A 182,629-nucleotide genomic window follows, 5' to 3' on the forward strand; every position below is an offset into this window, starting at 1 on the left:
CAGTCGAAAAAAATCGGCGAAAACGATGATTTTTTCACGCCTTGGCGCTTGCGGCCTTCGAAGGTGCTGACTATAAGGGCGCCACCACGAAGGAAGCGCCCTTCGTCTATCGGTTAGGACACCAGATTTTCATTCTGGGAAGAGGGGTTCGACTCCCCTAGGGCGTGCCACTTCTCTCCCCAAAAATCATCCGTCTATTCGAGCCAGATTCGCGGCCTTGTTTGCCGCTCGCACCTCTCCTTCGGCGCAAACCTCTCGTAGCGTCCGCGCTCTACGTACGAACATCGCGGCTTAACCTTTCCCCTGGTCTAGCGAAACTCGTGCCAACAGTGTGGCGCAAGCTTCACGTCCAATAGTCGGCCCCAAACCAGCCCGAATGCCGTTTCGTGAATCACGGAGACGGCGGCCATGCACGAAGGACGATGCCTTGACGATCAATCAGCCCATTTCCGCTCTGCCGGCCGGTCTTCCTGATCTGGCGCTTCTCACGGAAAAAGCGGCCGGCACGGGATCGGTCATCGTCTATCAGCCCTATCTCGATCCTTCGCAGCGCAGCCAGCTCGACGCGGCTGCCGTGCCGCTCGACATCTCGTTCAATACGCAGGCGACAACCCGCGAATATGAGCTCTTCCACATCCTGCATCAGCATCACGAGGCGATCGGCCTCGGTGACGACGTGTTCTGGGGGCTGCTCTCCAGCAAATTCGAGATTAAATCGGTGACCAGCTTCCCGTCCTTTGTCACCGAGGCGGAAAAAGCCAGGGCCGAAGGTGCAGACGCCTATCTTTACAATCCGCTGATCGGCCACGCGGCGATTTACAGCAACGTTTGGGAACATTCGCTGCTTGGCGGCCATCCCGGCATGGAGCCGATCTTCCTGCATATCCAGGAGCTCGGCTATCCGATTGCGCCGCCGCAGGACAAGACTGCCTTCATGTTCTGCAACTATTTCTGCGGCAACCGGAAATTCTGGTCCGGCTATTTCGCCTTTTGCGAACGCATTCTCGAATCGCTCGAAAATCAAGCGCGCGTCGGCACCCCGGCGGGTACCGCCTATGCCGGTGAGGCTCACTATTCACGCGATGCCAACGCGAAGATGCGCCCCTTCGTGATCGAACGTCTGCTCGGGCTTTATGTCCGGCAGGCTGCCGCCGCCGGATTGAAGATCGCCGCCTTCGTACCGACCGTTGCCGATTTCGAATGGAAGTTCGGTGTCCGCCTCGGCCGTATGCTGCATGGTCTTTTCACCACCAAGGAAGCCTTTCTGCGCAGCCGTGACCAGGCTCTCCTGACCTCGTGGCAGGAAGGCCGCCAGCCGCTCATCAAGCAGCCGCATCTGATCTGGGGGACTGATGATCCGCCCGCCTGGATGCCGCGCGGCCAATTCATCGGCGGCCGCGAATTGATGCGCGCCTATGCTTCGCAGGCTTCAGGCGCCTCTGCGGCGCCGCAGCAGCCGGTACGGACCGAAAGGCCCGCTCTGCCAGCCGCGCCGAAGATCGAGCAGCCGCTCCGCAACCCGTTGCAGCCCTTTGCCGGCGGATGGCAGGCGCACAAGGACCGTCATTGCATCTGGATCGTGACGCCGGCCAACTACAGTCATAGCCACGCCTTCGACGAAGTCGCGCTCGGCCTGCAGGGCGCCTTCGAGGAACTCGGCGGCTCGGCACCGATCGTCCGCGACATGAATGCGTTCGCCGGCCGCGCGCCGATCATCTACGGCGGCAATCTTCTCCCCGCCGAAATCGTCGGCCATCTGCCGCAGGACAGCGTCATCATCAATCTCGAGCAGGTGTCGGAAGAAAGCATCTGGATCAATTCGCGCTACACCTCGATCCTGAAGTCGCTTCCGGTTCTCGACTACAGCCCGCGCAACCGGGAAAATCTCGCCGCCAAGGGCATTGACCATGCCGGCGTGCTCGAGGTCGGCTATAGCCGCTGCCTCAGCCAGATACAGCATGCCCCCGTCAAAGATATCGACGTGCTCTTCTACGGCTCGATGAACGAACGCCGCCACCATATCCTGAAGACGCTGGAGCAAGGCGGGCTCAAGGTCGCGCACCTCTTCAACATCTATGGCGCGGAACGCGACGCGGCGATCGCCCGTTCCAAGATCGTCATCAACATCCATCATTATACGAGCGGCGTCTTCGAGATCGTGCGCATTTCCTATCTGCTCGCCAATCGCGTCTGTGTGCTGACCGAAGGCGATATCCGCGACCCGGATCTCCAGCCCTTCAGCGGCGGCCTGGCGGTCGAGCCCTATGACAAGATGATAGAGCGCTGCCATAAGCTGATCGGAGATACCGCCGAGCGCGATTCCATCGCCGCGAAGGGCTTTGCGGCCATGAAGAGCCGATCGCAAGCGGAGATGCTGATGAGCGTCATGACCGCCGGCAGCTGATGAAATTCGCAGAAGATTACCGCGCCGGAGCCGCGTCGCAGACGCGCAGCTGGATGCGGCGTGAACCCTGGTAATGCTCGGCCCCGAGCGAACCCGCGACATGCAGGCTGGCGCCGCGTGAATTGATGAGAAGATTGCCGAGTGCCGTATCGGCGGCGCGGAAGGCGATGCCGTCGAGCCGCGATCCGTCCATTGCCTCCAGCGTCACCTTCACATGTTTCTCGCCGACGAGGCGGGCATCGCGCACGCGATGTGCCGGCACGGCAAAGAGCGGCTGGGCGTGACCGGAGCCATAGGGGCCGGCGGCCTCCAGGCGGTCGATGAGTTCGAGAGTGGCGCCGCTTGCGCCGATCGCGCCGTCGATCTTCAGCGTCTCGTTGGCGACGAGGCTGGCCACCGTCCTTTCGGCCTTCTCCGTGAAGAAGCTTCTCAGCCTGCCGAGATTGGCGCGCTCGACCGTCAGCCCGGCGGCCATGGCGTGGCCGCCGCCCTTGACGAGAATCCCCTCGTCGACCGCAGACCGCACCATCCTGCCCATGTCGAAGCCGTTGATCGAGCGGCCCGAGCCGGTGCCGCGGCCGGAGGGATCGAAGGCGATGGCGAAGGCCGGCCGTTTGAATTTCTCCTTCAGCCGCGCCGCGATCAGCCCGACGATGCCGGGATGCCATTTCTCATGGGCAGTGACGATGACGGAGGCCCCCTCGCCGTCGCCATATTCGGCGAGCGCCTCGGCTTCCGCCTCCTGCAGCATGATGGCCTCCATCGCCTGGCGTTCGCGGTTGAGCTCGTCGAGGCGCTGCGCGATCATTTCTGCCTCACCGGCGTCGTCGAGCGTCAGCAGGCGGCTTCCGAGCGCCGCATCGCCGATCCGCCCGCCGGCATTGATGCGCGGTCCGATCAGGAAGCCGAAATGATAGGGTGTCACCGGACCTGCGAGCCCCGCCTTGCGGAAGAGTGCCGCAAGCCCGGCATTGCTCTGGTGGCGAGCGGCGACCAGCCCCTTCACCACATAGGCGCGGTTAAGGCCCTTCAGCGGCACGACATCGCAGACCGTCGCCAGCGCCACGATATCCAGCCATTGCAGCAGATCGATCGCCAGGATGCGCTTGTTGCCGGCCGCACGCAGCAGCCTCAGCGTTGCGACCAGCACCATGAAAACCACGCCGGCTGCGCAAAGATGCCCCTGCCCCGAGAGATCGTCCTCGCGGTTCGGGTTGACCAATGCATGGCAGCGCGGCAGCTCATGTGTCACCTGGTGGTGATCGATGACGACGACATCGACATTGCGCGCGGCAGCGGCTGAAAGCGCCTCGTGACTGGTGGAGCCGCAATCGACGGTGACGATCAGCTGGGCGCCATTGTCGATCAACTGGTTGATCGCCGCCGGATTGGGGCCGTAACCTTCGAAGACGCGGTCGGGAATATAGATGTTCACCTTGACGCCGAAATGGCTGAGAAAGCGATACATCAGCGCCGAGGACGCCGCGCCATCGACATCATAGTCGCCGAAGATCGCGACGCTCTCGCCGCGCTCGATGGCGCTCACGAGGCGGACTGCGGCCTTTTCGCAATCGGTCAATGTGTGAGGATCGGGCATCAGGCTGCGGATCGTCGGATCGAGGAATTCGATCGCCTCGTCCACCGTGACGCCGCGCCCGGCCAGCACGCGGGCGATCAGATCCGGCAGTCCGTGAATCTGCGACATGGCCAGCGCGCGGTTCTGCCCGGCCTGGTCGAGCCGCGCGACCCAGCGATTGTCGAGCGCGGATTTCTCCACGCCGAGAAACGCGCGCTGTACCGGATCGACGGGATCTGCCATGCCACACTCCGCTGACTTCATCTGCTCTTTCTACAGGAGCAGCGGAGATAACATAGCGATGGATTTACAGACACGGATATTTACCAAAGCATGTCGCGCAAAAGTGTGCGGCGGTTTTGCGAAAACGACATGCGTGCAAGCAAAAACTCTAAAGCGCGAGCGAATCTGAAAGATCGCGACACGCTTTAGAATACCGCCCAGACGATCAGGGCGATGCCGGCCAGTTGCACCAGTATGACCGAAAACAGCGTCAGCAGAATGGCCCAGTTACGGCCTTCCGTGTGTTCGTCGCCGTCAACCTCCTCAGGGACCTCCTGGCGAATTTCATGGTAGGCCGGCTTGAGAGTTTGCTCAAGCATATCAGGACGGCCTGGCGGCACCTCGCTCGGGCGGCCATACCCCTTCCCGGCGTGGCTGTCCTTGCTCATGAAATTCTCCACCCAGACGACTCACCATCTCTGGTTTAGTTATATCAATATTTCGGTATCTGTTAATATAGGCTTCCGTAACGAAAGGTTGCATAGATAGCAGAAAAAACCGCCCTGCCAGAGGCGGGGCGGCTCAACTATTCCGCACGGGAAGAATGGCTCAGCCTTCCTCTTTCGGCCGCTCGATGCGAATGACCTGCGGCTCGCCGAAGAGATAACCTTCCGACTTGATCGAGGCGACCGCCCTGCGCACCGACTCCTCCATCGTCGCGTGGGTGACGAGAATGATCGTCTGGTGATGCGAGGGGGCCAGATGCTGCTTGGAGCGCTGGACGATCGATTCCAGCGAGATGTTGTTTTCTGCCATGCGGGTTGCGACGCTGGCAAAGACGCCGGTGCGGTCGAGCACGGTCAGGCGGATGAAATAGCCGCCTTCATGGCTCTGCATCTGCGCCTTGCGGTAGGGCTCCAGCGTCGTTGCGGGATGGCCGAGCACCGGTACGCGCTGGGCGCCCGGCTGGCTCTTGGCGATATCGGCGATGTCGCCGAGCACCGACGAGGCCGTGGCATTGCCGCCGGCGCCGGGGCCGACCATCAGCAGCTCGCCGAGCACGTCGGATTCGATCGCCACCGCATTGGTGACGCCGTCGACCTGGGCAATGACCGAATCTACAGGCACCATTGTCGGATGGACGCGCTGCTCGATGCCGGTATCGGTGCGCTGGGCAACACCCAGGAGCTTGATGCGATAACCGAGCTCGGCGGCGGCGTGGATATCCTCGATCGAAATGTTGGTGATGCCTTCCAGATAGATATCGTCGGCCGCAATGCGATTGCCGAAGGCGAGCGTCGTCAGGATGGACAGCTTGTGGGCCGTGTCGTTGCCCTCGATATCGAAGGCCGGATCGGCCTCGGCATAACCCAGCCGCTGCGCTTCCTTGAGGCATTCGGCGAAGGAAAGCCCCTCCTTCTCCATCTTGGTCAGGATGTAATTGCAGGTGCCGTTCATGATGCCGTAGATGCGCGAGACGGCATTGCCCGTCAGCGATTCGCGCAGCGCCTTGATGACCGGGATGCCGCCGGCGACTGCCGCCTCGAAGTTCAACAGCGCGCCCTTCTCCTCGGCGATCATCGCAAGCTCGACGCCGTGATAGGCAAGCAGCGCCTTGTTGGCTGTCACCACATGGAGACCACGCTGGAGTGCGGCGCGCACCGAGACGTTGGCCGCCCCTTCGGCGCCACCCATCAACTCGACGAAGACGTCGATATCGCCCTTTTCGGCAAGGTCTTCCGGGCGGTCGAACCAGGTAACAGCGGAAAGATCGATGCCGCGGTCCCTCGTCCTGTCACGCGCGGAGACCGCGGTGATGGTGATCGGACGCCCGCAGGTGACGGCAAGCTCGTTGCTCTTCTGCTGAATGATGCGGACTAGCGAGGCGCCAACGGTGCCCAAGCCCGCAATGCCGATTTTGAGGGCATCTGCCATGGATCGATCCTGAATGTCTGTGTGGCGGCAGCCGTAAAACACGGCTGCCGGAGAGTTGGATTAGCGGTGCGCGTTCAGCGAGATGACGTTATGCATCGTCTCGTCTGCCGTCGACATGAACTTCTTGATGTTGCGCGCAGCCTGGCGGATGCGGTGTTCGTTCTCGACAAGCGCCAGACGGACATAGTCGTCGCCCATTTCGCCGAAGCCGATGCCCGGGGCAACGGCGACGTCGGCCTTCTCGACCAGCAGCTTGGAGAACTCCAGCGAACCGAGATGACGGAACTTTTCCGGGATCTTCGCCCAGGCGAACATGGTGGCAGCCGGCGGCGGCACGTCGAAGCCGGCCTTGCCGAAGCTTTCGACCATGACGTCGCGGCGACGTTTATAGACGTTGCGGACTTCCGCAATGTCGGAGCCGTCGCCGTTCAGCGCATGCGTCGCCGCCACCTGGATCGGCGTGAAGGCGCCGTAGTCGAGGTAGGACTTGACGCGGGTCAGCGCCGCGATCAGCCGCTCGTTGCCGACGGCAAAGCCCATGCGCCAGCCGGGCATGGAGAAGGTCTTCGACATCGAGGTGAACTCGACCGTGACGTCGATCGCACCCGGTACTTCGAGAACCGACGGCGGCGGGGCGCCGTCGAAGTAGATCTCGGAATAGGCGAGGTCGGAAAGCACGATGATGTCGTGTTTCTTGGCGAAGGCGACGACGTCCTTGTAGAAATCGAGCGTCGCGACAAAGGCTGTCGGGTTCGAGGGGTAGTTGAGAATCAGCGCCAAGGGCTTCGGGATCGAATGCCGGACCGCGCGTTCGAGCGGCTCGAAGAAGCTCGCATCCGGCTCCACCGACATGGAGCGAATCACGCCGCCTGCCATCAGAAAGCCGAAGGCGTGGATCGGATAGGTGGGGTTCGGGCAGAGGATCACGTCGCCAGGCGCGGTGATCGCCTGCGCCATGTTGGCGAAGCCTTCCTTGGAGCCCAAGGTGGCGACCACCTGCGTATCCGGGTTGAGCTTGACGCCGAAACGGCGGGCGTAATAGGCGGCCTGGGCGCGGCGCAGCCCCGGAATGCCCTTGGACGACGAATAACGGTGCGTGCGCGGATCCTGCACGACCTCGCACAGCTTGTCGACGATCGACTGGGGAGTCGGAAGGTCAGGGTTTCCCATGCCGAGATCGATGATATCGGCGCCGCCCGCTCGCGCGCTTGCTTTCAAACGGTTGACCTGTTCGAAAACATAAGGCGGCAAACGCCGGACTTTGTGAAACTCTTCCATTTCATTCCCCATGGAAAGGCGGCTTTTCGGGCCGCAGTCGAAGTTCGTTCCGTCTCCCGGCGGCTGCGACACGAACTTCAGAATCGCAACGCCGTATTCATCAGACCCAAGCCACGCGGCAAATCTTTGACGGAAAGGCCGCGTAACGCGCTTTATCGGGAAAATTATGTCTTCCGATCCATCCGGAAGGCTTTGCGTCCAAATTGCCTGAAAGGCAAGGTCTATTTGGAGATTTCGGAGAGCGTATCGGTGCCGTGCTCGGCGGCCAGGCGCCGCATTTCGGCGACCTTGGCCTGATAATCGGCTTCCGAGAGGGTGCCGGCCTTGCGCTGGGCGGCAAGTGCGGTCAGCTGATGCTGCAGGTTGGCCGCCTGCTCGTCGCTCATCTGGACGTTGGCGGCCGTCAGCGGCGCGCCGAAATTCGGATAACCGTCCGGCGACTTAGCAAGGCCGCCTTCGACCGCCTCGCCCTTGGTCGCCGGCATGACGACGGCGGTCGGCGCCGCTCGCTTGGCGGCGGCGGCGGCCTTCTGTTCCGCCGTCAGATTGCATCCGGCAAGGGCCATCGCCGCCGCGGCGCAGATCAGTGCGGTGCGGTTGAAGGTTGCGATGCGCAAAATGCCGTTCTTCGTCATGCCTCAAAAATCCAGTTCTGACTGCTTCGACTGTTAAATTTGTCGCAGCCACAAAGCAATAGCATGAGCCGACGCGCGTGGAACTTGTTTTCTCGTTCAATCACGATGTACAACGATTGGATAAAAAGAGTGCTGCCGCCGGAGGAAATGGTGACCGACAGCAAGAAGGAGAGTGGCGGCAAGGCCGGTATCGACGCGACCGATCTCGATCCCTATCTGCTGAAGGATCCCGAGGCCATGGCGATGAATTTCGCCCGGGCGCTCGAAAATCTCGGACAGGCAGCGTCTGCCTGGCTTGCGCCGCGCGAACGCGGCGAGATCACCGAAAGCGCCATCGATCCGATGACCGACATGGTCAAGACGCTCTCCAAGGTCACCGAATACTGGATTTCCGATCCGCGCCGGACCTTCGAGGCGCAGACCCAGCTGATGTCCTCGTTCTTCGGTATCTGGATGCGATCGATGCAGCGCATGCAAGGCGCGAGCGGCCTGCAGGGCGGCCCCACGCCGCCGGAGCCGGATACCCGCAAGGACAAGCGCTTCTCGGACGAGGACTGGCAGAAGAATCCGTTCTTCGATTTTCTCCGCCAGGTCTATTTCGTCACATCAGACTGGGCGGAAAAGCTGGTGTCGGAGACCGACGGCCTCGACGAGCACACCAAGCACAAGGCCGGATTCTATGTGAAGCAGATTACGGCTGCGCTATCGCCGACCAACTTCGTCGCCACCAATCCGCAGCTCTACCGCGAGACGATCGCCACCAGCGGCGCCAATCTGGTGCGGGGAATGAAAATGCTCGCCGAGGATATCGCCGCCGGACATGGCGATCTTCGCCTTCGCCAGACCGACATGACGAAATTTGCCGTTGGCCGCGACATGGCGCTGACACCAGGCAAGGTGATCGCCCAGAACGACATCTGCCAGATCATCCAGTACGAGGCTTCGACCGAAACGGTGCTGAAGCGGCCGCTGCTGATCTGCCCGCCCTGGATCAACAAATTCTATATTCTCGACCTCAACCCGCAGAAATCCTTCATCAAATGGTGCGTCGACCAGGGTCAGACCGTCTTCGTCATTTCCTGGGTCAATCCGGATGCGCGCCACGCCGATAAGGACTGGGCGGCCTATGCCCGCGAGGGCATCGATTTCGCGCTTGCGACAATCGAGAAGGCGACCGGCGAGAAAGACGTCAACGCCGTCGGTTACTGCGTCGGCGGCACGCTGCTGGCGGCGACACTGGCGCTGCATGCCAAGGAAAAGAACAAGCGCATCAAGACCGCGACCCTCTTCACCACCCAGGTCGACTTCACCCATGCCGGCGATCTCAAGGTTTTCGTCGACGAGGAGCAGCTTACGGCGCTCGAAGAGCATATGCAGGCGGCCGGCTATCTCGACGGCACGAAGATGTCGATGGCCTTCAACATGCTGCGCGCCTCCGAGCTGATCTGGCCCTATTTTGTCAACAACTACCTGAAGGGCCAGGATCCCCTGCCCTTCGACCTCTTGTTCTGGAACGCCGATTCGACCCGCATGGCAGCGGCAAACCATGCCTTCTACCTACGCAACTGCTATCTCCGGAATGCGCTGACGCGAAACGAGATGATCCTCGACGGCAAGCCGGTGTCGCTCAGGGACGTGAAGATCCCGATCTATAATCTCGCCACCCGCGAGGATCACATCGCGCCTGCCAAGTCCGTCTTCCTCGGCAGCCAGTTCTTCGGCGGCAAAGTGGAGTTCGTCGTCACCGGCTCGGGACACATCGCGGGCGTCGTCAACCCGCCCGACAAGAAGAAGTATCAATATTGGACCGGCGGCCCCGCCAAGGGCGACTACGAGACCTGGCTCGACCAGGCGACCGAGACGCCGGGATCGTGGTGGCCGCATTGGCAGGCCTGGATCGAGACGCATGACGGCAGACGCGTGCCGGCGCGCAAACCCGGCGGCGACGCGTTGAACGCGATCGAGGAAGCGCCGGGAAGTTATGTGATGGAGCGCGCCTGAGAAGGCCCAAAGCATCTCTTTGTGAGACGTCGAGAGAAAGAGCGACGCCGCGTAAATAAATTAGAAACCATAATTCGTCATCCTTGCGAAACAGTCGGATGTCGCAACTGGTCTAAATTCGGCCCATTTGCGCCTTTACCGGCCCCGGCGAAGTTTAGTCAGTCAGTGCCGCCGGCCTGCGTAGCGAGTTTGAAAGACGAGTGTAGTATGGCGTTTGCGGTCGGGACGTTCGATAACGTCACCCCTCTTGGCGGATCTGCTTTCCGTTGGCGCAGATCTCGCGGTTTTCTTTGCGGTGTCGTCGGCGCCGGATTTCTGACCTCCACATGGCTGATCGCGACTTTCGCGACGATGCATTCGATGGCCGTGCCCTATTCTCCGTCTGATCGCCTGACACAGGTCGGGACCGCGCCGAAGCTGGCGCCGCCGTCACACCATGAGCGGCTGATTCATGTCGGCAAGGCCGATCGGCTGGCTCCCTTTGACGCGAAACCGAAGATGCCGCTAACGGCGAGCCTCATCCAATCCCATGCCGAAAAGACCGCCGCCGCGGCAACGGCGCTGGCCGCTCTGACAAAGAACAATCGGCTCACCATAGCTGCCGAGCAACCGGTCGTCGCCGCGATTTCCGACAGCGCCAAATTCCGCAAGGATGCTGTGATCGCGCCGCCGCCGCTCGAGCTTGCCTCGGTAAAGCCAGAAGCAGGCGATAGCGACCGGATCATTATTCCCTCGAAAGAGGCCATCGCCGCAGCCGAAGTCCCGGCCCTGCTTGCGCTTGCCGATGCCGGACCCCGGCAGATCGCGCCGGCCCCGGTCGAGCCGGCCGCATCTCCCGTCAGAACCGCCTCCATTCCCGCCTCAGAACCCGCACCTGTCGTGGTTGCCGCCGCGGAAGAAGCGCCGCCCTTCGATCTCGTCCTGGCCCCGGATGAAGGTTCCGTGCCGCTGCCGATGGCGCGTCCCGATGGCCTCGTCGGCAAACCGGCGCCGACCGCCAAGGGTTCGCAGCGCGCTGGCGAGCCGGCACTTGCCTACGCCCAGCCGAACTCGCCGATCGAAGATGACGAAGACGATGCCGTGCCGCGTTACGACAAGCCGGTCTTTTCGCCCAAACTGCGCGCAGGCGTGGCGATCTACGACATCGAGAACAGCACCGTCTATCTGCCGAACGGCGAACGGCTGGAAGCCCATTCCGGCCTCGGCAAGATGCGCGACAACCCGCGCTACGTGGACAAGAAGATGCGCGGACCGACACCGCCGCACACCTATGTCCTCACCATGCGCGAAGCCCTTTTCCACGGCGTCGAGGCGCTGCGCCTGACGCCGGTCGAGGGTTCGGACGCCATCTTTGACCGCGTCGGCCTGCTGGCCCACACCTACATGCTCGGCAGGAACGGCGATTCCAACGGCTGCGTCTCGTTCAAGGATTACAAGCGCTTCCTCGCCGCCTACAAGCGCGGCGACATCAAGCAGCTCGTGGTGGTGCCGCGGCTGAACAACAAACCGGCTTCGACGCTCGCCTCGCTGTTTTCATCGCGAAGCTAGCCGATAGGAGAGCGAGCAGCCGGCTGCCGGCGCGCTACTTCAACCAGGCTGCGATTCGTTCCACCGCCTCGGCGATCTCGGCTTCCGAGCCCGCATAGGATAGACGCAGGGTTCGATTTCCTTCCAGGGGATCGAAGTCAAGGCCGGGCGTTGCCGCGACGTCGATTTCCGCGAGCATGCGTTTGGCAAAGCCCATGCTGTCATTGGAAAAGCGGGTGACGTCGAGGTAGGCGTAGAAGGCGCCGTCCATCGGCGAGGCGATCGAAAGGCCGATCTGCGGCAGGCGCCGCATCAGCAGCTCGCGGTTGGCGGCATAGCTCGCCTTGTAACGATCCAGCTCGGCACCGGCGCCGAGAGCGGCGGTGGCGGCGATCTGGGAGAGCTCGGGCGGGGAAATATAAAGGCTCTGCGCCACCCGCTCTATCGGCCGCACCAGCCGTTCCGGCAGCACCATCCAGCCTATCCGCCAGCCGGTCATGCAATAATATTTGGAGAAGGAATTGATGACGATCGCCTCGTCTGTCAGCTCCAGCGCGCTCGCCTCCTCGCCGGCAAAGGTCAGCCCGTGATAGATTTCATCAGAGATGAAGGCGATGGAATGGGCGGCGCAATAATCCGAAAGCGCCTTCAGCCCCTCGCGGCCGGTCACCGTGCCGGTCGGGTTGGCGGGGCTTGCAAGCAGCACGCCTTTCAGCGTCAGGCCGCTTTCCTTCTGCGCCACTTCCAGGCTCTCAGGGGTGAGCGTAAAGTGGGTCTCGGCCGTGACAGGCACTTCGAGAACCTTCAGACCCAGCGCGCCGAGAATGTTGCGATAGGCGGGATAACCGGGCCTTGCGATCGCCACCGCATCGCCGGCATCGAAGAGCGACAGGAAGGCCAGATTGAAGCCCGCCGAGGAGCCGGTGGTGATGGCAATGCGCGCGGGATCGATCTCCAGTCCGTGGCGATCCCTATAGTGCCAGGCAAGTGCGGATTTCAACCGCGCCGTCCCCAACGCATCGGTATAACCGATCCGGCCGTCAGAAAGTGCGGCGCGCGCCGCCTCGAGGGCTGCCTGAGGCGCCGGATGCGAGGGCTGACCGACCGCCATCGAAATCACGGGATGACCTCTTGCACGCCGTTTCGTCGCCTCCGCCAGAACGTCCATAGCGTGAAAAGGCTCGACTTCGCTGCGTTTCGATATGGAAAACAAGATCGCTTCTCACTCGGCTTCTTCAATGACGGCCCGACAATTGCCGTATTAATCGGCTCATCACAATCCCGCGAGGGCCGCGCGGGGATGAAAAATTCCTGTTTGATGAGAACCGGACGCGCCGTACCTTGACGCGACGCATTCAAGTCCATTAACCCGACGACGGTCTTCTCGACAAAGAGACGGCCACACCGCCGCTGACGAGGATATCATGGCATTCTTCCCGAAAACCTTCACCGCACTGGCGCTTGCCGCATCGATCGCCCTTCCGCTTCCGGCGGCGGCGCTCGACGACCAGCAGAAGAAGGAGTTCGGCGAATTCATCAAGCAATATCTGATCGAGAATCCCGAGATCATGATCGAAGTCCAGGATGCGCTGCAGAAAAAGCAGGAAGCCCAGCGGCTGGTGAAGGCCAATATGGCGATCGAAGAGAACACCGCCGACATCTTCGATTCGAAGAACGACGTCACGCTCGGCAATCCCAAGGGCGATGTCACCGTCGTCGAATTCTTCGATTACAATTGCAGCTATTGCCGGCACGCACTTCCCGACATGCAGGCGATGCTGAAGAAGGACAAGAACGTCCGCTTCGTGCTCAAGGAGTTTCCGATCCTCGGACCGGATTCGGTCGCCGCCCACAAGGTAGCCGATGCCTTCCGCAAGCTGGCGCCGGAGAAATATGCCGATTTCCATGTCGCCCTTCTCGGCACCGAGGGCCGCGCTTCCGACGAAACAGCGATCGCGGTCGCCGCTTCGCTCGGCGTCAGCGAGGACAAGATCCGCGCCGAGATGGCAAAGAGCCCGAATGACGGCATCGTCCAGGCGACCTACCAGCTCGCCTCCAGCCTCGGCATCAGCGGCACGCCCTCCTATGTGATCGGCAACGAACTGGTGCCGGGCGCCGTCGGGCTCGACGATCTCGAAGCCAAGGTCAAGAACATGCGCAGTTGCGGCAAGACTGACTGCTGAGCAAACCAGCCGCCGGTCGGCCGCCCATCAAATCGCCAAAATCGAAGCGTTTCAGCCATGTGGACAAATGTGGCGTGATTCCCGCTGGCCAACCCGTAAGGGCTTTCATTCAGCCTTCGCGGAGTCTATAGGTTGCCGTCGTACATTTTACGGAACATTCGATGACGCAAACGATTTTCGTCCTGAACGGCCCCAACCTGAACATGCTGGGTAAACGAGAGCCCGGCATTTATGGCGGCAAGACGCTGAAGGACATCGAAGCCGACTGCAAGGCCGCCGGCCGCGAGTTCGGGTTTGATATCGATTTCCGGCAGAGCAACCACGAAGGCACGCTTGTGGACTGGCTCCACGAGGCAGATGAAAAGGCCGCCGGCGTTGCCATCAACGCGGGCGCCTATACGCATACATCGGTCGCGCTGCATGATGCGATCCGCGCCATTTCCATTCCCGTCATCGAGCTCCACATATCCAACGTGCATGCACGGGAAGAATTCCGTCACAAGTCGATGATCGCGCCGGCATGCAAGGGCGTGATCTGCGGCTTCGGGACTCACAGCTACATCCTGGCGCTCCACGCGCTGAAGAACATCACGGCATAAGAAGAAGACAGGGCAACACCATGGCTGAAAAGAAATCGGGTATCGATCAGGCACTGATCCGCGATCTCGCCAATATTCTCAACGATACGGATCTGACAGAGATCGAGGTCGAGCAGGACGACCTGCGCATCCGCGTTTCGCGCGCCGGTACGCCGCAATACGTCCAGGCGCCGATCGCAGCACCCAGCTATGCCGCAGCCGCTGCGCCGGCAGCCGCTGCCGCGCCGGCCGCAGCGCCCGCCCGTAACCCCGCCAACGTCGTCAATGCTCCGATGGTCGGCACCGTCTACATGGCGCCGGCTCCGGGCGCGCGTCCGTTCATCGAGGTCGGCGCGACCGTCAAGGAAGGCCAGACGCTCATCATCATCGAAGCAATGAAGACGATGAACCAAATCCCCTCGCCGAAGTCCGGCAAGGTGACCGAGATCCTCGTCGATGACGGACATCCCGTCGAATACGGCCAAGCCCTCGTGGTCATCGAATAGGCCGATGCCCATGATTTCGAAAATCCTCATCGCCAATCGCGGGGAAATCGCCCTTCGCGTGCTCCGGGCCTGCAAGGAGCTCGGCATCGCCTGCGTCGTGGTTCATTCCACTGCCGACGCCGATGCCATGCATGTGCGCCTTGCCGACGAAAGCGTCTGCATCGGCCCGCCCTCCTCGCGCGAGAGCTATCTCAACATCCACCAGATCGTCGCCGCCTGCGAGATCACCGGCGCCGATGCCGTGCATCCGGGTTACGGCTTTCTGTCGGAGAACGCCAAGTTCGCCGATATCCTCGATGCCCATGGGATCACCTTCATCGGGCCGACGGCGGACCATATCCGCATCATGGGCGACAAGATCACCGCCAAGACGACGGCGCTCGAACTCGGCATTCCCGTCGTTCCGGGCTCGGACGGCGAAGTGAAGACCGAAGAGGACGCGCTGAAGACGGCCGCCGAAATCGGCTATCCCGTGCTGATCAAGGCCACCGCCGGCGGTGGCGGACGCGGCATGAAGGTCGCCAAGAGCGAGGCCGACCTGATCGAAGCCTGGTCGACGGCGCGCACGGAAGCGGCAGCCGCCTTCGGCAACGATGCCGTCTACATGGAAAAATATCTCGGCAAGCCGCGCCACATCGAAATCCAGGTGTTCGGTGACGGCGAAGGCAATGCCATCCATCTCGGCGAGCGCGACTGCTCGCTGCAGCGCCGCCACCAGAAGGTTTGGGAAGAGGCGAATTCGCCGGCACTCAACGTCGAGCAGCGCATGAAAATCGGCCAGATCTGCGCCGACGCCATGAAGAAGCTGAAATATCGCGGCGCCGGCACGATCGAATTCCTTTACGAGAATGGCGAGTTCTATTTCATCGAAATGAACACCCGTTTGCAGGTGGAGCATCCGATCACCGAAGCGATCACCGGCATCGACCTGGTGCATGAGCAGATCCGTGTCGCTTCCGGCGGCGGTCTCTCGGTGACGCAGGACGAAGTGCATTTTTCCGGTCACGCCATCGAATGCCGCATCAATGCCGAGCACCCGCGCACCTTCGTGCCCTCGCCCGGCACGATCACCCATTTCCACGCGCCGGGCGGCCTCGGTGTGCGCATCGATTCCGGTGCCTATCAGGGCTACAAGATCCCGCCCTATTACGACAGCCTCATCGGCAAGCTGATCGTGCACGGCCGCACCCGTGTTGAATGCATGATGCGCCTGCGCCGGGCGCTCGACGAATTTGTTGTCGACGGCATCAATACGACGCTGCCGTTGTTCCAGGATCTCGTCTCCAACCAGGATATCGCCAACGGCGACTACGACATCCACTGGCTGGAACACTACCTCGCCAACACACCGGCGGCATAGGGCAGGAATGGCAGGATCGCGCAGGAAGTCACCAGGCATCACCCCTGACATTCTCCTGCGCGCCTATTCCATCGGCCTCTTCCCGATGGCCGAATCCGCCGACGACCCGGAGATCTTCTGGGTCGAACCGGAGCTGCGCGGCGTGCTGCCGCTCGACCATTTCCATGTGTCGAAGAGTCTTGCCAAGACGGTGCGCAGGAAACCCTTCGAGATCCGTTTCGATCACGCTTTCGATCAGGTGATCGCGGCTTGCGCGGAGGAGACATCCGGGCGCCCGAGTACCTGGATCAACAAGACGATTCGATCACTTTACGCGACGCTCTTCGACATGGGCCATGCCCATACCGTCGAAGCCTGGGATGGCGACGAACTGGTCGGCGGTCTCTACGGTGTCTCCCTCGGCTCGGCCTTCTTCGGCGAAAGCATGTTTTCGCGCCGCACGGATGCCTCGAAGATCTGCCTCGTGCATCTGGTCGACCGGCTACGGGAAAGGGGCTTCACCCTGCTCGACACGCAATTCACCACCGAGCACCTGAAGACGTTCGGAGCGATCGACGTTCCGAAGGCCGATTATGCCGTGATGCTTGCGACGGCGATGGAGTCGCCGCACCTCAAGTTTTAAGCCCGATTGATTCATCCAAACGTTGATTTTCCACCTGGTTTGGCTAGGCTCCGGAATGCAACGGGGGATAGAATTTTGAAACGATATTTTGCAGCCGCGATCCTTTTCGCCTTGTTGACGAGTCAGGCCGGCGCACGCCCTTACCAAGAGATGTTTGCGAACAGGAGCGATTTTTCCGACGCAGAAAAGCCATTGCTGGAGAAGCTCGATTTTCAGCACGGCGTGATCAAGCTGCCTGAAGCCAAGGCAACGCTGAACGTACCCGCCGACTTCTACTATCTCAGCCCTGCCGACGCGAAGACGGTGCTGGTCGATATCTGGGGAAACCCGCCGGCGGCGGCGGGAACGATGGGGATGATCTTCCCGGCAAAATATGCGCCGACCGATATCGAGGCCTGGGGTTCCACCGTCGAATACAATGCTGACGGCTATGTTTCCGACGCCGATGCCGCCACGACCAACTACGACGAATTGCTGCAGAACATCAAAGACGCGATCCGCGAAAACAACGCCGAACGCGAAAAGCAGGGGTTTCCGAAGATCACGCTTGTCGGCTGGGCCTCCACGCCGCACTACGACCAATCTGCGCATGCGATGCACTGGGCTCGGGATCTGATCTTTGGCGACGACACGCAGCCGCAGCACACGCTGAATTATTCCGTGCGTGTGTTCGGCCGCCAGGGCGTATTTCAATTCAACTTCGTCGCCGGCCTCGATCAGTTGAAAGAGATCGAAGGCGTCATTCCGACCGTCACCAAGCTCGTACAGTTCGACAAGGGAATGGCTTATGGCGACTATGTCGAGGGCGACAAGATCGCGGCCTATGGGATGGCGGGAATGATCGCTGCGGGCGCGGGCGCCAAGATTGCCGCGAAGGTAGGATTGCTGGCACTCGCCCTCGCCTTCTTCAAGAAGGCCGGCGTTCTCGTCTTCATCGTGCTCGCCGGTGCGCTTCGCTTTGCCAAGGGTCTTTTCAAGAGGAACAAGACACCCACAGCATAACGCGGCCGTCAGGTCGCGTTAGCGGGCTGTCGCCTTGGCGCCGTCAGGCGCCGGGACGTCCGAGCTCGTCTTGCAGTCCTTCAGCCAGACGTCGTAGATCGGGTGCTCGACGGCATTGAGGCCGGGGCTGGCGGCGAACATCCAGCCGGTGAAAATGCGGCGGATCTTGCGGTCGAGGGTGATTTCATCGACCTCAACAAAACCGTCGATCTTCTGCGCTTCGGCCTGGTCGCGCGAATAACAGGCCTTCGGTGTCACTTGCAGCGCGCCGAACTGCACCGTCTCGTTGACATAGACGTCGAAGGTCGTGATGCGGCCGGTAATCTTGTCGAGGCCGGAGAAGACGGCAACCGGATTTTCGATGCGTGCGGCATTTGCCGCAACTGGCGGAAGCAGGGCCGAGAGCGCCAGCAGCGATCCCGCGGCACGCAGCACCATGTTCCGCGTGAAGAGCTTCATGTACCCGTCTCCAGACATTTTCAGTTCACGGCCGCGGTCAAGCGCGGCCAACCTGCGGGTAAAGGTCAATTGTGGCCAAAAGCCGGGCCTGGAATTGCCCGTTCGAGCCGTCTCAGTTGCCGGGCGTCCAGGCGTCGTAATCGCCGGTGACGCGCGGCCGCTCACCCGGAACGGCGATGGAGCCCGGCGGACGGTAAGCCTGCGGCGAACCGGTTAGGTTGGGGCGATGCCCCTTCTGCCATTCCTTGGCGACGTAGTTTTCCTTGGACGGGGGAACGTCGGTGCGATGATGCATCCAGCCATGCCAGCCCGGCGGAATGGCGGAGGCTTCGGCATAACCCTTGTAGATCACCCAGCGCTTCGGCAGACCGTAGGAAGACATGCCGCCTTCGTAATAGACGTTACCGAATTCATCCTCGCCGACACGCTTGCCAAAACGCCAGGTCGCAAAACGCGTGCCCATCGTCTGACTGTTCCACCAGGTGAAGGTTTGAACCAGAAGATTCCACATGTCTTTTCCTTGTGCCCGCCGGGTGCGGGCCAAACCAGAATTCATTCCCTCGCTTATGCCGTCGCGAAGCCGAATTGTCCAGCGATTCCACGACAGCCACGGGTCATTTCAAAGCCATCTTGAAGCCCAGATGCGAGGCCCTGAAGCCCAGCCTTTCGTAGAAACGGTGGGCATCCCTACGCAGGGCATTCGAGGTCAGCTGCACCAGCCGCATGCCGCGGCCTTTTGCCTCGGCAATGGCGAATTCGATCATCGCGGCACCGATCCCCTGCCCGCGCAGATCGGCCCGCGTCTGCACCGCCTCGATAATCATCGCCGAGGAGCCACGGCTGGTCAGCGACGTCGTCACCATCGTCTGGAACGTGCCAACCACCTCACCGCCGCGCTCTGCAACGTAAAGCATCTGGTCTGGCGAAGCTTCGATTGCGGCAAAGGCCCTGGCATAATCCGGGAAGGCTTCAGCTTCCGTGGTATCGCCATGACCGCCGAGCGCATCGGCGGCAAAGATTGCCACGAGCGCCGGCAGATCCTCTTTGCGCGCCTGACGAATGAGTATGTCGGGCAATTCCCCCGCCACGGCCTCAATGCCCTTCGAGCGGTTTTTCGAAGATCAGCGCGGGAATGCCGGATTGCCCGGCCCCACTGTTCTCGTTGCGGCCGACCTCGGTGAAGCCGTGCGTGAGATAGAAGGCGATCGCCGCTGCATTCTGCGGTTCGACTTCGAGACGCATGATCTCCGCATCCGGAAAACAGGTTTCGAGCTCGGCGAAGATATCGCGGCCGATACCTTGGCGCTGCAGCGCCGGCCTGACGTAGAGGAGATGCAGCATGACCGTCTTCGTCAATTGCTGCGACATTGCCGCATAACCCATGCCGCCAATATTGCGGCCGTCATCGGCAACGAGGAATTCGGCATCCTTTCGCGCCAGCCGCGCCTTCAGCGCCGCCGCCGCAAAGAGATGGGCGATGAGATCATCCACCTTGGCTGCGCCATGGAGGTCGTCATAGGTAGCATGAAAGCTCTCCGCCAGCAGGGCGCGCACCTTTTCCACGTCGCGTTCGCCGGCGGTGCGGACGAAGTACACCGCTTATTCCTCGATGCCGAGCTTCGCCTTGACGAGGGCCTGGACAGCCTGCGGATTGGCTTTGCCACCGGTCGCCTTCATTACCTGGCCGACGAACCATGCCGCCATGGTCGGCTTCGCCTTGACCTTTTCGACCTGATCGGGATTGGCGGCGATGATCTCGTCAACGGCCTTCTCGATCGCGCCGGTATCCGTCACCTGCTTCATGCCGCGCGTCTCGACGATCTCGGCGGGATCGCCGCCTTCGATGAGCACGATCTCGAAGAGATCCTTGGCGATCTTGCCGGAGATGGTTCCCGCCTTGATGAGATCGATGATGGCGCCGAGTTGGGCCGGCGAAACCGGCGTCTGCTCGATATCCTTGCCGGTGCGGTTCAAGGCGCCGAGTAGATCGTTGATCACCCAGTTTGCCGCCGTCTTGCCGTCACGGCCTGCGGCGACCGCTTCGAAATAATCGGCAATCGCCTTCTCGGAGACGAGCACCGAAGCGTCATAGATCGACAGGCCGAGCTCGCGCACGAAGCGCTCCTTCTTGTCGTCGGGCAGCTCGGGAAGATCGGCTTCGAGCGCCTTGATGAAGGCATCGTCGAATTCGAGCGGCAGCAGGTCTGGATCGGGGAAGTAACGATAGTCGTGCGCATCCTCCTTGGAGCGCATGGAGCGCGTCTCGCCTTTGTTCGGGTCGAAGAGGCGGGTCTCCTGATCGATCGTGCCGCCCTCCTCCAGAATGCCGATCTGGCGTCGGGCTTCATATTCGATCGCCTGGCCGATGAAGCGGATGGAGTTGACGTTCTTGATTTCGCAGCGCGTGCCGAAACCCTCGCCCGGACGGCGGACCGAGACGTTGACGTCGGCGCGCATCGAACCTTCGTCCATGTTGCCGTCGCAGGTGCCGAGATAACGCACGATCGAGCGCAGCTTGGTCATATAGGCCTTGGCCTCGTCGGACGAGCGCATGTCGGGCTTGGAGACGATCTCCATCAGCGCAACGCCGGAACGGTTCAGGTCGACATAGGACATGGTCGCATGCTGGTCATGCATCGACTTGCCGGCATCCTGTTCCAGATGCAGGCGCTCGATGCCGATCTCGATATCCTCGAACTGGCCCTGGCGGTCCGGCCCAAGCGAAATGACGATCTTACCCTCGCCGACGATCGGATCCTTGAACTGCGAGATCTGATAGCCTTGCGGCAGGTCGGGATAGAAATAGTTCTTGCGGTCGAAGACCGAGCGCTTGTTGATCTCGGCCTTCAGGCCGAGGCCGGTGCGCACCGCCTGCTTGACGCATTCCTCGTTGATGACGGGCAGCATGCCGGGCATCGCGGCGTCGACCAGCGAGACGTTCGAATTTTGCGGCTTGCCGAATTCCGTCGAGGCGCCGGAGAAGAGCTTCGAATTGGACAGCACCTGGGCATGGACTTCCATGCCGACGATGACTTCCCAGTCGCCGGTGGCGCCGGGGATGAAGCGTTTCGGATCAGGCGTGCGGACGTCGACAAGGGTCATCTGATACTCTTTGCAGGCTGTTCTTTTCCACTGGTGAGGTAACGGAAATGGCGTAGCGGTGCAAGGCTTTCCCTTGTGCAAGAGTTGCTGTCGGCGGCTTCTGTCTGGGGCGAGAGGCCGTCTGCACCACGGACGGCGACATCGGCATAAGCCGAGCGATCGACACGAATTCTGACCGCCCCAGTTGTCGATACCATAGTGATCTCTATCTTCAGTCCAAATGCGCTTGGATTTTGGCCATCGCGATAGGGAGGCGCTATTGAAGGGTTATCTGCCCTATCTGGTCGGGACGCTGGCAGGGTTGCTGCTCGCGCTCACCATTTCCGGCCTGTTGACGTTGCAGGGAACACCACAGCTCATGCTTTTCGCATTGCTGCCGGCCATCGGCGGGGCGATCGCTGAGCGCGTCTCCGAGCGTCGATCCGGTAAGTTTTAGAAGCGTCATGGCAAGGCTGAAAGAAATCGTCATCGACTGCGACAATCCCTGGCGAGTTGCTCGTTTCTGGGCGGCGGCGCTCGATGGCTACGAAGTGATGCCTTATGACGATGCCGAGCTGGCCCGCCTTGCCGCATTGGGGCTGACACGGGAAACGGATCCGACGGTGATGGTCGATGGTCCCGGAACACGCCTCTGCTTCCACCTTCGCCAGGGAGAGCGTACCGCCCGCAACCGTGTTCATCTCGATATCGCCGCTCCGGACCGGCAAAAAGAAGTGGAACGGCTCCTATCCCTCGGGGCGACATTCGTCCGCGACACGGATGCCTACAGCGTATTGAATGATCCCGAAGGCAACAATTTTTGCGTGACGTCCGAATAGCCCGCTATGAGCCGAGAACCACGCCCGGCGGCCGTAAGCAATCCTCCGCCTCCTGCAGCACCTTTCAAACGTCAGAATTCCTGCCCGTATCCGCCGCCATCGGAAACGAGCTGTTTTGTCAGTCCGACCGAGGGCACATCGCGATCGAGCTTCGGATTATAGGCGACCGAGAGCCAGTGGATGCTGTAGCCGTGTTTCCGGAAGAAGCCGATCGCCTCGCTATTGCCGGAATGGGTCTGCATCGCCGCCCTCTCGAAGCCCTGATCGGAGATTTCCTTTTCGATGCGGACGAGAAGCGCCGAACCAAGCCCCTGGCGGGTGAAGGCAGGATCGATCCAGAAATCTGAGATGGTTTCGTCCAATCGCTCGCGCGCCGCCCAGCCTGCGACCTGGCCGTTCTGCTCGACGACGGTGATGGTCAGCCAGTCGTTTTCCACGAAGTTCCGAAAGGCGTTGCGCGCTGCATCGATCATCGCGTCCGATTCGCCGATCGACGCCATCGCATTTTGCCAGGCCCTGAGCCCGATCTCGCTCAATAGCTCCGCTTCACCATCGCGGGCATTGCGAATGTGGATCAACGACACCTCCGCGTTACCCCTCAACTAGACCATTGAGTCGCGAAATTTACCAGTGGCTCCAAGGAGATGATGGCTGGAAATTGCGGTTTTCGACCGGTTTTAACCTGAGAGCACGCTCTTGACCGAATTTTCCCGGCTGAATAATAAAGCTTATCGAGGTGTTTTATGTTGAGCCTGCCTGAGACCCGGTAAAGGCCCTGCCCGCAAGTTTTCTTGCGCGCATGGGCCCGAAAAAAACGAAGCCCTGACGTTCGAATGAACGCCAGATCGTTTTTGTGCGCCCTGCCGGGCGCGATACCGGATCTCAACACATGGACATTTCTCGCACGGAGCAGCGCATCCTGCATCTCATGGCCCAAGGCGGCCGCATCGAAATTTCTCGCGACGACAACAGGAAGATCGAGGCAGTCAGTTGCTTCACCCGCGATGGCTGGCTCTATCCCGGCGTCGATCTCGATCTCTTCCGCAGGCTGAAGCAGCTGAGGGCCATCAAGTCCTCGAGCGGCCAACCCTACCGGATCACCGAAAAAGGACTGAGGCTGGTCAGGTCGCAACTAAATAACAGGTAATCGGGCAACCCACCCTGACTATGCTCCAACCGGCGTAGTCAGGGTGTTAGCCTCCAGCCTTTGCAGAGAGTTCCGTCCGCATCGCCGACCACTCGTCGGCCATCGAGCCGGCGCCTCGTCTCTTTCCAGCGCGACGATACCAGTAGTCGGCATTCCAGTCGTCGCCTTCGATGCGATGGCAGAGCGCGTGACCCCAGTCGAACGGCTGTTCACCTTCGTGGCGCTGGCAGATTTCGTGTACCGCCTGCCAATCAGCGCCCATAGTGAACCCACCGGCAGCGAGGCGATCAGCTGCCTCGATCAATCGCGCAAGATCCTTGTTCGGCATGAGGCCCTCCCCGCAAAGTCTTCTTTCTATAACAGGCGCCGCCTCGAAATCCGAGACGGCACCCGCCTTCTTCAGTCGCGAAGCAAATGGTCAGGTGACCTGCCTTGCCGGCAAGGGTTTCAAGGCCCCCGAGGTCCTTCAGACGCAGCGTGACCGGGTTGTCAGCAACTGACATCCAACTCGTGCCACCACAAGCGGTCATTGCGACAGAAGCGGCCGAAGCGCCATTTCCAGTCCCAGAATCAGGAGACAGACGAGAAATCCACGCCGAAAGACATCTTGACTGATCCGCATGCGGACCGCCTGCCCAGCCACCATACCAACTAGGGCGGGGATGACGGCAAGCACCGACGTCGTCAGTGCGCTGATTGGCAGAGTCCCATGGGAGAGAAGGGCGATAGCAAGCGCAATGGTCGAAATGCTGAAGGATAGGCCCAATGCCTGAACCAGTTCGTCCCGCTCGAAACCGAGCGCCTGAAGATACGGAACGGCGGGAATGACGAATACGCCCGTAGCACCTGTCATTACGCCCGTTGCCAGCCCAACCAGAGGCGATGCCCAAGGCTGCCAATGGGAGGGCACGCGGTGCTGATGAGCAAGGAGCGTGTAGGCTGAGTAGAAGACCAGCGCGAGCCCGAGAGCCATCGTGGTGCGGCCGGCATTACCGCCTGCAAGCAGGGTGCAGCTGGCCAGCGTGCCGATGACGATCATCGCCATCATGGGCCACAGTCGCAGCAGAAGCGGCCCAAATCGTGGACCGGCAAGAAGCTGCCAAACATTCGTGACGAAGGATGGCGCGAGCAGCAGCGCGGCCGCCGTCAATGGATTAAGGAGCGCGCCGAGTGCACCCATGGCCACTGTGGGCAAGCCCATGCCCGTGACGCCTTTGACGAAACCGGCAACAAAGAAAATGACGGCGATTGCGACAGTGGTGAAATTGATCTGCTCCATGCTGCCACTTAGAGCAATACGACGCTTGGCCACAATCGGGAACTTCCATCGTCAGGCTTCGGTTTTTCCGAAGCCTGACCGTGTGTTATCTTTGCGCCATGCGCTTCGATCTTGCAGATTTACGTCTCTTTCTCGCCGTTGTGGAGGCTGGCAGCATCACGCATGGCGCTTCGGCGGCCAATCTTTCTTTGGCTGCGGCAAGCGAGCGACTCCGTCAGATGGAAGCATCCGGCGGCGTATCGCTTCTGGATCGCGGGCGGCGGGGCGTCAGCGCGACGCGGGCCGGAGAAGCATTGGCGCATCATGCCCGTCTCGTTTTGCGCCAAGTGGCAACGATGCAGGCGGAATTGTCAGAGCATGCGCGCGGAGTCCGGGCCACGATCAGGCTCCTCGCCAATACCGCGGCAATGGCCGAATTTCTACCCGGCCGTCTTGGACCGTGGCTGGCGGCGCATCCCCGCATCGACGTCGATCTCTCCGAGCGGCCGAGTTCCGAGATCGTCAAGGCAATAGCAGGCGGACTGGCGGAGATTGGGATCGTCTCCGATGCGATCGAGACGTCACCGCTGACAACATCGCCATTTGCGGTCGATCGTCTCGTCGCCGTCATGTCAAGCACTCACCCCATGGCTGGGGAAAGGCGGATCGCCTTTTCTCAACTCCTCGGCGAGGACCAGATCGGCTTTGCAGGTGCGCTTCAGCAGCATGTCGATGACCACGCGGCCCGCGCGGGCCATAGGTTGCAGCCGCGCGTGCATCTCAGAACCTTTGAGGGCATTTGCAGGATGGCGGCGGATGGCGTGGGTTTTGGCATTGTTCCCGAGATCGCCGCGCGCCGCTGCCGTCGCACCATGCCGATCGCATTTGTCAGACTCACTGACGCCTGGGCGACGCGACGACTTCTGCTTTGCTCTCGAGCCGTTGAAGAACTCCAACCCATCACGCGTCAACTGCTTGAGCATCTGGCGCGAGGTCAACATGCACCGATTTTGCGGCCTGATACCGATCCCTAAAGGTACAAGGTTTCTTCACGGACATATCAACGAGCGGGAAGTCCTCCTCATCGACAGCAGGTCTTATCAGCGTTAGCCGACAAGTTCGCACCGGCCTCCGTCAGATCGACTGAATGATGGTTACGGACAACGCGAGGCGCTGAGTTCCGGCTCGAAGGAACAAATATGAAAAAATGGCCTGTCGATCAGGAAAAAGGCCGGGCGCCGACCGCCTTGCGATCGGCGCAAATGGATCGTTAAGTCGGTTACCACCACTTGGCGGGCGTAAACCGGCCGGCCGCCTGCTCGATGACATGGGCGGTCTTGAAGAGGGTTTCCTCATCAAAGGGCTTGCCGATCAGTTGCAGGCCGAGTGGCAGGCCCTTCTGGTCGAGGCCGGCCGGCACGGCGATGCCGGGCAGGCCCGCCATGTTGACCGTCACCGTGAAGATGTCGTTCAGATACATCTTCACCGGATCGGCGGCGAGGTTCTCATCGGCGACGCCGAAGGCCGACGACGGTGTTGCCGGCGTCAGGATGGCGTCGACGCCGGCATCGAAAGCGAGTTCGAAATCGCGCTTGATCAGCGTGCGGACCTTCTGGGCGCGGATATAATAGGCGTCGTAATAGCCGGCGGACAGCACATAGGTGCCGATCATGATGCGGCGCTTGACTTCCTTGCCGAAGCCCGCGGCACGTGTCTTCTCGTACATGTCGACGATATCCTTGCCGTCGACACGCAGGCCGTAGCGCACGCCGTCGTAACGGGCGAGGTTCGAGGATGCCTCGGCGGGAGCGACGATGTAATAGGCCGGAAGGGCGTATTTGGTGTGCGGCAGCGAGATGTCGACGATCTCGGCGCCGGCTTCCTTCAGCCAGGCGATGCCCTGGCGCCAGATGGCTTCGATCTCATCCGGCATGCCATCGACGCGGTATTCGTTGGGAATACCGATCTTCATGCCCTTCAGCGACTGGCCGATCGCGGCTTCATAATCCGGCACCGGCAGATCGACCGACGTCGTGTCCTTGGCATCGACGCTTGCCATCGACTTCAAAAGGATGGCGGCATCGCGCACGTCGCGGGCGATCGGGCCCGCCTGGTCGAGCGAGGAAGCGAAAGCGACGGTGCCCCAGCGCGAGCAGCGGCCATAGGTCGGCTTGATGCCGACGGTGCCGGTGAAGGCTGCCGGCTGGCGGATCGAGCCGCCGGTATCGGTCGCGGTGGCGCCGGCGCAAAGGTGAGCGGCGACGGCTGCGGCCGAGCCGCCGGAGGAGCCACCGGGCACGAGCTGCTGGTTGGAACCCGCGGAGCGCCAGGGGTTGATGACCGCGCCGTAATACGACGTCTCGTTGGAGGAGCCCATGGCGAACTCGTCCATGTTAAGCTTGCCGAGCATGACGGCGCCGTCATCCCAGAGGTTCTGCGTCACGGTCGATTCATAACGGGGCTCGAAACCATCGAGAATGTGGCTGCAGGCCTGGGTGTGCACACCGACGGTGGCAAAGAGATCCTTGATGCCGAGCGGAATGCCTTCGAGATCGCCCGCCTTGCCGGCGGCGATGCGCGCGTCGGAATTCTTCGCCATGAGGCGGGCGAGATCCGGCGTGACCTTTATATAGGCATTCAGCTGACCATTGGCCGCATCGATCGCCGAGATATAGGCTTCGGTCAGTTCGGTCGCGGTGATTTCCTTGGCGCGCAGCTTCTGGCGGGCTTCGGCAATGGTCAGGCTGGTGAGTTCGCTCATCGTGTTTTCGCTTCAGATCTGGAAATGGCAACAGGGTCGGAAAGAGGCTTCGAAGCCTTATTCGACGACTTTCGGCACCAGGAAAAAATTATGATCGGTGACGGGCGCATTGGCGACGATATCGGCCGCCTTGCCGCCGTCTGTCACCTCATCGCTCCGCTTCTTCATCGCCATCGGGGTGACTGACGTCATCGCCTCGACGCCATCGACATTCACTTCGGAGAGTTGCTCGACGAAGCCAAGGATACCGTTCAGCTCGCCGACCATGCGATTTGCCTCATCCTCGGAGACGGCAATACGGGCAAGGCGGGCGACGCGCTTCACGGTGGCAAGATCGACGGACATGGCATTCTCCGGATAGGATTTTTCCTACCCGCTATAAAGGCCATGTCCGCCTTACGCAACGGGGTTTTGCTAGATCGACAGGCTCTCGGAGGGCTTGATCGCCTTCACATCCGTCTGCGATCCCTCCATGCCGGCAACGAATTTTTCGGCCGTCTGGTCGATGATCGGGAAGGTGCCATAGTGGCAGGGGATCGCGGTCTTGAAGTTGAAATAACGCCGGCAGGCAAGTGCCGCCACCGCGCCACCCATGGTGAAGCGGTCGCCGACCGGCACGAGGCCGATATCGGGCTGGTGCAATTCATTGATCAGCGCCATGTCGGAGAAGATGTCGGTATCGCCCATGGCAAGGATCGAGGCTTCGTCGTCGAAGTGCAGCATCAGGCCGTTGGCGTTGCCGAGCGCGTGCGAGACGCCGTCTTCGGTGATCTGGGCAGATGAGTGCAGCGCATTGGTGAAGGTCGCCGAGAAGCTGCCGAGCGCGATCGTGCCGCCGGTATTGCCCATCTCGATCTTGTCGACACCCTTGGAGCCGAGCCAGGCGGCGAGATCGGCATTGGCGAGAACGACGGCGCCGGTTTCCTTGGCAAGCGCCACGGTGTCGCCGACGTGATCGCCATGGCCATGGGTCAGCAGGATGTGGGTGACGCCTGCCGAAACGTCCTTGATATCCTGGCCGGAAAAGGAGGCGTTATAGCTGAGGAACGGGTCGAGCAGGATCTTCGCCTTTGATGTCTCGATGCGGAAGGCGGAATGGCCGAGCCAGGTGATCTTCATGAAATGTCTCCTTTATTACGTGATGCAAAAGCAGGCTTCGATAGGAGATCCGGATGATTTTGGGCGGGATCGGCCTCAATCTCCATCCGCATCTCAATCAAAGAATTGGAGCATGATGTCGCCCGAAAACCGCTCACACTTTTCGGCATCATGCTCTAAGGACATATCTTACGTGGCCACAAAGAAAAGCGGCGACGACTTCAATTTCTTTTGACGGGATGACATGGCGATGACGGTGCTGACGATCGAGGAAATGGCCGAGACGCTTGCCCCGCGACAGGCGATTGCCGGCCTCGATCTCGGCACCAAGACGATCGGGCTGTCGATGTCCGATCTCGGGCGGCGCTTCGCCACGCCGCGCACGGTGATCCGGCGCGTCAAGTTCACCATCGATGCGCAGGCGCTGCTGGACTTTGCACAATCGGAAAAGGTCGCAGGCTTCATCATCGGCCTGCCGATGAATATGGACGGATCGGCGGGTCCGCGCGTACAGGCGACGCGCGCCTTCGTGCGCAACATGGAGCAGAAGACGGCGCTGCCCTTCGTCTATTGGGACGAGCGGCTTTCCACGGTCGCGGCCGAACGGACGCTGCTCGAAATGGACGTCTCGCGCGCCAAGCGGGCCGAACGGATCGATTCGGCCGCGGCAAGTTTCATCCTTCAGGGCGCGCTCGACAGGCTTTCCTTGCTGGCAAGGTCGGGAGACGAATTCAGCGCTTGACGCGCCGTCCACCAGGCGATGATCGACTTGCGCTTTCTGAAGCCGAGGATGGCAAAGACGACGAGGCTGTCGACCGCGATCGCGCGGGCCACGAGCGGTGGGATCGTCTCCGGCGGAATGCCGAGCGCCTTTCCGTAAAGCTCGAACGTCAGGTCATGGACCTGCCGCGACAGCATGAAGATGCCGAAATTCATGTCGTAATAGGAGAGCCAGTACCATCCGCCCAGAAAGACGATGGGGCCGGCCCAGAAGATCAGAAACCACTTCATGCGGCCTCTCCTCCATGCTTGCGCGCGACGGGCAGATCGAGGGAGACCAACCAGGTTGACAATGCCATGATGCAAAGCACCAGCGTCGGAATTGCAATATCCAGCGCCAGGACTGCGAAAAACATCATCGCCGTCACCAGAAACGCGGCTTTAGCGATCTTCGTTCCCATGGGCGTCAACTCGGGCACTCTCACTCATACCATCTCTGCTCACCGCCACACTGTCGGCTTAACCAGGCCCGCGCAACGTAAACCATTTGTTAAGGTTAACGCGAAACCCGCCCCCTGTGGATGAGCAGATCTCAACCGTAGACGCCGCGCACGATGCGCTTCAGCGCCGTCGCCGCCTTTTCCCAATCCTTGGATGTCTTCAGCGACAGGCCGGCGCACTGCCCGCCGGCTGCAGCAGCGAGCACGAGGTGCTGGATCGCCGCGATGACGACGGCGTTGACGGCTGCTGCATCCATGCCCTTCGGCGACGCCAGCGAGCCGCGCATGCGCTCCAGCCAGAGAGCGAGCGCCTTCGAACGCGCTTCGGACAGCCGCCTCACCTGCTCGGTGTTTTCCGATATTTCCCAGGCGAGGATGCGGCGCATCAACGGATCATCTCTCAAGGCATCGAGAAGAAGAAGCGACAGCCGCTCCATCAGGTCGCCATAGGTGAGCAGGAACATGCCGCCGGTGTCTTCCGGAATGCGATCCTTCACCCATGTGCCGAGATCGGCGCCGATCGCTTCGACCAGGCCGTCGAGGCCGCCATAGTAGCGATAGATCAGCTGCTTGTCGCAGCCGGCGCGGCGGGCGACCGCGTTGATGCCGAAATTCTGGAAGCCTTGCTCGGCCAGCAGACCCTTGGCGGCGGCAAGGATGGCGCGTTCGGTGGCGCCGCGATCACGCACGCGCCGTTCCGGCTCGCCGGCGGCCTCCGGTAAGATCTCAAGATTAATCGCTTCGTTCAGCATGAATGCCCCTTCCCCGCTGTCACCAATCGGTGAGTAACGGGGAGATTTCAGGCAATCAATCCTATCCCCTTGGGAAGATTGTGGATATTCCATCCGGTCCAACGATTTGGCCTCGGACCGATTTGGAAAGCTGCACGCCAAACGGATCCGATCCGGTCAGAAATCTCGTCCTGGCGGTTGATCGCGATGGACGAACCCGGCATAGCTGCATTATGAACAAATCTAATAATCTCCGCTAAGGCCCTGCAATGGTGAACTATATCGAAGCCTCTTCCGCGCCGCCGAAGAATACCGGCGCCATCCGGCTTTATGACGCTGAAGCATTCGAGGGTATGCGCAGGGCATGCCAGCTGACCGCGCGCTGCCTCGATGCGCTTGCCGACATCGTCAAACCCGGCATGCTGACCGATGAGATCGACCGATTCGTCTTCGATTTCGGTCTGGAGCACGGCGCCTATCCGGCGACGCTGAACTATCGCGGCTATACCAAATCGACCTGCACCTCGATCAATCACGTCGTCTGCCATGGCATTCCGAACGACAAGCCGCTGCGCGAAGGCGATATCGTCAATATCGACGTTACCTTCGTGCTCGACGGCTGGCACGGCGATTCGAGCCGGATGTATCCTGTTGGCACGATCAAGCGCGCCGCCGAGCGCCTGCTCGAGGTCACCTATGAATCGCTGATGCGCGGCATATCAGCCGTCAGGCCGGGCGCCCGCACCGGCGCGATCGGCGAGGCGATCCAGACCTATGCCGAGGCCGAGCGCTGTTCGGTGGTGCGCGATTTCTGCGGTCACGGTGTCGGCCGGCTGTTCCATGATTCGCCGAACATCCTGCATTACGGCCGCGCCAATGAGGGGCCGGAACTGCGCGAAGGCATGATCTTCACCATCGAGCCGATGATCAACCTCGGCCGACCGCATGTGAAGGTGCTGGCCGACGGCTGGACGGCGGTGACCCGCGACCGCTCGCTTTCGGCCCAGTACGAACATACGGTCGGCGTCACCTCCGATGGCTGCGAGATCTTCACGCTGTCGCCGGGCGGGCTCGACCGCCCGGGCCTGCCGTCGCACAACGGGTAACGATCCGATGGCGAAGGGACCTGTTGCGACATCTTCCGACGACGAGTTGCCTTTCCCAACGCAAGAGCCCATTGCCGCCGACGAACGCTCGTTCTTCGGCGGACGACCGCAAAAGCCGTCCGCGGCGAATGGCAGGACCGCCCTGCCCGCCTCGCTCGCCGCGCAAGAACATTATCATGGTCATCGCGAGCGGTTGCGTGACCGCTTCCGCGAACTGGGCGACACCGCGCTTGCCGACTACGAAATCCTCGAGCTCTTGCTTTTCCGGCTGATCCCGCGGCGTGATACCAAGCCGATCGCCAAGGCGCTGATCGAGCGATTCGGCTCGCTTTCCGGCGTCTTCGGTGCGCCAGCAGCGCTGCTGACGGAGGTGAAGGGCGTCGGCGAGGCCGTGGCGCTCGACCTGAAGCTGATCTCGACTGTGACCCATCGGACCCTGAAGAGCGAGCTCAGGAGCAAACAGGTCCTGTCCTCGTGGTCTTCGGTCATCCAGTATTGCCATGCCGCCATGGCGCACGAAACCCGCGAACAGTTTCGCATCCTCTTTCTCGACAAACGCAATGTGCTGATCGCCGATGAGGTGCAAGGGCGCGGCACGGTCGACCACACGCCGGTCTATCCGCGTGAGGTGGTGAAACGCGCGCTGGAGCTTTCGGCAACGGCGATGATCCTCGTCCACAACCACCCCTCCGGCGACCCGACACCGTCGCGCGCCGACATCGACATGACGAAGGTGATCATCGATGCCGCCAAGGCGCTCGATATCACCGTTCACGACCATGTCATCATCGGCAAGGACGGCCATGTCAGCCTGAAGGGGCTGAAGCTGATCTGAACAAAAGCCAGGACCGACCGCCGACGAGGTGCAAGGCCGCCGCACGTCGATCCTGCGGCGGCCCATCGGCGTGGGAAGACTGCGGAATGCTGGAGTTGACAGCAGTTGGTCGTGCGGGATTGTATGCAATCCTGCAACCACCATGTCTGAACAATGCCCGCCCGAAATACCGAGAAGATGAAGCTCCATGACGATCCGCAGCGGCAACACCGATCGATCGACCCGGCTCTGCCGCGACGTGCTCTGCCTCGATGATTTTGAAATGAAGGCGCGGCGACATCTGCCAAAGCCTCTGTTCGGTTATATCGCCGGCGCGACCGAGACCAATGCGTCGCTGCGGCATAACGCGGAAGCTTTCCAGGCCTATGCCTTCCGGCCTCGTGTCCTTCGGGACGTCTCGAAACGCAGCACCGAGACGAGCCTCTTCGGCAAGACCCATGCCGCACCATTCGGCATCGCGCCGATGGGTATCAGCGCGCTGATGGCCTATCGAGGTGACATCGTGCTCGCGCGGGGAGCGGAACAGTCGGGAATCCCGATGATTATAAGCGGTTCCTCACTTATCCCCTTGGAAGAGATCGCTGCGGTTTCGCCACAAGCGTGGTTTCAGGCCTATCTCCCCGGCGAACCCGATCGTATCGATGCTCTGATCGATCGCGTCGGCGCCGCCGGCTTGCGCACACTTCTGCTGACCGTGGACACAGCCACGCTGCCAAATCGGGAAAACAATGTAAGGGCCGGATTTTCGACGCCTTTGCGTCCAGGTCTGCGCCTGGCATGGCAGGGCATCTCGCACCCGCGTTGGACCACCGGCACATTCTTGCGCACGATCGTTCGGCACGGCATTCCGCATTTTGAAAATTCCTATGCCACAAGAGGCGCGCCGATCATCTCCTCGAACGTCACGCGCGATTTCGGCAGGCGCGACCACCTCAACTGGAATCATTTGGAGCGGATACGCAACAGGTGGTCCGGCAAACTTGTGGTCAAGGGGATCATGCATCCTGACGACGCGGCCCGGGCTGCCGACACCGGGGCGGATGGAGTGATCGTCTCCAACCATGGCGGCCGCCAGCTTGACGGCACCGCTTCACCGCTTCAGGTGCTTCCGGAGATTGCAGCACGTGTCGGAGACAGCGTTGCCGTCATGGTCGATGGCGGTTTCAGGCGTGGAACTGATATCATGAAGGCTCTCGCGCTCGGGGCCCGTTTCGTGTTCGTGGGCAGGCCGTTCCTTTATGCCGCAGCCGTCGCGGGGTTACCGGGCGTGCTTAAGGCGGCGGACATCCTGAAGACGGAACTGCACAGCAATATGGCGTTGCTCGGCGTTACCAAGGTCAGCGATATTTCCGCGGACTACATCACCCGCGCATGAAAACCGTCGCGCGCCGACATCATGGCGTAAAGCTGTTTCCCGAAGGGCTCACTTGCCCGAAAAAGCGCCCGTCAGGACCAATCAGGCGGCCGTAAAACAATCTGTAACATTGACCGGCTAACGATGGACGGGCGACATTTTGCGTCGCAAAATGATTCCTTTCCAATCCGGGGCTTGATGATGCTTCAGTACGATCTCGTTGTGGTGGGCAGCGGTCCCGCAGGGCGCCGCGGCGCCATCCAGGCTGCAAAACTCGGCAAGAAAGTGCTTGTTATCGAGCAGGGCAAACGCGTCGGAGGCGTGTCCGTCCATACCGGCACCATCCCCTCCAAAACGCTGCGCGAGACCGCGCTCAACCTCTCCGGCTGGCGCGAACGCGGTTTCTACGGCCGGTCTTACCGCGTCAAGGAAGAGATCAGCGCAGATGATTTGCGCCGCCGCCTGCTGATCACGCTGAACCACGAGGTCGAGGTGCTGGAACACCAGTTCGCCCGCAACCGCGTGCAGCACATTCGCGGCAAGGCGAGCTTCATCGATGCGTCGACGCTGCAGGTGATCAAGGATGACGGCGAGACCACGCAGGTCACCGCCGCCAGCGTACTGCTCGCCGTCGGCACAAAGCCGTTCCGTCCCGATTACATACCTTTCGACGGCAAGACTGTACTCGACAGCGACGAGTTGCTCGACATCCAGGAGTTGCCGCGATCGATGGTCGTCATCGGCGCCGGCGTCATCGGCATCGAATATGCGACGATCTTCAGCGCGCTCGACACGGCCGTCACCGTCATCGACCCGAAGGCGACGATGCTCGACTTCATCGACAAGGAAATCGTCGAGGACTTCACCTATCAGCTGCGCGACCGCAACATGAAGCTGCTGCTCGGCCAGAAGGCCGACAAGGTTGAGACGCTCGACAACGGCAAGGTCGAGCTGACGCTCGACAGTGGCCGACGCCTGACGACCGACATGGTGCTTTTCGCCGCCGGCCGCATGGGGGCGACTGACGCGCTGAACCTTCCGGCCATCGGCCTCGAAGCCGATAGCCGCGGCCGTCTCAAGGTCAATCCGGAGACGTTCCAGACATCGGTTGCCAACGTCTACGCCGCCGGCGACGTCGTCGGCTTTCCGAGCCTTGCCTCGACCTCGATGGAACAGGGCCGCATCGCCGCCCGCGTCGCGATCGGCGCGGTCGCCAAGGAGCCGCCGAAATATTTCCCCTACGGCATCTATGCCGTGCCGGAGATTTCGACCTGCGGCCTGACCGAAGAGGAGATGAAGGAGCGCGGTATTCCCTATGAGTGCGGCATCGCCCGGTTCCGCGAAACCTCGCGCGGTCATATCATGGGCCTCGACACCGGCCTTTTGAAGCTGATCTTCTCGCTGAAGACTCGCCGTCTGCTCGGCGTGCATATCGTCGGCGAAGGCGCCACCGAGCTGGTCCATATCGGCCAGGCGGTGCTCAATCTCAAAGGGACGGTCGAATATTTCGTCGAAAACACCTTCAACTATCCGACGCTTGCCGAAGCCTACAAGATCGCCGGCCTCGATGCCTGGAACCGGATGGGCGACATCAAGTCGGAACTCTAAAGCTCGCCGTGTAGACAGCAGATCCGGCCGCCAAACGGAGCCGAACGACATTGCGCATCATTTCGCTGAACGCGTGGGGCGGCAGGCTGCATGAGGCCCTGATCGGCTATGTCAGGCAGACAGATCCGGACGTGCTGTGCCTGCAGGAGGTGCTGCGGGCGCCGGGTACGGGCTGCGGATGGTCGATCTATCGGGATGCAGGGCTGGAGCTGCCACAGCGCCTCAATCTATTCACGGAGGTCAGCGCCGCCCTGCCCGGCCACGACGGCTTCTTCTGCCCGACATCGAGAGGCGAGCTGTCCGACGGCGATACCGCCATTGCCGCCGAATTCGGGCTTGCGACCTTCGTGCGCAAGACCCATTCCGTCATTGCCCAGGGGCTGGACTTCGTGCATGGCCATTTTTCCGCTGATGGCTGGGGCGACCATCCCCGGCCGCGAAACGCCCATTGCATCCGCCTCTTCAGCCATGAGCACGCTTCGACCGTCACCATCGCCCACATGCATGGCCTGCGCGATCCCGCAGGCAAGGATGACACGGCGGCGCGCGAGGCGCAGGCCGCAGCGCTGGTCGGGCTCATCGAGCGCGTCTGGCCCGGTGACGAAGGGCTGATCGTCTGCGGCGATTTCAATGTGTTGCCCGACAGCGCGACCTTCACCATGCTCGCCAGACTCGGGCTTTCCGATCTCGTCACCGGAAACGGCCTTGTAGACACGCGAACCTCCTACTATCTGAAGCAGGGCCGCTTTGCCGACTACATGCTGGTTACACCGGCGGTGAAGGTTGCCAAATTCGAGGTGGTCGAGGCGCCTGAGGTCTCCGACCACCGCGCATTGCTGCTCGATATCGGGTAGTATATTGAGGAATGACAAGTTTCGCGAAAGCGTTTACGCGCCGTGTCTTTTTTTACGCCTTAGTTTGACCGCCTAAATCGCATTGATACGCCGTGCCTGATAGATGTCTTCAAATCCATTTTGCCTTCGGGCAAAAGCTTCTAAAGAAAGATAGATACTCTTGTCCCAAGTCTTGGAAGCTGCCCGCAGACGTTTTCAGCTGATCCTGATCAAGCCGTCGCATTATGACGATGACGGTTATGTCATCCGCTGGTGGCGGGCGATGATTCCCTCCAATTCGCTCGCGGCACTCTATGGCATCGCCGCGGAATGCGCCGAGCGCAAGGTGCTCGGAGACGATACGGCGATCGACATCACCGTGATTGACGAGACCAATACGCGGATCGATTTTGCCGGACTGCTGGCGCAGTTCAAGCGTCACGACAATTTCGGGATGATCGCGCTCGTCGGTGTCCAGACCAACCAGTATCCGCGCGCCCTCGATATCGCCCGGCCCTTCCGCGATGCCGGCCTGCCGGTTTCCATCGGCGGCTTCCATGTTTCCGGCTGCCTGTCGATGCTGGATGGCAAGGCGGTCGGGCTCGATGCCTGCCGCGACATGGGCATCTCGATGTTTGCCGGCGAGGCCGAGGGCCGGCTCGACATGGTGCTGCGCGACGCCGCCGCCGGCGAGCTGAAGCCGCTCTACAATTTCATGAACGACCTTCCCGGTATCGGCGGCACGCCGGTTCCCTTCCTGCCGAAAGACAATATCCAGCGCACGCTCGGGCTCAGCACCAGCTTCGATGCCGGACGCGGCTGTCCCTATCAGTGCTCGTTCTGCACCATCATCAACGTGCAGGGACGCAAATCGCGCTTCCGCTCGGCCGACGACGTCGAAAAGCTGGTGCGGATGAACTGGGCGCAGGGCATCCACAAATTCTTCATCACTGACGACAATTTCGCCCGCAACAAGGATTGGGAAGCGATCTTCGACCGGTTGATCGAGCTCAAGGAGCGCGACGGCATTCCGCTCGGCTTGATGATCCAGGTCGACACGCTCTGCCACAAGATCCCGAATTTCATCGAGAAATCCCGCCGCGCCGGTGTCACCCGTGTCTTCATCGGCCTCGAAAACGTCAATCCGGACAATCTGACCGCCGCCAAGAAGAACCAGAACAAGATCACCGAATACCGCAAGATGCTGCTCGCCTGGAAGGCGCAGGGCATCATGACGCTTGCCGGTTATATCCTGGGCTTCCCCGCCGATACGCCGGAATCGATCCGCCGCGACATTACGATCATCCAGGAAGAGCTGCCGCTCGACGTCATCGAATTCTTCATCCTGACGCCGTTGCCGGGCTCCGAGGACCATCAGGTCCTATGGAAGAAGGGCGTCGAGATGGATGCCGATCTCAACATCTACGATGTCGAGCATGTCTGCACCGCGCATCCCAAGATGAGCAAGCAGCAGTGGGAAGACATCTACCACGAGGCCTGGTCGCTCTATTATTCGCCTGATCATATGAAGACGCTGCTGCGCCGCGCCGTGGCAACCGGCGTCCCGCTTGCAAGGCTCGTCAAGGTTCTCGTCTCCTTCGCGACCACCGTGCCGCTGGAAAACGTGCATCCACTGCAAAGCGGCCTGCTGCGCCTGAAGACGCCGTCGGAGCGTCGCCCGGACCTGCCGCGCGAAAATCCGCTGGTGTTCTGGCCGCGCTTCGCCTGGGAAACCTTCCGCAAACATGCCTCGCTCGCCGGCACGATCATTGGCCTGACGATTTCGGCATTCCTGATTTCAAGGGATGCCAAGTCGAAGACCTATATGGATCAGGCCCTGACGCCTGTCGCCGACGACGAAGAGGAAACGCTCCACCTCTTCACCCAGACCGCCGGCGGCGCAGCAGCCGTCAACCATGTCAGGAAAGTCGCGCAACTGACAGCGCATTGAGCGCTAAATCTTAACGGCGGCCGACGCCCTGTCGGCCGCACCAAACCCCAAATCAAGTTTGACAACGCGCTTTGAAGCGCTCGGACTTTGGAGGCCGTTTAAGCGAGCTGGATGATCCGGCTCGTCTCGGCCACTTGCAGCGTGTCGACGAATTCGACGATCTTGACCGGTTTCCCATCCCGGAAATGGATCTTGTCGACGAATTCCGTATGGAAGCTCACGCCCGATGGGATGTGCCTGACCTCGCCTTCGCGGTGGGCAAAGACCATGTGCTCATCTTCGTCGACATAGATGCCTGATGTCTTGATATTCGATAGATCCCATACCGTGATGAGCTGCGTTATCGCTTGGCGAAAGGCATGCCCGCTTGCTTCAGTCGAAAAGGGCGCCAGCCGTGTATTACCGGCCATGCGAAAGGTGCACCCCTCGCCGATCAGCGCCAGCGTGCCCTCGATATCGCCGCGGTCACGCACAGCATAGATTTCCTCCACAAGCTTCTTCATGTCATGCTTTGCAGTCATCTTCAGGTCCTCCCCACCATCAGCGAAATCTGCATCGAATTATACTTTATTGCAACTCTTTGTTGTTCCGGATGAATAGGCACAATGGAGTAGGCGGCGAGAATGAAACTGCCCCAGATAATAGAAAAAGGCCCCGCACGATGGCGAGGCCTTCCAAACTTCTGAACTGAAAAGCGATTATTCGGCGCTTTCGTCAGCCGCCTTCTTCTTCGGAGCAGCCTTCTTCTTCGGTGCGGCTTCTTCGCCTTCACCGGCGTCAACTGCTTCGGCCTTGGCGGCAGCCTTCTTCTTCGGCGCGGCCTTCTTGGTCTCGGCCTTAGCCTCGCCTTCTTCCTCGGCGAGCAGTTCTTCCTTCGTCACCTTCTTGTCGGTAACGTCGATTTCGGTCAGCAGGTGATCGATGACCTTTTCTTCGAAGATCGGCGCGCGGATCGAAGCGGCGGCACCCGGCTGGCTGCGGAAGAATTCGAGGATCTGCTTTTCCTGGCCCGGATACTGACGCAGCTGATCGTAGATGGCGCGCTGCATTTCGTCTTCGCTGACTTCGACGCCGGCCTTTTCGCCGATTTCGGAGAGAACGAGGCCGAGGCGGACGCGACGCTCGGCGAGCGTCTTGTATTCCTCACGTGCCTTTTCTTCGGTCGTGTCTTCGTCCTCGAAGGTCTTGCCGGACTGGGCGAGGTCGTTGTTCACCTGGCTCCAGATGCCGTTATATTCGGCGTCGACGAGCGAGTTCGGGGTCTCGAACTTGTACATCTCATCGAGCTGGTCGAGAATCTGACGCTTCAGCTTCTGGCGGGTCAGCGAGCCGTACTGCGATTCGATCTGGCCACGAACGATTTCCTTCAGGCGGTCGGCGGATTCGATGCCGAGCTTGGAGGCGAGTTCGTCGTTGATCTCGACAGCGCCGGGGGCTGCGACATCCTTGACGGTGACATCAAAGGTCGCTTCCTTGCCGGCGAGGTTCTTGGCCGGATAGTCGGCCGGGAAGGTCACGGTGATGGTCTTCTCATCGCCAGCCTTGACGCCGACGAGCTGGTCTTCGAAGCCAGGAATGAAACGGCCGGAGCCGAGCACCAGTTCGGCGCCCTGGTCGGTGCCGCCTTCGAAGGCTTCACCGTCGACCTTGCCGACGTAATCCATGGTGATGCGGTCGCCGTTGGCGGCCTTGCCGGTCTTGGTCTCGTAGGCGCGAGCGCTTTCGGCGACCTTCAGGACCTGCTCGTTGACTTCGTCGTCCGAGATGTCGATGACTTCGCGCGTGACCTTGATGCCCTTGACCGACTTCAGTTCGATCGGCGGCAGCACTTCATAGGAGAGCGTGAATTCGAAATCCTGCTGGGCGGCGAGGATCTTGTCGGCTTCGTCCTTGTCTTCCGTCATGGCGATTTCCGGCTGCGTGGCCGACTTTTCGCCGCGGCTGGACAGGATGGCGGCCGGCTGCTCGCGGACGATCTCGTTGACGAGGTCGGCCATGATCGACTTGCCATAGACCTTCTTCAGGTGAGCAGCGGGGACCTTGCCCGGACGGAAGCCGTTGATGCGAACCTTGTCCTTCACATCGGCAAGACGCTCATTCATCTTGTCTTCCATGTCCTTGGCCGGGATAACGACCTTGATTTCGCGCTTCAGCCCTTCAGCGAGCGTTTCGATAACCTGCATGTCTTCCTACCTTCATGTCGTGGCGGCCGTGCCCAGACGCCGTTCGTTTCAATGAGCACGACGCCGGCAGCGTGCCGCGCGTGGCTTTTCCAATTCCGTATCATTCCGCCCAAAGCGGAACGGCACTCGCGGGCTATTCGGGACAACTTTCAATTGTTCTGGAACAACCGATTCTCAGTCTCCCGCCTGCAAACAGCTTGGTGCGGGTAGAGAGACTTGAACTCCCACGCCTTGCGGCACCAGAACCTAAATCTGGCGTGTCTACCAATTTCACCATACCCGCGTTCACAAAACCGCATGCCTATGCCTGCGCATGAGGCCTTCCGGAGCGCGGCGTCTCTATATCACCCGATTTGGCCGAGGCAAAGGAAAAATGAACGGTCAATGACAGCGATCTGCGCTTCAGAAGCCGCCCTGCTAAGAAGTGCCGCCGGATCAGTAAAGCGGCTCGTCGTAAACCGGCTTGCCGTCAACGAGAAGGCTGCGAATCTGCGGGCTTCCATCAGGCGAAACCCGCACTGATATAGCGACATTGCCGTCATTGCGGGCCTCCTCGATCGGCTTGCCCTCGCCTTCCGGAACGTAATAGCGCTCGATGCCGTATTCGACACGGATGCTGTCGCCGGCGGCAAGTCCGCCGCTGTAGAATGGCTGGCTGCGCAGGATCACGGTCTCCGGCTGCGGCGACAGTTCATGAAAGGACGATTCGATCACCGTCCAGAAACCGTCCTCCTGCTTCTTCAACCGAACCCATAATACGCGTTCGCCGGGCTCGGCCGGAATGCCACCGGAAACCGTCTGCACCGGCACCGAAGAAATGTCGTAGTTCAAGACGACGTAATCGCCGCGCAGGAAATCGCGCGGGTCGACGGGCGCCGTCTTCAGCAGCACCTCGGCGCCATTGCTGAGGATAGACGCCCGGCTCTGGATGATCGTGCCGAGGATAAGGGTCTGCAGACCGGCGACGATGATCGCCGAAAAGAGATAACCCCTACCGGATTGCAGCCTTGCCATGAACGAGCTCATGCGCGCTCCCCCTGTCCATTCGCCGACTGTGCATTCGCCGAAAAACGCCGCTCGAGACGGATGACGATCCACGCGACAAGTGCCACCACGAGACCGGAGAACAGGAAGAGGCTCGACGTACCGAGGATCGAGCCGACGGTGACGGAGGCAAGATACAGCATCTCGGCGGCAAAGGTGGTGTAGGCGAGATAACGCACCGCGCCGTTATTCCTGCCATGCAGGGCGATTGCCAGCACGGAAGCGGCAAGCGTCGCCACGCCAAGCACCACCAGCCGCCAGCCGTCCTCGATCTCGATATGCAGCAGCAGGAAGCCGATCGCGGCGACAAGGAAGCTGTAGAAGGCCGGGGCCGCACCGGCGCTCCTGACCAGGGAGGCGATCCGCGGGAGCGGCAACGCCGTCAGGACGAAGGCCACCATGCCGCCGATCGCGAAGGCGAGCGCCACGGCGATCTCCTCATAGAGAGTATAGAGCCAGGCGAGCCAGCCGATCAAAAGCAGATAGGCCAGATGGCGGGCCCGCTCGGCGCCGGTATACCGCACCAGGGCGATTGTGATCGCCGCCATGATGGGCGCCATCCAGGGATCGAAGCCTATCCAATGCGTGTCGTTATTCTGCAGGTAGACGGCGAACGACGCCCAGGAGAGGAAGCCGGCGACGATGGTCACGGCGCCCGAACGGAACAGGATTGCCGAGATCGTCGCGATGGCGAACCAGAGATACATCACCGTCTGCTCGTCGCCGGAGAGATGATACATCTGCCCGACAAGTGAGATGGCGCCGCCGAAACTCATCGCGCCGATGACCAGCAAGCCGCTTGCGGCCGCTGTCGAACCGCGGGCAAGCATCCGGGCGGCGGCGATGTGCACCACCCAGATCAGCGCGAGGATGCCGCCGACGCGGACAAGGCGCGGGATGGCCTCCCAGTTGGAGGCGACGACCAGCAGGATGGCAGCGGCAAGCAGCACCGCCGCCAGCGCCATCAGCACCCTGCCGAGGCTGAAACTTGCCGGGCGGCTGTCATATTCGGCGAGAAGTGCGCTTGCCGTTTCCTGACCGAGCAGGCCCTTGCCCACCCAGAGGGAGAGATCCCGCTCCAATCTGCCGCGATACATGCTCCACCCCTTATTTCCGCGACGCCGACTGCGGCACTGCGGCTCTCGCCGTTATAGACGCAGCAGAGGTGTTCGCAAACGCTCCTGCGGCAAATATACAAGTTCCTCATTGGTCTAACTTGTATCGAGTGTTAACCGGCCGCTAACGTCAGAAGCGCTAATATAGACATATGAACGGAGAGGCATGCGCATTACGCATACCACTCATGAATTTATTGCACTGCAAAATAATCATTAGTCATACTATTTGTTTGAGGTATCCAAGCACGGGGATGGCGCCCCGGCCCGGCATCAGCCGGACGCCCGCGGATGCTTGTCCGTGACGAGATTCGCAGCTGCGCACTCCTCCTCCCAGCGCGCTGCGATAGGCTGGCAACACTCCTCCTCCCAGTTGCCAGTCACCATAACACGCCCGCCGGATCCTCCCCCGGCGGGCGTTTTTGTTGAGCGACAGCCCGATTAAAGCATTGACGGTCCGGGGCTTTCCCTCGCATGGCGCCGTCGCGCCACATTATCGCCACACCGCCCCACCGAGCCTGCAGACAAATGGGCGGCTTCCAATTTGAAGCGAAACACTTCTTTGCTCCGGCTGGGCGGGCGGCTTCACCGGAGAGCGCGGCGTTTTTCGACAACGGCACGCCATTGGTCGCTCTCAACCGGATTGCTTCCCCAAGAGTCATTCTGCCTATTCGTTGACCAAAAAACGGTAAGTCTGCGTCAAATACCCCTGGAGCATTGCGTATGCCGCATAGGTGATTTGAAAACTTGGCTGTTTTAGTCTTTTGCGCCGCAACATATATTCCAGTCATCAAATAGAGGTCAGCGCCGATCGGTGGCTGCTGGCAGATGAAACCCTCGGAAAGGGGCTTAACATGAACTTCTCTCGCTCTTTCAATAACTGGCGCAAGTATCGTCAGACCGTCACGGAACTTGGCCGCATGACCAACCGCGAATTGCATGATCTCGGCATCGACCGTTCGGATATCCATCGCGTTGCCCGTGAGGCTTCTGCCCGCTAATTCCAGGCGATCGCGGCTCCTCCCAAGCGCGATTGTTCTCGATTGAAACGCCCGCTGTACCCACAGCGGGCGTTTTCTTTTGTCTGCATGCGGCTGGCACCGCGGTTGCATGTTTTTCCGCTTCTTTAGCCCGCTCAAAAAATATTCACCGCCCAATTTACGAGCATCACATTGCACAATTGCATGGCAGACGCCTTTTATTTGCACTGCACAATAGGACCGATATCGCCTATATAAACACCAACCGCAGAGAGACAGGCGATCCCGCCGTCCCGCGGACATAGGAAGAAAACGATGAACCCGATCCGCATTGCAAAAAGCTGGCTCAGCTACCGCCGTACGCTCAACGAACTCGGCGGCCTTTCCAACCAGACCCTGTCCGATATCGGCGTCAGCCGCTACGACATCCGCAATATCGCATCCCGCTCGTTCCGTTAATAACGGGCACGATGCTTCCAAGACGGCGCCATCAGGCGCCGTTTTTGATTCCGGGGTGTTGGATCGCACCTGCCGACATGATATCAGCCCGGGATGAACACGACCTCCTCCTATTCCCCCATCCACGTCGTCGGCGGCGGGCTTGCCGGTTCGGAAGCCGCCTGGCAGATCGCCAGTTCCGGCATTCCCGTCATCCTGCATGAAATGCGCGGCGTACGCGGCACCGATGCGCACAAGACCGACGGCCTGGCCGAACTCGTCTGCTCCAACTCCTTCCGCTCCGACGATGCGACTAGCAATGCCGTCGGCGTCATCCATGCCGAAATGCGCATGGCGGGCTCGCTGATCATGGCCGCTGCCGATCGATGCCAGGTGCCGGCCGGCGGCGCACTCGCCGTCGATCGCGATGGCTTCTCTGAGGCCGTGACCAAGGCAATCCACGAGCACCCGCTCATCACGGTCGTGCGGGAAGAGATCACCGGCCTGCCGCCCCGCGACTGGGATCTCGCCATCGTCGCCACCGGACCGCTGACGGCGCCGTCGCTCGCAAACGCTATCCAGGCGGAAACGGGCGAGGATTCGCTCGCCTTCTTCGACGCCATCGCGCCGATCGTCTACCGCGAGAGCATCGACATGGATATCTGCTGGTATCAGTCGCGCTACGACAAGGTCGGTCCCGGCGGCACCGGCAAGGATTACATCAACTGTCCGATGGACGAGGCGCAGTACAATGCCTTCGTCGACGCGCTGGTATCAGGCGACACGGTCGGTTTCAAGGAATGGGAAGGCACGCCCTATTTCGACGGCTGTCTGCCGATCGAAGTGATGGCCGAACGCGGCCGCGAGACGCTGCGCCACGGGCCGATGAAGCCGATGGGGCTGACGAACGCGCATAATCCGACGGTCAAGGCCTATGCCGTCGTGCAGCTGCGGCAGGACAATGCGCTCGGCACGCTCTACAATATGGTCGGCTTTCAGACGAAACTGAAATATGGCGCACAGGCGGACATCTTCCGGATGATCCCGGGTCTGCAAAATGCAGAATTTGCCCGTCTCGGCGGCCTGCACCGCAACACCTATATGAACTCCCCCACCCTGCTCGACCCGTCGCTGACGCTGAAATCGCGGCCCGGCCTGCGCTTTGCCGGTCAGATCACCGGTTGCGAGGGTTATGTCGAAAGCGCCAGCGTCGGGCTGCTGGCCGGGCGTTTCGCCGCCGCCGAACGCAAGGGCGAAGCGATCTCGCTGCCGCCGGCGACGACGGCGCTCGGCTCGCTGCTCGGCCATATCACCGGTGGTCATATCGTCACCGACGAGGAGCCGGGTAAACGATCGTTCCAGCCGATGAACATCAATTTCGGGCTGTTTCCGGAGCTCCAACCCGGTTCGATCGTAAAACCCGAAGGCGTCAAGCGTTTCCGCGGCAAGGACAAGACGATCATGAAGCGGCAACTGATCGCGCGCCGCGCGCTGGCAGACTGCGCCGCCTGGCTTGGCCAGAGTCTGACGCTTGCCGAGAGCGCCTGACCGGCGCTTCTACTGCTTGTTCGCCGCCGGCAGATTGCCGGATGGCAGGTCCTTATCCGGCTCGGCAATATAATTGCCGAGCAGCCAGAGCGACACTTCGGAAGCCTCCTTGGCGGAAGCGAATTCAAAATCACCATTGTGATGGGGCGCATCGAGGAAGTCGACCATCAGTCCCCTGCCCGTTTCCGAACCGACGACACGCACGCGGCCCGGCTCGATCAGATGGCAGGCGAAGTGGCGCGACATGTTGCGCATGAAGCCCGCCTTGTTATCGTGCAGGCGTACGAAGATTGCCTGGCCGTTTTCCGTCGCCTGCAACTGGCGGATCGCCTCGGTCGGAAAGGCGCGGCCGAACTCGATGATGGCGAGGCCCGTGTCATGCAGGCCATCTTCCTTGTTCTGCGCGGCCATGCGTGTGGCCACAAAAGCAAAGAAAACAACGATGGCGAAAAGAACGCACCAGACGATAATGCCCACGCCGAGTCTCCGATCAAAGGGTAGCGGTGGAAGTGTTGTACCGCGCGAGACTTGCGCGAATTTGACCGATGTCAGATTTTCCGGCGTGCCGCAGCCAGCCCCATCCGCAGCTGGCGGCGCCATTGCGGCGGCTGCAGCGGATGGTCGAACAGCGAGGCGCCGCGTTTTTGCGCCTTGACGAGCACCGGTTCGGCGAGCACCGTCGGCAGGAAGGCTGGAAACACGGCTGCCGCAATCGGCCCTGCCGCTCTCGCCTTCGCCAGATGTTCGCGACCAAGACCGGCAAAAGCCTCGATGGCGGCGGAGATGCGCGCCCTGTCGTCGCCGGCAAGGAAGGTATCGCGGTCGAGACCGGTTGCCGACAGGATCTGCAGCGGAATATAGACCTGGCCGCGGCGGCGATGCAGCGGCATCAGCAGCAATAGCCCGGCGACGGCCTGGGCAACGCCGGCATGGCCGGCAGCGTCGGCCGATCGTGCGGCCTCCTCAGGCGAAAGCACGAGGCTTGCCAGCTGGATCAGGGCGGATGCCGTCTCGCCGGCGTAACCTTCAAGCGAGAGACGGGTCTCCATCGGATCGTCATAGAGATCGAAAGTGCGGGCCTCGATCATGTCGATCAGCGTCTTGCGCGGCAGACGGTGCGTTTCGATCGCGGCCAGAAGTGCAGAGGCGACGGGATTGGCCGCCGTCGAGCCATGTGCGCTGCCTTCCAGCAGATCGTGCCAATATTGCAGCCTGACTTCGCCAGGCAACGGCTCGTGCACGAGATCGCGGACGCGGGCAAGCTCGGCATTAAAGACATAGAGAGCTGCAAGCGCGCCGCGCTTTTCCTCCTGCGACAGCAGACAGGCGAGATAGCGGTCGCGATCGCTGTCACGCAGCATCGCCAGGCAGATCTCCTGGTTCGTCGTACTATTCGCTTCCGTCATCGTCAGACCGCGATCAATGCCGCGGCGACGGCGCGCTGCTCCGAGAGCATGATATTGAAGGTGCGCACCGCAGCCCCGGTGCTCATCGGATCGGAGGAGATGCCGCGCGATTTCAGCGCCAGCTTCAATTCCTCGGGCAGACGGCGAAGCTCGGTTCCGGTGCCGACGAGCAAAACTTCGATATCACTAGCCTCATCCAGCACACGGCGGAAATTTTCCGGCGACAGCGGTTTCGACATATCCATGTCCCAGCCATGAATGCCGGAAGGCAGGCAAAGGATCGAGCCGCGATGCGACATGTCGGCAAAACGGAAACCGCCATTGCCGTAAGTGTCGATCGGGGCGCGCCCGGGGAAATGCGCAGCGCGGATTTCTATGCCTTTTGCCATGTTTTCAAACCACCGTGCCGGATTTTACACCAGCATCCGTCTTGTTGCTCTCTTCCCCGTCGGGAGCCTCCGGCCGCAGCCGGAAGACGATCAATACAGGAGCGGCGATATAGATCGAAGAGAAAGTGCCGAGAGCGACGCCGAAGAGCATCGTAAAGGTGAAGGAGCGGATGACGTCGCCCCCGAAGAGATAGAGTGCGAGCAAGGCGAGCAGCGTCGTCGCCGCGGTCAGAACGGTGCGCGACAGCGTCTGGTTGATCGAGGCATCGATCAGGATCGGCAGCGGCATCTTCTTGTATCGCTTGAGATTCTCGCGCATGCGGTCATAGACCACGACCGTGTCGTTCAGGGAATAACCGACGATGGTCAGGACCGCGGCGATGCTCGTCAGATTGAACTCGATGCCGGTGAGGACGAAAAGACCGAGCATGATGATGACGTCGTGCAGCGTTGCGACGATGGCGCCGACTGCGAACTGCCATTCGAAGCGGATCCAGATGTAGATCAGGATCGCCGCCAGCGCTGCCAGCACGCCGAGCGTCGCCATCATCGTCAATTCGCCCGAGATGGCGGGGCCGACGACCTCGACTCGGCGGAAATCATAATCCTCCTGGAGCTCGCCGCGCACCAGCGTCGCCGCCGACTGTTCGGCATTCTCGCCGCCGCCCTGGGAAGCGATGCGGATCCGCGCGTTCGCCGGGCCGCCGGTACGCTCGACACTGATATCGCCAAGATTGAGATCATTCAGACGCGAGCTGAGATCGGCGATGTCGGCATTGCCCTGCTTCGCCGTTACCTCGATCAGCGAGCCGCCGGTGAAATCGATGCCGAGATGCAGACCGACGGTGGCAAAAGCGGCCATGGCGATCAGCGAAATAACCGCCGAGGCCGTGAAGACATAACGGCGGATCCCCATGAAACGAATATTGGCATGCTCGAAAAGATGGGTCAGGACACTCTTCGGCAGATGCCGGGGATGGCGCCGTCTCAGCCAGGCGCCGACGATCGAGCGCGTCAGCGTGAAAGCCGTGAAGACGGTCGTCAGGATGCCGACCGCCAGCGTCACCGCGAAACCGCGGATGGTTTCGCTGCCGAGGAAGAAGAGGATAATGGCGGCGATGAAGATCGTGACATTCGCGTCGACGATCGTTGCGAATGCGCGCGAGAAACCCCGGCCGACGGCCTCCGCAAAGGAATGGGTGGTTTTCTCTTCTTCCCGGATGCGCTCGTAGATCAGCACGTTCGAGTCGACGGCCATGCCGACGATGAGCACGATGCCGGCAATGCCCGGCAAGGTGAGCGTCGCGCCGGCAAGGCTGAGCACCGCGACGATGAGGATCAGGTTGAAGAAGAGCGAGACGACGGCGATGACGCCGAGAATACGGTAAAGCGCGATCATCAGCGCTGCGACGAGCACAACGGCGACGAGGCCGGCAATAAGGCCGCTGAAGATGGAATCGGCGCCGAATGTGGGGCTGACGCTACGCTCCTCAACGCTCGTCAGCGTCGCCGGCAAGGCGCCGCCGCGCAGCATGATGGCAAGGTCGCGGACGCCATCCTCGGAGAAGTTTGCCGAAATCCGGCCCTCACCGCCGGTGATCGCCGCATCGATGACCGGTGACGACATTACCTGGTCATCGAAAACGATGGCAAGGTGCTTGCCGATATTCTGCCCGGTCGCCTGCGCCAGCCGCTGCGTGCCCTCGGCGTCGAGACGGTAGGTGATCGAGGTATCCTGCGTCTGCGGGTCGACGACAGGCTCGATATCGACCATGTTGCTGCCGGTGACGAAGGCGGTGCGGTCGACGAGATAAGGTACCGGCGGATCGTCCAGCGAATAGAGCACCTGCGATGTGGCCGGCCAACGGCCGTTCAGCGCTTCCTGCCCCGACATGCTTTCATCGATCAGATGAAAGGAAAGCTTGGCCGGCTGGTTCAGGATGTTTTTCAGCCGCTCCGCATCGAGCGAGCCCAGCACCTGGACGACAATTCGATCGGCGCCATCGGGGCGAACGAGGAAATTGTCATAGCCGAATCCGGCGATGCGGCGGCCTACGATATCGAGCGACCGGGTCCGGGCCGAGGCGACGTCGGCGGTAATGCCGGCGTCGGAAATCTGCAGCGAAAGTTGCCCCTCCCCGCCCTGCTGCAGCGCGATCTCTGGTCCTGAACGTCCCGCAGCCGTCGTCAAAGGCTTGAGGAGATCGACCGCCGCCTGTGTCTGGGCCGGATCGGTGATCCGGACGGTGACGGTCTGGTCATTGCCGGTCAGCCCGGTGTAGCGGATGCCGGCGCCGCGCAGCGCGTTGCGCACATTGGCGACCGCCTGCTCCAGGCGGTCCTTGACGATATCGGAACGCTCGACCTTCAGAACGATATGCGAACCGCCCTGCAGGTCGAGGCCGAGCGTCATGCGGTCGTGGCGCAACCAGTCCGGCAGAGAGGAACGCTGCGCCTCGGTCAGCAAATTGGGCGCAGCGATGACGATGGCCGCAAACGCGACCAGCCAAATCAGAAGTGTTTTCCAGCGGAAAAAATGCAACATTCTCTCGACGATCTTCCGATCCGGCGGTCCTGCCGTTATCGCTTGTTACGCTGCGTCGGCCTTGACTGGTTCACCCTTGACGCGGACGTCCGAAATGCCGCTGCGGACGATACGCACGCGAACGCCTTCAGCGATCTCGACTTCAACTTCCTTGTCGTCGATGACCTTGGTGACCTTACCGACGAGACCGCCACCGGTGACGACCTGGTCGCCGCGACGGATCGCCTTCAGGGTCTCCTCACGCTTTTTTGCCTGTGCGCGCTGCGGACGGATCAGCAGGAAGTACCAGACGACCATCAGCGGCACGAACAGGATGATCATTTCGAAACCGGAGCCGCCGAATCCCGTTGCGGTATCGGTCGCGCTCTGGGCGAATGCCGGGGTGATGAACATGCTAAACTCCTCAGGCTTGGGCGGCGGAACTCCGCCTCTCTTTTCAGGTTGCCGGACTATAGTTACCGCTTCGATGAATGCAACAGAAACAGCCGGAAACAGTACCGATTCCGCTGCCTCATAACCTTTCCGCCGTCAAAACGCCATGGTACCCGGCATCCAAAGATCAAAGCAGATTGCCGCAGTGAGAAATCAGGAGGCCACCGATGACCGAGGAAATCAACACAGCCCTGCTTGCCGAACTGAGACGGCTCGCAGACGCCGTCGAGCGTCTTGCCGGACCGGCGCCTACCCTCAACGACTGGGATGCCGCCGACTGTTTCGTCTGGGCACCATCGCGCCAGCATCTGCAGCCGGTCAAGCGACCGAACCGGGTGGCATTGAAGCTCATCCGCGGCGTCGATCACGTGCGCGACATCCTGCATGAGAATACGGTGCGTTTCGCCGACGGTTATGCCGCCAACAATGTGCTGCTCTGGGGCGCGCGCGGCATGGGCAAATCCTCGCTGGTCAAGGCCGTGCACGAGGATGTCAGGCGCGAAAGCGGCGTCTCGCTGAAGCTGGTCGAAGTCCATCGCGAGGATATCGCCAGCCTTCCCAACCTGCTCGACCTGTTGAAGGACACACCGCACCGCGTGATCGTCTTCTGCGACGATCTCTCTTTCGATCACGACGACACCGCCTACAAGTCGCTGAAGGCAGCGCTCGACGGCGGCGTCGAAGGACGACCGGACAATGTGCTCTTCTACGCCACCTCCAACCGGCGCCATCTTCTGCCGCGGCACATGATGGAAAACGAGCAGTCGACGGCGATCAATCCGTCGGAGGCGGTCGAGGAGAAGGTTTCGCTTTCCGACCGCTTCGGCCTCTGGCTCGGCTTCCATAAATGCAGCCAGGAGGATTATCTCGGCATGATCGACGGCTATGCCGATCACTTCAAGCTCGGGCTCGACCGCAGCAAGATGCATGCGGAGGCGCTGGAATGGGCGACGACCCGCGGCGCGCGCTCCGGCCGTGTCGCCTGGCAGTATATCCAGGATCTGGCCGGGCGCATGCGCGTTCACATCGACAGAGCCTAAATCGCCTAGCATCAGGCGCAGTTCGGACGACATGCCAAAAAACAAAAGCCCGGCGGGTGGCCGGGCTTTTGCGCTTCCTGGTACGCTGTACCTATTCCAGGAAAGTCATCGGGTTGACCGGGGACGCGTCCTTGCGCACCTCGAAATGGACCTGCGGCTGCTTGACGTCGCCGCTCATTCCGGAGACCGCGACGGTCTGGCCGCGCTGGATCTTCTGGCCGCGAGTGACGCTCAGCGTATCGGCGTTGCCGTAGACGGTGACGGTGCCGTCGTCGTGACGGACGAGAACCGTGTTGCCGAGTTCCTTCAGGCCGTTGCCGGCATAGATGACGACGCCGTTTTCGGCAGCCTTGATCGGCGTGCCCTGCGGTACCGAAATATCGATGCCGTCATTGCGGTTGCCGTTGACGTTGGCGCCGTATGAAGCAATGACCTGGCCGCGCACCGGCCAGCGATATTTGCCGATGCCGGTCGATTCCGGCGCGTCGGAGCTGACGTCCGACTTCTTCTCGACATCGTCGACGGTCTGGGTGGCAGCCGGCGCCTTGTAGGGCGCGGGCTGAACGGAAGCCGTCTGCTGGGCGGCAGCCGGCTGGGTCGGCTTCGGATCGACCTTCTCGGCCGGGATCGAGGCGGTCTTGATGTTGTCGGCGGTGCCGTTCGGGATCTTCAGGGCTTGACCGACGCGCAGCGAGCTAGCCGAAAGACTATTGGCGACCTTGAGATCGTCGACATTGGTACCGGTCGCCTTGGCGATCTTTGCCAGCGAATCGCCTTGCTTGACGACATAGGTGCCGGCGGGCGCTTTCGGATCCTTGCCGGCGCCGACCGGAAGCTTGCCGGTGACATCGGCGTTCGCCATGGTCTTGTCGCGGGCGGAATTGGCGCCTGGAACGACAGCGACATTCTGCTCCGGCGCCTTGACCGGCTCCGGCAGCTTGCCGGGCTTGGAGAGATCGGCCGTCTGCGATGCCGCCTTGGCGGCATTGCCGCCGTTGAAGGTCGGGATCAGGATCGCCTGGCCGGGTTGGGCGGCAGATGCGGTCTTCAGATTGTTGACGCGAAGGATTTCCTTTTCCGGAACACCGAAGCGCCTGGAGAGCGTGGCAATGTTTTCACCCGGACGCAGCGTCACCGAAGGGGCATTGGTTGCGGACCAGCCGGAAACCCTCGGCGTCGTGCCTGTCGTCAAAGAATCGGGCGTCACCTTGGGTGCCGCCGGCGCCACCAACCGCGGCTTTTCAGCCTGCGGCGTAGCCGGGAAAGGCTGGGCGAGCGCAACTTCCTTTTCCCGCTGGCGGGATGGCGCCACAGCCGACGGTGCGGCAAGTTCTGTCCGCTGTACCGAGACCGGCGCGGAAGCCAGACGCGCGCTCGAGCTCGACGCGCGGATCGGATCGTAACTTGGGCGGGCGGGATAAGGCTGATTCAGCGCGTCATTGCCGCCGCCATAGCCCTGCTGGCTCGCAACGGCCGAACCGCCGAGATCGGCACGCGGCACCGGATCACCCTGAGAACCGTTCATATTCCTGCGCGGAATGGAACTTGTGGTGATCTGATCCTGCCCTGAGGAGGAAAACAAGCCGCCAAACCGTGTCACATCGGAACTGCAGCCCGTTGCGGCACTTGCCAGCAGGCCAACAACCAGAAGATTACCGGCCGACTTCCCGAACTTTGGCGAAAGACTGAAACGCATGACTCGACCCACTGAGAACGCAACCATTTGTGAGTCTATTAAAACGCGTTAGTATTACCACGCGGTTAAGATGCTGGAATCAGTGCGATATTTTTGAGAAGTTGATAACCATAGGCTTAGGGGTAAAAAATCGCAGTGCGCGGAGCATGATGCCCAAAACTTCGAGCGCTTTTCTGATTGTGATGCATATTCAGATTTCAGGCCGATCCGGCCGAAAAACATTTATGCCTGCGGCAGCCAGGCCCTACAGCAGCGAGGCAAGCCGCGGAACGATCGGCAGATAGGGAGCTTCGAACAGTTCCTCGCGTTCGAAACGGCTGCCGGTTTTCGTCAGCCGCACCATGCGGCACTCGTTTTCTGAAATCATCAGTGGCGCGATCATCGAACCGCCGGAAACGAGCTGGTCGGTATAAAAGCGCGGCATGGCATTGAAGGCGGCCGTCACCAGGATGCGGTCGAAAGTTCCCTCTCCCTGCATGCCGGCGCTTCCGTCGGCATGGCGAACGATGACGCTGCGCAGACCAAGCGATTCCATGCGTCGCTGCGCTGCCGTGGTCAGCGTCTTGTAGCGGTCGATGGACAGAACACGCTCGGCCATGCGGCCCATGACGGCGGCGGTAAAGCCGCTGCCGGTGCCGATCTCCAGAACGCGCTGTCCTGGTTTGAGCTTCAGGTGATGCAGGATGCGGACGGCAAAATCGATGCCTTCGAGGAAGGAGCCGCATTCGATCGGTATCGTCCGGCTCGAATAGGCGTCGTCGGCGAATTGCGGCGGCACGAACAGTGACCGCTGCGTCTGCTCGACCGCCGTCAGCAGATCGAGGTCGGAGATGCCTTCGGCACGCAATCTGAGGACGAGCGCCGCAAAGCCCTCCTTCTCCGCCAGTTTAGCCGTCAAACTTGTGCTCCGTATCCCAAGGCCCGCGCCACGCGGTCCGTCACGGAATAATCGGTCAGATCAAGTTTCAAAGGCGTTACCGAGATCTTATTATGCTTCAAGGCGTGAATATCGGTGCCTTCGATGAAGGCGCCGGCGCGTTCGCCGAACTTCAGCCAGTAGTAGGGAAAGCCCCGGCCATCGGAGCGCGCGTCGACCTGCAGGTTGAAGGCGAGCTTGCCCTGCATGGTCACCTCCGCGCCATCGACCTCGTCGGGACGGCAGTTCGGGAAATTGAGATTGAGGAACGTGCCCTCCGGCAGGTCCAGCACCATCAGCTTTTCCAGGAGCGCTGGGGCATGCGTTTCGCAGACCTCCCACGGCACGATGCGCGCGCCGTCCTCATAGAGATAGGCCTGGCTCAGCGCGAAGGAGCGCACGCCCTGCATCGTGCCCTCGATGGCGCCGGCGATCGTGCCGGAATAGGTGACGTCGTCGGCAACGTTCGAACCTGAATTGACGCCTGACAGCACGAGATCCGGCTTGATGTCCATCACCTGCCGGATGCCCATGATGACGCAATCGGTCGGCGTGCCGCGCAGCGCGAAATGCTTGTCGGAAATCTTGCGCAGCCGCAACGGTTCAGACAGGCTCAGCGAATGGGCCAGGCCGCTCTGGTCGGTTTCGGGCGCAACGATCCAGACATCGTCGGACAGCGTGCGCGCGATCCGCTCCAGGGCGGCGAGCCCTTCGGCGTGAATGCCGTCGTCATTCGTAAGCAGGATGCGCATCGCCTCAGGCCGCCCGTTCGATCTTGGTCAATCCGCCCATATAGGGGAGCAAAACGTCCGGAATCGTGACGGAGCCGTCCTCGTTCAGATAATTTTCAAGGACAGCGATCAGGCAGCGACCGACGGCGGTGCCGGAACCGTTCAGCGTGTGGACGAACCTGTTGTTCTTGTCATCCTTGCCGCGGTAGCGCGCATTCATCCGCCGGCCCTGAAAATCACCGCAGACCGAGCAGGAGGAAATTTCGCGGAAGGCATTCTGTCCCGGCAGCCAGACTTCGAGGTCGTAAGTCTTGCGCGAACCGAAGCCCATGTCGCCGGTGCAAAGCGTCATGGTGCGGAAATGCAGGCCGAGGCGTTTCAGCACCTCCTCGGCGCAGGCGGTCATCCGTTCGTGCTCGGCAACGGCGCTCTCGGCGTCGGTGATCGAGACGAGTTCGCATTTCCAGAACTGGTGCTGGCGCAGCATGCCACGCGTATCGCGGCCGGCGGATCCCGCTTCCGAGCGGAAAGACGGCGTCAATGCGGTGAAGCGGAGCGGCAGCTTGTCCTGATCGAGGATTTCTTCGCGCACCAGATTGGTGAGCGTCACTTCGGCCGTCGGGATCAGCCAGCGGCCGTCCGTCGTCCTGAAGAGATCCTCGGCGAATTTCGGCAGTTGGGCAGTGCCATAGACGGCCTCGTCGCGCACCATCAGGGGCGAGCTGACTTCGGTATAGCCGTGCTCGCTGGTGTGGAGATCGATCATGAACTGGCCGAGCGCGCGCTCGAGCTTGGCGAGCGGCCCGGTTAGAACCGTGAAGCGCGAACCGGAGAGCTTGGCGGCGCGCTCGAAATCCATATAGCCGAGCGCCTCGCCGATTTCGAAGTGTTCCTTCGGCGCGTGGTTCCAGCGCGGCTTTTCGCCGACGGTGCGGGTGACGACATTGTCATGCTCGTCCCTGCCGACCGGGACGTCGTCGAAGGGGATGTTCGGGATGCGCGAGAGTGCGTCGTTCAGTTCGGCCGTCAGCTGCCGGTCTTCTTCCTCGACCGCCGGCAGCAGGGTCTTCAATTCTGCGACCTCGGCCTTCAGCTTCTCGGCGAGCTCGCCGTTCTTCTGAGCCATCGCCGCGCCAATCTCCTTGGAGGCGATGTTGCGGCGAGACAGCAAGTCTTGCGCCTTCTGCACGGCGGAGCGGCGCTTTTCATCGAGGGCAACGAGACTTTGGGCCAGAGGCTCCGCCCCGCGCTTGGCAAGGGCGGCATCGAGCGCTTCGGGATTCTCACGGATCCATTTGATATCGAGCATCGTCGTTCCAGGTCGTTGCAACAGAGATGACCCGGCCAAAGCCTGATCGGGCCTCGACCGGATGTTAAGCGGCGCTCACAAAGGGGGATTGGGATCGCCGCTCAGACGCCGTCCGTCTTGGCAACGTCCGCGGATCCGGTGTCCTTTTCGACCGCCTGCCGGGCACGCTGGCGCTCCACGAGTCGCGCCGCATAGATGGAAATCTCGTAGAGAAGGATCGTCGGTATCGCAAGGCCGATCTGAGACATCGGGTCCGGCGGCGTCAGCACGGCGGCAACGACGAAGGCGAGGACGATGGCGAACTTGCGCTTTTCGGCAAGCCATTGCGACGTCAGCAGGCCGACACGGGCAAGCAGCGTGGTGACGACGGGAAGCTGGAAGACAAGGCCGAAGGAGAAGACCAGCGTCATGATGAGGCTCAGATATTCCGAGACCTTCGGCATCAGCGAGATCGCCACCTCGTCATGACCCGGCGCCTGCTGCATCGACAGGAAGAACCACATGACCATCGGCGTGAAGAAGAAATAGACGAGAGCAGCGCCCATCAGGAACAGGACCGGCGAAGCGATCAGGAACGGCAGGAAGGCCTGACGTTCGTTCTTGTAGAGGCCCGGCGCCACGAACTTGTAAACCTGGGCGGCAATGATCGGAAAAGCGACCACCAGGCCGCCGAACATCGCCACCTTGACCTGGGTAAAGAAGAATTCCTGCGGCGCGGTGTAGATGAGCTGCGCCTTCTCGACATCGAGATGCGCCCACACCACGGCCGTCTTGTAGGGAATGACCAGATAATTGAAGAGATGCTTGGCAAAAAAGAAGCATGCGATGAAGGCGACGAAAAACGCGCCGATCGACCAGATCAGCCGCGTGCGCAGCTCCATCAGGTGCTCGATCAGCGGCTGCGGCTTGTCTTCGATATCACCGCTCATGCCTCGTCCTTCTTCGTCTGCGCCGGCTTCTTCGGCGTTGCAGGCTTCCTGGCTGCCGTCGCGCGCTTCGGTTTTTCCACAGGCACGGCAACGGCCGCCGCAGCATCGATTTTGTCGGCAGCCTTGACGCGCGGCTTGCGCACGGGTTTCGGCTTGGCGGCAACCGTATCGGCCTGGACAGCCGCTGCTGCGACGGGTTCAGGCTGCGCAGGCGCGGGTACCAGCGGCGGCGTTTCCGGCAGGCTCATCGACGGCGTCGGGGCAGAGACAACAGCAGCCGGCACCTCGGTCTTGTTTTCCGTGACCACGGTCGACTTCTGCAGGTCGGCCTTGATCTCGTTGCCCATCTGGCGAAGCGGGTTCATCGCCTCGCGCAGGCTGTTGACCGGGTTGAGCTTCTGGGCGTCGCTGATCGTCTGGCGGACATCGTCAAGCTCGGCTTCGCGCAACGCTTCGTCGAACTGCGCACGGAATTCACCCGCCACCTTGCGGGCGCGCTGCGTCATCTTGCCGAAAGCGCGCAGCATCGGCGGCAAATCCTTGGGACCGACCACCACGATCAGTACGACCGCGATGACCAAAAGCTCGGTCCAGCCAATATCGAACATGCAAGGCTCCTGGACGGGAAGCGCGGGGGCTGCGCTTTTTCCCGGACTTGGTTACTTCGTTTCGTCGGCCTTGTGATCGACGGTCTTTGCCGTGTCCGGCGCGTCCTCGTCCGTCATGCCCTTCTTGAAGCTCTTGATGCCCTTGGCAACGTCGCCCATCAGTTCCGGAATCTTGCCGCGACCGAACAACAACAGCACGATGACCAGAACGATCAGCCAGTGCCACATGCTAAAAGAACCCATCATTACGCTTACTCCCTGTTTCTATGTTCCCACGATGTAAGGATTTCCGACACCGTTTCCAACATCAAGCCCTTTGAACTGCGCTTAATGTCACGGTATCGCCCTTTGTGACAAGCCATTGACCCGCCGAAAAGTGCTGGTTCTATTGTTTTCGCCATGCATGGCAAAAGCAAGACGCAAACCCCTCAATCTTCAGAGGTGCCGCGCGGCGCCAACAACCCCAATTCCTCGAGGTCCATCTGGGTGATCGGGTCTTCGTCCTCGGTCAGTTCGTCGTTCATCAACGGCGAGGGAATATTGAAATTCGCCGGAATGCGGCCCGACAGCAAGCCCGCTCCCTTCAACTCTTCGAGACCCGGCAAGTCACGCAGCTCTTCGAGACCGAAATGGTCGAGGAAATCGCGTGTCGTGCCCAATGTCACCGGCCGGCCCGGCGTGCGCCGGCGGCCGCGGAACCGCACCCAGCCGGCCTCCATCAACACGTCGAGCGTGCCGCGCGAGGTCTGGACGCCACGGATATCCTCGATCTCGGCGCGCGTCACCGGCTGGTGATAGGCAATGATCGCCAGCACTTCCAATGCTGCGCGCGAAAGCTTCTTCACCTCATTGTCATCACGGCGGATGATGAATGACAGGTCGGCGGCAGTGCGGAAGGCCCAGGCGCCCTCGACCTGGACCAGATTGACGCCCCGCGGCGCATACTGCTCCTTCAGGCGCAGCATGATGGCGCGCACGTCGGTCTTCTCAGGCAGGCGCTCGGCGAGGAAGCCTTCGGAGACCGGCTGCGACGAGGCGAAGACCAGCGCCTCGGCGATGCGCTCGGCCTCGATCTCGGCCTGCAGTTCGCGGCTCCTGTCGTCGAAATCGCCTTCGAAATCCTCTTCGCTCTTCGGATCGATCAAGCCGGCTGCTCCTGCTCCACCACCTGCAGCGTGGCATGTTTCGGACCGCGGCGCATGTATATCGGCTGAAAGGCGCCATCCTGACGGATTTCGAGCTTGCCCTCACGCACCAGCTCCAGCGAGGCGGCAAAGGCGCTGGCGATTGCCGTGACGCGTTCCTCGGGTGCTGCGAGATAACGCAGCAGGTAATGCTCCATCGCCGTCCAGTCACCGATCTCGCCGATCATCTGGGTCAACAGCTCGCGGGCATCGGTCAGCGACCAGACACTGCGCCGCTCGATCGTCACCTGGGTGACGGCATTGCGCTGCCGCAGCGCCGCATAGGCGGTCAGGAGATCGTAGAGGCTTGCCGCATAAGCGGATTGCTGACGGTCGGGAATATGCTCGGGGGCGCCACGCACGAAGATATCGCGGCCGAGACGGTTGCGATTGACGAGGCCCTCCGCCGCCCGGCGCATGGCTTCCAGGCGTTTCAGGCGGAAGGCGAGCGTTGCCGCCAGTTCCTCGCCCGAAGGACCGTCATCCTTGACCTGCTGGGGAATGAGCAACCGTGACTTGAGATAGGCAAGCCAGGCGGCCATGACGAGATAATCGGCGGCCAGCTCGATGCGGATCCGCCGGGCGCTTTCGATGAAGAGCAGATATTGCTCGGCAAGCGCCAGCACCGAGATGCGCGACAGGTCGACCTTCTGGTTGCGGGCGAGATAGAGCAAGAGGTCGAGCGGGCCTTCGAAGCCGGCGACGTCAATCACCAGCGCTGGCTCGTGGCTGGCGCGCTCGGCACCGTTATCCTGCCACAGCTTGTCCATCGGCGTTGCCGCCTGCGGACGTTCCGTGCCCTTGACCGTGCTCACCTAGCTGCTCCCTTACGATCAGACCGTCGCAAACATCGCCTCGAATTCCACCCTCAATTCCGCTTCGTCGGACCTATCCGGCGCCGCGAAGCCTGCTTCCACCGCTTTTGCGCGGGCAAGCGAGATGCCGGCGAGCGGCGGAACATTTGCCACGACATCCCGCATCTCGTCCATATCGCCATTGCAATGCAGCACGATATCGCATCCGCCTGCAATGATATTCGCCGCACGCTCACCGATCGTACCGGAAAGAGCGTTCATCGAGCTGTCGTCGGAGAGCAGCAGACCGGTAAAGCCGATATGCTGACGGATGATGCCGTCGATCACCTTGCGCGAGGTCGTCGCCGGATTGTCCGGGTCGATGGCAGTGAAGACGAGGTGACAGGTCATCGCCATCAACTCGTCCTTCATCGCGATAAAGGGCGGGAAATCGTGGGTCTCCAGCTCATCACGCGAGACGGTGACGACAGGCAGTTCCAGATGTGAATCCGCGAAACCGCGGCCGTGGCCGGGCATATGCTTCATCACAGGCAACAGGCCGCCGGCCTTCAGGCCTTCGGCAGCCGCCCGGCCCATGGCGATGACGGTGTCGGGATCGCCGCCATAGGCGCGGTCGCCGATGACGTTGCTGCTGCCCTCCACCGGCACGTCGAGCACCGGCAGGCAATCGACATCGATGCCGAGGCTCGAAAGGTCGAAGGCATGCAGCCGCGACATCAGCCATGCGGCCCGGAGGCCAAGCGCCGGGTCGCGGCGATAAATATCGCCGAGCGCCTGGCCGGAAGGATAACGCGCCAGAATGGGCGGGCGGATGCGCTGGACGCGGCCGCCTTCCTGGTCGATCAGCACCGGCGCATGCCAGCCGACGCTTTCGCGCAGATCGGCGACGAGATCGGTGATCTGCCGGGCTTCGGAGATGTTGCGCCCGAAGAGGATGAAGCCCCAGGGCCGTTCGCCCCGGTAAAAGGCCTTTTCTTCGGATGTGAGGGCAAGGCCGCTGCAGCCAAGGATCATCGCTTTTGATTCGGTCATGTGAGAATCATAGACGGCGCCCGGCCAAATGCGAGCAAGGTCCAGCGCGATGCACAAAAAAGAGCGGCGGACCAATCCGGTCCGCCGCTTCCGATATCAATGAGCCTGATTCTTACTTGGAGATCAGGCAGCTTCCGCCCGCGGCGCGATACTGTTCGCAGAGCGCAGCCGCCTCGTCCTTGGAACCGGCCGGAATGCGAACACGGTAGAACGTGCCCTTGCCGGCGATATCGGCCCTGCGGATCTCATGGCTACGGCCGCCAAGCACACCGGCGAATTTCTTCGACAGGTTGGCATAGGATTTGTTCGCCTCGTCTTCCGACGGCAGCGAGGCGATCTGGATGCCGTAGCCGCCGGCGGACGCAGCCTGCTGCGGCTTTGCGGCAACCGGTGCTGCGGCCGCGACCTCAGCCGTCGTCTGCTGTGCAGGCGGCCGGACATTGCCCTTCTCGGTCACGGTGCCGACGACGTTGACGGGCTGGTCGACCGGACGGGCGGTCGGGATCGGAGCGGTATCGGCAATCGCCGAGCTCTTGACCGGGCGCACCGGCGGCTCGACCGGGGCGGGATTTGCGGCCTGCGCGTCGGCGCTGCCTGCAAGCGGCGGCTCAGCCGGCGCGGTTTCAGCAGGTGCTGCAGAACGAGCATCGGCGGAAGCAACCTCGGCGCTTGCCGGGAAACTTGCGGCCGTTCCGGCGACCGGAGGCGCAGTCGGGGTCGATAGCGTCGTCTGGGCCGTCAACGGCGGCAGAGCCGACTGCGTCGGCTGGGCAGACTGCGCCGCCTGTGTCGGCTGGTCGGCGGGCGCCGGCTCCTCGCGTGCGACCAAGGTGCCGTCAGGCTTGACGATCATCGTGCGGACCTTGCGCGGCGAAACGGACGGCGCCTTGTCGGCATCGGTTGCAGAAGCGTTGTCGGCATTGTCCTGGTTCGGCAGCAGACGCGGATCCTGCGTCTCACCGACCGCGGTCGGCGTGACCTGATCACCGGCATTGGCGTTCTCGTCGTCCTCAGGCAGCGCTTCCGGTGTCAGGGTACGCTGGACGACATCGACGGGCGCCTCGTCGGAAGAAACGAGCGCCTTCTGCTTCGGCTCCTCGGCAGAACCCGCGACGCGGTCGTAGACAGCCTTATCCTGGTTCGGCACGGTCTTGCCGCCCGGATTTTCCGGAACGACCTTGACCGGATCCTTGTCGGCGGTGATCACGCGCGGCTCGCCGGTTGCAACAATGCCGAGCCCCTCGCCGTTCCAGACGGAGGAATAGACGCCATAACCAACGCCGGCAAAAACGACGAGCACGACAGCCCCGGCCAGCAGCCGGCGCATCGACCGGGCGCGGCTGAAATCAGCGGCCTGGCTTGCCGATTCGATACGGACTTCGGAGGTTTCACGGCGCTCGACCGGTTCGCGCACGCTGCGGCGGAAATCCTCCTCCAGCGCCCGTTCGAAATCATCGAGGCCATCGGCGATGGTGGGCTTGACCGGCTTTGCCGCGGCAGCAGCCGTATCCCGGACCGGCGCCGGGGTTTCCCGCGGCTTGGCCGGCTCAAAGAAGCTGGCGATCTCTGCGTCGAGATCGAAATCGAAATCCGCAGTTTTTGCGACCGGCGCAGGCTGCTCCACCGGCGGCAGCGCCGGCACATGCATATCGTCGACGGTCTCGGGACGATCCTCCGGATCGGAGATCATCGCCGGATCGAAAGGCAAGTCTTCGGTGGATTCGGCGACAGGCGCCGCCCAGTTGAAAGCCGGCGCCGGAGCTGGCGCCTGCGGCTCAGAAACGGCGGCCGGAGCGGGCCGCACCGAGGCGGCGGCATCCTGCTGGGGAGCAGGAGCTGGCGGCTCAGGCGCAAAAACGGGAGCCGGCCGCGGAGCGACGGCGGCGACCTGCTGCGGCGCAGGGGTTATCGGCTGCGGCGCAGGCTCGATCTGCTCGGAGAAATCGAGATCGGCGAGTTCCAGTTCGATGCCGGCAAGATCCAGTTCGAAATCATGGCCGGCGAAGGGATCGTCGGCTTCCGGTACGGGCTGCGGCGCCTGCGAATATGCCGTTACAGCAGGCTGCGGCGCAACAACTTCGGCAAGTTGCGGCGCGACAGGCCGTGCGGCTTCGGCAGCATAGACCGGAGCAGGCTCGATCGGAGCAGGTCGGACGAATGCTGCGGCGACCGGTGCGGGCGCGATCACCTCGGGCTGAACAGGTGCTGCGGCCACCGGGACGGCAGGAACGGGTGCCGCCTCGATCGATGCGGGCTGCGGCGAAACGGGCGCCGGATTGGCGCGTTGCGGCACCGGATAACGCGAGACGTCGGCCAGCAGATCGTCGAGATCGAACGTGCCGGCAGTGTGTGGAACTTCCGGCACGACCTCAGTCAGCGCCGCATCAGCCTGGACCTCGCCTTCGACGGCCGCGGCAATGAGATCGAAACCGGCGTCGGAGCCGAAATCCTCCAGCCCGTCTTCGATTTCGACAAATTCCTCGGCCTCGGCAGCCTCTTCCGACGCGACGACCTCATCATGGCGATCGAGTTCGGCGGGGAAGCCAAGCGACGGCGAAGCGGATTCGAATTCCTCGGAGGGCTCGACAGCGGCGACAGACGCCGGCGGTTCGATTACAGATTGCGGCTCGACCACAGGAAGATCGACGGACGGCGCTTCAGCGACCGGTGCTGCGACCGTTTCGGCCACAGGCGCCGGCGCAACAACCGGCTCCTCGCGCTTCGCGGCATGGAAATTGGCGAGCGGCAGCCTGATGCTGGCAGCCGACCATTGCGGCGCCTTGGCGGGTTGCGGCAGCGAAGAGACCGGTGCTGCACCGATCGACAGCTCAAGCTCCTCGATGAGGTCGCGCGCACCGCCGAAGACCGACTGCACCGACGCTTCGGGAGCGGGCTCAGGGGAAAGCTGCTCCGCCCAGTCGGCGGCGGGCGTGTCCTGATTCTCCACGGCCAAAGTCACGTCTTCGTCAGCATCATCGGGAGCGACGGACACCGGCTCAGCAGCCTCCGCACGTTCGTCAGCGGGAGAAACATCGAGAACGGGCTCGACGTAATCTTCAGGCAGGTCGTCAGAGATCGGCTCGGCGGGCCGGTCGAGCTCTGCGAGCGGACGTGGCGAATCGTATCGGTCGAACTCGCGCCCAAGCTCTTCCTCGAGATCGAGGGCCGGCTCGCGCCGAGCCGCCTCGGTCATCGTATTCGCTGCAACACGCGGCTCGAAGCCGACGATACGGGCAAGTTCGGCCAACGGATCGTCGTCGGCAAACAGATCGTCTTTTCCGCGCGTATCATACGCAAGTTGTTTATCAGCCATGCCTATCCCACTCGCAAACGCCAACGCTCAAATGCCAGCGCATTGTGGGGAAATGGTGACGTTATCGCATTTCGTCCGGTGCGGCAGTGCCTGTAATGGCAAGTCCCGACTTCAAAACCGACGCGACGGCGTACACCAGCCCAAGTCTGGCAATACTTGATTCTCGGTTTTTATCATTAACAAATCGTAATTCCGGCTGATCTTTACCTTTGTTCCAGTGCGCGTGGAACGAACTTGCGACGTCGTAGAGGTAAAAAGCGATGCGATGCGGCTCCTGCGACTGGGCGGCCGCCTCGACGATCCGCGGGAATTCGGCGAGCTTGGCGACAAGCTGCAATTCGGCCGGATCACCAATGCCAGCAACGGTTTTCGCGAGATCCTCGGGCGAAACTTCGAGGTCGGGAAAAGCCTCCCTCGCCTGCCGGAAGACCGACATGCAGCGGGCATGCGCATACTGCACGTAAAAAACAGGATTATCTTTCGATTGTTCGGTCACTTTGGCGAAATCGAAGTCGAGCGGCTCGGAATTCTTGCGGTAGAGCATCATGAAGCGGACCGAATCACGACCGACTTCCTCGACGACGTCCCGAAGCGTGACGAAATCGCCGGAGCGTTTCGACATCTTCACCGGCTCGCCGTTTCGATAGAGCTTGACGAGCTGGCAAAGCAGCACCGTCAGCTTCGCCTTACCATCCGAAACGCCGCGTGCAACCGCTTCCAGGCGCTTGACGTAGCCGCCATGATCGGCGCCGAGCACATAGATCATCTCGTCGAAACCACGGTCGAACTTGTTCTTGAAGTAGGCCACGTCGGCGGCGAAATAGGTGTAGGCGCCGTCCGACTTGATCAGCGGCCGGTCGATATCGTCACCCACTTCGGTGGAGCGGAACAATGTCTGTTCGCGATCCTCCCAATCCTCGGGAAGCTGGCCCTTCGGCGGCGGCAGCGTGCCCTTGTAAACATAGCCCTTGAAGGTCAGGTCGTTGATCGCCGTGCGGATCGCCGCGGCCCCATTGGCATGCAGGGTGCGCTCGGAGAAGAAGACGTCGTGATGGACGTTCAGCGCCGCGAGATCGTCGCGGATCATCACCATCATCGCATCGATGGTGCGGTCCTTGACGATCGGCATCCATTGCTCTTCCGGCATGTTGTGCAGCCGCACGCCGTAATCGGCGGCAAGCGACTGGCCAACGGGCACGAGATAGTCGCCGGGATAGAGACCCGAAGGGATTTCGCCGATTTTTTCGCCGAGCGCTTCGCGATAACGCAGGAAAACGGAGCGGGCGAGCACATCGATCTGCGAGCCGGCATCGTTGATGTAATATTCCTTCTCGACGCCGTAACCGGCAAAAGCCAGCAGGTTGGCAAGCGCGTCGCCGACGACGGCGCCACGGCAATGGCCGACATGCATCGGGCCGGTCGGATTGGCCGAGACATATTCGACGTTGACCTTCCTGCCCTCACCCAGCGTCGAGCGGCCGTAATCGGTGCCGGCGCCGATGATCGAGGCGAGCAGCCGCTGCCAGTAGCCGACGGCGAGACGGATGTTGATGAAACCGGGGCCGGCAACCGAGACATCGGCGACGTCGGCATCCTCTTTCAGCTTGGCGATGATGACATCGGCCAGCGCGCGCGGATTGGTTCCGAGCGGTTTTGCCAGCACCATCGCGGCATTGGTCGCGACATCGCCATGGCTCGCGTCACGCGGCGGCTCGACGGTGATGCGGCCGAAATCGAGCTCAGATCGCTTTTCCCTGACCAGATCGATCTGTTCAAGGGCGGTTTTGATCCTGGCTTCGAAGTCGGTAAAAAGGTTCATCGCACTCTTCCATGCATAGGCTGTGCCAAAGGCTCAAATCGGGCCTCGGCGTGGGCGACCGCTGCCTATCGCAAATCCGGAGTGTGGTCAAACAACCGCCTGTGGGCGCTGATCGCATAGGTGTCGGTCATACCGGCGAGATAATCGCCGACATGGCGGGCCTTCGGCGCATCGGACAGGCCGGCGATATGATCGACCCAGTAATGGCTCTGCATCTCCTTGGGATTGGCCATGTAGGCGCCAAACAGATCGGTGACGATCTTTGCCGCGCCGGCGCGGATGCGCATGATATCGGCATTGCGGTAGATGCGTTTGAAGAGCATCGCCTTGATCTGCCGGTCGGTCTCGGCCATCGCCTCGGAAAAGGTGGCGATCACCTGACCGGCGCCGCGGATGTCGCCGGCGCTCTCGGGGCGAAGGAGGGAAAGACGCGCCTGCGCGACGCCGATGACGTCTTCGACCATGCGGGTGATCTGGCGGCGCATGATTTCATGGGTGAAGCGGCTCGGCTCCAGATGCGGATATCGCTCCCTCACCTCGGCCATCAGCCCGGCGAGAAATGGGATTTCCTCCAGCATCTCGAAAGTCAGGTAACCGGAACGCAGGCCGTCATCGATATCGTGGGTATTATAGGCGATGTCGTCGGCGATCGCCGCGACCTGGGCCTCGAGGCTGGCATAGCTTGCAAGCTCGAGATCGTGCAGCTCGCAATAATCGAGGATCGGCTGGGGAACGGGGCCGCGCGTGCCGACGCCATCCGGCGTCAGAAGCGGACCATTGTGCTTGACGAGACCTTCGAGGCTTTCCCATGTCAGGTTGATGCCGTCAAATTCGGCATAACGCCTCTCCAGCTTGGTCACGATGCGCAGCGATTGTGCATTGTGGTCGAAGCCGCCATAGGGCAGCAGCACCTCGTGCAGCGCGTCCTCGCCGGTGTGACCGAAGGGCGTGTGACCGAAATCGTGGACGAGGGCGACGCCTTCGGCCAGATCCTCGTCGAGCTTCAGGGCGCGGGCGAGCGCGCGGGCGATCTGCGCCACCTCGATCGTATGGGTCAGCCGGGTGCGGTAATGATCGCCATCCTGGGCGATGAAGACCTGCGTCTTGTGCTTCAGCCGGCGAAAGGCGGTGGTGTGGACGATGCGGTCGCGGTCGCGCTGGAAATCGGAGCGCGTCGGGCTTCCGTCTTCCTGATAGAGTCGTCCGCGGCTCGTCCAGGGGTCGGCCGCATAGACCGCCCTCTCACTGCTGCCGAAACCCAAAGCACGCGTATCGATCGTCATTCTTCACCGTCATCCTGCATGTTGCCGCATCTGCCCATTGACGCCGCTCTTCGCCCTTCATACCTATAGCCCGATAAAACGGCAAAGAGGCGCTTTCTCAACCGCATCGGCGTATCATCGCCTTTTCGCCAGGATTATGGTAAGTTTCTTTGATATCAGGCATTTGAACATTTCAGTGCCAAAACCCATTCTCTCCGGATCTTGACCCCGGCAGGAGGAAACATGACGGATACGAGTGTAACCCTTTCAGATGCCGCGGCAAAGCGTATCGCTGCGATCGTCGGCGCCGAAGCCGGCAAGAGCGCGTTGCGCGTTTCCGTCGAAGGCGGCGGCTGTTCGGGCTTTTCCTACAAGTTCGATCTTGCCGACGGCGCCGGCGACGACGACATCGTCGTCGAAAAGAACGATGCCAAGGTGCTGATCGACAGCCTGTCGCTCGTCTATATGGCAGGCTCGGAGATCGACTTCGTCGACAATCTGCTTGGCCAATCCTTCCAGATCAAGAACCCGAACGCGGTGGCAAGCTGCGGCTGTGGCACCAGCTTCTCGATCTGACTTCTGAACGCACGGCCTTCTCCCCAACGAACCGGCCGAAGAGTTATTTCCGGCCGGTTTATCGTCTTGTCCCCTGGTGAAATACCGCGATAAAAGAAGCGCACGAAGCTAACGGGACAGAGCCATGAAGATCGCGACCTGGAACATCAACGGCGTTAAGGCGCGCATCGACAATCTCACGCAATGGCTCAAGGATTCCGATCCCGATATCGTCTGCCTGCAGGAAATCAAAACCGTCGACGAAGGGTTTCCGCGGCTGGAGATCGAGGCGCTCGGCTATCACGTCGAGACGCACGGCCAGAAGGGCTTCAACGGCGTGGCGATCCTCTCCAAGAGTTCCCCTTTCGAAGTGAACCGCGGCCTACCCGGCGACCCGCTGGACGAACAGGCGCGTTTCCTCGAAGCCGTGTTCACGCTCCCCGACACGCGCATCCTGCGTGTCTGCTGCCTCTACCTGCCGAACGGCAATCCCGTCGACACGGAGAAATATCCCTACAAGCTCGCCTGGATGGAGCGCCTGCGGGCGTTCGCCGCCGAACGGCTGGCCTATGAGGAGATGCTGGTCCTTGCCGGCGATTACAATGTCATCCCGGAACCGCACGACTGCTTCGATCCCAAGGTCTGGGAAAACGATGCGCTGTTTCTGCCGCAGACGCGGGCGGCGTTCCGCCGGCTCGAAAATCTCGGGCTGACGGATGCGGTGCGCGCGACGACGGATGCGACGCAGTTCTATTCCTTCTGGGATTATCAGGCCGGCGCCTGGCCGAAGAACAACGGCATCCGCATCGACCATCTGATGCTGTCGCCGGAAGCCGCCGACCGGATGACGTCGGCCGCGATCGAGAAACATGTGCGGGCTTGGGAAAAGCCGTCCGACCACGTGCCTGTTATCGCCTATTTCGATTTTGCAGGCTGAGGCTTTTCCGCCTTACCGTGCCGTGGGTCCGAAAGGATGCACGGCACTCCTCTAGTCGTCGGAACCGGTCGCGATGCTGTGCGAGAGGGATACCGCCGTGCGGCGGTCGGCCTCGTTCGCAACAGAGAAGGCCTGCTCCTGCAACGCTTCCATCCAGCCACAGTCCTTGGGCTTGCAGCGGTCGAGTGCCGCCGTCATCAGCGCCAGACCACGGGCCGTCTGGCCTTCGTCGAACAGGATATTGCCGAAGACCGCCATGGCGCCGGGATGGCCGCTCTTGCGGGCCTGGTTCAACCATTTCTTCGCCTGCTGCGGGCTGGCATTGCCGCCCTCGCCGGCGAGCATCATCTGCGCCAGCTGGAACTGCGCTTCGGGGACGCCAAAGGTGGAGGCCACCTGGAAATAAAGTTGGCGTGCCTGGCTGAGGTCGATCCTGACCGGGCTGCCGGCAATGCCGTGCTTGTAATAGTTGGCGAGCGAAAGCAGCGCGTTGACGAAGAAGCCGGTATCTTCCGAACCGGGCTCGACGCCCTGCTGGGCGATCTCGCTATAGATCTTGAAGGCTTCGAAATCATCCTGGGTGACGCCGTCGCCATCGGCATACATGTTGGCAAGCGCCCAGCGCGAGCCGGTGTGCCCCTTTTCGGCGGCGTATCTATAGGCTTCCACCGCCTCTTCCTTCTGGCCGTTCTTGTAGGCCTTGAAGCCGAACTTGAAGAGGTCGAAGGGTCCGGATTCCTTGCTGACGCCGCCTTTGATATCGAATGCGCGGCACGGACCGGACAGCGCCAGCGCGACGGCTATCGACATGCCCATCAGCATGAATTTGAACAGTTTGAACTCGGACGTCACCATTTCAACCGATTTCTTTCGTTCATCTCAGGCAGGCGGCAACGGCGCTCGCGCCCTGCATCCCGCGGATGTATTCCTTCGAGGCGAGCGATCCCGCGGCGAGCTCAATGGCTCCCTTACCCGCGTCGCATCCAGCCCAGTGGCCTTTTCTCAAAGGCGCTATTCTCAGCCCATCATTCAGAACCACCCGGCTCCCGGCATGGCCCCGACTGCAATCTCCGTGGCATTCTTTCGGCAGGTGCGGCATCCGCCTTCCCGCCTCATCGCATTCGTAAACAGCAAATGTGACGAAAGCGGTATCGACGTCTCCGGCAAAGCTAGGCTGCTCATCCGAACGGGTCGAAAACAACGACAATGGATGGATCGGCGACGTCATCGCGAGGCCGGATTGGCGGCCGGAACAGCCTTGTTCGGAAAGCGAAACGACTGCAATCAAACGACTGTCGCCAATCGCGCCGTGCGATCTGGTGTTACCGGAAAAAAATCGACCCATGCTACTATTTACACGCACCGTAAGCCTGCCATCTCCTCGCCTGCAAATAGCGCTGCGCCCTCTTTGTGGCGGGAAATGGACAAATTCGCCCCGCCGCCACCTTACGCCAATCGTCGTAAAAAAGTGTTGCTGAATCGTCACAAATTGGAACGTCGATTTGTCTTGCCGACCGCCCAAAGAAAAGCCCGGCAAACTGCCGGGCTTTAACACTTTTACTTGGATCGCAGGATCAGAACTTGACCTTTACGCTGGTGGAAAGAGCCGCGACCAGATCGTCGCCGAAGGAATAGGAGACGTCGTTGCCATAGGTCCGGCCATTATAGACGTAGGTACCGGAATCCCCGCCCGTCATGATGCCGAGCGCGCCGGCCAGACGCCACTCGACATTCTCGACCGGCGTATAGGCGACACCTGCGCCGAGCGTCCATGTATCGGTCTGGGCGCCGTAGCCCTGGCTCGTGCCGCGATCCCAGGTCAGGCTGAGGGCACCGGACCATTGGTCGTTGAACTTGTGGCCGACGCCGCCGCTGACCGTCCAGCCGTCGCGGTAGAAGAGATCGAGCGAGGTGAGCTGGCTGCTGGCGGAGCAGGCGACGACGCCCTTGGTGGCCTTCGGGCAGAAGGCGATCGACTGCAGCACGCTCCAGTTCGTCCACTTGACCGACCCGAAGGCGAGCCAGTCGGGCGCAATGCCGCTCTGAAGCTTGAGCTCAACGGAATCCGGCGCCTCGGCCTCCCCATAGACCGGCGTCACGACACCGAGGTAGGGATTTTTGGGATTGGCGGCCTTCGGCACCTCGGTCAGGTCGACCGTGCCGGTGAGATCGTCATACTTGACCTTGCTGTTGTAGACCAGGCTGGCGCGGAAGGCATATTCCTCGATTTCGTAGGCGATGCCCGCCCGCCATCCCATAGCCTGGTCGGCAAGATCCAGACGACCAGTGCCGTCATAGATCAGCGCGGCCGGCATTGTGGTGATCGGCGCCACGAGGCGCGTCTTGAAACCTTCGACCGTCTGATAGAATCCGCCGCCGATCAGGCGAAGCTGGCCGGGACCCATATCGAAACGATAGGAGCAGGTGGCGCCGTAATTGCGGGTGCTGATCTTGGTTTCGATATTGTCGTTGACGCCAAGCCAGTCAGCGCCGGGATTGGTGTGTGCGCCGAAGGGTGTCGAAAAATCGCCCATGCAGTCGATCGAGTCGCCGAGACCAACCTTCACGCCGAGATAGGGGACCCAGTAATCCTCGGTATCATCCGCCGTGGTCGAACCGCCGCCGATGCCGTTGGTGCCGAGGCCATCGGTGGGATCGGTGTCCTTGACGTTCTTCAGCTTACGCTGCGGCATGACATAGGTCGCACCGGACTGCACGGCAAACCGCGAATTGTCGAAGAGAAGGTCGATATTGTATCCGCCGCGCTCCAGACCGCCGGCAAAGGATGGCGATGCAAGCGACGAAAAAAGAACGAGCGATGTTATGCCCTTGGAAAACCTACGAGATGCCATTGTGTCTCCCCCACTCCAGCAATTGATGTGACCCCACTCTAGTAAGTGTTCGCGTGATATGGCAACGCGCCCCTCAGCGGCGCTCCCGGCCATTGCAGTGGCTAATTTACGTAAAGAAATTGACGGACACGTCAAAAAATCTGGTTAATAAAATTTTTTTCGAACTTGGCGGCATTTCAGCGGTACTTTTGGGTTTTCATTCCAAACATTGCAGAAGCTGTATCAATCCGACAACAGTGGCACTTTTCGCCGGTAGGCCCCTTGTACGACAACAATCCACAGGCTGAGACGCCTAAAATCTGCTGGTTCGGGACCGAATCGCATGAGGCAGCAGTAAAAAAGACGCACCCCGCAGAGGGCGCGTCTTTGAAATAACTTACCAAAATGGGTCGGGGAAATTTACCCGGCTTCGCTCACCCTGGAAAGAGCGGTCGTCAGGCTGCCGATCTGACCCTTCAGTTCCTCAAGGCGCTCGCGTTCGGCCTCGACCACTTCGGGATTGGCATTGGCGACGAACTTCTCGTTGGAGAGCTTGCCGTCGATCCGGGAGATCTCGCCTTCCATCTTGGCAATCGCCTTTTCGAGCCGAGCCTTTTCGGCGGAAAGGTCGATCAGCTTGCCGAGCGGCAGGCAGATGGTGGCCTCGGCGACAACGATCTGTGCGGCACCCTTCGGCGCGTCCTCCGCCAGCGATATCGCCTCGACGCGCGCAAGCCGCTTGATGGCCGCGTCGTGGCGGAACAGCCTTTCACGCGTCAGGCTGTTGGCCTTGACGACGACGAGCGGGGCTGTCGCCGACGGCGGCACGTTCATTTCAGCGCGCACCGAGCGGATGCCGGAGACGAGGTCGATCAGCCAGTTGATCTCGTCGGCGGCGCCGTCGTCGGCATAGGAGGGCGCAGGCCATTCGGCGTGGCAGACCAGTGTGTCGCGCTCTTTGCCATCGCCTGCGGTATGGGCCCAAAGCTCTTCGGTCATGAAGGGCATGAAGGGATGCAGCAGCTTGTAGATCTCTTCGAGAATATAGGCGCTGCAGGCCTGGGCTTCAGCCTTGGCGCCCTCGTCCTCGCCGTTGAAGACCGGCTTCAAGAGTTCGAGATACCAGTCGCAGACCTCGTTCCAGACGAAGCGATAGAGCGCACCGGCGGCATCGTTGAAGCGGAAGGCTTCGAGTGCTTCCGTAACGTCACGTTCCGTACGGGCAAGTTCCGTCAGGATCCAGCGGTTGATGGTGAGCTCGGCCGCCTCCGGCACGAAATGCGGATCGCTCTTCGCCCCGTTCATCTCGGCAAAACGCGTGGCGTTCCAGAGCTTGGTGCCGAAATTACGGTAGCCGGCGATGCGGGCCGGATCGAGTTTCACGTCGCGGCCCTGCGCGGCCATGATCGCCAAGGTGAAGCGCAGCGCGTCGGCGCCGTATTCGTCGATCAGTTCCAGGGGATCGATGACGTTGCCCTTCGACTTCGACATCTTCTGCCCGTTCTTGTCGCGCACCAGCGCGTGGACATAGACGGTCTGGAAGGGCTCGACGGGCTGCCCGTCCTCGTCCTTCATGAAGTGCAGGCCCATCATCATCATGCGGGCGACCCAGAAGAAGATGATGTCGAAACCGGTGACGAGAACGTTGGTCGGGTAATAACGTGCCAGCTCCGGCGTCTCGTCCGGCCAGCCGAGCGTCGAGAAGGGCCAGAGCGCGGAGGAGAACCATGTGTCGAGCACGTCCTCGTCCCGCGTCAGGATCTCGCCCGGCTTGAAGTTTTCGAGCAGGTCCTCGACATAGGCCTTCATCGGCCCCTCATGCGAGAGGTAATGCTGGATCGCCGCCTGCAGCGCCTCTTCCTCGGTCTTTTCGACGAAGACCTGGCCGTCCGGGCCATACCAAGCGGGAATCTGGTGACCCCACCAGAGCTGACGGGAGACGCACCAGGGCTGGATGTTTTCCATCCATTCGTAATAGGTCTTGTCCCAGCTCTTCGGCACCATCCTGGTGCGGCCTTCGCGGACCGAGGCGATCGCCGGCTCGGCGAGCGTCTTGGCATCGACATACCATTGTTCGGTCAGCCGCGGCTCGATCGGCACGCCGCCGCGGTCGCCATGCGGGACCATGTGCTTGTGTGGCTCGATCTTGTCGAGAAGGCCGGCCTCTTCGAAAATCTCGACGATGACCTTGCGCGCATAGAAACGGTCCTGCCCTTCCAGGCGATCCCAGGCGCCATGCAGCGCCGCCGGATTGTCGAGGCCTTCGAGAAAATCCTCATTGTCCTTGATGGTGATCGTGCCGTCGATATTCAGGATGTTGATCGCGCGCAGGCCAGCCCGTTTGCCGACGTCGAAGTCGTTGAAGTCATGCGCAGGCGTGATCTTGACGGCACCGGTACCGGCGGTCGGATCGGCGTAGCCGTCAGCAACGACCGGAATGCGGCGGCCGACGATCGGCAAGATGACGTGCTTGCCGATGATCGACTTGTAACGCTCGTCCTCCGGATTGACGGCAACACCGGTATCACCCAGCATCGTCTCCGGTCGCGTGGTCGCAACGACCATATAGTCGCGCGTTTCCCATTCGGTCGGCTTGCCTTCCTCGTCGAAAGCGATCGGGTACTGGTAGGTAACGCCCGGCTCCAGCGGATAACGAAGATGCCAGAGATTGCCCTTGATCTCGTGCTGTTCGACTTCAAGGTCGGAGATCGCCGTCAGGAGCTTCGGATCCCAGTTGACCAGACGCTTGTCCTTGTAGATCAGCCCCTCCTTGTAGAGCGTGACGAAAACCTCGAGAACGGCCTTCGACAGGCCCTCGTCCATGGTGAAACGTTCGCGCGACCAGTCGCAGGACGCACCCAGACGTTTCAGCTGGTTGAAGATCAGTCCGCCCGATTCGGCCTTCCATTCCCAGACCTTGTCGATGAAGGCGTCGCGGCCCATGTCGCGGCGGCCCGGCAGCTGCTGTTCCATCAGCTTGCGCTCGACGACCATTTGCGTGGCGATGCCGGCATGGTCCATGCCCGGCTGCCAGAGCACGTCCTTGCCGCGCATGCGCTCGAAGCGGACCAGGATATCCTGCAGCGTATTGTTCAGCGCATGGCCCATATGCAGCGAACCGGTGACATTCGGCGGCGGGATCACGATGGTGAAGGTCTCGGCCCCGGGCTTGGCGTTCGCGCCGGCGCGGAAAGCGTCCGCCTCATCCCATTTCGCGGCGATTTTTGGTTCGACGGCAGCGGAATCATAGGTCTTGTCGAGCATTTTCTGACCAATTTCGAGGTTCGAGGATGGAGGTTGTAAATAGGATGGCCACGGGCAAGTCAATAAAAAAGCCGCCCCGGAGACCGGAGCGGCTTTTCAGGAAAAAGCAATCCGATCAGCGGCGCGGGCCGCGTGCCACGCGCTCAATTTCTTCGCGCACCAACCGCTCGACCAGTGTCGGCAAATTGTCATCAAGCCATTCGCGCAGCATCGGGCGCAGCATGTCCTCGGCGATTTCGTCCAGTGAACGGCGTTCAGCACCGTCGATCGCGGCGGCGAGCTCCTCGAAGGAACGGCTGATCTGCAGGCCGGCATCTTCCGAAAGCAGCGCCGGCTGGACCTCGTCCATAACGCTCGGCAGGAAACGCTCGACCGACGACTGAGCAGGCTCCATAGCCGGCGGCGCTGTTTCGACGGCAGGCGCCGGCTCGGCGACGGCCACCCCAGGCGCTTCCGTCAGCACCGGCTCGGCCGGCTGCTGGATCGGAGCATGCTGAGCAGGCGCTGCGGCAGCCGGGAAAAAGGGCTGTGAGGGTTGCGGTTGGGGTTGTGGCGCCACGGCGCGCGGCGGCTCCGGTATTGCGGCCGGCTGCGGTTCGGGCTGACGGAAGCCGCTCGGAATTTCGCGCAGTGCCTGACCGGCCTGCACGGCGCTGCGCTCGGAGGCAGCGCGCACGCGGGCGGCGACATCGGCAAGCGACAGCGCGCGGGCCGGCACTTCCGCTTCGGGGGTGCCGGCCGAATTGGCGGCGACAAAACGCGGATCGGAAGAGCGCATGACCGGTTCGGGGAATTCCACACCGGCATAGGTGTCGTCGACCGTCAAATGGATTTCGGAGCTGTTCTCATCCTCGTCGGCGCCGTAGACCGGCGGCAGGGATGGGGAAATCGCCTTGCCGGCGCCGGGCTCATTGCTTTCGATAATCTGGCGGATGGAGGCCAGAATTTCTTCCATGGACGGTTCACGCGCTACACTTGGCTGAGCCATATCTATCCCCGTTATTCCAAAACAACGACCGGATGGTGTGGAGCATTCATCCGAATCACCACGACCTTAGAATACCCCAGGCGGGAAAAAAATCATCGCGAATCAAATGAATGCGGCCATGCACAGTTTTGTTACCCAATGTTTGCCACCCGCAAAGCCTGCCGTGATTTTGTGGCGGCGTCAGGATAAATTATGTTTGTGAAGGCTTTCCAGCGGCGCTCATAAAAAACGGGCGCCGATGGCGCCCGTCGTTGAATTTCGTCGACAAGAACGATGTCAGAAAACGAATTCGCGCGCCTTGGCGAAACCCGGCAGCGGCTTGACCGAGGCATTGAAGAAGACGTTTTCCGAAACCGCGCCGCGTTCGGCGACGAAGACCTTGGCGCGGGCGGCATTGCCGTAACCCTCGACCGTGATCAGGCGGCCACCATCGCGCAGTTGACCGAGAAGGGCTGCTGGAACTTCCTCGACGGCGCCGTTGACGAAAATCAGATCATAGGGAGCGCCGGCAGCGTAACCTTTTTCGAGCGGGCCGGTGACGACCTCGACTTTGGCATAGTCGGCAAGCTTGGCCTTCGCCTCGGCGGCCAGCGTCTCGTCGCATTCGAGCGCGATGACGGAGCCGGCAACCATCGACAGCAGCGCCGAGGTGTAACCTGTGCCGCAACCGACTTCGAGGACGAAATCATCCTTGGTGATCGCGGCGAGCTGCAGCAGCTTGGCGAGCGGCGACGCCTCCATCAGGAATCGGGCCGGCTTTCCCGGTGCGGCGGCTGATATTTCGACATCGTTGTCGATATAGGCCAGCAGCTTCGCCTTCTCAGGCACGAAAGCCTCACGCGGCACCGTGAGAAGCGCCATCAGCACGGAATGGGAGGTAACGTCCGTGGTGCGAACCTGAGTTTCGACCATCTTTACGCGCGCTGCTTCGAAATCCATCATGTCCTCTCGCTCTTTGAAAAGCGGTTCCTGTCCTTCGTCTCTTAATCCCCGCCACGGATGCTTTCAAGGCTTGGCAGCCGCCGGCGAAAAGAATCCGGCAGACGCCTCTTCCGCGCCACAGGAGACGGAGTGGACGCTGCAACTCCAGCGTGGAAGCTTCTGCCCCTTCATGATATGATCTGCAACGGAGGAAATGGGAGGAGCAGGCCATGTCTGCGATTTTCGAATATTTCACGCTGTTCGATTTCTTCATCCTCGCAGCGCTTGTCGGCATATTCTGCTGCGGGCTGCTGGACGGCGAAACGACCTGGAGGCGATAGCGCGCCGAACTACGCTCGGCGATCTCCCCCGCATCGCGTCTGCGGCAACCTCAGCTGGCGGACGCAGTTTTGACATGCGCTCCATTCCACTTGAAATAGCGGCGCGACCGCAGGTGCGCGCATTTTTCCAACAGTTCCAACCCTTTGCGACCGCACGCACATTAACGTTACGTCAACCATTTTGTTGCAGCGCCCTCACCTTCCGCTATGGGTGCGCGCATGCAAAGCTTCCTGATCCAATCGCGCGGTATAGAAGCGCTTCACTACAACGCTGATGCCCGGCTGTTGCTGATCAAATACAGCAGCGGCGACATTCGCAGTTTCACCCGCATTTCGCCGCAGGGCATGCGACGGCTGCTCGGCGACGGCCCGGAAATCGATGACCGGTCTGAATTGAGCGATCTGCAATATCAGGCGGAAATCCGCAAAGGCGGCCTGAAGGCGCTCTACCGCCTCACCGGAATCAATCCGTCACAGTTCGATTTTTCGCCTGGCCAGCGGGTCTGGTAGCATTTGCGCCTGAAGCGCCCATCGTTTGGGCGCATTCAGACGGGTTTGTCATGTGGGAAGATGTTGGAGGCCTCGCCCGGAATTGAACCGGGGTACAAGGATTTGCAGTCCTCTGCGTCACCACTCCGCCACGAGGCCTCACGCGCTCGTTATCTGAGCCGTGGCGAGCGTTTAGAATGATCGTAAGGAAATCGCAAGAGGGCATTTCGGAAAAACGCCATTCCACCTCTACCGAAAAGGGCATTTTCCGATCCCGGAACGGCACGGGTGCAGGCTGGAATTTCCATGACCGTCGCGATGCCCCATTTCCTGCCAATGATTGCATTTGAAACAAATTGGCAGCTTGACTTCGATCGCCGTCCAGGCCTCAATTATCCTCGGGAGGGTAAGGAGCTGCGATGGATTGGGCTGCCCTCAAATCTAAGCATATGCATGCCGCATACGATGCCGAAACCAGGGATCTCCATGTAAAGTTTCCCGGTTCTACGCCGGTGAAACACGCGAATATCCCACCGCACGTCTATCGGAACCTGCTGGAAACGGATGATCCGCACTTCTATTATAAATATTATATAGCGCCGTCTCGCGTATCACAGGGCCGTCGACAACCGGTCTCCGTGGCATCTTACACCATGAAGCTCGTCCTCCTCCTTGCCGCCTGCAGCCTGTTGATGGCGACCAGCCTCGACCCTGACCATGGCGGAGTTTTCGAGGAAAGCGAACTCAGATCCAACTAGACCCGAATTTGCATAGGCGGCACGCCCAGTTCCATCACAGGGCCGGCGGCAAGGCGGTTGGCTGTGGGAGCGAAATTGTCGCTTCTGTTCTGAGAACGATAACGACGATTGTTCCGGTCGCGGTCATTGTCCCCATTGCGCTCGTTGCGACCGTTGAAATTGCGATAGTTGCGAGGTCCGCTATAGCCACCCTGGCCATGATCGACCACGCAGCCTTCGGGCCGGCGGCAGATGCCGCGGGCGTCGAAACCGCCGCTGTCGACACTCTGGGCCTCGGCGGGAGCGCCGGAGAGCATGCTCGCCGCGGACAGGACAACCACAAAAAATAGCTTCATTTCGTCACCTGGGCCATTGTGGCGCACTTACACTTCATAAACCACAAATGCGAAAAGCGCTCCACCGTTCCACGGAACCCTTCACAGGGGCGGCCGTCAGCCAGCCGGTTTCCCCCGCCTGTGCCACCAGACCGCCAGCCGACGCCGAAGCCGGCGCGCAAACGGCAGATCGTGCGAGAGCACGATGAAGCCAAGCGGCAGCATCCAGAAGCCGAGGATCGGCAGGAAGCCCAGAAACCCGCACAAGATGAGAGCTACGCCGAGCCCCATCCGCGCGATGCGCGAGCGCGGCAAGCCGATGCTGAAGGAGCCGAGCACAAGCCTGCCGCTGGCATGATCGATGCCGAAGCGCCTTGCCCGCGCCTCGCGCTTTTCGCCGCCCCTCGTCTCTCTGCGATCATTCCCTTTTGTCATTCCCCAGAGATGGGCGCAGGCAACCCAAATACAAGTTCATTTCATTTTTTTGAAAAAACCGCTTGGCAAATCGGGAAAGCGTTTGTATTAGCCCACTCACACCGCGCCAAGCAGTGATCCCTGGTAGCTCAGCGGTAGAGCATTCGACTGTTAATCGACAGGTCGCCGGTTCGAATCCGGCCCGGGGAGCCATTTTTTTCAAGCAAACGCCTGTTTCGTTGATAAATCCGAAATCAGGCGTTTTCTTCCCCCTCGGCGGACAACGCGCTTTTTGCGACGGGTAGTCATTCGCTGGCCAACCAACCGCCGGCGGTGTAAAGCAAACTCCATGGCGTTAGATCCCGAAAAAGCATTTTTAGATTACAGTGCGGCGGACTGCAGTGTGCAGTTCTGGACCGCCAACGCACCGGCCGTGCAATTCACATCTTTGGAAGCCGCCGTCAGGTTCGCAAAAGACCATGGCGGCAGGTGGGAAGAGATTGAGATAACAGTCCATCTGCCGCGCGAGGACATCGCGTTCGCTACCGGAAAAGTGCATCAACTCATTGACGCTTTGCCAGGTGATCTCCGGAAAAAACGGTAATGGGATGGATGGGCCGTCGAAGGACAATCCGGCGCGGCCAGCCTCTGGATCTGCCACAAGCTCTCGTGCCGTTCATCGTCCGCAATCCAGTCGGCGTCAAATCGGTCGAGTTCTCCGATCGCCATGGCGATAGGAATCGGAATAGGCGGCGCATTCGGCCCGATACTGTTCGATGACGCTGCGATCGGCGCTGCCGTTGCGGCTGTCACTAAACGGAATGACCGCTTACGCAGCACCTCTCTCGCAAGCGACAAAGAGGCGGCTATCTCTAATAGCTACACGAACGGCCGTCACCGGGACGGAAGCCGTCCGCACAGGCCCGGTTCATTGAATCGCCCGACTGATATCCTGATGCCGTGCCATATGAATTCGGCGGCGTCGAGCAGGCCGAGGCCATGACGGCAAGACTGATTGCGCCGGCTGCGACAAATGCCCGAAATCTGTTCATCGATGCTTCTCCCGTTTAGGCCGTGACCGAGCGATGAAAGCCGCTGCTCTCCCTTCCAGATCACCTTTCGCCTGAAGATATAGGGGCGCTGCCCGGCTTGCGTTAGTTCCGAATGCGGAAGATTCTTGTCGCTTCCTATCAGCATCGTCGATGACCAAGCCGACCGGGAACAAAGACCGTGGTTCAAAGTTGAGTGGCATCAACCACGTAACGTCAGGTTCTGACAGGAGGTCTTTCATGGGTCGCGGTATTTTGCTTTGGCTGCTTGGTGTTCCACTGCCGATCATCATCCTTCTTGCTCTGTTTATGCGATAGGAACAGATCATGTCGGTTTCAATGACAGGTGCCGGAGAGATTGCTACTCCGGTCGAATCCTCCAAATCCGCCATGGCATGGGGGCCTATCTTCGGCGGCGCCGCTGCGGCCATCGGAGTGACCCTCATTCTGTTGCTGCTTGGATCCGGGGTCGGGTTGACGATGGTGTCGCCCTGGTCGGGGCAAAGCAGTTCGCTCGGCACCGTGGGGGTCACGGCAGCGATCTGGCTCGTTGTCGTGCAATGGCTCTCCTCCGGGCTCGGCGGCTATATCACCGGGCGGCTGCGAACCAAGTGGGCGGCCGTCCACACTGACGAGGTGTTCTTCCGTGACACGGCGCATGGCTTCATAAGCTGGGCGCTGGCGACGATCTTCGTCGCCGGATTTCTCGCCTCGTCGCTGACTTCGCTTGCCGGTGCGGGCGCACAAGCCGTAAGTTCGGCCGCCACTGCCGCCGGTACGGCAGCATCGTCGACTTCATCGCCTGTCGATCTCTCCACCGCCTATTTTACCGACGCATTGCTGCGTCCTGAACAGGCCCGAGCAGGCGCGACATCCGATGATACTGCGGCAACGGCTGAGGTCTCCCGTATTCTCCTCAACGGTGCCGCCGCCGGCCAGATCCCGGATGACGACAAGGCCTATCTTGCCACAATCGTCGCTGCGCGCACCAGCCTTTCCGAAGCCGATGCACGCACCCGCGTCGACGCCGTCCTGAAGCGCATCGAAGACGCCAAGGTCGCTGCCCAGAAAGCCGCCGATGAGGCACGCAAGGCGGCCTCCACAACGGCCTTGCTCGGCTCGTTGTCACTTCTGATCGGGGCTTTCATCGCCGCGGCCGCCGCAGCTTTCGGCGGATCGCAACGCGACGAAGAGGAAGATCTTATCGTTACCTCCCGAACCTAGGGACGGACGAAACGGGGACGCGAGGTCGAAAGGCTCCGCGTCCCATTTTTATCTGGGGCTATCCCTGCCTCGTGTGGCTGGTTATCGGCCGCAGTGAAGCGGCTTCTCTCCTCAGTGGCGGTTTATTTCGCATCAAGCGGAACATGTGGCCGTTGTGGAGCTTCGGTTAGGTCACCCTTTCCGGAGAATATAGATGGCCAAGAACACGTCCAAAACCTCGCCCTCGGACAATGCAACGATCCATGATCAGAAGCTGCACCGCGGCGCAGGCGGCGAGCTTCATCAGTTTGCCGAAGACGGCAAGCCTGTGCTGACCACCGCTCAAGGCGGCCCCGTGTCCGACGATCAGAATACGCTTCGCGTCGGCGCCCGCGGCCCTGCCCTCATCGATGACTTCCACTTCCGCGAGAAGATCTTTCATTTCGACCACGAGCGCATCCCCGAACGGGTCGTCCATGCCCGCGGTTACGGCGCCCATGGCTACTTCGAAACATACGAATCCCTGGCCGCCTATACCCGGGCCGATCTTTTCCAGCGGCCCGGCGAAAAAACACCGGCTTTCGTGCGGTTTTCGACCGTCGCCGGCAGCAAGGGTTCGTTTGATCTGGCGCGCGACGTGCGCGGTTTTGCTGTGAAGATCTACACCCAGCAGGGAAATTGGGATCTGGTCGGCAATAATATCCCGGTCTTCTTTATTCAGGATGCAATCAAGTTTCCCGACATCATCCATTCGGTAAAGCCGGAGCCCGACAAGGAATTTCCGCAGGCGCAGTCGGCGCATGACAATTTCTGGGATTTCATCACGCTGACGCCCGAAAGCATGCACATGATCATGTGGGTGATGTCGGACCGCGCCATTCCACGATCCTTCCGCTTCATGGAGGGTTTCGGCGTCCATACCTTCCGCTTCGTCAATGCAGCGGATGAGTCGACCTTCGTCAAATTTCATTGGAAACCGAAACTCGGTCTGCAGTCCGTCGCCTGGAACGAAGCAGTCAAGATCAATGGTGCCGATCCGGATTTCCATCGCCGCGACCTCTGGCAGTCGATCCAGTCGGGAGCCTTCCCGGAATGGGAACTCTGCGTGCAGCTCTTCGATCAGGACTTCGCCGACACGTTCGACTTCGACATCCTCGATCCAACGAAGATCATTCCGGAGGAGATCCTTCCGGTCAAAGCGATCGGCCGTCTCGTTCTCGACCGAATGCCGGAGAACTTTTTTGCGGAGACCGAACAGGTCGCCTTCATGACGCAGAATGTTCCTCCCGGCATCGACTTCAGCAACGATCCGCTTCTGCAGGGACGGAACTTCTCCTATCTCGACACGCAGCTGAAACGTCTGGGTGGTCCGAATTTCACACATCTGCCGATCAACGCGCCGAAGTGTCCCTTCCACAATTTTCAGCAGGATGGCCATATGGCGATGCGCAATCCTGTCGGGCGCGTCAATTACCAGCCGAACTCCTGGAATCAGGGGCCACGGGAATCGCCGGTGCAGGGCTATCGCCACTTCCCCGCCGAGGAACAGGGTCCCAAGGTTCGGCTGCGACCGGAAAGCTTTGCCGATCATTACAGCCAGGCCCGGCAGTTCTACATCAGCCAGACCCCGCCGGAGCAACGCCATATTGCCGCGGCGCTGATCTTCGAACTGAGCAAGGTCGAAACGCCGGTCATTCGCGAGCGCATGGTCTCGCATCTGATGAACATCGATGAGACTCTGGCCAGCAAGGTCGGCCACGCCCTCGGATTCAAGTCGATGCCGAAGCCTGCCGACGCGGCCATGCCGACCCGGCAGGATCTCGAGCCGTCGCCGGCGCTCAGCATTTTCGAGCGCGGCCCGGGTCGGTTCGAAGGACGCAAGCTCGGCATTCTTGTCAGCGACGGCAGCGATGCCGCTGTCTTCAAGGCGCTGCTTGCCGAGATCACCGAGCAGAAGGCAACATTCGAAGTGATCGCGCCGAAGATCGGCGGCGTGACGCTCTCGGACGGCAATTGGATCGAGGCGCATCAGATGATCGACGGCGGACCTTCGGTGCTTTACGACGCCGTCGCCCTCCTCCCCTCGGCCGAGGGAACCGGCGATCTGCTGAAGGAGGCAACGGCCCGCGATTTCGTGGCGGATGCCTTCGTGCACTGCAAGTTCATCGGCTATGTGGAGACAGCGCTGCCGCTGATGCAAAAAGCCGGCATTGCCGATTCTCTGGATGAGGGCGTGATTGCACTCGGAGCGGCGAAGGATGTCAGCGCCTTTATCAAGGCGCTTGGCAAACTGCGGGTCTGGGGTCGGGAGCCATCGGTCAAATTGAATTGACCGTCTCGTCGTCATGTTCGTAACGTAAAACCCGTGGAAACGCGGGTTTTAGGTCGTTTGCAGCGTCTATTTATCAGCCCGGGCGATGGAAGCTGTCCCGATCTGCTCTATTTTCCTTTTACGCGCTGTGGAGAGCCGTATGCACTGGCGCTTTCGACAGATCTCTGACTTGGCCGTCTCATGGGCAGGGCATCGTGTGGTCCCGGTCATGCTGATCGCGTTCATAGCTCTATGGGCGGCAGTGGGTCTCAGCATTTCCTTCCCACGGCAGTGGTTTCTGCTGACCAACATGCTCGGGACACTCACGATATTTTTCATTTTGCTGCTGGTGCAGCACTCCCAGAATCGGGACATGATGGCACTCCATGCCAAGCTCGATGAGTTGATCCGCTCAAGCAAGGCAGGAAACCACTGGATTGCGGCTGAGAAGAACGACGCCGACGCAATCGAGGGAATGCGCCAGCAACATCACGGCCAAATCTCAGAGAGCGCGAATTAGGCGGACGCTGCCTCTGCGGCAGATTTCTCATCCGCTTTTTCCTCGACGCATTCTGCCTTTTCGGCAAGGGTCTTGCTCATTTCCCTGAGTTCGCCCTCCTCCAGCTTTTCGATACCGACAAATTTGTTGGCGGCCTGGCTCGTCAGGATGAGTTCGTCAAGCTTGGCCTGCAAAGCCTTTCCGTCACGGTTCTGGCTGTTTTGCAACACAAACACCATCAGGAATGTTATGATGGTCGTGGTGGTATTGATGACAAGCTGCCAGGTTTCAGAATAGCCGAAAAACGGGCCCGACACCGCCCAGACGAACACAAGCGCCAGAGCCGCGACAAAGGTGAACGGCTTTCCCGAGAGGTCGGCGACGGCAGTTGCAAAGGAAGAGAAGAAGTTGGGTTTGTTCGACATCTGAAAAGCCTCGTTCGATCGCAGCATCAGTGCTGTCAATCGACAACATCAACTCCATATCCAGGCCGAAGTTCCTCGCGCCGCCGAGGCCGATCAAGTTGGGCGGCCGTCTTTGCTGTGCCAGCAAGCTGCCATCGAATTGGCAGCCTTCACAAGTCGAGCCGCCGCCATGAAAAAGCCGGCCCTGGTGAAGGCCGGCTTTCCAAAACTATTCGCAGAAGATCAGATACGCGGGCCGGTCGAATACCGGCCACGTTCGGCATCCACTTCGGCCGGTGTATAGGGGTCGAGCGTATCGTCGAAGCGCTCCCAGCCGTTTTTGGTATAGGATGCGCGCCGCTCGGCAATGTCGACACTTTCGGAGCGGTCGAGAATCGCTCTGGCCGCCATGGCCCTATCATCCTCGACGCGGGCTGTGACCAGCGAGCCGCCGCGACGGACGCCTTCGGCGTAGACGTGGGCGTCTTCTTCGGGCACACCCGATTTGACGAGCGCGCCAACCACGCCGCCTGCGGCCCCTCCGACGACTGCGCCGGCAGTTGCTCCGGCCAGCGTTGCGACCAGCCATCCCGCGGCAACGACAGGGCCGACACCCGGAATGGCGATCATGCCAAGACCCGTGAGCAGACCGCCGGCACCGCCTGCGAGAGCGCCGATCCCGGCGCCGGTGCCGGCGCCTTCGGCAGCGTTACTGCCCTGCCCCTCGACGGTGCGGCCATCGCCGGTATTCGAAACGATGCTGATTTCCTTCGATGCAATGCCGGCGGCTTCGAGCTCACCAACGGCCGACTTCGCAGCTTCGTAGTTGTCGAACAGTCCTGTTACAGTCTTCATAATGTTATCCTTCGATGTTGAGGAAAGGCGCGGCCGTCACTTGACGACGATGTTGCCCTGGTAATCGAGTGCCACCTGCACCTGCTTGGCATCCTTGGTCGCGGACGCACGCCACACGCCCTGATCGTCAAGCTTGAGACCGGTGACGGCGCTGTAGCCCGCATCCTCAAGCCGCGACTTGGCCTGGTCTTCGGTGAAACTGTTCTTGCCTTGGACAGGCGCGCCCGGGTTGTTGGTATCGGGCGTCGCCACAGCCGGCGTTTCCTGGCTTGTCGTCGGTGTCTGGCTCTGGGCGAGCGAAACGGTGGCCGCCATCAGGAAGGCAGCCGTTGTCAGTAGAATCTTTTTCATTGGTTTCCTCGCGTTCATATCTTCATGGGGAAGATTGCCGCTGATAACCCGGTGCAAGCGGGTATGTTCCCTCGTTTTGCTAAAAGAAAATAAGATATCTGAATAACTTAGCGGGTGCGCTCCTCAGAAGAGCGCGCCCGCCCTTGGAAAGGCTGCCGTTCCAAAAATAAACATTGTGCAGTGCAGCAACCTTTCGTAGGCTGAAGCGTTTAGTCAGGCATCACCGCCATCCCGGCTGCTGATTGGCGGAGAGTTTCATGAGATCTATGTCAGACACCCTTGCACGCCTTGCTGCGCTGCGAGGAACACTTCGCACTCAACCCACGCAGGGCAACTCCGATCTCGTCGCCTTGGACGCGTTTGGCACAAACCCGGGTGCCTTGGGGGGCTACACCTATTTGCCGTCGAAGCGCGGGAAAAACTTGGCCCTGGTCGTTGTCCTGCACGGCTGCACCCAGACTGCCGCCGGCTATGATAGAGGATCCGGGTGGTCGCGATTGGCCGAGGACTATGGCTTCGCGCTGTTGTTTCCCGAGCAGCAAAGGGCAAACAATCCAAACCTCTGCTTCAACTGGTTCAACCCGGAGGATATTCGCCGGGATTATGGCGAGGTCTTTTCCATTCGCCAGATGATCGCAAAGGTCGTTGCGGAACATGGTATTGACGGCAGACGTGTGTTTGTGACGGGGCTGTCGGCCGGCGGCGCCATGGCCGCCGCCATGCTCGCCACCTATCCCGAGGTTTTTGCCGGCGGCGCGATCATCGCAGGCCTGCCATATGCAAGTGCCGCGACCATTCCCGAAGCGTTCGACCGGATGCGCGGTCAAGGTGGCCCGACTGGCAAAGAGCTTGAACTGCGGTTGAGAAACGCTTCAAAACACAAAGGCCCGTGGCCGACATTGTCACTCTGGCAGGGGACCGCAGACAGAACCGTCGCCGCATCCAACGCGAATGCGATCATCGAGCAATGGAGACATGTCCACGGCGTCGGCGCATCGCCGGCGCGCATCGAAGATATCGGACAACATCAGCGGCAGGTCTGGACCGATCCGCACGGTAGCGAGGTGATCGAACTCTATACGATTGCCGGCATGGGTCACGGCACGCCTCTCGATGTCGGCACCGGCTACGGGGCAAGCGGCCCCTTCATGCTTGACGTAGGAATTTCCTCGACTGTCGAAATTGCCAGGTCCTGGGGTCTCGTTCCCTCGTTTGAGAAACGGCGCGACGCGAGGCCCTCAGCTGCTCAACCGGAAAATACCCCGGATCCATTCGGCGCGGGCAGCGACCGTGGCGGTATTCAGAAGGTCATTGAAGATGCCCTCCGGTCCGCCGGGTTGCTGCGCTAGGTATCGATGAGGGTTCCACGACATGTCGCTAATTAAAGTGGAGATTTGTAGACAAGATTAAATACGCGGAATAGGAATGGCGCTCATCGCATATGCCTATACGGGGAGACACCATGGTTCCGCTTTCGCTTGTTATCGCAACTGCTTGCCGCCGCCGCACGGCGGCAGCCCTTGCCGCCGTGCTTTTTGCACCGGCAGCTTTTGCCGAAGAGATCGTCTTCAAGGATCAGGGGAACCGCGAGGTACGGCTGGCAAAAGCGGCCGAGCGCGTCGTCTCGATCGTCATCCCGATGGCGTCCACCGTCATTGCGCTGGATGGCAGCACCAGGAGGCTCGTCGGCATGAACCCGACGGCGAAGAGCGCCGTGGTCGAAGGGATTCTCGGAAAGATCTTCCCCGAAGCCAAGGATATTCCCTCCGACGTGACGGCGCCGAATTTCGTACCGAATGTCGAGGCGCTGACCGCCGCCAATCCCGACCTCGTGATCCAGTGGGGCGATCGCGGCGCCGATATCGTCGCACCGATCACCAATGCCGGCCTCACCACGATGCTGATCCTCTACGGCACGGAAGAGCTGACCCGCGACTATATGACCATGGCTTCGAAGGCGATCGGCAAGCCCGAGCGGATCGGCGAACTGGTGGAATGGCGCGACCGCGTCCAGAAGGATATCGAAGCCAAGGCGACCGTTATTCCCGATGACAAGAGGCCGAACGTTCTCTATCTCGGCCGCGCGCTGTCCGATATCAGCGCATCGGGCACCAAGGGCAATTACAATGCCTGGTCCATCGCGCTTGCGGGCGGGAAAAACGCCTCTGCCGAACTCAACGGCACGGTCTCGGTGAACAAGGAACAGATCGCGCAATGGAACCCCGACGTCATCTTCCTCAATGCTTTTGAGGCCAAGCTGAACGTCGACTGGGTCTATAAGGATCCGATCCTGTCCCTGACCAATGCCGCCAAATCCAAGCGGGTCTACAAGATGCCGCTCGGCGGCTATCGCTGGGATCCGCCGAACCAGGAATCACCGTTGTCCTGGATGTGGACCGCCAACCTGCTCCATCCCGATATCTTCAGATACGATCTGCGGGCGGAAATGAAGACGGCCTACAAGACGCTTTACAACTACGACCTGACCGACGGCGATATCGACAATATCCTTTGGCTGAAGGATCAGGGCGCCTCCGCCGACTACGCGCAGTTCGAGGCTAGGTAATGTCATGACGACGATGACGCAGGACGAGGCGGTGCCCGCTGCCCGCCGAATCCACCTCGCCAGGCAGACGCTGATTTTCGCCTTGCTGCTGGCGCTGCTGGTGATTGCCTTCACCGTCAGCCTCTGCGTCGGGCGGTTCTCGGTGCCGCCAGGACGTGCGCTGGAGCTGATCTGGCAGGGGATCAGCGATCCGTCGCGGGAGCTTGCCGGGATCGACGAACGCATCGTCTTGCTGGTGCGGGCGCCGCGCGTGGTGCTGGCCGCACTTGCCGGCGCCGGGCTCGCCATCTCGGGCGCCGGCCTTCAGGGTGTGTTTCGAAATCCCCTGGTCTCGCCCGACATATTGGGCATATCCCAGGGTGCAGCCTTTGGCGGCGCCCTGGCGATCATGCTCGGTATCTGGGGATTTCCGCTGATCGCCATGGTGTTTTTCTGCGGCATGGCGGCCGTCATCCTGGTGGGACTGCTCTCGCGCATCAACGGCCGGTCGGAAACGGTGACCGTGATCCTGTCGGGACTGGTCATCAGTTCGATGTTCTCGGCGGTCGTCTCGCTGCTGCAATTCATCGCCGATCCCAACACATCCCTTCCCGCCATCGTCTACTGGCTGATGGGATCGTTTGCGACCGCCACCTGGGAACGCACGTTGGTGGCGGCACCGGGCCTCATCCTCGGAAGCTGCTTCCTGTGGATGCTCCGTTTCCGGCTCAACATCCTGTCGCTCGACGAGGCCGAGGCCCGCAGCCTCGGCGCCAATACGACACGCGAGAGATGGCTGGTCTTCTGCCTCATCGCCGTCATCGTCGGCAGCCAGGTCGCGGTCTCCGGCATCATCGGCTGGATCGGCATCGTCATTCCCCACGCCGCCCGCCTGCTGGTCGGTCATGATCACCGCGCGCTGCTGCCGGCGGCCGCCGTGCTCGGCGCAGGGTTCATGGTCTGCATCGATACGCTCGCCCGCGCGGCGACGGCGGCGGAGATCCCGCTCGGCGTCATTACCGCCCTCGTCGGCGCGCCGATCTTCGCAACGCTGCTGCGTCATCACTATCGGGAAAGGACGGGATCATGATCGGCTTGACGGATGCGGTCGTCAGGTTCGGGACGCGCACCATTCTCGACCGTCTCAGTTTCTCGGTTGCCGTCGGGCGGTCGCTCGCCATTCTCGGCCCCAACGGGCGCGGCAAGACGACGACGCTGAAAGCACTGCTCGGTTTTCAACGGCTGGACGAAGGCAGCCGCGTCGCGCCCGCCATTGTCGGTTATGTCCCGCAGACCGGAAGCAGCAACCAGCGCTACCGCGCCATCGATGTCACCGTCATGGGACGGGCAGCGCATCTCGGCCTCTTCGGACAGCCGGGACCTGATGATTTCGAGATTGCCCATGCCGCGCTCGAGCGGGCGGGCGCTGCCCGCTTTGCCGATCATTTCTTCGACCGGCTTTCCGGCGGCGAACGGCAGCTCGTGCTTCTGGCACGGGCGCTCGCCACCGGCTCGCAGGCGATCGTCCTCGATGAGCCGGCAGCGGCACTCGACCTTCGCAACCAGGAGCGGCTGCTCGACCTGCTCAAGAGCCTTCGCGAGCCGCGCGACAAGGCGATCGCCTTCACCACACATGATCCGAACCATGCGCTCGCGGCCGCCGACGACGCACTGCTGATGATGCCTGATGGTCAATCGCTGTTCGGCCCGGTCGCGGAGACGATCACGCCGGACCATCTGGAACGGCTCTACGGGGTGCCGATGCGGGTTGTCGAGCTTGTCGGTCCGGCAGGCGAAAGACATCAGGCGGTCCTGCCCGCCTTTGCAGGAATTCGCGCCGCATGACCATTCTTCTCATCCAGTCGCACTATCAGGACCCCTTCACCCTGAGCGCGCCGGCTTTCGCGGAGGCAACCGCGCAGGGCAAGCTGATGACGGTACGCGAGACGGAGCTTGCGGAGGCGCATTTTGCCGCCGCAAGCGGCCTGATCACCACCATCCATCTCGATCAGATCGGCTTTCTCAAATATGCCTCGGCGGTGGCGTCCTTCCTCGATCGCGGCGGCCGGTGGATCTTCAACGGCCATATGCTCCGGCCGATCCTGCCGGAACTCGGCGTCTATATTCCCATGCCGCAGCCGAAGCGGTCAGACTTCGCCCAAATCAGGCGCTTCGATCATCCGGTCTTTGCCGGCATCGATCAGAGGATGCTGGAAACGAACCGCGGCGTCGCCGGGTTCTATGGCCGGGGACACAATCCGATGCCATCAGGCGCCGTCGCGATCAATACATTGGGACCGGCTGCGGTGCCCATCGACTGGATCTGGGCGCGGCCGGCGGGCGGAGAGATATTGTCGCATGCCGGCAACGAATTCTGGGGTTGCGGAGACGACCCCGACATCCAGAAGCATCTGGCCGGCCGCGCCATCGCCTGGCTGGCGGGGGAACTGAACCGATGAGCGTGCTCGCGATCCATCCTGGCGCCTACTACCATATCGAGACGCTGGAAGCGCCGCGTTACCGGCATTATTTCGACAGCCTGGTGCGGCCGGAGGACCTGCCCTCGGTCGAACTCGGCAAACACCAGGTGCTGTTCATTCCCTGCCGCACACCGGCGGACCGGTTGGCGCCGCATGCGGCCCAGCTGCGCGACTATCTCGATCAGGGCGGCACGATCGTCGCGACCGGCGAGACGGCCTGGCAGGCGTTCCTGCCTGCTATCCATTTCACGCCTCAGCCGACGAACTGGTGGTGGTGGCTGACCGAGGGCGCCGATCTCGGCGTCAGGATCGCCTCCCCGCACCATTCACTGTTCGAACATCTCGGGCAGGACGACCTGACCTGGCATCTTCACGGCTGGTTCGATCCACCCGAGGGCGTCGAGGTTCTTGCGGTGAATGAGGAAGGCAAGCCGATCCTCTATGTGGACGAGGTCACGACGGCGGGGCGCATGGTGATCACCAGCCTCGACCCCTGCTTCCACCACGGATCGCATTTCATGCCGGCGACGACGCGTTTCCTGGATGGTTTTCTTCCCTGGATGCGCCGGGAATTGGACAAAGGAAGATCGAGATGAACGAAGCGAAGATCGAAGTTCTCGAAGACGGCAAGCCGCTTGCCTACGGCTTTGCCGATATCATGCACTATCACGGCTTTGGTTTTCCCGGCGGTGTCGCCCATGCCTTCAAGGTGATGGAGCGCGCCTTTCCGCTGCTCAGCGTCGATGGACCACCGGAGCGCCGCGAAATCTCGATCCGCACGGCCTTTCGCGGTCCCGGCGGGCGTGACGCCTTTGAAATGGTGACGCGTGCGCTGACGGAAGGACGCTATAGCGTCGACCCCTCGCTCGACCGGACGGAGCGCGGCGACATCCTCGCTCGCTACGTCTTCGAACTCAGCTATCGCGGACGAACCGTCACCCTGCAATTGCGTGACGGCCATGTCCGCGAGGAGTTCATCACGCTCGGCCGCAAGACCAACCGGACGCCCGCGGAAGAGGAGCGCCTCGCCTGGCTCAAGCAGGAGATGGCCGACCGGTTGCTGGCGCTGCCGCCAGAGGCAGTTTACGAAGAGGCAACGGCCCGCTTTTGATGGCTGAGGACGAGTTCGTTCTGGACATCCTCCTGAAACCACATTACCCGCTGACGGACGTCGCTCTCCGGTATCCCGGCCGCCAGAAGCTGATCGGCAAGCCTGCGGCATTCGGCCTTCCAGAATTCCAGCGCATCCGCGCCATGCCGTCGGCCGAGTTCGCGGGCGCAACGCTCGATATTGGCAGTTCCGGTTCCGGAGGGGAAAGCAATCACCCTGCCTTCACTGGAAGCGGCGGGGCGGTGGGTCATTTCATCAGCCATCGAACACAGGTTCCCTTGATCCTGTTCGTTATCTAAGGGACTATGGTTAATGCTTTCTATTGCTGCAGTCAGAAGATCAATCAGGTGGATTTTTGGCGCTCCGCAATGTCACCAGACAATCGGATGGGTCTTGCCTGTGAGCACGTTCACGAACCCCTCCGGCGCCAGCTCCGACGGCGCGACCAGGACCCAGCGCCAGGGTGAGCAGGTAAGCGTTGCAAACGACAGGCGTTCGGGAAAGCCCGGCCACCATCGAGGCGAAAAGGTCGGCTCGTACATCCAGTCGATCCCGGCACCGGCCGCATAAAGAGCCTGCATCTCCGCATCGAGCGCTTCGGCCGAACGGGCCGTCATCAGGCCGCCGACCTCGTAGCGGACGCGGGCGAGAATCTTGCCGCCGGATACCAGCGCCCAGCCGCCCTGCTGCTCGTTCAGGGCATTGACGGCCAGCGCCATCGCCTCGTCCGACGAACCGACCGTCCAGATATTGTGCTTGTCGTGCCCGAGCGTGGAGGCGAGCGCCGTCTCCGGCGTGCGCGGTCCGGTGCCCAGCCAGAACATCCTGGAGATCTTGGCCTCCCCGGAAAACCGGTCGACAATCGAGAACTTGGTAACATTGCGCGCGGGATCCCGCTGCACGAGGCCATCTTCCACCGGCAATTCCATGGTGATGAAATTGTCGTGCCAGTGAAACGGCCGCAAAAGTGCTGCGTTGACCGTGGCCCGGTTCGGCGGCGCCTCGATGCGGAAATCGTCTGCCGTGACCGTCCTGTCTATGGTCACGGTGCGCGTCGCCCATTGCGGCCAGTCGATTTCCGGGCGCACGCCAATGAAGGTCGCACCCTCGGACACAGAACGCCCGTCCGCCCACACCTTTTCGATCGACAGGCTGCCGACGTCGCTGAGAAGAACGATATCGGCGAAGCGGCCCGGTGCGATCGATCCGACCCACGGCGTCAGCCGCATATGGCGCGCCGGATTGAGGGTGACGCATTGGATGGCGATCTCCGGCGCAAGGCCGTTTTCGATGGCGAGGCGGACATTGTGGTCGGTCGCACCGATTTTCAGCGTGTCCGAGGCGCTGCGGTCGTCGGTCACCAGGGCGATCTGCGACCAGTCCGTCAGTCCCTTGTCGATCAGGCCGCGGATGACCTCCGGCAGGGAATGCGGCCTGAGCTCGATGAATAGACCGTGGAGGAGCTTCTGCCAGATCTCATCGAGAAACCAGCCTTCGTGATCGGAGGCGAGACCCGCCGCGGCAAAGGCGTTGATCGAGGCCATGTCGCGCAGTCCGGCACCATGGCCTTCGACGACGCCGCGCTGCTCGAAGGTGGCGCCGATCATGCCCCACAGCCTGTTGTAGGAAGGATTGCCGGGATCGGATATGGACGGCCAATCCATGACCTCGTCGAGCCCGGCGACCATCAGGCTTTCGGACAGGAAGGCCTTCTGTTCGTCGTAACCGAACCAGCCGCCACCCCACTCGTAGGCGGTCGGCGGCACGGCGGAGCCAGGCAGGGGAAAGATTTTCATCGGCGATCCGCGCCGGCGCGCTTCCAGCCAGAATTCCAGGTTGCGGGCGCCGTTGACGTTGGAAAATTCGTGGCTCGCCTCACACGTCCAGGTCACGCCATGCGGCATTACCAGCGCCGCCTCCCATTCGGGCGTCAGATGGGAGCTTTCGATATGTTTGTGTGCCTCGCCGAAGCCCGGCACGGCCGCAAGGTCCGGCTCGGAAAAGCGCTCGTTCACCTCGCCAACATAACTGCCGGCAGGACCGACATAGGCGATACGGCGGCCCTTGATGACGATCTCCTGATCGTCGAGCCATGTCCTGGTGTGGACATCGAGCAATCTGCCGACGCGCAGCAGCCTGTCGGCGGGCCGGCGTCCGAGCGCCGCCAGCACAAGATCCTGGCGCGTCCGAACCTCGTCGGACGCATTGATCAGCAAGTCATCAGGAAGTGCGGTGCGCGAGGTAACCATGAATGAAATGCCCGTGAGACGCTGGAACCGCCGCGGACCGTAAAGACCACGCGCGAATGTGTAAAGCGCTGGCGCAACACGTTTTGCGATCAACAACAAGACGTCATCAACCGAGAGCTACTGATGGTTCGATCTTGGAAAATTCCCCAAGCAAGTACGCATTTGCCCAAGTATTGAGCTTGCGAGCCGATCGATCAAAAAATAGTATCCCTCAAATCCAAGGGGCATGATCCCGATTATCAACGCCGTTTTCACAGAAGGATATTGCTCATGAAGGCCAGACGTTTCGCCCGAATCCTGTCTCTTGCGCTGCTTGCCGCCGCCGGCGGCACCGCTGCGGCCCATGCGCAATCGAAGACGCTGACCATCTCCTGGTGGGGCTATAACGGCGAGAAGATGAACGCCAACATCATCACGCCCTTCAAGAAGATCTGCGGCTGCGAGATCGTGTTCGAGACCGGCAACAACGCCGACCGGCTCAACAAGCTGAAACTGCGCGATGGCAAGGGCGTCGATGTCATCTACCTCACCGACAGCTTCTCGCAGCTCGGCATCGAACAGGGATTGTTCCAGGAGATCGATCCCTCGAAGATCCCCAACCTTGCGGATATCTACGAACTGGGCAAGGCGCCTCAGGGCAAATACGGCCCCGCCTATACGATCGGGCGCGTCGGCATCGTCTATGATTCCGCCAAGGTCAACCCGCCGATCACTGCCTGGGGCGACCTGTGGCGCGACGATCTGAAAAGCTCCGTCTCCCTGCCCGGCATCACCACCACCGCCGGCCCGCTGGTCGTTCTGGAAGCCGGCAAGCATGGCGGCGCGGATGCCTATGAGGACACCGACAAGGCCTTCTCGGAAATCGAGGCGCTGAAGCCCAATGTCGTCAAGAACTACAACACCGGCTCGGAACTGGTAAACCTGATATCGACAGGCGAAGTGCGCGTTGCGCTGGCCCAGGACTTTACCCTGGCATCGATGCAGGCGGCCGTTCCGACGATGACATGGGCCAAGCTCAAGGACGGCGACATCGCCACGCTGAATACGGTGAACATCCCGAAGGGTTCGGAAAATGTCGAACTGGCGCATCAGTTCATCAACTTCATTCTGTCCAAGGACGTCCAGCAAGCTGAAGCCGAACAAGGCGTCGATGCGCCGATCTCGACCAAGGTCAGCCTGACTCCGGATCAGGCGAAGATCTGGACCTATGGCGCGGATATGGTCGCGAGCCTCACCCGCATCGACTATGCCAAGATGAATGCCGCCAAGGCCGACTGGATCGACCGCTGGAACGAAGTCTTCGCTCAGTAAGCTGCCGGTATCCCGGCCCGAGGCCGGTTTATTGCCGGGCCTCGGTCAGACCTGGAAGCGCCGCACATCCGAGTCCGAGATGCGGCGCTCCCGATATCAGGACATGCCACGAGTTTTGAGATGAAGCATTTTGCCAGATGGGGATTGACGATGCCGGCGACGATTGCCGTCGTTGCGCTTCTCATCGTTCCCGTCGCCATCACCATCGCGGCGACGTTTGCGGAACCGAAGGGCGTGTTTGCGCCCTATGTGACATTCTTCAGCAGCGGCTTTCGCCGGGCGGTTCTTTACCGAACGCTGGAGATCGCTCTGATCACCACCGCGATCTCCCTCACCGTGGGTTTCATCACCGCCTATGTGATCGCCCAAATGCCCGGCCGCGCGAAGAGTATCATGATCATCGCAGCGGTTTTTCCACTGCTGACAGGTGTCGTCGTCCGATCCTTCGCATGGCTGATTATTCTCGGGAAGAACGGCATCCTCAACACCATGCTGATCTCGACCGGTATGCTCAGTGAGCCGCTTTCGATGCTCTATACCGAAGGCTCGGTGATCGTCGCCATGGTCTATCTCTTCGTTCCCCTGATGATCCTGACGCTCGTCGGCGTGCTTGAGGGCATCCCGCGCGATCTGATCGATGCATCCGCTTCGCTCGGCGCCAGACCGCTGATGACATTCCTTCAGGTGATCCTGCCGCTGGCGACACCCGGCCTCATCGTCGGCGCCGTGCTGGTGTTCACCGGCAGCTTCACCTCTTATGCGACACCGCAACTGCTCGGCGGAGAAAAGCAGATGATGATGGGGACCTTCCTCTACCAGCGCGCCATGGTCACCTTCGATTGGGTGGGTGCATCGACGATCGCCGCCATCATGGTGGTGCTGACGCTCGGCGTCGTCCTCATCATGAGCCGCGTTGCACGCCGGCTCAATCCGATGGCGGTGTGATGGACAGGCGCGTTCACCCGATCCTCGCCGCCTTCGCGGCCTGCGTTTTCTTCTTCCTGCTCGCACCGCTGGTCATCATCGTCGGTGCGGCCTTCAGCGACACGACCTATCTGACCTTCCCGCCGCAGGGCCTGACATTGCGCTGGTTCGTCAATATCTTCGAGATCGAGGCCTTCCGCACGACGGCGCTGACCAGCCTGCAGGTCGCCTTTCTCGGCACGGCGCTATCGCTGCTGATCGGCATCCCGGCCGCCTATGCGATCAACCGCTACCGGGTGGAATTGCCGCGCTGGCTTTCCACCATTTTCGTCCTGCCGATCCTGGTGCCGGAGATCGTCTTCGGATTCTCGCTGATGAAGTCGGTCACGATCGGCCTCGGGCTTCCGATCTTCATCAGCCTGCTGGTCGGTCATGCGCTGCTGATCCTGCCCTATTCGGTGCGGGTCGTCGGCGCCAGCCTGGCGGCCTTCGATTTTTCCGTCGAGGAGGCGGCGATCAGCCTGGGTTGCCCGCCGCTGAAAACCTTCCTGACCGTGGTCCTGCCGAATATCCGCGCCGGGGTCATTGCCGCCTTCATCCTCGCCTTCATCACCTCGATCAACGACGTGTCGGTGTCAGTCTTCCTGACCGGTCCTGGCATCTCGACGCTGCCGATCCAGATCCTTGCGCATATGGAACAGTTCTTCGATCCGACGATCGCCTCGGTATCGGTGCTGCTGATGTTCGTGACAGTCGGCGTCATGGCCGTCGTCGAGGCCACGCTCGGTCTCACCTTCCTGACAAAGTAGAACGCTCTTGACCGTATCCCTCACCATCGATTCCATCTCCGCCCATTACGGCAGCACTGAGGTTCTCAAGGACCTGTCGATCTCAGTCATGGCCGGGGAGCTGGTTTCCCTGCTCGGCTCCAGCGGCTGCGGCAAGACGACGACATTGCGCCTGGTGGCCGGTTTTCTGCAGCCGACCAGCGGCAGCATCAAGCTCGGCGAACGCGACCTCACCGGCCTTCCTGCGCATGCGCGCGACATTGGTCTGGTCTTTCAGAACTACGCGCTTTTTCCTCACCTGAGCGTGCAGGACAATGTCGCCTTCGGCCTGAGGCAGCGTCGTGTTCCCCAGCCGGAACGGACGAAGAGAACGATGGCCATGCTGGAGCGCGTCGGCCTTTCCGCCTTCGCCGACCGCCTGCCTTCGGCTCTCTCCGGCGGCCAGAAACAGCGCGTGGCGCTCGCCCGGGCACTGGTCATCGAGCCGCCGCTGCTGATGTTCGACGAGCCGCTTTCCAATCTCGATGCAAAGCTCAGGATCGACATGCGCGTCGAGATCAGGCAGCTCCAGCGCGCCAACGGCACGACATCGCTTTACGTCACCCACGACCAGGAAGAGGCATTCTCGATCTCCGACAGGGTGGCGATCATGAATGCCGGGCGCATCATGCAGCTCGATGCGCCGGAGGTGCTGTACCGCCAGCCGGCCAATGCCTTCGTCGCCCGGTTCGTCGGCTTCGAGAACCTGATCCGGATGAAGGTAACCGCGCGCAACGGAGCGATCGTGACCGCCGAAGCGACGGGCGGCGCACGGCTGCATCTGTCTCAGGATGAATTCGGGCCGATCAAGGACGACTTCGTGCTGGCCTGCCGCGCAGACGGCCTTGCCGTCAGCCGTGACGGCGATGGCATCGCCGCCGTGCTCGGCACCCGCACCTATCTCGGCCGGGCCTATCAGTATAAATGCGCGACATCGGCGGGAGAGATTACCGCCAATGGGGCTTTGTCCGACCCGCTGGAAACAGGGGCGTCCGCCGTGCTGATACCGCTTGCCGAGCAGTGCTGCATTCTCGACCCGGAAGATTGAGCCGCTGAGGAGAAACCATGGCCAGTATCAGCAATCAGGATATCGACGCCGTTCTTGCCCATGTGGACCGGAGCCTCGATGACAGCCTGGCGCGGCTTTTCGAGCTGATCCGCATTCCGAGCGTCTCGACCGACCCGGCTTATCGCGATCAATGCCGCGCCGCCGCCGAATGGCTGAGCCGGGATCTGGCTGCCATCGGCTTCGAAGCATCGGTGCGCAAAACGACCGGCCATCCGATAGTGGTCGCGCATGAAAAGGCGGCATCCGCACCGCATCTGCTGTTTTACGGCCATTACGATGTCCAGCCGGTCGATCCGCTGGCACTGTGGACCAGCGATCCGTTCGAGCCGCGCATGGAAGCCTTGCCGAACGGCGATACCGCGATCGTGGCGCGCGGCGCCTCCGACGATAAAGGACAATTGATGACCTTCGTCGAAGCCTGCCGCGCCTGGAAAAGCGTTACCGGGAAACTGCCGGTGCAGGTGAGCATGCTGTTCGAAGGCGAAGAAGAGGCCGGCAGTCCGAGTCTCGCACCCTTTCTGGATGCCACGGCGGACGAGTTGAAGGCCGATGCTGTTTTCGTCTGCGACACGGATATGTGGGATCGTGAAACGCCTGCCGTCACCACGATGCTGCGCGGTATCTACACCACGGAAATCGAGATCACCTGCGCCGATCAGGACCTGCATTCCGGCATGTTCGGCAATGCCGCACGCAATCCGCTGCAGGTGTTGTCAGACATCGTTTCAAGCCTGCGGCGAACCGATGGCGGCGTTGCGGTCGAAGGTTTCTATGACGGCGTGAAAGAGCTCCCCGACGCCATCAAGGCGCTGTGGAAAAGACTGCCCTTCGACGAGGAGGCCTTTCTCGGCGATATCGGCCTGAGAGATCCGGCCGGCGAGGCAGGCCGTTCCGTCCTCGAACAGATCTGGGCGCGGCCGAGCTGCGAGATCAACGGCATGAGCGGCGGCTATACGGGCGAAGGCTTCAAGACGGTCATTCCGGCGAAGGCAAGCGCCAAGATTTCGTTTCGACTGGTGGAAGGACAGGATCCCCAAGCGATCCGCGATGCCTTCCAGCGGCATGTGCGCGCACGTATCCCCAGGGATTGTTCGGTCAGTTTCAGGGATTATGGACTTTCGCCGGCCACCGTCATGCCGATCGACAGTCCGTTTCTCACCAGGACGCTTCAGGCGCTTTCGACAGAATGGCAATGCGAAGCGGCTCTTGCCGGCACGGGAGGCTCGATCCCCATCGTCGGCGACTTCAAACGCCGGCTCGGATGCGATGCCCTCCTGGTCGGCTTTGCCCGCTTCGACAACCGCGTCCACAGCCCGAACGAAAAATATGATCTCTCCAGCTTCCACAAAGGCATACGATCCTGGGTTCGTATCCTGGCGGCCCTCGCCGACTGACGCGCGGCACTGTAACAGTTTGAATTATGCAATAGGCTGTGGTGCGGCCAATGTCTTGCGGACCTTCGGGGCCGAGAATTAAAGCACTGTCCCATCCCTATCGACACCGAAGCAGCAGAGACCACCGATGAGGATATCAGCTCCCCGCGACTTCCTGAAAAGCCTGTTCGACGCGGCGGTTCGCGCCGCCGATCCGCTGACCGGCATCAAAGCGCATCTGCCTGACAGGCCGAAGGGAAGGACCGTGGTAATTGGCGCCGGCAAGGGCGCGGCGCAAATGGCGCGTGCCCTCGAAAGCGTCTGGGACGGAGCGATCGAAGGCCTGGTGGTCACCCGCTACGGCTATGGCTGTGAGACGCGCAGCATCGAAATCATCGAGGCCGCCCATCCGGTACCCGATGCCGCGGGGCTCGCCGGGGCAAAGCGGTTGATGGAAACGGTGAACGGCTTGACGGAAGACGATCTGGTGATCGCGCTGATCTGCGGCGGCGGCTCGGCGCTGCTGCCCGCTCCGCCGGAAGGGCTGACCCTCGAAGACGAGATTGCGCTCAACGAAATGCTGCTTGCCTCGGGCGCGCCGATTTCGGCGATGAACGTCGTGCGCAAGCATCTCTCCACCATCAAGGGCGGAAGGCTTGCGGCAGCGACCAGAGCGAAGGTCGTCAGTCTTGTTGTCTCCGACATTCCCGGCGACAACCCGGCCCATGTCGCCTCCGGGCCGACGGTGCCGGATGGTTCGACACGACACGATGCGCTCGAGATCATCCGGCAATATGGATTGCAGCTGCCGCAGGCCGCACTCGACCATCTGAACTCGCCGAAGGCCGATGCCCCTCGCCCGGACGATCCGGTCTTCTCACGGCACGCGCACCACATCATCGCCTCCGCAGGCGTTTCGCTGGAGGCCGCTGCGGCACTGGCAAAATCGCAGGGGATCGAGCCGGCGATCCTTTCGGATGCGATCGAGGGGGAATCGCGCGACGTGGCGCTGGTGCATGCAGCGATCGCCCGCGAAGTATTGGGCCGGAACAGGCCGTTTTCGAAGCCGGTCGTCATCCTTTCCGGCGGCGAGACGACGGTGACGCTGCGCGCCAAGGGCGGCAAGGGCGGACGCAACGGCGAATTCGCGCTCGCCATGGGGCTTGCGATCGACGGACAGGAGGGCATCCATGTCCTCGCCGCCGACACGGACGGGATCGACGGCTCGGAGGATAATGCCGGCGCCTTTGCCGATGGCGGCACGGTGAAGCGCCTGCGCGCCGCCGGGCTCGATCCGCGCCGCCTGCTCGACGGCAATGACAGCTATTCAGGCTTTGCGGCCAGCGGCGATCTGTTTGAAACCGGCCCGACCGGAACCAATGTCAATGATTTCAGGGCTATCCTGATCCGTTAGCAGCCCGCGGCAATGGTGGGTCAGGTCTTGATCCGCCCCTGCCCGACCAGCCAGCCGACCGATTCCTGCACCGCCTGCAGCGACTGATATCTCGGGGTAAACCCAAGCAAGCGCCTGGCTTTGGCGATCGAGCAATTCGGGCTGCGGGCGATATGCTCCCAGGTCGCCTCCGCATCCTCGGCCGTCTGGCCTTTGGCCCAGGCATCGAACGGCGCGAAGGTGAGCTTCGGCTCATGCCCGAACCACCGCGACATGGATTCGGCGTAGCCGCGAAGCGTCAGCGCCTGCTGAGAGACCGCGTGGAAACTTTCGCCGATCGAGGCATTCCAGTTGGCGATCGCATCCATGAACATCGCCGCCACATCATCGGCATGGACGTGATGAACGGTCTCCAGACCGAAATTGGGCAGCGCCAGGGTCTCTCCGCGGGCAAGGGTTGAAAAGACCTGCAGGTTGAAATTGCCGGCTGGATTGAGCGGCGCCCAGCCCGGACCGACAATATGACCGGGATGGATGATGGTGGCCGGAAATCCGCGAAGCCTTGCCTGCTGTAGCAGGTAGGTTTCGATATCAGCCTTCTGCGTGCCGTAATCGCCGAAGGGAGATTTCGGCGCCTCTTCCAGCGTCGGCACGGCGCTGGCATGGCCATGCGTCCAGATCGTGCCGGTATGCAGGAAATGGCCGACATGCCCCGACAGCGCCGTCACCAGCTGCTCGGCACTTTCCAGCGTGAAGCAGATCATGTCGATGACGATATCGGCTTTCGCTTCACGGACGGCCGGGCCGAAATCACCCACCCGCTCCATCGCCGCCCGATCCATCTGACGCTGATCGACAGAAGCCCAGGCATGGTTTTCCGTATAAGGCTTCGCCGTGCCGCGGCTGATCGTGACGACGTCATGACCTGCCTCCACCAGGCGGGGAACGAGATAGGTTCCGACATGGCCCGTTGCCCCGATTACCAAAACCCGCATCGTCATTCCTCCTTTGGCATTTCCGTGTCGAATATGCTGCGCTCAGGCGATCCTGCAAGCAGACTTTTCATGATCCAGGCGGCTTGGTCAGGCCCGCTACCGGTTCTTGAAAACAAGGCAGGTGCCGCCGTGTTTGCGGATCTGGTTGCAGAGATCATTGGCTTCCATACGCGTCTGCCGACCGATGCGGGCAGCGTAGCGCGGGCGAAAACCGAAGCTGCGATCGCGCTGGCGCAGGATCAGCGGCTGCTCGGCATTCAGGGGCGCAGGCAGATCCTGCACGGCATCGAGAAACATGCGTCGGGCCACCGCGACATTCGCATTCGCCGCAAGCTGGACGCCCCAGGGGGCCCATTCGCCCTCCTGACGCCAGGGCGTGTCCTTCAACGTCCGTCTCTCCGCGAGCGCCACGCAACCATCGATGAAGGACTTGTCCTTGTCGAGCGGGGCGGCCGCATCTTGCGGTGGGTTATCCTTCCATTCCTCGACCGTATGGGCAGTGATCGCCGTGACATAGCTGCGCGTTTCGTAGGGTAATCTTCCTGACGTAAGGTAAGATGCTAGGCCGTTTTCGCCGGCATTATAGGCGGCAGCGGCAAGGCCGAGATTGCCGAAGCGATTGCGCAGTTCGTCGAGATACTGCGCCGATTTCCGCAGGGCTTCCAACACCTGGTAGCTGTCTTCAAGACCGCGCAGTTTCGCCGTTCCGGGCATGAACTGCGCAATCCCCTGCGCTCCTTTGAAGCTGACGGCATCGGGGCGAAAGGTGCTCTCGCGCCAGATGAGACGGGCGAAATAATCCGGCGGCAATTGATTGGCGCTGGCGAAATGCTCGATCGCGACGCAAAGGTCACGATTGAAACTGTCCTTACGGATGCAGAGCGCTTCACCCGATCCCGACGCTGAAGGACCTGAATAGAGACAGGCCGGCGGTCCCGCGCTTCCTTCCGGCTGAGCCGTGACCGCATCCACGTGGGAAAACAGAAGGCAAAGCGAAAGCATGGCCTTCGCCGATCTCCTCCCCATGTCGGACTGACATTTCCGGCCTATCATCGGATCTCGGCGGGTTCGAACTTCCATCGCGACGCGGAATTCTCAATACCATCGATACGGGTAGGAAGCTTCCCCCATTTCCATCTCTGCACCAGGTTTCTAATTTCGCCATCAATTTTGGAACAGATATATTCGACCTGCCAAGGTCGCAGCGTCATCCTGATCGCCAGGAAATCCCGAGCGAACGAGGACGCGCAGATGATTGATCTCCACTACTGGCCGACGCCGAACGGCAAGAAGGTTTCGATCTTCCTGGAGGAAACCGGCACGCCCTACCGGCTGGTGCCGGTCAATATCGGCCGGGGCGACCAGTTCAAACCCGATTATCTCAGGCTCAATCCCAATCACCGCATGCCTGCTATCGTCGACCACACGCCTGCCGACGGCGGCGGGCCGCTCAGCGTCTTCGAATCCGGTGCAATCCTCTTCTACCTCGCCGAAAAGACCGGAAGATTCTGGCCGCAGGATCTGCGCGGCAAATACGACGTGACGCAATGGGTGATCTGGCAGATGGCCAACCAGGGACCGAAACTCGGCGAAGCCGGTCACTTCCGCCGTCTCGGCGATCGCGAGGGCGATCAGTCCTATGCGGTGCGGCGTTTCACCGACGAAGCCAACCGCCTCTACGGTGTTCTCAACATGCGGCTTCGTGACCGGCGTTATCTCGCCGGCGACGAATTCACCATCGCCGACATCATCAGCTATCCCTGGACCGTCAACTGGCAGGCGCAGGGCCAGGACATCGACGAATTCAAGCATTTCAAGCGATGGTTCGAGGAGGTCGGCGCACGGCCCGGCGTCCAGCGCGGCCTTGCGGTCGGCGCCGACCTTGGCACCGACAACAGCAAGCTCTCCGAAGAGGAACAGTCGCGCATCCGCAAGATCCTCTACAACCAGCGCGCCCTTCCCGTTCCGGATTGAGCTTCGGCCCGGCTGGAGATAACCATAGCCACAACCGAGCCGGCAGCCAGCACCGGCCGGTCCCGGTTTCCAGGCGCTTTAAATCACCTGCCGGGGAGCCAGGGGGCTTGGACAGCAGCTGGCGTTGCGACTTGGGTGTGACTTGGGGGTGTAACCGGCAATGACAAGACCTGTAATCGGCATCATCGGGAATGCCCGCATCGTCGAAAGCCGATTTCCGGCTCAGCATGTCGGAGAAAACAATCTGCGGGCCGTGGCCGATGTCGCAGAAGCCTTGCCGCTGATGTTTGCCGGCAATCCCAAACTGGCCGATATCGCCGATCTGCTGGCTGTCGTCGACGGCATTCTGCTGACGGGCGCCAGAGCCAATGTCCATCCCAGCCGTTTCAACACGGTGCCGGATCCCAAGCATGAACCTTATGACGAGGATCGTGACGGGCTGGCGCTGCCATTGATCGAAGCCTGCGTAGCGCGCGGCGTTCCTATTTTCGGCATATGCCGCGGTTTTCAGGAAATGAACGTCGCGGCGGGCGGCTCGCTGCATCCCGAAATCCGGGAATTGCCCGGACGCATGAACCACCGCATGCCGCGCCTGGAAACCGGCGAGATCCATCCCGACCTCGCCATCGTTTTCGGCGATCGGCACGACGTTCAACTTATACAGGATGGGATGTTTGCACGCATCCTCGGCCGGGAGACGATCCGGGTGAATTCCCTGCATGGACAGGGCATTCTCGAGCTTGGCGACAGGGTCGTTGCCGAAGGCATTGCCGAGGACGGGACGATCGAGGCGATACGGTTCAAGGACGCGCCGGGATTTGCGCTCGGCGTGCAATGGCATGCCGAATACGATCCGCAGACCAACCCCGTGAACCGTGCGCTGTTTCAGGCATTCGGCGATGCGGTTCGGGCACGAAAAGCCACTGCATAATCCGATAACTGCGGCGATCATCACCGCCTTCCGCATCAAAAGCCGCCGCGAAACTGCTTTCGCGGCGGCTTTGTAGCAGTTGGGAAGCAGCGATCAGGCGGTCGGCTGCTTGGTCTTCCTGAGATAGGGCAGAACCGTATCGAAGGAACCGAAACGCGTGATCGCGTCTTCGTTGGAAACCGCAGCGGTGATGATGACGTCCTCACCCTGGTTCCAGTTCGCCGGCGTCGCCACCTGGTGCTTGGCCGTCAGCTGGATGGAATCGATGGCGCGCAGGATCTCATTGAAATTGCGGCCCGTCGTCATCGGATAGGTCAGGATCAGTTTGATCTTCTTGTCGGGACCGATGATGAAAACCGAACGCACCGTCGCATTGTCGGCAGGCGTGCGGCCTTCCGAGCTCTCGCCGGCGCCGGCCGGCAGCATGTCATAGAGCTTGGCGACCTTGAGGTCCTTGTCACCGATCAGGGGATATTCGACGTCGAAACCGGTGGCGGTCTTGATGTCGTTCTTCCACTTGGCATGGCTTTCCACAGGATCGACGGAGATGCCGATGATCTTGGCACCACGCTTGGAAAACTCCCCCGCCAAGCCGGCCATGGCGCCGAGCTCGGTGGTGCAGACAGGCGTGAAATTCTTCGGATGCGAGAACAGGACGGCCCAGCCATTGCCGATCCAATCATGGAAGCTGATCGGTCCCTGGGTGGTGTCGGCGGTAAAATCGGGGGCAATATCGTTGATGCGTAAGCTCATGGTCGGCCCTCCAAAGCCTTGTGTTCAATGTTGTTCTTCTCAAATCGAGGCCATGGGATCCGTCCGCCGGGAGCGGTCGCGAGATTGCGGTCAACAGGATCGCACCGGCCGAAGGTAAAAGACTTCCCATTCCAGGATTTTAAGTAAGTCATATACCACGATTACCGAAGGCATGCTCTTTCGATTTCCGGCCTGCTCCGGCATTATTTTTCCGGCATGTGCGCGCGACAAAGAGACCGATGGTTTTCCATCGGTCCCGTCAAAAGCGGCAGGCACAACTGCCTTGCCCCTTGCTTCAGGCGGCCTGGATGGATTTGATCCTGTCGATGCCGCCGACAACAGGCGCGAAATCGTCCCATACGCCCTGGGCGCCCTTCTGCCATTCGTCGAAGGCTTCCGGCTTCAGGAGCTTCCGCCATGGCCAAGCGCCGTCTCGACGGATTTGGCTTCACCATCGACGATCAGCTGGTTGAAATAGACGGCTCCTTCGCTGAAGGCCTGCTGGAACACCGCGCCATGCAGTGCGGTCATGCGCTGCTGGCCGACGGAATGTTCTCGCCCGAAAATGCGGCAATTTGATTATTTTTTGCGCATATCTATTTTTGCACAGTTTTCAGGCGACACCTTGCCAAAATTGCTGCAGCGCGTCATAAATATAGCAATGACGCATCGCGATCTGACAATTCTGGTGATCGACGAAAATGCCATTCGCGCCTCCATCATCGAAGAGGGGCTGCGCGAGGCAGGGCATGCGCACGTCACCGTGGTCCATGAGGTCAACGGCATTGCGCGAATCATCGAAACGCTGATGCCCGACGTGATCATCATCGATATCGAAAATCCCAATCGCGACATGATGGAGCATCTCTTCCAGCTGACGCGCACGGTCAGCCGTCCGATCGCCATGTTCGTCGATCGCTCCGACACCGCCTCGATCGAGGCCGCCGTCGATGCCGGCGTCTCGGCCTATATCGTCGATGGCCTGAAGAAGGAACGCGTCAAGCCGATCCTCGACATGGCCGTCAGCCGCTTCAACGCCTTCAGCCGGCTGCGGCGCGAGCTTGCCGATGCCCGCTCAGCGCTGGAAGAACGCAAGCTCATCGAGCGCGCCAAGGGCATATTGATGAAGATGCGCGGCCTGTCGGAGGAAGAGGCCTTCGCGCTGCTGCGCCAGACGGCGATGAACGAAAAGAAGAAGATGTCGGAAATCGCCCAGAGCGTCGTCACCGCCGCGGGGCTGTTGATGTAATGGCCGACCTGATGAATTTCCGGAGGAAACCGGAGTGGATATGATGACGAAGACCGCCAAATCAGGCGGCGAGTTGCCCTCGCCCATGCGCCTGAATGCCGAAGGACCGAAAGTGCTCAGGGCCGGTTTCATTCCGCTCGTCGATGCGTCAGTGCTGATTGCAGCGGCGGAATTCGGTTTCGCGCAGAAGGAAGGCCTGACGCTCGATCTCGTCAAGGATGTCTCCTGGGCGAATGTGCGTGACCGTCTGGCATTCCGCCAGTTCGATATCGCCCACATGCTGTCGCCAATGCCCGTCGCCTCCATGCTCGGCCTCGGCTCCAATCCCTCACCGACGATCACACCGTTTTCGCTGGGGCGCGGCGGCAATGCGATCACCCTGTCGACGCGGCTCTTCGACAGGATGCGCAATGACGCGGGACTGCCGGAAACGGCAGGCGCGCTCGACAATGCCCGCGCCCTGGCAAAAACACTGGCGGCGATGAAGGTGCGCGGCGAACCGCTGCCGACCTTCGGGGTCACCTATCCCTTCTCCTCGCATAATTACGAATTCCGCTACTGGCTGGCCGCCGGCGGCATCGATCCCGATAAGGACGTCAAGCTCGTCGTGGTGCCGCCGCCGATGACTTCGGATGCGCTGGCCGCCGGTGCGATCGACGGTTTCTGCGTCGGCGCGCCGTGGAATATGGTCGCTTCGGAGCGCGGCGTCGGCCGCATCGTCGCCGCCAAGCAGGATATCTGGCCGTCCGCCCCGGAAAAGGTGATCGGCATGCGGCCGGATTGGGCGGAAACCCATCCGGAAACCGTTTCCAGGCTGATCGTGGCGCTCGATGCGGCAGCCCGCTGGTGCGACCAGCCGGACAATCACGATGCGCTGGCGGCCGCTCTTGCCGACCCCCGCTATATCGCTGCCCCCGTCGAGATCATCCGCCGCGTGCTCGCCGGCGAATTCAGCCTCGACGCAAAGGGCAACCGGCGCATCATCGCCGATTATTTCATGTTCCATTCCGGATTCGCCAATTATCCTCGGCCAAGCCAGGCGCTGTGGATATACAGCCAGATGATCCGCTGGGGGCAGGCCGAGGCCAGCCTCAACATGGCAAGGGCTGCCGCGTCCGCCTACCGCCCGGATCTCTATCGGACAGCACTCGGCGACGGCAACGCACCCGATGATGCCGATATCCGCATCGAAGGCGGCGACGAGGGCGACCGTTTCATGGACGGCCATGTCTTCGACCCGGCGAGGCTGCCTGATTATGTCGCAGGCTTTGCCGTCAAAAGCGCCCTGCCCTTCGTTACCGGCGACGAAATCTAATTCACGCCCGCCTGCCCAAAACGCCAGCAAGGATCTGCGCCCCACATGGCAAGCGCACAAAAGATTAGCACAACTGTCGACAGCTCGAAAAACAAGCAAACGGCCGATTTCGAGAAATGTAAATAAATCAATACATTACACAAAAAGCGATAAACTGGCACGCAGCTTGCAAGGATATTACCGCACCGGTCAAAGGCGATCTGCGCAGAAAGAGCGCCAGCAGGCGTTCACGGAAGACACGGAGATCCTCTTCAAATGGAAGAAGCAGATCTCGGTGATTTGAAATCAAATACCTGGGCGATCATGTCGATTGTCTCCGGGTAACCGGCCGGAAGGCCCAAGAATTCGGCGTCCAACGGCGGGCGCCACCAGCAAAGCCGCTGATCAGGATATTTCGCGCACCTCGTGTATGCGCGTCCTGACCAGCGGCTTTTTGTTTTAACCCTCAGCGATGGATCGGCACGACCTTGTCGGGCCCCGGAGAAGTTATGTCTGTCATCGAGAAAGTGCCACCCATGTCCGCCGGCGAACCAGCCAAAGCATTGTGGATTTCCACGGTCGCCTTCACCCTCTGTTTTGCCGTCTGGACGATCTTCGCGATCATCGGCATTCGCATCAAGCAGGATCTCGGGCTGAACGAGGCCGAGTTCGGCCTGCTGGTCGGCACTCCGGTGCTGACCGGTTCGCTCGTGCGCATCGTCCTCGGCATCTGGACGGGGCGTTACGGCGGCCGTCTCGTTTACACGCTCACCATGCTGGCCGCCGCATTGGCGACCTTCCTGCTCTCCTATGCCCAGACTTATACGCAAATGCTGATCGCCGGCCTCGGTGTCGGCCTTGCCGGCGGCTCGTTTGCGGTCGGTGTCGCCTATGTCTCGCCTTTCTTTCCGGCGGAGAAGCAGGGAACCGCGCTCGGCATCTTCGGCGCCGGCAATGTCGGCGCAGCCGTGACCAAATTCGCCGCTCCCTTCGTACTGCTCGCCTGGGGCTGGCAGGCGGTTGCCGAGATCTGGGCCGTCTGTCTGGCGCTGATGGCCATCGTCTTCTGGTTCACCACGACCGATGATCCGGCCTACCGTCTCCGCCGCGAGCGCAACGTCGCGTCCAAGAGTTTTGCCCAGGAATTCGCGCCGCTGCAGAACGTTCAGGTCTGGCGCTTCTCGCTCTACTATTTCTTCGCCTTCGGCGGCTTCGTCGCCCTGTCGCTGTGGCTGCCGCGCTACCTCGTCGGCGTCTACGGCTTCAACCTCGAAACTGCCGGCATGATCGCGGCCGCCTATTCCATTCCCGGCAGCATCTTCCGCGCCTTCGGCGGCGTGCTGTCGGACAAGAAGGGCGCGCGCAGCGTCATGTATACGATGTTTGCCGTGTCGGCGGTCGCCACCCTCATCCTGTCGCTACCGGCTGCGACCATCACGCCGGTCATCTTCATCGTGGTGATCTTCGTGCTCGGCTTCTTCATGAGCCTCGGCAAGGCCGCCGTCTACAAGCACATTCCGGCCTACTATCCGGAAAACGTCGGCGCAGTCGGCGGCGTCGTCGGGATGATGGGCGGCCTTGGCGGCTTCATCCTTCCGATCGCCTTCGGACTCCTCAAGGACATGACCGGCCTCTGGTCCAGCTGTTTCCTGCTGCTCTTTGCGATCGTCGTCACCTCACTCATCTGGATGCACCTGTCCGTCAAGCAACTGTCGCGCCAAGGGCACTCGGCGCCCGTGGCTGCAACCTGATCTAAGGACTTGGAAATATGACCGAAAAACTCGTCATCATCGGCAATGGCATGGCGCCCGGGCGCATGCTGGAGCACCTCTTCGAACAGGCACCCGGACGCTATGAAGTTACGATCTTCAATGCCGAGCCGCGCGTCAACTACGACCGCATCATGCTGTCGCCGGTTCTCTCCGGCGAAAAGGACTACGAGCAGATCATCATTCACGGTGACGGCTGGTATATCAAGCACGGCATCATGCTCTACAAGGGCCACAAGATCGTCAATATCGATCGGGTCGCCAAGACCGTCACCTCCGACCACGGCGTCACCGAAAGCTACGACAAGCTGGTGATCGCAACCGGTTCCGTGCCCTTCATCATCCCCGTTCCCGGCAAGGATCTGCCCGGCGTCATCACCTATCGCGATCTCGACGACGTGCAGGCCATGCTGCTTGCCGCCCAGTCGCGCGAAAAGGCTGTCGTGATCGGCGGCGGCCTGCTTGGCCTGGAAGCAGCCGCCGGTCTTGCCCAGCGCGGCATGGACGTCACCGTGCTGCACGTCATGCCGACGCTGATGGAGCGCCAGCTCGATCCCGCCGCCGGGTATCTCTTGCAGAAGGCGGTCGAGGAGCGCGGCATCAAGGTCATCTGCAAGGCCAATACCAAGGCGATCATCGGCAACGGCAAGGTCGAAGGCATCGAGCTTGACGACGGCCGCATCATCCCAGCTACGCTTGTTGTGATGGCCGTCGGCATTCGTCCCAGTGTCGGCCTTGCGAAGGACGCCGGCATTGCGGTCAACCGCGGCATCGTCGTCGATTCCGGCATGCAGACCTCGGATGGCGATATTCTCGCGCTCGGCGAATGCGCCGAAGTGGGCGGCATGGTCTATGGCCTCGTTGCGCCGCTCTATGAAATGGCCCGAATCGCTGCCGCGCATCTCTCTGGCGATCGCTCGCCCGCCTTCGTTCACGCCGATACGCCGACCAAGCTCAAGGTCACCGGCATCGAGCTTTATTCACTCGGTGACTTCGCCGACGGCGACGACCGCGAGGAGATCGTGCTGCGCGATGCCAGCGCCGGCGTCTACAAGCGCCTGGTGCTGAAGGACAACAAGATCATCGGCACTGTGCTTTACGGCGAGACCGCCGACGGGGCATGGTTCAACGATCTGAAGAAGAAGGCCACCGATATTTCGGAGATGCGCGAGACGCTGATCTTCGGACAGGCCTATCAGGGAGGGTCGCCGCTGGACCCTATGGCGGCCGTTGCAGCCTTGCCGGATGACGCGGAGATCTGTGGCTGCAACGGCGTATGCAAGGGCAAAATCACTTCGACGATTTCAGGCAAGGGGCTGACGTCGCTCGACGACGTCCGTGCCCACACGAAGGCATCCGCCTCGTGCGGCTCCTGTACCGGCCTCGTCGAGCAACTCATGGCACTGACGCTCGGAGACAGCTACAATCCGGCCGCCGTCCAGCCGATGTGCACCTGTACCGAACTCGGCCATGACGATGTCCGCCGTCTGATCAAGGCCAAGGGCCTGAAGAGCATACCTGCCGTCATGCAGGAGCTGGAATGGAAGACTTCCTGCGGCTGCGCCAAATGTCGGCCGGCGCTCAACTATTACCTCGTCTGCGACTGGCCGGACGAATATGCCGACGACTACCAGTCGCGTTTCATCAATGAGCGCGTGCATGCCAATATCCAGAAGGACGGCACCTACTCCGTCGTTCCGCGCATGTGGGGCGGCGTCACCAATTCGAACGAGCTGCGCGCCATCGCCGATGTCGTCGACAAATTCGAGATCCCGATGGTCAAGGTGACCGGCGGCCAGCGCATCGACCTGCTCGGCATCGAGAAGGAAGACCTGCCCGCCGTCTGGGCCGATCTCGGCAAGGCCGGCTTCGTCTCCGGCCAGGCCTATGCCAAGGGTCTGCGTACCGTGAAGACCTGCGTCGGCTCGGACTGGTGCCGCTTCGGTACGCAGGACTCCACCGGTCTCGGCATTCGCATCGAGAAATTCATGTGGGGCTCCTGGACGCCGGCCAAGCTGAAGATGGCCGTCTCCGGCTGCCCGCGTAACTGCGCGGAAGCAACCTGTAAGGACATCGGCGTGATCTGCGTGGATTCCGGTTTCGAAATCCATTTCGCCGGTGCGGCCGGTCTCGACATCAAGGGCACGGAGGTTCTTGGGCTTGTCCGGACCGAGGACGAGGCGCTGGAGCATATCGTGGCGCTGACGCAGATGTACCGCGAGCAGGCCCGCTATCTCGAGCGCATCTACAAGTGGGCCAAGCGCATCGGCCTGGAGGAAATCCGCCGCCAGATCATGGGCGATGCCGAAAAGCGCCAGGCCTATTACGACCGCTTCGTCTTCAGCCAGAAATTTGCCCAGGTCGATCCCTGGTCGGAGCGTGTTTCCGGCAAGGACAAGCACGAGTTCAAGCCGATGGCGACGATCGGCTATCCGCAGGCAGCCGAGTAAGGAGATGGACATGAACTGGCCCAATGAAAACTGGCATCCAATCGGTGACATCTCCGACATCCCCTTACGCGGCGCGCGCTGCGTGAAAACACCGCAGGGCAAGATCGCCGTCTTCCGCACGGCTGAAAACGAGGTCTTCGCCATCGAAGACCACTGCCCGCACAAGGGCGGCCCGCTCTCCCAGGGCATCGTGCATGCCAAGGCGGTCACCTGCCCGTTGCACAACTGGGTGATCTCCCTCGAAACCGGCAAGGCGCTCGGCGCCGACGAGGGCCAGGTGCGGACCATCCCGGTCCGCAATGAGGACGGCGCCCTCTTCATCGCGCTCGAAAGCCTGATGATGGCGGCGGAATAGATGGCGGCTGAGGTCAAGACCACCTGTCCCTATTGCGGCGTCGGCTGCGGCGTCCTCGCCACGGTCGATGAGGCCGGAACCGTCAGCGTCAAGGGAGATCCCGAGCATCCGTCGAATTTCGGCCGGCTTTGCTCGAAGGGGTCCGCCCTTGCCGAAACCATCGATCTCGACGGCCGGATTCTCTATCCCGAAATCGCAGGCGAACCGAGCGGTTGGGACGAAGCACTTGACCTGGTCGCCCGGCGTTTTTCTGAAACGATCGCCGAACACGGGCCTGACGCTGTCGCCTTCTACGTCTCGGGCCAGTTGCTGACCGAGGATTACTACGTCGCCAACAAGCTGATGAAGGGCTTCATCGGCTCGGCCAATATCGATACCAATTCGAGGCTCTGCATGTCCTCCTCCGTGGCGGGGCATCGCCGCGCCTTCGGCGCCGACACGGTGCCCGGAACCTATGAGGATATCGAACTCGCCGATCTGGTGATCCTGACCGGCTCCAACCTTGCCTGGTGTCATCCCGTCATCTACCAGCGGCTTGCCGCCGCCAAGACGGCGCGGCCCAACATGCGAATCGTCGTCATCGATCCGCGCCGGACGATGACATGCGATATCGCCGACCTGCACCTGGCGATCCGCCCCGACGGCGACGTCGCGCTGTTCATGGGACTGCTTGCCCATCTCGCGACAAGCCCGGCCATCGATCAGAACTATATCGGCGCCCATACGGAAGGTTTCGGCGAGGCTTTTGCGGCGGCCGCAGCACTTGATATCAACGAACTCCTGGAACGCACCGGCCTGCCGGCCATGCAGATCAGGGAGTTCTTCCGCCTGTTCGAGACGACGTCGAAAGTCGTCACCTGCTACAGCCAGGGCGTCAATCAATCCGCCTCCGGCACCGACAAGGTCAATGCCATCCTCAACTGCCACCTGGCGACCGGTCGCATCGGCCGTCCCGGCATGGGACCGTTCTCGCTGACCGGCCAGCCGAACGCCATGGGCGGGCGCGAGGTCGGCGGCCTTGCCAATATGCTTGCCGCCCATATGGCGATCGAGCATGCCGAAGACCGGGACCGCGTGCAGCGCTTCTGGAATTCGCCCGTCATCGCCGCAAAACCCGGCCTGAAGGCGGTCGACATGTTCCGCGCCGTGGCCGACGGACGCATCAAGGCGCTCTGGATCATGGCCACCAATCCCGTCGTCTCGATGCCGGATGCCGATAGCGTCGAAAGCGCGATCGCCGCCTGTCCCTTCGTCGTCGTGTCGGACATCCTCAAAGAGACGGATACGACCCGGCACGCAGACGTGCTTTTGCCCTCGCTCGGCTGGGGCGAGAAGGACGGGACCGTCACCAATTCCGAACGGCGCATTTCCCGGCAGCGGCCGTTTCTAGGGCTCCCCGGCGATGCAAGAGCCGACTGGTGGCAGCTTGCCGAGGTCGGGCGCCGCATGGGATTTGCCGCCGCCTTCGATTTTGATGCGCCGGACGCAATCTTTGCGGAGCACGCCGCGCTTTCCGCCTTCGAAAATAACGGCAGCCGCGATTTCGACATCGGCGCGCGCGCCGATATCAGCGGCGACGCCTATGACGAGCTGTCGCCCTTCCAGTGGCCGCAGCCGGCAGGGACCGCACCCGGCGTCACCCGCTTCTTCGCCGAGGGTGGATTCTTCCATCCGGATGGCAAGGCACGTTTTGTCGCGGTCAAACCGCCGGCCACGGATCGCACCAGTGCCGATTTCCCCTTCACGCTGAATACCGGGCGCATCCGCGACCAGTGGCACACGATGACGCGAACCGGAAAGAGCGCACGCCTTTCCGCCCACATCGCCGAACCCTTTGCCGAGATCCATCCGCGTGACGCGATCGAGACCGGTATATCAAGCGCCGGTCTGGTCGAGATCGAAAGCCCCCATGGCAAGGCGATCGTCCGGGCGCTGGTGACCGATCGTCAGGCTCGCAGCGGCGTCTTTGCGCCGATGCACTGGAACGATCAGTTCGCCGCGAAAGCGCGGATCGATGCCGTGGTCGCGCCGATCACCGATCCCGTTTCCGGTCAGCCGGCGTCGAAGAATGTTGCTGTCGCCATCCGGCCCTTCCGCGCCACCCATTATGGCTTCGCCGTCTCTGCTACAAAACCGGCCACGCCCAACGCGGCCTATTGGGCGCTGGCGAAAGCCTCCGGCGGCTGGCGGCTGGAACTTGCCTTCGGTGAAGCTGTCGAAGACTGGACAGCCTGGTGCCGGGCGGTTTTCGCCATTCCGGCCGAGGTCGAACCACTGGGTTATGCCGACCGGCAATCCGGCGACCTCAGGCTTGCCTTTTTCGATGGCGAGGTCCTGCTTGCCGCGCTGTTTCTCGCCCGCGAGCCGGTCGCCGTCGCGCGCAATTGGGCGATCTCGCAGCTTACTGCCTCGCATGGCGACCTCAGGAAGCGCTTTGCGCTAGTCGCTGGCCGTCCCGGAGCCGGCAGGCCGGATCCGGGCGCCACCGTCTGCTCCTGCTTCAGCGTCGGAGTCAATCAGATCGCTGCCGCCGTGCGCGGCGGATGCCACAGCGTCGAGGCGGTCGGCAAGGAAACGAGCGCCGGAACCAATTGCGGCTCCTGCCGCAGCGAAATCGGCAGGATCATCGATCGCTGTCTTGCCGCAGCCGCGGAGTGAAAGCGCAAAGGATGCTGTAACGCGGCCGGACTGATGTCAGGCCGTGGCGGGGACGATCAGCATCTTACGCTCGGCAGAGATGCGAACCGCGATCTCGTCATAGGATGAGAGCGTCGGATGGGGCGTTTCCATCTTGTCGTGATGGGTTGCGGTGACGACCATGACATCGGCGCCCGCCGCTTCGCCGGCGGTGATGCCGGCTGCGACATCCTCGAATACCAGGCAGTCCCGCGTGCCGACGCCGAGGCGTTCGGCGCCGAGAATGTAACATTGCGGATCGGGTTTTCCGACCTTCACGTCCTCCGCCGTCACCATGAATTTCGGCAGCGGCAGCCCCGCCGCCTCCAGCCGCCTGTGGGCAAGGCGCAGAGGCGAGGAGGTGACGATCGCCCAGCGATCCGGCGGCAGTGAACTCAAAAATGCCGCAGCACCCGGGATGGCAACGACATCGCTGACATCGGCGATCTCGGCCTCGGTCACCAGCCTGGATTCATGTTCGGGATCGACGCCGGGCAGGTTCAGCCGGGTGATCGTGTCGATGCCGCGCGATCCGTGCATCTTCGGCAAAAAGGTTGCGACATCGAGCCCGTGGCGCCTTGCCCAGTCACTCCATGCACGCTCGGCCGCACGGATCGAATTGAGGATGGTGCCGTCCATATCGAACAGGAAGGCGGCATAAGGCTTCTCGAAGCCGCGGGGCATCGGCAGGGACAAAGGCGGATCCTTTTAAGGAAGAGTGTCGGATGGTCGTCGTATCGCTCGATCAAACGGCAAATCATGGCCTTTTGCAAGCTTTCGCGAGACGAGCCTATCCACACGCCCGGCCACTCGGATCAACGAAGCAGCTTTAGCGAGCCCGTCAGCGAGCGGATCCATTTCGTCGGGCCGGCGAGCCCGACGCCGTCGATGACCTCCGAAGAGAGGTCGCGTTCGGGCATCGAAGCCTCATAATCGGCATAGACGTGCAGCGCTCGAGCAAAACGCGGGAACGGCACCACCAGCGCCCCTTCGGGCGCCGGCAGTGCCTTCAGCAAGAGCGATCTCAGATCGGCCGCTGCCGCCTGCAGCACCGGAACCGGCTTATTGGCACTGACATGAAATGCCCGACCGGCATGATCGCTCAGCCGTGCCCCGGCAAGTGCGGGTGCCGCGGCACCGAGGCCGATCGACAGCACCGCAACCGTATTGGCGAGTTCGCCGGCCGGCAGCCCCGGCTCGACGATCACGGCGACACGCCAGTCCTCAACCATCATTCGTCCGCTCCTTCTCGGTTCGACGTCCTCACCCTATCGAAAGGCAGAGAAATATCCTGCCTATTCCTGACGTCTCACATCCAAATCAGGTAGGATTTTCCCGGCAACGAAAAAATTCGAAAGGACATACCGATCATGGAATTCGAGCCGGGAGATATCCGCATATTGAAGGCGCTGCAAAGCGAGGGGCGGCTGACGAACCAGGAGCTTGCCGAACGCGTGGGGATGTCGACCTCGCCTTGTTGGCGCAGGGTGAAAAGGCTTGAAGAGGCCGGCGTCATCCGCGGCTATCAGGCTGTTGTCGATCGCCGCGCCGTCGGCCTCGGCGTCCTCGCTTTCGTCCGCGTCCAGATCGACACGCATTCCCATGACGAGGCCGAACGGTTCGAACGCGAGGTCGGCGCACTGGAAGCGGTGGTCGCCTGTTATTCCGTCGCCGGCGAGGCCGATTTCCTTTTGCAGGTGGTCGCGGCGGATCTCGACAGCTATGCCGAATTCGCCATGACGGTGATCCGCCGCCTGCCCGGCATCAAGGAGATGCATACGATGTTTGTGCTGAAGGACATCAAGGCATCGACGATCCTGCCCGTTCAGACGGCGGCCGCCAGCCGTTCGCGCTGAAGTCATCGCCTGCCTCGCTGCCTATGTCTGCGGGCTGGAGGCTGCGGAGAGGCTTCGCCTAAAAGGCTGTGCTGGCGGTCGTGGTGATCAGGTCGCAGGAGAGCCGGAGGCCGATCGGATCGCGGCAAAGATCATCCGCGGCGCCGGCCAGTTCCAGTCCGGCTGGAGCGTCGGCACGCAGGTAGGTCTGTGTGGTCAAGTCGACGCGCACCGGAACGGCGGTCCAGAGCGAGGGACGGCTGACGTTGATCGCGGAAATTTTAGTCTTGTCATTCCTGACGGCGTAAGAGGCGACCGCCATGCCGCTCACCGACAAGGTGAGTGCAAGTGCGATCTGGAGACCGAGATCTGCGGCTTCGCGAAAGGAGATGAACATAGCGGCCTCATGCCACGGTTTTTTAGTATCTCCGCATGCAAGTAGGGCATGCGCTGGCACCGATCCAGCGACATCGCCCGTTAAGGTTTACGCATAACCATGTCGGCTACGCCGTGCGGCTTGAATGCAGGTTTTCGGCAAATTTCGGAACAATGATTCAGCCTGGCAGTTTCATCAGGGTCATCCAAGATGAAAATCCAAGGAGGATATTCCATGTCTAGATCCCTTATCGCCGCTTCGTTACTCGCGATCGGCATGGCATCGTCGGCCTTTGCCCAGTCGAACCCGGATCCGATCGGGCCGACGAATGGCGGCTCGACCGATCCGAGCTCGGGTACCTATTCGTCCGATTACACCAACGATGACAATGGCATACGCCCGGTCCCCGTCTCGCCGGTCGATCCGATGACGACCCAGAGCATCGGGCGGCCGCAGACGATGGAATGCCCCGGAATGCCGCAACAGATGTCCGGCGTCGACACGCGCGGCGGCCAGAGCGGTGCATCGATCAGCGAAGCCTGCCGCGAATACGACAACTGAGCGGACAGTCCCCCGCTCTGAGCATGTCGCACAAACGTGCGCCATGCTTGAAAAAGGCCGGTTCACACCGGCCTTTTTCATGACAGCCATGAAAGCTTTTCTTTCGGATGAAACTTTTGATCCGCGTGTTCCGTACCTCCGTAACAGCTTGAAAGAACACGAACGGGAATGGCTTCATTGGCAAAGGACACGGCAACACCTGTTATCCTCTGGTTTCGCAAGGACTTGCGCCTTGACGACAACCAGGCTCTCAACGCCGCCCATCACTCCGGACGGCCGGTCATCCCTCTCTATATCAGAGAGCCGCAGGCGGCAGGCACCGGTCCACTGGGTGCCGCGCAGGCCTGGTGGCTGCACCATTCGCTGGCGGCGCTGGACGGCTCGCTGGGCAAGCGGCAGGGGCGGCTGGTGCTGGCCAGCGGCGATGCGCTTGCGGTGCTCTGCGCCCTGATCAGGGAAAGCGGCGCGGAAGCCGTCTTCTGGAACCGGCGCTACGATCCATCCGGAATGTCGATCGACATCCGGATCAAGCACGAACTGGAGAAGCAGGCGGTCGAAGTGAGAAGCTTCGGCGGTCAGTTGCTGCACGAACCTTCCCGGCTAATGACCGGCAATGGCACGCCCTATCGCGTCTATACGCCATTCTGGCGCGCGCTGGAGGGTGGCTGCGAACCGGAGCCGCCGCTGGATGCGCCGGCGAAACTGCTTCTCGCATCGCAACTTCCGAACTCGGAAAGGCTGGAGAGCTGGAAGCTGCTGCCGGTGAAACCGGATTGGGCAGGCGATTTCGCCGATCTCTGGACACCTGGCGAAGAAGGCGCCCGGAAGAAGCTCCATGCTTTCGCCGAGGACGCACTCGACGGCTACAAGCAAAACCGCGATTATCCGGCAAGACCGGCAACATCGATGCTGTCGCCGCATCTGGCTCTCGGCGAGATATCCCCTGCCCGCATCTGGCACGCGACACGCGGCCTGTCGAAACGGGTGCCGGCAACCGATATCGTGCATTTCCGCAAGGAGATCGCCTGGCGCGAATTTTCCTATCACCTGCTCTTCCATTTCCCGCGTCTTGCCTCGGCCAACTGGAACGATCGTTTCGACGGCTTCGAATGGCGCAACGACGGCGAGGATTTCAAGGCGTGGTGCAGAGGGCTGACCGGTTATCCGATCGTCGATGCCGGCATGCGCCAACTCTGGCGCCACGGCTGGATGCACAATCGCGTGCGCATGATCGTCGCCTCCTTCCTTATCAAGGATCTGATGATCGATTGGCGACGCGGCGAGGCCTGGTTCCGTGACACGCTTGTTGATGCCGATCCCGCCAACAATGCGGCAAGCTGGCAGTGGGTGGCAGGCTCGGGAGCCGACGCCTCGCCGTTCTTCCGCATCTTCAATCCGGTGCTGCAGGGCGAAACCTTCGATCCCGGCGGCGACTATGTCAGAGCTCATGTGCCGGAGCTTCGAGGGCTCGGGGCAAAATACATCCACCGGCCATTCGAGGCGCCGCAAGGCGTGCTCGACGAGGCCGGCATCACGCTGGGCCAAACCTATCCGAAACCGATCGTCGATCATGCGAACGCACGCAACCGAGCGCTCGCCGCCTACAACGCCACGAGGGATGCCGCATGAACGCGCATGTCCGTCCCGCATCGCGCCGGCTGAAGATCGCCGTCATCGGCTCCGGCATATCGGGCGCCTCCGCTGCCTGGGCGCTGAACACCGTGCACGACGTCACGCTCTACGAGAGCCAGGCGCGGGCCGGTGGCCATACGGCGACCGTCGACGTCGATTACAACGGCTTTCGGATTGCGGTCGACACCGGCTTCATCGTCTATAATGAACAGAATTACCCCAATCTGACGGCGCTGTTTGCCGAGCTCGGCATTGCGACGCATGCCAGCGACATGAGCTTTTCGCTCTCGCTCGACCACGGCAGGCTGGAATGGAGCGGCGGCGGACTGTCCTCGGTCTTCGCGCAGAAGCGCAACCTGCTGCGGCCGTCATTTCTGTGGATGATCCGCGAGATCCTGCGCTTCAACCGCAGCTGCCTCGAAGATCGGGCCGCCGGCCATCTCGCCTCACGCTCGATCGGCGATTATCTCGACTGGCGCGGCTTCTCGCCCGGTTTCACCAACAATTATCTGATGCCGATGGCGGCGGCAATCTGGTCGACGCCGTCCGCCCGCATGCTGCAGTTTCCGGCCGAGCACTTCGTCAATTTCTTCGACAATCACCGGCTGATCTACCGCCGGCAGCACCAGTGGCGGACGGTCACCGGCGGCAGCCGCACCTATCTCGACCGGCTGCTTCGACCCCTCGGCGAACGGGTGAAACTTTCCTGCGGCGTGCGCGCCGTCATCCGCTCCGAGCACGGCGTGACGCTCATCGACGAAACGGGCGGCGAACACCTGTTCGACAAGGTGATCTTCGCCTGCCATAGCGATCAGACGGCACGCCTGCTCGCCGATGCCAGCGATAGGGAAAGCAGGCTCTTTGCCGCCATTCCCTACCAGCCGAACCGCGTCGTCCTGCACCGCGACCAATCGTTGATGCCGCAGCGGCGCAAGCTTTGGGCCTCGTGGAACTATTTGCGCTCCAGCCGTGAAGAGGGAAATGCCGGCGTTGCCGTCACCTACTGGATGAACCGGCTGCAAGGCATCGACGACAATTTTCCGTTGTTCGTCACTCTCAATCCCGACCGGGAGCCGGAACGTGACAAGGTGTTTGCCGAATTCACCTACGACCATCCGCAATTCTCGGCGGACGCCATGGCTGCACAACAGGCGCTTGTCACCATTCAGGGACAAAGCCATTGCTATTTCGCCGGCGCCTGGACGGGCTACGGATTCCACGAGGATGGCCTCGTTTCCGGTCTGGCGGCGGCGGAAGCCTTGGGCGGGATCATACCCTGGCGAACTACCCGAACTGCCATCCTCAAGCCTCAACCGGACGTAGCGGCATGACAGGGCGCGGCGAAAAACACGGCATGAATACGATGACCAACGGCCCTCCACCAGATGCCGCGGCAACGCTCTATGTCGGCGACATCATGCATCAACGGATGAAACCGTTCGGTCATCGCTTCCGCTACCGCGTCTTCTCGCTGCTCGTAGACCTCGACAGGCTGGATGAGGCTGGCAGGCTATCGTCGCTGTTTTCCGTCAATCGGCGCAATCTTGTCTCGTTCCACGAGAAGGACCATGCCAGTGCCGGGAGCGCGACGCTGCGCGCCTATGTCGACCGGCTGTTCGCCGAGACGGGGCTCGACCGCGCGGACAGGATCCTGCTCGTCTGTTACCCCCGAATTCTCGGCTATGTCTTCAACCCGCTCTCTGTCTATCACGCCTATGATGGCGGCGGCGCACTCGTCGCGATGATCTATGAGGTGCGCAATACGTTTGGCGAGCGGCACAGCTATGTCTGTCCCGTCGGCCCCGGTGAGATGTCGGAAAGCGGGCTTCGCCAGAGCTGCGACAAGCGCTTCCACGTTTCGCCCTTCATCGGCATGGCGGCGCGCTATCATTTCCGCATGCTGCCGCCCGGTGCCGAAATCCGCTGGCGCATCCTGGAAAACGATCATGAAGGCCCGCTTCTCTCGGCGACATTTTCCGGACGGCACATGCAATTGACCAGCGCCTCGCTGCTGGGGCTGACGGCGCGCATCCCCTTCCTCACCTTCAAGATCATTGCCGGGATCCATTGGGAGGCGCTGAAATTGTGGCTGAAGGGCGCTCGCTACATCAGGCGTCCGGCACCGCCGCCTGAAGTAAGCGCCCGACAGCCCCGCCCGCTTGCGGAAGCCGCGGAATGACATGACAGCCTCGTTGCCCCGCGCAAAGGAGCCGTAACTTTTTGAACTGCTAAATCTATTCCGATTTCGGGAATTATGCGGTAGCGTTCGATGCAATGGCCGAGGGGGCGGCCGTGCATATCATAATGGGTGTATCGTCGTCCCTAACCGGCACGAAAATGCTGGAGGAGAAAAGATGAGCAAGGCGCAGGATTGGAACCTGCTGGCTCGTGATGCGGTGACGCTGACGGCCGAAAATATGTCCCGCATAGTGAAGGGTCTGCCCTTCAAGGCAAGGCTAGCCCTGCGCGGACTTCTGCACATGCAGCACGGTTCGCTTGCCGTCACACTCCCCGACGGCCGCAGGCTGCTGGTCGAGGGCAAAAAGGCGGGACCGAAGGCGGCACTCCACCTCCGCAACTGGAACCTTGCCTATAGGGCGCTGACGAGCGGAACGATCGGCGTCGCCGAAACCTATATGGATGGCGACTGGGACAGCCCCGACATCGCCGCCTTCCTCGAGCTCTTCCTCGTCAACGGCGAGGCCGCGCACAGCTATGCGCATGGCAAGGGCGGCCTCGGCCGCCTTTTCGAGCGCGTCCGCCATTGGATGAACGCCAATACCAAGACGGGCTCGAAACGCAACATCTCCGCCCATTACGATCTCGGCAACGATTTCTACAGGCAATGGCTCGATCCGAGCATGACCTATTCCTCAGCGCTCTATTCCACGGGCGCCAACGACCTGCAATCGGCCCAGAATGCCAAATACCGGGCGCTTGCCGAAGCGACCGGCATCGGCCCCGGCGACCACGTGCTTGAGATCGGCTGCGGTTGGGGCGGTTTTGCGGAGTTTGCCGCAAGCGAGCTGAACTGCAAGGTAACAGGCCTGACGATCAGCCGCGAGCAACTCGCCTTTGCCGAGGAGCGCATCCAAAAGGCCGGCCTCGACGACCGCGTGAAATTCCGCTTCCAGGATTACCGCGATGAAACAGGCCTCTACGACCGGATCGTCTCGATCGAGATGTTCGAAGCGGTCGGCGAGAGGTACTGGCCATCCTATTTTTCAAAGCTCAGGCAATGTCTGAAGCCGGGCGGCAAGGCCGGCCTGCAGATCATCACCATCCGGCCGGAATCCTTCGACCAGTATCGCAGCAACCCCGACTTCATCCAGAAATACGTCTTTCCCGGCGGCATGCTGCCGACGCGCAATCATCTGGCCGAGCTTGCCGGCAAGGTCGATCTGTCGCTGGTCAAGGATTTCGGCTTCGGGCTCGACTATGCCCGCACGCTGGCCGAATGGCGCGAACGCTTCTGGTCGGTCTGGGAGCGCATCCGCCCGATGGGCTTCGACGAGCGTTTCAAGCGGCTCTGGGAATTCTACCTGTTCTATTGCGAAGCCGGCTTCCGCGCCCGCAACATCGATGTGCGCCAGGTCGTGTTCTCGCGCCGTTGATCATTCCGCCGGATGCGGCGTCGCCGGATGGTGACCAGCCAAGGGCGGCCGCTCCCGCCAGCCGGTCGCGCGGTTCACCAGCGCGAAATAGGCGCTGTAAGGCAACAGGCGTCCGAGCTTCAGCATGGTGGTGAAGCGCTTCGGGAAGGTGATCTCGAAGACCTGCGATTTCAACCCGGCAGCAATCTGCCGGGCGGCCTCCTCGACCGATACCAGGGCCGGCATCGGAAAGGCGTTCTTCCGCGTCGCCGGCGTATCGACGAAGCCCGGGCTGACGAGCTGGATGCGGATGCCCATCTTATCGAGATCGAATTTCAGGCTCTCGGTCATATTGATCAACGCCGCCTTGGTGGCGCCGTAGGCAGCGCCTGTCGGCAGGCCGCCATAGCCGGTGACGGAGGAGACGATGGCGATCTGCCCCTGCCCCTTTTCCTTCATATGGCGGATTGCCGGCAACAGGCAGTTGACGACGCCGGAAAGATTGACGGCGAAGCTCTTCTCGAAATCGGCGCGGTTCAGATCCTCGGCATGAACAGGCAGGTAGACGCCGGCATTGAGGATCGCCATGGCGAGCGTGCCGTGCTCATATTCGATGGAAGCCATGATATGTTCCATGTCCTCGGCATCGGTGACGTCGCCGTCGAGAACGACAATACTGCCGGAAAGGCCGCTGGCCTCGGTCTGCAGCTCGACCAGCTTTTCATGGCTTCTGGCAGTGACGGCGACCTTGTATCCTTCGCCGGCCAGCTTCAGCGCCAGCGCCCGGCCGATGCCGGAACTCGCGCCCGAGATCCAGACGATTCCATGTTCGGGACGGGCGATGAAATCACGCATGACATGTTCCTCCGGGCTGCCTGATCAATGTGAAAACAGGTCCGGAAGTTCCTCACCTCTCCCGGATTTATGGCTCTATCACACCATTGTGGCTGCTTTCAGCCGATCAGGTCGCCGATCAGCTGACGAAAGGATCCCGTGAGCCTGACCGGCCCGTCGGAAACGGCAAAGGCGATGCAAGGCCTGTCCTTTTCGGCGACCGGCCGATGGTCGACCGTCTCGTCGGCAATAGAGATGTCGCCGGGGCCGAAGCGGCCGCGTTCATCGTTGAAGGCGCCGTCGAGAATGAGGATCAGTTCCCTGCCTTTGTGGGTGTGCGCCGGCAAGGCGCGACCCGGACGGATCCACATCAGGTTGACCTCGCAGCCGTCCATGTCGAGCGGATATTCCCTGAAGCCCGGCAGCCGCGTGCGCCAGGGCACATCCTCGGCCTCGAAGCCGACGAGATCGCGCAAGGCTTGGGGAAACAGCGCGTTTTCCGGCCGCGCCGCCGCCGGGGGCGGCGTTCCGGGAGATGCAGAGGAAAAGATCGCCGCAAGCCGCCCGTCGCGATCGGCAATTGCCGCTTCAGGCACGTTTTCCAACGCCTCGCCGGCCAGCAGCTCGAGGCTGTTCACCAGGCTGCGATTGTCGGGTTTCATTTCGAGATGAGACTGTACCAGCACGCGCGCCGGCTCGGGCAAGGAGCCGGCAACATAATGCGCCATCAATGCATCGATCGTGTCGATCTGCTCGTGAACCATGTCTGTTTCGGTCACGCCCTGTTGCCGCGCTCCGTTTCGCTTTGTCGTCATCCGTACGGGGAAAGTCAATCTTCGGATCACCCTCACAGGGCGGGATTGCGGGCCGTACACAATTTCGGGGAGGAAAGCGAAATTTTATCGTGTCCAACAGAGGCGTGGAATAGCTTTTCTTGCCAACCCAGCCTTGTGAAGGGAAAAGACCGTTCCTAAAGTAAGAGTTCGAATAGAGGCAGATTCCATGACCTTCCACCCCTCCGTCCTCGAAGCCATCGGCAACACGCCCCTGATCAAACTCAAGGGCGCCTCAGAGGTGACCGGCTGCACCATTCTCGGCAAGGCGGAGTTCCTGAACCCCGGCCAGTCGGTGAAGGATCGCGCCGCGCTCTACATCATCCGCGACGCAGAGCGGAAGGGACTGCTTCGTCCGGGCGGCGTCATCGTCGAAGGCACGGCCGGCAATACCGGTATCGGCCTGACGCTGGTCGCCAAGGCGCTCGGTTATCGCACCGTCATCGTCATCCCGGAAACGCAGAGCCAGGAAAAGAAAGACGCGCTGAAGCTGCTCGGCGCCGAACTGGTCGAAGTGCCCGCCGTTCCCTACAAGAACCCGAACAACTATGTGAAGGTATCCGGGCGGCTGGCAGAACAGCTGGCGAAGACCGAGCCGAACGGCGCAATCTGGGCAAACCAGTTCGACAACGTCGCCAACCGTCAGGCGCATGTCGAAACGACCGCCAAGGAAATCTGGAAAGACACCGACGGCAAGGTCGACGGCTTCATCTGCTCTGTCGGCTCCGGGGGCACGCTGGCTGGCGTGGCGGCTGGCCTCAAGGCTTTCAAATCAGACGTCAAGATCGGCATCGCCGACCCCGACGGCGCTGCACTCTATGAATTCTACCAGAACGGCACGCTGAAATCCGAAGGATCCTCGATCACCGAGGGCATCGGCCAGGGCCGTATCACCGCCAATCTCGAAGGCTTCACGCCCGATTTCTCCTATCGGGTCTCCGATGCCGAAGCGCTTCCCTATCTTTTCGATCTCGTCGAGAACGAGGGCCTGTGCCTCGGCGGCTCGACAGCCATCAACATTGCCGGCGCGGTCAATCTCGCCCGGGATCTCGGCCCCGGTCACACGGTGGTGACAATCCTCTGCGACTACGGCAACCGCTATCAGTCGAAGCTCTTCAACCCGGATTTCCTGACGTCGAAGGGACTGCCCGTTCCGGGCTGGATGGCCAAGTCGCCTGATATCCACGTTCCCTACGAGCCCGCGTGAGACCCCATGCCCGTTAATGCCCTCTATCGTGACGACTTCTATCTCTCGACGTGCGAAGCGGTCGTCACGGCCGTTCACGAAGACGGGGGCATCGAACTGGATCAGACCTGTTTCTATGCGACATCAGGTGGCCAGCCTGGTGATACCGGTGAGTTCGAACGCGCCGACGGCAGCAAGATCGCGCTCGGCCAGACGAAGCATGGTCCGAGCAAGGATATCATCATCCATGTGCCGCTCGAAAACGAGCCGAGGCCTGTGATCGGCGAAACGCTGGTGCTGCATGTCGACTGGCCGCGCCGCTACAGGCTGATGCGCATGCACACGGCCTGCCACCTGCTTTCCGTTGTCTGCTCCTATCCGATCACCGGGGCTGCCGTCGGCGAGGAGGAGAGCCGCGTCGATTTCGACATGGCCGAGACGATCGACAAGGATGAGGTGACGGCCAAGCTGATGGAACTGGTCGGTGACAACCATCCGGTCTATCTGCAGTGGATCACCGACGAGGAGCTTGTCGCCAATCCTGACATCGTCAAATCGAAGAATGTACGCCCGCCGATCGGGCTCGGGCGCGTCAGCCTCGTCTGCATCGGCGAGAACTCCTCGATTGACAGCCAACCCTGCGGCGGCACACATGTCTCCGAGACCCAGGAAGTCGGCCGGATCCATATCGCCAAGATCGAAAAAAAGGGCAAAGAGAACCGGCGCTTCCGCATCCGCTTCGGCACGCCCGGCGACGAAGCCTGACCATCAAGGGAGACCATCATGAGTGAGACCAAGAGCCGTTTCGTCGTTTCGGCCGATTGGCTGCAGTCCGAACTCGGGAAAGCCGATCTGCGCGTGCTGGACGCCTCCTTCTATCTACCGGCGCAAAAACGCGATGCCGATGCCGAATATGCGGCCGGCCATATTCCCGGCGCCATCCGCTTTGACCAGGACAAGATCGCCGACCACTCGACATCACTGCCGCACACGATCCCCTCGCCCGACTATTTCGCCACCGAAGTCGGGCGGCTCGGCATCAGCGAGAAGGATCGGATCGTCGTCTATGACGGCATCGGCCTGTTCGCCTCGCCACGCGTCTGGTGGCTGTTCCGGGTGATGGGGGCAAAGAATGTCTTCGTGCTCGACGGCGGCCTCGATGGCTGGAAGGCAGAAGGCCGTCCGCTGGAAACCGCAGCACCCAACCTTGCGCCGGCGAGTTTCACGCCTGACTTCGACGAAAGCCGCGTGGTGACGCTCGATAGAATGCGCGACATCGTCTCCAGCGGTGCCATGCAAATCGCCGATGCCCGCAGCGCCGGCCGCTTCGCCGCCGCCGAGCCCGAACCGCGTGCCGGCATGCGCTCCGGCCATATGCCGGGCGCCCGCAGCCTGCCTTCCGGCGTCTTTGCCAACCAGGGCCGGTTCAAATCGCTGCCCGAACTCAGGCAGACGATCGAGGATGCCGGCATCGATCTTTCGAAGCCCGTCGTCACCTCTTGCGGCTCGGGGATCACCGCAGCGATCATCACGCTGGCGCTGGAATCGCTCGGCCATAACGACAACAAGCTTTATGACGGCTCGTGGAGCGAATGGGGCAGCCGTGACGATACGCCCATCGTTACCGGTCCGCCGACACCGGTCAAAGCCTGATCGCCATGGGGAAGACACCTGCTTCGCTGAAAGCTCACATCACCCGGCTCGAAATGACGTCGCCGCCGAAGGCAAGCATGCCGGTGCCCGTCAATATCCAGACGGCGATCATGCGCGCTCCCCAGATTCCGCTACCCTTCTATCGTTATCTCTACCGGCAGGTGGGCGCGCGCTGGCAATGGGTGGACCGGTTGCGCATGAGCGACGAGCAGCTTGCCGAGACACTGAACGACAAGCGCAACAATATCAGCGTTCTCTATGTGAACGGCGCACCCGCCGGATTCTACGAATATTTCTGCGAAGACGAGGATGTGATCGAGCTCAGCCATTTCGGCCTGATCGAACATGCGCTCGGTCTCGGCATCGGCAAATGGTTCCTGCTGCAGGCGCTCTATGCCATCTGGTCGCTCAATCCGAAGCGGGTCACCACCACCACCAACAATCTCGACCACCCGCGCGCGCTGCAGCTCTATCAGATGTACGGCTTCTCCCCCGTCTCCACCGGCACCGGAATCGTCCGGCCGCTGAGCGACAAGGAGCTTCTGGAGCTCGCGCGGAAAAGTTGACGGCCTCCTCCCGACATAGTTGGATGACTAACGCGGTGTAAGGCTGTTCGGGCGGCGCGGATCGTTGCGGCGCTCGAAATCGAGCGTGCGGCCCAACTGTTCCTTGAGCTCCGCCACCTCCCGGCGCAGAGCCCTGAGTTCTTCCAGTATTTCGGCATTCTGTTGCGCCAGCAGCGCGAGATCGATGTCGGCCAAGGGTTTCTCCTTTTCGTCATGCAGTGTTGCGGCGGACCCGGAAAGGCTCTAGCCGTGCCGGTGGCCGGTGATCAGCCATGCGCGCGAATCGAACTGAATTCCATGGGATGTCTGGTGCGCTCGCAGCATGTCGAGTAGACGCGCCCGTATTTCGGACGCAGCAGTGGGATGATTGAGAGCCGTCTCGACATTTTCAAATGTCTGAATAGTCGCCAATGCAGTCTCAGGATCCGGACCGTAGAACACAGGCTCGCTGATTTCACGAAACTCGACGGCAGTGAACCCGGCCGTCTCGAGCAATCGAGACGTCACCGAGGGTTCGCTCAGTGAAAAGGCTTTGCCGGCCGCAACCGGACCGGTTGAATCCGGGTCGAGCGCCTCATGTATAGCGGTCGCCCACTCATTGCGATCTCTGCCCTGCCAGACCATGAAAATGAAACGCCCGCCCGGCCGTACGGCGTTGGCGATATTGGCGAAGGCGGCCGCCGGATCGGCAAAGAACATGACGCCAAATCGGCTGATGCAAAGGTCGAACTCCCCTTGTGCGAAAAAATGGTTCTGTGCATCCGCCACTTCGAACGTAACATTGGACAACCCCTCCTCGGCGCTGCGGCGACGGGCGACGTCCAGCATCGTCACAGACAGGTCGATTCCATGCGCTCGTCCTGTTTCTGTAACACGAGCGGCATCACGAGTGGTTTGTCCGGCGCCGCAACCGATATCGAGCACACAATCAGACTGCCCAACCGCGGCGGCGACCCGAAAATGCGCGTTATGAAGAGCAAGCTCGGCATCATAGAAGTCCGCGAAATTCAATGCCGTTTCGTCAGCCATGATCTATCCCTAGAAACCGAAATTCGTGAGGAGTTAGCCGCCCGGCCCGCGCAGCCTCTCAAACCGAGCATGGGCCGTACATGTACCGTCCCGATCGTGTATCACGGGATGAAGACGCCAGACATACCCGCCGCGGCGACGAGAGACACGATTGACGCGACGATAGCATCATACCGCCAGAAGCTAGCTGGCCTATGATCGCCCAATGCCTGCGGCGCGCAAGAAACGGGTGGCTTGCACGCTCGTCCGGGTGCATTTCATGGCAATCACAAAGGAGATCTGCCATGACCGCCATTCGTTTTGTCGCCATGCCGACGACCGACGCCGAACACCTCTGGAACGGCGGGCGCGACGCCTATGACAGGCTGCCCGAGACGATCGTTTCCGATGGTCCCGGCCATCCCTGCCGCCACTGCCTTCAGAATATCGATGCCGGCAAGGCGTTGCTGGTCTTCGCCTACCGGCCCTTCCCGAAGCTGCAGCCCTATGCCGAAACCGGCCCGGTCTTCCTGCACAAGCAACCTTGTGCACGTTATGCCGCCGAAGAGATCATGCCGCCGGTGCTGACGACGAGTCGCGACTTCATCGTCCGCGGCTATAGCGAGAACGACCGCATCGTCTACGGTACCGGCGCGGTGACTGAGATCGGCGATATTCCGGCCTATGGTGAAGAGCTGCTGGGACGATCTGATATCGCCTATGTGCATGTGCGCTCCGCGCGCAACAATTGCTTCCAGTGCCGGATCGACAAGGTAAAGGCGCCGGCCCTGGCGGAGGCTGGCGCCTGATCAGCGGCCGTCGAGGCGCAACAAGAAGTCGTCAATTCGCCGGCGCGCTCCTTCTGCTGTAATCGGCGGGCCGTTTCGGTTTCCCCTGACGAATGCTGCCAGGATCGCGCCATCGAACGTTATTAAACGCCGCGTAAAGCAATGATCCGCGAACCTGCGGCAGCCTGCCGTTGGTGTGCGAGCGGCGCATATTCGGGCGATGCAAAGAGACGACGGATGGCATCCATATCGAGAAACTCGATGATCAGCATATTCGTCGCCTGCCAGCCTTCGAGTTCGAGGGGGGCGTCATCGAGAGCGATGAGACGGCCGCCGGCCTTTGCCACCAGAGGCAGGGCCTTCGAACGGTAATCGGCAATGGCTTCGGGGTCGTGGATATCGAGATCGACAACGAGATAGGCGGACATGATTATATCCTTTCAATCAATGTGAAGTTTGGGATGTGTGTTTTGCGTGCGGCGGGCGCGCCTTATGGCAAGTGCCGCCACTTAACCATGCGCTTCCGGAGATCGAGTGTGCCGCCATCCACGGTGAAGCTGCCGTCGCCACGATGATGCATGGTCCGCCGTTCCTTGCGGGTCTCGTCGATCCAGATCCTCTTCGCTTCGAGGATGAAGAGATTGTATCGATCGACGAGGCTCGGATCGGCAAGACGGCATTCGATATTGGCAAGGCAGTCCACCAGCAACGGCGCCGCGACATCCTTTGCTGGACGAGTCCCCAAGCCGAACCGCTCGAACTTGTCCACCGTGTCACCGGAGCAATTGCCGATGTCCACCACGGTTTCGGCAAGATCGGTGGCTGGAATCGCAATCACGCATTCGCCGGTCTTTTTCAAAGTCTGGTGGCTGAAGTCCCAGGGGCCGATGACGCAACCGATCAGCGGCGGTGCGTGCTGGACCATCATGTGAAAACCCATTGTCATCACATTGGGCGTTCCCTCAAGGCTCGTCGTCACAAGAACGATCGGGCCCGGTTCGAGCAGGCGATAGGCCTGGGAAGCGGAAATCTCTTTCATCGTGCGGTTCCTTCGCGAGTTTCTTCCCCGCACGTATGCAGGGAAGCTGAAAGACCTTCTGGCGTGGTTACCAGCCCTGTTCGACCGGCAGAACGAAGAGTTCCGCGACATTCACATGTGCGGGCGCCTGCGCCGCAAAGACGATGGTGTCGCCGATGTCCTCGCCCTGCAGGAACGTCATTTGCTTGGCAAGATCGTCCATCTGCTTGATATAGCCGGGTTCGGTGATGTGATCGTACAGCTCGGTCGCCACGGCACCCGGCTGGATGCAGGTCACCCGAATATTGTGCTTCTGGCCCACTTCCATGCGCAGGCCGTCGGAGAACGCGGCCACCGCGTGCTTGGTGGCGCAATAGATCGACAGGCCTTTGAAGACCTTGCGGCCAGCGATCGACGACATGTTGAAGATGTGGCCGGAATGTTGATTGATCATCTGCGGCAGAACGGCAGCCGTGGTATTCAGCAGGCCCTTCACATTGACGTCGACCATCCGGTGCCATTCGTCGACTTTGAACTGATCGACATCCGAAAGCGGCATCAGACCGGCATTGTTGACGAGAATGTCGATCGAACCATAGGCACCCAACAGCTTTTTGACGCCGGCTTCGACGGAGGCTGGATCGACCACGTCCATTTCGATCACAAGGGCTTCACCGCCCCTGGAGGCGATCTCCTTTTGGAGGCCTTCAAGTTTGTCGGTGCGACGGGCGGCGATCCCAACCTTTGCGCCGGCCTCGGCGAGCTTCAACGCGGTAGCGGCGCCGATGCCGCTCGAGGCGCCGGTGACCAGCGCGATTTTTCCACTGATATTCGTCATGGTTTATCTCCTTGTCTGGCGCCCTTCCAACCGAAAGGACGGTCGTGTTCGACAAGGAGGAACATAAGGAAGCGGGCATGATCCCTCTCTCGGGACCTTGCGGGACCTGTTGGGATCTTGCTCAAAACCGCAAGGACCAAGCTGAATTCCTAAAGCATGCCACGCAAAACTGTGCAGCGATTTTGCGAGACATGCGCAAAAACAAAGGCCTAAAAGCGCAAGGAGCCAATCTGAAAGATCGCGACGCGTTTTAACTGCGACGGTAGTCGCTGGGGGAGACGCCGGCCTCCCGGCGGAAAATCTGAGCAAAATGGCTGGGGCTCGAATACCCCACGGACATGCCGATCTCGATGATGCTGGTGCTGGTTTCCTGCAGAAGTTGCTGGGCTTTGGCTATGCGTTGGCGAATGAAGTAATGGGATGGGGAAAGGCCGGTGGCTTTCTTGAAGAGGCGGCTGAAGTGAAAAGCGCTCATGCCGGCCGTTTGCGCCAGACGTGCGAGATCAAACGGCTCTTGAAGGTTGGCTTCCATGAATGCGATGGCCCGCCGTAGCTTGGCGCCCGGGAGGGCATTTGACGGCCGTGTCTCTGCATCAAATGTTGCATATTGTCGAATAAGATGAACAGCGAGCGTCTGCGCCAATCCCTGCACGAAGAGCCGACTTCCCTGCCCTTCTGCCGTCAATTCAGCATGGATCAGTTCCAGCATGGTGGAAAGATGCTGGTCGCGGCCGCCAGATACGTCGCGCAGGCGCATGGCGCTGGCAGCCTTGCCGAGAACCCCTTCCGCCACCCGGTCGAACAACGGAACGGAGAGATAGAGATGCATTACCTGGAAAGGTTCGTCTCCCTCGGCATGCCAGCGCATTTCGTATGGCGTGGGCGACCGCGTCAGAAAAAAGTCCCCAACTTTGACTGTATTGGCCTCCCACTCCCCGCCCAGATCGCGTTCCTCGACACATGCTTGCCTGAGATCACCCAAACAACGAGAGGCTCGGCGACTGCCGGAACAAGAAAGGGGTGTTGCACCTTCAGGCGGGAAAACACCTGCACGAATATGTCGGTCCAGGCTGGGCCATCCCCGCTGACGAGTGTTCTGCCGGCAATATATGTTTCGAGCCCGGTCGGTGATGTTCGAAGCGGAACCGGCGATGTTTGCTCTCGACTCTCAACCGTCATTGCTGCTCCGTTTGGATGGCGACTGCACATCGGCATGATACGATGGCAACTGTTGGGGAGGGACACAACTCATCGCGCTGCTTGACGAGGAAAACCATAGCTCCAACGCGCCGACGGTCGCGGTTCGATTACAGGTGCGCCGTCATACAAAGAAGGCGGCATCCCTTCGGATACCGCCCTGCCGATCGAAGAATAATGCTGTAAGCCATCACCTAGAGTGAGATAGCTTACGCTACGTTCAGTACGCTCTCCGGCGCGAAGGCTTCGTAACCCAGTGCGTCGGCGACCGGCTTGCTGGTGATGCGGCCCTTGTGGACGTTGAGACCATTCCTCAGATGCTTGTCTTCGGCGATGGCGCGCAGGCCGCGATCGGCAAGCGCCAGACCATGAACCAGCGTGGCATTGTTCAGCGCATGCGCCGAGGTGACCGGCACGGCGCCCGGCATGTTGGCGACGCAATAATGCACGACGCCGTCAACCTCATAGGTCGGATCGGAATGGGTCGTCGCATGCGAGGTCTCGAAGCAGCCGCCTTGGTCGATGGCGACATCGACAATGACGGAGCCCTTCTTCATGCCGGAAAGCATTTCCCGGGTGACGAGTTTCGGAGCGGCAGCGCCGGGGATCAGCACCGCGCCGATAATCAGGTCGGCCGAAAAGACTTCCTCCTCCAGCGCCTGGATGCTGGAATAACGGGTGTGGATGCGGCCGGAGAAGATATCGTCAAGCTGGCGTAGGCGCGGCAGCGACCTGTCGAGGATGCTGACATCGGCGCCGAGACCGGCGGCCATCCGGGCCGCATGCAGGCCGACGACGCCGCCGCCGATCACCGCGACCTTGGCCGGCAGCACGCCGGGTACGCCGCCGAGCAGGACGCCGAGGCCGCCGTTGGCTTTCTGCAGCGCGGTCGCTCCTGCCTGGATCGACAGGCGTCCTGCCACTTCCGACATCGGCGCCAGCAGCGGCAGGCCGCCGCGCTCGTCGGTCACCGTCTCATAGGCAATCGCGGTCACCCCGGAGGCGATCAGACCCTTGGTCTGTTCGGGATCCGGCGCCAGATGCAGATAGGTGTAGAGAAGCTGACCGTCGCGGAGTTGCGCCCATTCAGAGGGCTGCGGCTCCTTCACCTTGACGATCATGTCGCACTTTTCGAAGATATCTTTAGCAGAGGCGGCGATCTTGGCGCCAGCCGCGGCATAGGCGGCATCATCGGCGCCGATGCCGGTGCCCGCCTTGGTCTCGACCCAGACTTCGTGCCCGTGGGCGACATATTCGCGCACCGAAGCCGGCGTCAGGCCGACGCGATATTCATGATTCTTGATTTCCTTCGGGCAACCGACACGCATTGGCGTTCCTCTCATGTCACTCCGCAGTCGCGGATCTCCTCAGACGATGAATCCAATCATCAAGGCCGCGAAATGTCCTTGCAAAGACGATTTGCACAAATGCATTTTTTCGGCGATTATTGTGCAATGCCCCTCTTTCTTCGAAGGTTCTTCGAATGGCCGATCTCGACACCATCGATCTTGCGATTCTGAAGGTGCTGCAGGCCGATGCCCGCATCACCAATGCCGAGCTTGCCGAAAGGATCGGACTGTCGCCTTCGGCCTGTTCACGCCGGCTCGACATCTTGGAAAGAAGCGGCGTCATCGACGGCTACCATGCCCGCCTTTCGCACAAGGCGCTCGACTACAAGATGATCGCCATCGTGCATATCTCGCTCTCCGGCCAGTTTGCCAAGACGCTGGCCGAATTCGAGGCGGCGGTGAAGCTCTGCCCCAACGTGCTCGTCTGCTACCTGATGTCGGGCGAATACGATTATATCCTGCGCGTCGCCGCGCGCGATCTCGAGGATTATGAGCGCATCCACCGCGACTGGCTGTCTGCCCTGCCCCACGTCGTCAAGATCAATTCCAGTTTCGCGCTCAGAGAAATCATCGACAGGCCGAATGTCGGCCTTTGAGGCCTTGCATATTCATTGAAAGCCTGCCCAGACTTTCGGTGCGCGCGGGCGTTTCCCGCTCAACGGCATGTCATGACATCGAAGACCCACGGCTATATTTTCGCCCTGCTGGCAATCACCATCTTCTCCTTGCAGGACGCGATCTCGAAACATCTGGCATCGACCTATCCGCCGATCTTCGTGACGATGATCCGCTACTGGGCTTTCGCGCTCTTCACGATCATTCTCGCCTCGAAGATGCGCGGCGGTCTCAAGGCGACGGCCCGCACCAAGCGGCCTTTCCTGCAGGTGACGCGCGGCGTTCTGCTTGCGATTCAGGTGGTTCTCGCCATCACCTGTTTTGCCATGATCGGCCTTGCCCGTTCACAGGCGATCTTTTCCGCGACGCCGATCCTGATCGCGCTGCTGGCAATGCCGATCCTCGGCGAGCGGGTCGGGTGGCGGCGGTGGGCGGCGATCGGCGCCGGACTGTTCGGGGTGTTGCTGATCCTGAAGCCGGAAGGCGAACTTTTCGACCTCAAGCTGCTTCTGGCCGTCATTTCCTGCTTCAACTTCGCCTTCTATGTCATCGCCACCCGCCTGGTCAGCCGCGACGATTCGTCGATGACCAGCTTCTTCTATACCGGCGTCGTCGGCGGCGTCACGATGACGCTCGTCGGGCCATTCTACTGGAGCTGGATGTCGCCGGGCGACTGGGGCTGGATGGCGCTCGTCTGCATCACCAGCATCTCCAGCCATTATTTCCTCATTCGCGCCTACGATATTCTCGATGCTGCCGCCGTCCAGCCGCTGACCTATCTGTCACTTGTCTACGCCTCGATCATCGGCATGGTGATCTATGACGAAACGCTCAGCATCAACATGATCGTCGGCTCGGCGATCGTGGTCGCCGCCGGCATCTTCACGGTCTGGCGCGAACATGTGGTGGGACGCCGAGCCGCCGCGGCAAACTGACGGTTTCACTGCAATTTTAGCCAAGCCCCTAAAACCATTTCAATTTTCGGGCGCTATGCTCCCTCGCTGTAGAAGGGAGACAGTATGACTCGTAATTTGAAAATCACGGCCCGAAAGGCCGACCGGAAAAGCTGCCGCGTTTTCGGCCATGTCAAATATCTGAACAGCCAGGTGGATGCCCGCATTCTCAACCTGTCGGTAACCGGCGCCGCCCTGGAGATGAAAGGGCCGTTCCATGCCGCCTCCGGCAGCAAGGTGCGGATCGAGGCCGAAAACCTCGGGCTGCTCGAAGGCGTCATCCGCTGGAAGCACAACGGCCGCGTCGGCATCCAGTTCGACGTGAATTCGAATGCGCGGGCACAGGTGTCCTCCTATTTCCGCTTCTTCCATAAAGAAGTCCGGCCGGTACTGGCGACCCGCCCGTTGACCATATCAGGCGCCAATGGCGATCGGACGCCTCACTTCGCGGCATCGACACTGAAATCGTAAGGCTGCACCGCCTTTGCCCCGAAGGAGCGGCTAAGATCGTTCCAGTAGCTGCGGTTGACGTTGACGTCGAGGGTGACCGCCCCTTGCGTCTACGACAGCCTGACGCCCCCGAAGTCGATGGCGGCGCTCTTGGCGTTGACGGCGGAGCAGGATCGATCCTGCCGATGATCCGTCCCCGATGAAATTTCAGCCGGACCACTGCACTATAAATTGTATTTCGGAGCCACGCTGCTTTCCCGGCGGATTGTTTTGACGTCCTGTCATTTTCGCAGTGTACTCCACGGCAAATCGTCCTAATTCTGACGGGCCGGACGATGCATGATCCTTGAAGGAGAGTTTCCATGTCTTCTATTTTCGATGTTGGCGTAATGAGCCGCCGTTCCCTGCTCGGCGGCCTCGCCGCCACTTCCGCCCTGGTGCTGCTGCACCCCTTCAGCGCGCGGGCCAACGCCAACCAGGCGCATCTGAGGCTGATGGAAACGACGGATATTCACGTCAACGTCTTCCCCTATGACTATTATGCCGACAAGCCGAACGACACGATGGGTCTTGCGCGCACCGGGACGATCATCGACGGCATCCGCGCCGAGGCGGTCAACTCGCTGCTGATCGACAATGGCGACGTGCTGCAGGGCAATCCGATGGGCGACTACATGGCCTATCAGCACGGCATGAAGGAGGGCGACGTCCATCCGGTGATCAAGGCGATGAACACGCTCGGCTATACCGTGGGAACGCTCGGAAATCACGAGTTCAACTACGGCCTCGACTTCATGTTCAAGGTACTCTCGGGCGCGAACTTCCCCTTCGTCTGCGCCAACCTGACCAAGGGCCAGCTTGCCTCGGACCCGAAGCAGGACGATCTCTTCTTCAAGCCCTACGTCGTCTTGGAAAAACAGATCAAGGACGGCGCCGGCAATGAGAGCCCGGTCAAGATCGGCTTCATCGGCTTCGTCCCGCCGCAGATCATGCTCTGGGACATCAAGAACCTCGAAGGCAAGGCGCAGACGCGCGATATCGTCGAGGCCGCCAAGGCCTGGGTTCCCGCCATGAAGGAGGCCGGCGCCGATATCGTCATCGCACTCTCCCATTCCGGCATCGACGGCAACGCACCGTCCGAAAAGATGGAAAACGCCTCACTGCATCTGGCCGCCGTCGACGGGATCGACGCGATCTTCACCGGTCACCAGCATCTCGTCTTCCCCGGCCCGAAGAGCTGGGACGGCATCGCCAATGCCGATCCAGTCAAGGGCACCCTGCATGGCAAGCCCACCGTGATGGCCGGCTTCTGGGGCTCGCATCTCGGCCTGATCGACCTGCTGCTCGAAAAGGACGGCAATAGCTGGAAGATCGTCGATTTCACCGCGGAAGCCCGGCCGATCTATCATCGCGACGACAAGAAGAAGGTGGTGGCCGATTACGCCGACAAGAAGGAAGTGGTCGAGGCCGCCAAGGCCGAACACGAAGCGACCCTTGCCTATGTCCGCACCCCGGTCGGCAAGACGTCCGCACCGCTCTACTCCTACTTCGCGCTGGTCGCCGACGACCCTTCGGTGCAGGTCGTCTCACAGGCGCAGACTTGGTACATCAGGCAGATGCTCGCCGATACCGCTTTCAAGGACCTGCCGGTGCTTTCGGCGGCGGCTCCCTTCAAGGCCGGCGGGCGTGGCGGCGCCGACTACTATACCGACGTTCCAGCCGGCAATATCGCCATCAAGAACGTCGCCGATCTCTATCTATACCCGAACACGGTGCAGGCTGTCGCCATCACCGGCGCACAGGTGAAGAACTGGCTCGAAATGTCGGCCGGCATGTTCAATCACATCGAAGCGGGCTCGAAGGACGCGCCGCTGCTCAACAGCGACTTCCCCTCCTATAATTTCGACGTGATCGACGGGGTCACCTACCAGATCGACCTGTCGCAGCCGCCGAAATATGATTCATCCGGCAAGGCGATCAATCCGGACGCCAACCGCATCCAGAACCTCGCCTTCGATGGCAAGCCGATCGATCCGGCCCAAAAGTTCGTCGTCGTCTCGAACAATTACCGCGCCGGCGGTGGCGGCAATTTCCCGGAGATCACCGCAGACAAGGTGATCTTCCAGGCGCCGGATACCAACCGCGACGTCATCGTCCGCTATATCCATGACCAGGGCACGATCAATCCGTCGGCCGACGCAAACTGGACCTTCAAACCGCTTCCCGGTACGACCGCGACCTTCGAAAGCGGTCCGAGGGCGAAGCAGTTCCTCGGCGAGGTAAAGAGCGTCAAGATCGAGGATGCCGGCGAAGGCGCCGACGGTTTCTCGAAATTCAGGCTGGTTCTCTAGAGCGCCGTGCGTCCTTTCGGACGCACAAAGGACGCTCTAACACTTTGAATCTACGCATCGAAGGACATGTAGACGAAGGCGCGGCACCCGCGCCTTCATCATTCGGCCGCGAGCGGTGCCGCGGGTTCCTGGAGTTCGGCCATCTGCGCATGGAAATCGGCCTGGCTCGGGCAATGGGAAAGCCGCGTGCGGAAGGCGTCAATCATCCAGGTGGCGGCAGGTCCGGGCGGATTGGCGAGCTGGCGCACCGAATATATCGGATATTCCCCCTGTTCATAGGCATCCAGATCGAGATGGACGAGCGTGCCGCTCACCAGATCGTCATGGATCAGGGAAGCCGGGAGGCCGCCCCAGCCAAGACCGGCTTTGATGAGCTGGTGCTTCGTTGCAATATCGCTGACACGCCAGGTCTTGTAGGACAGAACGTTGAAATCGCGGCCCTTCGTCCGGCCCGACGCATCGGTAACGACGAGCTGCACTTCCTCACGCACATCGCCCAGTGTCAGCGGCCGGCCAATCCCAGCCAGCGGGTGGTTGCGCGCGGCAACCGGCAACATGAAGGAATGACCGATCCGCTCCGTAACGATCGAATCGTCCTGCTTGACGACTGCGCCGCCAATGCCGATCGTCGCCTTGCCGCTGAGGACGAGATCCATGACCATTCCGAGCTCGCCGACGTTAAGGCTCAACGAAACGGAGGGAAACATCTCGCGGAATTCGCGCAGGACATCCACCATGGCCCGTGACGGCACCATGACGCTGATGGCGACGGACACCTCCGCTTCGAGCCCTTCCCTCAGGCTCTTGACCCGCGCCCGCATGACCTGCAGGTCGCCGAGAATGCGCCGCGCATCCTCCAGCATCGCCTTGCCCGCCTCCGTCAGCTTCGGCTGGCGCGCGCCGGAGCGCTCGAAAAGCGGCACTTCAAGCTGCGCCTCCAGATTGGCGATCGTATAGCTCACGACCGATTGCGCCCGGTTCAGCGCCCGCGAAGCGGCCGAGAAGCTGCCGGTCTCGGCAACGGTCAAAAACACCTGCAATTGGTCCAGAGTCGGGTTCGGAAGCATCTTCCATCCATTCCATCGATAGTTTCGATCGACATTATCACCGTTTTTTCGATAGCAGGCCAGACCTATTTTCCTCGTCGAGACTGCGGCTCACCTCCCAGCAACGGGCCGTCAAATTCAATTCGAAAGGAAATGCACCATGTCGTCCATCCTTCTTCTGACGTCCAGCCCGCGTGCCGAATCCCTCTCGACGCCGATCGCCGTCGATCTCGCCGAAAAGCTGAAGAGCCAGAACCCGGGCAGCCTCGTCGTCCGCCGCGATCTGGCCACCAACCCGCTGCCGCATATCGATGACCTCTTTACCGGCGCGATCCGCAAGCCGGCTGAAGCCCGTACCGCCGAAGAAATCGCGGCCATCAAAACCTCCGACGAACTGGTCAACGAGTTGTTTGCCGCCGACACGATCGTCATCAGCACCGGCCTGATCAACTTCAACATCTATTCATCGCTGAAGACCTGGATCGACAACGTCGCTCGCGCCGGCGTGACCTTCAAGTATACGGAAAGCGGCCCGGTCGGCCTCCTGACCGGTAAGAAGGTTTACGTGGTACTTGCTTCCGGTGGGGTCTACTCGCAGGGACCGGCTGCTCCCCTGAACCATGCCGTGCCGTACCTGAAGTCGGTTCTCGGCTTCCTCGGCATCACCGACATCGAGACCATCTATGTCGAAGGCCTGGCCTTCGGACCGGAAGCTGCCGAAAAGGCCATCGACGCCGCCAAGTCGCGCGTCCAGGAAATCGCGCTGGCCGCCTGATCGGCGCCTAAAACGCTCCATGGAACGGCCGGCTTTGCCGGCCGTTTTTCATTTGTCGATACCGGCGACAAAATCCCGGACCGTCGCGAGGATTTCGGCCGAGAGTTCCTCATCGGACGAAATTCTGGCAAGGCCGACGCCGCCGGCCATCATCGCGAAGGCCATGATCGCCTTGCGCCGCCTTTCCCCATCGTCCGCTCCCGCAGCCTTGCCCGCCAATGACGCGAAGTTTCGCCGGAGCCCGTCCGTCGCGATCCCCCGCGCCTTCTCGCCGCTGCGGGATATGTCGGAGGTCAGCGCGGCAAAAGGGCAGCCCTCACCCGGATTGTCACGGTGATAGGCGCTGACATAACGATCGGCGACATCGGCGGCCGTCATCTCCGCCGGGTTGATGCCTTCGGCCTCCAGCTTGCGTCCCCATGAATCGAAAGCGGACTGGATCGCCTCGGCGACCAAATCGTCGCGGGAGGCGAAATGCTTGTAGAAGCCGCCGACGGTCAGTCCGGCTTCCTTCATCAGGTCGGCGACGCCGATACCGTCAAGCCCCTCCTCGCGCAGCCGCTTCGACGCGGTCTCGACAATCTTCTCGTGCGTCTTCTGTTTCTCCAGCTGCGAACGGCCCATCCGAAATCTCTCCAGTACTGCTTCTTGACTCATATGGATTACTATCGTAATCCTGATAGGTAACGATCATAATCTAGATCGTTGCCAATTCCAAGAGGAGCATGAATCATGCGTCTAAGAAACAAGATCGCCCTGATCACCGGCGGAAACAGCGGCATCGGTCTTGCGACCGCCCGAGTCTTCATCGATGAGGGCGCCAGGGTCGTCATCACCGGCCGCAACCCGGAAACGCTCGCCGCTGCCGAAAAGGCGCTCGGGGCCGGCGTGCTGGCGCTGAAGGTCGATGTCACCGATGCCGCCGCCACCGAAAAGGCCTTTGCGGAAGCCGCCGGAAAGGTCGGCAAGTTCGACATCGTCTTTGCCAATGCCGGCATTGGCGGCGCGACGCCACTTGGTGACACCTCGCCGGAGCAGTTCAACCAGATCATCAGCACCAATCTGACGGCGGTTTTCTTCACGGTGCAATCGGCCCTGCCGCATCTCAATGACGGCGCTTCGGTGATCCTCAATGGTTCGGTGCATGCCGTGCTCGGCGCTCCCGGCTGGTCGGCCTATGCGGCGACCAAGGCGGCGGTCCGGGCGATGACGCGCAATATGGCGTCCGAACTTGCGCCGCGCGGCATCCGCGTCAATCAGGTAACGCCAGGCGGCACGAAGACGCCGATCTGGTCGCCGATGGCCCAGACGGAAGATGCAATGTCGGCGCTCGAGGCCCGCATCGGCGGCATGAGCCCGCTCGGCCGCATGAGCGAAGCCGACGAAATCGCCAAGGCGGCGCTCTATCTGGCTTCGGATGATTCGGCCAACGTCACCGGCATCGAGATCACCGTCGATGGCGGCGTGACGAGCGCCCCCTCCGGCGCCAAGATTTTTCGCGCCGCCTGAACCTGCCGGGCCGGGCAAGTGACCTTGCCCGGCCCGGCCGTCAATCTCCTCGCCGACCCGGTCCGCCGTCCTCGAGCGCTGCTATTTTCTCCTGAGGACGCTTGCTTCGTTTGCGCCTGTCGCGCGCAGGGCAATACGAAACAGGACAAGTGCGAAATTCAGGACGGCAAGCAGGAGCACGACGTACAGCATGGTCTGTACGCCGGAGGAAACGATCAGATTGCCGGCGATCAGCGGAAAGCCGAAGACGCCGATGATATAGGCCAGCGAGAACAACAGAAGTGATTGCGGCATAAGGCCGGCGGGAGCCTCATTGGCAGCCAGGCCGTTGATGACGGAATAGGTCAGCCCATAGCCCAGCCCCAGCATCGCTGCGCCTCCGAGATAGGCAAGCTGACTCGATGTCAGCATCAGGAACAGCAGGATCGATGCCAGCGTCAGGCTGGTCAGGATCAAGAGCGAATAGAGTGGGTCCTTCTTGACCACATAGCCCGCCACGAACAGCCGGCTCAGAATCGCGGCGGACATGAAGCCGATGAAGAACAGGGAGTAGTCGAACCCGTGCGCCTTCGCGTAGCTGGTCTGAAAGCTGGACAGCCCGCCGAACATCGCACCGCCGATGCCGACCATGACGATGGAATAGATGGCCGGCGAAGCAATCACCTCCCGCGTCGCGCCAAACGAGATCTTGTTGACATGCGGCAAGATCTTGCCAGCCTTGGTCAGCCTGATGTGGAGCAAAAAGTAAAGCGCACCGCCGGCGAGACTGGAGAGGAAGGCAAATACGAAGGCTGTCTCGATCGGCATCGACCAGCCGGTGGCAATGCGGCCAATGATCGGTCCAGCGCCGATGCCCGACATCATCGATCCCGAAAGCAGGGCAAAAAACCTGATGCGGTGCACGGGCTCGACGATCGCGGCGACCAGAATGGGTCCGAGCGTATAAAACGCGCCCCAACCGATGCCGAGGATGAAACCGACAATCATCAGGCTCAATCCCGCCGATGGGATGATGGCGAATCCCAGCGCCGATGCCGCAAGAAACAGTCCCGAAACAGCCACCGCCCGCGCCGAGCCGATGGCATCCGCGATGTGGCCGGAGAGGATCACCATAATGACGGTGCTGACAGTGGCGGCCGAAATGATCAGACCGGCCAGCGCCTCGTCGCCGCCACGCTGACCCACCAGCACCGGGATCAGAAAGGTCACGCCATAAGCGATCGAAAGAAGAAACCCTCCGATACACAAAACGGCGATCTCGCCGCCATCGACTTTCTTCCGTGCCATTGAATCACTCATGTCTCCACGCCCTTCGCAGGAAAACTCATCCGGGATATTGCGGCAATGGAGATCACGTTTGGATTTTACGAACAAGCCGTTTTTATGTTTCCACTAACATATTGAAAATACTGAAATCCAATGACAAATGTTGCGGTTTGAGCAACATCCTCAACATCGAGTTCAGTCAAGTGGGAAGAGTTTCAAAATTAAGGCCAGCCGGACTAATTGAGTTTCACCACGCCTGAGCGGCCGACGACGCAGTTGCGGCCGCTCTTCTTCGCCGCGTAGAGCCTGCCGTCGGCAGCCGTCAGCACGGCGGTGAAATCGACGCCGTCCTCATCGGCGGTCGCAACGCCGATACTGACGGTGACCGGCCTGTCATCCGGCGTCTTGACGCTGGTCGCGATCGTCCAACGGAGGCGCTCGGCGAGCCGCAGCCCCTCCTCGTGGTCAGTGCCTGGGCAGACGGCAACGAATTCCTCGCCGCCGAAGCGGAAGACGCGGTCGCTGGACCGCAGCGTCGTGCCCAATCGGGCGGCGATCGCCTTCAGCACTTCGTCGCCCTGGAGATGGCCGTAGCCGTCATTGACATCCTTGAAGTGATCGGCATCGAGAATGAGGACGGTGGCGAACAGGCCTTGCTTCAGCGCCTCGCGCAGCATCAGCGGCGCTTCCATCTCCATGCGCGTCCGATCGTAGACGCCGGTGAGCATATCGCGGCCGGTGCGCTCCAGAAGATCGTTGTAGCGCTCGCGGAATGTCAGGTCGCCGAACACGTCGCTGATCGAGCGTGCAGACACGGCCGCCCGACCGCGGCGAATGTAATACTCATAGATGGCGAACATCGCCGCATAGAGGCAGACGGCAAACATCTTTGCCTTCCAGCCGCCCCAGAAGGCGGCGATCGGCACTCCCAAGAAATAATGCAGCGCGGAAAAGAAGCCGATCTGGTCGAAAGTCAGCAGCACGAAGCCTGAAATCAGGAAGCGCAGGACGACGCGGCGGCGGAAGAAGTCGCCGAGTTTTTCGTACAGCAGGATGATGCCGAGCGAATCGACATAGAGCAGCGCCGTGCCCCAGACCATCAGCCAGCCCATCTCCTTGAGGAAATCGACGTCGGGGGTGTGGTCCGGCGACATCTGCAGGGGCTGGTGCAGCTGCAGCACCCCGGCGATGCCGACGGTGAGCAGGTTACCGAGGAACAGGCCATAGATCGGCTGGCGCACCGTCGCGGCATCCTCCTGCAGATAAAGCATCAGGATCATCATCAGCTTGCCGGAGAAGAAGACGGATGAACCCGGCGATACGTCCCCGAACGGCAGCGAGACGTAGAAGACCGCCGCCAGATAGGTCTCCATGAAATGCATGACGCCGAGCGCCGTCAGGAAAACCCCGAGACCGAGCCGATGACGGAAATGCAGAAGCGTCACCATCAGCGCGAAATAGGCGATGGCTTCGACGACGAAGAGAAGGAGGTTGAGTGTCTCCATCACGATAGCTCGGCTCCGGACATCCGCCCTCGGTCTCCTGCCGGCGCGGCGATCGCGACAGCGAATCCTTTGGTCGATCGTCGGAAAAAGTCAAACACGAGGGCGTCCTGCAAATCCTGCAGGAGATACCTTTCACCCCAATCCTTTAAGATTGCGTGAGTGAGATCGCGTTCGCCGGCGGGGGCCCGGGGTCACCCGATTGATAAACAAGAACAATTGCGGGCCGGCATCGCGTGCTGATCCGGCGGATCCCGATTTCAGACCTGACGAATCTTTTCGCCGTCACCAAAGAGTGACGAACCATGCTGATCGATGATCTGATGCGCCTTGCGCACCGTGCATTCGATCGCGTCGTCGGAGGAAGAAAACAGATCGGCGCGAATGAAATTGCGCACCAGCACCTCGTCGCCGACCTTCTTTTCAATGCGGCCGGCAAGGCGATACTGGCTGCCTTCCCTGCGCGGCTCGGCATAGATCGTGCAATCGCCGTAAAGCTGGGGCTCGCCGGAAGGGCCTGCCGCTTCCGTGGCCGGTTTGCCGCCGCCGGAGAACATCGAAAAGATATTTGAAATGAACGAAGCCATGCTCCGCCTTTAGCACGACGGCATCGCTGTCGCCAAGTCAAATGATCAGGTTGGCGAGGATCTCGTTTTCGGTGATATCCTCGTAACCCATGCCGGCAGCTTCGAAATTTCCGATCAGCCGGGCGAAATTCTCAGGCGCCTTGGTTTCGATGCCGATCAGGATCGAGCCGAAGTTGCGTGCCGATTTCTTCAGATATTCGAACCGGGCGATATCGTCGTCGGGACCGAGCAGATTGAGGAAATCCCTGAGCGCGCCGGGGCGCTGGGCGAGCCGCAGGATGAAGTATTTCTTCAGCCCCGCGTAACGCATGGCTCTTTCCTTTACGTCAGGCAGACGCTCGAAATCGAAATTGCCGCCGGAGACGACGGCAACGACGGTCTTGCCACGGATCGTTTGGCCGTCCATCGCGGCGATCGCCGTCAGCGACAGGGCGCCGGCCGGTTCCAGCACGACGCCTTCGACATTCAGCATCTCCTGAATGGTGACGCAGATGGCGTTCTCCGGCATCAGATGCACTTGGCTTGCCGGGAAATGGCGAAGGGCGGCGAAATTCAGGTCGCCGATGCGGGCGACGGCGGCGCCATCGACGAAATTGTCGACCTTGGCCAGTGTCGTCACCTTGCCCGCCTCGATGCTGCGCCTGAGGCTCGGCGCGCCGGCGGGTTCAGTGAAGACGAAGGCCGATTTCGGCACGGTGCCGTCGAGATAACCGGTGATGCCGGCGGCAAGTCCGCCGCCGCCGACCGGCAGGACGACCATGTCGGGCACGGTTCCTTCCGGCAGCTGCTGCATGATTTCGGCGGCGACCGTCGCCTGGCCCTCGATGATGTCCTCATGGTCGAAGGGCGGCACCATGACGCCGCCGACCGCCTCGACATGTTCGCGGGCGGCCTGGTAGCACTGGTCGAAGAAGTCGCCGAACAGCCGGATGGTGATGAATTCGGCGCCGAACATGCGGGTCTTGTCGATCTTCTGCTGCGGTGTCGTCACCGGCATGAAGACGACGCCCGGCACCCCGAAATGGCGGCAGACGAAGGCAAAGCCCTGGGCATGATTGCCGGCCGAGGCGCAGACGAAAGTCTTGCCGGCCGCACCCTGCCCGATCGCCTTGCGGAAGAAATTGAAGGCGCCGCGGATCTTGTAGGAGCGCACCGGCGACAGGTCCTCGCGCTTCAGCCAGATGTCGGCCCCGTAGCGGGCCGACAGATGGTCGTTCAGCTGCAGTGGCGTTGCCGGAAACAGGCTGCGCATTGCCTCTTCGGCGCTTTCGACATCAAGTCTCGTCACGGGCGTGATCCATTCTCATGATTGCAGCGCCGCTATGGCACAGGCCGGCCGGCAATAGAAAGCCCGCTTCGACCATTTGCAGTTCGCTCCTGGGAAGCTTTTCTTAAGCCAATCGCAAAATCAGCGGCACATGAACTGATTTTAACTGTCAATGAAAAGGCCAGCCACTAATATGAAGCCATGATCACATTCAAACTCGCAAAACCGCTCGCCTGGCTGCTGCTCGCCTTCATCCTCGTCGTCACGATTTCACCGATCGGGCTGAGGCCGGATACAGTGACGACGGTCAATACCGATCGCGCAAGCGCCTATGTTCTCCTCGGCCTTGCCTTTGCGCTCGCCTATCCGAAACAGTGGAAATTGGTGGCGGTGCTGCTGATCGCCGGTGCGGTTGGCATCGAATATTTGCAGTACTTCTCGCCGACGCGGCATCCGCGCCTGCATGACGCGGGTATCAAGGCCATGGGTGCCGCCGTCGGGCTGCTCGCCGGCTGGGTGATCAACAGGCGGCGCGACACGAAAGCGCCCAACGCGCTTCCCCTAGCGGAACGCTGATTGTCCCAGCTTAGAAAGCGCGCAACTGCACTGCCCAAAAGAACAGTGGTATTGCAGCCATCGCAGTTCCCAGAACAAGTGCGACACTGGTCTTGAAGATTCGGATGCGCCGAACCCTCGCCCCACTCCAATCGTAAACCATCGTCTTACTCCCACAAGACAACACTTACTCAACCGCCGCGGCGCAATCCTTGCACCGAAAATGTCATTGTCAAGCAACAACGCGCTTTTACGCACAAAATACAGGCATATTCAAACAGGATTGTGAAGATGGTGCGGGCGACGGGGGTCGAACCCGTACAGCCAAGGCCGAGGGATTTTAAGTCCCTTGCGTCTACCAGTTTCGCCACGCCCGCTTGCTGCGTTTTCAATATCTTGCGTCATTGGCGATGGGAAGAGCCGCGAGGCGTAAAATTGTGCTCGTTTTGTCGGCTGCGCCAACGAAAACGGATAAGGCGCGGCGAGCCTCACGCCCGCCGCACCCTTCATCATGTCAGTATCAACGCTCAGGCGAGCTTGGCGGCCAGCTTGGCAACATGGGCGCCCTGGTATTTCGCGCCTTCCAGCTCGATCTCGGAGGGCTGGCGCGAGCCATCGCCGTTGGTGATGGTGGACGCGCCGTAGGGCGAGCCGCCCTTGACTTCCTCGGTGCCCATCTGGCCCTGGAAGGCATAGGGAAGGCCGGCAACGACCATGCCCTGGTGCAGGAAGGTCGGGATGAAGCCGAGGATGGTCGATTCCTGGCCGCCATGCTGGGTGGCCGAAGAGGTGAAGACCGAACCAATCTTGCCGACGAGCTTGCCGGCGAACCAGAGGCCGCCCGTCTGATCCCAGAAATTGCGCATCTGCGAGGCGACCGTGCCGAAGCGGGTGCCGGCACCGACGATGATCGCGTCATAATCCGCCAGTTCGTCGACGGTGGCGATCGGAGCGGCCTGATCGACCTTGTAATAGGAAGCCTTGGCGACCTCTTCCGGAACCAGTTCCGGAACGCGCTTGACGGTGACCTCGGCACCGGCCGACTTCGCGCCTTCGGCGACGGCATAGGCCATGGTTTCGATATGGCCGTAAGCCGAATAATAAAGGACGAGAACCTTCGCCATCTTCTATCTTTCTTGAAACATCGGGTTGAATTTCGTGACCGGAGGATGTCTATCAGCCCGCCTGCTTGAACAAAGCCCCGGCCTGAAGAACTCAGTGTTCAACTGATGTAGACGAAAATTCACTTGCCTTTTCATTTCAGCAAAATGGACGCAGATGCTGCCGTCCGATAACCGCTTGCACTTGCGGCATAATGCTCCGGCTGTTTGCAAAGAGATCGAACGGCGCTACCTATTCACCAGCTTCACATTACGGAACATCCCATGAGCCAAGACATCGTCGTCACCGCCGCCATGCTCGCCATCGGCGACGAACTTCTTTCCGGCCGCACCAAGGACAAAAATATTGGCCATCTCGCCGATCTGCTCACGCTTTCCGGCATCGACCTCAAGGAGGTGCGCATCGTCGCCGACGACGAGGAGGCGATCGTCGAGGCGCTAAATGCGCTTCGCGGCAAATATGATTACGTCTTCACTTCGGGCGGCATCGGGCCGACGCATGACGACATCACCGCCGACGCCATCTCCAAGGCTTTCGGCCTGCCCTGCGAATACGACGAAACGGCGATGACGCTGCTGGCCGAAATGTATCGGCGCCGCGAGATGGAATTCACCGAAGCCCGCCAGCGCATGGCGCGCATGCCGCGCGGGGCCGTGCATATCGCCAATCCCGTCTCGACGGCGCCTGGCTTCATCATCGGCAATGTCCATGTCATGGCCGGCGTCCCGCAGGTCTTCCAGGCAATGGTCGACAATGTGCTGCCGGCGCTTCGGACCGGCACGCCGGTGCTGTCGCTCGCCATCGCCTGCCCTTACGGCGAAGGTGAAATCGGCACGCCCTTGACCGCGATCCAGAAAGCGCATCCGGAAACCAGCATCGGCTCCTACCCGCGCTATATCGGCCAGAAATTCTCGACCGAGATCGTCGTGCGCGGCCGCTCGCAGGCAGTGATCGATGCGGCCGGCGCCGAGGTGCAGGCGATGATCGAAGCCATCCGCCGGAGGAAGGACATCACAGAAAACCATTCTGCCGAGGCTTGAAGGAAACGCCGGAACGGGGGTCATCCTTGATCCCTGTCAAGGAACAGCAGAAGGGGCCGGTGCATTCCTTCCCTCGCGCACGCCATTTCAGCGCAAGGAGAATTGATATGTCTTACAAAACCATTCTCGCCATACTCGATACATCCGATAATAGTGCTGCGGTTGCCGATTTCGCCTTTGCCATCGCCGCTGAAAGCGGTGCCCATGTGATCGGCCTGCATGCCGAAATCATCTCCGCCGTGCCGCTGGTGGCGCCGATGGAAATCCCCGATCCCGTCGCCGTGCAGGCGCTGCAGGACATGGCGCATAGCGAAACGCTCGCGGTTGAGCGCATCTTCCGGGCAAAAGCGGCTGCGACAGGCGCCTCCTACGAGTGGCGCAGCTTTGCGACCTCAACCGGCTACGGCTCCGCGCCGCTGATCGAAAGTGCACGCAGCGCCGACCTTCTGATCGCCTCGCAGGCCGATCCGGCCAAACCTTCCGACAGCCAAGTCGACGTCGACAGCTTCCTTTTCGAAACCGGCCGGCCGGTGCTGATGATCCCCTATATCATCCGCCAGCCGAAGCCGATCAAACGCGTGCTGATCGCCTGGAACGGCTCGAAGGAGGTGGCGCGCGCGACCTTCGACGCGTTGCCGATCCTCAAAGCCGCCGAGGAGGTGGAGATCTTTTCGGTCGATCCGGCCGACACGGCGCTGCAATCGCCGCTCACCGCCGGCGCCGAGATTGCCGCCACACTCGCCCGTCATGGCGTGAAGACGACGCTTTCGACGGCCCAAAGTGTGGACAAGAACGCGTCGCATGTCATCGAGAACCGGCTTTCGGACAGCAGCATCGATCTTCTCGTCATGGGCGCCTATACGCATTCCTGGCTCTGGCAGATGATCTTCGGCGGCACGACGAAGAGCTTGCTGCAATCGATGACGGCGCTGACCCTGTTGTCGCGATGATCCTCTTGCCGCAATCATTGCTGCTCTTGCGTTTTGCCGGCAAATCCCGCTAATTGCAGCGACCGATGAGAGCTTCGAGCCTCGGCCACAACTCGCGCAGTGCAGCTCGCGATCTCGCGCAGCTGCAGCTCGCGATTTCGCGCAGTTTCGGCTACGCGATTTCTCGTTTTGCCGATCGCCGTTCCAAGCCCATCTGGTCGCCGGCAAACGGCGTATCGTTTTTCATGCCGCGGAGCAGCCCGAATGTCCCTTCCCGATAAAGCCTTTCCCGTTTCCTGGGATCAGTTCCACCGCGATGCACGCGCCCTTGCCTGGCGGCTAGCCGGCCTCAATCAGGCGTTCAAGGCGATCGTCTGCATCACCCGCGGCGGCCTCGTTCCGGCGGCGATCATCTCACGCGAGCTGAACATCCGGCTGATCGAGACCGTCTGCGTCGCCTCCTATCATGATTATGTCAACCAGGGCGACATGGTGCTGCTCAAGGGGATCGCGCCCGAACTTCAGGAAAATGGCGGCGAAGGCGTGCTCGTCGTCGACGACCTGACGGATACCGGCAAGACCGCCGCCCAGGTGCGCGCCATGCTGCCGAGGGCGCATTTTGCTTGCGTCTATGCCAAGCCGAAGGGCGTGCCGACGGTCGACACCTTCGTCACCGAGGTGAGCCAGGACACCTGGATCTACTTCCCCTGGGACATGGGCTTCACCTATCAGGAGCCGATCGCCAAAGGCGCAGGCTGATCGCCACCGATCACAGCGCGCGGCCTTCGTATTTACCACTTGAAATTGTTCCAGTTTTTGTCTGCGGGGTTTCCTGAATCCGCTATCGGGAGCAGCACATCTATTTTATCGTGTTCGCATAAACTCGACAGCTGCGAATCGCATCAAATTGCGCTTAAAGCGTGCAGCAAACGATGTGATATAGGGAAACAAGATGGCGCGGTGGGGGCGTAGAGCAGCGGTTGTGACCGTCGGGCTGGCGGCATGTCTGTTTTCCCTCACGCCTGTCCGCGCCGAGCCTGCCTATATCCCCCTTGTGCGCGACTATGTCGAGAAGCAGATCCGGCCAATGGTGGAAACGCCATTGGTGCTGAAGGCCATTGCCGAGCAGAACGCGGAGTTCGGCAACGTCAGCGAAATGGATATGCGGGTGCTCGATGACACTTACCGATCTGAGGTCGATCAGCATCACCTGCATATGGTCAAGCTGCTGCTCGACAGATCCGTGTCGCATTACCTGAAAGCCAGGCAGGACGCCTCGCAGGGAGCGATCGTCGAATTTTTCGTCACCGATAGTCATGGACTGAATGTCGGGCAGAGCATCATTACCGCCGACTACTGGCAGGGCGACGAAGAGAAATATCTCAGAACCTTCGCTAACGGCTCGCGAGAGGTCTTCATCGACCGGGCCGAGCGCAACGAATCCACTCAGATACTCGAGACGCAGGCGAGCTTCGTGGTCATGGACGAAGAGAACAGGCCGATCGGCGTGGCCACCGTTACCATCGCCATCGACGCGCTTTAAGACCGCTCGTTTTCTCGCCGAATCGCCATGCGCATTTGCGCCGGAAATGCCATCACAAGATTTGCCGCAGGGCGCTTTTTTATCGTTCCGGCCTTTTCCTTAGCCGGCAACGCCTGCAAGCCATTGTAATTTCAGCGCTCCCCGGCTTTCCCCAATCTCCACAGGCGCATCCACAACATGTTGTGGTTAGCAATCAATTAAAAGCCAGCCCTTGACGGAATCAGCTGTTTCAAACTTTACTGTTTTCGATGTTGCGGCGGCGACAGGACCGGAGGTAACGAGCCCGGTTCCCTTTTGAAAATCAGGACGCAGAATCAGGGTGATGCACCGGGAGCGGTTCAGGCCCGACAGGTTCTCTGCGCGGTTTTCAGCCTCCAAAAAAAGTGACGTCGGGACTGGCGATAATAAGCTGTTAATACTATATTTAGCGTTTGCAGCCACCATCACCACAAGATACAGGAAGGTCATCTCCGGACGACACCCCTGTCACGATACGGAAACGAGGCTGGCTGCACCACGATAAAGTGCCGCCGGATAGGAATTTTGCGCCCCGGTCGCGGGGACCGGGCGCCAACACGAGGTCAAGACCATGCGCATCGAACGTCGTTTCACGAAGGCCGGCCAAGGCGCCTATGCGGATATCGAATTCCGCAAGGCGACGAGCGAGATCAAGAACCCCGACGGTTCGATCGTGTTCCGCCTCGAGAATATCGACGTTCCCGCGCAGTTCTCTCAGGTCGCGACCGACGTTCTGGCGCAGAAGTATTTCCGCAAGGCCGGCGTTCCCACCCGGCTGAAGAAGGTCGAGGAAAACGACGTTCCCTCCTTCCTGTGGCGCTCCGTTCCCGACGATGCTGCGCTGAAGACCCTGCCGAAGGATGAGCAGACCGGCTCCGAAATCGATGCGCGCCAGGTCTTCGACCGTCTTGCCGGCACCTGGACCTATTGGGGCTGGAAGGGCGGCTATTTCTCCTCCGAGGAAGACGCCGCGGCCTTCAAGGACGAGCTTGCCTATATGCTCGCCACCCAGCGCGTCGCCCCGAACTCGCCGCAGTGGTTCAACACCGGCCTGCATTGGGCCTATGGCATCGACGGCCCCGGCCAGGGCCATTTCTATGTCGATCCCTTCACCGGCAAGCTGACCAAATCCAAGTCGGCCTACGAACATCCGCAGCCGCATGCCTGCTTCATCCAGTCGGTCGAAGACGATCTCGTCAACGAAGGCGGCATCATGGACCTCTGGGTGCGTGAAGCGCGCCTGTTCAAATACGGCTCCGGCACCGGATCCAACTTCTCGATGCTGCGTGGCGAAGGCGAAAAGCTTTCCGGCGGCGGCCGCTCCTCCGGCCTGATGAGCTTCCTGAAGATCGGCGACCGCGCCGCCGGCGCCATCAAATCGGGCGGCACGACGCGCCGCGCCGCCAAGATGGTGGTCGTCGATATCGACCATCCCGATATCGAGGAATACATCAACTGGAAGGTCAAGGAAGAGCAGAAGGTGGCGGCCCTGGTCACCGGCTCGAAGGTCGTCGCCAAGCATCTGAAGGCGATCATGAAGGCCTGCTTCAATTGTGAAGGCGGCGATAACGGCGATTGCTTCGACCCGGCCAAGAACCCTGCCCTGAAGCGCGAAATCCGCGCCGCCAAGAAGGATCAGGTTCCGGAGAACTACGTCCAGCGCGTCATCCAGTTCGCCCGCCAGGGCTACAAGGATCTCCAGTTCAAGACCTACGACACGGATTGGGATTCGGAAGCCTACCTCACGGTATCGGGCCAGAACTCCAACAACTCCGTCTCGATCAAGGACGACTTCCTGCGCGCCGTCGAGAATGATGGCGAATGGAACCTGACCGCCCGCAAGGACGGCAGGGTGATGAAGACGCTGAAGGCCCGCGATCTCTGGGAAACGATTTCCTACGCTGCCTGGGCCTCGGCCGATCCGGGCATCCACTTCAACACGACGATGAACGACTGGCACACTTCGCCGGCCGGCGGCCCGATCCGCGGCTCGAACCCGTGCTCGGAATATATGTTCCTCGACGACACGGCCTGCAACCTTGCCTCGCTGAACCTTCTGCAGTTCAAGGACAAGGCCACCAAGCGCATCAACATTGCCGATTACGAACATGCCGTTCGCCTGTGGACCGTCGTGCTCGAAGTCTCAGTGATGATGGCGCAGTTCCCGTCGAAGCGCATTGCCGAACTCTCCTACGAATACCGCACGCTCGGCCTTGGCTACGCCAATATCGGCGGCCTGCTGATGTCGTCGGGCATTCCCTACGACTCCACCGAGGCCCGCGCCATTGCCGGTTCGCTGACCGCGATCATGACTGGCGTCTGCTATGCGACCTCGGCCGAAATGGCTGCCGAACTCGGGCCCTTCCCGAACTTCGCGCCGAACCGCGAGAGCATGCTCAGGGTCATCCGCAACCATCGCCGCGCCGCCCATGGCGAGACGTCAGGCTATGAGGCCCTGTCGATCAACCCGGTCGCGCTGATCCATTCAGAAAACCCGGACCGGGATCTCGTCGCCCACGCCAAATCGGCCTGGGACAAGGCGCTCGAGCTCGGCGAACAGCATGGCTATCGCAACGCCCAGGTCTCGGTCATCGCGCCCACCGGCACGATCGGTCTCGTCATGGATTGCGACACCACCGGCATCGAGCCCGACTTCGCCCTCGTCAAGTTCAAGAAGCTCGCCGGCGGCGGCTACTTCAAGATCATCAACCGCGCCGTGCCCGAAGCGCTGCGCACGCTCGGCTATTCCGAGAGCCAGATTGCCGAGATCGAGGCCTATGCCGTCGGCCACGGCAACCTGAACCAGGCGCCGGCGATCAACCCATCGACGCTGAAGACCAAGGGCTTCACCGACGAGAAGGTGGAAGCCGTCAACGCCGCGCTGAAGAGCGCCTTCGACATCAAGTTCGTCTTCAACCAGTGGACGCTCGGCGCCGACTTCCTGAAGGACACGCTGAAGGTTTCCGACGAACAGCTGTCCGACATGAGCTTCAGCCTGCTCGACCATATCGGCTTCTCGAAGAAGGACATCGAAGCCGCCAACATCCATGTCTGCGGTGCGATGACGCTGGAAGGCGCGCCCTTCCTCAAGAATGAGCATCTGCCGGTCTTCGATTGCGCCAATCCCTGCGGCAAGATCGGTAAGCGCTACCTCTCTGTGGAAAGCCATATCCGCATGATGGCGGCGGCCCAGCCGTTCATCTCGGGTGCGATTTCCAAGACGATCAACATGCCGAACGAGGCGACCGTCGAGGATTGCAAGAACGCCTACCTGCTCTCCTGGAAGCTCGGCCTCAAGGCCAACGCGCTCTATCGCGACGGCTCGAAGCTGTCGCAGCCGCTCAATGCCTCGCTGATCGAAGACGAGGATGACGAGGATGCGCTGGAGGAACTGCTGCAGGCGCCGGTCGCCGCCCAGGCCGTCACCATCACCGAGAAGATCATCGAGCGGGTGATCGAACGCGTTTCGCGCGAACGCGAGAAGCTGCCGAACCGCCGCCAGGGCTACACCCAGAAGGCCGCCGTCGGCGGACACAAGGTCTATCTCCGCACCGGCGAGTTCGGCGACGGCCGCCTCGGCGAGATCTTCATCGACATGCACAAGGAAGGCGCTGCCTTCCGCGCGATGATGAACAATTTCGCCATCGCCATCTCGCTCGGCCTGCAATATGGCGTGCCGCTCGAGGAATATGTCGAGGCCTTCACCTTCACCAAGTTCGAGCCGGCCGGCATGGTCATCGGCAATGACGCGATCAAGAACGCCACGTCGATCCTCGACTACGTCTTCCGCGAACTTGCCGTCTCCTATCTCGGCCGCCATGACCTGGCGCATGTCGATACGTCCGACTTCTCCAACACCGCGCTCGGCAAGGGCATCCAGGAGGGCAAGACCAACCTGCTCTCCACCGGCTGGACCCGCGGCTACAAGCCGACGCTGGTATCAGGCACCGGCGGCGAACGTCAGGCAGCGGCCGAGCCCAAGGGTGCGGCGACTGCCGCCCCTGCCCGCGCCGCTTCCACCGGTACCGTGACTGCCTTTGCCGGCAGTGCCGCCCGCAAGCTGGAGCCGACGGTCGCCATCTCCACCTCCGAAATCGTCGCCTTCAAGCGCGACTATGAGGAGCGCGCCAAGGAACTGGCGGAAGAGATTGCCGAAGAGGTGATCGACGAAATCACCAGCGACGCAACCGCCCTCTTCTCCGACAAGGCGGCGGCCGACGCGGCCACGGCGAAATCCGAAGCCAAGAAGCGGGAGGCCGAACGCCGCCAACGCTCGATCATGCAGGGCTATACCGGCAACATGTGCTCGGAGTGCCAGAACTTCACGATGGTGCGGAACGGGACTTGTGAGAAGTGCGACACGTGCGGTGCTACGAGTGGGTGCAGCTGAGTGGGCGCTTGTTGTCTAGCGCGCCCCGTTGAAAGGCGTCCGACACAAACTGATCGATAGTCAAAAGCCGCCGACAGTCAGCTGCCGGCGGCTATTTATTTGGCCGAGACGATCGCCACCAGTTTGAAGCTCGAGATAGACGCCGCGGGTCTTCTCGCCTTCTACTCCGCGCTCGCCGCAGCCGACGGTGAAACCGCCTCGGCGCTGGTCATTCCGGAGAAGCGCGGCCAAGGCCCTTCAACGAAGCGTCGATCCACGGCTATTTCGGCGCGATGTCGCAGCCGCTCAAACTCGCGGGCACGGCGCTGCGCGGCAATGATGAGGTCCGGGTTACGTACGAATACGTCACCAATGATGGCCGTCGCTGCCGGATCGCGCCGATGTCCAAACCATCTATGCGTTTGGCGAGACTTGGTCTTGAGGATCAAGGCGCTTGATGACTGCTAAATGGCTGCCTTCGCTTTGTGGGCGCGCTCGCCTATCCTTCAGAGCAACTGCCGAACTTTGCGGTCGTTCGCTTCCGGTCCGGCATACTTAATCTCAATACCTACGGGAGTTGGCATCGCATTTGTGCCATTGCATATCCATTCCGGCTTCATCCTCATGGCCATAGCACCAGTCGACGCGATTGAGCAGCGGACCGATCTGCTCGCGCCGTTTGCAGGCCCGCTCCGTCTCGATGCCGTGGCGATCGGTGCTGCCGCGGCAGATGTCGTCCAGTCCTATCCACTGCTGGATCAACCGATCCGGCGCTTTGGCTCCTTTGTCCGTGGCGATCACCTTTCCGGTCTCGGATTCGATCTGCAGGGAGGCGGTGTTCCACACGAAAGAGAATTCCGCCATCCCGGAGGACGTCTTACCCGTGGCCCTGTTTCCGGCAAACCACTCGACAATTCCCGACATTTCGCATTTTCCGGCACAGCTGGCAGTCACGGAGCCCGGCTTGACGCTGTAGATGCGCTCCGGCCAGCGTTGGGCGAAGGCTGCCTTTTCCTTCAGGACGGCGTCCTTGTCGACCGAGTTTCCGAAGAAGGAGACCTCGTCGGCATAGACGCCCTTCATAAAGGCCAACGCCGAAGCACTGTCTTTCGACCATTCGTCATTGTATGGGTTGACGAAATCAACCGCCTCCGTGGTCAGGTCGCCGGGTTCGGAGGCGGCCACCTCCTCGGAAGCGCTGGGGTCTGACGGCATGTCGGCGGGTGTTGCGCTCTCCTGCGGTGCGGCGCCTGGTGGGGGCGGCGCGCTTTCCTGTGCCGAGGGCATATCCTCAGGCGTGTTGATGTTCCAGTCTCGCATTTCCGCAGTGGTGAGATACCGTATATCGGTGCTGTCGATCGACAGGCTGAGCTGCAGCAGATTGGGGCTTACCCCCATGTCGGTGAGGTAGCCGATGATCTCGCCGGTCATCAGTTGAACGGTCGAGACTGCCAATTTTTTGTCCATGGGGACATCGTCAGATAGGGAAATCCGATGCACGCCGATGGAGCCCGGCTCGGCAAACCTTTCGACGCCACCGACGAAGGCGAAGGCGCAAGCCGATGCACATTCCATGGCTCTGATCTGGAGCGTTCTTGCATTCAGTGCGCGGATGGCGCGGCCGAACATGATCGCGGTGACGACGTTTCCGCCGGGCGAGTCAAAGCTGATGTAGTCCGCTTGGTACTGCGTGTATTCTTCGACAAGCTGCGTCGGATCGTCGGAGAATTCAAACACGCCCTTTATCACCAGACCACGCCCCGGGGCGCCGTCCACACGTTGGTAGGAAATTGCTGCATGCCCCTCTCCGGCCATGGCAACGAACGCCAGCAGCATCGATATCAACGAGACGAATTTGCGCATTCTTACCCAGCCCTCGAGCACCTGTATTTCTCCTGTCGTCACTCGCAGCATAGCTTGCTCACTTGTTGCCAGGCTGATCACCGAATCCTTAGCGTGAGCCCGCTTCAATGCGACCCAAGCCCGTGTCCATCACGAGTTTGAAGATCAACAGCTTTGACGAGAACATTTCAGACCTACCCCAGCGACCTGATCAATGCACAAGGGGCGATCTTCTGGCAAGCGGCACAATCAGAAGTGATGAGACACGGTAAATGCCGGTTGCTCGCCGCGATCGTGAAATCCCAGCCCAGGCGATCCGACGCGGTGCCGGCAATTGATGTGGGAGCAGCAGGAAAAAGGCAGCGCGTCTTCGGATTTCGTCGCTGTTCGGCCTGCCGTTATGGTTTCACCCGGTCAGGATGCGCCGCCTGGAAAGCGGGCAGTTCGGCGCATCTGGCATCGATATCGACGATGCGCTTGAAAGCGGTCAGATCCACGCCCCAGCGGCGGGCGTTGTAGACCTGGGGAACGAGACAGAGGTCCGCCATGGTGAGTGTATCTCCGAAGCTGAACGCGCCATCGCCGTTGCCGATCATGGCTTCCAGTTTGCGAAGCCCGTCGGTGATGAAATGCTTCATCCATTCCTCACGGGCATCCGTCTTGTCTGTTAGCGTCATGAGGTGCGAGACGACATGCAGGTTGCAGATCGGATGGATGTCCATGGCAACCGCATATGCGAGGGCGCGGACTTTCTGGCGATCGGCGATATCAGACGGCAGCAATCCGCATTCCGGTCGGGTTTCGGCGAGATATTCGATGATGGCAAGCGACTGCGTCAGTGTTTTCCCGTTGATCACCAGTGTCGGCACCAAGCCTTGCGGGTTGAGCGCGAGATAGTCCGGCGTCCTGTCCACGCCCTCCAACAGGTTGATCGGCACGGTCCGATAGTCGACGCCCAGGAGATTGAGCGCGATGCGGACGCGATAACTCGCCGATGATCGCCAGTAGTCGTAGAGAACGACCTCGTTCATTGCCGCCCGGCTCCCCCGTATTTTTCGACCGTCTGCTCGATCGCCCCGAAGATCGAATGGCCGGCATGATCCTTCATCTCGATGCGGACCTGATCGCCGAACTTCATGAACGGGGTCTTCGGCGATCCGGTCTCGATGGCCTCGATCATCCGGAGTTCGGCAATGCAGGAGTAACCGTTTCCGCCGCCGTCCACCGGCTTGCCGGGGCCGCCGTCCAGCTTGTTGGACACCGTTCCCGAGCCGATGATCGTGCCGGCCGCGAGATGGCGGGTTTTGGCGGCATGGGCGATCAGCTGGCCGAAATCGAATGTCATGTCGATGCCGGCGTTGGCCTTGCCGAATGCCTCGCCGTTCAAGCTCACCAGCAGCGGCAGATGCAGCTTGCCGCCATCCCAGGCGTCTTCGAGTTCATCCGGCGTTACGGCGACCGGCGAAAATGCCGAGGCCGGCTTGGACTGGAAGAAACCAAATCCCTTCGCCAGTTCGTCGGGGATCAGACCGCGCAGCGACACGTCGTTGACGAGCATCAGCAGGCGAATGGCGCTGCGCGCCGCTTCCAGGCTGGAACCCATGGCGACATCGCCTGTGATGACGGCGATCTCGCCTTCCATGTCGATCCCGTAAGCCTCGTCGGCCATCACGATCGGGTCGCGTGGCGCGAGGAAAGCGTCCGACCCGCCTTGATAGATCAGCGGATCGGTCCAGAAGCTCGCCGGCATCTCGGCGCCGCGCGCCTTGCGCACCAGCTCGACATGGTTGACGTAAGCGGAACCATCGGCCCATTGGTAGGCCCGCGGCAACGGTGACGTAGCGTCATGTTCGTGAAACCGGATCGTCGGCTGGGCTCCGGTCTCGATGCCTTCGGCAATCAGCGCAAGTCTCGGCGCCACATGCGCCCAGTCTTCGAGTGCTGCCTGCAATGTGCGGGCGATGTGGCCGACCTCGGAACAGCGGGTCAGGTCGCGGGAAACGACGACGAGCCGGCCGTCCCGTGTGGAGTCCTTCAAGGTCGCAAGTTTCATGTCCGAATTCCAATGCCGGAGGATGTCTTCACTTGATGCTTCACTTGATACTTCACTTGAATCCGGGGGTCCCGTCGAACTTGCGTTCCAGGCCGTCCCAGCATTCGAGGTAATTATCCTGCAGCGTTTCAAGCTCGGCCGCATATTTCGTCAGCTGCTGCGGGTACCGGGTCTCGAACATGAAGGCCATGGTGTGATCGAGCTTCACCGGCTTGAGCTCGGTATTGGATGCCTTTTCGAAGGCGAGCGCATCCGGCCCGTGGGGAAGCATCATGTTGTGCAGGCTCATGCCGCCCGGCACGAAGCCCTCCTCCTTGGCGTCGTACTGGCCGTGGATCAGGCCCATGAATTCGCTCATGATGTTGCGGTGGTACCAGGGCGGACGGAACGTATGCTCGGCGACCAGCCAGCGCGGCGGAAAGATCACGAAATCGACATTGGCGGTGCCGGCATCTTCGGTGGGCGCGGTCAGCACGGAAAAGATCGACGGATCGGGATGGTCGAAGCTGATGGCGCCGACCGGAGAAAACGTCCGCAGGTCATATTTGTAAGGCGCGTAATTGCCGTGCCAGGCGACCACATCGAGCGGCGAGTGGCCGATCTCCGTGACATAGAATTTTCCGCACCACTTCACATGGACGCGGCAAGGCGTTTCCTTGTCTTCGAAAGCGGCGACGGGTGTCTTGAAGTCGCGCGGGTTGGCCAGGCAGTTGGCGCCGATCGGCCCGCGGTCCGGCAGCGTGAATTTGGCGCCGTAGTTCTCGCAGATATAGCCACGCCAGACCGTCTGTTCACCGCCCCTCAAAATCTTGAACATCATGCCGCGCGGGATGAGGCATATTTCCAGGGGCTCGACATCCATGATGCCCATTTCGGTGAACGCTCTGATGGCGCCGAGCTGCGGCACGATCAGCAGTTCGCCGTCGGCATTGAAGAAATAATCGTCGACCATGTCCTCATTGAAGAGGTAGGCATGGGCCGACATGCCGACCTGGGTGGTGGCATCGCCTGCCGTCGTGATGGTCCGCACCCCTTCGAGAAAGGTCAGCTTCTCCGTGGGCGCGGGGATCGGATCCCAGCGAAGCTGGCCGAGAGGCAGCGAATGCTCGTCCAGGCAGGGGGCGGTTTTCCAGAGCGGATAGGAAGCGTTGGAGAAGCGGCGGGTGTGGCGCACGCTCGGGCGGATGCGATAAAGCCAGGACCTTTCGTTGGTGCCGCGCGGCGCGGTGAACGGCGAGCCGGAAAGCTGCTCGGCATAGAGGCCGTAATTGCATTTCTGCGGGCTGTTCTGGCCCTGCGGCAAGGCGCCGGGCAGCGACTCGGTTTCGAAGTCGTTGCCGAAGCCCGGCATGTATTTCAGTTTGTTTGCCGTCGCGGCTTCACTCTCGGAAGCCTGGATCGATGTCTGGTCCATTCTCAACTCCTCCCCGAAAACACCGCAGCGCCGCGCGTCCGAAAAAACCCGCGGCGCTAGTGAGTTTACTCTGCTGCCGTGCCGATGACACCACGCTTGATCTGATCGGCCTCGATCGACTCGAACAGCGCACGGAAGTTGCCCTCGCCGAAGCCCTCGTCACCCTTACGCTGGATGAATTCGAAGAAGATCGGGCCGATGACGGTCTTGGAGAAGATCTGCAGCAGGATTTTCGTCATGCCGCCATTCACCACGCCTTCGCCGTCGATGAGGATGCCGTGTTTCTTCATGCGCTCGATCGGTTCGCTATGGCCGTTCACCCGTTCATAGGACATGTCGTAGTAGGTCTCCGGCGGACCCGGCATGAAGCGCAGGCCGTTGTCGGCCAGCCTGTCGGTGGCGTCGTAAATGTCCTCCGTTCCAACCGCGATGTGCTGGATGCCCTCGCCCCGGTACTTCTTCAGATATTCCTCGATCTGGCTGGTATCGTCCTTCGATTCATTCAGCGGAATGCGGATCTTGCCGCAGGGTGAGGTGATGGCGCGGCTGACCAGACCGGTGATCCGCCCATCGATATCGAAGAAGTGGATCTGCTTGAAATTGAACAGGTTGCGGTAAAAATCCCACCACTTGTCCATGTTGCCGCGGAAGACGTTGTGGGTGAGATGGTCGAGATAATAGAAGCCGATCCCCTGGGGACGCGGGTTGCGCTCGCCAAGCCAATCGAACTCGGCATCGTAAACCGATCCCTTTGCGCCATAGGTCTCGACGAAATAGAGAAGCGAGCCGCCAATGCCGACGATCGCCGGGACGTCGAGCATCTTGTCGTCGCCTTCATAGGGAACGGCGCCCTTCGACACCGCATGATCGAAAGCGTGCCTGGCGTCGACGACGCGCCATGCCATCGACGGGGCGCAGGGACCATGAGCTGCCACGAAACGGGCGGCATGGCTGCCGGGTTCGGCGTTCAGCACATAGTTGATATCACCCTGGCGCCAGACCGTGATGTCCTTGGTCTTGTGCCTGGCGACCGCCACATAGCCCATGCGTGTGAAGAGCTCGCTGAGCTTCTCGGGCTCGGGATGGGCGAATTCGACGAATTCGAAGCCGTCGGTGCCGGCCGGGTTGTCGGCGGTGATTTCCGAAGGCGGCGCATCATGTGGAAAAGGGCCCATTTTCTCCTCCTGAGGATTGAACCTTGACTGGTGCAAAGTGTGGCCCAAAACGCACGCAAAGTTCTTGCATTCTTCATGCTCCAAGAAGATATTATGCACGGTTCGTGAGTATTTTGGAGATTTTGCGCAATGGATGAACAGCTCGATAAATTGGATTTGCGCCTGCTCCAGGAACTTCAAAAGGACGGACGGCTGACGAACAACGAACTCGGCGAGCGGATCGCGCTTTCACCGTCGCAATGCTCGCGCCGGCGCACGAGACTGGAGGCTGAGGGATATATCCGCAGCTACCGCGCCTACCTCGATCAGCAGAAGCTGGGTCTGGATATGCTGGTGGTCATTTCGGTGACGCTTGCCACCCACAACCGGGACAATGCCCGCCGGTTTTCGCAGCTGATCAACGGATTGCCGGAAGTTCTCGAAGCCTATGCTTTGACCGGTGAAATGGACTATCACCTGAAGGTCGCGACCCGCGGGCTCGCCGACCTCTCCAAATTCGTCAACGACGTTCTGTTGCCGCACGAGTCGGTGCAGCATGTGAAGACGTCGATCGTGCTCGACACGCTGAAGACATTCGAAGGCTTTCCGGTGCACATGCCGGGTCATTGACATGGCGACAACATCGCCCTGTGCAGACGCATCTCAATCAGAGCGGCAGTTCGGTCGAGAATTTCAGCTCGCGCAGCACGAAGCTCGAGACGACGGTGCGCACATGGGGATTGCGCATGAGGTAGCGGGTCATGAAGGCTTCGTAGCTTTCCACGTCCCTCGCCCGGATCTTCAGCATATAGTCGAAGGCACCTGACAGGGCGTAACACTCCATGATCTCCGGCCGCTCCAGCACAACGGAAGCGAAAGAGGCAACCGCCTCTTCGTGGTGATCCTCCAGCGTCACATGCGCAATGACGCAGAGCTTGAGATCGAGTCTGCCGGGATCGAGCAGCGTCACCCGCTTGCGGATGACGCCGTCGGCTTCCAGTTCCTGGATCTTCCGCCAAGCCGAACTCTGCGACATGCCGGCCTTTTCGGCCAGGTCTGCCAGCGAAAGGCTGCCGTCGGCCTGAACGAGTTGCAGAAGCTTGCGGTGAAAATTCCCAGTTTCTTTCATTTTTGGCGCCGCTTTCGGGAAGATTTGCCAACAATATGGCGACTGCCAGCACGAAAGAAAAGAAAATCCTCCAAACCCGGATCATAATGGCAGGAATAGCGCCGTGCCTGGGAGGATCAGCGAATGACCAAGGAAAGCAGCTACACCGCCAAACCGCCCGGCCCGGACGGCCTCTATGACTATACCCCCGATGAAGATGCAATATGGGGCGAGCTCTACCGGCGTCAGATGAAGCTGCTCGCCGATACGGCCTGCCGCGAATATCTCGACGGCGTCAAATTGCTGGGACTGACGCCTGATAAGGTGCCTCAGCTTCTCGATGTGAACAGACGCCTGAACGAGACCACCGGCTTCGGCGTCGAAGGCGTGCCGGCCCTCATTCCGCCCTCACGCTTTTATGAGCTTCTGTCGCAAGGCAAATTCCCGCTTGCAACCTTCCTGCGCCGTCGCGAACATATCGACTATATCGAGGAACCGGACCTGTTCCACGAGGTTTTCGGCCACTGCCCGATGCTCACCAATCAGAGCTATGCCAATTTCGTCCGGCATTTCGGCGAAACCGCCGTCGGTCTCGGCAAGGGTTATTCCTGGCATCTGTTTCGCATCTTCTGGTTCACCGTCGAATTCGGCCTGATCAACACGCCGCAGGGCCGGCGCTGCTTCGGCGCGGGCATCGTCTCATCGCCAAGCGAAGCGAAAGCGGCAATGGAAGGCAAGGCGTGCGAGTTCCGGCCGTTCGATCTCATGAGCGTGCTGAGGACGCCCTACCGGATCGATATCCTCCAGCCGATCTATTACGTCATCGACAGCTTCGCCGATCTCGAAGCGATCGTGGAGCAGGATATCGAGGGAATGATCCTCAAGGCGAAATCGCTCGGGGATTTCGCCCCCGCTTTCGAAGCCAAAGCATCGTGAACCGCTGGCGATAAGACGGCGGGCTCAGGCTTCACTTCGGCGTGGCTGCACTTCGATTGACGAAGTCCACCAGCACGCCGGGCTTGACCATGCCCGCCAGTTCTTCGGCGTCCCAGTTCGTCAGCCGCACGCAGCCATGCGATCCAACCTTGTCGATGAGCTTCGGCTCCGGCGTGCCATGGATTCCATAGGTCGGTTCGGTCAGATCGATCCACACCGTGCCAACCGGGCCATTCGGTCCTTTCGGGATGGTCAGGACCTTGTCGTTCTTTCCCTGCTTGAAGTTGCGCTTCGGGTCATATCGGTAGACCGGCATCTTCGCCACGCCCTTGACCTTATGCTTGCCCGACGGCGCCGGATTGTCTTCGCTGCCGATCGTCGCGGGATAGACGGCAAGCAGTGATCCGTCCTCGGCATAGGCGAGCACCTGCCCCGTCTTCTTGTCGGCTTCGATCCTCTTGACCTTTCCTTCCCTCGGCGGACCTGAGTTCACGACCCACACCGTATCGCCGGGAGCGAACTGCGAACCCGGGTTGAGGGCATTGAGAAGATCGATACCCATGTGGAAGCGCTCGGACAGCTTCTCGGCAACGTTCACATATCCCAAGCTCTGCATCTTCGCCTTCTCGCCATAGTCCTCGGGGATCTTGTCGACGAGGCCGGCAGCATCCTCCGCCGAAACGACGTAGCTTTCAACGATCGGGGCGACGATCGGGCCATTGCCTTCCAGGTGGGAGATGACTTCCGGATCCAGCCTGCCATCGACAGGAAGCTTGTTCATCGCCTCGAAGCCGGCCACGGCCTTGCTGACGTTTTCCCCGTAGAGGCCATCGATCTCGCCTGGAGACGAACCCGCCCGGTCGAGCAGAACCTGAAGGCGGGCGATCGCCGGGTCTGGATCTGCGGGCTTGGGCTTGCCTGCCTCAATGGAAGCAATCGACGCGGTATTGATGGCTTCGGGTTGGAGTTCCCGCGCGCTCGCACCGCCAACGGAGATGGTGAGAGCGAGCAGCGACATCGGCAGGGCTGTTTTCATGGACGACAAATGGCCAGCGCTGCAACTTGTTCCATTGCGACGAGACGGGTTGGAGAATTCCGCCGACAGCGCACGTATCGGCCATATGTTCACGATGATTTCAATGTCCGGCCCCTGCAAATTCGGTACAACCGCCATTTGATCCGAAGGAGCCCATCAATGCCGCGCGAGAACGTCAATGACCTGATGGTTTTTCTGGCGGTCGCCCAAGAGAAGAGCTTTACGCGCGCCGCTGCGAAGCTGGGCGTGTCCCAGTCGGCACTCAGCCATATCGTCCGCCAGCTCGAGGCGCGCCTGGGCATCCGCCTTCTGACCCGGACCACCCGAGCCGTTTCGCTCACCGAAGCGGGAGAACGATTATTTCAAGGCGTGGGGCCACATTTCGACGAGATCGATGCTCAGCTCGACGCTCTCACGGCGCTCCGGGAAAGACCCGCCGGGAACATTCGCATCACGGCATCCGATCACGCTATCAACTGCATCATCTGGCCGAAGCTTCAGCGCTTCCTGCCGGACAACCCTGACATCAAAGTCGAACTGATACGCGAGAACGGACTGTCCGACATCGTGACGGAGCGCTTCGACGCGGGCGTCCGGATGGGAGAGCAGGTGGCGAAAGACATGATCTCGACGCGCATTGGGCCTGATTTCCCTTTTGCCGTCGTTGGCGCGCCCTCCTATTTCGACAGCATGGGGATTCCGGAGCATCCGCAGGACCTCGTCCGCCACAACTGCATCAACGAGCGCCTGCCGACCTACGGGGGCTTCTGGGCATGGGAGTTCGAAGACAATGGGAAAGAAATCAGGATCAGAGTGGAGGGACAGCTTGCCTTCAACAACTCCTATCAGAGTGTGGAAGCGGCTCTGCACGGACTTGGCCTGGCATACGTGCCGGAAGATGTCGCTCTTGCCCATATCGCAAAGGGCCATCTGAGACGCGTGCTGCAATCCTTTTCACCACACTGGGATGGCTACCATCTCTACTATCCCAGCAGAAGGCAGTCCTCTCCAGCCTTCGTCGCTCTGGTGGATGCGCTACGCCATCGAAGCTGATGGGTAAGTGCCTGCCAATGTATTCCTCAATGAATTGTCTTCGGCCGCTTCTTCGTATGCGAAATGTCATCGAGCGTCGCCATTAGCTTTTCGAACTCGTTCAGGACACGATTGAACTCGGCGTCCTGCATGCTGACGATTTCCGAGATCGTCGAAGACACGGAGGCGATGAGGGTGTCGATCCAAACGCAGCGCTCGGCCGGCACGTTTCCGAGCGCCTCCCGCCGATGCGCCTTCAGTTCGTGGAGGATGCGAACGATGAGGGCTCCTCTATCCGCCCTGCTCAAGAACGGGAGCCTTGTCTGCGCCTGCTGGATTTCCGTTATCAGCGTCGTTGCCATCCCCGATCTCCAACCTCTAATACAACCGGTTATCACAACCGCAGCGTTTGTAACACGGACTTTGGTCCGACATCCCGGTCAGTCCAGCTTGGCATAAATCGCGCCCACCCCCTACGATCAATTGCGCGTCGCAACGAGATCCGACATGTCGCAGGAGCGTCTCGGTCCTTCCCATGGTTGATATGTGTTGTCTTCCGGTCGATATGACTTGTAGCGAGCAGCGCACCGGGCTGCCGCCTGTGCATTCGCTTTCATGCCGACGCGTTGATCGGATTCCGCGGTGATCCGCTGGAACGGCGGCGAGCACTCGCGGGTCTCGCCGCTATAGGATCGATAGGTGTTCGTTTCGGGATTGAAGGAGCGGTAGCGTTCCCCACACCAGGCAAGGTGTTCGGCCGAAAGTTTTGGCTGAGGCGGCGGAAGTTCGGTTGACGGGCGAGCGGCCTCCGATCTTGCCGCTGACATCATGATGGCCGGCGCCTCGGTGACATAGCTGGAATAGAGCGGCGGAATTCGCTCATAGCGCTGCTGCCGCGGGTCGATTTTCACTGGCGTCGTCGTCCATAGATCGCGTGCTGCGAGGTCGTTGAAGGTGTGTGGTTCGGACTCCGCCACGACGTGGGACGCGACAGATGCGGCAGCGATGCAGGCTCCGACAGAGCTGACAATGCCAAAGGCGAGGGATGCGATGGCGTTCATTGTCCCGAACCTTGCTGTTGCGCCTGGGGAACCCAGACGCGGCTGACAACTGCGCTCTCTCGGCCGCCGGTAGCGACAAGCACGGCGAGTATGCCGGCAATAGCCAGCATGATGGCGATCAGCGGCACGGCCAGACCACCGGATTTCTCTTCGGAATAGATCATGTTCCTCTCCTCAGGCCCGGCGGCGCAGGGCCGCCGGCTCGTTGCTTTGGCCGCACGACGACGCTGGCGTCCGTCGTGCGGCGGTTCTCGGGTCCTTAAAAGTTGATTTCCGGAAGGAAGGCGCGGCAGAGGCCGCGCAGAGGATCAGGTCACTTGATAACCTGGATCACCTTGCGGGACGACGGTTCGACGATGACGCGTTCATCGTTGACCACCGCGTAAGCATAGGTGGGGTCGTCCGGAATGGGCGTGACGACGACCGTCTCCGGCAGGGGTTGACCGACAACGACCTTTTCCTTCACGACCACGCGTGCCGAGGGCGCCGGGGCCTCGCGGACATAGGTGACGACCTTTGCCGGCGGCGGATCGATCGCCGTGCCGACGACTGCGCCGGCAACGCCGCCGACAGCAGCGCCAACGGGACCACCGACGATCGCTCCGGTGATTGCACCGCCGGCCGCACCATTGACGGTCGAGGATTGGGCGAATGCGACGCCCGACATGAGGGTCGCGGCAGTTGCTGCGCCGACGATAAGTTTGGAGAGCATGGTTTCCTCCTTCTGTTGGAGCGGCCTTCATGACCGCTGCCAAACCAACTGGCTGGAGGCGGGGTCGTTCCACGCCCCGGACCTCAGTCTGAGCGATCCCGGCCTTTGGTCCTAAACCCATTCCAACGTCCGTTGCCGACGCTATTTCAGAATCGAGAAGTAGCGTAATCGCGGGCATAGGCAGGAGATCGAAGGAGATGGCGCGATCCAACCGTCGGGAAGCCGGACGAAGGCGCCTGGCGATGCGCCTGCCGCAGATGCGGAAGCTGATCATGGAAGCGCGCGACCCGTGGCTGCTCGAGCTCTTCGAAGCCTATCAGATGGCAGTCGAAGCCCGCGACTCCGTTCGAAAGCGACGGTTCAATCCGAACCTGGTGCAAGAGTACGACGAGACCTGTTTGGTGATCGAGCGGCACGTCATTCGCGCGATAGAGGACCCCTCCTACGCAAACCCGCTAAAGTCCGATGAGCCGTCATATCCGGGCGGATAGATCTCTTGGACCGCCTGAGGAAGCGCCTGATCGAGACGACACCCTGCGCCACGCAGCATTATGATGCGCGGCCGGCGGCGATGAGCGCGCTCATGCGGCCGCTAGGACGGGCTCCGTAGCGCGATTGCACGCGCTCGGCTACCTGATCGACGATTTCCGACATACGTTCCGGCGCCCGCTGTTCGATTTCTCCCCTGAGCGGAGTGCCTTGGCAGAACGCCGCAGCCACGTCGCGCGCGGTGGCTGCGACGGATGTCAATTCGACCCGATCGCAGGACACCGCATCAAACCCCGCCGCAGTCAGTTGCGCCTTGAACAGATCGGGGTCGAAGTAGGAATATGGCAAGCGCCTGAAAAAATCCGGCGGATCTGACGGGAAGAACCTTCCCAGGCATTCATCCACACATCTTGCGAAATCGTTGGCCTCGAGTGAATCCCACGTCGAGAACAGAAAATGACCGCCGCTGCGCAACACTCTTTTAGCCTCGCCATAGGCCTTCGGCCTATCAGGAAAGAACATCACGCCGAACTGGCAGACGACGAGATCGAACATCGAGGGCGCAAATGGCAGATCTTGCGCATCGGCGTGCATCCAGTGGGTCCGCGACAGCGTCAGCGAAGATGCGCCGACGTCAATCATCGCCTGGCTGAGGTCGGTAGCAACGATCTCGGTTGCCGGATCAAGCCTCGCCCGTAGTGCGCGTGTCAAAGCGCCCGTCCCCGCAGCGACCTCGAGAACACTGCCTGGTTGCGACCGTTCGGCGACGATTGCCATTTCCGCTGCATAGGGTTCGAAGAGGATCGGCACGAGAAAGGTCTCGTATAGGTCGGCAACGCTTTCCGGAAAAAGTGCGAGAGATCCGGCGCCGGCGCCGCCTTCGATATCGACAGAAGCTGTCACTCGCAAACCTCCAGACCCGAGCCCATCGAGCCTGAAATATGCCTGAATCTGCGAATGTCCACGGGATCAGACCTTGGTCCCACCCTTCTCCGACCGAAGTCCCCAATGTGGAACGGGCACCGGTTCCGCTCCGTTTCGAACGATACCGAAGGAGATCCGAACATGTCCCAGACTAATAGATCCCGAATCAATGGCGCCTGCAGCGCGTCCGTTTTCGCTCTTGTTATCGTTCTGGCCGCCCTTCTCTACGTTTTCGGCGCAGCCATGTCGGGCGATAGCCTCCGGTTGACCCAGAGCATAGCGGGCGCCGAGATCTTCGATACGAGGAATGCACCCTGACACCGTTTGGAAAAACTCTAAAGAAGCGGTAGGTTATTCTGCAAGTCTCTCGCCGGTATCAAAATGAATTGGCTTCGCCGCTGGAATGCCCGCACCCTCGCCTCCCAGTTCTTCGTCGCGGGTGGGCTCATATCGATCGCCACCATGTTCTTGGTGGGCATTCTCGTCACCCACCTCATAGAGGAGGCAGTCATCCACAATTCCGGTGCTGCAACGGCACTATATGTGGACAGCGTCGTCGCGCCGCTGCTTCCCGACATGCAAAAGGAATCGCTGCTGGACGAAGGCAGTGCCCAGGCTCTCGACGAGACGCTCGGCCAGGGTGCGCTCGGCAGGCGTCTTGTTTCGTTCAAGCTGTGGCGAGGCGACGGCACCATCCTTTATTCGAACGAGAAGGAACTGGTGGGAAAGAAATTCCCGGTCAACGACAAACTCCGCAGCGCATTCGCAGGGTCTCTGGTTGCGCGCTACGAGATCGCCAGCGATCCGGAAAGCAGCGAGGAGCGCGCACTCGGCAAGCCGCTCATGGAAATCTACAATCCTGTCCTCCAGCCTTGGTCCGGACAGGCGGTCGCCGTCCTTGAGTTCTACGAGACTGCAGAAGGACTGAGCGACAGTCTGGCGCATGCCAGGCTCCGGAGCTGGGGCGCCGTCGCCGCTCTCACGGCAATCTTTTTCCTTATTCTCTCCGCTCTGGTATTTCGGGGCAGTCGCACGATCGAGGCGCAACGCAAGGATCTCAAGGAACGGGTCAATGAACTGTCTGCGCTGCTTTCGGAAAATCGCGGGCTTCAGCGGCGGCTGCAGCGCGCCTCCCAGCGGGCGGCGGCGCTCAACGAAACATATCTGCGCAGCATCGGCGCCGATCTGCACGACGGTCCGGCCCAGCACATCGCCTATGCCTCATTGCGGCTGGACAGCGATTTGTTGATCAACGCTTCCACAGAGCCCGAAGCACGCGAGAAAGAGCTTTCCTGGATACGCTCGAGCCTCGCCGAGGCGATGACGGAGATCCGCAATATCTGTAGCGGGCTGGTGCTGCCGCAGATCGAGAAGTCCTCGATCACCGAGATCGTCATGCGGGTCGTCGAAGCGCATCAGCATAAGACAGAAACCAATGTCGAAACCGTCATCGACGAGGATGGACCTGAACTTGCTCCTGCCGTGAAGATCTGTATCTATCGCTTCGTCCAGGAAGCCTTGAACAACGCCTATCGCCACGGCGGCGGCGTTCAGCAGGCTGTCAGCGCCGTCTCGCACAAAGGCCATGTCCGTGTCGAGGTCAGCGATCGCGGCAATGGCTTCGATCCGACCGAGGTGAGGCCAGCGAGCCTCGGTCTTGTCGGACTTCGGGAACGCATCGACAGCCTCGGAGGATCCTTCGACATCAAGACAGGGGAAGGTGGGACGACCGTGACCATGACCTTCGAGCCTATGGAAGTGGGAGATTAGAGATGACATCAATCACCATCGGCGTCGTGGACGACCACCCGCTTTTTCGCGAGGGCGTCACGCGCAGCCTGTCGGAGATCAGCAGCTTTGTCGTCATTGGCGAAGGCGCCAGCAGCGATGACGCGGCGATGATCGCTTCGGACAACCGCCCCGACATTATGCTCCTCGATGTCTCGATGCCCGGCGGCGGGCTGTCTGCGATCAGCAACGTCCTGGAGCGGAGCCCGACGACGAAAGTGCTGATGTTGACGGTATCCGAGGAGGTGGACACCTTGCTTGACGCTCTGCAACGGGGCGCGATGGGTTATGTTCTGAAGGGTGTCGGCTCCCGCGGTCTCGCCGAAGCAATCCAAACCGTCCTCGGTGGAACGCGATATATCTCGCCAACCATGTCGGCAAAGGTCATGGAGAATTCACTGAATGGCGGAACGTCGGATAAAAGCAGTCTGACGCCACGGGAACGCGAGGTGATGGATCTTGTCGCTCAAGGCTTGTCAAACAAGCATATCGGCTTGCGTCTCGGCCTGCAGGAAAAGACCGTGAAACACCATATGACCCAGATTCTGAGCAAGCTCGGCGCCTCGAACAGGACGGAAGCGGCTCTGCAATGGCGCGAACTGCATTAAAACAAGATTCAGCTTTTAGCGAAAGAAACGGCTCAATCGGAGGGCATCGTTGGCCGTCGCCTGCCGGCTTACGATCGTCCGCCCTTTCGAGTCCTTCATGATGTAGCGGCCACTGCGCAGGCTTTCCGTGATGCCATTCGCGTGACGGACATTGATCGAGCCATCGGACGCTTCGGTCGCTTTCGTTCCCGATCCTCCCGACGCCCCTGTAGAAGAGGTATTTGAAGAGGAACTGGAAGAGGAAGAGGATCCAGAACCGCTACCGGAGTTGCCACCGCTATTGCCATTTCCCGAGCCATTGCCGCTGCCGCCACTATTCCCATTCCCTCCCCCGTTGCCATTGCCGCTGTTGCCGTTCCCTCCCCCATTGCCGTTACCGCCGCCATTGCCGTTGTTGCCGTCTTTTGCCTGTGCGCGTTCCACCTCCAGACCAGGAAGGAAACCGTCGAGATTCAAAGTGGCTGGCGATGCGGCAGCGACCAGGGCGATGGCCGCGCTGCCGCCCAATCTCAGAAAATCGCGTTTCCGGATATTCATGCAATAGCCTCGTTCGGCGGTTCTTCGCCGTTTTCCATACAATATATGCCATATGGCGCATGAGATTTCTCGCTTTTCCCAATGCAGAATGCAACCGACCTAGGTAGTAGGCACTGGCAAGACTTTGGTCCGACTGATTGATTGTGACCCTCGTCGTCCAGAAAAGTCCGAGCGATTGCGCGCGCCGGCATTGCTCGTTTCGCGCGTCGCTGTTGCTCTGTGAGGCGCGGAAGCATTTCTATGGAACTTCTCCGCTCGTCGTCGCTTTGTTTGTCGAAGTGCAACAGAGGAAACCCCGATGGCAAACCCGAACGAATCCCCCGCAGTCCAATCCATGCGAAAAGAACAGGCAGAGCAGCGGAAGCAGTCCCGAAAGGGCGAACTCGACAGCGCAATCGAGGACACTTTTCCGGCCTCCGACCCGGTGTCAGCCACCCACACCTCAATTCCTGCCGGGCGCAGCGACGTCGAGGCCGCCGAGCGCGTGAAGCGAGAGCCCGATCCCACCAAACTCGACGAGGCGTTTCCGCTCGCGGATCAAGCTCTGCGCTCGACCGGCGAATTCGCCCGTTCCTCCGAAGGATTTGATGCCGATCACGAGAAGATGCGCGCGCTTCAGAAAGAAGCCGGTCGGATAGCGGAGTCGGCTTCGGAGCTGGCTTCCGGGACAGCCCGCCTGGCAAAGGCGGAAGCAAGCAGCTTCGTCCACGACCTCGAGGATCGGATACGCCGGCAGCCGCTGACAGCAGTTGCGATCGTCGCCGGCATCGCCTTCGTCTTCGGTGCGACGCGTTGAGGCGCCAGCCATGGCCGGCAAGACATTCCGAGGAGGAAATTCAAGAGCGTTTCTAGAGCATGTCCGGCGGGGGCTCGGCTTCCGGGAGTATGATGAAAATCGCAACCTACAACGTCAATGGGATCAATGGACGGCTGGACATCCTGCTGCGCTGGCTCAAGGAGGACGCGCCTGATGTGGTGTGCCTCCAGGAACTGAAGACAGACGACGCGGGGTTTCCGCGAAGGGAGATCGAAAGGGCCGGCTACGGCGCCGTCTGGCACGGACAGCGATCCTGGAACGGGGTAGCCATCCTGGCCAAGGGCAAGACACCGATCCTGACGCGGCGCGGACTTCCCGGCGATCCCGATGATAGCCACAGCCGCTATATCGAAGCTGTCGTCGACGGCATCGTGATCGGGTGCCTGTATCTTCCGAACGGAAATCCGTTCCCGGGCGTCAAGTTCGAGTACAAACTCCGGTGGTTCCGTCGCCTGCACGAATACGCCGCCGAACTCCTCGAGCTCGAGGTGCCTTCGATCCTGGCCGGCGACTTCAACGTCATGCCGACGGAGATCGACGTCTATAAGCCGGAACGCTGGCTGGACGATGCCCTCTTCAGACCGGAAGTGCGCAAGGCCTATTCGCAACTCGTCGGCCAGGGCTGGACCGACGCCATCAGGCATCTGCATCCGGGCGAGCGCATCTACACCTTCTGGAAATATTGGCGAAACAGCTTCGAACGTGACGCGGGGCTTCGGATCGATCACTTCCTGCTCAGTCCGGCCGTCGCGCCATGGCTTCGATCGGCGACGGTCAGGAGAAAACCGCGCGGCTGGGAACATACGAGCGACCACGCGCCCGTCATAATCGAGCTCGACATTTCCGAAGCTGGAGCCGACCTATGAGCCTGGGCCACCGCCGGCCGACCAGCGAGGGAACCCGTCATGTCGCCGAGCGTTAGCGTGCAAAGCGCCGATGCGGAGAATCGTTTTCCTGCATCGCAATTCCCCAACCTGAGGTGACCGCTATGGACGAAAGCAAGAACTACCTCAACACCGATGAGATCCAGGCCGACGACCAAATGTCGCCGAAGCCTATCGAAGGCAAGAATCCGCCAAGGCGAATGCGCAGAAGCGAGGAAGCCATTGCCGAAGGCTCTGACGACACCGAGCGAGTTCGTGTTCCGCCCGCGGTTGCGAATCCTGATTGATCAGCCGATCTGGCGTCCCCTCATTCGTCCGACCTCAGTCGTAGATGCGGCCCGTCAACCAGGATGGCCAGTCCCGCTCGAAGAAGGACTTGGCGCTTTCATCGAAACTACGGTTCGCCCGCGTTGAAAGCCTTATCTCATCACCATCGAGACGAACGACGATCTGCTCCTTGCGATGCGATTCGCGTTCTTTCCGGAAGCGATAATCCGGCAATGGACCTGAGCGCGCGAGCGGCGTGGATTCGCCCGCTATATCGCATATCGCTCGCGCCCCACGGCTGCCGCCGCCACCGCGAATGAAGAAATCAAGAGCGCTGAGCACGGCTTCCGAGGCGAGCGCCATATGCCGCCATTGCACGCCTCGGACCGCCTCCGCTGCGCGACCATAGGCGACGCCGTTGGCGCGGATGTCCACATTCAGTTTGCGCGCTTCGATCAAGGCTCGGGCCACATTCTGCTGATCGCAGAGGATGCCAGCCTTCTCGCTCATTCGCGCCTGCACCTCCGAGCGGATCGATTTGACGGTGAGCGGGCTCTCGGTGCGAAGGGCGGCAAGGAGATCGGAGATGCCTGTCTCTGCCGTACCGGTTATATCCCCTGAAGCTGCCCGCTTCGCCCTGCCGCTCGCGCTGATGTGCTCGGCCGCGCGGGTGCCGAAGACCTGCCCGGCATTGAGCGCTGCCCCACCCGGCCGCGTCACCCCATGGGTGCCCGCGGCCTCCCCGACCGCGTAACAGCCGCCGAGATTGCTGCGGCCCCAGGTGTCGACCATGATGCCGCCGTTCATATGCTGGTTGTTGACCGCAAATTCGAGCGGCTCTTCGGCAATATCGATCTTGTAGCGGCGGTAGAGTTCGATCGCGAGCGGGTTCATATGCTTCAATCGATCGATCGGCATGTCCTGGTCGGCGCCGGCCTTGCCGAGATAGGCGCTAACGTCTTCATCCAGTCTTTCCAGGCTGAACGGCAGATCGCCGGGTACGGATAGCGGATTACGGTTGAAGTCCATAAAGACGCGCCGGCCGGCGGCGGTTTCGCCGGAGATGGCGAGATCGACCAGGCTCGAGCCGAAATCGAGCATGCGCGTCGCATGAAAGGGCCACTGATAGCCCTTGCGGAAGACGTTCGACGCCAGCTCCCGCGTGCTGCGGTAGTATTCTGCCAGGAAGTGGTGCTCGACGCCTTCGCGATCGAGCGAGTAGATATGCGGGATCGCCTGGACATAGGTGCCCGACAGGTTCCATGGGAAGCCTTCCCTGCGCGTTCCGATGCCGAACTGGCTTTCGGTCAGGTTGACGAGTTCGACGCCGGCTTCCAGCGCCAATCCAAGAGAGCCGAAGCAGCCATTGGGATAAACGCTGTCGCGATAGAGTTCGCCCGGCCCGCCGGCGGCGAGCACGATCACGCTGCTGACGAACAGCGCGATACCCAGCGGATTCTGCTCTGTACGGTCGCTGGCGCGCATGACAAGCATGCCGACGACATGACGGTCAGCCCCCTCGCCCCCAGTGAGGATCTTGACCGCCGTGGTCTGGTTGTAAAACGGCACGCCCAGTCGGATCGCCTCCTCGGCCAGCACCTTGACCATCAGGCGCGAGGTGCGCGGGCCGCAGCTGGTGGCGCGCCCGACCTCATCATGATCGGTCTGATATCTCAGCGTTCCCCCAAGCGGATCCTGGGGCAGCGGCAGGCCCAAGAACTGGAGCGACGCCATCATCCGCGACGAGCCCACCGCCTCGACGTAGGCCGTGTCCTCGTCCATCGCGCCGCCGCTGCGGATGGATCGGGCCATCGCCTTGTAATTGTCGCCCTGATCCGCCGTATTCGCAGTGTGCAGGGTCTGCTTGTCCGATCCCGAACAGGCCGAGGTTCCACCCCACGCGCTTTGGCTGACGATAACGACGTCATCGCCGCGCCGCTTCAATTCCACCGCCGCCCGCAGACCTGCCGCGCCGGATCCGACGACGATGCAGCCGGCCCGATAGACCGGCACCTCGACGCCGGCGAGCCGGACCGTTTCCGAAGGAGCGGCCTCGGGTGGCAGCCGCGGCATGTCGACATCGGTCAGCGCGTCGAGAATTTCCTGCGGAACGTCCATGGTCATTGGCGTTCAGCCAGCGGGATGTCGACCCAGCGCCTCTGCCGGGAAGACTCCATGCATGCGTCGACGATCTGGCAGATGTGGTGACCGGTCTCGAATGTCGGCCACATCGGCCTGTTGGCAACGATCGAGCGGATCACCTCGGCCACTTCGATGATCTTGCTTTCATTATAGCCTAATCCGAAATTCGGCAGCGGGAGAAAAGCCCGGAAGGTCGAATTTTCAGGTCCCACGTCGATCTCCCGGAAGCCGCGCCGCCCCGTCCGGTCGTCGTTGGAGTAGAAGCGCAGCCGGTTTATCTCGTCATAGTTAAAGGCGATGCTGCCTTTCGTTCCGTAGATTTCATAGGTCTGCATGAACTTGCGGCCGGTCGCCACACGGCTGAAATCGACGATCCCGCCGGCGCCGTTCTCGAACCGGCACAGCAGGTTTGTTGCATCGGGGTTGGTAATCTCAGCCCAGGACTCGTTGCCGGTCAGTTTCACCTGCTCGCCATAGGTTAGGCCCTCGACGACGGGCCGGCGCGGCGTCACGATCAGATTGTCGGCGATCAAGCAACTGACGCGACCGACCAGGAAATCCATGAAACTGAAGATGTGCGAGCCGGTGTCGCCGACGATCCCGGTCGGTGCCAGCTTTCCATCGGCCCGCCACATGAACGGTGCATAGGGATCACCATAGATGTCGACGTGCTGGCAGCCGCGGAACAGCTTGATCTCGCCGATTTCGCCGGATTGAATGATGTCTTTCGCCAGATCATGGACCGGGTTTCGGGGAAAGGCGTGCCCGACGCGGGTGATGACACCCTTTTCCCTGGCGATGTCGGCCAGCTCCCGCGCTTCAGCGGCGGTGTTTGCCAATGGCTTCTCGCAGTAGACATGTTTGCCGGCCAGCAAAGCCGCCTTGGCCACCTCGTAGTGAAGATGGTCAGGCAGGCAGATATCGATCAGATCGACATCGGGATCAGCGACCGCCAGTTTCCAATCCCGAAGAATTTTTGCGCCCGGCGCTCGGTGGTCAATATCCTCGGCTGCCGTCGAGGGGCCTTCGACGAGAGCGACGACCCGCGCCGTTCCGTCCGACACTCCGAAGAAATGCGGAAAGGTCTGGTAGGCCATCGTGTGGACCTTCCCCATCCAGCCCGAGGCGCCAAGCACGGCCACTTTGACTTCAGACATTGTCGTCTCTCCTCTCGACGCGGCTCACCGGATTTCGGCGCGAGCCCGAGGCCGCGCATCGTTGCGTTCGTAGGCGAAAATGGTGGGGGCAAGTGCCGGCAAGCCCCGAATGAGGTCCGACCCTTTTTCACCGACCATGATCGTCGGGGCGTTGGTGTTGCACGACGGCACGCGCGGCATGACGGATGAATCGCATACCCTCAGGCCTTCGAGGCCATGGACCTTGAGATCGAGCCCGACAACCGCGTCAGGCCCCGTCCCCATCTTGCAGGTACCGACCGGATGATGATCGGTCTTTGCGTTGGCGCAGCCATAATCGAAGAGCTCTTCGTCGGTCATGACATTCGGTCCCGGAAGCCTTTCGGCCATGACATAGGGCTTCAGCGCCGCCTGCTGCATGATCTCGCGCGCGAGCTTGAGCCCCTCCAAAGACATCTTCCTGTCGTGAGGATCCGACCAGTAATTGGGGTCGATCAAGGGCGCGGCAGCCGGGTCGGCGGATGACAGACGGACCGTCCCGCGCGAGCGCGGATGCAGATAGGCAGAGTTGAGCGTCACACCTGCATTCTTGAGCCGCTCGACGCCCGCTTCGATGCCCGATCCCAGACCGAGGTGGAACTGGATATCAGGGGAACGCGCTTGCGGATCGGCGTACCAGAAACCGCCGGTCTCGAAGAGCGACGAGGCGACCGGACCGGTGCGGAACAGGACATACTGAAGCCCTGCCCAAAGCGTGCGGTGGATCTTTGCGACGCCGTCATAGGTGTGATCGCCGGTGCATTCGGATATGACGAAAAGATCCAGGTGATCCTGGAGGTTGCCGCCGACACCCGGCAGATCGTGAAGCACCTTGACGCCAACCGAGCGCAGATGGTCGGCCGGTCCGATGCCGGACTGCAGAAGCAGCTTCGGCGATCCGATAGCGCCGGAAGAAATCAGCACCTCGCGTTCGGCGCGGATGATCTCCTGGCCGCGCGCGGTCACGATCTCGACGCCTGTCGCACGGCCTCCCTCGACGATGATGCGCGCGACGCGAGCGCCGGTCCGGACCGTCAGGTTCTTGCGGTCCTTGATCGGCGAGAGATAGGCGAGCGAAGCCGACGACCGGCGGCGATTGCGCTGCGTCAGTTGGTAAAATCCCACGCCCGCCTGCTGGCGGCCGTTGAAATCGTGGTTGTAGGGAATGCCGAGTTCCTGCCCCGCACGGACATAGGCGTCGCAGATCGGCAGCGGCGCAGCCGGCATCGAGACCCCCAGCGGACCGCCATAGGCGTGGTAGTCGTCGGCGAAGCGCTGGTTGTCCTCCGCGCGTTTGAAATAGGGAAGGATCGAGCGGTAATCCCAGCCCTCGCAGCCGTCCTCCCGCGCCCAGAGGTCATAATCCGCAGCGTTGCCGCGGGTATAGAGCTGTGCGTTGATCGACGAGCCGCCACCGATGACTTTCGCCTGCGTATAACGCAGCACCCTGCCTTTCATGTGCTTCTGGGGAACGGTTTCCCATCCCCAGCTGGCGACGCCTTTGGTCATCTTGGCGAAGCCGGCCGGCATGTGAAACAGCGGATTCCAGTCGCCTCCACCCGCTTCGAGCAGGAGGACACTGACATCAGGATCTTCGCTCAGCCGGCTTGCCAGCACGCATCCTGCCGGACCGGCGCCGGTGATGATGTAATCGAATCCCATTTTACTGTCCTGTTGCATCCGGCCTGGCGACCGCCAGCGCCTCTGTCATGCCCGCAAAGTCCTTCGCCGCAATGTGATCCGCCACTCTCAGCGCCTGGGCGGCGACGGTGAGCGCAGGATTGACCGCCGCCGAGGTGGGGAGGAAACCGGCGTCGACGACGAAGAGGTTCTGGTGATCGTAGGAACGGCAGTACGGATCCAACGCCGCTGTCGCGGGATCGTTGCCGATGCGGATCGTTCCGCATTGATGGGAGGGCGTGCGTTTGTCGAAGGGCCGCGACAGCACGACCGGAAATCCGATCGATTTCAGGATGACCTTCAGCTTGGCGACAAGGGCAAGATGGGCGTCCCAGTTGCTTCGCTGCCATTGAAGAATGATCCGGTCTCCATCGACCATGACCCGGCTTTCGGGATTGGGCACGTCCTCGCTCATGGCATAGAAGTCGATGGCATGGGTTGTGATGAAGCGCAGAAGCCATTCCGGAGCCTGCGGCAGAGAGCCCTTGAGGACTTTCTCGGAAATGCGGCCCAGGAGCTGCACATTGCCGAGCGGTGGCCCTCCCTCACCGTCCGAGAGATAGAAGTCGTTAAAGGCAAACGTCTTCTGGTAGACAGCCGTGTTCCTGAATTTTGGCGAGAGGCCGATAACGGCCGACGCATTGTGGTTCATGAAGTTGCGGCCCACCTGGTCGGAAGAATTCGCCAGGCCGCTTGCGAAGCGGTCGTTTTTCGAGCGCAGCAAAAGCACGGAGGACTGGACCGCCCCGGCGGCGAGGATGACGATCTTCGCCGAAACGGTCAGCGTCTCACCGTTCTTGACATAGGTCACCCGGTCGATCCGGTTCCCCGCGCCCATGTCGAGCCTCGTCACGCGCGCATTGGTTTCGAGCCGGACGTTCTCGTGCTTCAGCGCCACCGCAAGGGCTGCAGTCTCGGCGTCCATCTTGCCGTCCCGTGAATTGGGATGCGCATCCCAAGGCGTGCGTGCCTTGGAGAGCCAGGCATCGAGATCCAGGCCGAGCGGCAGGGAAAACGGATGCAGGCCTTTCTTCTTGAGACGCGCCCTGACATCGGCGATCGGCGCCTCGTCAGGGACCGGCGGATAGTCGTAGGCAGCCGAATGATATGGTTCGGTGGGATCCTCGCCCAGACTGCCGCGAACCTGATACATCAGTTCCGCCCGGCAATACCACGGCTCCAGGGTTTCATAGGGAAACGGCCAGGCCGGCGACACACCTTCCCGGTGCTCGATGACGTCGAAATCCTGCTCGCGATAGCGCGACAAGACCGCGCCGTAAAACTTCGAATTCCCGCCGACATTGTAGTAGTTGCCGGGGTTGAATCCCTTGCCGTTCGCCTCGTACCAGGTTTCCTTCGGCCGAAAATGCCCGCGCTGGAAGATGGCGCGCTGGTCGCGATTGACCGGAAGATCGGCGATGTGATCGCCGGCCTCGAGGATCAATATCCGGGCGCCGGTCACCGCCAGGCCGGCGGCGACCGTGGAGCCGCCGACGCCTGAACCGATGATGACGATATCTGGTGAACCGCTCATATCAGCACCTGGCCATCACCCGATCCTCGCCTGGCTTTCTGGATCGAAGAAGACGGCCTTATCGAGATTGAAGGCCAGTCGGGTTGTCTGGCCCGGCGCGATACCGGCATCGGCGCGCAGGCGGGCGACGACGGATTTGCCGCCGAGCTTGGTGACGGCGAAAGTGTCGGAGCCGGCCGGTTCGACCACCTCGATCAGGCAGTCGCCCTCGCTCAGCATGCGCGCCTTGCGGTCGGCGCCGTCGGGATCGGTCAGCGCCTCGGGCCGGATGCCGAAGATCACCTGTCTGCCGGTATAGGTGGTCAGGCCATTGTTGCCAGCCATGACGGGCAGCTTGAGCGGGGCGGCATTCGGCCGCTCCAGCGAGACTTCGAGCCCACCGGCGCCGTTTTCGACGGTGGCGGTCAAGAGGTTCATCGCCGGCGATCCCATGAAGTCGGCGACGAAGATGTTGGAGGGGCTGTTATAGATCTCGGCCGGCGTGCCGAACTGCTGCAGCACGCCGTCCTTCAGCACGGCGATCTTGGTCGCCAGCGTCATCGCCTCGATCTGGTCATGGGTGACATAGACGAAGGTGGTGCCCATGCGCTGATGCAGCCGCTTGATCTCGGTGCGCATGTCGACGCGCAGCTTGGCATCGAGATTGGAGAGCGGTTCATCGAACAGGAAGACCTGCGGATTGCGGACCAAGGCTCTCCCCATGGCGACGCGCTGGCGCTGGCCGCCCGACAGCTGGCTCGGCTTGCGGTCGAGCAGATGGCCGATCTGCAGCATGTCGGAGACCTGCTTGATCGCCTTGGCACGCTCGTCCTTCGGCACGCCGCGGATCTCCATGCCGAAGGCGATGTTGCCCGCCACCGTCATGTTCGGATAGAGCGCATAGGACTGGAACACCATGGCGATGTCGCGCTTGGAGGGATGCAGGCCGCTGATGTCGCGCCCGTCGATCCTGATATCGCCCGAGGTGATCGTCTCCAGCCCGGCAATGGTGTTGAGCAGGGTGGACTTGCCGCAGCCGGACGGGCCGACCAGCACGAGAAAGCCGCCCTTGTCGAGTTCGAGGTCGATGCCCTTGAGAATGTCGACGGCGCCGAAGCGCTTTTTAAGACCGGAGATTTCGAGGAAGGCCATGGATTACCCTTTGACAGCGCCCGCCATCAGACCGCGCACGAAGTAGCGGCCGGCGAGGATATAGACGATGAGCGTCGGCACGGCG

General features: G+C 61.1%; 182 protein-coding genes, 5 tRNA genes and 3 pseudogenes. 89 read left to right on the plus strand and 101 right to left on the minus strand.

Annotated features, from left to right (window positions below; all coding sequences use genetic code 11):
- Positions 1-95 precede the first annotated feature (95 nt).
- Positions 96-170: transfer RNA gene (locus ACMUVN_RS07745), tRNA-Glu, on the plus strand.
- Between the two features lie 257 nt (positions 171-427).
- Entirely contained in the window at positions 428-2,404 is a 1,977-nt protein-coding gene (locus tag ACMUVN_RS07750; protein WP_414814978.1) for a glycosyltransferase family 1 protein, read from the plus strand.
- A 16-nt stretch (positions 2,405-2,420) separates the two neighbouring features.
- Here the strand turns inward: ACMUVN_RS07750 and recJ are convergent, their stop codons facing one another.
- The 5 genes from recJ to ACMUVN_RS07775 form a co-directional block, all read right to left on the minus strand.
- Complete coding sequence (recJ, locus tag ACMUVN_RS07755) at positions 2,421-4,223, minus strand: single-stranded-DNA-specific exonuclease RecJ (protein ID WP_063475488.1); 1,803 nt, start codon at positions 4,221-4,223, stop codon at positions 2,421-2,423.
- Between the two features lie 185 nt (positions 4,224-4,408).
- The gene (locus ACMUVN_RS07760) at positions 4,409-4,651 is read right to left on the minus strand and encodes a hypothetical protein (protein ID WP_063475487.1); all 243 of its coding nucleotides are present in this window, start codon (positions 4,649-4,651) and stop codon (positions 4,409-4,411) included.
- A gap of 160 nt (positions 4,652-4,811) precedes the next feature.
- Entirely contained in the window at positions 4,812-6,137 is a 1,326-nt protein-coding gene (locus tag ACMUVN_RS07765; protein ID WP_063475486.1) for a homoserine dehydrogenase, read from the minus strand.
- Between the two features lie 60 nt (positions 6,138-6,197).
- Entirely contained in the window at positions 6,198-7,415 is a 1,218-nt protein-coding gene (locus tag ACMUVN_RS07770; protein WP_047614866.1) for an LL-diaminopimelate aminotransferase, read from the minus strand.
- 221 nt (positions 7,416-7,636) lie between these two features.
- A complete protein-coding gene (locus tag ACMUVN_RS07775) occupies positions 7,637-8,050 on the minus strand; it encodes a hypothetical protein (protein WP_047614864.1) in 414 nt (137 codons plus the stop codon).
- A gap of 147 nt (positions 8,051-8,197) precedes the next feature.
- Here ACMUVN_RS07775 and ACMUVN_RS07780 point away from each other — a divergent pair, with 147 nt between their 5' ends.
- Both ACMUVN_RS07780 and ACMUVN_RS07785 read left to right on the plus strand, forming a co-directional pair.
- Positions 8,198-10,051, plus strand: a complete 1,854-nt coding sequence (locus ACMUVN_RS07780; protein WP_373289141.1) for a PHA/PHB synthase family protein — start codon at positions 8,198-8,200, stop codon at positions 10,049-10,051.
- A gap of 207 nt (positions 10,052-10,258) precedes the next feature.
- Positions 10,259-11,599 (plus strand): tlde1 domain-containing protein, encoded by a 1,341-nt coding sequence (locus tag ACMUVN_RS07785; protein ID WP_414814979.1) that lies wholly within the window; start codon positions 10,259-10,261, stop codon positions 11,597-11,599.
- A 34-nt stretch (positions 11,600-11,633) separates the two neighbouring features.
- Here ACMUVN_RS07785 and ACMUVN_RS07790 read toward each other — a convergent pair whose 3' ends face one another.
- Positions 11,634-12,791, minus strand: coding sequence for a pyridoxal phosphate-dependent aminotransferase (locus tag ACMUVN_RS07790; RefSeq protein ID WP_063475483.1), 1,158 nt, complete (start codon positions 12,789-12,791; stop codon positions 11,634-11,636).
- 211 nt (positions 12,792-13,002) lie between these two features.
- Here ACMUVN_RS07790 and ACMUVN_RS07795 point away from each other — a divergent pair, with 211 nt between their 5' ends.
- The 6 genes from ACMUVN_RS07795 (at position 13,003) to ACMUVN_RS07820 (ending at position 17,829) form a co-directional block, all read left to right on the plus strand.
- A complete protein-coding gene (locus tag ACMUVN_RS07795; protein WP_168332851.1) occupies positions 13,003-13,761 on the plus strand; it encodes a DsbA family protein in 759 nt (252 codons plus the stop codon).
- 161 nt (positions 13,762-13,922) lie between these two features.
- Complete coding sequence (aroQ, locus tag ACMUVN_RS07800; RefSeq protein WP_047615706.1) at positions 13,923-14,360, plus strand: type II 3-dehydroquinate dehydratase; 438 nt, start codon at positions 13,923-13,925, stop codon at positions 14,358-14,360.
- Between the two features lie 20 nt (positions 14,361-14,380).
- Positions 14,381-14,845: an acetyl-CoA carboxylase biotin carboxyl carrier protein gene (gene accB, locus ACMUVN_RS07805; RefSeq protein WP_063475482.1), complete on the plus strand. Its 465-nt coding sequence runs from the start codon at positions 14,381-14,383 to the stop codon at positions 14,843-14,845.
- 4 nt (positions 14,846-14,849) lie between these two features.
- Positions 14,850-16,205: an acetyl-CoA carboxylase biotin carboxylase subunit gene (accC, locus tag ACMUVN_RS07810; protein ID WP_174824496.1), complete on the plus strand. Its 1,356-nt coding sequence runs from the start codon at positions 14,850-14,852 to the stop codon at positions 16,203-16,205.
- Between the two features lie 7 nt (positions 16,206-16,212).
- Positions 16,213-16,827, plus strand: coding sequence for a leucyl/phenylalanyl-tRNA--protein transferase (aat, locus tag ACMUVN_RS07815; RefSeq protein ID WP_047614850.1), 615 nt, complete (start codon positions 16,213-16,215; stop codon positions 16,825-16,827).
- Positions 16,828-16,902: 75 nt separating this feature from the next.
- Positions 16,903-17,829, plus strand: coding sequence for a DUF2167 domain-containing protein (locus tag ACMUVN_RS07820; RefSeq protein ID WP_414814980.1), 927 nt, complete (start codon positions 16,903-16,905; stop codon positions 17,827-17,829).
- An 18-nt stretch (positions 17,830-17,847) separates the two neighbouring features.
- On the opposite strand, the gene ACMUVN_RS07825 is transcribed toward ACMUVN_RS07820, so the two are convergent.
- The 5 genes from ACMUVN_RS07825 to gatB all read right to left on the minus strand — a co-directional run bounded on the left by ACMUVN_RS07825 (position 17,848) and on the right by gatB (position 21,390).
- Positions 17,848-18,288, minus strand: a complete 441-nt coding sequence (locus ACMUVN_RS07825) for a DUF2155 domain-containing protein (RefSeq protein WP_047614847.1) — start codon at positions 18,286-18,288, stop codon at positions 17,848-17,850.
- A 112-nt stretch (positions 18,289-18,400) separates the two neighbouring features.
- Entirely contained in the window at positions 18,401-18,799 is a 399-nt protein-coding gene (locus ACMUVN_RS07830) for an NADH:ubiquinone oxidoreductase subunit NDUFA12 (protein ID WP_047614845.1), read from the minus strand.
- A 103-nt stretch (positions 18,800-18,902) separates the two neighbouring features.
- Positions 18,903-19,376, minus strand: a complete 474-nt coding sequence (locus tag ACMUVN_RS07835; protein WP_063475479.1) for a GNAT family N-acetyltransferase — start codon at positions 19,374-19,376, stop codon at positions 18,903-18,905.
- Positions 19,377-19,380: 4 nt separating this feature from the next.
- Entirely contained in the window at positions 19,381-19,884 is a 504-nt protein-coding gene (locus tag ACMUVN_RS07840; RefSeq protein WP_047614841.1) for a GNAT family N-acetyltransferase, read from the minus strand.
- A 3-nt stretch (positions 19,885-19,887) separates the two neighbouring features.
- On the minus strand, positions 19,888-21,390 hold the full coding sequence (gene gatB / locus ACMUVN_RS07845; protein WP_063475478.1) for an Asp-tRNA(Asn)/Glu-tRNA(Gln) amidotransferase subunit GatB: 1,503 nt from the start codon (positions 21,388-21,390) through the stop codon (positions 19,888-19,890).
- Between the two features lie 259 nt (positions 21,391-21,649).
- On the opposite strand from gatB, the gene ACMUVN_RS07850 reads away from it, so the two are divergent.
- Together ACMUVN_RS07850 and ACMUVN_RS07855 are read left to right on the plus strand one after the other, a co-directional pair.
- Positions 21,650-21,826, plus strand: a complete 177-nt coding sequence (locus tag ACMUVN_RS07850; protein ID WP_164735965.1) for a hypothetical protein — start codon at positions 21,650-21,652, stop codon at positions 21,824-21,826.
- Between the two features lie 7 nt (positions 21,827-21,833).
- Complete coding sequence (locus ACMUVN_RS07855; RefSeq protein WP_063475477.1) at positions 21,834-22,208, plus strand: VOC family protein; 375 nt, start codon at positions 21,834-21,836, stop codon at positions 22,206-22,208.
- 71 nt (positions 22,209-22,279) lie between these two features.
- Here the strand turns inward: ACMUVN_RS07855 and ACMUVN_RS07860 are convergent, their stop codons facing one another.
- Positions 22,280-22,786 (minus strand): GNAT family N-acetyltransferase, encoded by a 507-nt coding sequence (locus ACMUVN_RS07860; RefSeq protein ID WP_063475476.1) that lies wholly within the window; start codon positions 22,784-22,786, stop codon positions 22,280-22,282.
- 311 nt (positions 22,787-23,097) lie between these two features.
- Here ACMUVN_RS07860 and ACMUVN_RS07865 point away from each other — a divergent pair, with 311 nt between their 5' ends.
- Positions 23,098-23,355, plus strand: coding sequence for a YjhX family toxin (locus ACMUVN_RS07865; protein WP_047614835.1), 258 nt, complete (start codon positions 23,098-23,100; stop codon positions 23,353-23,355).
- Between the two features lie 46 nt (positions 23,356-23,401).
- Here the strand turns inward: ACMUVN_RS07865 and ACMUVN_RS07870 are convergent, their stop codons facing one another.
- Together ACMUVN_RS07870 and ACMUVN_RS07875 are read right to left on the minus strand one after the other, a co-directional pair.
- Positions 23,402-23,683 carry a hypothetical protein gene (locus ACMUVN_RS07870; protein ID WP_063475475.1) on the minus strand — a complete coding sequence of 94 codons (282 nt, stop codon included), beginning with the start codon at positions 23,681-23,683 and terminating at the stop codon, positions 23,402-23,404.
- Between the two features lie 198 nt (positions 23,684-23,881).
- A complete protein-coding gene (locus ACMUVN_RS07875) occupies positions 23,882-24,634 on the minus strand; it encodes a sulfite exporter TauE/SafE family protein (protein WP_063475659.1) in 753 nt (250 codons plus the stop codon).
- Between the two features lie 98 nt (positions 24,635-24,732).
- On the opposite strand from ACMUVN_RS07875, the gene ACMUVN_RS07880 reads away from it, so the two are divergent.
- Entirely contained in the window at positions 24,733-25,647 is a 915-nt protein-coding gene (locus tag ACMUVN_RS07880; protein ID WP_063475474.1) for a LysR substrate-binding domain-containing protein, read from the plus strand.
- A gap of 245 nt (positions 25,648-25,892) precedes the next feature.
- Here ACMUVN_RS07880 and gatA read toward each other — a convergent pair whose 3' ends face one another.
- The 3 genes from gatA to ACMUVN_RS07895 form a co-directional block, all read right to left on the minus strand.
- A complete protein-coding gene (gene gatA, locus ACMUVN_RS07885; protein WP_063475473.1) occupies positions 25,893-27,374 on the minus strand; it encodes an Asp-tRNA(Asn)/Glu-tRNA(Gln) amidotransferase subunit GatA in 1,482 nt (493 codons plus the stop codon).
- A 57-nt stretch (positions 27,375-27,431) separates the two neighbouring features.
- Positions 27,432-27,719 (minus strand): Asp-tRNA(Asn)/Glu-tRNA(Gln) amidotransferase subunit GatC, encoded by a 288-nt coding sequence (gene gatC / locus ACMUVN_RS07890; protein WP_047614828.1) that lies wholly within the window; start codon positions 27,717-27,719, stop codon positions 27,432-27,434.
- Between the two features lie 69 nt (positions 27,720-27,788).
- Positions 27,789-28,493, minus strand: a complete 705-nt coding sequence (locus tag ACMUVN_RS07895; protein ID WP_063475472.1) for a metal-dependent hydrolase — start codon at positions 28,491-28,493, stop codon at positions 27,789-27,791.
- 229 nt (positions 28,494-28,722) lie between these two features.
- Between ACMUVN_RS07895 and ruvX the strand changes: the two genes are divergently transcribed.
- Complete coding sequence (gene ruvX, locus ACMUVN_RS07900) at positions 28,723-29,214, plus strand: Holliday junction resolvase RuvX (RefSeq protein ID WP_063475658.1); 492 nt, start codon at positions 28,723-28,725, stop codon at positions 29,212-29,214.
- On the opposite strand, the gene ACMUVN_RS07905 is transcribed toward ruvX, so the two are convergent.
- The 3 genes from ACMUVN_RS07905 to ACMUVN_RS07915 form a co-directional block, all read right to left on the minus strand.
- The gene (locus tag ACMUVN_RS07905) at positions 29,154-29,483 is read right to left on the minus strand and encodes a DUF6105 family protein (RefSeq protein WP_063475471.1); all 330 of its coding nucleotides are present in this window, start codon (positions 29,481-29,483) and stop codon (positions 29,154-29,156) included. The genes ruvX and ACMUVN_RS07905 overlap by 61 nt on opposite strands.
- On the minus strand, positions 29,480-29,653 hold the full coding sequence (locus ACMUVN_RS07910) for a hypothetical protein (protein ID WP_003539039.1): 174 nt from the start codon (positions 29,651-29,653) through the stop codon (positions 29,480-29,482). The genes ACMUVN_RS07905 and ACMUVN_RS07910 overlap by 4 nt, the downstream gene beginning before the upstream one ends.
- A 131-nt stretch (positions 29,654-29,784) precedes the next feature.
- On the minus strand, positions 29,785-30,444 hold the full coding sequence (locus tag ACMUVN_RS07915) for a TetR/AcrR family transcriptional regulator (RefSeq protein ID WP_063475470.1): 660 nt from the start codon (positions 30,442-30,444) through the stop codon (positions 29,785-29,787).
- Between the two features lie 248 nt (positions 30,445-30,692).
- Here ACMUVN_RS07915 and map point away from each other — a divergent pair, with 248 nt between their 5' ends.
- The 6 genes from map (at position 30,693) to ACMUVN_RS07945 (ending at position 38,110) form a co-directional block, all read left to right on the plus strand.
- Entirely contained in the window at positions 30,693-31,529 is an 837-nt protein-coding gene (gene map, locus ACMUVN_RS07920) for a type I methionyl aminopeptidase (protein WP_063475469.1), read from the plus strand.
- Between the two features lie 7 nt (positions 31,530-31,536).
- Positions 31,537-32,364: a RadC family protein gene (gene radC / locus ACMUVN_RS07925; protein WP_063475468.1), complete on the plus strand. Its 828-nt coding sequence runs from the start codon at positions 31,537-31,539 to the stop codon at positions 32,362-32,364.
- A 187-nt stretch (positions 32,365-32,551) separates the two neighbouring features.
- Positions 32,552-33,739 (plus strand): alpha-hydroxy acid oxidase, encoded by a 1,188-nt coding sequence (locus tag ACMUVN_RS07930; RefSeq protein ID WP_047614818.1) that lies wholly within the window; start codon positions 32,552-32,554, stop codon positions 33,737-33,739.
- A 180-nt stretch (positions 33,740-33,919) separates the two neighbouring features.
- Positions 33,920-35,326 (plus strand): Si-specific NAD(P)(+) transhydrogenase, encoded by a 1,407-nt coding sequence (gene sthA, locus ACMUVN_RS07935; RefSeq protein ID WP_047615374.1) that lies wholly within the window; start codon positions 33,920-33,922, stop codon positions 35,324-35,326.
- Positions 35,327-35,376: 50 nt separating this feature from the next.
- Positions 35,377-36,180 carry an endonuclease/exonuclease/phosphatase family protein gene (locus ACMUVN_RS07940; protein WP_063475467.1) on the plus strand — a complete coding sequence of 268 codons (804 nt, stop codon included), beginning with the start codon at positions 35,377-35,379 and terminating at the stop codon, positions 36,178-36,180.
- 160 nt (positions 36,181-36,340) lie between these two features.
- Entirely contained in the window at positions 36,341-38,110 is a 1,770-nt protein-coding gene (locus ACMUVN_RS07945; protein ID WP_063475466.1) for a B12-binding domain-containing radical SAM protein, read from the plus strand.
- 98 nt (positions 38,111-38,208) lie between these two features.
- On the opposite strand, the gene ACMUVN_RS07950 is transcribed toward ACMUVN_RS07945, so the two are convergent.
- The 5 genes from ACMUVN_RS07950 to ACMUVN_RS07970 form a co-directional block, all read right to left on the minus strand.
- Entirely contained in the window at positions 38,209-38,631 is a 423-nt protein-coding gene (locus ACMUVN_RS07950; RefSeq protein ID WP_047614813.1) for a nuclear transport factor 2 family protein, read from the minus strand.
- A 177-nt stretch (positions 38,632-38,808) separates the two neighbouring features.
- Positions 38,809-40,293, minus strand: coding sequence for a trigger factor (tig, locus tag ACMUVN_RS07955; RefSeq protein ID WP_047614811.1), 1,485 nt, complete (start codon positions 40,291-40,293; stop codon positions 38,809-38,811).
- Between the two features lie 198 nt (positions 40,294-40,491).
- Positions 40,492-40,576 (minus strand) — tRNA-Leu (locus tag ACMUVN_RS07960).
- A gap of 152 nt (positions 40,577-40,728) precedes the next feature.
- Entirely contained in the window at positions 40,729-41,319 is a 591-nt protein-coding gene (locus ACMUVN_RS07965; RefSeq protein ID WP_047615681.1) for a GDYXXLXY domain-containing protein, read from the minus strand.
- On the minus strand, positions 41,316-42,434 hold the full coding sequence (locus tag ACMUVN_RS07970) for a DUF2157 domain-containing protein (RefSeq protein ID WP_063475465.1): 1,119 nt from the start codon (positions 42,432-42,434) through the stop codon (positions 41,316-41,318). The genes ACMUVN_RS07965 and ACMUVN_RS07970 overlap by 4 nt, the downstream gene beginning before the upstream one ends.
- An 872-nt stretch (positions 42,435-43,306) precedes the next feature.
- Between ACMUVN_RS07970 and ACMUVN_RS07975 the strand changes: the two genes are divergently transcribed.
- From ACMUVN_RS07975 to trmFO, 3 genes are all read left to right on the plus strand, one after another.
- A complete protein-coding gene (locus ACMUVN_RS07975; protein WP_003558908.1) occupies positions 43,307-43,453 on the plus strand; it encodes a DUF1127 domain-containing protein in 147 nt (48 codons plus the stop codon).
- Between the two features lie 294 nt (positions 43,454-43,747).
- On the plus strand, positions 43,748-43,891 hold the full coding sequence (locus ACMUVN_RS07980; protein WP_003573524.1) for a DUF1127 domain-containing protein: 144 nt from the start codon (positions 43,748-43,750) through the stop codon (positions 43,889-43,891).
- 93 nt (positions 43,892-43,984) lie between these two features.
- Entirely contained in the window at positions 43,985-45,418 is a 1,434-nt protein-coding gene (trmFO, locus tag ACMUVN_RS07985; RefSeq protein ID WP_063475464.1) for a methylenetetrahydrofolate--tRNA-(uracil(54)-C(5))-methyltransferase (FADH(2)-oxidizing) TrmFO, read from the plus strand.
- A gap of 9 nt (positions 45,419-45,427) precedes the next feature.
- On the opposite strand, the gene ACMUVN_RS07990 is transcribed toward trmFO, so the two are convergent.
- The 5 genes from ACMUVN_RS07990 to yajC form a co-directional block, all read right to left on the minus strand.
- Positions 45,428-45,895, minus strand: a complete 468-nt coding sequence (locus ACMUVN_RS07990) for a hypothetical protein (RefSeq protein WP_063475463.1) — start codon at positions 45,893-45,895, stop codon at positions 45,428-45,430.
- Between the two features lie 71 nt (positions 45,896-45,966).
- Positions 45,967-46,824, minus strand: a complete 858-nt coding sequence (locus ACMUVN_RS07995) for a phytoene/squalene synthase family protein (RefSeq protein WP_063475462.1) — start codon at positions 46,822-46,824, stop codon at positions 45,967-45,969.
- A 2-nt stretch (positions 46,825-46,826) separates the two neighbouring features.
- Positions 46,827-47,213: an Mth938-like domain-containing protein gene (locus ACMUVN_RS08000; RefSeq protein ID WP_047614799.1), complete on the minus strand. Its 387-nt coding sequence runs from the start codon at positions 47,211-47,213 to the stop codon at positions 46,827-46,829.
- 4 nt (positions 47,214-47,217) lie between these two features.
- On the minus strand, positions 47,218-49,758 hold the full coding sequence (gene secDF, locus ACMUVN_RS08005; RefSeq protein WP_063475461.1) for a protein translocase subunit SecDF: 2,541 nt from the start codon (positions 49,756-49,758) through the stop codon (positions 47,218-47,220).
- 45 nt (positions 49,759-49,803) lie between these two features.
- Positions 49,804-50,151, minus strand: coding sequence for a preprotein translocase subunit YajC (gene yajC / locus ACMUVN_RS08010; protein ID WP_047614795.1), 348 nt, complete (start codon positions 50,149-50,151; stop codon positions 49,804-49,806).
- Positions 50,152-50,357: 206 nt separating this feature from the next.
- Between yajC and ACMUVN_RS08015 the strand changes: the two genes are divergently transcribed.
- A complete protein-coding gene (locus ACMUVN_RS08015) occupies positions 50,358-51,230 on the plus strand; it encodes an ATP-binding protein (protein ID WP_047614793.1) in 873 nt (290 codons plus the stop codon).
- A gap of 91 nt (positions 51,231-51,321) precedes the next feature.
- Here ACMUVN_RS08015 and ACMUVN_RS08020 read toward each other — a convergent pair whose 3' ends face one another.
- The 13 genes from ACMUVN_RS08020 to ACMUVN_RS08080 all read right to left on the minus strand — a co-directional run bounded on the left by ACMUVN_RS08020 (position 51,322) and on the right by ACMUVN_RS08080 (position 66,865).
- The gene (locus tag ACMUVN_RS08020; protein WP_063475460.1) at positions 51,322-52,926 is read right to left on the minus strand and encodes a peptidoglycan DD-metalloendopeptidase family protein; all 1,605 of its coding nucleotides are present in this window, start codon (positions 52,924-52,926) and stop codon (positions 51,322-51,324) included.
- A 244-nt stretch (positions 52,927-53,170) separates the two neighbouring features.
- A complete protein-coding gene (locus tag ACMUVN_RS08025; RefSeq protein ID WP_047614790.1) occupies positions 53,171-53,824 on the minus strand; it encodes a protein-L-isoaspartate(D-aspartate) O-methyltransferase in 654 nt (217 codons plus the stop codon).
- Complete coding sequence (gene surE, locus ACMUVN_RS08030; RefSeq protein WP_017964058.1) at positions 53,821-54,594, minus strand: 5'/3'-nucleotidase SurE; 774 nt, start codon at positions 54,592-54,594, stop codon at positions 53,821-53,823. Before surE ends, ACMUVN_RS08025 begins: the two co-directional genes overlap by 4 nt.
- A 4-nt stretch (positions 54,595-54,598) precedes the next feature.
- A complete protein-coding gene (serS, locus tag ACMUVN_RS08035; protein ID WP_063475459.1) occupies positions 54,599-55,882 on the minus strand; it encodes a serine--tRNA ligase in 1,284 nt (427 codons plus the stop codon).
- Between the two features lie 101 nt (positions 55,883-55,983).
- Complete coding sequence (tatC, locus tag ACMUVN_RS08040) at positions 55,984-56,811, minus strand: twin-arginine translocase subunit TatC (RefSeq protein ID WP_414814982.1); 828 nt, start codon at positions 56,809-56,811, stop codon at positions 55,984-55,986.
- Positions 56,808-57,419: a Sec-independent protein translocase protein TatB gene (gene tatB / locus ACMUVN_RS08045; protein WP_063475458.1), complete on the minus strand. Its 612-nt coding sequence runs from the start codon at positions 57,417-57,419 to the stop codon at positions 56,808-56,810. Before tatB ends, tatC begins: the two co-directional genes overlap by 4 nt.
- Positions 57,420-57,470: 51 nt before the next feature.
- Positions 57,471-57,662: a twin-arginine translocase TatA/TatE family subunit gene (locus ACMUVN_RS08050; protein ID WP_003538990.1), complete on the minus strand. Its 192-nt coding sequence runs from the start codon at positions 57,660-57,662 to the stop codon at positions 57,471-57,473.
- Between the two features lie 185 nt (positions 57,663-57,847).
- Positions 57,848-58,564 carry an SMC-Scp complex subunit ScpB gene (gene scpB / locus ACMUVN_RS08055; protein ID WP_063475457.1) on the minus strand — a complete coding sequence of 239 codons (717 nt, stop codon included), beginning with the start codon at positions 58,562-58,564 and terminating at the stop codon, positions 57,848-57,850.
- Positions 58,561-59,418 carry a segregation and condensation protein A gene (locus tag ACMUVN_RS08060; RefSeq protein ID WP_047614779.1) on the minus strand — a complete coding sequence of 286 codons (858 nt, stop codon included), beginning with the start codon at positions 59,416-59,418 and terminating at the stop codon, positions 58,561-58,563. The genes scpB and ACMUVN_RS08060 overlap by 4 nt, the downstream gene beginning before the upstream one ends.
- Positions 59,419-59,436: 18 nt before the next feature.
- The gene (gene nagZ / locus ACMUVN_RS08065; protein ID WP_414814983.1) at positions 59,437-60,450 is read right to left on the minus strand and encodes a beta-N-acetylhexosaminidase; all 1,014 of its coding nucleotides are present in this window, start codon (positions 60,448-60,450) and stop codon (positions 59,437-59,439) included.
- A gap of 112 nt (positions 60,451-60,562) precedes the next feature.
- Positions 60,563-63,763, minus strand: coding sequence for an SPOR domain-containing protein (locus ACMUVN_RS08070; protein WP_414814984.1), 3,201 nt, complete (start codon positions 63,761-63,763; stop codon positions 60,563-60,565).
- Between the two features lie 61 nt (positions 63,764-63,824).
- Positions 63,825-65,582, minus strand: a complete 1,758-nt coding sequence (gene argS, locus ACMUVN_RS08075; protein WP_168332890.1) for an arginine--tRNA ligase — start codon at positions 65,580-65,582, stop codon at positions 63,825-63,827.
- Between the two features lie 65 nt (positions 65,583-65,647).
- Positions 65,648-66,865 (minus strand): deoxyguanosinetriphosphate triphosphohydrolase, encoded by a 1,218-nt coding sequence (locus ACMUVN_RS08080; protein WP_047614775.1) that lies wholly within the window; start codon positions 66,863-66,865, stop codon positions 65,648-65,650.
- A 222-nt stretch (positions 66,866-67,087) separates the two neighbouring features.
- Here ACMUVN_RS08080 and erpA point away from each other — a divergent pair, with 222 nt between their 5' ends.
- Positions 67,088-67,420, plus strand: a complete 333-nt coding sequence (gene erpA, locus ACMUVN_RS08085; RefSeq protein WP_047614773.1) for an iron-sulfur cluster insertion protein ErpA — start codon at positions 67,088-67,090, stop codon at positions 67,418-67,420.
- A 124-nt stretch (positions 67,421-67,544) separates the two neighbouring features.
- Positions 67,545-68,336, plus strand: a complete 792-nt coding sequence (gene xth / locus ACMUVN_RS08090) for an exodeoxyribonuclease III (RefSeq protein ID WP_047614772.1) — start codon at positions 67,545-67,547, stop codon at positions 68,334-68,336.
- Positions 68,337-68,387: 51 nt separating this feature from the next.
- On the opposite strand, the gene exoR is transcribed toward xth (ACMUVN_RS08090), so the two are convergent.
- Complete coding sequence (exoR, locus tag ACMUVN_RS08095) at positions 68,388-69,191, minus strand: exopolysaccharide production regulator ExoR (protein ID WP_047614771.1); 804 nt, start codon at positions 69,189-69,191, stop codon at positions 68,388-68,390.
- Between exoR and ACMUVN_RS08100 the strand changes: the two genes are divergently transcribed.
- Positions 69,145-69,888: a hypothetical protein gene (locus ACMUVN_RS08100; protein WP_168332892.1), complete on the plus strand. Its 744-nt coding sequence runs from the start codon at positions 69,145-69,147 to the stop codon at positions 69,886-69,888. The two genes, exoR and ACMUVN_RS08100, sit on opposite strands and share 47 nt — an antisense overlap.
- A 22-nt stretch (positions 69,889-69,910) precedes the next feature.
- On the opposite strand, the gene ACMUVN_RS08105 is transcribed toward ACMUVN_RS08100, so the two are convergent.
- The 4 genes from ACMUVN_RS08105 to ACMUVN_RS08120 all read right to left on the minus strand — a co-directional run bounded on the left by ACMUVN_RS08105 (position 69,911) and on the right by ACMUVN_RS08120 (position 76,361).
- Positions 69,911-71,188 (minus strand): OmpP1/FadL family transporter, encoded by a 1,278-nt coding sequence (locus ACMUVN_RS08105; protein ID WP_047614769.1) that lies wholly within the window; start codon positions 71,186-71,188, stop codon positions 69,911-69,913.
- 399 nt (positions 71,189-71,587) lie between these two features.
- A complete protein-coding gene (locus tag ACMUVN_RS08110; protein WP_047614767.1) occupies positions 71,588-74,431 on the minus strand; it encodes a valine--tRNA ligase in 2,844 nt (947 codons plus the stop codon).
- Between the two features lie 115 nt (positions 74,432-74,546).
- A complete protein-coding gene (locus tag ACMUVN_RS08115) occupies positions 74,547-75,419 on the minus strand; it encodes a DUF2497 domain-containing protein (RefSeq protein ID WP_063475453.1) in 873 nt (290 codons plus the stop codon).
- Positions 75,420-75,695: 276 nt separating this feature from the next.
- On the minus strand, positions 75,696-76,361 hold the full coding sequence (locus ACMUVN_RS08120; RefSeq protein WP_414814985.1) for a protein-L-isoaspartate O-methyltransferase family protein: 666 nt from the start codon (positions 76,359-76,361) through the stop codon (positions 75,696-75,698).
- Between the two features lie 527 nt (positions 76,362-76,888).
- On the opposite strand from ACMUVN_RS08120, the gene ACMUVN_RS08125 reads away from it, so the two are divergent.
- Positions 76,889-77,191, plus strand: a complete 303-nt coding sequence (locus ACMUVN_RS08125) for a hypothetical protein (RefSeq protein WP_097630882.1) — start codon at positions 76,889-76,891, stop codon at positions 77,189-77,191.
- Positions 77,192-77,255: 64 nt separating this feature from the next.
- Here the strand turns inward: ACMUVN_RS08125 and ACMUVN_RS08130 are convergent.
- Positions 77,256-77,329 (minus strand) — tRNA-Cys (locus ACMUVN_RS08130).
- Between the two features lie 260 nt (positions 77,330-77,589).
- On the opposite strand from ACMUVN_RS08130, the gene ACMUVN_RS08135 reads away from it, so the two are divergent.
- Positions 77,590-77,928: a KTSC domain-containing protein gene (locus tag ACMUVN_RS08135; RefSeq protein WP_097543836.1), complete on the plus strand. Its 339-nt coding sequence runs from the start codon at positions 77,590-77,592 to the stop codon at positions 77,926-77,928.
- On the opposite strand, the gene ACMUVN_RS08140 is transcribed toward ACMUVN_RS08135, so the two are convergent.
- The gene (locus tag ACMUVN_RS08140; protein WP_047614762.1) at positions 77,925-78,263 is read right to left on the minus strand and encodes a hypothetical protein; all 339 of its coding nucleotides are present in this window, start codon (positions 78,261-78,263) and stop codon (positions 77,925-77,927) included. The genes ACMUVN_RS08135 and ACMUVN_RS08140 overlap by 4 nt on opposite strands.
- A 96-nt stretch (positions 78,264-78,359) precedes the next feature.
- A complete protein-coding gene (locus tag ACMUVN_RS08145; protein WP_047614760.1) occupies positions 78,360-78,677 on the minus strand; it encodes a hypothetical protein in 318 nt (105 codons plus the stop codon).
- 117 nt (positions 78,678-78,794) lie between these two features.
- Here ACMUVN_RS08145 and ACMUVN_RS08150 point away from each other — a divergent pair.
- Both ACMUVN_RS08150 and ACMUVN_RS08155 read left to right on the plus strand, forming a co-directional pair.
- Positions 78,795-78,869: transfer RNA gene (locus ACMUVN_RS08150), tRNA-Asn, on the plus strand.
- Between the two features lie 136 nt (positions 78,870-79,005).
- Complete coding sequence (locus ACMUVN_RS08155; RefSeq protein ID WP_017991185.1) at positions 79,006-79,260, plus strand: hypothetical protein; 255 nt, start codon at positions 79,006-79,008, stop codon at positions 79,258-79,260.
- Positions 79,261-79,528: 268 nt separating this feature from the next.
- On the opposite strand, the gene ACMUVN_RS08160 is transcribed toward ACMUVN_RS08155, so the two are convergent.
- Complete coding sequence (locus ACMUVN_RS08160; protein WP_097631459.1) at positions 79,529-79,708, minus strand: hypothetical protein; 180 nt, start codon at positions 79,706-79,708, stop codon at positions 79,529-79,531.
- Positions 79,709-80,032: 324 nt separating this feature from the next.
- On the opposite strand from ACMUVN_RS08160, the gene ACMUVN_RS08165 reads away from it, so the two are divergent.
- The 3 genes from ACMUVN_RS08165 (at position 80,033) to ACMUVN_RS08175 (ending at position 83,739) form a co-directional block, all read left to right on the plus strand.
- Positions 80,033-80,929 (plus strand): membrane protein, encoded by an 897-nt coding sequence (locus tag ACMUVN_RS08165; protein ID WP_047614757.1) that lies wholly within the window; start codon positions 80,033-80,035, stop codon positions 80,927-80,929.
- Positions 80,930-81,122: 193 nt separating this feature from the next.
- Positions 81,123-83,240, plus strand: a complete 2,118-nt coding sequence (locus ACMUVN_RS08170; protein WP_414814986.1) for a catalase — start codon at positions 81,123-81,125, stop codon at positions 83,238-83,240.
- A 139-nt stretch (positions 83,241-83,379) separates the two neighbouring features.
- On the plus strand, positions 83,380-83,739 hold the full coding sequence (locus ACMUVN_RS08175) for a low affinity iron permease family protein (protein ID WP_047614753.1): 360 nt from the start codon (positions 83,380-83,382) through the stop codon (positions 83,737-83,739).
- Here the strand turns inward: ACMUVN_RS08175 and ACMUVN_RS08180 are convergent.
- The 3 genes from ACMUVN_RS08180 to ACMUVN_RS08190 form a co-directional block, all read right to left on the minus strand.
- Positions 83,736-84,143 carry a low affinity iron permease family protein gene (locus tag ACMUVN_RS08180; RefSeq protein ID WP_047615366.1) on the minus strand — a complete coding sequence of 136 codons (408 nt, stop codon included), beginning with the start codon at positions 84,141-84,143 and terminating at the stop codon, positions 83,736-83,738. The two genes, ACMUVN_RS08175 and ACMUVN_RS08180, sit on opposite strands and share 4 nt — an antisense overlap.
- Before the next feature lie 222 nt (positions 84,144-84,365).
- Positions 84,366-84,977: a general stress protein gene (locus ACMUVN_RS08185; protein WP_097631419.1), complete on the minus strand. Its 612-nt coding sequence runs from the start codon at positions 84,975-84,977 to the stop codon at positions 84,366-84,368.
- Between the two features lie 36 nt (positions 84,978-85,013).
- On the minus strand, positions 85,014-85,328 hold the full coding sequence (locus tag ACMUVN_RS08190; RefSeq protein ID WP_063475436.1) for a PepSY domain-containing protein: 315 nt from the start codon (positions 85,326-85,328) through the stop codon (positions 85,014-85,016).
- 257 nt (positions 85,329-85,585) lie between these two features.
- On the opposite strand from ACMUVN_RS08190, the gene ACMUVN_RS08195 reads away from it, so the two are divergent.
- The 7 genes from ACMUVN_RS08195 (at position 85,586) to ACMUVN_RS08225 (ending at position 91,464) form a co-directional block, all read left to right on the plus strand.
- A complete protein-coding gene (locus ACMUVN_RS08195; protein WP_097631420.1) occupies positions 85,586-86,677 on the plus strand; it encodes an alpha/beta hydrolase family esterase in 1,092 nt (363 codons plus the stop codon).
- Positions 86,678-86,790: 113 nt separating this feature from the next.
- Positions 86,791-87,894 (plus strand): ABC transporter substrate-binding protein, encoded by a 1,104-nt coding sequence (locus ACMUVN_RS08200; protein ID WP_206114747.1) that lies wholly within the window; start codon positions 86,791-86,793, stop codon positions 87,892-87,894.
- Positions 87,895-87,898: 4 nt separating this feature from the next.
- Positions 87,899-88,963, plus strand: coding sequence for a FecCD family ABC transporter permease (locus ACMUVN_RS08205; RefSeq protein ID WP_052213365.1), 1,065 nt, complete (start codon positions 87,899-87,901; stop codon positions 88,961-88,963).
- The gene (locus ACMUVN_RS08210) at positions 88,960-89,718 is read left to right on the plus strand and encodes an ABC transporter ATP-binding protein (RefSeq protein WP_097631422.1); all 759 of its coding nucleotides are present in this window, start codon (positions 88,960-88,962) and stop codon (positions 89,716-89,718) included. Before ACMUVN_RS08205 ends, ACMUVN_RS08210 begins: the two co-directional genes overlap by 4 nt.
- Positions 89,715-90,332, plus strand: coding sequence for a hypothetical protein (locus ACMUVN_RS08215; RefSeq protein WP_047614741.1), 618 nt, complete (start codon positions 89,715-89,717; stop codon positions 90,330-90,332). The genes ACMUVN_RS08210 and ACMUVN_RS08215 overlap by 4 nt, the downstream gene beginning before the upstream one ends.
- A complete protein-coding gene (locus tag ACMUVN_RS08220; RefSeq protein ID WP_097543829.1) occupies positions 90,329-90,949 on the plus strand; it encodes a hypothetical protein in 621 nt (206 codons plus the stop codon). The genes ACMUVN_RS08215 and ACMUVN_RS08220 overlap by 4 nt, the downstream gene beginning before the upstream one ends.
- Positions 90,946-91,464, plus strand: coding sequence for a hypothetical protein (locus tag ACMUVN_RS08225; protein ID WP_414814987.1), 519 nt, complete (start codon positions 90,946-90,948; stop codon positions 91,462-91,464). Before ACMUVN_RS08220 ends, ACMUVN_RS08225 begins: the two co-directional genes overlap by 4 nt.
- Here ACMUVN_RS08225 and ACMUVN_RS08230 read toward each other — a convergent pair.
- Both ACMUVN_RS08230 and ACMUVN_RS08235 read right to left on the minus strand, forming a co-directional pair.
- A complete protein-coding gene (locus ACMUVN_RS08230; protein ID WP_080759889.1) occupies positions 91,437-91,727 on the minus strand; it encodes a DUF6074 family protein in 291 nt (96 codons plus the stop codon). The genes ACMUVN_RS08225 and ACMUVN_RS08230 overlap by 28 nt on opposite strands.
- Before the next feature lie 108 nt (positions 91,728-91,835).
- Positions 91,836-93,911: pseudogene (locus ACMUVN_RS08235) on the minus strand (adenine deaminase).
- A 72-nt stretch (positions 93,912-93,983) separates the two neighbouring features.
- Between ACMUVN_RS08235 and ACMUVN_RS08240 the strand changes: the two are divergent.
- From ACMUVN_RS08240 to ACMUVN_RS08265, 6 genes are all read left to right on the plus strand, one after another.
- On the plus strand, positions 93,984-95,024 hold the full coding sequence (locus ACMUVN_RS08240; RefSeq protein ID WP_047614733.1) for an ABC transporter substrate-binding protein: 1,041 nt from the start codon (positions 93,984-93,986) through the stop codon (positions 95,022-95,024).
- 120 nt (positions 95,025-95,144) lie between these two features.
- Positions 95,145-95,969, plus strand: a complete 825-nt coding sequence (locus ACMUVN_RS08245; protein WP_097631425.1) for an ABC transporter permease — start codon at positions 95,145-95,147, stop codon at positions 95,967-95,969.
- Positions 95,966-96,757 (plus strand): ABC transporter permease, encoded by a 792-nt coding sequence (locus tag ACMUVN_RS08250; RefSeq protein ID WP_047614729.1) that lies wholly within the window; start codon positions 95,966-95,968, stop codon positions 96,755-96,757. The genes ACMUVN_RS08245 and ACMUVN_RS08250 overlap by 4 nt, the downstream gene beginning before the upstream one ends.
- A 7-nt stretch (positions 96,758-96,764) precedes the next feature.
- A complete protein-coding gene (locus tag ACMUVN_RS08255; RefSeq protein WP_097631426.1) occupies positions 96,765-97,823 on the plus strand; it encodes an ABC transporter ATP-binding protein in 1,059 nt (352 codons plus the stop codon).
- Between the two features lie 17 nt (positions 97,824-97,840).
- Positions 97,841-99,238 (plus strand): dipeptidase, encoded by a 1,398-nt coding sequence (locus ACMUVN_RS08260; RefSeq protein ID WP_097631427.1) that lies wholly within the window; start codon positions 97,841-97,843, stop codon positions 99,236-99,238.
- 127 nt (positions 99,239-99,365) lie between these two features.
- Complete coding sequence (locus ACMUVN_RS08265) at positions 99,366-100,631, plus strand: glycerate kinase (RefSeq protein ID WP_097594633.1); 1,266 nt, start codon at positions 99,366-99,368, stop codon at positions 100,629-100,631.
- 20 nt (positions 100,632-100,651) lie between these two features.
- Here the strand turns inward: ACMUVN_RS08265 and ACMUVN_RS08270 are convergent, their stop codons facing one another.
- Both ACMUVN_RS08270 and ACMUVN_RS08275 read right to left on the minus strand, forming a co-directional pair.
- On the minus strand, positions 100,652-101,605 hold the full coding sequence (locus ACMUVN_RS08270) for an NAD-dependent epimerase/dehydratase family protein (RefSeq protein WP_168332908.1): 954 nt from the start codon (positions 101,603-101,605) through the stop codon (positions 100,652-100,654).
- Positions 101,606-101,701: 96 nt separating this feature from the next.
- Positions 101,702-102,685, minus strand: coding sequence for a lytic transglycosylase domain-containing protein (locus ACMUVN_RS08275; RefSeq protein ID WP_174824493.1), 984 nt, complete (start codon positions 102,683-102,685; stop codon positions 101,702-101,704).
- 171 nt (positions 102,686-102,856) lie between these two features.
- On the opposite strand from ACMUVN_RS08275, the gene ACMUVN_RS08280 reads away from it, so the two are divergent.
- Both ACMUVN_RS08280 and ACMUVN_RS08285 read left to right on the plus strand, forming a co-directional pair.
- A complete protein-coding gene (locus ACMUVN_RS08280) occupies positions 102,857-103,579 on the plus strand; it encodes a glutathione binding-like protein (protein WP_047615359.1) in 723 nt (240 codons plus the stop codon).
- Positions 103,580-103,739: 160 nt separating this feature from the next.
- On the plus strand, positions 103,740-104,510 hold the full coding sequence (locus ACMUVN_RS08285; RefSeq protein WP_047614721.1) for a gamma-glutamyl-gamma-aminobutyrate hydrolase family protein: 771 nt from the start codon (positions 103,740-103,742) through the stop codon (positions 104,508-104,510).
- A 93-nt stretch (positions 104,511-104,603) separates the two neighbouring features.
- On the opposite strand, the gene ACMUVN_RS08290 is transcribed toward ACMUVN_RS08285, so the two are convergent.
- Complete coding sequence (locus ACMUVN_RS08290) at positions 104,604-105,263, minus strand: peroxiredoxin (protein ID WP_017964008.1); 660 nt, start codon at positions 105,261-105,263, stop codon at positions 104,604-104,606.
- A 295-nt stretch (positions 105,264-105,558) separates the two neighbouring features.
- Positions 105,559-105,776 (minus strand): annotated as a pseudogene (locus ACMUVN_RS08295) (TRAP transporter substrate-binding protein); the annotation flags it as partial.
- 148 nt (positions 105,777-105,924) lie between these two features.
- Here ACMUVN_RS08295 and ACMUVN_RS08300 point away from each other — a divergent pair.
- From ACMUVN_RS08300 to ACMUVN_RS08325, 6 genes are all read left to right on the plus strand, one after another.
- Positions 105,925-106,512, plus strand: a complete 588-nt coding sequence (locus ACMUVN_RS08300) for an ANTAR domain-containing response regulator (RefSeq protein WP_047614717.1) — start codon at positions 105,925-105,927, stop codon at positions 106,510-106,512.
- Positions 106,513-106,546: 34 nt separating this feature from the next.
- Positions 106,547-107,827 carry a CmpA/NrtA family ABC transporter substrate-binding protein gene (locus ACMUVN_RS08305; RefSeq protein ID WP_174824492.1) on the plus strand — a complete coding sequence of 427 codons (1,281 nt, stop codon included), beginning with the start codon at positions 106,547-106,549 and terminating at the stop codon, positions 107,825-107,827.
- Between the two features lie 488 nt (positions 107,828-108,315).
- Complete coding sequence (locus ACMUVN_RS08310; RefSeq protein ID WP_047614713.1) at positions 108,316-109,557, plus strand: MFS transporter; 1,242 nt, start codon at positions 108,316-108,318, stop codon at positions 109,555-109,557.
- 17 nt (positions 109,558-109,574) lie between these two features.
- Positions 109,575-112,025 (plus strand): nitrite reductase large subunit NirB, encoded by a 2,451-nt coding sequence (gene nirB, locus ACMUVN_RS08315; protein WP_047614711.1) that lies wholly within the window; start codon positions 109,575-109,577, stop codon positions 112,023-112,025.
- Between the two features lie 4 nt (positions 112,026-112,029).
- Positions 112,030-112,380, plus strand: coding sequence for a nitrite reductase small subunit NirD (gene nirD / locus ACMUVN_RS08320; protein ID WP_047614709.1), 351 nt, complete (start codon positions 112,030-112,032; stop codon positions 112,378-112,380).
- Positions 112,381-115,038: a nitrate reductase gene (locus ACMUVN_RS08325; RefSeq protein ID WP_168332909.1), complete on the plus strand. Its 2,658-nt coding sequence runs from the start codon at positions 112,381-112,383 to the stop codon at positions 115,036-115,038.
- A 36-nt stretch (positions 115,039-115,074) separates the two neighbouring features.
- Here the strand turns inward: ACMUVN_RS08325 and ACMUVN_RS08330 are convergent, their stop codons facing one another.
- Together ACMUVN_RS08330 and ACMUVN_RS08335 are read right to left on the minus strand one after the other, a co-directional pair.
- Positions 115,075-115,752 carry an HAD family hydrolase gene (locus tag ACMUVN_RS08330; RefSeq protein ID WP_047614706.1) on the minus strand — a complete coding sequence of 226 codons (678 nt, stop codon included), beginning with the start codon at positions 115,750-115,752 and terminating at the stop codon, positions 115,075-115,077.
- A 119-nt stretch (positions 115,753-115,871) separates the two neighbouring features.
- A complete protein-coding gene (locus ACMUVN_RS08335; protein WP_028757668.1) occupies positions 115,872-116,291 on the minus strand; it encodes a DUF2000 domain-containing protein in 420 nt (139 codons plus the stop codon).
- 135 nt (positions 116,292-116,426) lie between these two features.
- Between ACMUVN_RS08335 and ACMUVN_RS08340 the strand changes: the two genes are divergently transcribed.
- A complete protein-coding gene (locus ACMUVN_RS08340) occupies positions 116,427-116,912 on the plus strand; it encodes an Lrp/AsnC family transcriptional regulator (protein WP_028757669.1) in 486 nt (161 codons plus the stop codon).
- A 58-nt stretch (positions 116,913-116,970) separates the two neighbouring features.
- Here the strand turns inward: ACMUVN_RS08340 and ACMUVN_RS08345 are convergent, their stop codons facing one another.
- Positions 116,971-117,288 carry a hypothetical protein gene (locus ACMUVN_RS08345; RefSeq protein ID WP_168332910.1) on the minus strand — a complete coding sequence of 106 codons (318 nt, stop codon included), beginning with the start codon at positions 117,286-117,288 and terminating at the stop codon, positions 116,971-116,973.
- Positions 117,289-117,501: 213 nt separating this feature from the next.
- Here ACMUVN_RS08345 and ACMUVN_RS08350 point away from each other — a divergent pair, with 213 nt between their 5' ends.
- From ACMUVN_RS08350 to ACMUVN_RS08370, 5 genes are all read left to right on the plus strand, one after another.
- On the plus strand, positions 117,502-117,828 hold the full coding sequence (locus ACMUVN_RS08350) for a hypothetical protein (protein ID WP_028757671.1): 327 nt from the start codon (positions 117,502-117,504) through the stop codon (positions 117,826-117,828).
- 177 nt (positions 117,829-118,005) lie between these two features.
- Positions 118,006-119,457: a cryptochrome/photolyase family protein gene (locus ACMUVN_RS08355; RefSeq protein ID WP_414815014.1), complete on the plus strand. Its 1,452-nt coding sequence runs from the start codon at positions 118,006-118,008 to the stop codon at positions 119,455-119,457.
- Complete coding sequence (locus ACMUVN_RS08360) at positions 119,454-120,791, plus strand: NAD(P)/FAD-dependent oxidoreductase (protein WP_047614702.1); 1,338 nt, start codon at positions 119,454-119,456, stop codon at positions 120,789-120,791. The genes ACMUVN_RS08355 and ACMUVN_RS08360 overlap by 4 nt, the downstream gene beginning before the upstream one ends.
- Positions 120,788-121,639, plus strand: a complete 852-nt coding sequence (locus tag ACMUVN_RS08365) for a DUF1365 domain-containing protein (RefSeq protein ID WP_168332911.1) — start codon at positions 120,788-120,790, stop codon at positions 121,637-121,639. The genes ACMUVN_RS08360 and ACMUVN_RS08365 overlap by 4 nt, the downstream gene beginning before the upstream one ends.
- A 175-nt stretch (positions 121,640-121,814) precedes the next feature.
- A complete protein-coding gene (locus ACMUVN_RS08370; RefSeq protein WP_047614699.1) occupies positions 121,815-123,074 on the plus strand; it encodes an SAM-dependent methyltransferase in 1,260 nt (419 codons plus the stop codon).
- Here ACMUVN_RS08370 and ACMUVN_RS08375 read toward each other — a convergent pair whose 3' ends face one another.
- Both ACMUVN_RS08375 and ACMUVN_RS08380 read right to left on the minus strand, forming a co-directional pair.
- Positions 123,075-123,908 (minus strand): SDR family NAD(P)-dependent oxidoreductase, encoded by an 834-nt coding sequence (locus ACMUVN_RS08375; RefSeq protein WP_063475421.1) that lies wholly within the window; start codon positions 123,906-123,908, stop codon positions 123,075-123,077.
- 98 nt (positions 123,909-124,006) lie between these two features.
- The gene (locus tag ACMUVN_RS08380) at positions 124,007-124,666 is read right to left on the minus strand and encodes a ChrR family anti-sigma-E factor (RefSeq protein WP_343227611.1); all 660 of its coding nucleotides are present in this window, start codon (positions 124,664-124,666) and stop codon (positions 124,007-124,009) included.
- 223 nt (positions 124,667-124,889) lie between these two features.
- Here ACMUVN_RS08380 and ACMUVN_RS08385 point away from each other — a divergent pair, with 223 nt between their 5' ends.
- Genes ACMUVN_RS08385 through ACMUVN_RS08400 form a run of 4 tightly spaced genes read left to right on the plus strand, consistent with a single transcriptional unit; the run spans position 124,890 to position 128,125 of the window.
- Positions 124,890-125,927: a cysteine synthase A gene (locus ACMUVN_RS08385; RefSeq protein WP_029867991.1), complete on the plus strand. Its 1,038-nt coding sequence runs from the start codon at positions 124,890-124,892 to the stop codon at positions 125,925-125,927.
- Between the two features lie 6 nt (positions 125,928-125,933).
- Complete coding sequence (locus tag ACMUVN_RS08390; protein ID WP_029867990.1) at positions 125,934-126,671, plus strand: alanyl-tRNA editing protein; 738 nt, start codon at positions 125,934-125,936, stop codon at positions 126,669-126,671.
- Positions 126,672-126,689: 18 nt separating this feature from the next.
- The gene (gene sseA, locus ACMUVN_RS08395) at positions 126,690-127,559 is read left to right on the plus strand and encodes a 3-mercaptopyruvate sulfurtransferase (RefSeq protein WP_029867989.1); all 870 of its coding nucleotides are present in this window, start codon (positions 126,690-126,692) and stop codon (positions 127,557-127,559) included.
- Positions 127,560-127,564: 5 nt separating this feature from the next.
- A complete protein-coding gene (locus tag ACMUVN_RS08400; RefSeq protein WP_029867988.1) occupies positions 127,565-128,125 on the plus strand; it encodes a GNAT family N-acetyltransferase in 561 nt (186 codons plus the stop codon).
- A 27-nt stretch (positions 128,126-128,152) separates the two neighbouring features.
- On the opposite strand, the gene ACMUVN_RS08405 is transcribed toward ACMUVN_RS08400, so the two are convergent.
- Together ACMUVN_RS08405 and ACMUVN_RS08410 are read right to left on the minus strand one after the other, a co-directional pair.
- Positions 128,153-128,320 carry a hypothetical protein gene (locus ACMUVN_RS08405; RefSeq protein WP_168332912.1) on the minus strand — a complete coding sequence of 56 codons (168 nt, stop codon included), beginning with the start codon at positions 128,318-128,320 and terminating at the stop codon, positions 128,153-128,155.
- A gap of 48 nt (positions 128,321-128,368) precedes the next feature.
- Positions 128,369-129,157 carry a methyltransferase domain-containing protein gene (locus ACMUVN_RS08410; RefSeq protein WP_168332933.1) on the minus strand — a complete coding sequence of 263 codons (789 nt, stop codon included), beginning with the start codon at positions 129,155-129,157 and terminating at the stop codon, positions 128,369-128,371.
- Positions 129,158-129,438: 281 nt separating this feature from the next.
- Here ACMUVN_RS08410 and ACMUVN_RS08415 point away from each other — a divergent pair, with 281 nt between their 5' ends.
- Positions 129,439-129,942: a DUF1203 domain-containing protein gene (locus ACMUVN_RS08415; RefSeq protein ID WP_028757377.1), complete on the plus strand. Its 504-nt coding sequence runs from the start codon at positions 129,439-129,441 to the stop codon at positions 129,940-129,942.
- Between the two features lie 122 nt (positions 129,943-130,064).
- Here the strand turns inward: ACMUVN_RS08415 and ACMUVN_RS08420 are convergent, their stop codons facing one another.
- The 3 genes from ACMUVN_RS08420 to ACMUVN_RS08430 form a co-directional block, all read right to left on the minus strand.
- A complete protein-coding gene (locus tag ACMUVN_RS08420; protein WP_168332913.1) occupies positions 130,065-130,349 on the minus strand; it encodes a DUF1330 domain-containing protein in 285 nt (94 codons plus the stop codon).
- A gap of 62 nt (positions 130,350-130,411) precedes the next feature.
- On the minus strand, positions 130,412-130,960 hold the full coding sequence (locus ACMUVN_RS08425; RefSeq protein WP_097594645.1) for a flavin reductase family protein: 549 nt from the start codon (positions 130,958-130,960) through the stop codon (positions 130,412-130,414).
- Positions 130,961-131,027: 67 nt separating this feature from the next.
- Positions 131,028-131,777, minus strand: a complete 750-nt coding sequence (locus tag ACMUVN_RS08430; RefSeq protein WP_028757380.1) for an SDR family oxidoreductase — start codon at positions 131,775-131,777, stop codon at positions 131,028-131,030.
- 44 nt (positions 131,778-131,821) lie between these two features.
- Here ACMUVN_RS08430 and ACMUVN_RS08435 point away from each other — a divergent pair, with 44 nt between their 5' ends.
- On the plus strand, positions 131,822-132,031 hold the full coding sequence (locus tag ACMUVN_RS08435) for a hypothetical protein (protein ID WP_047615663.1): 210 nt from the start codon (positions 131,822-131,824) through the stop codon (positions 132,029-132,031).
- On the opposite strand, the pseudogene ACMUVN_RS08440 reads toward ACMUVN_RS08435, so the two are convergent.
- Positions 132,028-133,054, minus strand: a pseudogene (locus ACMUVN_RS08440) (helix-turn-helix domain-containing protein). The gene ACMUVN_RS08435 and the pseudogene ACMUVN_RS08440 overlap by 4 nt on opposite strands.
- Before the next feature lie 129 nt (positions 133,055-133,183).
- Entirely contained in the window at positions 133,184-134,302 is a 1,119-nt protein-coding gene (ald, locus tag ACMUVN_RS08445; RefSeq protein ID WP_183903510.1) for an alanine dehydrogenase, read from the minus strand.
- Between the two features lie 155 nt (positions 134,303-134,457).
- Here ald and ACMUVN_RS08450 point away from each other — a divergent pair, with 155 nt between their 5' ends.
- The 4 genes from ACMUVN_RS08450 to ACMUVN_RS08465 all read left to right on the plus strand — a co-directional run bounded on the left by ACMUVN_RS08450 (position 134,458) and on the right by ACMUVN_RS08465 (position 138,692).
- Entirely contained in the window at positions 134,458-134,919 is a 462-nt protein-coding gene (locus ACMUVN_RS08450; RefSeq protein WP_028757384.1) for an Lrp/AsnC family transcriptional regulator, read from the plus strand.
- A 72-nt stretch (positions 134,920-134,991) separates the two neighbouring features.
- Positions 134,992-135,873, plus strand: coding sequence for a DMT family transporter (locus tag ACMUVN_RS08455; RefSeq protein ID WP_028757385.1), 882 nt, complete (start codon positions 134,992-134,994; stop codon positions 135,871-135,873).
- 84 nt (positions 135,874-135,957) lie between these two features.
- Positions 135,958-136,362, plus strand: a complete 405-nt coding sequence (locus ACMUVN_RS08460; RefSeq protein ID WP_168332915.1) for a PilZ domain-containing protein — start codon at positions 135,958-135,960, stop codon at positions 136,360-136,362.
- Between the two features lie 341 nt (positions 136,363-136,703).
- On the plus strand, positions 136,704-138,692 hold the full coding sequence (locus tag ACMUVN_RS08465; RefSeq protein WP_168332916.1) for a bifunctional 2',3'-cyclic-nucleotide 2'-phosphodiesterase/3'-nucleotidase: 1,989 nt from the start codon (positions 136,704-136,706) through the stop codon (positions 138,690-138,692).
- A 98-nt stretch (positions 138,693-138,790) separates the two neighbouring features.
- Here the strand turns inward: ACMUVN_RS08465 and ACMUVN_RS08470 are convergent, their stop codons facing one another.
- A complete protein-coding gene (locus ACMUVN_RS08470; protein WP_047614684.1) occupies positions 138,791-139,759 on the minus strand; it encodes a LysR family transcriptional regulator in 969 nt (322 codons plus the stop codon).
- A 139-nt stretch (positions 139,760-139,898) separates the two neighbouring features.
- On the opposite strand from ACMUVN_RS08470, the gene ACMUVN_RS08475 reads away from it, so the two are divergent.
- Positions 139,899-140,513 carry an FMN-dependent NADH-azoreductase gene (locus ACMUVN_RS08475; RefSeq protein ID WP_063475411.1) on the plus strand — a complete coding sequence of 205 codons (615 nt, stop codon included), beginning with the start codon at positions 139,899-139,901 and terminating at the stop codon, positions 140,511-140,513.
- A gap of 48 nt (positions 140,514-140,561) precedes the next feature.
- Here ACMUVN_RS08475 and ACMUVN_RS08480 read toward each other — a convergent pair whose 3' ends face one another.
- The gene (locus tag ACMUVN_RS08480) at positions 140,562-141,137 is read right to left on the minus strand and encodes a TetR/AcrR family transcriptional regulator (RefSeq protein WP_063475410.1); all 576 of its coding nucleotides are present in this window, start codon (positions 141,135-141,137) and stop codon (positions 140,562-140,564) included.
- A 108-nt stretch (positions 141,138-141,245) separates the two neighbouring features.
- On the opposite strand from ACMUVN_RS08480, the gene ACMUVN_RS08485 reads away from it, so the two are divergent.
- The gene (locus tag ACMUVN_RS08485; RefSeq protein ID WP_414814988.1) at positions 141,246-142,022 is read left to right on the plus strand and encodes an SDR family oxidoreductase; all 777 of its coding nucleotides are present in this window, start codon (positions 141,246-141,248) and stop codon (positions 142,020-142,022) included.
- 81 nt (positions 142,023-142,103) lie between these two features.
- On the opposite strand, the gene ACMUVN_RS08490 is transcribed toward ACMUVN_RS08485, so the two are convergent.
- The 4 genes from ACMUVN_RS08490 to ilvA form a co-directional block, all read right to left on the minus strand.
- Complete coding sequence (locus ACMUVN_RS08490; protein WP_414814989.1) at positions 142,104-143,321, minus strand: MFS transporter; 1,218 nt, start codon at positions 143,319-143,321, stop codon at positions 142,104-142,106.
- 203 nt (positions 143,322-143,524) lie between these two features.
- Positions 143,525-144,796 (minus strand): sensor domain-containing diguanylate cyclase, encoded by a 1,272-nt coding sequence (locus ACMUVN_RS08495; protein WP_049813629.1) that lies wholly within the window; start codon positions 144,794-144,796, stop codon positions 143,525-143,527.
- Positions 144,797-145,050: 254 nt separating this feature from the next.
- Positions 145,051-145,377: an HlyU family transcriptional regulator gene (locus ACMUVN_RS08500; RefSeq protein WP_029867973.1), complete on the minus strand. Its 327-nt coding sequence runs from the start codon at positions 145,375-145,377 to the stop codon at positions 145,051-145,053.
- Between the two features lie 37 nt (positions 145,378-145,414).
- The gene (gene ilvA, locus ACMUVN_RS08505; RefSeq protein WP_029867972.1) at positions 145,415-146,665 is read right to left on the minus strand and encodes a threonine ammonia-lyase; all 1,251 of its coding nucleotides are present in this window, start codon (positions 146,663-146,665) and stop codon (positions 145,415-145,417) included.
- A gap of 180 nt (positions 146,666-146,845) precedes the next feature.
- On the opposite strand from ilvA, the gene ACMUVN_RS08510 reads away from it, so the two are divergent.
- Positions 146,846-147,220 carry a VanZ family protein gene (locus ACMUVN_RS08510; RefSeq protein WP_029867971.1) on the plus strand — a complete coding sequence of 125 codons (375 nt, stop codon included), beginning with the start codon at positions 146,846-146,848 and terminating at the stop codon, positions 147,218-147,220.
- 271 nt (positions 147,221-147,491) lie between these two features.
- Here the strand turns inward: ACMUVN_RS08510 and ACMUVN_RS08515 are convergent.
- Positions 147,492-147,576 (minus strand) — tRNA-Leu (locus tag ACMUVN_RS08515).
- Between the two features lie 150 nt (positions 147,577-147,726).
- Entirely contained in the window at positions 147,727-148,323 is a 597-nt protein-coding gene (gene wrbA / locus ACMUVN_RS08520; RefSeq protein ID WP_029867970.1) for an NAD(P)H:quinone oxidoreductase type IV, read from the minus strand.
- Between the two features lie 261 nt (positions 148,324-148,584).
- Here wrbA and ACMUVN_RS08525 point away from each other — a divergent pair, with 261 nt between their 5' ends.
- From ACMUVN_RS08525 to ACMUVN_RS08540, 4 genes are all read left to right on the plus strand, one after another.
- On the plus strand, positions 148,585-149,361 hold the full coding sequence (locus tag ACMUVN_RS08525; protein ID WP_029867969.1) for a competence/damage-inducible protein A: 777 nt from the start codon (positions 148,585-148,587) through the stop codon (positions 149,359-149,361).
- Between the two features lie 107 nt (positions 149,362-149,468).
- Positions 149,469-150,311: a universal stress protein gene (locus ACMUVN_RS08530; protein WP_029867968.1), complete on the plus strand. Its 843-nt coding sequence runs from the start codon at positions 149,469-149,471 to the stop codon at positions 150,309-150,311.
- A gap of 243 nt (positions 150,312-150,554) precedes the next feature.
- A complete protein-coding gene (gene gpt / locus ACMUVN_RS08535; RefSeq protein ID WP_029867966.1) occupies positions 150,555-151,049 on the plus strand; it encodes a xanthine phosphoribosyltransferase in 495 nt (164 codons plus the stop codon).
- A 193-nt stretch (positions 151,050-151,242) separates the two neighbouring features.
- A complete protein-coding gene (locus ACMUVN_RS08540) occupies positions 151,243-151,833 on the plus strand; it encodes a hypothetical protein (RefSeq protein WP_029867965.1) in 591 nt (196 codons plus the stop codon).
- Between the two features lie 186 nt (positions 151,834-152,019).
- Here ACMUVN_RS08540 and ACMUVN_RS08545 read toward each other — a convergent pair whose 3' ends face one another.
- The gene (locus tag ACMUVN_RS08545; protein WP_047614660.1) at positions 152,020-152,301 is read right to left on the minus strand and encodes a hypothetical protein; all 282 of its coding nucleotides are present in this window, start codon (positions 152,299-152,301) and stop codon (positions 152,020-152,022) included.
- A gap of 121 nt (positions 152,302-152,422) precedes the next feature.
- On the opposite strand from ACMUVN_RS08545, the gene ACMUVN_RS08550 reads away from it, so the two are divergent.
- Entirely contained in the window at positions 152,423-156,241 is a 3,819-nt protein-coding gene (locus ACMUVN_RS08550) for a vitamin B12-dependent ribonucleotide reductase (RefSeq protein ID WP_414814990.1), read from the plus strand.
- 161 nt (positions 156,242-156,402) lie between these two features.
- Here ACMUVN_RS08550 and ACMUVN_RS08555 read toward each other — a convergent pair whose 3' ends face one another.
- From ACMUVN_RS08555 to hppD, 6 genes are all read right to left on the minus strand, one after another.
- Positions 156,403-156,669 carry a hypothetical protein gene (locus ACMUVN_RS08555; protein ID WP_176707378.1) on the minus strand — a complete coding sequence of 89 codons (267 nt, stop codon included), beginning with the start codon at positions 156,667-156,669 and terminating at the stop codon, positions 156,403-156,405.
- Positions 156,670-156,781: 112 nt separating this feature from the next.
- A complete protein-coding gene (locus ACMUVN_RS08560; protein ID WP_414815015.1) occupies positions 156,782-158,104 on the minus strand; it encodes a hypothetical protein in 1,323 nt (440 codons plus the stop codon).
- Positions 158,105-158,460: 356 nt separating this feature from the next.
- Entirely contained in the window at positions 158,461-159,093 is a 633-nt protein-coding gene (maiA, locus tag ACMUVN_RS08565; RefSeq protein WP_414814991.1) for a maleylacetoacetate isomerase, read from the minus strand.
- Positions 159,090-160,115: a fumarylacetoacetate hydrolase family protein gene (locus tag ACMUVN_RS08570; RefSeq protein ID WP_414814992.1), complete on the minus strand. Its 1,026-nt coding sequence runs from the start codon at positions 160,113-160,115 to the stop codon at positions 159,090-159,092. Before ACMUVN_RS08570 ends, maiA begins: the two co-directional genes overlap by 4 nt.
- Positions 160,116-160,167: 52 nt before the next feature.
- Positions 160,168-161,529 carry a homogentisate 1,2-dioxygenase gene (gene hmgA / locus ACMUVN_RS08575; RefSeq protein ID WP_414814993.1) on the minus strand — a complete coding sequence of 454 codons (1,362 nt, stop codon included), beginning with the start codon at positions 161,527-161,529 and terminating at the stop codon, positions 160,168-160,170.
- Between the two features lie 65 nt (positions 161,530-161,594).
- Positions 161,595-162,704, minus strand: a complete 1,110-nt coding sequence (gene hppD, locus ACMUVN_RS08580; RefSeq protein WP_414814994.1) for a 4-hydroxyphenylpyruvate dioxygenase — start codon at positions 162,702-162,704, stop codon at positions 161,595-161,597.
- A 129-nt stretch (positions 162,705-162,833) separates the two neighbouring features.
- Between hppD and ACMUVN_RS08585 the strand changes: the two genes are divergently transcribed.
- Positions 162,834-163,313, plus strand: a complete 480-nt coding sequence (locus ACMUVN_RS08585; RefSeq protein ID WP_029867958.1) for an Lrp/AsnC family transcriptional regulator — start codon at positions 162,834-162,836, stop codon at positions 163,311-163,313.
- 37 nt (positions 163,314-163,350) lie between these two features.
- Here ACMUVN_RS08585 and ACMUVN_RS08590 read toward each other — a convergent pair whose 3' ends face one another.
- Complete coding sequence (locus ACMUVN_RS08590) at positions 163,351-163,812, minus strand: Lrp/AsnC family transcriptional regulator (protein WP_414814995.1); 462 nt, start codon at positions 163,810-163,812, stop codon at positions 163,351-163,353.
- A gap of 123 nt (positions 163,813-163,935) precedes the next feature.
- Here ACMUVN_RS08590 and ACMUVN_RS08595 point away from each other — a divergent pair, with 123 nt between their 5' ends.
- Positions 163,936-164,727, plus strand: a complete 792-nt coding sequence (locus ACMUVN_RS08595; protein WP_183903523.1) for a phenylalanine 4-monooxygenase — start codon at positions 163,936-163,938, stop codon at positions 164,725-164,727.
- Positions 164,728-164,758: 31 nt separating this feature from the next.
- On the opposite strand, the gene ACMUVN_RS08600 is transcribed toward ACMUVN_RS08595, so the two are convergent.
- Positions 164,759-165,772, minus strand: coding sequence for a L,D-transpeptidase family protein (locus ACMUVN_RS08600; RefSeq protein WP_097623493.1), 1,014 nt, complete (start codon positions 165,770-165,772; stop codon positions 164,759-164,761).
- 150 nt (positions 165,773-165,922) lie between these two features.
- Here ACMUVN_RS08600 and ACMUVN_RS08605 point away from each other — a divergent pair, with 150 nt between their 5' ends.
- Positions 165,923-166,816, plus strand: coding sequence for a LysR family transcriptional regulator (locus ACMUVN_RS08605; RefSeq protein ID WP_414814996.1), 894 nt, complete (start codon positions 165,923-165,925; stop codon positions 166,814-166,816).
- A gap of 26 nt (positions 166,817-166,842) precedes the next feature.
- Here the strand turns inward: ACMUVN_RS08605 and ACMUVN_RS08610 are convergent, their stop codons facing one another.
- The 4 genes from ACMUVN_RS08610 to ACMUVN_RS08625 form a co-directional block, all read right to left on the minus strand.
- Complete coding sequence (locus ACMUVN_RS08610; RefSeq protein WP_047614547.1) at positions 166,843-167,157, minus strand: hypothetical protein; 315 nt, start codon at positions 167,155-167,157, stop codon at positions 166,843-166,845.
- 117 nt (positions 167,158-167,274) lie between these two features.
- A complete protein-coding gene (locus ACMUVN_RS08615) occupies positions 167,275-167,856 on the minus strand; it encodes a BA14K family protein (protein ID WP_414814997.1) in 582 nt (193 codons plus the stop codon).
- Positions 167,853-168,020, minus strand: a complete 168-nt coding sequence (locus tag ACMUVN_RS08620; RefSeq protein ID WP_183903534.1) for a hypothetical protein — start codon at positions 168,018-168,020, stop codon at positions 167,853-167,855. Before ACMUVN_RS08620 ends, ACMUVN_RS08615 begins: the two co-directional genes overlap by 4 nt.
- Before the next feature lie 149 nt (positions 168,021-168,169).
- On the minus strand, positions 168,170-168,568 hold the full coding sequence (locus ACMUVN_RS08625) for a DUF1236 domain-containing protein (RefSeq protein ID WP_063475392.1): 399 nt from the start codon (positions 168,566-168,568) through the stop codon (positions 168,170-168,172).
- 197 nt (positions 168,569-168,765) lie between these two features.
- Between ACMUVN_RS08625 and ACMUVN_RS08630 the strand changes: the two genes are divergently transcribed.
- Positions 168,766-169,059, plus strand: a complete 294-nt coding sequence (locus ACMUVN_RS08630; RefSeq protein ID WP_414814998.1) for a hypothetical protein — start codon at positions 168,766-168,768, stop codon at positions 169,057-169,059.
- 58 nt (positions 169,060-169,117) lie between these two features.
- Here the strand turns inward: ACMUVN_RS08630 and ACMUVN_RS08635 are convergent, their stop codons facing one another.
- Entirely contained in the window at positions 169,118-169,960 is an 843-nt protein-coding gene (locus tag ACMUVN_RS08635) for a class I SAM-dependent methyltransferase (protein WP_414814999.1), read from the minus strand.
- A gap of 402 nt (positions 169,961-170,362) precedes the next feature.
- On the opposite strand from ACMUVN_RS08635, the gene ACMUVN_RS08640 reads away from it, so the two are divergent.
- Complete coding sequence (locus ACMUVN_RS08640; protein ID WP_097631453.1) at positions 170,363-171,751, plus strand: sensor histidine kinase; 1,389 nt, start codon at positions 170,363-170,365, stop codon at positions 171,749-171,751.
- Positions 171,752-171,753: 2 nt separating this feature from the next.
- Positions 171,754-172,377, plus strand: a complete 624-nt coding sequence (locus ACMUVN_RS08645; RefSeq protein ID WP_047614536.1) for a response regulator — start codon at positions 171,754-171,756, stop codon at positions 172,375-172,377.
- Between the two features lie 15 nt (positions 172,378-172,392).
- Here the strand turns inward: ACMUVN_RS08645 and ACMUVN_RS08650 are convergent, their stop codons facing one another.
- Positions 172,393-172,914 (minus strand): hypothetical protein, encoded by a 522-nt coding sequence (locus ACMUVN_RS08650; protein WP_414815000.1) that lies wholly within the window; start codon positions 172,912-172,914, stop codon positions 172,393-172,395.
- A gap of 298 nt (positions 172,915-173,212) precedes the next feature.
- Between ACMUVN_RS08650 and ACMUVN_RS08655 the strand changes: the two genes are divergently transcribed.
- The 3 genes from ACMUVN_RS08655 to ACMUVN_RS08665 all read left to right on the plus strand — a co-directional run bounded on the left by ACMUVN_RS08655 (position 173,213) and on the right by ACMUVN_RS08665 (position 174,902).
- On the plus strand, positions 173,213-173,710 hold the full coding sequence (locus ACMUVN_RS08655) for a hypothetical protein (RefSeq protein ID WP_097545176.1): 498 nt from the start codon (positions 173,213-173,215) through the stop codon (positions 173,708-173,710).
- Between the two features lie 92 nt (positions 173,711-173,802).
- Complete coding sequence (xth, locus tag ACMUVN_RS08660; protein WP_414815016.1) at positions 173,803-174,597, plus strand: exodeoxyribonuclease III; 795 nt, start codon at positions 173,803-173,805, stop codon at positions 174,595-174,597.
- 122 nt (positions 174,598-174,719) lie between these two features.
- Complete coding sequence (locus tag ACMUVN_RS08665) at positions 174,720-174,902, plus strand: hypothetical protein (RefSeq protein WP_097545174.1); 183 nt, start codon at positions 174,720-174,722, stop codon at positions 174,900-174,902.
- Between the two features lie 34 nt (positions 174,903-174,936).
- On the opposite strand, the gene ACMUVN_RS08670 is transcribed toward ACMUVN_RS08665, so the two are convergent.
- The 5 genes from ACMUVN_RS08670 to ACMUVN_RS08690 are packed head-to-tail and all read right to left on the minus strand — an operon-like array spanning position 174,937 to position 182,544.
- Positions 174,937-177,006, minus strand: a complete 2,070-nt coding sequence (locus ACMUVN_RS08670) for an FAD-binding protein (RefSeq protein WP_414815001.1) — start codon at positions 177,004-177,006, stop codon at positions 174,937-174,939.
- Positions 177,003-178,181: a Gfo/Idh/MocA family protein gene (locus tag ACMUVN_RS08675; RefSeq protein WP_183905261.1), complete on the minus strand. Its 1,179-nt coding sequence runs from the start codon at positions 178,179-178,181 to the stop codon at positions 177,003-177,005. Before ACMUVN_RS08675 ends, ACMUVN_RS08670 begins: the two co-directional genes overlap by 4 nt.
- Positions 178,182-178,205: 24 nt before the next feature.
- Entirely contained in the window at positions 178,206-179,861 is a 1,656-nt protein-coding gene (locus tag ACMUVN_RS08680; RefSeq protein ID WP_168332928.1) for a GMC family oxidoreductase, read from the minus strand.
- Position 179,862: 1 nt separating this feature from the next.
- On the minus strand, positions 179,863-181,413 hold the full coding sequence (locus ACMUVN_RS08685; protein WP_414815002.1) for a GMC oxidoreductase: 1,551 nt from the start codon (positions 181,411-181,413) through the stop codon (positions 179,863-179,865).
- 15 nt (positions 181,414-181,428) lie between these two features.
- Positions 181,429-182,544, minus strand: a complete 1,116-nt coding sequence (locus ACMUVN_RS08690) for an ABC transporter ATP-binding protein (protein ID WP_028757118.1) — start codon at positions 182,542-182,544, stop codon at positions 181,429-181,431.
- Positions 182,545-182,629: the final 85 nt, after the last annotated feature.

The sequence above is a fragment of the Rhizobium sp. IY2 genome, from assembly GCF_047532935.1.
Classification (GTDB): Bacteria; Pseudomonadota; Alphaproteobacteria; order Rhizobiales; family Rhizobiaceae; genus Rhizobium; species Rhizobium anhuiense.

What these genes read in the sequence shown, in the direction of transcription:
- recJ (WP_063475488.1), bottom strand. Translation starts at nt 4,223, where the DNA reads ATGGCAGATCCCGTCGATCCGGTACAGCGCGCGTTTCTCGGCGTGGAG.
- ACMUVN_RS07760 (WP_063475487.1), bottom strand. Translation starts at nt 4,651, where the DNA reads ATGAGCAAGGACAGCCACGCCGGGAAGGGGTATGGCCGCCCGAGCGAG.
- ACMUVN_RS07765 (WP_063475486.1), bottom strand. Translation starts at nt 6,137, where the DNA reads ATGGCAGATGCCCTCAAAATCGGCATTGCGGGCTTGGGCACCGTTGGC.
- ACMUVN_RS07770 (WP_047614866.1), bottom strand. Translation starts at nt 7,415, where the DNA reads ATGGAAGAGTTTCACAAAGTCCGGCGTTTGCCGCCTTATGTTTTCGAA.
- ACMUVN_RS07775 (WP_047614864.1), bottom strand. Translation starts at nt 8,050, where the DNA reads ATGACGAAGAACGGCATTTTGCGCATCGCAACCTTCAACCGCACCGCA.
- ACMUVN_RS07780 (WP_373289141.1), top strand. Translation starts at nt 8,198, where the DNA reads ATGGTGACCGACAGCAAGAAGGAGAGTGGCGGCAAGGCCGGTATCGAC.
- ACMUVN_RS07785 (WP_414814979.1), top strand. Translation starts at nt 10,259, where the DNA reads ATGGCGTTTGCGGTCGGGACGTTCGATAACGTCACCCCTCTTGGCGGA.
- ACMUVN_RS07795 (WP_168332851.1), top strand. Translation starts at nt 13,003, where the DNA reads ATGGCATTCTTCCCGAAAACCTTCACCGCACTGGCGCTTGCCGCATCG.
- aroQ (WP_047615706.1), top strand. Translation starts at nt 13,923, where the DNA reads ATGACGCAAACGATTTTCGTCCTGAACGGCCCCAACCTGAACATGCTG.
- accB (WP_063475482.1), top strand. Translation starts at nt 14,381, where the DNA reads ATGGCTGAAAAGAAATCGGGTATCGATCAGGCACTGATCCGCGATCTC.
- accC (WP_174824496.1), top strand. Translation starts at nt 14,850, where the DNA reads ATGCCCATGATTTCGAAAATCCTCATCGCCAATCGCGGGGAAATCGCC.
- aat (WP_047614850.1), top strand. Translation starts at nt 16,213, where the DNA reads ATGGCAGGATCGCGCAGGAAGTCACCAGGCATCACCCCTGACATTCTC.
- ACMUVN_RS07825 (WP_047614847.1), bottom strand. Translation starts at nt 18,288, where the DNA reads ATGAAGCTCTTCACGCGGAACATGGTGCTGCGTGCCGCGGGATCGCTG.
- ACMUVN_RS07830 (WP_047614845.1), bottom strand. Translation starts at nt 18,799, where the DNA reads ATGTGGAATCTTCTGGTTCAAACCTTCACCTGGTGGAACAGTCAGACG.
- gatB (WP_063475478.1), bottom strand. Translation starts at nt 21,390, where the DNA reads ATGACCCTTGTCGACGTCCGCACGCCTGATCCGAAACGCTTCATCCCC.
- ACMUVN_RS07855 (WP_063475477.1), top strand. Translation starts at nt 21,834, where the DNA reads ATGGCAAGGCTGAAAGAAATCGTCATCGACTGCGACAATCCCTGGCGA.
- ACMUVN_RS07865 (WP_047614835.1), top strand. Translation starts at nt 23,098, where the DNA reads ATGGACATTTCTCGCACGGAGCAGCGCATCCTGCATCTCATGGCCCAA.
- ACMUVN_RS07870 (WP_063475475.1), bottom strand. Translation starts at nt 23,683, where the DNA reads ATGCCGAACAAGGATCTTGCGCGATTGATCGAGGCAGCTGATCGCCTC.
- ACMUVN_RS07875 (WP_063475659.1), bottom strand. Translation starts at nt 24,634, where the DNA reads ATGGAGCAGATCAATTTCACCACTGTCGCAATCGCCGTCATTTTCTTT.
- ACMUVN_RS07880 (WP_063475474.1), top strand. Translation starts at nt 24,733, where the DNA reads ATGCGCTTCGATCTTGCAGATTTACGTCTCTTTCTCGCCGTTGTGGAG.
- gatA (WP_063475473.1), bottom strand. Translation starts at nt 27,374, where the DNA reads ATGAGCGAACTCACCAGCCTGACCATTGCCGAAGCCCGCCAGAAGCTG.
- gatC (WP_047614828.1), bottom strand. Translation starts at nt 27,719, where the DNA reads ATGTCCGTCGATCTTGCCACCGTGAAGCGCGTCGCCCGCCTTGCCCGT.
- ACMUVN_RS07895 (WP_063475472.1), bottom strand. Translation starts at nt 28,493, where the DNA reads ATGAAGATCACCTGGCTCGGCCATTCCGCCTTCCGCATCGAGACATCA.
- ruvX (WP_063475658.1), top strand. Translation starts at nt 28,723, where the DNA reads ATGACGGTGCTGACGATCGAGGAAATGGCCGAGACGCTTGCCCCGCGA.
- ACMUVN_RS07905 (WP_063475471.1), bottom strand. Translation starts at nt 29,483, where the DNA reads ATGAAGTGGTTTCTGATCTTCTGGGCCGGCCCCATCGTCTTTCTGGGC.
- ACMUVN_RS07910 (WP_003539039.1), bottom strand. Translation starts at nt 29,653, where the DNA reads ATGGGAACGAAGATCGCTAAAGCCGCGTTTCTGGTGACGGCGATGATG.
- ACMUVN_RS07915 (WP_063475470.1), bottom strand. Translation starts at nt 30,444, where the DNA reads ATGCTGAACGAAGCGATTAATCTTGAGATCTTACCGGAGGCCGCCGGC.
- map (WP_063475469.1), top strand. Translation starts at nt 30,693, where the DNA reads ATGGTGAACTATATCGAAGCCTCTTCCGCGCCGCCGAAGAATACCGGC.
- radC (WP_063475468.1), top strand. Translation starts at nt 31,537, where the DNA reads ATGGCGAAGGGACCTGTTGCGACATCTTCCGACGACGAGTTGCCTTTC.
- ACMUVN_RS07930 (WP_047614818.1), top strand. Translation starts at nt 32,552, where the DNA reads ATGACGATCCGCAGCGGCAACACCGATCGATCGACCCGGCTCTGCCGC.
- sthA (WP_047615374.1), top strand. Translation starts at nt 33,920, where the DNA reads ATGCTTCAGTACGATCTCGTTGTGGTGGGCAGCGGTCCCGCAGGGCGC.
- ACMUVN_RS07950 (WP_047614813.1), bottom strand. Translation starts at nt 38,631, where the DNA reads ATGACTGCAAAGCATGACATGAAGAAGCTTGTGGAGGAAATCTATGCT.
- tig (WP_047614811.1), bottom strand. Translation starts at nt 40,293, where the DNA reads ATGCAGGTTATCGAAACGCTCGCTGAAGGGCTGAAGCGCGAAATCAAG.
- ACMUVN_RS07965 (WP_047615681.1), bottom strand. Translation starts at nt 41,319, where the DNA reads ATGAGCTCGTTCATGGCAAGGCTGCAATCCGGTAGGGGTTATCTCTTT.
- ACMUVN_RS07970 (WP_063475465.1), bottom strand. Translation starts at nt 42,434, where the DNA reads ATGTATCGCGGCAGATTGGAGCGGGATCTCTCCCTCTGGGTGGGCAAG.
- ACMUVN_RS07975 (WP_003558908.1), top strand. Translation starts at nt 43,307, where the DNA reads ATGAACTTCTCTCGCTCTTTCAATAACTGGCGCAAGTATCGTCAGACC.
- ACMUVN_RS07980 (WP_003573524.1), top strand. Translation starts at nt 43,748, where the DNA reads ATGAACCCGATCCGCATTGCAAAAAGCTGGCTCAGCTACCGCCGTACG.
- trmFO (WP_063475464.1), top strand. Translation starts at nt 43,985, where the DNA reads ATGAACACGACCTCCTCCTATTCCCCCATCCACGTCGTCGGCGGCGGG.
- ACMUVN_RS07995 (WP_063475462.1), bottom strand. Translation starts at nt 46,824, where the DNA reads ATGACGGAAGCGAATAGTACGACGAACCAGGAGATCTGCCTGGCGATG.
- ACMUVN_RS08000 (WP_047614799.1), bottom strand. Translation starts at nt 47,213, where the DNA reads ATGGCAAAAGGCATAGAAATCCGCGCTGCGCATTTCCCCGGGCGCGCC.
- secDF (WP_063475461.1), bottom strand. Translation starts at nt 49,758, where the DNA reads ATGTTGCATTTTTTCCGCTGGAAAACACTTCTGATTTGGCTGGTCGCG.
- yajC (WP_047614795.1), bottom strand. Translation starts at nt 50,151, where the DNA reads ATGTTCATCACCCCGGCATTCGCCCAGAGCGCGACCGATACCGCAACG.
- ACMUVN_RS08015 (WP_047614793.1), top strand. Translation starts at nt 50,358, where the DNA reads ATGACCGAGGAAATCAACACAGCCCTGCTTGCCGAACTGAGACGGCTC.
- ACMUVN_RS08020 (WP_063475460.1), bottom strand. Translation starts at nt 52,926, where the DNA reads ATGCGTTTCAGTCTTTCGCCAAAGTTCGGGAAGTCGGCCGGTAATCTT.
- surE (WP_017964058.1), bottom strand. Translation starts at nt 54,594, where the DNA reads ATGCGCATCCTGCTTACGAATGACGACGGCATTCACGCCGAAGGGCTC.
- serS (WP_063475459.1), bottom strand. Translation starts at nt 55,882, where the DNA reads ATGCTCGATATCAAATGGATCCGTGAGAATCCCGAAGCGCTCGATGCC.
- tatC (WP_414814982.1), bottom strand. Translation starts at nt 56,811, where the DNA reads ATGAGCGGTGATATCGAAGACAAGCCGCAGCCGCTGATCGAGCACCTG.
- tatB (WP_063475458.1), bottom strand. Translation starts at nt 57,419, where the DNA reads ATGTTCGATATTGGCTGGACCGAGCTTTTGGTCATCGCGGTCGTACTG.
- ACMUVN_RS08050 (WP_003538990.1), bottom strand. Translation starts at nt 57,662, where the DNA reads ATGGGTTCTTTTAGCATGTGGCACTGGCTGATCGTTCTGGTCATCGTG.
- nagZ (WP_414814983.1), bottom strand. Translation starts at nt 60,450, where the DNA reads ATGACCGAATCAAAAGCGATGATCCTTGGCTGCAGCGGCCTTGCCCTC.
- ACMUVN_RS08070 (WP_414814984.1), bottom strand. Translation starts at nt 63,763, where the DNA reads ATGGCTGATAAACAACTTGCGTATGATACGCGCGGAAAAGACGATCTG.
- argS (WP_168332890.1), bottom strand. Translation starts at nt 65,582, where the DNA reads ATGAACCTTTTTACCGACTTCGAAGCCAGGATCAAAACCGCCCTTGAA.
- ACMUVN_RS08080 (WP_047614775.1), bottom strand. Translation starts at nt 66,865, where the DNA reads ATGACGATCGATACGCGTGCTTTGGGTTTCGGCAGCAGTGAGAGGGCG.
- erpA (WP_047614773.1), top strand. Translation starts at nt 67,088, where the DNA reads ATGACGGATACGAGTGTAACCCTTTCAGATGCCGCGGCAAAGCGTATC.
- xth (WP_047614772.1), top strand. Translation starts at nt 67,545, where the DNA reads ATGAAGATCGCGACCTGGAACATCAACGGCGTTAAGGCGCGCATCGAC.
- ACMUVN_RS08100 (WP_168332892.1), top strand. Translation starts at nt 69,145, where the DNA reads ATGCCCATCAGCATGAATTTGAACAGTTTGAACTCGGACGTCACCATT.
- exoR (WP_047614771.1), bottom strand. Translation starts at nt 69,191, where the DNA reads ATGGTGACGTCCGAGTTCAAACTGTTCAAATTCATGCTGATGGGCATG.
- ACMUVN_RS08105 (WP_047614769.1), bottom strand. Translation starts at nt 71,188, where the DNA reads ATGGCATCTCGTAGGTTTTCCAAGGGCATAACATCGCTCGTTCTTTTT.
- ACMUVN_RS08110 (WP_047614767.1), bottom strand. Translation starts at nt 74,431, where the DNA reads ATGCTCGACAAGACCTATGATTCCGCTGCCGTCGAACCAAAAATCGCC.
- ACMUVN_RS08115 (WP_063475453.1), bottom strand. Translation starts at nt 75,419, where the DNA reads ATGGCTCAGCCAAGTGTAGCGCGTGAACCGTCCATGGAAGAAATTCTG.
- ACMUVN_RS08120 (WP_414814985.1), bottom strand. Translation starts at nt 76,361, where the DNA reads ATGATGGATTTCGAAGCAGCGCGCGTAAAGATGGTCGAAACTCAGGTT.
- ACMUVN_RS08125 (WP_097630882.1), top strand. Translation starts at nt 76,889, where the DNA reads ATGGGTGCGCGCATGCAAAGCTTCCTGATCCAATCGCGCGGTATAGAA.
- ACMUVN_RS08135 (WP_097543836.1), top strand. Translation starts at nt 77,590, where the DNA reads ATGGATTGGGCTGCCCTCAAATCTAAGCATATGCATGCCGCATACGAT.
- ACMUVN_RS08140 (WP_047614762.1), bottom strand. Translation starts at nt 78,263, where the DNA reads ATGAAGCTATTTTTTGTGGTTGTCCTGTCCGCGGCGAGCATGCTCTCC.
- ACMUVN_RS08145 (WP_047614760.1), bottom strand. Translation starts at nt 78,677, where the DNA reads ATGACAAAAGGGAATGATCGCAGAGAGACGAGGGGCGGCGAAAAGCGC.
- ACMUVN_RS08155 (WP_017991185.1), top strand. Translation starts at nt 79,006, where the DNA reads ATGGCGTTAGATCCCGAAAAAGCATTTTTAGATTACAGTGCGGCGGAC.
- ACMUVN_RS08160 (WP_097631459.1), bottom strand. Translation starts at nt 79,708, where the DNA reads ATGAACAGATTTCGGGCATTTGTCGCAGCCGGCGCAATCAGTCTTGCC.
- ACMUVN_RS08165 (WP_047614757.1), top strand. Translation starts at nt 80,033, where the DNA reads ATGTCGGTTTCAATGACAGGTGCCGGAGAGATTGCTACTCCGGTCGAA.
- ACMUVN_RS08170 (WP_414814986.1), top strand. Translation starts at nt 81,123, where the DNA reads ATGGCCAAGAACACGTCCAAAACCTCGCCCTCGGACAATGCAACGATC.
- ACMUVN_RS08175 (WP_047614753.1), top strand. Translation starts at nt 83,380, where the DNA reads ATGCACTGGCGCTTTCGACAGATCTCTGACTTGGCCGTCTCATGGGCA.
- ACMUVN_RS08180 (WP_047615366.1), bottom strand. Translation starts at nt 84,143, where the DNA reads ATGTCGAACAAACCCAACTTCTTCTCTTCCTTTGCAACTGCCGTCGCC.
- ACMUVN_RS08185 (WP_097631419.1), bottom strand. Translation starts at nt 84,977, where the DNA reads ATGAAGACTGTAACAGGACTGTTCGACAACTACGAAGCTGCGAAGTCG.
- ACMUVN_RS08190 (WP_063475436.1), bottom strand. Translation starts at nt 85,328, where the DNA reads ATGAAAAAGATTCTACTGACAACGGCTGCCTTCCTGATGGCGGCCACC.
- ACMUVN_RS08195 (WP_097631420.1), top strand. Translation starts at nt 85,586, where the DNA reads ATGAGATCTATGTCAGACACCCTTGCACGCCTTGCTGCGCTGCGAGGA.
- ACMUVN_RS08200 (WP_206114747.1), top strand. Translation starts at nt 86,791, where the DNA reads ATGGTTCCGCTTTCGCTTGTTATCGCAACTGCTTGCCGCCGCCGCACG.
- ACMUVN_RS08205 (WP_052213365.1), top strand. Translation starts at nt 87,899, where the DNA reads ATGACGACGATGACGCAGGACGAGGCGGTGCCCGCTGCCCGCCGAATC.
- ACMUVN_RS08210 (WP_097631422.1), top strand. Translation starts at nt 88,960, where the DNA reads ATGATCGGCTTGACGGATGCGGTCGTCAGGTTCGGGACGCGCACCATT.
- ACMUVN_RS08215 (WP_047614741.1), top strand. Translation starts at nt 89,715, where the DNA reads ATGACCATTCTTCTCATCCAGTCGCACTATCAGGACCCCTTCACCCTG.
- ACMUVN_RS08220 (WP_097543829.1), top strand. Translation starts at nt 90,329, where the DNA reads ATGAGCGTGCTCGCGATCCATCCTGGCGCCTACTACCATATCGAGACG.
- ACMUVN_RS08225 (WP_414814987.1), top strand. Translation starts at nt 90,946, where the DNA reads ATGAACGAAGCGAAGATCGAAGTTCTCGAAGACGGCAAGCCGCTTGCC.
- ACMUVN_RS08230 (WP_080759889.1), bottom strand. Translation starts at nt 91,727, where the DNA reads ATGGCTGATGAAATGACCCACCGCCCCGCCGCTTCCAGTGAAGGCAGG.
- ACMUVN_RS08240 (WP_047614733.1), top strand. Translation starts at nt 93,984, where the DNA reads ATGAAGGCCAGACGTTTCGCCCGAATCCTGTCTCTTGCGCTGCTTGCC.
- ACMUVN_RS08245 (WP_097631425.1), top strand. Translation starts at nt 95,145, where the DNA reads ATGAAGCATTTTGCCAGATGGGGATTGACGATGCCGGCGACGATTGCC.
- ACMUVN_RS08260 (WP_097631427.1), top strand. Translation starts at nt 97,841, where the DNA reads ATGGCCAGTATCAGCAATCAGGATATCGACGCCGTTCTTGCCCATGTG.
- ACMUVN_RS08265 (WP_097594633.1), top strand. Translation starts at nt 99,366, where the DNA reads ATGAGGATATCAGCTCCCCGCGACTTCCTGAAAAGCCTGTTCGACGCG.
- ACMUVN_RS08270 (WP_168332908.1), bottom strand. Translation starts at nt 101,605, where the DNA reads ATGCGGGTTTTGGTAATCGGGGCAACGGGCCATGTCGGAACCTATCTC.
- ACMUVN_RS08275 (WP_174824493.1), bottom strand. Translation starts at nt 102,685, where the DNA reads ATGGAAGTTCGAACCCGCCGAGATCCGATGATAGGCCGGAAATGTCAG.
- ACMUVN_RS08280 (WP_047615359.1), top strand. Translation starts at nt 102,857, where the DNA reads ATGATTGATCTCCACTACTGGCCGACGCCGAACGGCAAGAAGGTTTCG.
- ACMUVN_RS08285 (WP_047614721.1), top strand. Translation starts at nt 103,740, where the DNA reads ATGACAAGACCTGTAATCGGCATCATCGGGAATGCCCGCATCGTCGAA.
- ACMUVN_RS08290 (WP_017964008.1), bottom strand. Translation starts at nt 105,263, where the DNA reads ATGAGCTTACGCATCAACGATATTGCCCCCGATTTTACCGCCGACACC.
- ACMUVN_RS08300 (WP_047614717.1), top strand. Translation starts at nt 105,925, where the DNA reads ATGACGCATCGCGATCTGACAATTCTGGTGATCGACGAAAATGCCATT.
- ACMUVN_RS08310 (WP_047614713.1), top strand. Translation starts at nt 108,316, where the DNA reads ATGTCTGTCATCGAGAAAGTGCCACCCATGTCCGCCGGCGAACCAGCC.
- nirB (WP_047614711.1), top strand. Translation starts at nt 109,575, where the DNA reads ATGACCGAAAAACTCGTCATCATCGGCAATGGCATGGCGCCCGGGCGC.
- nirD (WP_047614709.1), top strand. Translation starts at nt 112,030, where the DNA reads ATGGACATGAACTGGCCCAATGAAAACTGGCATCCAATCGGTGACATC.
- ACMUVN_RS08325 (WP_168332909.1), top strand. Translation starts at nt 112,381, where the DNA reads ATGGCGGCTGAGGTCAAGACCACCTGTCCCTATTGCGGCGTCGGCTGC.
- ACMUVN_RS08335 (WP_028757668.1), bottom strand. Translation starts at nt 116,291, where the DNA reads ATGATGGTTGAGGACTGGCGTGTCGCCGTGATCGTCGAGCCGGGGCTG.
- ACMUVN_RS08340 (WP_028757669.1), top strand. Translation starts at nt 116,427, where the DNA reads ATGGAATTCGAGCCGGGAGATATCCGCATATTGAAGGCGCTGCAAAGC.
- ACMUVN_RS08345 (WP_168332910.1), bottom strand. Translation starts at nt 117,288, where the DNA reads ATGTTCATCTCCTTTCGCGAAGCCGCAGATCTCGGTCTCCAGATCGCA.
- ACMUVN_RS08350 (WP_028757671.1), top strand. Translation starts at nt 117,502, where the DNA reads ATGTCTAGATCCCTTATCGCCGCTTCGTTACTCGCGATCGGCATGGCA.
- ACMUVN_RS08360 (WP_047614702.1), top strand. Translation starts at nt 119,454, where the DNA reads ATGAACGCGCATGTCCGTCCCGCATCGCGCCGGCTGAAGATCGCCGTC.
- ACMUVN_RS08365 (WP_168332911.1), top strand. Translation starts at nt 120,788, where the DNA reads ATGACAGGGCGCGGCGAAAAACACGGCATGAATACGATGACCAACGGC.
- ACMUVN_RS08370 (WP_047614699.1), top strand. Translation starts at nt 121,815, where the DNA reads ATGAGCAAGGCGCAGGATTGGAACCTGCTGGCTCGTGATGCGGTGACG.
- ACMUVN_RS08375 (WP_063475421.1), bottom strand. Translation starts at nt 123,908, where the DNA reads ATGCGTGATTTCATCGCCCGTCCCGAACATGGAATCGTCTGGATCTCG.
- ACMUVN_RS08385 (WP_029867991.1), top strand. Translation starts at nt 124,890, where the DNA reads ATGACCTTCCACCCCTCCGTCCTCGAAGCCATCGGCAACACGCCCCTG.
- ACMUVN_RS08390 (WP_029867990.1), top strand. Translation starts at nt 125,934, where the DNA reads ATGCCCGTTAATGCCCTCTATCGTGACGACTTCTATCTCTCGACGTGC.
- sseA (WP_029867989.1), top strand. Translation starts at nt 126,690, where the DNA reads ATGAGTGAGACCAAGAGCCGTTTCGTCGTTTCGGCCGATTGGCTGCAG.
- ACMUVN_RS08400 (WP_029867988.1), top strand. Translation starts at nt 127,565, where the DNA reads ATGGGGAAGACACCTGCTTCGCTGAAAGCTCACATCACCCGGCTCGAA.
- ACMUVN_RS08415 (WP_028757377.1), top strand. Translation starts at nt 129,439, where the DNA reads ATGACCGCCATTCGTTTTGTCGCCATGCCGACGACCGACGCCGAACAC.
- ACMUVN_RS08420 (WP_168332913.1), bottom strand. Translation starts at nt 130,349, where the DNA reads ATGTCCGCCTATCTCGTTGTCGATCTCGATATCCACGACCCCGAAGCC.
- ACMUVN_RS08425 (WP_097594645.1), bottom strand. Translation starts at nt 130,960, where the DNA reads ATGAAAGAGATTTCCGCTTCCCAGGCCTATCGCCTGCTCGAACCGGGC.
- ACMUVN_RS08430 (WP_028757380.1), bottom strand. Translation starts at nt 131,777, where the DNA reads ATGACGAATATCAGTGGAAAAATCGCGCTGGTCACCGGCGCCTCGAGC.
- ald (WP_183903510.1), bottom strand. Translation starts at nt 134,302, where the DNA reads ATGCGTGTCGGTTGCCCGAAGGAAATCAAGAATCATGAATATCGCGTC.
- ACMUVN_RS08450 (WP_028757384.1), top strand. Translation starts at nt 134,458, where the DNA reads ATGGCCGATCTCGACACCATCGATCTTGCGATTCTGAAGGTGCTGCAG.
- ACMUVN_RS08455 (WP_028757385.1), top strand. Translation starts at nt 134,992, where the DNA reads ATGACATCGAAGACCCACGGCTATATTTTCGCCCTGCTGGCAATCACC.
- ACMUVN_RS08460 (WP_168332915.1), top strand. Translation starts at nt 135,958, where the DNA reads ATGACTCGTAATTTGAAAATCACGGCCCGAAAGGCCGACCGGAAAAGC.
- ACMUVN_RS08465 (WP_168332916.1), top strand. Translation starts at nt 136,704, where the DNA reads ATGTCTTCTATTTTCGATGTTGGCGTAATGAGCCGCCGTTCCCTGCTC.
- ACMUVN_RS08470 (WP_047614684.1), bottom strand. Translation starts at nt 139,759, where the DNA reads ATGCTTCCGAACCCGACTCTGGACCAATTGCAGGTGTTTTTGACCGTT.
- ACMUVN_RS08475 (WP_063475411.1), top strand. Translation starts at nt 139,899, where the DNA reads ATGTCGTCCATCCTTCTTCTGACGTCCAGCCCGCGTGCCGAATCCCTC.
- ACMUVN_RS08480 (WP_063475410.1), bottom strand. Translation starts at nt 141,137, where the DNA reads ATGGGCCGTTCGCAGCTGGAGAAACAGAAGACGCACGAGAAGATTGTC.
- ACMUVN_RS08485 (WP_414814988.1), top strand. Translation starts at nt 141,246, where the DNA reads ATGCGTCTAAGAAACAAGATCGCCCTGATCACCGGCGGAAACAGCGGC.
- ACMUVN_RS08490 (WP_414814989.1), bottom strand. Translation starts at nt 143,321, where the DNA reads ATGAGTGATTCAATGGCACGGAAGAAAGTCGATGGCGGCGAGATCGCC.
- ACMUVN_RS08500 (WP_029867973.1), bottom strand. Translation starts at nt 145,377, where the DNA reads ATGGCTTCGTTCATTTCAAATATCTTTTCGATGTTCTCCGGCGGCGGC.
- ACMUVN_RS08510 (WP_029867971.1), top strand. Translation starts at nt 146,846, where the DNA reads ATGATCACATTCAAACTCGCAAAACCGCTCGCCTGGCTGCTGCTCGCC.
- wrbA (WP_029867970.1), bottom strand. Translation starts at nt 148,323, where the DNA reads ATGGCGAAGGTTCTCGTCCTTTATTATTCGGCTTACGGCCATATCGAA.
- ACMUVN_RS08525 (WP_029867969.1), top strand. Translation starts at nt 148,585, where the DNA reads ATGAGCCAAGACATCGTCGTCACCGCCGCCATGCTCGCCATCGGCGAC.
- ACMUVN_RS08530 (WP_029867968.1), top strand. Translation starts at nt 149,469, where the DNA reads ATGTCTTACAAAACCATTCTCGCCATACTCGATACATCCGATAATAGT.
- gpt (WP_029867966.1), top strand. Translation starts at nt 150,555, where the DNA reads ATGTCCCTTCCCGATAAAGCCTTTCCCGTTTCCTGGGATCAGTTCCAC.
- ACMUVN_RS08540 (WP_029867965.1), top strand. Translation starts at nt 151,243, where the DNA reads ATGGCGCGGTGGGGGCGTAGAGCAGCGGTTGTGACCGTCGGGCTGGCG.
- ACMUVN_RS08545 (WP_047614660.1), bottom strand. Translation starts at nt 152,301, where the DNA reads ATGACCTTCCTGTATCTTGTGGTGATGGTGGCTGCAAACGCTAAATAT.
- ACMUVN_RS08550 (WP_414814990.1), top strand. Translation starts at nt 152,423, where the DNA reads ATGCGCATCGAACGTCGTTTCACGAAGGCCGGCCAAGGCGCCTATGCG.
- maiA (WP_414814991.1), bottom strand. Translation starts at nt 159,093, where the DNA reads ATGAACGAGGTCGTTCTCTACGACTACTGGCGATCATCGGCGAGTTAT.
- ACMUVN_RS08570 (WP_414814992.1), bottom strand. Translation starts at nt 160,115, where the DNA reads ATGAAACTTGCGACCTTGAAGGACTCCACACGGGACGGCCGGCTCGTC.
- hmgA (WP_414814993.1), bottom strand. Translation starts at nt 161,529, where the DNA reads ATGGACCAGACATCGATCCAGGCTTCCGAGAGTGAAGCCGCGACGGCA.
- hppD (WP_414814994.1), bottom strand. Translation starts at nt 162,704, where the DNA reads ATGGGCCCTTTTCCACATGATGCGCCGCCTTCGGAAATCACCGCCGAC.
- ACMUVN_RS08585 (WP_029867958.1), top strand. Translation starts at nt 162,834, where the DNA reads ATGGATGAACAGCTCGATAAATTGGATTTGCGCCTGCTCCAGGAACTT.
- ACMUVN_RS08590 (WP_414814995.1), bottom strand. Translation starts at nt 163,812, where the DNA reads ATGAAAGAAACTGGGAATTTTCACCGCAAGCTTCTGCAACTCGTTCAG.
- ACMUVN_RS08595 (WP_183903523.1), top strand. Translation starts at nt 163,936, where the DNA reads ATGACCAAGGAAAGCAGCTACACCGCCAAACCGCCCGGCCCGGACGGC.
- ACMUVN_RS08605 (WP_414814996.1), top strand. Translation starts at nt 165,923, where the DNA reads ATGCCGCGCGAGAACGTCAATGACCTGATGGTTTTTCTGGCGGTCGCC.
- ACMUVN_RS08610 (WP_047614547.1), bottom strand. Translation starts at nt 167,157, where the DNA reads ATGGCAACGACGCTGATAACGGAAATCCAGCAGGCGCAGACAAGGCTC.
- ACMUVN_RS08615 (WP_414814997.1), bottom strand. Translation starts at nt 167,856, where the DNA reads ATGAACGCCATCGCATCCCTCGCCTTTGGCATTGTCAGCTCTGTCGGA.
- ACMUVN_RS08620 (WP_183903534.1), bottom strand. Translation starts at nt 168,020, where the DNA reads ATGATCTATTCCGAAGAGAAATCCGGTGGTCTGGCCGTGCCGCTGATC.
- ACMUVN_RS08625 (WP_063475392.1), bottom strand. Translation starts at nt 168,568, where the DNA reads ATGCTCTCCAAACTTATCGTCGGCGCAGCAACTGCCGCGACCCTCATG.
- ACMUVN_RS08630 (WP_414814998.1), top strand. Translation starts at nt 168,766, where the DNA reads ATGGCGCGATCCAACCGTCGGGAAGCCGGACGAAGGCGCCTGGCGATG.
- ACMUVN_RS08640 (WP_097631453.1), top strand. Translation starts at nt 170,363, where the DNA reads ATGAATTGGCTTCGCCGCTGGAATGCCCGCACCCTCGCCTCCCAGTTC.
- ACMUVN_RS08645 (WP_047614536.1), top strand. Translation starts at nt 171,754, where the DNA reads ATGACATCAATCACCATCGGCGTCGTGGACGACCACCCGCTTTTTCGC.
- ACMUVN_RS08650 (WP_414815000.1), bottom strand. Translation starts at nt 172,914, where the DNA reads ATGAATATCCGGAAACGCGATTTTCTGAGATTGGGCGGCAGCGCGGCC.
- ACMUVN_RS08655 (WP_097545176.1), top strand. Translation starts at nt 173,213, where the DNA reads ATGGCAAACCCGAACGAATCCCCCGCAGTCCAATCCATGCGAAAAGAA.
- xth (WP_414815016.1), top strand. Translation starts at nt 173,803, where the DNA reads ATGAAAATCGCAACCTACAACGTCAATGGGATCAATGGACGGCTGGAC.
- ACMUVN_RS08665 (WP_097545174.1), top strand. Translation starts at nt 174,720, where the DNA reads ATGGACGAAAGCAAGAACTACCTCAACACCGATGAGATCCAGGCCGAC.
- ACMUVN_RS08670 (WP_414815001.1), bottom strand. Translation starts at nt 177,006, where the DNA reads ATGACCATGGACGTTCCGCAGGAAATTCTCGACGCGCTGACCGATGTC.
- ACMUVN_RS08675 (WP_183905261.1), bottom strand. Translation starts at nt 178,181, where the DNA reads ATGTCTGAAGTCAAAGTGGCCGTGCTTGGCGCCTCGGGCTGGATGGGG.
- ACMUVN_RS08680 (WP_168332928.1), bottom strand. Translation starts at nt 179,861, where the DNA reads ATGGGATTCGATTACATCATCACCGGCGCCGGTCCGGCAGGATGCGTG.
- ACMUVN_RS08685 (WP_414815002.1), bottom strand. Translation starts at nt 181,413, where the DNA reads ATGAGCGGTTCACCAGATATCGTCATCATCGGTTCAGGCGTCGGCGGC.
- ACMUVN_RS08690 (WP_028757118.1), bottom strand. Translation starts at nt 182,544, where the DNA reads ATGGCCTTCCTCGAAATCTCCGGTCTTAAAAAGCGCTTCGGCGCCGTC.